This window comes from Vibrio sp. SNU_ST1, from assembly GCF_030563405.1.
Classification (GTDB): Bacteria; Pseudomonadota; Gammaproteobacteria; order Enterobacterales; family Vibrionaceae; genus Vibrio.
In genome coordinates, this window is record NZ_CP130749.1 from 807,400 (window position 1) to 1,038,085 (window position 230,686).

Consider the following 230,686-nt stretch of genomic DNA (forward strand, 5'->3'; position numbering starts at 1 on the left):
TGTACCGCCACGTAGCGCTTGCATCTGAGTGTTTACCGATACACCACCGAATACACAAACGGTTTTAATTGCACCGTTGAAATGCGCTGCGTAAGACTTAACGCTATCGGCAACTTGCTTAGCAAGCTCACGTGTAGGAACCAAGATAAGGCCAGACACAAAGTTACCTTTGCCTGCTCTGCGGTCTAAAGGCGCATCTTCATGGATTTGTTGTAACAGCGGCAGTGCAAATGCTGCAGTTTTACCTGAACCCGTATTTGCACCTGCAATTAGGTCGCGTCCTGCTAACACACTTGGAATAACTTGCGCTTGGATAGGCGTTGGCTGTTGGTATTCAAGCTCGGTAAGACGAGCCATCAAAGGAGATATTAAGCCAAGATCAGAGAAGTTGGTTGGTGTTGTGGTGTTAGTCATTAATTGCAGGAACTCAAAGCTAAAATAATAGCGCGCTATATTAACGTATTTCAGCTGTATTACGTAACTAAATCGCCCCTTTCTTCCGTGTTTCAGTGATTAAGCCCCTCTAAAACACATCCAAATATGAAGTTATCTCAAGATTTGTCTTTCAGAGATAAAGTTTTCTTTCAGATACAAAAACGCCAACTTCAGAAGCTGGCGTTTTTAAATTCTATATTTCTTTAATTCTATGCGCATACGCTCAAATTAACGGTTGATACCGATATCGCGTTGCATGTGACCAGATAAGTCGCTTGAGTAGTAACTGCGTGGAGAGTTGTCTACAAAAAGAATATCGAAAATGTGTGCAATCAATCCTTTGAAGTTAACCGAGTAGGTCTTCTTATCCATAGAGTTAGGAACAGCGATAGTATTCATTTGCATTGCTTGAGCCATGATTGCCTCTCTATAAATTTGTTTAAGTGGTTCGTTCTGATGACAAGAATAATAGGTGATTTTTTACACGTTAAAAAATGACTAAATTTGGACATTCAGATTAGTTTTTCTAATAAAACAAACCGTTAACAATGCATGGAAATACATATTCACAAATGGTGACTATAAATTCACAATGGCGTTAAAATCATGCATTTAGTACAAATACCCTTCAAATCACAGTGGCCAATGTCACAGAAATTTTACATAAATAAATTTCCCACTTCATCGGCCACGTACCGATTATAAACTTTTCGATAAGTTATATTTGTTTCTAATTCACTTGTTCAATGCCTGGCTTCTTCGCATAAATCGACGCTATAACCGCAACCGTCATGGTAGAAATCAGCACCGCCAACGACCAATACGTCGGGATAGCCCATTCGCTATCAACCAGTAGCATTTTTACACCAATGAAGACCATGATGAATGCCAGTGCAGGCTTCAAATAAATGAACTTATCCATCATGCCTTGCAGTACAAAGTACAAAGAACGGAGACCAAGTAACGCAAATACGTTTGCAGCAAGTACTAAGAAAGGTTCTTGTGTTACCGCAAAGATCGCAGGAATAGAATCCAATGCAAACATCACATCCATAACTGCAATCGCACCGATCACCAACATCATTGGAGTGAATGCCCATTTTGCACCCTGTTTAACCATTAATGCAGGACCATGAAAATCCTCTGTTACCGGCATCACTTTACGAAGTAACTTCTCCGGTAGTGTATTTACACTTTCCTCTTCGCCCTTGTCTAACGCCAGTTTAATACCTGTACCAATCAAGAACGCAGCAAACACGTAAAGCACCCAGTGGTATTCAGCCAACAGCTGTGCACCTAGTGCGATCATAATTGCACGAAGTACCAATGCACCGATTACGCCCCAAAGAAGCGCACGTGGTCTTAGATGCTCAGGAACTTGGTATTGAGCAAAAATCATCGCGAAAACAAATAGGTTGTCTACACTGAGTGATTTTTCTAGCAAGTAACCCGTAATGAATGACACGGTTGCTTTTTGCGCTGTGTAGTCACTATTCGGCGCATAAATGTCCCAGAATAAGTAAATAGAACCAGCAAACAAAAATGCAAGTACAAACCAAAAAACACTCCAGACCGCCGCTTTTTTAATTGTGACGTTCCCACCACGAGTCTGATAGATATCAATAGAGACGAGAATCACTGTTAGCAGGAAAAAACCCGCATAAGTCGTCATGATTGGCGATGAAAAAAAGGATTCACTATTTGTAGATAATAGAGATTGAGTTGAGTTCATTATTCCTCCGGGCGGAAGAACTTTACAAAGACCTTCCGCAAACAAAACATATCAAGTTCCACGACGGATCTTGACTGTGATTGCGTTGGTCTCGTTGAAGTGAAATACGGGATTTCACCTTTACATACCGGATAGGCTCTTAGCCTAACGAGATGACGACATGTAAACTTGCGCTAACTACTCCCCAAACGCGTGGATAATATTCCCCTATTTGTGTTTCGTCTATTAAAATTTGCACTAGAAATACAAAAAAGGAGCAAATGCTCCTTTCTTATTGATGCCACCCTGTCGAATAGACACTCGAATTGATTCTAAGAATAAATCCGCTAACCAAATTCACGATGGCACTGCTTAGTTACACTGCAAAACGATCAAGTAATAATTCTGCGCAAATTACAATCTTGCGTAAATTACAATCTTGCGTAAATTACAATCCTGCAGTCGGTATCAAATACACTAACGCAGACCAAACCGATACCCAACCAACCACCGCTACTGCATCTAACCAATCTTTCTTATCCATGCTTATCTCCACAAGAAGTGTGACCTGCAGGAATAAAGCATAAACAGTGCCAAATTTATAAACAGCTAGAACTAATAATGTTAAGTGCAAGCATTGGCGCTAGTTATCTAAAACACTCCATGCAATTCAGCGGTTCATTGTGTTTAAGAGACTCTGGGTATTCTTGTAGAAACTCGATAAAACAGTCTGCCATTGAATCGGTCGTCACCACGCCATCACCTATCATATCTAAGACGGCGTTATAACCCTCTTTTCCTTTCATGGTGTAGGCTGACGACGCGCCTCGGTAAATACTGTCACGCACAACAGCTTGCCAACCCGATGATTCAGAGTGAATTTCTAAATGGTGAATCCTATGCCCTATAGGCGCTTCTTTATGGTAACAGAACCTTAGATTATGAGTATAAGGGAAGCTACCTGAACCCGTGCCCACAACACCATTATCCAATGCATTGTTGATTGCTCCTTCGAGCATGCTTGCGATCGTTTCACCTTTTACTTCATACACACCAATGGGTACGGCAAACGGTAGTAGTTTTCCGGCAATATCGGCAACGGATACATCACCACTATTGAGTGAATTTCGCACTCCACCAGAGTTGTGGATAGCGAATTCAACTTGATGTCCTTTCTTATTCATCAAGTAGTGAAATGATTGAGCAACCAAGGGCGCTAGTTGGCTCGGGCCTTTCTCGTCCGGGATACGTATGTGGCGCAGTGTTGTGTCTGCATGAGCAATAACTTGTTGTTGAAGTTTTCGAACTCTCGGCTGGTATTTATCCGTCAGAATGCTCTGCAGCTCAGGATCTTTTTTACACACTGCAATATTAGGGTGATTGTTTAAAAACTCACACGCCATGTCGTGGGCATCGTCTTGCCCGACTTCACTCAATTTCGCGTCTATAAACAGTCGACGGCCTAACAGCAGTTCATTCTTACCGTTAAAGTGAGTCACTTTGCCTTCAGCATCGAACTCGATTTCGCAGTGTCCTAGGCTCATGGCGTGGAAACCCGCTTGCACAATATAGGTGTCACCGACTTTCACACCGTAGTCATCGTCTTTGACTAAGCCGATATCAGAGAAGTCGCCTTGCAAACGGTGGCTATGCCCTCCAACAATGACGCCAATACCTGAAACGTTGGCCGCTAGCTCTAAATCAGCTTCGTAACCAAGGTGGCTAAGCAACACAATCTTGTTGATGCCAGCCTGATGAATCTGTTCTATCGTAGTTCTTGCGGTTTCTATTGCATTTTCAAACGGAGTATCGATATCAGGGTTAGCAATGCCAGCCATTTTGTCGATACTTAAGCCAAATATTGCGACCTTCTCGCCATCAAACTCTTTCGTTATAAACGAAGCACTTCGTGTTTCAGTTAGATAAGGCTTAACAATTTCGTTGTCCGCTAACGTATGAGTTTTATTGATATCCTCATTCGATAGATTCCAGTTACCGGCCAACAATGGAAATTTAATTATTTTAGCGAAAATCGCAACGGGCTCGTTACCCATGTCTAACTCATGATTACCGAGTGTCATGGCATCTATATTAAGGGCATTCAACAAATCTGCGTTGGCTTTTCCCTTGAATAAGGAGAAGTACAAAGTGCCTTGAAAGCAGTCACCAGCATGCAGGAACAGGGTTCCAACCTTCTGACGCTGGGCATCTTGTTCTATTTGTTTGAAACGTGTTGAAATTCGAGCAAAGCCACCAGCGCTCACATAAGGTTCTATGATGTGGTTGTTCATTTTAAGTGATAGCTGTAATGAGGTTGGTTCAAAGTATGAGTGGGTGTCGTTGATGTGTGCCAACACTATTTTTGTCGGCTTATTCTTTTTAGTCATATTTTCTTCTCTCTTTGTCCCTTCATACTAGGTCGAGAATCATGACAGAATCGTGAATTTTATGAAACTGCACTGCAAAAAAATACTCGAGATAGATCAAAAATCTCGTTTTGCAGCGTATTAATAAACAGCGGATTTTGTGACAGGTGAACATACCAGATTGGTATTTTTCGATTATGATTAAAGATATCTGTTAGCTTTCAAACAATTAGCAGAGCCTTCCGTTAGGAGTAAGCCTATGCAACTAGAAAGAATCGAGATTTCTGGCTTTCGGGGTATTAAGCGCATGTCTCTTGCGTTTGACGAGCTAACCACGCTGATTGGTGAAAATACTTGGGGTAAGTCTTCATTATTGGATGCCCTTTCCGTCGTTCTCCCATCCGACGGTGTCCCTTATCACTTCGAAATGACTGATTTTCATGTTGATTACTCGGTTTCACATCCACAGTCTCAACACCTTCAAATTGTTCTCGCATTAAAAGCCAACGATAAAAGTGAGCTAAATGCAGGACGTTATCGCAAACTCAAACCGGTGTGGGTTCAAGACGAGTTTGGTGTTTTTCGTATCTATTATCGAATCAGTGCCACATTAGAACAGTATGAAACGACCACACACTATGCATTTTTGGGGTTGGACGGAAACCCTCTCAAGCTTCATCACTCAGAAAAGCTCGCTCAAGAATTAATGACCTTACACCCTGTGATTCGTTTAAGAGATGCAAGGCACTTCGACCGCCCTTTCAACGGCAATTCCCTTAACCACAATGCTCACCTACCGGGTAATGTTCACACTAACACTGTTCATACTAGTAACGGTCACGCTAATAATGTGAATGGAAATGGTAACGGCCAGAGTCAAACAACCAATGGTAATGGCAGCAATGGAAACGGCAATAACGGAAATGGGCGTCAGGCAAGGATAGAAAAGCGCATCGACAACACCTGCCGTCGCCTTATGGCGATACCCGGACATGTTAATAAAGGTGAAATGCGCAGTAGTCTTGAGTCGATGCAAAGCTTAATAGAACACTACTTCTCATTTAAGAGTGTCTCACGTAAAAACCCGAGAAAACCGCGTGATGGGTTACTTTACTCAGCTGGTGCGAACGACAAAAGCATTCATCAATTGGTCGAAGAGACCAAAAACAAACAAACTCGCTTATTATTCATGGGGTTACTTAATGCCTATTTGCAAGCAAAAGGGCCAAATGACTTAAGAAGATGTGCTCGCCCTCTTTTGATCCTTGAGGATCCAGAAGGTCGATTACACCCAACGCACTTGGCAAGGGCTTGGAGCTTGATGCAAAAGCTGCCCATGCAGAAAATCCTGACCACCAACAGTGGCGATCTACTTGCTGCTGTGCCACTTCAATCGATTCGTCGTTTGGTACGTCAGTCGGATAAAACCATTGCCAACCAACTCAACATGAACCACTTCAGCAAAGATGAACTTCGTCGAATTGGTTTTCATATTCGTTTCCACCGTTCCGGTGCTCTGTATGCTCGTTGTTGGTTGTTAGTAGAAGGTGAGACCGAAGTATGGTTGTTTAACGAGTTAGCCAATCAATGTGGGTATAACCTTGCTGCGGAAGGTGTGCAAATTATTGAGTTCGCTCAATCAGGACTCAAGGCACTGATCAAAGTCGCGCAAGAGTTTGGAATAGATTGGCATGTTGTCACCGATGGCGATGCTGCCGGTAAAAAGTATGCCGCAACCGTGTTATCTAAACTTGGAAACGATCAAGAGCGACACCGCCTCACAGAACTGCCTGATAGAGACATCGAGCACTACTTGTACATGAATGGTTTTGAGAACTTTTTCAGAGACATGGTTAAGATTCCTTATGATCACCCTATTCCAGCGAAAAAAGTTGTGGCTAAAGTTCTCAAGAAACACGCAAAACCAGACCTGGCTTTAGCGATCGTGTCTCATTGTGAGAATCAAGGACAAGACTGTATTCCATTGTTGTTGAGATGGACTTTGAAACGCGTGATCACCATGGCAAACGGAAATACCTAGCTTCTTGCTTATCTGATAAGTGCTATTAGTTCTTCTGTTGATAATTTCTTGAATTGATTAAAGAACCAAAACCAAAAAAGGCACACCAAGTGGTGTGCCTGTATAAATCGATATACAAATTAATTGGGGGTTATCTTGCAAGAGTTCACAGTGACTAAACTAAGGTTAGGTTAACGAATTAAGCCTTCGCTTGCTTAGCGTGTTGTTCAACCGCTTCCGAAGATTGGGTCGATTTTTCGTGAAGCCATAGCCCCGTTGCTTTCATCAAGTATCCAAAGACACCACCAAGCAGTAAAGATGGCACGACAAGTTGCCAATCACCGCCTGCAGCAAACGTCGCACAGCAACCAATGAAGGTGCCTGGGATATAACCTAACCACGCTTGTTTGGCTTGAATACACATAAAGAAAGCCACAATAGCAGTAATCATATAGCCTAAAATCTCTAACCCTGCGAAGGTTGAGATTTCGATAATCACCATTGCCCAGAATACACCTGTCATGTTGGTCAGTAAGCTGCCTGCTAGTCCTTTAACACCGCCCGTTGGCGAAGCAAAATAACTGGTGCAACCTAAGAAACCGGCCCATGACAGCAAGCCGAAAGAGATAGCTATCCATCCCCATAGACCTGACAAAATACCTGTTGTTAATGAAATCGCGACTAATGTACTCATACTATTTCTAAAGCCTAATTACGAAATTCATCGCACCGGATTTAGCCTCACTTAAAATCAAGTAAACATATTATGGGAAGAACGCCTTCTTTTGGCCGATCATGATCACATTAATAATGTACGCGGATGTGCATTTATCACCAGTTGGAGACCGGTATCGCTTATTCAACACAATAGGTTATCAGTGGTTTATCGAATATCTGCTAAAGAACCGACGGCTTACCTTTCATCATGCGCTTGCCTTCTCGCTTAATACATTCAGCCAGTGGGTTTTCTGCCATATCCGCACGCCAAATAAACGAAAGCGTACGTTCCATTTCAAGCTCAGGAACATTCAAAGTAACGAGCTGGCCAGATTCAACAAACTGCTCGACATCGAGATAAGGTAAACACGTCAAATATGGGCCGTTTGCAACCAAACTTCTTAAAACAGGAACGTGTTCATATTCTCGCCAAACATCAAGATCACCAATTAAATGATGAATAGAGCTATCAAAAACTTTGCGGGTACCTGAACCATGTTCACGCAATACCCACTTCGCTTGTTCTAGTTGCGCCAAACTGACACGTTCACGCTTTGCAAATGGGTGGTGAGCCGATGCAACCACCGTTAAATGGTCGGTACACCACACTTCTTGATGAACTCGGTTATCGTCACAGCGACCTTCGATAACGCCAAGGTCATATTGGTAATCTAATACGCCATCTATAACCGCATCGGTACTTTGTACCCCAAGCGAGATTCGCATCTCAGGAAAGTCGTTATCAATAATACTGATGAGGTCAGGAACCAGGTGTTCTGCCGGGGTTTGGCTCGCACCGAGTTTGAGCTCTCCACTCAATAAATGTTGCTCGTAAAATCCCATCTCAATTTGTTGTGCATCTTGCAGTAAACGCTTCGCTTTTGGCCTCAGCCACATGCCCCAATGAGTGAGCGCCATTTGCTTGCCCTGCCTTTCAAACAAAGGCCTGCCGAGCATTTTTTCCAACTGTGCAAGAGACATACTTGTCGCCGACTGAGTCAATGCAAGCCTATCAGCTGCCTGACTTACGCTTCCCGAATCTGCTACCGCGTCAAAGACGGCGAGTTGCTTTAATGAATAACGCAAAATCTATCCTTAATTCTTTTAATAACTTGTGTCCTGTTGCTCGTTTTTTGTTAAGCCGATGAGCAATCAATTTCATTCTACGCCTAACCCAAGCTATATCAATAAATTTGATGTGGTTTCTAAAAATTATCAATTTTACCTCTACCCTTCAACACCCTAATCTGGAATGGCAGGACACAACGAGCCCTGCAAAACATTACTGATTAACCATTACGGATTAACCAAGTTACTAAGACTAGGAATTACACATGACGGATTGTTCAAGGGGGGGATATGGCAACCAGCACTTCTGAAAATCAGCAACTGTTCTCACCAACAGAAATGATGGCGGAAGCCGAGAAGTTTGCATTAAGCAAAGCAAACAAAACCAGCAGCATGACATTGAGTTTGGCAATCATGGCTGGCGCATTCATCGGGCTTGCTTTTTTATTCTACATCACGGTGACCACAGGTAGCGCTGATGCAGGATGGGGGTTAAGTCGTTTAGCCGGTGGTCTTGCATTCAGCATGGGGTTAATCCTGATTGTGATTTGCGGTGGCGAGCTATTTACCAGTTCGGTGTTATCAAGCATCTCATGGGCTAACAAGCAAATCACCTTCACCAAGATGCTGTCTATTTGGGGCAAGGTATATGTAGGCAACTTTATCGGTGCCATGTTCCTACTAGCTTTGGTAAGCGCAGCAGGCTTATATCAACTGGATGGCGGGCAATGGGGCTTAAACGCTCTTAACATTGCTCAACACAAGCTACATCACAGCCCTGTTCAAGCGTTTGCTTTGGGTGTGCTTTGTAACTTGCTGGTGTGTTTAGCTATTTGGTTAACGTTCAGCTCTGCTAACGCCATGACCAAAGCAATGATGACCGTGTTACCCGTTGCGATGTTCGTTAGCTCAGGCTTTGAACACTGTGTGGCGAATATGTTCATGGTTCCACTAGGCATCACGATTCAAGCATTCGCACCAGAGAGTTTTTGGATGCAAATTGGCGCAACATCAGCCCAATACGCAGACCTAAACATCATGAAATTTGTCACCGCAAACTTAATACCAGTGACATTCGGCAACATTGTAGGTGGTGCGGTATTGGTCGGCTTAGCCAATTGGAGTATCTACCGTCGCCCGCAGCTTAAAGCAGCAAAAATTACAGCAATAACTCAAACAACAGAAATTACGTCAGTTAAGGAAACCACTATGAACACTACAACTACTATCAAGCAAATCATGAACACTCAACCAATTACACTGAGCGTAGAAATGCCTACTTCAGTGGCGATTGATTCACTTTTAGATGCTCAACTTGTTAGCGCTCCTGTTTGCGATGTTGAAGGCCGCCTAGTAGGTATCCTCTCTGTTCACGACGTAATGGTTGACCTTTGGTGCCAAGACTACATTCCGACTAAAGGTCAAAAAGTGGTAGACCTAATGAGCCGTGACGTAGTGGCTATTGATGCAAACGACAAACTGGTCGATGTTGCTGAGTTCCTATGTATCGATAAAGAACAACTGTACCCGACAACAAGCATGGGCTACGCCACTCGCCTGACTTCTCTTTCTTTAGAAGAGCGTGCAAAAGCGATGAAAGTAAGCCAACCACATATGCTTCCAGTGCTAGAAAATGGCGTAATGGTCGGCGTGATGACTCGCACTGAAGTTATGCAAGCACTACGTCCAATCTATGGCGACCGCCTAAACGTGGTTCCAAAGGCTGAACTAGAAACGGCTTAACTAGCGACTGTTTACAAAGCAAGCGTTTCATTAGAAACAAAGTAACGAATCGTAGGCTGAACTATTAGGGATTAGTAGTTCAGCTTGATAACTCAGTCATAGCAACGTTGACTGGCTAGAAGTACATGGAGGCTTAAAACGCAACTCAAGATTTGACACAAAACAGATCTAAACGCGTGACCATTTACCTCAATAAAAAAGGCGCAAAGTGAAAACTTTGCGCCTTTCTCTATATTCTAGCTGCTTTGCTACTTTCCATATTACTAAGTAACCGGCTAACAGCTGCCCTATCTCGTATCGATTAGGATTTTGATCTTTCTAAATATGTTGATAGCAATCAGCGATTATTGATAACTAGATTACTTCTTTACACCTTCAACGTGTAGATCCATGTCTACGTAGCTTGAAGCACCCATTACTGGAATGTTGAAGTCAGCAAGCTCTAGACGAGTTGTACCTACGAAACCAGCACGTTCACCGCCCCATGGGTCTTGGCCAGCACCGATGAATTCAGCTTCGATAACGATAGGCTTAGTTACGCCGTGAAGTTTAAGGTCACCCATAACTTCAAGTTTACCGTCGCCTTTATCAACCACTTTTGTGCTATTGAAAGTCGCATCAGAGAACTTACCTGCATCGATGAAGTCTCCGCTACGGATGTGCTTGTCACGCTCTGCGTGGTTTGAATCAAGGCTAGTTGTATCAACCGTTACGCTGATTTTAGACGCTTCAACGTTGCTCTCATCAAATGAGAAGTCACCTGAGAATGTGTTAAAACGACCTTGGATAAAGCTGTAACCAAGGTGGCTAACTTTGAAGTTAACTGAAGCATGCGCACCTTTTGTATCAATCACGTAATCAGCGGCGTTCGCAGCGAAAGGCATTGCCATAGCAAATGCTAATCCTGTAGCGATAATTGACTTTTTCATTTTGAAGCTCCTATCATTTTTCGTAGCGTATCGTCTTTGTCGATAACGTGGTGTTTTATCGCCGCTAAGGCGTGCACTGATGCCATAATGATCAGTACCCATGCAGCATAGTAGTGAACCGTTCCTGCGAGATCAGATTGGTTTGCAAATAGTTCACCCATACTTGGTACAGTGAACCAATTGAATACCTCGATCCCACGGCCATCTGATGTCGAAATCAAATAACCAGAAATAAATAAAACCGCTAAGTTAATGTACATAAAGCCGTGAGCGATCTTAGCTGCTGCGACTTCATAGCTTTTACCTTCGACTTTAGGTGACGCGGTAACTAGTTTCCAAAGTAAGCGGATAACGGTAACGGCAGCCAAAAGAATGCCTACCGAACGGTGGTAGTCTGGTGCTGTTTTGTACCACTCACTATAGTAAGAAAGATCAACCATCCATAGGCCTACACCAAATAAGCCAAATATTGCGAGTGCTGAGATCCAATGCATTGCTCTTGCTAAAGGATTGTAATTTTTGACGTTGTTGTTCATGCATCTCTTCCGAATGTTAACGTGTCGTGTAGTTTTGAAAAGCGTACCCTACACCAAGTTTGCGTAACATATTATTTACCAAGTTTTACATTAGTTACATCATTTCAAATTAAACGAGTTATTCAAAAATTTTGAACAAGTTGCTTTATGGACAAATTTCTTTGTCGAACAATCGCTTGCTAAGTTATATTTCAACGATTTGTTCAATTTCATAGAGCTCATCTGAGATGTCTAACATCTTACGTTCCATCACTTTTTGAGCGTCTTCTATCCCCTTGTTGTAATACACCGCCCCAAACTTTTTACTGATGAAGTCGACTAAGAATTCAGTGTCGAACTGACCAAGCTCTACATCGAGCTCATCTTGTAGGTACTTTTGAAGTGTATGAGTGAGTTCGGATTTTTGCTTTGAATCTAATTGAATGGTCATGGGTGTTTCCAAATAAAGAGTAAGTAGAACAATTTTGATTAGCCGACTAAGCTATAATTTCGTTAGCTCACTGCAACTCTGCCAATCAGCTGAAGTTTTCTAACTAGCTATAATTCCTCATAATTTAGTTTACAGACCAGTAGAGTGCCAGTGCTATCCATAAAATCGCTCAGTAATGGTTAATTTTGATAGAGGGATCAAGAACTCGCACTTTGACAATAGGTAATGGCGCCGAAATTACCGTACTATTGCCCATCAATAAGATAGCAACCGTGTATAAGAGGCTTCATTGTTATTAGATCTGGTGATTAAAAGCGTCAATCAGTTTCAAGACGATTGCTTGAAACTTTGTGAACGTCATTACCCTACCGTACACAATCAAGGGATCAGTGAACATCACATAGGCAAAGCGTTTGCGAGACGAATGGAGCACACTTTCGTTAGCTTCAATCATGTAAGCAACGTAAGCCCACTAGAAATGCTCTCTTCTGGTGAAACGCCACGACACTTCCGAATCTCTTCTGAAATTGGTACCGTTTGGGTGATTAGCCACCATATGGTGAGCGCAGGAAAGACTTGTCGTAAAAAGTTGATGCTGGACATTCACAACTGGCAGCAAGAGTACGGATTTGCCATTCAACCCAATGACCTATTGATCATTGTCTCCGACCATTGGATAAGTCGAAGCAAAAACAGTGGTGAACTCTTGCATTGGTGGATGGGGGAACTCCCAGACCAGATTAGCGACTACAGCCTACAAGGTATCACGCTAAGAGAGAGTGATACTCAATTCGCAGATGATTTAAATAGTAACTTCAAAATCAGTCCGTGTTTTATCCGATTCGCTCACCCGCTAAAACGCTCTGGAAATCAACAACTAGTTCGTAAATATCTGCAACTTTATGCGGTAATACAATGGCAGTAAAATACAAGCCAATTTTCAATTTGATATATAACGTAAATAATTATACCTACACTTTTATTTTATAAAATAAGGCATATATTCCACTCATTTATTATCCGAGTTCTCCAGTTTACTAATTAATAACTTAACAACCTCAATATTAATTTTGAGAGACAGACATCATTTTTGTGTAAACACGGAGATCTATTTATTTTATTATTTTGATACTCCCCCAGAATGTAAGCCTTTAACCATATTTATTTCAGGTGTATACGTGTTAAGGCTTTATATTGATAGGGTTGATATGATATAGGTTACTCAGACATCAAATTCACTGAACCTATTAAACAAGCCAAGCAATATATATCCTTGATACATAATGACCTTTATCATCCTGATTTTTCGCTGATTTTAATTATTTAGATGTTACCGTGACAAATTAATTTTTATTAATTGACAATTTATCAACACCTGTCAATATTATGACAGCTGTGACGTATATTCTCGTCACTGAATAAACACCTTTTATTAGCGATTATGATTTTATCAGACAGAAGTGAATTTATTAGTTGTATATCTGTGGATGCCGATATGCAGTTTATTGCGAAATACCAAGACTTAACACTTACAAGTGTCTACCAACCTATATTTGATTCTTCTTTGACTCAGATAGGCGTAGAGGCTTTGGTTCGTATTTCCAATTGTAAAGGTGATGTCGTTCGCCCAGATCACTTCTTCCATTCAGACGAAACCTCATACACAGACAAAATCAACGTAGAGAGACTGAGCCGAGCCATTCACATCCGTAACTTCGCACAATCGACGGTCCGTCACTTAAACCTTTTTTTGAACGTTCTTCCAAACGTTGGTGAGTTGTTTGCCTCTGAAAAAGTAAAAGACACTCTGTTAGCTAAACGTCTTCACGAGCTTAACTTATCGTGCGAACAAATCGTCATGGAGTTGGTCGAACTTAATGTAGAGAGTGAAGAACGTTTAAAAAACGCGGCCCACTCACTTGCGGATAATGGTTTTCAAATCGCTGTTGATGATTTTGGAGCACAGGCGTCAACAGAGCAACGTGTTCGCCATATCGCTCCTCATATCATCAAAATCGATCGCTCTGTGATGTTGGATTTTGAAAACGGTGATACTCGAAAAATGGAGTTAGTAGTTAAGCTTGCCAACCAAATCGGTGCGAAGACGGTCATCGAAGGGATAGAAACCCAACACCAACTGACTGCGATGCAAAGTTTAGGCTTCGATATGTATCAGGGCTATCACTTAGCCATGCCAAAGCCGATTGAGTTGGATATCCGCCTAGCAGTCTAGAATATGGCCCCTATTCTCTATTATACCGGAAGCCGCTTTACCATTGGCTAACGACTTTTGTAATACCTATCTTTTAAAATGCTCCTTATTAAGGCACGCATTGCTATCGCAACGTCCTCTTAGTTCGGCCCTCTCTCGTCTTGTTTTATCAAATCACACCCGTAAAAAAGCCCAGTCAAAATTGACTGGGCTGGCTTAAAAGAATCTGTTTTATATCAATCCCTAATAACCCGCAGTGGAAGGTTTGATTCTATATAGAATGGCGAACATCACTGGTACTACTATTAGCGTTAGTACTGTAGCAAAGCCTAAGCCTGCCATGATGGTAATCGCCATCGAGCCGAAAAATGCATCGAATACCAAGGGAATCATGCCCAAGATAGTCGTTAGTGCTGCCATAGATACCGGTCGTACACGACTAATCGCGCTGTCGACAACCGCTAGGTATGGGTCTTTACCTGTTGAGAGTTCAGTGTTTATCTGGTCAAGCAGGACGATACCATTTTTCAAAATCATGCCGCTTAAGCTCAGTAAGCCTAGGAAAGCCGTGAAACTGAATGGCATATTGGTACCTAACAGACCAATCGAAACACCAATGATAGAAAGTGGTACCGTAAACCAAATCACAAGCGGCTTACGAACCGAGTTAAACAGGAGCATGGTGATAATAAACATCAGCAAGTAACCCATTGGTAGTGAACCAAATAGAGATTCTTGTGCATCTTTAGAGCTTTCGTATTCGCCGCCCCAACTGATGCTGTAGCCTTCTGGTAGAGCTAATGCTTCTACTTGTGGTTTCACACGAGCAAACAAACTCGCAGGTGTTTCATCACCAAGAACATCGTGGTCAGCCAATACCGTTAGCGTACGTTTTCTATCACGACGTTGAATCAGTGGCTCAGACCATTGAAGCTCTACGCCATCAATCACTTGCTCAACTGGGATGTAAGTTTGTAGCGATGGGCTCCAAATCTTCACGTTGTTCAGTGATTCGAAGTCAAAACGCTCTTCTTCCGGTAAACGCGCAACGATAGGTAACATATGAGTACCATCACGCAGTAAACCGATGTTGTAGCCACCAAACGCCATTTGTAACGTTTCAGAAAGGTCAGTTTTTGAAATGCCAAGACGACGTGCCTTTGACTCGTTAAATAGCGGCACTAGTTCTTTAGTGCGTTCACGCCAGTCGTGACGAACATTTCGAGAGCCAGGATCCGCCAAAAAGATATCTTCTACCTCAACAGCAATACTACGCAATACTTGAGGGTCAGCACCGATAATACGCGCTTCAATTTTCGAAGCTGGTGATGGGCCAAACTCAATCAGTTTAAATTGGAATGTAGGTTGTTCAAATTTGTTGGCCAAGTCCTTGTCTAGCCCTTCTAGGACTTTAAACATGGTGTCGCGGTCAGTCGTTCTTACTTGCAACTGGCTGTACGCTTCGTAACTTTTCTCGGGTTGATATGTCAGCGCAAAACGTTGCATGCCCTGCCCAACTGTTGTGGTTACAAACTCTACGTCGCCTTGCTGGCGAATGTAGCTTTCAACTTTTTCTGTCTGCTTGATCGTTTCACGAACATCGGTGCCCTCTGGCATCCACATATCGACGTAAAACATTGGCGTGTTTGATGGCGGGAAGAACTGTTGCTTCACCATACCAAAACCAACAATCGAACCAGCTAGCAGAGCAATCATACTGATGACAGTTAACCATCGGAAGCGCAATGCAAATTTCAGAGACGCGCCGAAGACAACGAACAGAATACCTTTATATGGGTCTTCGTTCTCATCGACCTTGTCTTCTTCTTTCAGCATCATTTCTGCAAGGAACGGAGTCAGCGTTAGCGCTGTAACCCAGCTCAAGAACAATGAGAAACACAATACCCAGAACAGTGAGCCCATGAACTCGCCCGTTGCGTCTTTTGACAAACCGATCGGCGCAAAGGCTGTGATAGCAATAATGGTCGCACCCAATAGTGGCCATTGCGTTTGTGTCACGATGTCTTTTGCTGCTTGAAGCTTAGTCTTTCCTTTCTTCAAACCAACTAGAATACCTTCAACGACAACAATCGCGTTGTCCACCAGCATACCGAGCGCGATGATCAAAGCACCCAGTGAGATACGGTGCAGTTCGACATCGTTGTAATCCATCAGGATGAAGGTTCCAAATACCGTCAATAGAAGAACTAAACCGATGATCAAACCACTGCGTAGACCCATGGCGAACAGCAGAACAATAATAACGATGGCTACCGCTTCAACTAGGCTGATTAAAAAATCAGCCACTGATTTGTCTACTTCTTGTGCTTGGTTGTAGAAGTAGTTCAGTTCTACACCCGCTGGTTTAATACTTTCTAGGCGATCCAGTTCCGCATCCAATGCTTTACCAATCTCAACCACGTTTACGCCTGAAGAGAACGCAATACCTAGGTTGATCGCAGGTTTACCGTTGTAAGTTAATACATTGCTCGGTTTTTCTTGGATACCGCGAGTAACCTCAGCGACATCTTTCAAGCGAATCAAATTGCCTGTGTCACGACCATGAATGATTAAGTTTTCTAGCTCTTCAACCGTGCTCAATGTTCCGTTAGGTTTGATGGTTAGGCTTTGACCGTTGAGCATTACCTCGCCTGCCGATACCACACTGTTTTGTTGTGCTAACAGTGACGTTACCATCGACATATCTAGGTTCAGCGCCGCTAATCGCTCAAGTGACATCTCAACGAACAATTGCTCTTGTTGGTCACCTGCAATGCTTACTTTTCCTACACCGTCGACCAATTCGATTTCACGCGTTAGATAATCAGCATATTGTTTGAGCTCAACGTAATCGTAGCCATCACCCGTCAGCATGATCATCACGCCAAACACATCACCGAAGTCATCAATGATCTGAACGGAGTTAACACCACTAGGAAGCGTGGGCTGTAGATCGTTGATCTTACGACGCATTTCATCCCAGATTTGAGGCAGCTCATCTGGACCGTAGTCCATCTTCATGCTCACCATAATTTGAGACATACCATTCGACGACGTTGAGGTTATCTTGTCGATATAAGGCAGCTGTCGTATCTCTTTTTCAAGTGGATACGTTAACTCTTCTTCAACTTCCATAGACGTAGCGCCGGGGTAAGTTGAAATAATCATTGCATCTTTAATGGTAAAAGCTGGGTCTTCTAAACGGGATAGGTTGCCAAAAGACGACACACCGCCAATGGCCAAAATGACTAGAAACAGCCAGCTGATTACTTTGTTTTTTATTGAATATTCTGCGATGTTCATTCTGCTTTTCCTGACAATTCGATTCCGTCACGGAGTTTTCTTAGATTCGAGTTTACGAGTCGATCACCTTGCTCAACACCATGAGCGATTAATGCGCCTTGGCCACTGATCTTGTCGACTTCTACTTCGCTTTTGAACGCTTGTCCGTCTTCCATTTTCCACACATAGAACTGATTAGCTTCAGAGCCCGCTTCTAGCGTTGTCATTGGTAACTGGTAGCCTTGAACATCACTCAGACCCGCTTTCGCCATATCGACATTGACCGTAACGCTCGTGCCCGGCAGAATTTCACTTTCAGGCTGCTGCATCTGCATCCAAAACTCGTAGGTACGTGATTGTGGGTGCAATTCGCTAGTGTGCTCTAGATACGTCAGTGGATATTGGCCTGTGTGACCACCAAAGCTCGCCTCAGGACGATAGCTATTTGAACGCATGTCTGGGCTAATTGATGCCAAGATCGAATCTGATACTTGAATTCGTACATACACTTTATCGTTTTGGTACACACTCAGGAGTATCTCCCCAGGAGTCGTATTCTCGAATCGTTGCTTATCGACGGTTGAAACTGTTCCTGAGAATGGCGCTAAAAGCTCTGTGTAACTTAGCTTGCGTTTTGCTGCCGCCAAATTCGCCGATGCTAGCTTGTAGTTAGCAGTCAGTTGGTCGTGTTCTGATTGCGATAACATCTCGCTGCCAAACATCTCCGTACCACGGGCCAATTGTTTGCTCGCCAGTTTGAATTGAGATTTAGCATCAGTTAGATCTTGAAGGTACGTTGCGTTATCTAAGGTGGCTAATAACTGCCCTTTTTCGACTTTGTCACCTGCTTCCACCAATACTTGTTGAATTTCGCCTGCAAGCTTAAATGCCAACGGTGTAAGTTCTGCAGGCATCACCTGCCCATTAAAACTTCTGAACTGATCAGTCAGCGGCGCGCCAACGTCAAAGGTAGAAACCAATAAAGGCGGTTGTTCACGGTGTACAGCTTCATTGTTACAGGCTTGAAGTAACAAAACCGACGCGACAACAACTGATAATTTTAAAAGGTTCATTAAATCCCCCCCTCACGAAGCCAAGCTTTTACTTGCTGTCCGTCTGATAACACATCCACACCTGCTTCAACGATAAGGTCGCCAGAAGAGAGACCTTCAATAACTTTGCCTTGCTCATCAAGCAGGACTTGTACTTTAGAAATCGATCGAGATTCTGGGTTATAGCGCCATAGCTCGCCATGGTCAGCTTGTTTGGTTAGCCAAGCTGAATCAACAATGCCAATACCGTAGTCTGATTTACTCTTCTGAACTTCAACTTGCGCTGTCATTCCAGAAAGTAGATTGATGCCTACCGGCTTGTCGATAGATACAACCGCTTGGTAGCTGTTGGTGTCTTCATCTGGTTGTGTAGAGATCTCTTTAAAACGCGTTGGGATACGAATACTGCGGTGGCTATCCATTACAACCCACATGTTTGAGCTCGTTAGGTCTTGAATAGAACGGTCTTCAAGCTTAGATACCGGAATAGAGAACGTCACATCCATTTCACTGTGATTCAAAATATTAAGAACTGGCTGCTTTTCAGCAATTAACTGATATTGCTTACCAAACACCATAGACACCACGCCATCGAATGGAGCAACTAATGTGGTGTAACCAAGGTTTGTTTTTGCTTGGTCCAACTCAACGTCAGCGGCAGTAAAGGTGTTCACGGCTTGGTCGTAATAATCGGTACTCACAAGCTTTTTCGAGTACAACTCTGAAGCCTGCTTGTATTGACTGTTCGCCAAGTCAAATTTCGCTTGTGCAGCATCAACAGCAATTCGGTAATCCGTTGCATCTAACACGGCTAAAACTTGGCCTTTCTTCACTTCTTGTCCCATACGAACATCGAAAACTTCGATATCGCCACCCACTTGAAATGAAAGAGCAGCGCGGTCGGTCGCATCTACTTTTGCGATAAAACTATCAAGCTCGATATCTACCTGCAGAGGAATCTCAAACAACTTTACAGGCTTGATTACCTGCTCATTTTCCTCTGACTGAACTTTGTTACATCCAGTTAGAGAGCCAGCGAGCAATAGTGCGGCAATAACCGCGCCCGTACGCTTGGTCGGTATAGCTTTGATAGACAAATTGGATTGCATGATGCTTCTCCATTTAATTATTATGATTTATTACACAGGTGTGCAGTATATTTATTATTAAAGAATTCTCAAGCTTTACTTTCCACTTGTGCAGTATTTTTTATTTCAAGGAAAACAGTGTAGAATGTGGTAATCAGGTAAATGTAGAAATGAAGATGACTGAAAAGAAACAAGGCAGAAGAAGCGCAAAAGACGCTGAAGAGACTCGATTTCAAATAATGGCTGTTGCAGCAGAGATGTTTTGTGATGCAGGTTATGAACGAGTTTCGTTACGTAATATCAGTGAAAAAGCTGGGGTCTCTCATAGCCTTATCCGCCATCACTTTGGTAGTAAAGAGAAGATCTGGCATGCCATAAGCGATTGTTTACACGAGTATTTTCAATCTTACATCAGTAAGATTATGCAAGAATTACCAAAAGACGTAACGCCCAACATTTCGATCTATTTGTTCGCTATGCGCCTTTTTACCAACATGATTCACTCACGAAGACCGATGCAACTTCTTTCGGATTCTGTACGTCAAGAAGACAACCTGGTCGATTACTTCATCGACAACGTCGGCGACCTTGAGCACGAAATCAATATGTTGGCCGACCAATACAACAAAGTAAACCCGGAAAAAACCGTTAATATTTTCGAAATAAAATGGCAAATGATCATGTTCGCTAACGGTGCAGTCTGCCTAACCCCGTTCATGGAAAGCACTTGGAACGAGGGGAATATGGAGGCGACGCCTGATGAAGCTTTGATGAAGCATTGGCAGATGTTCAATAAACAAATGGTCAATCAATTTGCTATTGAGGATGAATGGGTGCTTAACCCAACGACTCTTGAAGAGTTGATTTACGAGGTGCCTTGCGTGTGGAAGTGTAATCCTGAACACCACAAATTCTGATAACCAATTACGAAGCTAATTGGCTTGATATAAAAACGCGCCGTTACAGAACTAACCGTAACGGCGCGTTTTTATATCTTATATATTGTAGATCTTAATCTGGCTGATTAACGACGCGCTTTACCGCGATTTTGGTGAATCTTAAGTTTCGCTTTCATCTTACGTTTTTCTGATGAACGACTTTTACTGCGACCACCTCGATCGGGAGCTAGATCTTTTTCTAGGCTTGGTTCAAAACCCTCTAACCACTCTTGAGGCAAGCGCGTATCCAGCAATCGTTCAATGTCACCCAGTAGGTAAGCTTCATCCTGACTCATCAAAGAGATCGCTAAACCACTGTTGCCAGCACGGCCAGTACGGCCAATACGGTGAACGTAGTCTTCCGCTTTAAATGGCATATCGTAATTCACAACTTGTTCTAGCTGCTGGATATCAATACCTCGAGCTGCCACGTCGGTTGCAATTAACGCGCGTACTTTACCTGACTTGAAATCGTCTAATGCTTTTTGGCGCGCACCTTGGCTCTTATCCCCATTGATTGATGCCGCTTTAATGCCATCTAGCTTAAGCTCTTTAACTAGAGCATCAGTGCCCTGCTTAGTTTTCGTGAACACCAACACTTGTTGCCAGTTTTTTGAGCCAATCAAATAGGCCAATAGTTCACTTTTACGCGATTTATCAACCGGATAAACCATCTGGGTAACAGTGTCAGCGGTGCTGTTTTTTGGCGTCACTTGAATTTCGCTTGGTGACTGCATCATTCGATGTGCCAGAGCTTTAATTTTGTTATCAAACGTCGCAGAGAAGAACAGAGTCTGTCGCACCTCATTCATACGAGAAAGAATGCGTTTGATATCAGGCATGAAACCCATGTCTAGCATACGGTCTGCTTCATCCAGTACCAACACTTCAGTGTGGCTCAACATGATGTTCTTAGTGAACATATGGTCGATAAGACGGCCCGGAGTCGCGACTAGAATATCTGCTCCCCCGCGTAGATTTTCAGTTTGAACCTTCATGCTAACGCCGCCGTAAGCCACCACGACTTTAATGTCGGTGCCCTTTGCGTAGCTGGTTACGTTATCGAAAACCTGTTGCGCTAGTTCACGTGTTGGTACCAACACAAGCGCACGAACTAGCTTCGGGTTTGGAATAACGTTGTCTTTTGTCTCGATTAATCTTTGGATAATTGGCAAACCAAATGCGGCCGTTTTACCTGTACCCGTTTGAGCACCAGCCAATACATCTTTGCCTTCTAATACCAATGGAATCGCTTGCTCTTGAACACTGGTAGGAGCCGTAAAGTTAAGCTCTGATAGCGTAGCAAGAAGATGCTCAGATAATCCTAGTTGGTTAAAAGATTTTGTAGATTCAGACATAGTATGATGCTCACAGATTAAATAGGCGCGGATTGTAGCAAACCTGCATTACGCTGTTTACCTTTCCTTTTGATTTTTCTTCATTTGAAGCGCATTAAACTGCTTCGCTTCTTCTAAAACACTAGGATAAAGCTCATAAAAGTGACACTGCAACGTGCTGTAGTGATGTTCTAAGTCGTGATAGCAAGATTTAAGCATCCCAAGCTTTGGCCGTCTCAACGCCATGCGTTGCAATACCACCTCAATGGAAGACATGTCTTGATAACTTAGCAACCAACGTTGTTCTGCCATTTTCTGGTGAACAGTAATGAAGTGCTCAGGCCAATGAGGCTCTTGGTGTTCAAAAATCTGTTGATGGCTGTCTACGCAAAAGCGCTCAAGTGATTGCGTTGAGAACTGAGCCCAATGATTGGCTAAACAGTGATCCCAAAATACATCGAGTGCGATAGGTGCAAAGCGTCGTGTTTGGTGTGAGAAAAGCGATTTTGCAGAACGAGATACATCATGATGATCAGTATAACTATCAACGAATCGATGAAGTCTTATTCCGTCTGAAAGTGAGTTTGAATAGTACTTACTAGGGTCGCCTTTAACGAAGTCACCTAACAGATTACCCGCTAAGTTACTTTTACAATGCTTGGCGATGTGGAGGTGTGCGAGAAAGTTCATTGAACCTCATTAAAGTATCGAGAACTAAGTAACATGGTAAACGTACTCGTTTATCTTCGCGAACTTTAATGAGGATAGTTTTGTTATGACGTGTGAGCGAATGAGATTTGCTCAGTTTAAGAATTGTTTAATTTGAGAACGTTGAACTACATAAACCTTTAGTTCAGTAACACTTAGTTTGAAACTTAATTAAAGATCTTAAAAACTTAGTTCGAAGACTTGAAAAGCTCTTCTGCTAATTGTTTAACCGTCTGTTCATAGTCAGATAAATCAATGCCAATTTCCATAGCATCTAACAACTCTAGACTTTCGTCATTATAAGATTGGTCACTCATCGTGCCCCCTCTATTCCTTAGTGTGGACATGTTGTCCGATTAACTAGTGCACCATCTTGGACTTATATTATGTCACTTTGATGAACGCACTCTACTCTACCCATTCCATATTTATAGCTTGAAGCTACTCGCGATCATTAGCGCTTGTTTACGCTAAAGGGGCATACGCGAACGACATATGTACTGCCACCTTACACCAATTACAACAAATTACCCTATAAATTTTGAAGTAAATCACACTCAAACGTTTGCTTAAGCATTTTTAGTTCCTTACGCACCAACTAGTGTACACATTTATATACAGTGGATATTTTTAATTACATTAAACATTGCATTTAGAATTAAACTCAATCAAGATACTTGAAAATCGAGATATTCTTTGGGTTTATTCTCTTAGACCAGAAGAAATACAACGAAAACCCACCCTAACGTAAAGAATTATATACAATGAATAAATCAAAGGTTTTTGGTAGTACTTTGATCATTGCAGGCACAACCATTGGTGCAGGCATGCTCGCTCTTCCACTCGCATCTGCAGGAATTGGCTTTTCGACCTCACTATTTCTAATGCTTGGCTTATGGGCTCTAATGGCCTTCACTGCATTATTAATGGTAGAGCTTCATCAATTCGCTGAATCGGACGCAACTCTACACACGTTAGCTCACACGATTTTAGGAACAAAAGGAAAGTGGATCGCAAGCTTCGCCGTGATGTTTCTTTTCTACGCTTTGTGTGCCGCATACATTGCAGGTGGCGGTGCGCAGTTTAACCAACGTATATCGGATATCGCAGGCATTGAACTCAATGGTCAAATCACCACACTCCTATTTACACTGTTAGTTGCGGGAGTTGTGACGATTGGTACACACAGTGTTGATAAAGTTAACCGCGTTTTATTCGGACTTAAACTGATCGCTATGGTACTGGTACTCAGCTTCCTTGCACCAAACATCACCTCTCAATACCTAATGAGCATGCCACTACAACAAGGGCTGATTGTTGCTGCGATACCGGTTGTGTTTACCTCTTTTGGTTTCCACGGCAGCATCCCTTCAATTGTTCGATACCTGGATGGTGACGTTCGCTCTTTACGTAAGGTCATGATTATTGGCTCTGCACTGCCTTTAGTCATCTATGTTTTCTGGCAGAGTGTTACGTTGGGTGTGATTAGCCAAGAGCAATTATTGTCTGATACTAGCTTGGGTGCGCTTCTAGTCTCACTATCGCAAACGGTTCATAAATCAAACTTAAGCTTGATCGTGGGTGTATTTGCTGACCTTGCACTTCTTACTTCTTTTATTGGCGTGAGCTTGGGGTTATTTGAATTCATGGGTGACTCTCTAAGCAAGAAACTAGGCAATGCCAAACGCGTTAAAACGGCCGCTATCACTTTTTTACCACCATTAGGTTTTGCCCTGTTCTACCCACAAGGTTTTATCATGGCTTTGGGTTACGCTGCCATTGCACTTTCAGTGCTCGCGATTCTGCTGCCTACAGTGATGGTATACAAGGTTCGTTACACAGGTTTATTAATAAAACCTCACGCTACAGAATCAACTTACCAAGTGTTAGGTGGAAGCAAAGCGCTGTTTTTAGCGGGTAGCGTTGGCGTGTTTATCATTGCAATTCAAATCCTTATTTCTGTAGGGTTATTACCATCATTAGGCTAATAAACCCATCGAGAGCAAAAATACTTGATTGATGTCTCATGAACGATATATTGCTATCATTAATTTTCATAATTAATCGATCGGAATCACATTTTTATTAAGGTCGGTTATTTAGAGTCCACGGTAAAGGATTTACCGTGGAGTTTTTATGAAAGAAGTACAATTTAGAACGATAGACAAACTGTTTATTAAAATGTCGATTAACGACAAGTTTTGGGTCATTTTCTTGATCTTTTTCGCCGCTGTAGCAAGCCTTGCTGGTTTCAACTATGTCAACAAGGTAGAACAAATTGACGCAAGTGCAAAACAGCAGGTTGAGTTTCAATTGCAAGGCATTTTATCAGCGTCAGATTCCCCAGCTTCGGTTCGTTCAGTAAGCCAACAAACACGCCTTCAAGAAACCACTATTTCAAACACGGGTTCCGTGACTGCTACGGCACTGGCACAAGATGGCAACTACTACTCTCTTACCGTTTCAACTAGTGATACACAGAACCAAAAGCAGCAAGCACTGTACTCTTTATTACTCAGTTTTTTGTGGTGTGTGCCTTTTGGTCTTTTCTGTTACTGGGTCGCTACTTTCCTAGGTGGCGCACTTTGGGTGCTTTACTCAACCACTCAAAAGATTGGTGATGGTGATTTAACATCTCGCCTTGGCTTCCATCCGGGACGAGATGAGTTTGGTACGATTGGTTGCGCCCTTGACCGTTCAATGGATACGCTAAGTGAACTAGTCAATAACGTAAACCAAAACGCAGCAACACTGAGTGAAACGTCAGCTTCTTTCGAAAAAGAGATGAAGCGCAGTGAAACACAGATTATGAGCCAGAATTCATCTCTAGACTCTGTTGCAACTGCAATGGACCAGATGACGGCATCAGCAAATGAAGTATCGAATATTTCAGCTCGGTCTACAGAGCAAGCAGAGCAGGATGCTCAACAAATCAATGATAGTCATGCCATGGTTCAGCAAGCCATCTCAGAGATCACCACCCTTTCTTCTTTGATTGAGCAAACCTCGTCTTCTGTTACGAGCTTGAACGTAAATACAAGCCAAATCAACGAAGTCATCACCACGATCAACGCAATTTCAGAGCAAACCAACTTACTTGCACTAAATGCCGCGATTGAAGCAGCTCGTGCGGGTGAACAAGGTCGTGGTTTCGCTGTTGTTGCTGATGAAGTGAGAACGCTCGCTAGCAGAACTCAATCAGCTACGGTTGAGATCCAAACGATGATTGAACGCTTACAGCAAGAGAGTCAAAACATAGCTAAGATCACGGTGCAAACGGTTGATCAAGCGCAAACCAGTAGCCAACTCATTTCACATATTGGTGATGACGTAAACTCGATTGCAGATTCCGCACAAGCGCTAATGGACATGAGTCTACAAATAGCAACGTCAGCTGATGAACAAAGCAACGTAGCGAATACCATCGCTGCTGAGCTTAATGATATACGAGGCCAATCAGACGTAATCAAAGATGTCGCTCAAAACTCTTCAAAGGGCGTATCTAAGCTGACTGAAGCATCGGTTTCTCTGTCTCAAACTTTGGCAAGATACCGCACTTAGCACTTAGCAACTAGCTATCAGCTATTTGCACTGAATGCTTAATGCTTAATGCTTAATGCTTAATGCTCAGAATTAAGAGCAAACCTAAGAAGGATTCATATAGAGTCCTTTTTTTATTGATGTCGATTAATAACCATGGCAAATCCATACCCCTCAGTTATTAACATGAAGTAAGTCGCAAAGGAGGGATTAAGAGGAGCCAAAACTGTCTAATAATCGAGCTTAGGGGTAATCTATTTGAACGGGTCTTATTTTCGCTTACCCTTTTGCTGCAGGTGACACATAATGAATAAAACAGATGCACCATACACCGACGACATCACATGCCCTTTATGCCAACATGACGAATATCTACTTTCAGAAAGTGGAGAGAAGTTCACTTGTGCTGCATGCGGTTTCCACACAACACAATTAAGCAAAGTAGTCAGCCTTCAATTAGGCTCTACCCCACCAAAGCTCCAGAGTGCGGTATACCACCACTTGAGCAGCGCTTGCCATTAATCCAAATCGAGATTTCTTCCAAACTGTAAATATCCTGAGCCGCTAGCTCTGCTATGTCGGCTTCAGTATTATCACTCAATGAACCTTCAAACGTTGGTCGCAATCTAAAAGATTGAATACCCGCACGAACTCCAGCTTCAATGCCTTTCACCGTGTCATCAACATAAATACATTCGTTTGGTAAAAAGCCCATATTCATTGCGGTATACATGATCAGGTCAGGCTCAGGTTTCCAGCTATTGGCATCAAAAGCTGAAAATACTTTGCCTTTGAAGTCGTCGAGCATTCCTGTCATTACCAATGAAGATTCAACTCGAGATTTAGGCGCATTGGAAGCTATACAAAACTCAATGTCTTGTTGCTTGAGGAATTCAATAAGCTCAATAGCACCATCCATCGGCTTTAAATGGCGTTGGAACAAGGCTTCTAATTCAGTGCGATAAAGCGGCTCGAGTGTATCGATGGAGATAGATAGCCCTAAACGTGCTTGTGTATCCATTAAGATGTCAGCTAGCTTCCCACCTTGAAAGTGCACATAGCAGTCATTAACGCTTAACTTAGCCCCGAAGCTAGAAAACACATTAACTAAAGCTTGACAACACAGCTTCTCGCTATCGATGAGTGTTCCATCACAATCGAAAATTACACATTTAGTTTGTTCTAACCGCATAGCTCTCTCACTCGCATTGAATTCAAGTTTTATCCTATAGTGTTCTTTCAATACGCGGGATGATTAAGGTAACACTTTACCTATCGGTCCTTATTTCTCTACGCGAAATATGCAGTGGATCACTTTATGCCCAACCATAAGCAACAGCATTCATTAAATTAATATGCTTTGAGCGTCACCAATCACGACTTTATTTGCCAATAAACCGTTAACTCACGGCCAATTCTTCAATAACAATAGGTTTGTCCGTTACTTCAATGCGACATTCAGTGATGACTGTGTCTGGATACGAATCACGAATAGCAACAAACTCGGGTAAGTGGCTCAATAGTAATTGAGTAAGCTCAGGATCGAACTGATAGCCACATTCTCTCTCGAACAAATCAACAACCATCTCTAATGGCCACGGCTCTTTGTAACAACGCGTACTAAGTAGCGCATCAAATACATCCGCGACCGCAGTAATACGAGCAAACAAGTGAATTTCATCACCAACCTTCCCATTAGGGTACCCTGCTCCATCCCAACGTTCATGATGTTCATTGGCAATGATTGCAGCCAAGTTGGTAATATCGCCCGCTCCACTCTTCAATAAATTATAGCCCGCCGTCGTATGAAATTTCATAACCTCCCACTCTTGGTCGGTTAATTTGCCAGGCTTATCTAAGATCGATTCAGGAACCGAAATCTTACCCACATCGTGCATTGGGCTGATGATTTCAATCATCTCGACCTCGCGATGGCTCAAACCTCGATACTTAGCAAGCAACGCAGACAATTTGGCGACACGCTTAACGTGATTACCGGTTTCGCCAGAGCGAGTTTCAATCGCCTCTCCGAGAACATGAATCATATCTTTTTGAATATTCAGTGTTTGCTTCTGAAGCTTTAAGATTCGTTTGCTCTTTTTAGCCAGTTCTTTCTTTTGGCGTAGAGTGACAAACTGCATCAAAATAATCAGGCTCAAACCCGCAATGACCATCGACAGACCCAATAGCAACTGAAAGTTTTTACGAATAAAGGATGAAGGCTCATTAATGAATACAGCCTCATCAGGTAGCGTACTCTCACGGATGCCGAACTTTTTCATCGCTGGATAATTGAAAACAAAACGTTTGTTATCACCTGGAGTTAAAGGTTCGTTGAAACCAAGTGGTAGGTACTTATCTAGCGCGTTAACGGCCTCTTCACCCATGCTTTTAGAGTGATTCACATAGCCACCAAGTACATCTCCCGAAATATAGAACTGCCACAAAGCAAACACTGGAGCAGCACTTGCTTTAGACAATGCATCCGCAATCTCTTGGTAAGTGTGGTACACGCCTCGATTCAATTCGGTGTTGTAATGACTGAGCAAAACCGCGTCATCAGCAGAGATACCTTCCAAAAAATGACGGGTACGCACTAACGATAGATCGCGTATTTCAACCAAAGTGATATTAGGGAACTCCGTCATCACACGATTCATATCTTTGTGAATTAACTCAGAAGTGACACTGTAATCATTAATGAAATAGAGCTTCTTGAGATTAGGTCTTAACTTAGAGATCAGCTTAATATTGACGTCTATCTGATCGTTCTCATAAAGCACAGTTGCTCTATCAGACACCGAATACATGTCTGTACTGAAATCGTTAATACCGGCAGCAACGACAGGTGTGGAGCGATCGATCAAATTAGGCAGAGATTCAAGGAAGTTAGCAGCATTGTCGTCAACCGCAATGACGCCGTCAAACTTATAACCGGCATACTTGGTACGTAAGTAGTTCGCAAGAGAATCGTAGTACTCAGGGCTATGGACACGCTTTGAATCCAAATACTCGATTGAAAGCTTAACTTCGGTTTGAGATTGGCTGAACGCACTGTCTATCCCTTTTTGGAAATCAGCAGTCCATTGGTAAGAAGGTTCGTATGAGTGTAAAACTAGGATGCGCTTGATATCCCAGCCATTAGCAAAACTGTGAGAGGAAAAAGCGCTAACACACAATACAGCGATTGAGAACAATAGCTTGCACATACAACACCCTTTTAATAAGACAGGGTATTGTACTTAGATTAACGCTTCCTCAAAGAATCTTTAGTTCTCGACCCATACTTTATCGTGAGAAGCATGATCTTGTGCCCAAAAATCAAGTAACTGCTTAGCAAAACCGTTGATACTTTGACCACTTTCAACAACAACGTCTGAAATGAGCAGAGAATCTTCAGCTTCTGTTACGATAGCGCTCGCTGCAACATCACCATTTTGAGTCCCTATGTATAAGACATGTTCGTCAGATAACATAATCTGACTCAAGAACTCTAGCATGTATGCCCTTTCGGCTTCATCTTGGTAAACACTTGCTTGGTTAAGTGAGAAAAGTACGGTCAGCTTATGGAAATCGACTTTATGCAGTTCATCAATTTGTGAAGGCGTTTGATCTTGAGCGAGGAGTTGGTATGTCTTGGATGGGAGTTTGCTTTGATAAAGTTGTCGGCCTAGCAAGCTCTCTTTTGCGGGATAGGCAATATCGAGTTGACTAAACAGCCATTGATTTTTCTGTTTTGCACTTTCAGGTATTTCGTTATTCATTCTTTTAGTACCTACGGTTAGTATCCCCAAATGTCACAGCTACTTGGAAGACATATATTCGACTGAGGTGCCGAGCTACAAGCACAGAGCATACAGAGCATGACCAAGGCCAACAAGTACTTTAAATACTTCATATTTTCCATTCTCCAACAACATCCTTTAAGAACTTAACGAAAAGCTCTACACTCGTATTCAAGTTTCAATATCCTTATAGTAAACAGAACTCTATAAATAAAAAGGACTTCTCATGAAAAAAGCCTTAATAGCAGCGGGTATCATCACAATGTTGGCAGGCTGTTCGGACAACGAGGTTGGCGACGTCTCTCTTGGATTCTTCACAATGAAAGATATCAAGATGTCTTCTTTAGATGACGACAAAATCGCAGGTGTGACTTGTCATATCGCATCAATCGAAGCAAACCTTAGCCTTTCTGATCCAAGCGATAGCTCTATCTCTTGTCGTCAAACCGGTGAAATTACATCAGAAATGATTGCTAAAATAGACAAAAGCAAATCTGGTGAAGTGGTATTCAAACAATCAAAAAGTATCTTCTTCAAAACAATGAAGGTTCGTCGAATCTACGATGCAGACAATCAATCGCTGCTCTACTTGTCATACACCACTAAAGAAACAGAAGGCAGTTTCAAGCATAGCCTTTCAACCGTTCCACTTTGGGGTACAAAGGCTTACATTGACCCTGCAACACGAGTTCCAGCCGAATAGTCTCACGTAAATACCCTCTAGCCAAAAGTAAGTAAAATCACCTGTACAGACATTGTGCAGGTGATTCTAAATGTAATAAAAATGAAAGAATCAGAAACAAAATGTGATACTATGCGGCAAAATTTTTTCACTGTATTTTTCATATGAAGTTTCCTGGACAGCGTAAATCTAAACACTATTTTCCAACTCACGCACGTGATCCGTTGGTCAACCAAATGCAACAAACGCCTAAGCTTCACCGCGCAACGATTGTCGGTGTTGGTCAAACGATTGTTGATATCGAAGCCCGTGTTGATAACGCGTTCCTTGAAAAATACGAGCTGAGTAAAGGTCACTCACTGGTATTGGAAGAGAGTAAAGCAGATGCGTTATATGAAGAGTTAGTTGAGCGCGGTTTGATCACGCATCAATACCCTGGCGATACTATTGGCAACACACTGCACAACTATTCCGTACTGGCAGACAGTAAATCTGTATTGCTTGGCGTTATGTCGAAGAAGATTGAAGTTGGCTCATTTGGCTATCGTTACCTTTGCCGCACTTCTTCTCGTATGAATCTAAACCACCTTCAAACTGTTGATGGTCCTATTGGTCGTTGCTACACACTTATTTCTGAAGATGGTGAACGTACGTTTGCAATCAATGAAGGCCACATGAACCAACTGCTTCCTGAAAGCATTCCTGAAAAAGTTTTCGAGAAAGCATCTGCATTGGTTGTATCTTCATACCTAATGCGCGGCAAGCCTGAAGACCCGATGCCAAAAGCGGTACAAAAAGCGATCGAATACGCGAAAGCGCACAATGTACCAGTAGTACTAACACTTGGTACTAAGTACGTGATCGAAGGCAACGCTGAATGGTGGCAAGAATACCTGAAAGAGAACGTAACCATTGTCGCGATGAACGAAGACGAGGGTGAAGCGTTAACGGGTGAAAAAGATCCGCTTCTAGCTGCTAACAAAGCACTTGAGTGGGTTGACCTAGTTCTCTGTACTGCAGGCCCTATAGGTTTATACATGGCAGGTTACACAGATGAGCTAGCGAAACGCGAAACCACCCTGCCATTGTTACCGGGTAACATCCCTGAGTTCAATAAATTCGAATTCAGCCGAGCTATGCGTAAGCAAGACTGTAAAGATCCAGTAAAAGTATACTCTCACATTGGCCCTTACCTTGGTGGCCCGCGTGAGATTAAAAATACAAACGGCGCTGGTGATGGTGCACTTTCTGCACTACTACACGACATGGCAGCGAACAGCTACCACCACGTGAATGTACCAAACTCGGAAAAACACGAGCACACTTGCCTAACTTACTCGTCTTTATCTCAAATTTGTAAGTATGCAAACCGTGTAAGCTATGAAGTGTTGACTCAGCACTCTCCTCGTCTTTCTCGTGCACTACCTGAACGCGAAGATAGCTTAGAAGAAACATACTGGGATCGTTAATCGACCATATTAGGTAGTTAACTCTTAGAGGTTAACGCCAAGTTAGATTACCCACTCCTTGAAGGGCTGCTATATGCAGCCCTTTTTGTATTCAACCTCAATATAATTGCAACTGAAGGTAATCAGATCGAATATTTTGCTCGTTTAAGATTTGATCTTGCGCAATGACTCTTTAGATCTGTTATCTTCCAGCACATAATTGATGTGGTTTGCCTTTACTTGGCAAATTTATACAGTACTATCGCCACGCAAACGTTTACGTACTACCTTTCGGTTCTGATATAAGGATCAAATATGCTGTCTGATATTGATATTTGTCGCTCTACTCCCCTTAAAAACATCAGTGAGGTTGCCAAGCAAGCTGGCCTTCAAAACAATGAACATCAGCCATTAGGGCAATACAAATCTAAGGTGTCTCTCACATCACTTGAGCGCCTCGCCAACCAACAAGATGGTAAATTGGTCGTGGTGACCGCTATCACACCAACGCCTCTTGGCGAAGGCAAAACAGTTACCACTATCGGATTAGCACAAGGTCTAGCAAAGATTGACCAATCCGCTATGGCCTGCATTCGTCAGCCTTCAATGGGCCCGGTATTTGGTGTAAAAGGCGGTGCTGCCGGCGGTGGCTATTCACAAGTTGCCCCAATGGAGCAATTGAACCTTCACCTGACTGGCGACATTCATGCCGTAACCGTCGCTCATAACCTCGCCTCTGCCGCTATTGACGCTCGTTTGTATCATGAGCAGCGTGAAGGTTTAGACGCCTTTGAAGCGCGTTCGGGCTTAAAAGCACTGGATATCGACCCAAGCAGAATCGTATGGCGACGTGTTCTCGACCATAATGACCGTGCATTACGCATGATCACGGTTGGCAAGAACGAAGCAGACAAAACAATTAATGGCTTTGAGCGCGAGGATGGCTTTGATATCTCAGCGGCTTCAGAGCTGATGGCAATTCTTGCTCTAACTGATGACCTTCAAGATTTAAGAAAACGCATCGGGCGAGTGGTACTCGCATACAATAACCAAGGCTTGCCATTAACCGCAGATGACTTCAACGTAGCAGGTGCTATGACCGTCACAATGAAGGACTCCATAGAGCCAACATTAATGCAAACCCTTGAAGGGGTTCCTACCCTAATCCACGCAGGGCCTTTCGCTAACATCGCACACGGTAACTCTTCTATTATTGCCGATAAGATTGCGTTAAAACTAAGTGACTTTGTCGTGACCGAAGGTGGCTTCGGCTCGGACATGGGTTTTGAGAAAGCGTGTAACATAAAAGTGAAAGCATCGAACAAAAAGCCCGATTGTGCAGTCATTGTCGCAACATTACGTGGATTAAAAGCCAACTCTGGTTTATACGATTTGAGACCGGGAACTCCGCTACCAGACTCAATCTTTAATGATGACCAAGACGCGCTCACTGCAGGTTTTGAAAACCTTAAATGGCATATCAACAACGTTAAGCAATACCAAGTGCCTACCGTCGTTGCGATTAATCGATTCCCACAAGACTCAGCTCAAGAGCTCGACGCTTTGAAACAGATGATCACCGATTTTTATCCAAACGTGAGCGTTGAAGTGAGTGAAGCCTTTGGCCAAGGTGGCGAAGGTGCAACTCAGTTGGCTAACGCAGTGATAAAGGCCTGCCGACATGACAGTGAATTTGAACCTTTATATCACTCAGAGCAAAGCTTAGAAGAGAAACTGATGGCAGTCGCTGAAGTTGGATACGGCGCAGCAAGTATCTCGCTATCACCACTTGCCAAAAAACAGTTGGCGGAGTTTAGACAACACGGCTACAGCAACCTATCGGTTTGTTTGGCAAAAACGCCACTGTCAATCTCCACTGAAGCGCACATAAAAGGTGCACCATCTCAGTTTGACGTACCCGTTAGGGAGCTAAAGCTGTGTGCTGGTGCTGGCTTTATTTACGCGCTGTGCGGCAATGTAATGACCATGCCAGGCCTGCCTGATAAACCAGCTTTTATGTCGTTGGACATTGATAGCAAAGGAAACATCGTTGGCTTAAGTTAATTAAGACAAGACATAGGCTAAAAATCCGCTTTATCTAGAATAGCCTGTCTGTACTTTGCCCCACCATATTGACGGACAGGTCATCTACTTCTCAGCTCTAACGGCTCAATTAACACCCCAATTGCAATATATTTCATTGAAACCAAAGTAATATGCAAGTCTTGTTATAGGTTTTGGGTAAAGATCACATTAATAGGTCTATAAAATATATAGTATTGCGCTGATTTTTCGAGGACAGTGATGAATACGAATATAAATAAACTAATCAGCCAATTTATATGCACCATGTTTACCCTAGGATTAGTCCCTGCTCTCTATATAAACTCTGAATTTGAACGGGTTGAAGCTCAGCATGCGCTGAACATCAAACAGTCTAATCAAAACCAAATCGAATACAGCTTTCATCAACTCGCTATTATTGTTGAGCAAATATCAAATGCGGTTCCCTCTATTGCCGCTTCACAGACCCTACTCCGTGCAGTTACTGAACCTTCGATTGGTAACAAACAGGCACTTCAGGATCTTTGGGTGGTATTAGCAAACGGGCAACGATACTACTCTCAACTACGTTTCCTAGATCTAGACGCCAACGAAGTCTTCCGCGTCAACTACAATGATGGTCAAGCAACTATCGTCGCAGACCGCAAGCTACAGAACAAATCCTCTCGCGATTACTACAAAGTGCTACAAGAATTATCGATCGGAGAGGTAAGCGCTAAAGGCATTGATCTTGAGGCTGAAAATGGAGAGTTTGTTCGCCCCTTTACGCCGACACTTCGCATTATGACGCCAGTGACTGTAGGGGAGCACATTATTGGCTATTTCATTGCTAACCTAAATATGCGCGAGATCTATGAACGCTTGCATTACCAGATAGGTACATCAGCGACAGTTCCAGTCATCCTTAACAAAACTGGTCATGTCATCATGGGTCCCGACCCTGAGGATTCATTTGGGCATGTGATTGAATCACGTTCAGACAAGACGTATGCAAAACTAGCCCCAGGCCTGTGGCAGAATATTCAAAGCGGCACCTCATCCAGCTATTTTGATGGTAAAAACTGGTATTTTCACTCTGACATCAGCCCTAAGATTAAGCAGTTTGAAGGACCAATTTATATGGTTCTTCATATTGAAGAACGTCAATTTAACACTCAGTTTCAACAAGAAAATCACGCCATAGTCGTTCAGATAATCATACTCTCGATATTGATTTCAATGATTTCTGCAGGTTTCGTACTGTGGAACAGAAATCATAAAAAAAACAGCATAGATAGCCAACTAGCAAAAGCGGCGATGAATGGCATGTCGGCGTTAGTGATTACAGATAGAAATAACCGAATCATAAAAGTAAACCAAGAGTTCACCCGTGTCAGTGGCTACGAGTTAGAAGATGTAAAAGGTAAACAGCCTTCATTGTTTAACGCCGGCCGCTATAATGAAGAGTTCTACATTAAAATGTGGAGCGTCATTAAAGAGACAGGGATGTGGGAAGGCGAAGTGGTGAACCGACGAAAAGATGGCACCTTGATCACGGAAATTCTTCGAATCCAAACCATCAAAGACTCAAAAGATGTTATTCAATTTTATGTTGCATCATTTGTTGATATCAGCAAACGCAAAGAACTCGAGAATAAACTGAGAAACCTTAGCGAAAAAGATGCACTATCTGGCTGTTGGAATAGACGAAAGTTCGACCTGGAGCTTCGTGACGAGTGTTCTCGCGTTAGTCGTTACCCTACTCGCGAGCAATCTTGCTTAGCCATATTGGATATTGACCATTTCAAACGCATTAACGATAGGTTTGGACATGATTATGGCGATAAAGCGATTCAAATCGTAGCACAGGTACTGCAACGTGAATGTCGAGATACCGACTTCGTGGCTCGTATTGGTGGAGAAGAGTTTGGGGTTATCTTGCCTCACACGACACCAAAAGAAGCCGACTATGTGCTTAATAGGCTGAGAATCGCGATCAGTATCGAGTTCGACAACGTCGTTACAATAAGTGGCGGAATAACCAACCTAACAGGTGAACCTGCACTCAATTATAAGTGCGCCGATTTAGCACTATACGAAGCAAAAGCAGTAGGTAGAAACAGTGTATGTTTGTTCCTTGATAGCGAAATGAGCGAAATTGCATAGCAGAAGCCTGAGTCGCACCACCGCCCCGCTAACTTGTTCATTTCACTCTAGAGTCATTCGCTTAACAATCAATTCGGTGCGGGGTAGAACTCAAGCTTATTCCCTTCGACTACCAGAATGCAATCCATATGCGCAGCATGGGCTGCCTGCTTACCAAGGTGAGTATCTTCAAACACAACACACTGCTTTGGCTGCAAACCCATACCAAAACAAGCAGCTAAGAAAGTATCAGGGTTTGGTTTGTGATTCTTCACATCTGTCGCTGTCACTAAGATATCCAACTTACTCAAGATATCCGTTTTATCTAACAGTTGTTCTGCGCTCTTGCGTTGACTGCCCGTTCCAACCGCAATCTTCTTATCACCGAGATGGTCTATCAAAAGAGAATACGTACAAGGGATAATATCTCCTTTGTCTTCAATAGCTGCAAACGAAGCCATTTTGAACGTAGACACCGCTCGTGGGTCGAGCGATAAACCGTACTTACTATTTAGCTCACCCGCGATCTTATAACTCGGCATCCCACCTAAGCTATGCAGCCAAGACGCTTCGAAATCAAAGCCGAACTGTTCCGCCGTTTGTTGCCATGCTTTCACATGCGCAGGCATTGTATCGATCAACGTACCGTCCATATCAAAGATTAATCCTTCATATGCCGTTAAATCAATTTTCATCACTACTACCACTCTTTAAGAAAGTTACTGATACCATAACCAATATTCAGTATCATGACCGCATATTACTGTTCAAAATGGATGTTTATGTTACAAATATCTAACTCTGTTTCAATTCAAGACTGGGAACTCCAGTTAACCGCGATCAGAGCTCAAGGTGCCGGCGGCCAAAACGTCAATAAAGTATCCAGCGCGATACATTTACGTTTTGATATCAAGCATTCCACTCTACCTGATTACTACAAAGAGAAACTCCTTGCACATAAAGATAGTCGTATCACTAAAGATGGCGTGATTATCATAAAGGCTCAACAGTATAGAACTCAGGAACAAAACCGAGACGACGCTTTGGTCCGTTTGAAAGAACTGATCTTGGAAGCAACAAAAGTTCAAAAAGTAAGACGTGCAACGAAGCCGACACGTGGCTCCCAAAAAAGACGTTTAGAGAGTAAGAAACAAAGAAGCACCACCAAACAACTACGGGGACGAGTAAACTGATTGTTGTGCTCCGCCCGCGAACAAATCAAGCATGACACATCCGCTGTAACCCGTTGATTTGAACAACGCTCGATACCTATACCTAGCGCTATTTAGTTGAACGCTATCTATTCAAATGACTATTTGTCCGAGCGCTATTGATTCGAAAAAGGCTACTGCTTCTTTTTGACCGACAAAATCAATTTTATCAACAGCATTCGCTCTTCACTGGTCAGCAAACGACTGACCGCTGCTACATCTTCCACTGCTGCTTGAGATGCACCAACAACATCAAGTACGATGTCTAAGTCTGTCACTTTCAAGGTTCTCGTGATCGAACGATACTGAGACATTTTGATATCAGCCTCTCCCCGCTCAATTCTTTGGTAGGTTTTCAAACTCATCCCTGCGCTAGCCGCTAATTTTTCTTGAGACCAATTGCCTTGCTTCCTACGCTCAATAAGCGCAATTACTATTGGTTCTTGTGACATAAGCACCTCCAGAATAGACAGTTATGACCTAATTTCAGCAAGAAGCAGACCATATTGACTTAGAACAGTTTACATAAGCGATTAAAGGCATATTATTCGGCCGATAAAAACGTTACGTTTCATAAACTTCAGACTTATACCAGTCGTAAACTTACAGACAAATTAGTTTGAATATTCAAGTGGTAGGAAGTAAGAAAAGTTGCAAATTGAGAATAATGATGGCTTGAGATCGGAAATTGCGAATCAATATAAATTGGCATTTCCTTGCATACAGCAGGCTATAGAATCAGCAAATACCCGTGATGACATTATTGCGGTACAACATCGACTGTTGACTTACAAAGAAGTGTTGTTACATGGCAATATGCTGGAAGATAAGGAATTGAAGCAGGCTTTTTCTGCGTTAACTCAAAGCGAGAAATATGTAGCGCAAGGTGGTATTCAAAATATCAACGATGCAATAAAACAAATGGATGAAATTATCGAAAGGTATAGCAGGAAGGCCAATATCAGCAAACAGGCTTATAAACAAGTTTGAATAGATAGTACACCGAAATAACTAAGTCGACGCTGATGCTTTTTAGCGTCGACTTACTCAAAAACAGAGTGTTTAACGTAAAGCTATTTTCTAAAGCCAGTAAACTTTCTAAAGCCGGCAAACAACATCAACATACCTAGCAAGCCAAATGATACACCACCACCACTGCTACCAGTGCTTGCGCTTGAGTTAGAGCTACCCGACAGGCTGATCTTCGGCATCGACGTTTCATCTAACAAAGCAGTAGATGAATCAACGGTTTCACCATTGCTCACACGTACGAGAACACGAGAACTCGGTGTACTTCTAACTTCAAAAGTTGCGTTTTCAGTGCCTGAAACAACTCGCCCTATCCATCCTGCATAATCATAAATCTCCGTAAAAACGGACGTATATCTTTCAGCAAGGCTGCCACATGTTCCAGGCCCGTAGCTAGTAATACCAATTTGTTGATAGCTACTCCCATCCCACCAATAGACTGGACCACCTGAATCACCATTACACGTCGAGTTTTTGTAACCATCAAACACCACGCCATCAAAACAAAGCTGTTTATCTGTTGAATTACAGCTATTCGTTGCATCGAAAGTTAAACTCGCTTGATTTACTACATTTGTAGCAGTTCTAGAAACAGTTTTACCTTGATCATCAGTTATATGACTCGTCAAACCCCGGCCAACTGCTTTAAACGTATCTTTGCCACGATTCAATGCATAGGTGTTGTCAAATGTAGAGTTAAGTAGGGATGAGTAATCTCGTACATTCAACGCCGTCTTCAGCTTTAAGATAGCAATATCGTTTGGCAGTACGTCACCTTGGCTAGGGTCAAGGTTTTCATTATAGTTGTTTGGATAATAAATTTTTTCAACTCGTGCGGACTGGTAGCCACCATTATCATACTTAGTTTGGTCGGCCATGCCTGGAACAACCCAAGTATTAAGCATCCACGCATAACTTCCGTACACACAATGGGCAGCCGTCAGCACGTATTGCCCATCTATAACCGTTCCACCACAATAATTGACAAATTTTGAACCATCATGGAAATACAGACTAGTAAACGTTGGATAGGTATTAGTAAGCTCTGTATCTGTTGTTGGGCTACCATTGATAATATAAGGTGAAACACTAGCATTTGGAGCACTTTCGACCGAGTTTTCCGTCGCCATAACACTTGATGTGTAAATCAATGGAGCTAACAGCCCTAAAACGGCTTTACGAACCGGACTCATTGTATGGTTAACATTCATAGATAACTCCTTGTAACCCTTACTACTTATTTACAAAAATGATGAATCGTCACCATAACACGTTACGACTAATATTATAGTAAGCAATTTTAATGATATAGCCATATGTCTCGTTTTAAAAAAACGAACTTTCAGGTCGCAGCGCTTGTAGCGATATAGAAAGTTATACGCTCTTAAAAATAGATACGTTCTTAAAAAGGGAGATGGGATTAAAACAAAAAAGCCTACCGTCGAACTTCTCTATACAGAGAAGCAAACAGTAGGCTTTCATTTCGCTTAATAGTTTCTCTTAAAAGAGATTAGCCACGGTAGTAACGTTGAGGTACGAATGGCATTTTTTCTACTGTCATTGGTAGCTTCTTCCCACGAACTTCAGCGAATACTTCAGTGCCGATAGCAGCAAGATCAGTGCGTACGTACGCCATAGAAACAGGCTTGCCTGCATTAGGCCCCGCAGTACCGCTTGTTACAACACCAATCTTGTTGTCTTCAGCATCGAACAGCTCAGCGCCTTCACGTACTGGCGCTTTAGTTTGACCAACAAGACCAACACGCTTACGTTGAACATCTTTCGTTGCGATTTGCTCAAGAATGATATCAGCACCAGGGAAACCGCCTGCACGTTCACCGTCAGTACGACGCACTTTTTGAATACCCCACAGAAGGCTGGCTTCTACTGGCGTTGTCGTTGTGTCTAGATCATGACCATATAGACATAGACCACACTCAAGACGAAGTGAGTCACGAGCGCCAAGGCCGATCCACTCAACTTCAGCTTCTGAAGTCAGCTTGCGTGCTAGTGCTTCAGCGTGATCGTTAGGAACAGAGATCTCGTAGCCATCTTCCCCCGTGTAACCGCTGCGGCTCACGATGCATTCAACTCCATCGATATCGACTTTTTGAACGTCCATGAACAACATGTCTGCAACGCTAGGTTGGAAACGAGCAAGAACTTCAGACGCTTTAGGGCCTTGAAGGGCTAATAGAGCGCGGTCATCAATCACTTCCATCTCGACGTCAGCTGGAAGGTGTGCCGTTAGATGGTCGATATCTTGTGTCTTACAAGCCGCGTTCACAACAACAAATAGGTGATCGCCTAAATTAGCAACCATCAGGTCATCCATAATGCCGCCCTGCTCGTTAGTAAAGAACGCATAGCGCTGCTTACCAGAAGGAAGGTCAATAATATCTACAGGAACCAAAGATTCTAAGACAGCAGCCGCGTTTGCACCATGTAGACGAAGTTGCCCCATGTGAGAAACATCAAAAAGACCAGCAGCATCACGAGTATGTAAATGCTCTTTCTTTACACCAAGTGGGTACTGGACTGGCATATCGTAGCCAGCGAAAGGAACCATCTTTGCACCCTCTTCAACGTGAAGCGCATGCAGTGGTGTTGTTAGTAGGTCTTGATTAGCGTGTTCTTGAGTCATTTTATTCTCCATGAAGCGTTGCAGGCTGTCCAAAATCGAGTCTGCCGCTTATATCTCTATTTAGAGTCGCCTCTAACGATACTGGTTAACGTTAGAAACAGTAGATAGTAAAAAGTGATGTCCTTTATATAGGCTTATATCGTTAGCTTTATAAATCATGAATAACTGTACATAACCTATACAACTCACTTTCTAAGAATTCACTTCAGTAAACTTCAATCAACATGAGTAAACCATGTTCACTATAATAAACAAGCCTGCGTCAGTTTTACACCCTTAACAATAGTCAAACAGCTCAAAATGTGACATTTAACAATTTAAAAACAATTGTTCGATACATACAAAAACGCGATATTGATGATTTTCGCATCAATATCGCGTCTATTAGCTAACGTTCAAAACAAAAGCAAACGTTTGCATTCACTATAAGAAATTCAAAGTTTGTTAGCTTATTTTGCAGTGACCTACAGTTATTTTGCAGTCACCCACAGAATGAGTGCATCTTCAGCACTAGTTGAAATCAGCATGTGGCCCATATTCGCATCGTAATACATGCTATCGCCTTCACTCATTGGTACGGGTTCGTAGAATTCTGAGTAAAACATCACATCACCCGAGATGATCATTAAGAACTCTTCACCATCGTGACGCACCCAATCATTATACTCTTCAAAAGTACGCGCTCTCACTCGACTCTTAAATGGCATCATCTTCTTATTAGAGAGCTCTGTAGCAAGCAATTCATGTTCATAAGTTGGTGTTGGGTGTGGTTTACCTTGCCCTACCTTGGTTAAATCACGACGCCCTGTCGCGACTTTTTTCCTTGGAGGTTCAAAGAGTTGCGGCATATCTATCTGCAACCCCATAGCCAATTTCTGCATCGCTTGAAAGGTCGGAGAGATCTGTTCGTTCTCTATTTTACTGAGCGTAGAACGCGCCAAGCCTGTTCTTTGACTTGCCTCTTCTAGCGTAATCCCAAGCTTACCGCGGATATCTTTAATGCGCTGGCCAAGCCTAAGTGGTTCAATATTCTGGTCTAACGTTTCCTTCGCCAACGTTAAAGATGGGTACTCATCATAAATGTCTTCTGACATAGCTCCCTCATTAATTTTTTACTTCCTGTCTATTAATTTCATTGTTGCATAAAGCGCTTTGTTGATTAAAGAGCACACAGAGAAATAAAGCGTGCTCCCCGTAGCAAAACAAGAAAATCTGTTTCCTATTGGAAATTTTTGTTGAAAATTGATTTTAACGGAGCTATGTTATCGACTTGTTAGATGAAGAGATGCTACTTCGGCTTGCCGCAAATGATAGATTTAACATTTGTAAGAGCTGTTTTTTACCCGATTTTTTGGGAACCAATTCGTGCTGCATTGACCCTACAACGATCGCTTAGATGCTGTAAGAGTATATTTAATACGCAATCAACGTATGTCTATACCTATATAGCGCAAACGATACCGATGCAGAAATCAACGTAAGACCTAATGGACTATAAAAACAATCACCATTAGCTTAATGAAAGGTCTCGACAATGAACGCTTACCAAAACCACAGCTTAGACAGTTTTTTCTCTACGAACCTATCAGGTACTGACGACGCCGTATTTGCTGGAATCCAAGCAGAGAACACTCGTCAAAACGAACAAATCGAACTTATTGCTTCTGAGAACATCGTTTCTAAAGCAGTAATGCAAGCTCAAGGCACTTGCCTAACCAACAAATACGCAGAAGGCTACCCAGGCCGTCGTTACTACGGTGGTTGTGAGCACGTAGATACCGTTGAAGCTATTGCAATTGAACGTGCTAAACAGCTGTTCAAATGTGAATACGTAAACGTACAGCCTCACTCTGGCGCTCAAGCAAACGGTGCAGTAAAACTTGCCCTACTTCAACCTGGCGACACCATCCTTGGTATGTCTCTAGACGCTGGTGGTCACCTTACTCACGGTGCACGTCCTGCAATGTCTGGTAAGTGGTTCAACGCAGTTCAATATGGCGTAGACCGCGACACACTTGAAATCGATTACGAAGCAGTTCGCGCTTTAGCTGTCGAAAGCCAACCTAAAATGATTATTGCAGGTGGTAGTGCTATCCCTCGCGTTATTGATTTCGCTAAGTTCCGCGAAATTGCTGACGAAGTTGGCGCTATCCTAATGGTCGATATGGCACACATCGCAGGTCTTATCGCGACAGGTGCTCACCCTAGCCCACTACCACACGCACACGTTGTTACCACAACAACGCACAAAACACTTCGTGGTCCACGTGGCGGTATGATTCTGACGAACCACGAAGACATCAACAAAAAGATCAACTCTGCAGTGTTCCCTGGCCTTCAAGGCGGCCCACTAATGCACGTTATCGCGGCTAAAGCAGTGGCGTTTGGCGAAGCACTTGGCCCAGAATTTAATACTTATATTGATTCAGTGATCGACAACGCAAAAGTTCTCGCTGAAGTGTTGCAAACTCGCGGTTGTGACATTGTGACTGGCGGTACAGACACGCACCTAATGCTGGTCGACCTTCGCCCTAAAGGCTTGAAAGGTAACGTAACTGAAGAAGCATTAGAGCGTGCAGGGATCACATGTAACAAAAATGGCATACCATTCGACACAGAGAAGCCTATGATTACTTCTGGTATTCGTTTAGGTACGCCAGCTGGAACCAGTCGTGGTTTTGGCACTGAAGAATTCAAACTTATCGGTGAATGGATCGGTGATGTACTTGATGGCTTAGTTGAAAGCCCTGAAGGCAATGCTGAAGTTGAGCAACGTGTTCGCAAGCAAGTTAAAGAGCTTTGCAAACGCTTCCCTCTTTATCGTTAAACCAATTTTAAGATTTAAATTAAAACCTCATAAATTTTTGGAGAATAAGCAATGGACAATACACTAAAGTTTGCAGACAGCCACGAGTGGGTAAAAGACAACGGTGACGGTACTGTAACTATTGGTATTTCTGAGCACGCTCAAGAGCTACTAGGTGACGTTGTGTTTGTTGACCTGCCAGACACTGAAGACGAAATTGAAGCTGGCGAAAGCTTCTCTCTCGTTGAATCAGTAAAAGCAGCTTCTGATATCTACGCACCAATCTCTGGCGAAATAGTAGAAATCAACGAAGAATTAGAAGATAGCCCAGAGCTAATCAACGAAGAACCTTATGAAGGTGGTTGGATTGTTAAAGTGAAGATGTCTGATGCGTCTGAACTAAACAACCTTAAAGATGCGGAAGAATACCTAAGCTCTGTAGAAGAAGATTAATAGGTAACCTCATTACGATAAAGCTGCTCTTTGGAGCAGCTTAATTTTAGGGGCTAGCTCACGGCTCCAGAGAGAAAGTAGAACATATCATGACTGAATTACTTCAAAGCCAATTACTGAAAGACTTGGGTACTCAAAACGAGTTTGTTGCTCGCCATAACGGCCCTAACAAAGCAGACCAGCAAAAAATGCTTGAAGCGATCAACGCGACTAGCCTAGACGCACTGATCGACGAAACGGTTCCTGCACAAATCCGTCTTGAAAAACCAATGACACTTGCTGCGCCACTGAGCGAAATGGACATGCTGACCTCTCTTAAAGAGATCGCTAACCTAAACCAAGTGAAACGTACCTTCATTGGCCAAGGCTACTACAACACATTCACTCCAAACGTTATTTTACGTAACGTTTTAGAGAACCCTGGCTGGTACACAGCTTACACCCCATACCAACCAGAGATTTCTCAAGGTCGTCTTGAAGCGCTATTAAATTACCAACAAATGGTAATGGACCTTACAGGTATGGAAATCGCAAACGCATCTCTTCTTGATGAAGCGACAGCGGCTGGCGAAGCGATGACACTGTGTAAGCGTGCTGGTAAAAGCAAGAGCAAAGTATTCTTCGTTGCTGACGATGTTCACCCTCAAACACTAGAAGTTGTTAAAACTCGTGCTGAGTACATCGGTTTTGAAGTCATGGTTGGTGCTCTTGAAACACTTCCAGAGCAAGACGTATTTGGTGCGTTAGTTCAATACCCTGGTACGACAGGTGAAGTTCGCAACCTAACTGACATCATTGCGAAAGCTCAAGCAAACAAAACGCTTGTAACGGTTGCAACTGACCTACTAGCCTCTGCTCTACTTAAGCCAGCTGGCGAAATGGGCGCAGACGTAGTAATCGGTTCAGCTCAGCGCTTCGGTGTTCCTATGGGTTACGGCGGTCCACACGCTGCATTCATGGCAACTCGTGAAAAGCACAAGCGTACAATGCCAGGTCGTGTAATCGGTGTTTCTATCGATACGCACGGTAACCAAGCACTACGTATGGCAATGCAAACTCGTGAGCAACACATCCGCCGCGAGAAAGCAACATCGAACATCTGTACAGCTCAAGCGCTTCTAGCAAACATGGCGTCTTTCTACGCGGTTTACCACGGTGCAGAAGGCCTACGTACTATTGCTCGTCGTACACACCACATGACAGCTATTCTTGCGGCTGGCCTGACTAAATCGGGTTACGAGCTAACGAACAACAGCTTCTTCGATACCATCACGATCAACTCTGAAGAGAAGACAGATGCACTGTACGCGAAAGCACAAGCAGCAGACATCAACCTTCGCTTACTTCAAGGTAAAGAAGGTAATGGTAAGATCGGTATCAGCTTAGATGAAACTACAACGATCGACGACGTGAATGCCCTATTCGCAATCTTCGACGTGAAAGAAGACGTTCAAGCACTATCTTCTGACATTGCATCAAATGAATTTGCAGCAATTCCAGAAAACTGCCGTCGTGAATCAGAGTTCCTAACTCACCCAGTATTCAACACGCACCACAGCGAAACGCAAATGATGCGTTACCTAAAACAGCTTGAGAACAAAGACTTCTCACTAACGCACGGCATGATCCCACTGGGCAGCTGTACGATGAAGCTGAACGCTGCTGCTGAGATGATTCCAGTAACATGGCCTGAGTTTGGTTCAATTCACCCATTCGCACCTCTAGAGCAAGCGGCTGGTTACACAGCACTAGCGAAAGATCTTAAAGAGAAGCTATGTGAAATCACCGGTTACGACGATTTCTCACTACAGCCTAACTCTGGTGCATCTGGCGAATACGCAGGTCTAATCGCGATTCAGCGTTACCACGCAAGCCGCGGTGAAGGTCACCGTAACGTTTGTCTGATTCCAAGCTCTGCGCACGGTACTAACCCTGCAACGGCATCTATGGTTTCTATGAAGGTAGTGGTTGTTAAATGTGATGAAGATGGCAACATCGACATGACAGACTTAGCGGCGAAAATCGAGAAGCACAAAGACAACCTATCAAGCATTATGATCACTTACCCTTCTACGCACGGCGTATACGAAGAGCAAGTGAAAGAAGTGTGTGAGCAAGTTCACGCAGCGGGCGGTCAGGTTTACCTAGACGGCGCGAACATGAACGCTCAAGTTGGTCTAACCTCTCCAGGCTTCATCGGTTCAGACGTATCTCACTTGAACCTACACAAAACATTCTGTATCCCACACGGTGGTGGCGGTCCGGGTATGGGTCCTATCGGCGTTAAATCGCACCTAGCACCTTTCCTACCAGGTCACATCGAAAACGGTGTGCAAGGTTCTGACTACGCGGTATCAGCAGCAGATTTAGGTAGTGCTTCAATTCTACCTATCTCTTGGGCTTACATCGCTATGATGGGCGAACCGGGCCTAACAGAGGCGACTAAAGTAGCAATTCTGAACGCGAACTACGTGATGGAAAAACTACGTCCTCACTACCCTGTTCTTTACCGTGGCACTAACGGCCGCGTAGCGCACGAATGTATTATCGATATTCGTCCACTTAAAGAAGACACAGGCATCAGCGAAGAAGATATCGCTAAGCGTCTAATGGACTTCGGTTTCCACGCGCCTACTATGTCTTTCCCTGTTGCTGGAACACTAATGGTTGAGCCAACTGAATCAGAAGATTTAGAAGAGCTAGACCGTTTCTGTGAAGCGATGATCGCAATCCGTCACGAAATGGCAGCAGTGAAAGCGGGTGAATGGCCACTAGATAACAACCCTCTAGTGAACGCACCGCACACACAAGTTGACCTTTCAGGCGCAGAATGGGATCGCCCTTACTCTCGCGAACTAGGTTGCTTCCCATCGAAAGCAACGAAGAACTCGAAGTACTGGCCTACTGTTAACCGTGTAGACAACGTATACGGTGACCGTAACCTAATCTGTTCTTGCCCAAGCATCGATAACTACGAAGATTAATTCGTAGCGGCGCTAAGCAGCAAAACATAACAAAAGGCGAACCAAACGGTTCGCTTTTTTTGTTTTTCGGATTCCAGATTATACGACAAATAAAGCATTGACCTTACCGTAAGGGAAAGGTTTAAGGTGATATAACATTCACGACAAATTAGGAATCAATGATGGGATGTTGTAACAAAGCGCCAAAAGGTGGAGCACCTCTTGGCTTACTTCTAAAAGTAACACTGGGGATTGGTCTTTTTGTTTTTCTGCTGGCTTTGTGGCAATAGAAGACCTATACAGCTTAAGCTTTGAAGCTAAAAAGTGATGGTATGTAAAACATAAATGGCGCCCAAATAGCCATTGACGCCATAGTCGTTTATATGCGTACTTGTTTAGGGAACAACTGATTTAGAAAGTCTGCACACACACAAATGTGATGGTAAAAGTCAGGAACTAATAAGGTTGAGCCATGTGCTTGTGAGTTACGCAAACTAGAAATAACGTTAACCATACTTCGGCACCATTCATTAGCTGAGTTCGGATTATCGATATGTCGAAAGCCACCATCAGTAATCCAACCTTTATCTACAGCATGGGTCAGCAATTTTTTTAGCATTAGTCGTCGATTTTTCTGTCTAGAAATACCAGCCTGCTCTGCTTTTAGTCGCAAGGCTAATTCGATAATAGTATACGTTTTTAGCTGAACTTCCGGAGCAAGTGCGTAAAAGAAATAGCAGTAGAGTCCCATATTTTTCGCTACATTAAATTGACCTCTAATATCTTCAGGAACTTCATCATTTAAAGTAACTTCTGATAGAGCCTCATGAATTTTTTTGAGATCTGGTACATAACCAGTAAGTCGACTAAGTGATTGGTACTTCCCATCAAGCTCTGTGATTTCCACTAATTTTTTGAATTCTTCCATGCAGCTAAACTCCGAAAGCATATAACGAATGACATGGATTCCCCCTACCGAGGATCTGCCACACTTATGTGGTACTTAAATGCATCGGAGGCACCATGTCTGATTATTCTTATTTCTGCGGTATCGACCTAGCTAAAAACCACTTTAGCCTTCATGCCGTAGACCAAAATGGTAAAGTCTTACTTCATAAGTCAGTAACTCGCTCTAAACTACTGACTACAATAGCAAATATGCCACTCATGCGTATAGGCGTTGAAGCGTGTGGTGGTGCACATTATTGGGCAAGAACACTCAATAAACTGGGTCATGACGCCCGCATTATGGCTGTTAAATACGTAACTCCTTATCGAACTAAGGGAAAGAACGACCTTAATGATGCTGTTGCCATATGCGAAGCTGTTCAGCGACCATCCACTCGCTTTGTACCCGTAAAATCCCCCGAGCAACAAGCCATCTTATCGGTACATAGAATGAGAAAGCATTGGGTTCGTGAACGCACCGCGCTTATGAATCGCATGCGTGCCTTACTCTCTGAATTCGGGTTGATCATTCCTGTTGGCCGCTATTAGTTAATGAAACACGTTCCCTTAATGCTGGAAGACGCAGAAAATGAACTGCCGCACCTCGCAAGAACGGTGATTGCCGATGCCTATCATCACCTTGGAGAATTGAATCAACGTATCGCCGATACTGAACAAGTCTTCAATTCTTTTGCTAAGGTCAGCACTAATGTTCAACGAGTCAGGAATAGGAAACATTGCCGCCGCATCAATAATTAGCAATGTACCTGAACTTGATTACATCACGAATAAACAAGCGGCATCACTGATTGGTGTCGCTCCAATAACACGCGAAACATTGCATGCGTCAGAAAGATGGTAGTGATCTTAAATTCCATGCTGCGAGATGGCACCATGCGGGATGAAAACAACGCCAAAAATTAATTATTGACGCCATAGTAGTTTGTTATGTTTTCACTTCACCGCGGCAAGAACGTCATCTAAACCTGAGTTGTAATCGTGAGAAAAGTTAGCATATTTTTTCATTTTCAGAAGGCTAGGGATTTTACAGTCTTCGATTAACAAAGGAAGAACTTGAATCTCTCCTGATTCAATTTCATCCCAATACTTAGCATGCCACTCTCGCTCAACCCATTTCGATTCAATAGAACTTTGAGACAACACAACAACTATAAAGTCAGCATCGTTTAACCCAGTCTCTATTTTATGAGGGATAGAATCGCCAACTTTTATTTCCCATTCATCTAGCCAAGGAGTGTGCCCAAAATGTGATAAATCGGTACATAATTTTCTGACAAATCCTTTATCTATTGATGAGTGAGATACAAATATTTTTTTCCCCACATCTGACTCCCTATATCGTGCATCTATCATTCTTTCATACAACTCATTTTCAACCCAAAGTAATTCTGTAAACTCATAAACATCTGGGAGATCTTTTTCTAATAACCCCCAGCCTTGCAATTTATTTCTTAATTCAGCTCTTCTTTTTCTTAAATCTTCTGTTGTTGCTGGAGATAAGTATTCATGAGGCACTTCTAGGTAACCTTGACACTCAGCAAGAGAGCCAAAATATACAATTGCATACGCTTCCCCAGGAACGTCATCAGGATCACCATCCTCTTCATAGTCCCATTCAAAACTTTCGTCGACTTCAAATCCATCATCATCATAATTACCAATTCTTCCCTTATGAGGCCCTTCGGTAATTAAAACTGTACCAAATAATAATTCGCTCATACTTTCCTTGAAAACATAACGCCAAGCTAAGTGGCTAACAAACCCGACACTTCACTCATTAAAACACCTTAAACACAAAACTAAACCAAACTAAATATGCTCAACGTTTGTTAGTCCACCTTAAGCGCTTTGTTGAACGAAGCCGCTGCGCGGCAGAGTAAAGCGAGTGCAAGCCATACTCTTGTAACACCATCACCCTGATGGTCGTTGACAGGAGTAACTTATGAATTCCACCGACTTAGAACGCTACAACACCCTTTATGAACAACACCTTACCAATCTAAAGCTGCAAGGTAAACGCCCTGCGACGGTTGATGCCTATTCTCGTGCAGTTCGTCGGATCACCGCTCAGTTCGATCGCGTCCCTGACACATTAACCACGGCCGACCTCAAACAGTTCTTCGCGTCTCTGATTCAAACCCACTCGTGGAGCACCTTTAAACTCGATCGTAATGGCTTGCAGTTTTTCTATCGCTACACACTGGGTAAACAGTGGGAGTGGCTCAATATCGTGAAGCCGCCACAAGTGAAAAAACTGCCCGACATACTCACACCGCAACAAGTCAGCTCGCTGATTAACCACACGCGACAAGCCCGTTATCAAGTCTTCTTCTTAACTCTTTACAGCATGGGATTACGCCTTGGAGAAGGACTCAACCTTACGGTTCACGATATCGACAGCCAAACGATCCGGGTTCACATACGCGAAGGAAAAGGCGGCAAAGACCGAATGGTGCCGCTTCCTCTGCGAACACTTAAGGCACTCCGCACACACTGGCTCAGCCACAAGCACCCTCGCTTACGGTTTCCCGGGCTTGGAAAAGGTGACGACGCACCGATTGACAGAGGCGGCATTCAAAAAAACATGAAGCTTGTGCTCAATGAGTGTGACATCCAAAAACACGCCAGCCCCCACTCTCTCAGACACTGCTTTGCAACGCACTTGCTTGAGCAAGGGCTCGACCTGCGTTCACTGCAAACGCTGCTGGGTCACGCAAGCCTTAATACCACAGCCCGTTACACTCGAATGACCCAAATAAAGCAACGCAATGCTGCGATGGCCATCAACCAATTGACCAATGCATTGGATTTAAAGGGGAGCATAAAATGAGTACGTTCATTGAACTGCTTCGCCAACATCACTCTGCGCTTAAGCGTCACTATTATGCGCAGATGAATGGCGATATGCATCGGGCTATTGGGGCGATGCTGCGGTGCAAAACAGAGCAACAAGGTCGCTCACAATGGTTCTGCAGTCACTGTCGTCACGACGACCGATTATCGCTTTCTTGTGGTCACCGACACTGCTCTCAATGCCAACAACGCACCACTTCTGACTGGCTACAACGTCAACAGCAAAAGCGGTTACCTGTTCACTATTTCATGGTGACCTTCACTTTACCGTATCAACTAAGGGTCTTAGCAAGGCAACAACCTAAAGCGATATATAACGGTATGTTTAAGGTGGCTTCGGGGGTATTAAAGGATTTTGCCAACCGACAACGGCCAGGTGAACTTGGTTTTACAGCCGTGCTTCATACCCACAGTAGGCAACGAAACTTGCATCCACACCTGCACATTATTGTGGCGGCAGGCCAATACGACCCATCAAGGAAAACGTGGCACAAAGGCAACAAGCATTACCTTTTTAACGCGTTTGCTTTGGCCAAAGTCTGGCGGGCAAGAATGCTAGAGGCGATTAATCAACACCCAACGCTGTGGCTGCCGAGTGGCATTCCCAAACAATGGGTGGTCAATTGTAGGCAGGTTGGCTATGGTCAGTCGGCGCTCAACTATTTAGCTCGCTACCTCTATCGTGGAGTGTTGCCTGATGAATACATCATCCATATCACCGATGATACGGTCACGTTCCGCTATAAAGAGAGCCAGACCAATGCATGGCGAACGCGCACCTTACCGACCCTCAAGTTCTTACTGCTCATTTTGCAGTGAGTAAGAGACTACGGATTTTTACGTGGTCAAGCACACGCCTTAAGAGTTCGACTTCAACTGCTGTTATTGAGCTTGGTCTATAGGATGCCGCCACTCACCGCCCCGATAAGGAGCAAAGCGATAAGAATATGCCCTTGCTGTGCACATGAGATGGCGTGCGTTGGAGTAAGCCGACCCATGTAGCCGAAAGGCATTTGATAATAAGGAGAATGGCATTGACGAAAACAGAGGAGATGTGGCGACGAAAGAAACGAAAAATGGCTAACTGGCTGATAAGATTGCTATCGCAACCTTATCTTGGCCTCGCTCGCCTTGAGAAAAGCCTCAAAGCGATGTGCCCTTCAAATTCAATCGTACAATTTACTTAATAAAGTGGCTTCGGGCTTGTTCAACACTTGGGATTTAGTGTTGGCTACGCAACACCTTAATCCTTATTAGTTAAATGGCTTTACACCGAGTAAAGATGGTTTTTCACCAAATATATTATACATTTTCCTCGATGACAACATGGTTGGCAACACGGAAACTCTATGTATTTAACCTTTTGTTGTTCATTTATAAAACGAGTACATAAATACTCTGTGTAATAATGCTGTAATGTTTTTTCTAAATTAATATGACTATATTGTTTGTGAACTTAATAAAGGAGCTAGATCATCATGGGAAAAACATTAGCAAGTACAGTAGATTCATCTTTAGCTACATATACAGAAGATGTAACTAAAGAAATGACAGATGCATACCAAATGACAACAACATTTGCTCAGGCAGCGGCCAGAAAAGTAAGTAAAGATGTTACTTCAGATGCATATTTTGAAAAATTGACCAGTGAATATGGAAAAATAGGTTGGAATATTACTCAAGCAGATGATGTAAAATATGAGAAAGATGCAGATGAAATAACACCAAAGTCAATTGTCGACAGCTTGCTTGATTCATATATGGAAGAAAGCGCACAAAAACAACTTAGTGGGTTACTTGATGCGATACAGGAAGATAGCGCTGGTATACACAATTTCAGTACTTTTTGGTGGAATAGTGCAAGTACAGACGTAGAAAAAACATCGATAGCAATGGGGCAAGTATCAGTTCGTAACAATACTGCGAGCTTTACTTCTCTATTTTATACCTTCAATTTTAATTCTGAATCATGGCGTGGCTTATTTGTTGATCATAGTGAAGCTGAATTACTTGTGAAAGCAAAGTTTTTAAGAATGGAATTAAATATGGATATTTACAATACGTATAAAAGCGATTTAGCTGATAAATTAGGTGAAAAAATTAAAGAACATATTGATACAACCGAGTTAGATCTATAACCTTTTACAAAAAAGGGTTAAGAAGAAAAGGAAGCCCCTATCAAAAGATTATGCTTGCAAAAATATAATCTTTTGAATATTAAATTATTAAGGTTGACTATGAAAAGTTTAAAAGCAGTATCAGTTGTTGATGCAATGCTTACATTTTTTGAAAAAGACACAAAAGAAGCTCTGATAGATGCACATAAATTTACAACTATATTTGCTAATGCCTCTGCACGTGCTCAAGTAAAAAGTATTGAACCGCTAGAGTCCAGGTTCAAAAATTATAACAATTCTTGGTCGACCGCTATGGATAAACTCGGGTGGGAGTCGCAAAGTAACGAAGAAGTTAATTTTACACCTGGATCAACAACCAATACAACTTTATTCAAAGAAATAAAAAAATACTTACCACATGATTTAAATGATGCTCTTTCATATTTGGAGCTGTTGTCTAAAAAGTCTAAAGCAGAAACAGATGAAAGAAATGATGAAAATATAAGCATGTATAACTTATTAGACTTTTGGTGGGAGAAATCTACATCCACAAAAGGTTGGCTAGCATTTTCCATTAGTATTTTTTCTGATATTAACAACAGGAAATTAGCAACTACTATATACTACATTAACTTGGATGATATTATCTGTTGCAAACCATCACTTTTGCATCAAAAAACTTCATTTAATAGTACTTCATGGAACTCAATTTTCTCTGAGGTAGTAAAATCATCGATTAAGCTTAAAGTATTTTCTTATTCAGGAACGTTAAATTTTAATCAATACGAAAGCGAACATCTTATGTTAGAGCAAAGGTTATTTGGTAAAATAGACTCCCATTTTAAAATCTACTTCTTTTGATTTTATTTAATAAAACGACCCTTATAACGAAAAACCATAATGAAAGTTTACATATTTATAACAACTAAAAATTGCTAACTATTCTACTATTCAATAATTTTTAGTTTCAAATGATATTGAAATTACCAGAGCGAATAGCCATTTAACGAATGACATGGATTCCCCCTCCCGAGGGTCTGCCACACTTATGTGGTACTTAAATGCATCGGAGGCACCATGTCTGATTATTCTTATTTCTGCGGTATCGACCTAGCTAAAAACCACTTTAGTCTTCATGCCGTAGACCAAAATGGTAAGGTCATACTTCATAAGTCAGTAAACCGCTCTAAATTACTGACTACAATAGCAAATATGCCACTCATGCGTATAGGCGTTGAAGCGTGTGGTGGTGCACATTATTGGGTAAGAACACTCAATAAACTCGGTCACGACACCCGCATTATGGCTGTTAAATACGTAACTCCCTATCGAACCAAGGGAAAGAATGACCTTAATGATGCTGCTGCTATCTACGAAGCTGTTCAGCGACCGTCTACTCCCAAACAATGGGTGGTCGATTGTAGGCAGGTTGGCTATGGTCAGTCGGCGCTCAACTATTTAGCTCGCTACCTCTATCGTGGAGTGTTGCCTGATGAAGACATCACCCATATCACCGATGATACGGTCACGTTCCGCTATAAAGAGAGCCAGACCAATGCATGGCGAACACGCACCTTACCCACCCTTAAGTTCTTGCTGCTCATTTTGCAGCACGTGCTGCCCAAAGGATTACAGCGAGTAAGAAACTACGGATTTTTACGTGGTCAAGCGTACGCCTTAAGAGCCCGGATCCAACTGCTGTTATTGAACTTGGTCTATAGGATGCCGCCACTCACCGTCCCGATAAGGAGCAAAGCGATAAGAACATGCCCTTGCTGTTCACATGAGATGGCGTGCGTTGGAGTAAGCCGCCCCATGTAGCCGAAAGGCATTGATAATATGGATAATAGCATTGACGAAATCAGAGGAGATGTGACGACGAAAGAAACGAAAAACAGCTAACTGGTTGATAAGATTGCTATCGCAACCTTATCTTGGCCTCGCTCGCCTTGAGAAAAGCCTCAAAGCGGTGCGCCCTTCATACTCAATGGTACAATTTACTTAATAAAGAGGCTTCGGGCTTGTTCAACACTCGGGATTTAGTGTTGGCTGCGCAACACCTTAATCCTTATTCGTTATAAATCCAATTTCACGAAACCTAAAGCTTCCTGAACTTCTAGCACAGTACTTTGAGCTTTTCTGTCATTGCTAATTAACGCTAGCTCACCGGCAACCAACAAACCATAGTTATTTGTTAACCTTTTCACATCTTCAATAAACGGTTCATCAAAGTTTGAACCGATTGTTTCGTCAGATATTCTACGTGAAACTTGCCCTGCCCCGGAGTGTGTTAATCCATTTAAAGTTCGCCATAAATGTTTCTTGGCTGTTGATAGACCCTTGCCTTTTGTCTCTTCGATTTCACTTACCAGTGCCCCAAATGGCTTTTCAAATTTGTCTCTTCTAAGTCGATCAATATCTTTTGCATCCGAGCAGTAGTAAAACCACAAACCTTTTACATAGCTTTCAAAAAGACACCTTAATAGAGCACTTGCTGAACTATAAAGCTGAAGTTCAAGTAACGTTAAAATTGAGCGATAGTGTTCCATGCATATTGAGTAGTACGAGCTTGCAATCATAACCTTGTCGGTACGTGGTAGCTCAATATGGTTTAGTGCTTCCTCTAATTGAAGCAAATTATTCTTCGATTTTTTCATAACTTCACTCGGATTTATAACGAATGACATGGGTTCCCCCTCCCGAGGATCTGCCACACTTATGTGGTACCTAAATGCACCGGAGGCACCATGTCTGATTATTCTTATTTCTGCGGTATCGACCTAGCTAAAAGCCACTTTAGTCTTCATGCCGTAGACCAAAACGGTAAAGTTATACTTCATAAGTCAGTAACTCGCTCTAAACTGCTGACTACAATAGCAAATATGCCACTCATGCGTATAGGCGTTGAAGCGTGTGGTGGTGCACATTATTGGGTAAGAACACTCAATAAACTCGGTCACGATGCCCAATTTATGGTTGTCTATTTTGACATGCGTAGAAGTGAGCGGAGCCACGTAGCCGAAAGGCATTGATAATAAGGAGAATGGCATTGACGAAATCAGAAGAGATGTGACGACGAAAGAAACGAAAAAAAGCTAACTGGTTGATAAGATTGCTATCGCAACCTTACCTTGGCCTAGCTCGCCTTGAGAAAAGCCTCAAAGCGATGTGCCCTTCAAATGCAATCGTACAATTTACTTAATAAAGTGGCTCCGGGCTTGTTTAACACTCGGGATTTAGTGTTGGCTACGCAACACCTTAATCCTATCTGTTAGCTTTCAATCGATAAATACAACTTTCACATCGTATTCCTTGCACACGTTCTCTACATGCGTAATATTAATTTTCTGTGTACTATCAAATAATACCAAAACCTTAGACTTGCTTTGTCGAAATACTGAATACGCCAATAGTTGTCCAAGCCCAGACTTCCAATGCGATTTACGCTTTACTTCATAAATAGTACTTTCATTCTCGCAATCGATGTTCCCAACAGGGGTTTGCGTTTCAGTATCTAAGGTTTTATCTCGTAAACACATTTGATCAACGACTCTCGCTTCCAATGGAAACCAATCAAAATTTGAGTTTCTATACCGATAAACCCCACTTTCATCGGTAAAAATGCAGCTATGCCTTTTTAGGGCATAACTTTTAGATAATTTCTTACTGTAACAATCTATCTTACTTTTTTTGCCGTCTATCCATATGACTGTTGATTTAGGCTCAATGTCTAGTTTTTTATACAGGCTTTGATACATTGGTTTTGTAGCGAGTGAATTTAGCCACCGCCTTGGATGTACAGGTAGTCTGCCCTCAGATTCGAGCTTTGAAAACTCTTCATATAGATCAAACTGCAATTGCCCCATGAAGTCTCCCATTGAAAGCTAACGAATGACATGGATTCCCCCTACCGAGGGTCTGCCACACTTATGTGGTACTTAATTGCACCGGAGGCACCATGTCTGATTATTCTTATTTCTGCGGTATCGACCTAGCTAAAAACCACTTTAGCCTTCATGCCGTAGACCAAAATGGTAAAGTCTTACTTCATAAGTCAGTAACCCGCTCTAAACTACTGACTACAATAGCAAATATGCCACTCATGCGTATAGGCGTTGAAGCGTGTGGTGGCGCACATTATTGGGCAAGAACACTCAATAAACTCGGTCACGACACCCGCATTATGGCTGTTAAATACGTGGTTCCTTATCGAACTAAAGGGAAGAACGACCTTAATGATGCAGTCGCTATCTGCGAAGCTGTTCAGCGTCCATCGACTCGCTTTGTGCCCATAAAATCCCCCGAGCAACAAGCCATCCTATCGGTACATAGAATAAGAGAGCATTGGGTTCGTGAACGCACCGCGCTTATGAATCGCATGCGTGCCCTGCTTTCTGAATTCGGATTAATCATTCCTGTTGGTCGCTCTTCATTGATGAAACAGGTTCCCTTAATGCTCGAAGACGTAGAAAATGAACTGCCACACCTCGCAAGAACGGTGATAGCCGATGCTTATCACCACCTTGGAGAATTGAATCAACGTATCGCCGATACTGAACAAGTCTTCGACTCTTTTGCTAAGGTCAGCACTAATGTTCAACGAGTGATGAAAGTTCGGGGCATTGGACCGCAAACCGCTACTGCGATACTTGCTTCGATAGGTAACGGCTCTCAATTTGATAAAAGCCGTGATTTCTCTGCTTGGCTAGGACTCGTACCAAAACAATATTCGACGGGAGGAAAGCCACGCTTAGGTCGGATAACCAAACATGGCGATAAATACTTACGAACACTATTAGTTCATGGCGCAAGGACCGTAATTGCCAACCTTGGCGACAAGCAAGATAAGTTAAGTCAGTGGTGCAGAGGCGTTCTGGGACGAAGAGGAATGAACCGAGCAATAGTGGCACTTGCCGCGAAGAACGCACGAATTATATGGTCGCTTTTACACAATCAAACAGAATACGAAAACTATGCTGCTTAAGTAAAAAACTAAGCAGCATAAAGAGTTAAACCCACCGGGTCATTGCAGACGCTAATGATGGAGATAGGTTAAGACCACTTGCGGAGAGCCTGTTAATGCGGCGGACACACTAGATGTCATCTAACGAATAAGGCACCGCAGTCGCGCAAGTCATCAGGGCCACGACGTATGCGAATCGTCGATAAGTAGGCCGAATGTAGAGCGGCAGTCCAAAACCCATCAAAATAAGTTTAGCGGATGTTTGACAACCGGGGGAATCCATGTAGCCGCGTTAAGTGGTGAACAACGCCAACCACCAAACTTAAACCATTGCACCGTAAACACTAAATTCTACTTGAACTAAGATGATCTTCACCCGATAAAATGGACACCCTCCTATCTTTAACCCGTCGCTACTTCATATTCATGCGGGGTTCGATATCCAAGACTTGAGTGCAGTCTATAACGGTTATAAAAATGCTGGATATAACCGGCAAGTTTATCTCTAAGCTGCTTCTCACTTTTAAAACTATTTTTCCTAATTATGTCGCCTTTGAGCGTATGAAAGAACGATTCCACTTCCGCATTATCAGTACAATGACCTGGACGATTCATGCTTGGGACAATTCCATTTTTTGATAATAAAGCTTGAACTTCATGTGCTCGATATTCAGAGCCTCTGTCGGTATGAAATAATAATCGCTCTTGTGGCTTTCGATTTCTAATGGCCATTCTCAACGAACTCATCGTTAGCTGTGTACTCTTCTTACTACCAAGCGACCAACCGACGATTTTACGCGAGTAAAGATCGATAACGACCGCTAGATACATCCAACGTTTACCTTGCTTTATATACGTTAGATCTCCAGACCATTGTTGATTAACTGCCGTTGGTTTTGGTGTGTCTTTTTTAATATTCTTAATCGATTGATAAAACCGATGTAGCTTGGCCATCTTTAGGTAAATCCGATAACTTCGCGCTCTTAGGCCTTGCTCTCTCATGATCCGAGCCACACGCTTGCGGCTAACCAAAACTCCTTGGCGCCTAAGCTCTGCATGAACCCTTGGACTACCGTAGGTCTCTCGACTCTGAGAAAACACTTTAATTATTCGCTTCTTCAAAGCCTGCTCTTCTTGAGCATAGCGACTTGGCTCTCTGCCAAGCCATGCGTAGTAACCCGACTTAGAAACAGATAGAAAACGGCACATCAATACTATGGAATAACGTGTTTTGTAATGGGCTATGAATCGGAATTTTGTCGATTTTCTTGGGCAACGAATCGTTGCCACTTTTTTAGCAAGTCATTCTCGAGCTTAAGTTGTTCATTCTGACGTTCAAGCTCTGCAATTCGACTCGACTCCGTTTTCTGACTCGGGATCTTGGTCCTTTTCTTACGTTTGTCTTCCATAATAACCCCTTCTCGATAGTCCTTTCGCCATTTTGAAAGCATATAAGGGTGGATATCTAATGATAGAGCCACGCTTTTAACTGTAGCTCCTTCTCGTAGCGAAAGTCGGACGGCAGTTACCTTAAATTCCGTAAGATATTGTTGAGTTTTTTTACCTGATTTATAAGCTGGCATGATCACCTCCAATTACAATTGAAGGTGTCCACTAGATCGGGTCAACTACAGAATCCGTCTTGAACGCCTTGTTATGTTTATGCTGCTCCAGGAATGTGCCCTACTGGAATAAAGCGCCTGTCTTTATATTCTTCGGTTTCAAAAACGCCAAGCAATTTCAATTTCCTATACGACTTCTCATAACGCTTAATTTCGTTGAAGTCTTCGTCACCATTGAACATAAAAGCCGTCATTTTGTTTGGCCTAAAGATGCCATCTTTATCTTTAGTATGCTCCCGAATCAACGCAAATTGTCTAAACTTCATTTTATCGGCTTCTTTGGCTGCATAATAGACGTAATCATACGGAGTTGCCTCTTTTGGGCTTGGCACTTTTACGCTTTCATATGTGTAAGCTTTAGCATTATCTAGCACTACATTACTGCTTCCCAAACTACTACCAGTGCTATTACAACCACTTAAAAACAGCACTAACCCAGCTATTATCAACTTCTTTATCTTCATTTTTTCCTCTATAAACATAACAGTTCTTAGACAGAAAAATTCTGCATTTAAATATAGAATTTTTCTATCTAGTTTCTTATGCCATCAATTGTACTAAATTTAGTTCATCCATAACAGTGACTTATGATGTGTACATTGAAATTCAACAAGCAAATATAGAAACTTTCTATCTAGTATGATTCACATTAAAATCATTGGGTTATGTACATAGAAACAGTATCTAACACCATGCAAATCTAGCGTTCTTCCAGAGCAAATTAGCCCCTATAAATCCAATGCTTGACCCTATACGGTAAGGTGTTTATATTGTCGCCCGCCCAACGGGGCACATCCTAAAATACACACCGGCCATCCTGCCATCATTCGTGTATTTATATTGGTGTTGTGAACTTCCATGCTAACGAAACTTCGTCCTTTTACTCGTGAATCGGGTGCGCTTATGCATCTTTCGATTCCAATCATTTTGACTCAAATAGCGACCCAAGCGATGGGATTTGTCGATACGACAATGGCTGGCCAAGTAAGCCCTGCCGATCTCGCCGCTATTGCACTCGGTACCAGCCTTTGGATTCCTGTGTTGCTGCTACTTCGTGGCGTGATTATGGCGTTAACGCCTGTTGTCGCTTACCACCGCGGCGCACGTGACTTTCAAAGTATCTCTGTTGAGTTCTTCCAAATGGTTTGGTTGGCATTAATTGCTAGCGTCTTACTCATCGCTTACTTAGTGAGTGCGAAACCGATCTTAGAGTGGATTGGGGTTGCCGCTGAGATCATTCCAATTGGTAGCGACTATGCATTTGCCCTAGCCTTCGGTGTACCGGGTATTGCCCTGTTTTACACCTTGAATGGCTTCTGTGAGGGTATGAACAACACCAAAGTGCCAATGATTATTTCTGTAGTTGGTCTGTTGGTGAATATTCCAGTTAACTACGTGCTTATTTACGGTAAGTTTGGCTTCCCTGAAATGGGTGCGGTGGGTTGTGGCTGGGCGACAAGCTTGGTGTATTGGCTAATGTCGGGAATGCTGTATTCCTACATTAAAGGTCATCACCACTACAAAACTATTATCAGCTTTACAGACGCTAAGCCAAAAGCAAAAGAGATGCTTCACCTTCTAAGATTAGGTTTACCTATCGGGATGAACATCGCGGTATGTGGCAGTATCTTTGCAGTAATCGCTCTGATGATCGGCCGTATTGGTGCTGAGAACGTGGCAGCGGCGCAAATTGCTCTCAATATATCAAGCCTGACTTACGTGATTCCGATGAGTATCTCATTTGGCATCACGATTCGTGTTGGACACGCGCTAGGTGAAAAAGATGAACTAGGCGCAATTGAACGCAGCAAAGTCGGCATCTTGGTTGCAGCGTTGATTTCATTGCTTTCAGTTGCGATGTTCCTACTGTTCCCTGAATTAATCATTAGGCTTTACACCACCGACCCTGCAATAAGCGCAACGGCAGCAGTGTTATTGACCTTTACCGCTATGTACCAATTCAGTGATGCACTGCAAACATCTGCTAACGGTGCACTGCGTGGTTATAAAGATACGAAGATCCCGATGATGTTAGCCATCGCTTCATACTGGGGCTTGGCGCTACCACTAGGCATGGTGTTGGGCTTAACAGACCACATTGTGCCTGCGATGGGTGAAGAAGGCTTTTGGATTGGTATTCTGACGGGATTAAGCGTATCAGCGACACTGATGTTAATTCGCTTACGATACGTGATTAAAAAGCGCGATTTACAGCCTTCAATTAACGCAGCAATTAGCTAATACCGCACCGAAAAGTAAATACAAAAAAGCGCGTTACTGCCACTAGGCAATAACGCGCTTTTTCAATTTAAATTGAACTGTATTTATCTGTTTATCGCCAAATATGAGCCAGCCGCAATCATTATTCCACCAGCACTTTGATTTAGTCTTTTATGTGCGCGTGGCGTTTTAAGTAAACTTGCCATTCTGCCCGCGCCCATTGCAATGAGCATTAAACCGGACATCAGAGCAACCGCCGCTAAAACAGAAACCAATATGATATCTTGCGACTGCAAAACCGTCAGGTCAATGAACGTCGGCAAGAATGAAATATAGAACAGAATCACTTTCGGGTTTGATGCTGAAATCAAAAAGCCTTGCGCGAAACTGGCGAGTTCCGATTTCTGACTTTGTTTGGCAGCGAGTTCCGCTGAACCTTGCACTTCAGGTAGGCTCTTAAACATCTTGTAGCCTAAGTAAATCAAATAAGCGGCACCAACATAGCGAATCACCTCAAAAGCAAACGACCAATTCTCAGCAATCGTCGCTAGACCAAAACAGGCAAGCGCAAGGTAGATAAGATCACTGCATATCATCCCTAACGAAAGAGTGATGCACTTTCGCCAACCATTAACCATGCCACGAGCTAAAATGGCAAATACGCCAGGCCCCGGAGTAATACCAAATATAAACATGGCAATAAAGAATGTAACTGCGCCTTCTAGTGACATCTGCCGTCCCTCAAATATCATTCAACATTATAAGTTTTGAACGTATCATGGAGCTTCGATTCGGGTAAAGGACGTTTTTGTCTAAGAGCGTGTTTGACTGACAGCATTTTTAACTAAGAACGATTCACACAACTCATGTTTTGCATAAGTGTCACACGTAATTTCCCCACAACACCTTCGCCTAGTTCTCGTCCTAAGCCCAACGTCTTTTTCATTAAGACACCAAAAGGCGAACCTAATGACCCGCCTTTGCAAAATATTGACTACGAATCAACGTAACAAGATTAGTTCGCTATTGGTGACAACAATTCTGGGTTTACGACTATATTTCTCACACCGTGTGCGTGATCTTCGTTGAAATCATTACCCTCACACCAACTACCAACCGTTGCGATGTTTACTTTCGCCACTTGGGGGCGCACGCTCCAAGTCACTTGAAAAGGGGAACCTTGTTCATTGTAGCCCGGGCCCGTTGTTGAACCTGCATATTGAATCGCTGAACCCGTATTTTGTGGAATGTTTGGTGCTTGATGTAAACCGTTCACTTTTGAGTGCTTAGCGAGCTCTTCGAAGTCGAGTGCTTTGTTGTCATTCACTAATACGTAGACTTGAGTTTCTACACGCAGTTGCGGGTTGGTAATCGCGTCGTTAAAACAAGCACCCAATGTTTCGCCCGGTTCAACTTGTGCAGTCGAGTAAACGTAATGCACCTCGATAGTGTCACCAGAATTAAGTGAACCGTGGTCGCTAGGACAAACCTTCTGCTCGAATGGTTTAAGCTCGGCCGTGCTCAACTTGCCAGTGTATTTAAAGCCACTTTGGAAACCCTTGCCATCACCGTTACCAGCGTATTGAGTAAACTCACCACCTTTGTGCTCAGCGTTTTTATGGAAGTGAATATTACATAAATTCATGGCTGTTGAATCTGGCGCATCGGAAAACAGGCGAGCGTTAGTTCCCTGTAAAGAACCCAAATCTCGCGGTGCCTGCGGGCCGAAACCTTTCCCTTGGGTGTTTTCAGATAGGTTTGCTCTTTGTTCAGCGATAACACTGTCAGCTACAGACTCATGATTTCCGTCAGATGCATTTGCATGAGCTGACAACATCACCATCGCGACACTTAAAAACACACTCTTGTTGTTCATATTTCTTCCCTAGAATATTGATACCTAAACCGAACCTAACAGCAAACATCTTACTATGCTTATATATGAATATAAGAGTTGTCTTTGTAAGATTAGATTTCATTGCTTACTTTGGGATGAGTATTAGAACCCTCGATGTATAGAACAAGTCAAACACAGTAAATACGGCTACTCCCTTCCAGAACTAATAATTTCTTATTTTCATTAACCGTCGCCTGACTCAAACGCATAGATAAGTGAACACGATGATTAGGCGAAACGATGGTTAGATTTAAAAGATCAAAAAAGGCGAACCACTGGTTCGCCTTCATCGTTTCATTCAATATTTTTGGGGTTGCTGTGATTGGTTAGCAACTTAACCGTGACCCGTAGCAAATATCCCAAACGTCATTACGTTCAATGCATCTGTCACGCCTTCTAGAGATTTAATCACTTTTTTGGTCGGCTCGTTGTTACGGATAAAATAGCTTCCGATGCCTTTCTCACCGCCACTCTTAGCACCACTTTCTGTTGTTTCTGTCGCTGCTACTTGAGAAGGTTCCACTGATTCTGGCTCTGCATTAGCGTGAATTATCGTGTCTTTATTTGAATCAAGGGAAGAATCAACGCTGGTCTCAGCATTTGTATCCTTTGAAGTCTCGAGATTACTCTCCCCTTCTAAGCTTTTCGACATAGCGTCTTCGTTGCTCAATGTATTGTCGTCTAGCTGATTATTACTCGTTGAAGAACAAGCTGCTAAGAAAAACAGGCTAACGATGAATATGAGTAAGTTTCTCATCATAGTAATAAAGCACGAATTAATAAAACATTGTTCGATTGTATTTTATTTGGCTGACGACATCCAGTGATTAGCGGAGTCGACTCGAAAAGTTGTGTTCTTGAAGAGTAAAGAAATGCGTACGGATTTAGTGCTTAAGCTTAATAATTCGAGACCTCAATCAGGTTGCCATCAGGATCTCGAATATAAACAGAGACAATTTTTCCCATTGCACCTGTTCGCGGTACTGGTCCATCTTCTATCACGACTCCTTGCGCTTGGATATGCTCGCTTACCTCCGTCATTGGTGTATTAGTAATAAAACAAAGGTCAGCACTGCCCGCTTGAACTCGTTTTGCCTTTGGTTCGAACTCATTACCTAATTGATGAAGATTTATCTTTTGATTGCCGAACGACAACGCCAAGCGTCCTTCCCCGAATTGGATGAGCTTCATACCCAATACGCGCTGATAAAAATCGACCGTTACCTCTATATCTTTAACAGTTAGCACTAAGTGATCTAAATGACTAATTTCCATCATTACCTTCCTATAACTAAGAGTGGTAAGGGCTTATTGGCGGTGACTAGGGCGTGTTAGGTGAACAATGTCATTCGGCAACACACAAAACTCATAGCGAAGGTGTAGGTTGGAATTATTGAAATTAACCTTCGCGCTTACTGAGCGTGTAGGAAACAAAACTATCACCACCTACCTTGAATACCCAAACATTCTCGTCATCTACAAACTGAAATTGATTGGTTGATTCTGTCGGTTTTAATTTCCCAATAAATTCAGACAATGCTGGCTCATTGATAACGAAGCTTCCTTCTGAAGTATTCGCATCCAGATCGTTGTTCACTTCAATTTTCACGGTAGATTTAGGCAGAATATCAGGTAACCAGCCTCTGTCGAACAAGCGCTCTTCTTTGGCTTTCCCATAAGTCGAGTATTCACTGCTTACCACATCAGAGCAACCAGACAGCAAGACCAAAGCAGGAAGTAACAAAGGGAGTAGAACGTTAATTTTCATTCAATTACCATAACTTGAAAGCTAGAGTTTGAGATCATGCGTTGCCATACAACCTCATTTCCATTCACAAAATCCATTTTATAAATCAACTACAATCATCATTCAAATTAATTGACTTTATTTACATCCAAGCCAGTAATTAGTGGCTAAACTCCTTAGTATTGAGCTCTTATTCTTAAACTTTCTATAATTAAGTAATCGCTCTTTCATATACTCGATTTTTGGCCTGTTGAAAGTATCGCTATCGGCCAAATAATACGGGTTACCTACACCCGGGAATAGAGCTTAGGACTAACGCGTTATAGGCGCGTACACAGGCCGATGATTCGGTCACACATGGCTTGATTTACTGAAAAGTGCGTATTCAAAAACGCCAATTGCGCGAGTGCCGATTCTGCCGTTCTGTCATAGCCTTGCGTGAACGTTGGCAATATCTTAGCAAATTGAGGGAAGCGCGCCTCTAGCCTTCTATCCGACATAAATTCATCAACGAATTCTGGCTCAGACTTTTCAGTTTTATCGACAAGATCAATTAGACGATTAAGCCCGTAAGATTGCACAAACCGACTCCCAGAAAGCTTTTCACCGCGGTTATAACGAGACATACCCACATAAAGATTGGTCAGTGCTTCACCGATGATCCACGCTTGGGAGTTACGCTCTTCGACACCCTTTTCAGTAGGCACACAACACTGAGTATCAAAGTCGGCTTCCTGCCAAACAATACGGCCTTCAGCAAATGGAATATGCGCTAATTCGTGTGGTTCGAATACCGCAAACTCACAGAATATTCCATCGGCATAAAGTACTTTATAACCATCGACAGTGTTCCTTACGGCATAGTCGATTGGAAGAATGTCAGATAACCAATGCAAGCTGTCTAAGAAATACTGCTTGTGCCCGTTCTGCACTATCGCAAAGAAATCGACATCTGAATATTGATCCAGTCGCTCCGTTTCAATGCCAACAGAACCGAGCCCCAATAAGGCATGCGCCTTACCAGAAGCTTTCAAAGATCCCCCAATCGCATCTAAACGCTGTAAGAGTTTTTCTGGTGTATTTGGCTGTAACGTTTCTTTTTTATTCGATTGAATCATTTTATCGGCTTGCATCTTTATGTCCCTATCAAGTTGAATGCTACTCAACCTAACTGACAGTTATAACAACGATGAAGCCTAATTTATAAAATCTGTGTTTAAGATAACGATCTGCGTAACTTATTGTTTCATTTAAACTCGTAAATCATCCACCAGCGTCCGTTTTCCTATTCGATTTACAACGAAGACTTAGCTAGATATGCTGCCATTTCTTGCTCTGGCACCATGCCTCCGCCAGTCGCCCATACAAGATGTGTGGCATTGGCTAGCACCGACTCGTCAATATCTAGACGAGCAAGGTATTCTCTATTCTGTTCAACATGAATCACACCCGGCATACCCGCGAGTGCTGAAGGCTCCAATTGAATACCTTCCGCTTTATTCAATTCACTGAGCAAGTAGTACATACGTTTGTCGGTTAACGTGTAATAGCCGTCTAGTAAACGTTCCATAGCTCGACCAACAAAACCAGAAGCACGGCCAACTGCGAGCCCATCTGCTGCGGTTAGATTATCAATACCGAGATCTTGGACTGCTATTTCATCATGCAAGCCGGTATGGACACCCAACAACATACAAGGCGAATGGGTCGGCTCAGCAAAAATACAATGGACATGGTCACCAAAAGCCATCTTCAAGCCAAATGCGACACCGCCGGGGCCTCCACCGACTCCACATGGCAAGTAAACGAATAATGGGTGTTCTTTGTCGACGACAATCTGCTGCTGACCAAATTGCTGTTTGAGCCTTTCTCCAGCTACAGAATAACCAAGAAATAGAGTTTGAGAGTTTTCATCATCAATGAAGAAACAACTCGGGTCTTGTTCCGCTTCTTTACGTCCTTGCTCTACCGCAACACCATAATCTTGCTCATATTCGACCACATTGACACCATGCTCACGCAGTTTGTTTTTCTTCCACGCTCTCGCATCAGCAGACATGTGAACCGACACTGTAAAGCCTAACTTGGCACTCATGATGCCAATCGACATGCCTAAGTTACCCGTGGACCCTACCGCAATGCTGTATTGTTGGAAGAAGTCACGAAATTCAGGTGCGAGCAACTTACTGTAGTCATCGCTCTCACACAGTAACCCAGCTTCAATGGCAAGCTTCTCGGCATGCGTTAGTACTTCATAAATACCACCACGGGCTTTGATTGAACCTGAAATCGGCAAGTGACTGTCTTTTTTCATCATCAAACGCCCTTTGATAAGCTGCTGATAATGCGCTTCTAAGACTGATTTCATAGATGGAATGCCAACAAGCTCAGACTCGATGATGCCATCGGTCACTTGTGTTTCAGGGAATGCCTTCGCTAGATAAGGGGCAAACCTTTGTAATCGCAGGCTTGCATCTTGAATGTCCTCTTCGCTTAACCCCACATAAGGTAAACCTTGCTCTAACGTCGTGATGTTTGGGTTAAACCAACTCACTTCTTCTAGCGCTATAAGTTGTTTTAGCAACGGAAAATCGTTGGTGAGCTTCTCTATATTTAATTCACTTTTTGGGTTCAAATCAGTCATGGGTGACCTTCTCTGGTATAGCGCCATCATCTCTGGTACACAGCAATCTGCGCTCGTACAAACATTTGGTTTTGAGCTTATTAAAACGGTATTCATTTAATTATTCAATGACCTGTAGTTAACTAGGCTTGCTTTGCTCGGTACGTCTTACGACTTAATTGCTGACCACTGTCTTGATGTATTCACTGGGCGACAAACCAAATTTTCCTTTAAAGCGCTGACTAAAACGTCCTTCCGATTGATAACCGCAAGACTGGGCCAACATCGCAACATTCTGCTGTCCGTGTTGCATCAGATAAAGCGCGCGACTCAAGCGAACTTCAGCCAGTACCTCACGATATTGCATGCCTTCAAGTTTCAATTTACGGATAAGCGTGGCGCGGCTCATCGCAAAGCGCTCTGCTACCGACTCTAACGAATGTTTCTCGTCCGGTGAATGCGAAAGGTAGTGGCTGAGTTTCTGGCTAAACGAGACGTTTGAGCTAATAAACAATCGATGCAGCACGCCCTTCTCGGCTAATTGCTGATACAAACCCTGCAACCAAAATTGTTGAGTTTGTTCGCTCATGCTCTGACGATCAAACGAAAACAACGCGTTGAGAGAATCTTGCAAACCTCGATCTACCTCTACGGTGGGTAAATCCAGCTCATTTTCTCGATCCTCACTGAGATCGAGTATTGCTTGCGTCGGTTGGAAATGAAAACTGAATACACGCGAAAGGAAACGTCCTTTGTGGGGCATGTTCTCAAAACTCAATGACGCTGATGCCTCACACAGCAGCAGCGCAGAATGTGAGAGTTCTGTCGCTGAGTCTTTCCAAAACAGGCGCTTACTGCCTGTAATGATCTGAATAATACTAGGGGATAGAATCCTCACATTACGCAGTTTTTGTAACTGCTCTGCACGAAAGATCGTCACTTGATATTGATGATTCATCTCATCCCCTTGTTTGCTTATTTGCTTATTATGTACGTGTATAAGCTTTTAACGTATATAAGCTATTAACGAACATAAGCTATTAGCGTGTATAAGTTGCCGTCAGTTTCGCTTTGTCTAAAGCCATGCTGTTCAACGTGAATCCAACCACAGCCGACGGCGTGTTTTCGTCTAGGTTAAGTTTGTCCGTTGGTAATGCCCAAACCGTGAATTGATAACGGTGCATACCATCTTTTTCTGGTGGACAAGCGCCACCGAAACCTACCGTTCCATAATCTATGCGGCCTTCTTTGCCACCCACTTTAGAAATATCGACACCACGAGGTAGCTCGCTCACTGTTGCTGGAATATCAAATGCGACCCAGTGCCAGAAACCACTTTCAGTCGGAGCATCTGGATCATAAGCCGTGATTGCAAAGCTTTTAGTTCCTGATGGAGCATCTTTCCACATCAATTGTGGTGATAGGTTACCGCCGTCACAACCCCAACTTGAGTATTCAAAGGTCTTCGCCATTGGGTGACCTTCTTGAATATCGTTACTGATTAATTCGAACGCTTGAGCAGAGCCTGCCGCCAAAACACTAATTGCCAATACTGATTTGATGATGAGTTTCATGATAGTTCCTCTTATTAGGTATGAGTCCAGTATAGTTCCCTCCACACGCCCAGTGATGACAATAAGTACACAATTATCTAATTTAACCCAAATAAATGATACTTACTGTATTTTTACTTTATTATTTAAAAGCATGACCCACTCGACAATTTGTTGTTAAAAGAACACTTGTTGACATTCAGGTTACAAATCGCATCCAAAACTCTTTAGACTCTCCCCACGACTTTTAACGAGAATGATTGGATGCACAGGTTTACATTGGCTCTTTGCTTAACCTTTTGGCTCCCTACACTAGCCAATGCCCAAAGTTTGCAAGACAAGTGGCAAACTCTGTATCAATTGAGCTGGCAATCGTCTCCTATCTCAGTTTCTCAGAAAGAGTTAACCCAGTACCCGAAAGCACTTCTTCAGGAAAGCAGCCGCTACCCGGATTTCAACCAATTCAGTTGGGAAGACATCGCCGCACTCGCCTCGATACAAGATCACTGCCGAGCGATTGAAAATGCCAACCCTTCTTTGAACGATGCCATCGAATTCGAACTCGCTGTGTGTCAAGAACAACCCTTGGATTCAATCTGGTTCGCGGCACACTCAAAACGACACCCTGCTGGTGGTAGCTTCGCTGATCGTTACGTAGCTCGTTACCCAGAAAACAGTGAGCAAATTCATCCGTTTTTGAGTATCAGTAATCCTTTGCATCCGTTATTTTCCAAGCTAGAAAACTTAACCACGCAAGGCAGAGAAGCACTGCTCAATGGATACCGCGCTTGGCAACAAGGTGATGAGCTTTGGTTGAGTGGCGAACAAGGTTGGAAAGCGATTCCATCGGAAGTTTGGAAGCCTATCGCCGAGCAACAAGAAGTGATCTTGTCAGGCGAAAGCTGTTCTTTTCGTTACAGTAACCTGTGCCTGAGCGAGTCAAGCAACGACAACCTGATCATGAAAACGTTGATCTTTACATTGCTGTTTACATTGTTATCCGGGCTCGGCAGAGTCTTGTACCTAAGAACAAAACAACGAAAAGAGAGGCAGTTCGTTTTACAGCTTCTTACTCATGAACTGCGCACGCCAATTACTAGCCTTGGCTTAACCGTTGAAATGTTCAGAAACCGCTACGATGATTTTCCCGATGAGACCCAAGGGGCAGTTTGGCGTTTAATTTCAGACTATCAAAGGCTTTCTCAGCTCACCGAAAACAGCAAAGTGTATCTAAGTTCGGATCAGTCGGAGCCTTTGTTGAAGCAAAACGCATCATTGGAAGAGTGGCTCGACCATGTCTGCGAAAAGCACAATATTACTTATCAATGTGAAGCAAGAGATGTTGAACTTAACTTGCCTTATTACTGGCTGACCATTTGTTTAGATAACTTGATAAAGAATGCTAAGCAGCATGGACAAGGTAAGGTTTTAGTTAAGCTCTCCCTTGCAGATAAACTGAGAATAGAAGTACAAGATGAGGGTCACTTTCCCTCTTTGATACAACGACTTATTTCAAGAACAACACGGTGCGCCAATCACAAACAAGATAATATGGGCATTGGCCTGACTATTGTCGAACACTTGATGAAACAAGCGAATGGCCGTCTCATCATTCTCCGTAATCCAACCCGATGTATTTTGGAAATCGCTTATGAACACCCTACTGCTGATTGAAGACGACCAACTGCTTGGGCAAGGCCTCGTCAGCTTCTTTGAGTCCAATGGTTATCAATGCCTTTGGGTGCAAGATGCTCAGCGTGCCAATAAGCTGTGGTTACGTGCCGATCTCGTGGTGCTTGATCGACAACTTGAAGACGGCGACAGCTTGCGACACTTGCCTAATTGGTTACTGCTCAAAGCGCTACCTGTGATTGTGTTGACCGCCAAAGTTGAAGTTCAACAACGTGTTGAAGGTTTAATGGCAGGTGCCAAAGATTACGTGACTAAGCCATTTTCGAACGATGAATTGCTTGCTAGAGTCATTACGCAGCTTCGGCCGTTAGGTGTTAGCCACTTAAATTACGCAAATATCCAAATCAACTTGTCGGAACGGATCGCTTATCTGGATGAAAATCCAATCACGTTGAAACCTAAAGAGTTTCAACTATTGATACTGTTTATTCAGAACCAAAGTCGTGTGTTTCATCGAGATGAGTTGCTCAATAAAATTTGGGGTTATCAAGCCTTCCCAAGTACAAGAACCGTTGATAACCACATCCTACGCCTGCGCCAGAAGCTGCCAACCCTGAAGATCGAAACACATCGTGGCGTTGGTTATCGTTTGGCTGGGGAATCACAATGAAAGTAAGATCTCTAACAGCACTGTTCTGTACATTGCCCTTTGCGTGTAATGCGGCTTGGTTTACAGACACGCCATTGCAACACACCTATCAATCGCTGCTCGACAATCAACCACAAGTGGCATGGCAAGAACTGCAAATCGCGCTTGATCAGGCGGAGCTTAATAGCCAACTTTGGCTACCCGTTAAACAAGAGATCCTGAGTCGGACTCAATGTGGAAGCACTCTTGAACAAAGTGCTACACCCAACAACCACATTCAAGTCAGCTTCATCAAGCGCCACGGTCTTTCATCACAAGGCTATCAGATTAAAGTGTCTGCAGAGCAGTTGAATGAAGCAGTAGAAGATCAAATACGAAGCATCTCTTTGATTTCACCAGAAGGAAAAGTGGTTATCGAAGGACAACTCAATTCTGATGTCGAATATCAAGAGATTGAAACCAGTGAGATGTTCATCAAACCGGAATCGGGTGTTTATCAGTTAACGATAGGTTCGAACAACTACCCTATTATTGTTGCTTTAGACGACAACAAGCGGTGGCTAACACTCGAAAGCAAACTCAACGACCCTCACATTGTGGTAACACCGCCTGAGATAATCGACAGCTGCCCAGGCGCCAATGTCAGTTGGCAGTGGTTTGACGAAAACTACGATATGTTAGGCTTCAAGGTACTAATCAAAACAACACAAGCATCTCTTCCTACAGAAAGCCCAATCGGATCTGAAGCTAAACACTTGAGTGCATCGGTTGAAATGTTTGAATACCAAGGTGCGATTGAAATCCAATATGTACAGCGTGTCGCGGTGCCTTTCTAAGTTAAGCTCGCATCTCACAGACATTCGTAACAAGCTGCAAAACCTGTAATATGCTAATGGCGCTTCGAATAGAGACATATAGGTGACAAAACACCAACGCGACTTGGGTGTAATGACCGTACTTACCCTTTACGGAATCTAGATATGGTCAACGTTCGTCATCAACTTAATTTTACGTCTTTTGCTATTGCAGCTCTATTCACGACTTGTGCGCTCTCGGCAAACGCACAAGATAATCAAGTCACTCTTATCAGCAATAGCCACACCAACAACATTAACGCCAGCAACATAGTGTCGATTTCAACAAAAACATTAGCGATAGATTGGAATGGCTTAAGCGTTAATAGCACTGCTTTGACCGTTGATCATCAACCTCAAAAAGTTACCCTCCTAGTCATAGACTCAAAAACCAAGGCATCTTGGACACTCATGCCGAGCGGAATCAATGTTGAAGCTGAGTTGAAGGATCATAATCTTCTTGTCCAATTCACCTTACCTGAAAACACACAAGTAAAACGAAATCAACCCATTGAACTCGTTTGGTTTGACCTAGCAGAACAACAAACTCAGACTCTATTTCTGCCCTTTAGTGAGGGTATGCGCGTACCGACCAACAATAAGCAATGGGCCAATTACTTAGTCGAAAGCCATTCAGGAAGTAACACCACTCAAGACTTAAAAATGCCATTTTGGACGGTACAACAGGACGATCAATTCATCAGTTATCAGATGATTAATCCAACCAACAACCAATTGTTCTTTTCTGATGCATCATCGAATACACCCTCTGATAAGAAGACCAAGATTGATATGAGCGCTTCGCACCAATTTACAACGCTGAATCAATCACAGCCTTTTACCGTTCGGATAACACTTGGAGACTCTTGGTTAGATGGCGCTAAACACTATCGCGATTGGCGAATTGATAATGGTCTCTCTGAGTCGCTTGTCGAAAAGCAAAAGCGTAACCCAGATGTGAGTAAGCTGATCGGCGCAAGCCACATCTACTTGTTTGGTAAAAACCCTTTAAGTATCCAAGATGTGAGCGACTGGTGGGGATTAAAAGCCTGGTATCTAGAGGGCTCTAAACTAAACATTTCAAGTGAAGCGAAGCGAGAGTTATCAACTATCTCCAAGGGCAAAGATTGGTTTAGCCAGTATCACAAACAGCTGTTGTTGGACTCTATTAGCCAGTCATTACAACGCTTGTACCCTGTTGCAACGCCAACACTTGTTGATAACACCATTAAAGCTCAACACACCGCAGCTCAGAGCAAGAAAAGCTGGGTGATTAAGCATGCTTCCTCTTATCTCAACGCACCGGATACTTGGGGACAAGCCTTGTCGTCGGATATGGTCAGCAACCTAAATAAAGCGGGCTTGAATAAGCTGTGGTTAGGCTTCGATAACTGGATGCCAGCATTCTATCAACCGAATGCGGTAGAACTGGCTAAGCAATCTGGTTATCTGGTTGGAACCTATGACTCCTACAACACAGCCATTCCTGCGAAGCTCAATGACAACTGGCTAACCGCTCAATTACCAGAGTCGATGCGTCAAAGTTGTGCGATTGAAATGGCGGATGCCAGTTTGAAAAAAGGATTTCGAGGAAACGGTTTTTACTTGAATCCGAATTGCCATTTGGATTACGTAAAACAGCGCGCCGTAGACATCATGCGTTTTGGTCACTTCAATAGCCTGTTCCTAGATGTTGATGCGACGGCGATGGCGCGTGAAGATTACCGCGATAACACCAGTGAGTCGGATATGCTTTCTGCCTTCAATAACCGAATGCAGTGGTTAAGCGCTCAACCAGATTTGGTGCTTGGTTCTGAAGATGGCAATAGCCTGACGACAAAAGGCATCGCGTTTGCACACGGCTTAGAAACAGTTGGCTTTGGTTGGTCAGACAAAGAGATGAAAGAAAACCTCCAATCACCTTATTACTTGGGTCGTTGGTATCCAGACCATAAACCTGACTTCTTCTTCAAGTCAGCTAAGGTCAAAGAACCCTACAAGTCATTGTTGTTTTCACCTCAATACCGAATTCCGCTATACCAAGCCGTATTCCATGATGAAGTGATTAACAGCCACCACTGGCATTCAGACAGCTTGAAATTCACCGATGTGAAAGCCCATCGTGATTTGACTGCCATGCTTTACAACACGCCAGCGATGGTTCACTTAGCGAGAGATGAAGCATTATCGGTCTCAAGCCCAAGGATTAAGGCTCTGAAGCACTATCAAGATGGATTTGAGCCAATACATGAGCAGTTATGGGATAAACAATTAGTCGACTTCTTGTGGTTAGACAATAGCGGCAAGATTCAACAAACCGTGTTCAGTAACGGGAGTAAAATCATTGCCAACTTCTCCAACAAGGCCTTTCGTCACAACGGTATCGATATTGCTGGCCTATCGGTCAAAGCTATATTAGCGAATGGACAAGTCGTCGACTGGCAGCCCAATCATAGTTAGCTTCGATACGGTTTAGACAATAATGAATAATAGGAAGCCTAAGCACTTAACCGTTAAGGTTTACCCCGTTACTTTTGCTTCCTATTTTGAAATGCAGTCAGTAGATAGTCGATAAAGGCCTTCTTACGTTTCGGCATCAACTGTCTGTCTGCATACACTAGGCTTACTGAAACCTCTGGCATCTCATATTCAGGTAACAAACGAATCAACTTGCCAGTCTTGAAATGCTCACGACAAATGAACTCAGGCAGCACTGCTAAACCAAGCCCATCCACACACGCTGTTAGGCATGCCGTGATGGTATTCACCCGCAACTGACACGGCAGATCTATCAGTATCGACTCACCTGCTTCTAATTGTAAATGCCACTTGGGTAAACGTGCCGCCTTGTTCACGACCTCAACCATACGAAATGGAGATTTTAAGTCTGAGGGTGTTTTGATTTCTCCAAACTGTTCTAGATATTCAGGGCTCGCCACAAGCGTTCTTTTTGAAGTAGTAAGATATCGAGAAACCAGACTCGAATCCACCAGCTCACCAATTTGCGCGTAAAGGTCGATCCCCTCAGCGATTATATCGACTTCGCGGTTGGTTAATTCTAAATTTATCGTCACATTCGGGTGTTCTTTTAAGAAACTGTGAATGTATTGCGCTAATACTTGGTGGCCTAATTCTACGGGGAACACCACGTTTAAAGGACCACGAATCAGGTCTTGGTTTGCTGAAACTTCTAATTCTGCTTGGTTCATGATCTCATGCATTTGCATGCTCGATTGGTAAAAACGCTCGCCCTCCGGTGTTAACACTAAACTTCGTGTCGAACGAGTGATCAACCTCACACCTAGGTGCTGCTCCAGTTCGTCTAGCTTTCGGCTGACAGTCGACTTGGTCATGTTCAATGCTTCTGCTGCGTGCGTGAAACTCCCGCAATCAACAACTTGTGTAAAAACAGTCACAGCATTTAAGTCCATCGTACTTCTCCCAAAACTCTATTAGTCAGATTTTTGCAACAGTGTTTCCCTTTTTTCCTATCTTATCAATCAATCGAATTAATTTACAATTCGTTACATCTAAATGAAAACAAAATGAGAATTAAAAAATGACAGAGAACAACAACGCTTCGCAATCAGTAAGCACAAAAAAACGTAAAAAAGCTCCGCTTATTGCTACTGCGATCATGCTGTCATTAGGTCTTGCTGGTGCCGGATATTGGTACGGCTATGGCCAGTACTTTGAATCTACTGATAACGCCTACCTACAAGGCGACATTACCAATATCAGCCCTAAAGTGTCTGGCTATATTGTTAAGTCTTACGTGAGTGATAACCAATCGGTGAAAGAAGGCGACCTATTGGTTCAAATCGATGACCGTGATTACCAATCTGCACTTGCACAAGCTCATGCACATTTAACAGTAGTCGAATCAAGCGTACACAATCTTGTCGCCCAACAAACATTACAACGTAGCAAAATTAACCAAGCAGAAAGCCGTGTCGATTCCGCACAAGCTGAATACGAGCGTGCAATTCAGCAAGTGGTGCGTTCTCGTAGCTTACTAAAACGTAACTACGCGTCTCAAGATGAAGTCGATAGCATGGCTGCACAGCAAAAAGTCACTCAAGCAGATCTCGAACAAGCAAAAGCAAACCTCGTTGCGACCAACGATCAATTAACCGTTATTGCTAGTGAGATAGAACAAGCAAACGCATCGGTGACTGAAGCTCAAGCGCAAAGAGATCAAGCACAACTTAATCTTGATTACACCAAAGTTTACGCGCCAGCAGATGGTGTAATTGGCAAACGCAGCGTACGAGAAGGTCTGTTAATTCAAGCCGGCGCGCCATTGATGAGTTTGGTACCAAACAACCAGGTGTGGATCGAAGCTAACTTCAAAGAGACACAGCTAAGCGGCATTCATAAAGGTCAATCCGTTGAAGTCAAACTGGATGCCTTCCCGGGACAACCACTCGAAGGCGTGGTCGACAGCTTCTCCCCTGCGACTGGCGCCAAGTTTGCACTCCTGCCACCAGAAAACGCGACCGGTAACTTCACTAAAATCGTTCAACGTGTACCGGTGAAAATCATCATTCCAGATCAGCAAGGGTTGAAAGGTCGACTGCTTCCTGGTTTGTCTGTGGTAGCGACCATAGATAAACGAGGCTAGATCATGAGTAACGCTGGTGTTGTCACCCACACTAATGATGATGGCGAGGTTTCAAGACGCCATTGGATCGCCCTATTTGGCGGTTTGATTGGCGCATTTATGGCGATTTTGGATATTCAAATCACCAACTCGTCTCTCAAAGACATTCAAGGTGCGCTGTCTGCCACCTTAGATGAAAGCTCGTGGATCTCTACGTCCTATCTAGTCGCAGAGATGATTGCTATCCCACTCAGTGGTTGGCTTTCTAAAGCGCTCGGAAAACGCCGTTATATCACGTGGACGACGGCCATCTTCACCATTTCATCTTTGTTGTGTTCGTTCTCTTGGAACATGACCTCGATGATCGTGTTCCGTGCAATCCAAGGTTTTAGTGGTGGTGCTTTAATCCCGCTTGCTTTCTCGCTAGTGATTCAGCTATTGCCCGTCAACAAGCGTGCTGTCGGTATGGCACTGTTTGGTGTAACCGCGACCTTTGCTCCATCGATCGGCCCAACATTTGGTGGCTGGCTGACGGAGAACTTCTCGTGGCACTATATTTTCTACATCAATATTCCGCCTGCGTTGCTTGTGATCACCATGATCCGATATGGCTTAGATGATGAAAAGCTCGACCTTGGCACGCTGAAAAAAGCGGACTGGTTTGGTATCGCGACCATGGCGTTAGGGCTAGGTTGTTTGGAAGTAGTGCTAGAAGAAGGTAACCGCGAAGAATGGTTCAGTTCGAGCTTCATCATAGGCTTAAGTATTGTGTCTGCAGTGAGCTTAGTTTACTTCGTGATAAACGAACTCCAACACAAAAAGCCACTGGTGAATTTGCGGCTATTGCGGGATGGGCAATTTGCTATGTCTTGTATCGCCTATTTGATTCTAGGGATGGCATTGCTCGGCTCTATCTATGTGCTGCCAATGTATCTCACTCAAATCCAACAGTACAATGCGATGGAGATTGGTGAAGTACTGATGTGGATGGGTTTCCCACAGTTGTTGATATTCCCAATCGTTCCTAAGCTGACGCAAATCATTAAGCCTAAGTACTTGGTGACCTTTGGTTTCGCGATGTTTGGCTTCAGTTGTTACGTGAATACACATATGACGATTGATTTTGGTGGCCAACAGTTGATTTTATCGATGGTTCTGCGCGCTATCGGTAGCCCGTTTATTATGGTTCCCCTGTCTTTGGTTGCAATGAAAAACATCAGCAAAATGGATACACCTGACGCATCGACTTTAACCAACGTAATGCGTAACTTAGGGGGTGCTTTCAGTATCGCGATTATTGCTACGTTGTTAGATAACAAAACTCGTGAACATCTTGCACATATTAAAGAGTCATTGCCTTCTGTGAGTCAATTAGGTTGGCAAACGCTTCAGCAACAACAAGCGTTTTTCATTCAGTCAGGAAGTGATGCCGCAACGGCGATGCAGCAAGCTCAAGCAAGTTTACTTGGCACCATGCAACGTGACGCTGACATTATGGCTTACAATGATGTGTTCTTAATGATGACGGCGTTCTTGGCTCTAGCTGCAGTATTGATTCTAAATATGCGTGATTAGCGCTAGAGTTTTGTTTAATAAAGCTTCAAGAAAAGAACAACATTTCGAATAAAAAATCGAACAATTAAACTGAGAGGTAAGCTTATCGGGTTGCCTCTTTTTTATTTCTAAAACACGTATAACCCCACGAAAATCAGGTAAAAGTAACCTGCGTTTGAAGTCTTTCATAAATGTTATCGAATACTCCTTAATTACCAATAGTTTATTGAGTGTTTGTATGTGATACTGGCACCTTGACAATGTGCAACTTGACGCCTAAATTAAAAATAACATTTGGTATTGAGGAAAATGGATTTGACCTTACCACCTGACCTACGAGTTTTAATTGTCGACGACTCCAAGAGTGCAACTATTCTTATAAAGCAGCAACTCTCGAGCTTGGGCATCTCACATGATTGCATCTTTATTGCGACCGACTATCGACAAGCAATTAAAGCGGTCGAGAGTCACTATTTTCATGTACTCCTCATCGATTACCACCTAGAGCAATTCTTCACGGGCTTTGAACTTTTGGGTATTCTGTATCGAAATCGCCTAATAGACCACACTGTGGCGACAATCTTGCTCTCTGGGGATATGCGTCAAGAAACGGTATTAACTGCCCTTTCAGGCGAGGCACACCATTTCGTTTCTAAACCGATTCATACTCAGAGGTTAGGTAAAAAGATCCAAAGTGCTGTGTCCGTCTCGAAGAAGCTGACACAACTGAACGAGTTATATCCAATCACCAGTCAGGATAAATTGGCTCAAGCATTAGCGATCTCGCCTAATGGCACTAGCGTTCAATTCGAAGCGACACTGATTGAACATTTAATTTCAGGTAAGAAATGGCAATTACTCTCTAGCGTCATTAACCACTCAAAAACCAACATGCACCCGACAAAACTGGTTGCTGAAGCTCTGATTCTCGACAGTTTAGGCAAACAGAATCTAGCCATAGATAAGCTCCACAACTTTCTGATAGCGCAGCCACTATCATTGAGCGTCATTGACTGCTTAAGCTGTATCTACGAAAAACATAAGATGCTGCTTCCTGCTCTGAAATTAGCGATTCGTGCATTTGAGATGACACCAAGTATCAGCCATCGTGCAATCAGAGCGATTGACTTGGCTGAGAACGCAGACAACACACGTATGATCATAAAGTTAGGTGAGATGTATGCGACCCATATTTCAGCTGCTGACATTGATGTCATCCACTCCATTTGTGCGCACTTTAATTCGTTAAAAGCGACTTATCAGCGCGAAACACAACTAAAGTACAAACGTATTTTGCTTGAGCATGCCAACCAATTCACCGAGTTGGTAAACCTGAAACTTCCGGTAAAACAACAGCAGCAGGTTTTGGCCAGCCTTGCCCTGTTTCAGAGCAGTATCTTGCTCATCGAAAATAGCCCTCAGGTTGCCCACAAAAAATTGATTAGAACTTCAACGCTGTTAGCTAATAATTTCCACAGCCAACCGACTTACTTGCTCGCTCAACTATTACCACTGCTCGTCCATTTTGGGGAGTACTCTCTTTATCACTTAGCAGTGGAATGCCTAAAATCTCGTGGAGAAACAGTAAACCACAAACTTGAGTCCAAAAATGTCGACCCTTCAACTTGTATAAACATTGAAAATTTTGGGTCAATACAGGAATTAAAAGATTATATTCACAGTTACCCATATTCAGTTGCCGCCAAACTTGACTATATATATGCCGTCCATAAAGCTCATATAGATGAAAAACTTAGCGACGGCTATTTAGAAGAAATCTTACAGTTAGAACTTCCGCCAAAATGGAACCAATGGATTAGTGACTCATTAAAGTATGGTTTTTCCACTAAGCCACCTAGCCCATTTTCAACATGCAGCCGACAGGAGTCCATATGCTAGATTTTGATGCCTTAAACGCTTACTTAGATAACGACAGAGATGTGATATTTGCTGTGTTGTCGACCTATCAAGAAGACCACGCGAATGCACTAGAAGAGATTCAAGAGCTCGTAAGTCAACAAGACTGGGGCAAGCTTCACTTTATCGTACACACACTAAAAGGAATCTTAGTCAGTTTTGGTGAAGATACGGCAACGGTCGCGTTAGAAAATGTCGAACAAAACACCTTAAAGAACCTTGCACCACAAGATGGTGATCTATCCATAATTTATAAAGAAGTTGAGATAATCAATAAACAGATCGAAGACGCATTAGTTCAATATTGCTAATACAGTCTGTTCATATCTAAGTCTCTAACTACAACGACTTCCTACAACGTAAAAAGAGCTAAGTATCACTTAGCTCTTTTTATTTCGTCTATTGGCTAGTCACCGTTTTGGCACTACGCATGTAAACCAGGTTGGGCACTCAATGATTTTGCACTCGTGATCCAATGACGTACAGACTGGGGAGACATCACTCGTGGGTTACCTAAATCACTGTCACCTGCTGCTGCCAGTTCTGGTGGCAATACATTTATGATTAATTCTAAGTCTTCGTGGGAATTAATTTCTCGCGTAAAGACATCAGCCATCTCCTCACTGTAGTCTCCGCCACGCGCTCTAGCAGCTTTAACAAGCCCATCAAGTAGCACATACCATGTCGTCATCGGCCCTTGAACCACTGACGCAGACTCAGCCGCAGAATCGATAAATGCAAAAGGCACGGTCACAATCGGTTGGTTGAATTCCATCGCTGCAAAAATCCAATCCGTATCAAATGAGAAATCAAAGACTGTTGGGTTTTCTAATATTTTTTCTAATATATTTCGGCCGTATAACTTAAACGCCGCTTGAGTATCTTTAATTCCACTATCAAAAATTTGTGCACCGATCATTCGTTGCATATGGCGAAGCGTCTTAATCCCAACTCCCCAACGCTCTTCTTGTTTTACCAATATCGAGTCAACGTGCTTTCTATTACCTAAGACGACTTGCGTACCTTCGCGATTATATGGCGCTAGCGCAAGGCCAATCTGCCCAAGATGAACAGAGTTATCAGCATCTGTATATAAAACGGCATCGACTCCATCTTTTAAAGATTGTTCACAACCTAAAATAATGGCTCCACCTTTGCGAGAGTCATCAGCACAAGCTAGATTTCTTAAAGCCCCATGCTCTACAGGTAACGTATCAGCTAAGCGTAATACCTGAATTTTTGCGCTCGTTGCTGCGTCATAACCCGCTTTGATGTTCTCTGCAATAGAAGCACTCCCATGCGGACAACCATCGTCAACGGCATATAGCTTCCAATTAACATTAGTATCTTCTGTCACCCATTGTAATTGCTCTACTTTAGTACGCAGAGAGTCCTCTCCATGGGGATTATCAGAACTCTTGGGCTGCAGACGATTTTGCTCACCCCACATCGCAAAGACCACGCCGACCTCTACAGGCTGACAAATGGCCTGGGTCTCTTTACGTGATTGGACTAGTTTAACAGCAAGTTTAAATTCTAGTGGGGCGCTGAATTGAAGAGACAAGTCATTCAAATTTTGTATGGTGAGGTTATCTATAGCTAATAGTCGGTCAGCAAGCCTAAGTAAGCTGCTTTGGTGTTGCGGTTCTGTAAGATCGAAATGTTCGTTAGAAGCGTTCAAAAGTTCAAGAGCGGTAGACAATGAAGTATCCATACATATTCCCTAGCGTGATGTTGTTATAATCACCTTTAGAATAGTATGCAAACCAACTCATATCAAACTTATGTCATTGATTTTTTGAACAAGGTTTTCCTTGCTTAAAACTGAAGTTTCTATACTTAGCTCGATACGTTTTTTTCCTATCTTCTCGGAACTTACCGGCCCAGTTACTGATCTCTGGGTCTGTCGCCCATATATTAGCCATAATACGTAAATACGAGCTTTCAATACTTGGAATAGGGTCATATTGGCTGTCGTTTATACGTAATACCAAGTTGCCATCTATATACCATTCAAGCTTATCTTCTCCCCAATATATTCCGTAGCGATGGAAATCTTTGGATGCATCAAACCCTAAAAAAATAAGTGTCTCATGCGAGTTTGTGTAGCTGTCATCATCAGTCCAAAAATTCAGTTGGACCATATTGGTATTAGAACCAAGAAATTCGATGTCTATTTCATTGTGTATTCCATTGCCGCCTTCAGGTTTGTCGTAAGGTCCCGAAAACAAAAAGAAAGAACTAACAACCCCGGGGGCTTTTGCTGGTTTCATGTCTATCTCATAGCAACCGTATGGATAAAACTCCGTACTTCGAATCTCTCCCCCATAAAAGCTCAATTTACCGTCATCAGTTAACACGGGATCTGGCGACAATGAGAGAGTCATCCCTCTCTTGTTGAAACTAACCGCGTCAGCGTCCCATCGACTTGCGAATGGAAACCCATTTTCCCACCCATCAGACAACCACCAGAGGTCGCTATCTAAGTCCCTCAATGGGTCTTCGAAGCTCTCCCCATAAACAGTGGCACTAGATAAAACTAACGCAACGGCGATAGCAGAATATGTTTTGGATAATGGCATGGGCAAACACACTTATTCATTGAGTTTCACTATCAAGCGTAATACATATGCCATAAATTTCATCCTAGATTTAGTCTTCGGTTACTGGAATAAAACTTCTTCTTTGTACGGCTTCCACTGCAGGAGCAGAATTCAAGCCTAAATTACCTTTGGGAATCGTTTTAGTTTCAACAGGATGAGGCTCTGGTGAAGTAGATTGCACATTGGATTCTGAAATTGGTTCAACATCGCCAAGCGGAGAAATAATAACCACTGGTTGGATCTCATCATTTCCATTCGGAGATTCTGCACTCTTACTTTTGACTTGTTGATTCGTTGAATGGGAAGCCTTGTTATCTATTGGTTCGTTAGCTGATAACTCTTTCGTTGTAGGAAGCTCTTTCATTATAGAGATATTGCTCGTTACAACTTCTGCTTTAGGATGAACTCGGCTTTTAGGTGAATTAATGTCTGAGCCACTGTAATTAATCGTTCCTCCGGTACTGGCTCTCTGTACCACATTGGAACCTTCACCACTCGCCCCTGACAAATCGCTCGTTTGTGGATTGGCCGCTTTAACCTCTGAATTAGTACTTTTCGACGTAGGAGATGGTTCGACCACGAAGGTCGGTTTATTTGAAAACTCATTGTTGAGCATCAGTTTTCCATTCGGTGTGTATTGTTTTAGCTGATCACCTTTGGCTAATGGTTTGTTTGAGCGTTTTACCGGTGGAGGTGGTGAAGCAATCAACCCCGTTGCCGGTGCATCGTAATTAAACACTCCAAGCTTTTGGTCCCATATATCGATAAGAGAAGAGAGTTGAACCCATGAGTCATTCACAAAACCACTCGCATCCCCTGAATTTGTGGCAACAGAGAAACGAGCATTGAATTGATTATATTCACTCTGTAATTGCTGCTTGTACTCAAGCCAATTGCTTCCCCCCATTAAGAAATATCGAACACTATTGGACCAATATTCGTAAGCAATCGGATCTTGGCTTTTCTCTGCCGCAATCGCAGCCAACGCATCCGCTAAACCAGCAGTTAACCACATTTGCTTGGTTCCTAACTTAGGTTCCATACTCAGGGCTCTATTTGCTTGTTGATGCATTAAATTAGCCGCTTGGATATACCGGCCTTGTGAGACCATCAATGTCGGCGTACTCAGAAGATCAATTGATGCTTGGTTTAATGCGTAAGAAGGAAACGACATGACAAGCAATAGTATCCATACTCTGTTCATCGGAATGTCTCTATTAAGCAACGACCAGGATGGTCGAAACGAGAGTTAAATTTTACATCTCTATATTCTTTATCAGTAGTCGATTGGTACAACTTGCCCTTTTGCTTATAAAGCAAAGCTTGAAGCACCCCCGCATTAGTTTTCAAACTGATGCTTTTTTCATAAGCACTGGTTAGTTCGTAACGCCCCTCATACCAACCTCGCTGAGGGTCATACAACTCTTTTACTAGAGTCATCAGTCGATCGGTATAATCCGTTTTCCACAATGCCCACATTTGAAAAGCGACTCTTGTTGAAACCAGTGCTAAATCATCATGAGAACTGCCATCTTCGGCCAACGTTATCCAAGGCGTACCCAACCCATAAATAGCGTCATAGACAAAGTATGGTTCTCCGGTAACAACATGCTCTCCTCGCGCAGTGTAGATTCTTTCATTATCCCAGCGAGCTTCTTGAACTTGGTAAATAGCATCAGCCATCGCAGACAAAGTTTGATTAGTATGGGTAGCGTCACTTGAAGTCGTATCTCCAACCTTGTCCCAATTAAATTCTAAGCCCATCCATAGATAAGGGGTCGAATAGACGGGTCTCAATACATTAAACACTCGCGGATCTCGACCATCGAAAATCAAGTCGATATCGTAAATAGTTGCCACATCATAAGGTTCAATATTCATGGCTTTTTCAGGAACAATTTGCCAGTCAAGATAACCATAAGAGGTATACTCTTCGATACCCAGCCGACCTTCTTTATAGCGTATAAGCTGGCCATCTTGAATTAGGCCACCGTACAACTCACCATCAAGGCTAATTAACTCACAAAAGTTCCACCTCAAGACTGCTTTATCTACATACTCTGAAAACTCAGGTGAATGTCGCTTCACAATTGCTAGCACAATCAGTAAACGACCGACATCTAAAGACGACCAACCTATGTCTTGCGGTTGGTTTCCATAGTTCACCATTCCCCCACTTTGCGTGCTGTAGACTTTGTTAGGGGCATAACCATAACTCAGGTCCATTTTGTTGAGAAACGCCAATACCAACGTCAAACGCTCGTCATATTGCTTATTGGTTATAAACTCGAATTCCTTGGCCGCAATTAGAGAAATCAAATAGTCAGCCAAGCCTGCCATGTTTGTTGTCGGAAAATTATCCAAACTGTTCACCAACCCTGTTGTGAGTTGGGTGTTGTTATCTATATATTTCCATGCGGTTTGAGCCCATAGAAGCTCTTCTTCGGTTAATGGGCCATGACGCCCCTGTCTTACGATTTGAGACTGATTGAGCGCATCAACACCATTGCTTACACCTTGGTAAACTACTCCACATCCGGAAATAGATACCGACAACAAAAGTACACTCCACTTCTTCAGCATTCAGTAACCTTATTCTACGGGTACAATCTTTTTACGAGGTAGACATTGGCCTTCATAACCAAACGGCGACTCCAACGCTTTCTCCCATAGGCTTGGCGCTAAGTTATCTTTATAGGTCAACAGCTTACCTTGCTTTTTGTACAATAAGATTTCTAAAGTAATCCCATTGTTATTCGACGTGAACGTATTAATAAGTCCGGTACCATTTTCAAATATACCTTCATAGAACCCTTTTTCGCGGTCATATGCAGTCGAAACATGATCAAACAATAGATCCGTATATGGTGTGTCCCATAAAGCCCACATACCCATAGCGCCTTTAATCGCTACAGCTGAATACTGAGGTAGATACTCACCGACTTCTGAAATTGTATTCCAAGCAAAACCATCAGTATAAATTGTGTCATAAACGAAATAAGGAGCTCCTGCTAGTTGGTGCTCGGTTCTAGCAGTAATGATACCCGTTTGCTTATAACGCTCTTCTTGAACTCGGTAAATCTGAAGGGCAAACTCAGCGATCCACTCATGTGAGTAATTGTTGTCATGTGGTGAACGGTCTTCGACTAAATCCCAACCCATCTCGATACCGTCTAACACATAACTCTCTGTTACAACGTAACTGTGAGCTTTGAGTTTTCTTGGGTCACGAGTATCGTAAGGCACGTCGTAACCGAACAGGTTTATAGTGGCATAAGGCTCGGCCATTGCAGCTTGTGTGGTATCGAACCCCCAAAGTTCAAACCCTTTAGCTGCATACTCTTCATAGCCTAAACGACCTTCTTGAAGGTACTGAACCTCTTTACCTGGTTCTAGTAGTGCGCCAAACATGGTGCCGTTCTCATCAACAACGTTGCAGTAGTTCCAACGCAATAGAACTGAATCGATACTTGTCGCGAACTCTGGGTATCTCTGTTTGATGATGTAGAGCCAAATCATCAAACGCCCTAAATCCAGTGCCGAGTAACCTATTTCACCTGGTTGGTTACCATAATCCACCTTTTCCGCTGTTTGAGTATTGTAGGCTTTGTTTGGTAGTTCGCCCTTAAACAAGTCAAGCGTGTTTAATGTAGTCAGAAAGCGTACCAATCGTTTATCAAACTCTTCTTTCTCAATGATTCCTAACTCATAGGCACTCGTCATGCCCGCCAAATAAGAAGCCGCATCCCACCATGTAACCGATGGGTAATTATTTACCGCATTCACTAGCCCTGTTGATTCTTGGTAGTTATTTTCAAAGTACTTCCAAGCAATCCTCGCCATATCCATTTCTTGCTCTGTTAGCTCTCCAGAACGAGGTTGTGGCGTTGTCCAGTGTGTATTTCTTTCAATAATATCATCAGAGAATTGATTATATTTACTACCGCAACCAACGATTGCAAGAGTGATCAAGCCAACACTAATCGTTCGCATATAAATTCCTTCTTATTATTTCAACTCACCGATGGTCAATAGTGGTCCATTTTCTATATACGCTAAAGATTCCAACACAATACCGTTGGTATTTGCCGTTACCGCTTTATTCGTTCGACCATCAATCTCATAACGACCTGAATACCAACCTTTTTCATCTGAATACAACGTTGATGCTTCATTGATTAGCACATCGGTATAATCAGAGTCATAGAGTGCATACCAGCCAAAGGCTGCTTTCGTGGATAGTGTTTTAAGGTGAGATTGATCTTTACCATCGTCTGAAATGGCATTCCATTTTTCGCCATCAGAGAACACTGTGTTGTACACAAAGTATGGTGCTTCATCTACGTTATCTTCACTGACCGCTGTCACGATACCCGTATCTTCGTAACGACGTTCTTGAGCTTGGAATACTCGATGTGCGAACACTTTCGATACGCTATCTGCGCCAAATTCAATACCGTCCAAGATGTAAGACTCACTCACCACGTAGTTATGCGCGTGGAACTTAGAAGGGTCACGCTTATCGGTAGGAATCTCAACCCCATAGATATCAACCATATCTAGGAAATCGATATATTTCATTGAGTTAAATACATCACGCCCCATAAGTGCTAGCGATTTTGATGCATACTCTTCGTAACCGATTCGACCTTCTTGAACCAGCTCCATTTTGCCGTCAACACTAGATGGACGAGAACCAAACATGTAGCCTTCGTTCAACATTGCGCTCACTTTCCAGTGATTCAAAACATCGTTAACTTGCTTGTTAAACTTAGGGTACTGCCAAATCATGATATTCATCGGCACTAAAATTCGACCAATATCAATGGCAGACCAACCAATACCATTTTCTTCAGGGTTGTTCGCGTAATCCACCATTTGCAACGTTTGTGTGTTGTAAGCTTTATTTGGCAATAAGCCATCAACAAGCGGAAGTCTCGCCAACGTAGTCAGAGCCTTCTCCATACGTCGGTCAAACTCTTCTGAAGATATAATATTGATCTTCTCTGCAGCAATTAACCCCATTAAGTAAGAAGCGGTATCCCACATAGTTGTTGAAGGGTAACCATCTACTGAATTCACTAATCCGGTGTTTTCTTGATAATTGTTTTCAAAGTACTGCCAAGCAACATTCGCCCATTCAAACTCTTGTTCAGACAATACTCGTGAAGACTTAAACGGGATGTCTTCAGGTATTTCAAAGGTGATATTCCCCAGAACACGTCCTGGCTCACGGCTTTCAATACTGAAGGCAATGATTAGTGCCGTAGCAAGCCCTAGAATAAATACTATGTGATGGCGAGCATTCACCAGAGATTTATTAAACTCCATACTTCAACTCCTCTGAATTGGTAGTTTCTTCACCTTCACTTTCTTCAGGTGGTGCCCAGAATGCAGCTGCGATCATTCCCCACATCGCAAGCATGTTATTGATAATCCAAAATGTGTTCAGTACAAGTCCGCCAAATGAGTAATTTCCCCATGAGCCTGTTGAATGGCCAATCCATGCGAAAGCTAAGCTAAATAGGCTCAAGCCAAATACGGCAGCTTGTGGAATAACAAGTTTAAAAAAGTTACCTGTTTGACGTTCCTTAGGCGTGGTAGGAAAACTCACTTTACGCCCTCGAAGTACCGTCCATAGAGCTCTTAAGTTCACAGGGAAGAAGGACAAGAAGTTAGTTTTGCCTTTGTAGCCAGCAACCCCCCACGTCCCTATCATCATCGCCAACTCAGCCGTCAATACAAACGGAAGAAAGTGAAGATAAAAAGTCACGTCATATGCACTTACTGGAGCGATAGAAGTTAGGAAATAGATGATCGGACACGCTAAGAAAACGATATTCCAAATTGCCGACAGATTGGACCAAAAGCTCGCGCCATACATAAACTTCTGCTTTAGCGTCAGGCCTTTACGAAGTATCGGGTTATCGTTCATGAAAATATCAATCGCACCACCTGAGTACTTAAAGCGCTGAACAGTCCAAGTTTGTAAATCTTGCGGAGATAACATCTTACTTTCGACATTAGGGTGCATCACCGAGCGCCAATTTCGCTCTCTATCTGAATGTAAAACGATAGATGTGTATAAATCCTCAGACACGTGGAATTTATATGGAGTGAATTCAGTATCAAACAAAATCTCATCACGTAGGTTATCCGACACCGTTTTTTCAACTTTTTTCTCATTGGTTAAACGACGGATTTGCGCTTCGATTTCATCTTGTTCTTTGGTAATTTGCTCCGCATAAGCTCTAAGCGCAGCTTCCATGACAGCTTCACGGCGATGTATCGAACCAGCGCCACAACAGAAAGAAGAATTGACCCAATTACGGCGACGTTGGATCACGTCATAAAACATTTGAGGGTCGTTGACGAATGGGTCTTCACCTAAGGTTACTGGGCCATAAAAACGCTCAATACCTCGACCAATTGGGCTCGCCCACTTACCTACTTTTCTAGTTAGGAACTCAGGAAGGCGCTCACCTTCTGGTAAGTCAAAGAACCATTGCGGTGTTTGTACCCATGCAACACTTGGGTCTCTAAAGTAGCCAAGTGTATTTTCTAGAATGGTAGGGAATGGACGGGTATCCGCATCACAGATGACAACGAAGTCACCACTAGTACGCTCCATCGCATTTCGTAAGTTACCAGCCTTAAATCCAATATTTCCGTCACGAGTGATGTAGCCAATTCCCATCTCTTTAGCCATCGCTTCCATTTCAGGTCGCTTGCCATCATCAAGAATGAATATCTTAATATCAATATCGTGAGGGTAACGGATTTTTTGAGCATCCAGAATACTCAGTTTTACCAATTCTGGCTCTTCATCGTAGCTAGGGAAAAAGACATCAACACTGATTGGCCTATCTTCCTCACTGTTAGAAATACATTCCGAGATCTTGTGCGGTGGCGCCTTTTTAGGCTCATCTTCAAGCTTCCACAGGTTGTATGTAAACAAAATTGAACCAATAAACGCACATGACTCAGCAAAAGCTAAAGGTAGAGAGAACCACAGCGCATCATAATTTAGCGCGTACATCCAACGCCAACCCAAATACCATAAGCCTAACGTTAAGTTACAAGTTGCCAAATACTGGTACAGAAGCTCTCTAGGTACACTGTGAGGTACAGGTTCGGGCGGAACCCGATGCTCAAACTTATGAAAATAATTGTCCATTTGTTCATTTCCCTATTATTTTATTCATCTAGCCAAATGTTTCTTTTCCCTGAATCTATGGGGAATGAACATTGTCGATCAAATCACTTTCAACCAACTCCTTAGTCATTATGAAACAGTTATATCCACCCTCAACTTGTAATCTGATTTCATCCATCAAAGCCGATACAATCAAAAAACCGCGTCCCGACGTCGTCCATGTTGAGTCATCACTAGGGTCCATATCCACGAACTCATTGGACAACGCTTTTTCCAATTCACTTTCTGTCATAGCTTCTCCTTGATCGATGATGTCGATGCACAACTTCTTCGAATTAGAATCGCTTTCAAGTAAGCACTTGACCCTGACAGGCATACCTTCCTGCTCGCTATAAGCATGGATATAAGTGTTGTTAACCATCTCTACAACACATAGTTCCAACTGTGAGGCTAGATCTGGGGATATCCCGACTTCCGCCCAGTAAGCGTGAAGCTCCAAAGCGACCTGCCGAGAGGTTTCGAGAGAACTTTTATATGCCTGTTCAAATGTCTCCAACATGGAGCCCCTCCTTATCTACATGCTATTCAACATATCCGATACACGGTTGTGTGCTGCATGCGTTCTTAGGTTATGCCATTTCAAATCATGATTTTGTACGCCGTCATGGCCAATGCAGTAATTACCAAATATGGTTTGATGCTTAATATGCGCACCAGACTCAACATTGATGTTGTCAAATATAAGAGACTCTTCAACAACACTGCCTGAATCAAGTTGGCAATTTGCGCCAATTAACGCGGGGCCAATTACCTTCGCATTCGCGTCGACTTTACAACCGCTACCGATAACCACTGGTGGAGTTAAGCTACAATTGTTGAGATCCACGACAGAGTTAATTCCTACCCAAACTCCGGCCTTTACTTGAGTTCCCGGAATTCGATAACCTGGGACTTTTCCATCAAGAATATCCTTGGTAACACTCCAGATATCCGTAATATTCCCTACATCTAACCATTGGAAATTCATCTCTACCGCATAAAATGGGACGTGTTTTTCAACCAACATAGGGAAGAGTTCACTACCAATGTCGTATTCCCCCTCTTTAGGGATATAGTCAAAAATGGCGGGCTCAAAAATGTATATCCCGGTATTGATTTGAGTAGACATGGCTTCAGCTTTCGGTGGTTTTTCTTGGAAGCTAGTGACAAGCCCTTTATCGTTAGTCACAACAACACCGTATTTTTCGACATCATCTAACATCACGTTTTTGGTAATGATGGTCGCGATACCGCCATTCTTTTTATGCTTACGAACAGCTTCTGTTAGGTCAAGATCTATCCAAGCATCACCACAGACCACAACGAATGTCTCATCGAAAAAGCCGGAAAACTGCTGTATTTTTTGCATTCCACCAGCCGACCCTAATGCTTTACTTCGATATTCACCATCAACATGCTCACCTTCATAGGAATACGAAAGTTGCACATCAAAATGGTGGCCATCACCAAAGTAACCCTCGATTACCTCAGCAAGGTGACTCGTGTTAATAACGAGCTTATTAATATTGTGTTGAGCAAACAGCTCAATCATCGATTCCATCACTGGTTTCCCAAGGATTGGAATCATGGGTTTAGGTAACGACTGAGTGATAGGTTTGACACGAGTTCCTTTCCCTGCAGCTAGAATCATTCCTTTCATTTTATCCCCCTAAACTGCCGTAGCTAACGCTTCATCTACAGTGGTGTACGTTTTGATCAACCGATCCATACGCGTTAGCTTAAACAGATCCAAAACTGGCTTTTGATCATTTGCTACAGCGATCTTTTTGTCTCTCAACATTTTGTAAACACCCATCACCGCACCAAGGCCACTGCTATCCATAAATTTTACGTTAGTAATATCAAGCACCACATTTTGTGAAAGCTCTGGAGTTAAGCTTTCTACTGTTTCTCTGAATTCAGGGGCAAGCTTCGCATCAAATCGCTCTTCATTTACTTGAAGAACTGTGCTGTTGCCTTGTTGACTAATTTCATATCGCATTCGGCGTCTCCTTGTTGAGGCCCTTTCCATTCTGCGACCAAAACACTTACATCATCTTGGAAGCTTTCATTGTGTTGCCAGTTTCTGACATTATTTACTAATAATTCGGTTTGCTGTTGTGTTGGGTAGTGCTGCAACTCTTCAATCGCATCTTTCAAGCCTTCTTCTGAAAATTGTTCTTCGCCATTTTCAGCTTCAGTGATCCCATCGGAGTAAAACCATATCTTATCCCCTGCTTCTAATTGAATATTTGCAGCTTGATATTCCACCTCATCAAAGGCACCAACCACAAAATTATCGTGACCAATTAGCTCGGCATTACCTTTAGAACCGTGGTACCAAACCAACGGAGGGTGACCAGCACAGCAATACGACATCAATCCCGTTTTGATGTTAAGCACAGCATAAATCATTGTGAAATAGAGAATATTTGAGTCGTTGCTCATGTACATTTGATTGAGCTTTGATACCACTTCGTGTGGTGGGCAAATTTGAGTGCTGTCTCCATCATGCTTAAGGACGACAGAAGCATTGCCGTTCAAAACAGACAAACTGGTTTGCACCGAAAAGGACATCAGTGCAGAAGAAACACCATGACCCGCAACATCAAATAGATAGAACGCCACGTGATCTTTATCTAGTTGCATGTAGCCGAGCATGTCTCCACCAACTTGAGCGCTAGGTATTGAAATGTAACTCAGCTCTACACAGGTAAAGTGTTTAGTTTTAGGTAGGATATGACGAATGAGATCACTCGCTGAATCTAAATCACGCTTGATCGTATCGTAGGCTTTATCGAGTTCGGTATTCTTGTCGACAACTTCGTTATGTAAAGCAAGGGTTCGAAAACCCGCTCTCACACGCGCATCAAGTTCATCGATAGAGGTTTTTTTATCGATGAAATCATCGGCACCAGCGTCAATACCATTGATGATTGACGCCTCATCACCCTTCGAAGACAAAAGGACAAAAAATATGTAGCGGTTGTAATCTTGGGACTTAAGTTCACGGCAAAGTTCTAAGCCATTCATTCCTGGCATCATCCAATCGCTAAGTACGAGTTGGATGTCATTATTATTAGCTAGCAGTTCAAGCGCTTTTTCACCACCCGATGCAGTGTGCACTCGATATCCACGCTTTTTAAGAACCGAACTCATATATATAAGAATGGTTCGATTATCGTCCACCAATAGAATATCTTTCATTCTTAACCTTAAGCCTTCACTAACGTTACAGCAGTGCAAAGTAACCATTATTTTTTGGCTTTGATTCGCACCTCTTATTACTTTAGGTTAGACTCAACTCATTGCTTTGCAAATTGTTTCTTATCTTTTTGTTTCTTTTAAGTTAATGATGTGCGGTATCTAACACTATTAATGGAGTGAATTGTTAAAAATGACATTAATGAAAGAACAGTTTTTAACCGCATCACTCATACTGGTTGTCAGTCATGCAACCGCAGACAGTTTTTTAGCCAATACTGCACCTCACGCCCCGAAAACAGATAACGGCAATACAATCACAGCAAGTACACCTTCAAACACTTCAACATCCATACCCACAGATTCAGAAATTGATGAAATTTGGAAAGGTGTGAGCAGTTCGTTTGAATTCCCATATGCCGATTGGGAAGACAGAGAGCTCTTTGATGGATTGAGTGGCAACATCGGTTATCACCACCCCTTAGCTGAAACGGAATCTGCAAACCTACCCGCGGGGAGCACGCAAGGCCCCTCCAACCTAAATAAAACCGCAACACTCTCGCTGAAATATACCATCGCCGGGGCTTGGTTTATTTCCGGAACCTTTTATCACTATTTGGACAGCGATCAGCAGCAAGCATGGAATCCAGATTTCACCTATGTTTTTGGTTACAGTGATTGGCGTCCATATACGTTAAGCCTTGTTTACTCAAACTATGGTGGCAACCGATTCAACCCAGAGTCTGGACAAAACAGAACTGAATTCAACCAAGGCACTTGGTCTCTTGGCTGGAAGTTCCCGATAACCTCTCCTGTCGTGGATTGGTTTAGATTTACCGACGACGGCGCTATTGGTTGCCAAGTCGACTACAACCTCACGCCCGAATATTTCGATTTAGCCTCTATCGAATATAAGTCCAACCACCAAACGGTTAGCCTTGGCTGTAAATATTCCATTTGGGGAAACTGGTACGTCAATGGCACTGCTTTTTATTACCTAGATAAAAACCAACAACAACCATGGAATCCTGACTTCACTTACGGCTTTGGCTATTTTGACTGGCGACCAGGTTCCATTACTTTGCAGTACAACAACTATTCAGGAAACCGTTGGAACAGTGCTGAACGCGGTGAGAACACAGGCCGATTTAAAGATGGTGCCATAACCTTAGCGTATAGTTTTGCTTTCTAATTCATTAGTTATTGATTTAATTTAATTAACGAAATTAATGGAAAACATTCCCAAGCCGACTAATCTTAAAACACCATCAACATATGCAACCACTACCACACAAACTAATATCACACAAATATAGATAAGTGGTACGTACCATAATGGCTAGGAGGCGGGATATGGAAGGAACTAAACACGATGATCTCATTGTAGGTACAGATCAAGACGACGCAGTAAATAGTCGAGCTGGCAACGACCAAATTAGCACACTGGCGGGTGATGACTTCATTGCTGCGGGTGAAGGCAGCGACACAATTTTAGCGGGTGAAGGCGCAGACACCGTATTAGGTGATATTGAATACGATACAGGAGAGACGGCTGAAGCCCCAGTCAATACTGACGATTCATGGGGTGAATCTCAAACCGTTTATACCTACGACAACAATACAAACGGCCAGCAATCGTCACACACTATTCGACTTGATAGTTTTGCTGTTAACCAAGCTGTCAACACATCAACAACAGTCGCTGGACTTGAAAGCAACAGCTCAATTACCGTTCAACTCACAGACGAAAATGGTACTGTGATCGCCTCACAAATCGCTCAAGTCGATGCTAACGGTCTTGTCAGCATCGATACCGATATTCCAGAATCCTCACTCGGTGACTCTGGTGAAGTCACGTTTACCTTCCTTGATGACAACAATCAACCCATCACCCAAATTGATGATATGAACATTGACGTTCGTAACATCTATAACGACACCATTGATGGCGGGGCCGGTGATGACATTCTTAAAGGCCAACAAGGTGACGACACGATCTACGGTGGTACCGGAAACGATTTTTTAGACGGCGACATCAATGACGATACGCTTTATGGCGAAGATGGAAACGATGTTTTAGTCGGGGGGAACGGTGATGACTACCTCGATGGCGGTTCTGGCGATGATACCCTACTCGGATCTGATGGCGACGACATCCTTCATGGTGGCGATGGTAACGATCTACTCATGGGTGAGATGGGTGACGATATGATCCATGGGGGGAAAGGCAACGATGACCTGATTGGAGACGATGGTGCTGACACCCTGTATGGAGGTGAAGGTCACGACAAATTGTTTGGTGGTAAAGGTAACGACTACCTATCCGGTGATGACGGTAATGATGAGATTCATGGTGAAGACGGTGTCGATAACATTATCGCAGGCGCCGGCGATGACTTCGTATTAGGAGGAGCTGGTGACGACTTAATCTCTGGAGGCCAAGGCAGTGACCTTTTACTTGGCGGTGATGGCGATGATGTTGTTACTGGTGATGAAGGTGACGACACATTAGTTGGCGAACTCGGTAACGATAACTTATCAGGCGGTGACGGCCAAGATACCCTATATGGTGATGCCGGCGATGACACTTTGTCTGGGGGGGCTGGGAACGACCAACTGTATGGTGGCTTAGGTGATGACACAATAGACGGCGGCGATGGCGATGATGTCATTCACGCAAATGAAGGCGCCGACACCATCACAACCGGTAGCGGCGATGATCTCGTTTTCGCAGGCTCCGGTCACGATATTATCGATACCGGTGAAGGTTCTGATACAGTATTTGGTGAAACCGGCGATAACCAAATTACGTCTGGTTCTGGGGACGACACGATTTACACCGACTCAGGTAAAGACAACATTGATTCCGGTGACGGTGCCGACACGATTTTCGCAGGAGCTGGTGATAATGTAATAAATTCGGGGTCTGGTGACGATTTGATGTACACAGATTCTGGGGACGATCTCATCACCTCAGGAACAGGAAGTGACACCATCTATGCCGGAGACGGCGACAACATTGTAGAGTCTGGCACTGACAACGATACAGTCTTTACCGGAAGCGGCGTGGACACCATCAATCTTGGTGAAGGCGACGACAAAGCATTCGCTGGCGGGGGCAACGATTCAATTGTCGCTGGTAGCGGCGATGACCAAATCTTTGCAGGTGAAGGTGACGACACCCTTCAAGGCATACAAGGCAATAACCAACTCTTTGGTGAAGGCGGTGACGACACGTTAATTGCAGGTCTTAATGCAAGTGAGCTATACGGTGGTAGCGGCGCGGATACCCTCCTGGGTTCGGAAGAGTCTGACAGTCTGCATGGTGGTCAAGGAAACGATGATATCACTGCGAATGCCGGTAACGACATAGTTGAAGGTAATGGCGGAGATGACACATTAACTCTTGGAACCGGTAATGATGTCGGCCTAGGCGGTGAAGGTAACGATACGATATCTGGCGGCGAAGGTAACGACACTCTGGTTGGAGATGCCGGGCACGATACTCTCACTGGCGGCAGTGGAGATGATGTCCTTGTCGGGGGCGAAGGTAACGATCTACTCGACGGTGGCACAGGACGCAGTGAGATATATGGCGGCAGTGGGAATGATACGATAATTAGTTCTACTGAAGATGACCTACTCTCCGGAGGCTCGGGAGACGACACTATTTCATCAGGAATTGGGGACGATACCGTATTTGCAGGCTCAGGGACCGACAACATAACAACGGGCGAAGGTGCTGATACCGTTTATGGAGAGTCTGGCAGCAATACGATTGATACCGGTACTGGTGACGACATCGTTTATGGTGGTATAAATAGTGACAATGTCACCCTCGGTAAAGGTAAGGACCAAGTTTACTCTGGTGATGGTAACGACACCATTGATGCGGGCTCAGGTGATGATCATATAGACGCAGGCGCTGGCGCTGACTACATCCAAGGTGGCAGCGGAAACGATGCTATTTTTGGTGGCGCCGGGAATGATGAACTCGTTGGGGGTGAAGGTTACGATTTCCTAGCTGGCGGAGATGGTGATGACATTATCACCGATGACGGCCAAGATACGATTCTAGGTGAAAAAGGGAATGACACCCTCACAGCAGCAGCTACGGGAAGCCACAACATCTACGGTGGTGACGGTAATGATACTCTGATAGGAAGCAACGCTAGCGACACCCTCTATGGTGGTGCCGATGATGACACCATCACTGGAGCCGATGGTGATGACACATTATTTGCTGGCGATGGCGTAGATACCGTCGACGCTGGTTCTGGTAATGATACCGTTTACGGCGAATCCGGCAGCAACCAAGTCAATTTAGGTACCGGAGATGACACCCTATTTGGCGGAACCGGTGCAGACACCGCTTTAGGTGGTGAAGGTAACGATAACTTATACGGTGGTTCGGGTAACGATGATCTATCTGGCGGCGTAGGAGAAGATTTCGTAGATGCCGGAGAAGGCAATGATACCGTTTCCGGTGGCGACGATAACGATCTTATTTTTGGCGGTGACGGTAACGACACATTGATGGGTGATGCCGGAAACGACCTACTCTACTCCGGTGTAGGCAACGACCAACTGCACGGTGGCGATGGCGAAGATAAATTGACCGCGGAAAGCGGGACCAATACCCTTTCTGGTGACTCAGGAGATGATATTCTGCTTGGCGGTTCTGGTGCAGATACCTTACTCGGCGGCACTGGTGACGATTATATTGAAGACTCATCTGACAACAATACTGTCGACGGTGGCGAAGGCTCGGATACCATCAAACTAACCGGTGCGAATAACACCGTATCCGGCGGTGCAGGTGCTGACACTATCAGCTCTACAGGTGGTGGTATTATTAGTATCGCGGGTGGAGACGGTAACGACTCAATTACAGCTACTGGTGATGTAAATACTATAGATGGTGGTGAAGGCAGTGACACTATCAGTATTACTGCGGGTAGCAGTACGGTTACTGGCGGTGAAGGTAACGACTCAATCACGTCAGCCAGTGGAAGTGATACCCTTCAGGGTGATGCAGGAGCCGATACCTTATCCTCTGGGTCTGGAAACGATAACCTTTATGGCGGTTCCGATAACGACAAACTGTATGCAGGGGACGGCGACGATCTCCTCGAAGGTGGTGACGGCAATGACACCATGTTCGGGCAAAACGACCAAGATTCTCTCGTTGGCGGATTAGGTAACGACTACCTTTCAGGAGGTTCCGGTAACGACTCCCTTAAAGGTGGAGAAGGAAACGATACGTTACGTGGTGATTCTGGTGAAGACACCCTTTGGGGCGGCACTGGCAACGATAACCTTTCAGGCGGAGGTTCTGCCGATCTCCTATTCGGAGAAGAAGGGAACGATACATTATCTGGAAACGGAGGCAACGATATTATGTATGGCGAAAGTGGCGATGACAAACTGTCCGGAGGCTCTGGCGATGATTACCTTTCTGGTGGTGACGGCAACGACACCCTGAGCGGTAACAACAATTCAGACACCCTTGACGGTGGAGTTGGCGACGACAACCTATCTGGTGATTCCGGAAACGACACCCTATTTGGTCAAGTTGGTAATGATATTCTCGACGGCGGTGATGGTATTGACCAACTCTATGGTGGTGCGGGTAATGACCAACTTATATTTGATTCAAACGAACTCGAATCCGGTGAGGTTGGTGTCGTTCACTTTAGTGGCGGTTCAGACTTCGATGTTTTAGTAGTCGGCAACGATAACCAAAGCCAAATGATTGATATGTCGAACAGTACATTCCAAGAGATTGAAGGGGTAAAAATCAGTTCCAGTGATACAGAGCTCGCCCTCGCCTTGGATAAAATTGCTGCCAATAATACGGCTGGTGATACTGCGGGACAATTCGTATGTACCGGAGCGAGTAGCATTGATGTATCTGGTTGGGGTTGGCAGCTCACTGAGAGCCACTTAGAAATGAGCGAATCACTTCAAGACATCTATCGCGAAAGTAATATCGATACAGGCTCTCTGTATGGCTACCGATTTGAAAGTGAAGCAGGGCAAGAAGTCGTCATTTGGAGCGATCTAAATAGTGGTGACATTAATTTCCCTGATACCAATGAAGTATAATGGTACGTCAGCTCGTAACCACTAAATAACTCCAATCAATAACCTGCTACCAATAGCAGGTTATTTTTTGCCTGGTGTTTGCTGTCTAGTTAATGGTGTTTAGGGCTGCATTTCCATTCCCCTGCATTGGCAGAGCATCAGACCGAAACATACCCGTCAGATAGCCGTTCAGAAACAAAAAAGCGTAAGAGCCGTGAAGCTCTTACGTTTTCATATCTTATCGTTCGAATAATTCTATTTAGCTTTGGTCGATTTAGTTTTAATCAATTTAGCTTTGGCCTATTTAATTTGTCTCTTAGCCCACTTATCAATACAGTAGAAACCTAGTTGGCTAGCCTTCGATACAAATTTCACGCGTTTTACGTGTTAGTTGCGCATCATTAGAAATAACAAAGAAGTAATACTCTTGGCTTAACTCATATTGCTGAATATAAGTCCGCATATGATTTAGCATACTTTTGGCTTCACCATAACGCTCTAAATAATTACGGTCGCACTTATTCACGATATCAAGATCGACTCTTAAATCAGCAAAGTCCGTCATTAATTCATCAACGCGTTTTTCTGTCTCAGCCTTTTGTGCTTGTTTGGAGTACTCTCCTTCAAGCTCTGACATTTGGGATGCAAGCGCCTGTTGGTTTTGTTTTTCTAATGCAACTTTCTCTTTTTCAAGCTTTTGATTCATCGCAAGCTTGGCATTTTTTACCGAATTTTTTTCTGAAAAATATCGGGAACGATAAGTCTTTGCTGATTTCTCCGCCTTCGCCAATTTAGCATTAGTTACCGCTAATAATGCGGAGAGCTCTTCGATTTCAAGCGCTTTTTCTACAAGCTTTTTATCAGCAGCATCAACCTGACTTTCATAGGTTTCATCATCCATTGTTTTGACGTAGTTCATGTTTGCCATCTCATCCGTCAAATCATCAATGACTTTATTTAGCGTCGTTATAGTTTCACTCGCCTCACTGAGCTGTGTTGAGGCACTGTAATTATGGTACGCAAGATAACCAGTAATAAGTAAAGTCGAAGCCAATAGCGTTGAAAGAACTGTCGTTTGTTTAACCATTGTCTCCTCCTTAAATTACCTGTTTGTAGCACTTCTCTTCGCAACTCGGGCATATGTACGATTGACGGTCGATCTTGGCGGAGCAATGCGGACACCGCCCCTGCTTACGGTCAAAGCTCAGTAATAGCAACATAAACCCAATAGGACCTAATACATACCCAAGTAAAACCCCTGCAACTAGGTTGTTCTTTTTAAATCCAACATAAGTGCTCATAGCTAAGAAACTGAAATAAAAACTCAGCCAAAACATCATAGATTCGTCCATTATGCCTCCCTCATTGCTTTCGCCATTCCACTCGTTAGCGGGCCAATTAAGTAATCCCATAGCGTCCTTTCTTCCACTAGGATCAAAACTTCTGTCAGCATGCCAGGGTACAGATCAATGTTACTTTTAGTACGAAGCGCCTCAAGATCATCACGGTCAAATCGAATTTTGACGAGGTAACCCTGATCGCTTTGTGAGGCTTCCCCTCCCTTGATGACCCTATCCGCTGAAACATGGATAACTTCACCCAAGATCGGCGGGACTTGCCTTGCACTATAAGCCGTCAGGCGTATTCTGGCGTCCTGCCCGGAGCGAACAATATCGATATCTCTTGGCGGGACAATCGCTTCCACAATCAGCTCATCACTCTCAGGGACAATTTCCATCAAAACCTGCCCCGGGCGCACAACACCACCCACGCTAGAAATATTCAACCCAACGACACGACCATCAAACTCACTTCGAATTTGAATTCGTGAGCGAACATCTTCTAAGGTATTCATGACTTGTTTAATGTCTCGAACCTCATCGTTTACGGCTCTTAATTGCTGTGAGTAATCTCGCTTCAAATCCAACAACTGACTTTTATAAGTTTCTTCCAAAGTTTCGAGTTCGCGTTTAGCGACATCAATCGTAACCTTGATTTCCGCAAGTTCACCATCAATACGTGCGTAGTGTCGTTGCAACTCAAGCATACGAGTTCTAGATACATACCCTTTAGCCACAAGGCCTTTGGTCATATCAATCTCTTGCTTGATTAGATCTCTTTGAGACGACACGGCCTTTCTCTGGAACTGGTTACCTTGAATTTTCTCTCGGTATAACGTGGATTTTTGTGTGTATAGCGAATCAATTAATTGCTTTCGTAACAAGCCTTGCTCGAACTGAACAGATTCACTATTGATGATTGGCATAACAATTAAAGATTCATCCTCATTGCTCACCAACACTTCTGGCCACTGTGGCTTTTCAGATTCATTGAGTAGTGCTTCAAGCCGAGCTTGCTGCGCTATCAAAGAAAAGTTTCGATATAAATAACGTTTGTAGTCAGATTCAGACTTACTATCAGAAAGCTCGATAAGCACTTGGCCAATTTTCACTTTCTCGCCGTCTTTCACGAAAACTCGTTTAACCCAACCACCCTGCAAGTGTTGAATCTGCTTCCTTTTACTTTCAACAACTAAGTTGCCGTGAGCAACAGAAGCTGAGCTTAATGACATCGTCATAGACCAAAATAAAAAGCCTCCGACAGTCAAAATTAGGATAGTCGAACCTAATATAATGAGCTTTCGCGTACTGAAATTCCCTTCCATATTCTGCACCTATCCTTGTACTGAATTTTGAGACTTCGGCGAAACCTTCGAAGTTTGAGAGTGGGTATTAGGTTGAGGGTGAGTCTTAGGTTGTGAGTTCGTATTGTTCAACGAGGCCGCCTTACCTTGTGAGTTCACATTTAGCCCTAAGAACTGTTCACATGTTCCAGCTTTCTCGACACGCCCTTCTTTCAAACTAATAACCCAATCCATCTGACGAAGGAAACCCGGTCGATGAGAGATCATTACCACGGTAATTTTATGTTCTTTACAATGCTGTAAAACAATTGCCAGAGCGGTTTCGCCTTCGGGGTCAAGGTTTGAATTCGGCTCATCCAATACTAATACTCTTGGATTTGAGTAAATTGCTCTCGCAAGGCCAATTCGTTGTTTTTGGCCTCCGGAAAGTAGAATTCCGCCTTCACCAATATATGTATCGTACCCTTCAGGAAGCGCCATAATAAGCTCATGAATACACGCAAGTTTGGCAGATGAAACTACATCTTCGTCATTACACTCTGCAAATCGCGAAATATTTTGTTTAACCGTTCCGGCAAGTAACCCTACATGTTGAGGTAGATAACCAATATATTGACCGAATTGGTTTTGATCCCATTTCTCAACCGTTGCGCCATCAATTTTAATATCGCCAACGCTCGCTTTATGAATACCCATCAGTAAACTTGCAAGAGTTGACTTACCCGACCCAGAATTACCCATGACTGCAAGAGCCTGACCAGCGCCCAGCTTGAAACTGATACCCTGCAAGGTCGGCGCTTTTGCTCCAGGGAACTTCAAGCTCACGTTGTTAAATTGCACTTCGCCTTTAGGCTGTGGTAACAACGTTTTGGCTTTCATTTTGCTAATAGATACACACTGTTTTAGTCTTCGCCACGATTGAAATGCGCTATACCAAGACTTCCACCCACTAACCGCACTTTCAAAAGGGCTGACCACTCGGCCAATAAGAATTGAGCTCGCGATAACGGCACCAAGACCCACTTGCTGCTGCAGTGCTAAATAAACACCGAGTGTGAGTATGACCACCTGCAATAAGGTTCTAAAATAGCGGCTAACCGCGAGTAACAAACCTACTCTGGCGTTTACTAACCATTGCAAACTAAGGACGTGGTTGTTTTTTTCTTCCCAAACTTTACCTATATTTTGGCTCATGCCCATGGCCTTCAGTGTCGGCGCATTACGAAGAAAGTCGTTGAGTTCCATGGCAACTTTTCCCGTCTCTTCTTGAGCCATACCGCTGACCTTTCTGCCTCCGAGCATCATTGCAAAGGTAAGCAATGAAAAAATGATCACGCCAGTGAGTGCAACGAACCCGATATATGGGTGTAGAAAAAACAACAGAATTAGGAAGAACGGTGTGAATGGTAAATCGAGAATTGAAGATGTTGAGGGAGATGCGAGAAAGTTACGTAGTGTTGTAAGATCGTGAAGCGGCTGCTTATCAATGCTATTTGATTGCGATGATGTCGATATACTTAAATCCAGTAACTGACCACTAAGTTGTGTGTCCAATTTAAGCGCAGAGCGTTGCATCAAAAGAGTTCGAATGTACTCAAGAGCCGACTGAGAGGTGACCAAAAATAGAGTAATGCCCAATAATGCCAGCAAGGTTTCCAAGCTTGCACTGCTCATCACTCGATCAAAAAGCTGTAAACTGTATATAGGCACAGCGAGTACCAATAAATTGATCCCCATGCTAAAACCAACCGCGGCCAACGCTTCCCTCTTCACAGTTCGAAAAGGACTCCGTGTCATATCTTCCATATAGCCAGGCTCACCTAGTTGCATATTATTATAGAGTGAGTATAGACAAATTTTTAACAGCCTAAATACAATTTTTTAAAAGCTTAGATATTGATCCTTAAAACGTTATCAGACAAAACCATATCAACCTCATTTGTAGTTGGAATCTCATCTAATTTTATAAAAATCTGAGTTAAATGAGATTAAATTGCTCGCTCACCTCATAGCCTGTCGCAACTTCTCTATGACTTTCTTTTATTATCCAATTAATTGGGTTTCGGACCCAAGGCTGAGGGTCTTGTGAAGGAAAACCGTCAGACACTTTCAGAGCAACGACCGTAAAGCCCAAAGATTCGCAAGTTTCAATACAGCGCTGTGCATGCCAAGACTGTGCAACAACGGCGACTTTAACTTTCCCCAAATCCTCGCGTGCCTTTTTTGCCACATCCGCAGTCGTTTGATAAAGGTCATTCTTTATCGGTACATAAGGAGTTTGATGCAAATGCTTCGCTATCTCCTGTTGCACGTAACAAAAAGCCAAAGGATTCAAATGGTAAAATAGCGCCACATGGCTCGCTAACTGCTGATTAACACAATCACTATCACCAAACGAAAAAGCAATCACGGCTTGAGCGTCTCCGACATCACCGAAGTTTTGGCGCTTTAATACATTTGAAGTTAAGTAATGGAAAATGCGTTCTTTTGACGATTCTTCTATCTGATAATGCTCTTTAAGATAGCGATGCTGAATCAAACAAGAATTTTCAGGGGAAATATGCTCAGGAACCGGAAGGCCCATGTCGCGGATGAAATCATAAAATTTAAACATAACAATCTTTTCCTAACTAAATCAAAATCCATCTAGCCAGTTCTGTCCGTTGTTATGCTTACAGTTTAACAGCGTATTGTTAGATCAAACAAGTTAATTGTTTAAATTATCATCAATACCTATATTCACATTTTTCGTAATTCCTCTGATACGATGCAATAAGTTGTATTATCATTAGCTTAACCACAACAATAAGCACGGAGTTGCATTGAAGCTAATCACGAAAGGAAACGTCCGTTTTATTTGTCTATTGTTTGCGACTTCAGTCTTCACTCAACAATGGGAAGTATTTGCGGACGAAGAGGTTAGCTTTTATGGGAAAAGAGGAGTTATCACCCCTGCCAGCACTCTAGGCATGGATGAAGACAAAGAAATTGACGAACCTAAGTACTATCGTCGAGTTATCGCTCCGCCAATATCCGAAAATACAGTAGATGTTCAAGAGAACACTGACATCGATGTTCATCCTGTTCCATTAATTGCTCAAGATGCGACAAGCACGCTATCGAAAAGCTCCTCCCCTATTCCATTAAGCCGAAATGAATTACTGCTAGCCAAAAAAGCTGAATATTACATTCAAAGGAACTTCAATAACAAAACCGGGCTTTGGAATTCAGTACAAGGCTATCCACACACAACAATGTGGGATGTTGCAAGTGGAATCGCGGCCACCTTAGCGCTAGAAGCTCTAGGTTTGAAAACAAGAACACAAGCTCACCACGAGTTGAATAAAACATTAACGACGCTGCATACCATTCCTTTGTATAAAGGTTTACTGCCTAACCGAGAATACAGCACCAAGTCAGCTAAGCCCTCGGGTCGGTTAAGCAATACGCGAAGTAACGGAAATGGGTGGTCTGCACTCGATATTGGACGGTTATTAGTTTGGCTCAAAATCTTGGAACAGCAACATCCCGAGCTCATCGCTGATATTCAAAAAATTGTGAGTCGCTGGAATCTCGATAAAGCCATCAACAACGGTACGCTTTATGGTACTAAGCTGTATAAAGGCAAAGAATATTACCGACAAGAAGGAAGAAACGGCTACCTGCAATACGCAGCTCAGGGCTTCAAAATGTTCAAGTTTGATGTACCACTTCCTGATTTGAAGACATATCTTAAAAGCGTTGAGATTGACGATATCACCATCGCTATCGACAGCCGAAACGTGCCCTTTCTCACCAGCGATCCCTATGTCCTGTCGACCATAGAGTACGGTGATAGTAAGTGGAGCCAATTGCTTCCCTTTTATGATCTCCACAAACAGCGCTGGGAGAAACAAAATATCCTCTCGGCTTATGCTGAAGATGCGATGAATAAAAACCCTTGGTTCGCCTATAACAACGTGTATTACTACGGAAAATCTTGGACAAGTGTTAGTCCATCCGGCCAGCCTATCGAAAACCCACAAATACTCAGCAATAAAGTGGCATTTGGGTTCAGCGTTCTCTTTGAAGATGAATTTAGCGAGTTGCTTTATGAAGATGTGTTAGAAAGTAGCTTAAAATTTAGGGGGATTCCGACAGGAAAATATGCGAATGGTGGAATCAATTCATCAATGAATATTAACACCAACTCTCTTGTTCTGGTTGCCTTATGGTACAAAACGAAAGGACGCTCACCAATCTTAGAATAAGCGTTGTAATCACAATAACTTATACCTCTCCCACACTTCTACCAAATTTGTTGTTTCTGGGTTTCCATATCGCTAACTTTATTCTACGTTTATATGAAAACAGTTGGATGGATACTTTTATATGTCGACACGCATGGTCTGGAATAATCTTTCAGTAAAGCACAAACTTTTCGGATTAGTTCTTCTCCCTATCTCATTGCTGCTTTTCCTCGCAGGAAGACAAGCCTATTTTCTTACAACACAGTTAAGCGATTTTGAACGCACCAATCAGTTGTCTGTATATCTGCAAGATATTTCAGTCTTGTATCGAAGTTCTCTGGCCACTAGCCCCGAAGAGTTTGAGAATCAAAGCAAGCAAGTAAAGGCAGAACTAAAACAGCTGTCACCCATCATTTTTTTAAACGTTTCGGATGATATGAATCAACTGGTGGCGGACTTCAGTGAAGCGACCCTATCCACGATGGAAGCGACGGACACTTACGACAAGTTGGACGCTCTTGAATGGCAGAGTGATTTATACAAGCAGCTGTTGCTTGAGATAGAAAAAGTCCCATTCGAAAATACCAAGCAGGGAATTCAACAGCACCTATCCGCGCTTCAACAATTAGAGTGGTTGATGTTCTGGTCTAATGAGGAGTTTAAGCTCAGCGCTTCACTCTTCGATATTTACCAAGACCATCAAGAATATGATTCTGAACTTGCTGAGTTGGTTGAAAGCCTCAGTGCTAGGCAAGTTTTGTTCTTAGAAAGATTTGTATCCTTAAATGCCAATGCACATCAAGTTTCACTCATGATTGAAGTATTTAAAGATGAGGCTTTTATGAAAAGCCAAGAGATACGTCATGGGCTTCATAGCGCATCCACAATAGTCGCCCTTACCCCACAAGAGATCACTACTGGACTAAATGCGATGAGTGCTCGACTAAATCTATTGCAGAATTTAGGTGATGTCATCAAACAAGAATTCCAAACAGAAGTAGATCAAGCTATCTCCGATGCTCAGATGGAGCGAACACTATTTATTTCTATCGTCGCTTTACTCGCTACCATCGTGATGGGGTTGACCTTGAGCTTAGCGAGACAAGTCACTAACAACCTGAACTTAGTGTTAGATTTCTTGAAAAGCGAAAGTGATGAAACTCGCCCTTCTTTGGACAAACTGATTCAAGGTAAAGACGAACTCAGCCTATTTGCTCAGCAAGTAGAGCGACTCACCATCGAACGAGAGCTTGCAAAAGAGAAGCTGACGATAGCGAAAGAAGATGCAGAGCGAGCCAAAGAGGACGCCGAAAAAGCGAAAGACCATGCGATACAAGCTAGCAAAGCGAAAAGTAGCTTCTTGGCCAATATGTCTCATGAAATTCGAACCCCACTGAATGGCGTTATCGGTATTTCGGAGATCCTGTCAGACACACCACTTACACCAACACAACGTGATTATGTCGATACTATCGAAACCTCTTCTCAGTTACTGCTGAGCTTAATCAATGACATCCTAGATTTCTCTAAAATAGAGTCCGGCATGTTACTGATTAGCCCACATTCCGCTTCCATCCGTGAATCCATATACGATATTGCCTCTATCGTATCCCCTAAAGCGAAAGAACAGAACATCGGCGTAAACGTCGAGATTAGCCCCAACACCCCATCACGGGTCATGATTGATGACCACCGATTAAGACAGGTGTTGATGAATTTCATGTCGAATGCTGTAAAGTTTACCGCTGAAGGGGGTGTAACCCTATCGATCACCACTCTCAACAAATCAGAGAGTGACGTAACTATTCGATTTTCCGTGCAAGACTCAGGGATCGGTATCGATAAAGAGCAACAAAAGCAGATATTCGAACCCTTCGCCCAAGAAGATGACTCAACCACTCGCCAATTTGGTGGTACAGGCCTTGGGTTAGCAATCAGTACCCAGCTTGTGGAACTGATGGGCGGGAAAATTCAGTTGGACTCAGTGAAAGGCGAAGGTAGCTGTTTCTACTTTGAACTTGAATTGCCAATCGACTTGGATACTCCAAAACCAAGCCCAGCTACCACCGATATTTATATACTCGGTAACGAAAAAGGAATATCAGAGCGTATTGAAAATGACCTTAACTTTTTCGGTCTAAAAGTGGCACAACGCTCAAACGAAGCTTCCTTAGTCACCTATCAGCTCATAGCAAACAAATACGACAAACCTGTCACTGTTATTTTTGCAGAAGACGATACATTCCAAGCGAGTGACTACTCGAATGACTTAGATACCTTGCACAAGAATGGCATCACCATTTGTCTAATTCGCTCATTCTTAAGCGATCCCGCAGATATTGGACAATGTATTACCGCACAGGTCTCTCAGCCACTACTCGGCTTACGCTTAGTAAAAGCGATTGAACTTTGTGATTCGCAAGGTTTAGTCGGCTTGTGTGACGAAAAACAAGTATCTGAGGTTATTCATCACAAGATCCTTATCGTTGAAGATAATAAGATTAACCAGAAAATTGCCGGACTTCACGTAGGCAAAAGTGGCTTCGAATTTGAATTCGCAAACAATGGTCAAGAAGCCGTGGATATATTCAGTGCGAACCCACATTACGCTGCGATCTTGATGGACTGTATGATGCCAGTGATGGATGGTTTTGAAGCCACGGCGAATATTCGCCGTATAGAAAAAGAAACCAAAGCATCACGACGCATCCCTATCATTGCGTTAACAGCCAGTGTAATTGATGACGATATCCAAAAATGCTTTGACGTGGGTATGGACGACTACGTTCCGAAACCATTCAAGTTTGAGATGCTAAAAGAAAAGATCTTAACCGCTGTTGAAGAGGTGCCTCTGCCACCTTCATCTCTTACCGCCTCTACACAGTCATCAGACAAGCAAGCTATCTCAGCCCACTCCACAGCGACACCTATTCATGCAGCGAAGCAGAGCCTTACGTTACCAGAAACATCTGAGGAAGATGCAGTACCAAGTAAATCAGAAAGAATACTATTGGTCGAAGACAACCGCGTTAACCAAAAGGTTGCCTCAGTGATGCTCAAAAAGGCTGGCTATGCTTTTGAAATCGCGGATAACGGTCAAATTGCTGTCGACATGTACCAAAAAGATCACAGCTTCGACGTTATTTTAATGGATTGTATGATGCCAGTGAAAGATGGTTTTACCGCAACCAAGGAGATTCGTGCACACGAAAAAAACTTAGGCTTAAGCAAAACTCCTATCATCGCGCTTACCGCGAGTGTTATCGATGATGACATACAAAGATGCTTTGATTCAGGTATGGATGGATATGTACCAAAGCCTGTCAGGAAAGAAAAGCTATTCCATCAAATTGAAAGTGCGACCTGTTAGGAGAAACCAATGGATTGGATTAATACAATAAAAATCATCCAACGAACGACTGTTACATCAGCGATATTAGGTCTCTTAGGTAGCCTATTGTTGCTAAATCCGGCTTATGCGGCAGAAGAGTATGCAATATTCTCGTTAGATACCGATTTCAGTGAAATCTCTATAAACAAAGCGAGAAAATTGTATCGGGGAAAAACTAAACGCCTTGACGGCAAACGCGTTGAGCTTTCAGACTGGCCAGAAAACAGTGACGAAAGAGACCGTTTCTATCGATTGTTACTAGGTAAAAACGCCGCTCAAATGAACGCGCACTGGGCCGGCCTATCCTTTTCCGGTAAAGCGCGTTACCCGAGAGAAATTAAGTCAGCCTCTACCGATAGCTTAGTTGACTGGCTTAATGATAAACCTAATCGTATCGGTTACTCCCCCCTCTCTTCAGTTCCTGAAAATGCCAACGTTCTCTACGTTGTAAGATCGGAGAAATAACATGAAAAAGATAATTACATCAGTGCTATGTGCTTCACTTACTTCTCCCGCATTCGCGATTATAGAGATAACCGACAACCTTTCGTTAAGCGGATTTGGCTCAACATCTTGGGCTAAATCAGATAACAAAAATCCATTAGTAATTAATCGTGGCTTTACTGATGAAAACTGTTACGACTGTGACACCACGTTTGGTGTTCAGCTCGATTATTTCTACAACTCATTTAAAGCGTCGGTACAAGTTGTGAAAGCACCACAATTTGAGTGGAGTGACCCGCAACTAGAATGGGCTTATCTCGGCTATGAATTTGGTGATTTTGATGCCAGCATCGGACGCTTAAGGATCCCTCTGTTTCTTGCCTCTGAATACTATTACGTTGGTCAAGCTTACATGACAGCTAGGCCTCCAACAGAGGTTTATAATGCCGTGCTAGGTATCACCGCGTTCAATGGTATCAAGGTCAGTTGGACTCATGATGTAAGCGACGAAGCGACATTATTACTATCACCGTTTTTCGGTATCAAAGATAAGAATGAAGTCGACTTCAATTCGACAACCGAGCTGGAATTCGAAACGAATCGAATGTTTGGCGCAAACCTCCAATTAAGCGGTGACGATTATCGCTGGAACCTATCTTTCCTTGATTCAAATTTCGATCAAACGACAAAAATTAAAAACGTTGGCGCCCTTCCTACAGCAGACAATCAACATATCCAACTTTGGTCGCTAGGCGCTGAATATGAATTTGGCCAAACCGTATTTGCGAGCGAAGGTCAAATTAGCGACTTCTCTTCATCATTATACGTAAGCCTTGGTTACCACTTGAATGCATTCACACCTTATGTCGTATACGGCGCACAATTTAACGGCAATGAACACTTAGAAGGGAATAGCTACTTAATTGGTGTAGATTACGACTTACTGTCAAATGTATCTATCAATGGTGAAGTTCAATTCTTTGAAACTCGCAAGTCAAACGGTGCCTTTATAAACACTCCTACAGGTGATACAGATGCGTTGCTCTACACCATTATGTTGAGTTTTGTTTTCTAACTCGAATTCAAATCGATAATCACTCGCAGCAATTAATATCCAAAAAAGCCAGTCGAATGTTCGACTGGCTTTCTCAATAACGGTTTATGAGCTTACGTTCAACTTATCTAGACATTATGAGCTTGGCGCTACTCGCTTCTCTTTCAACTGCTCAATAACATAATCAGGAGCCACTTTACCTAGCTCACCCAAGCAATCATCGGTCTTTTCATTGCCATAGCGTACATAAATATCGCATACCGCGTATAACTGTTCTGGAGAACCAGAGATCAAATACGCCTTCTCGAACGATTTTGTCGATTTGTCGATATCCAACTCTTCTTGTAATACCCCATTTAGATACCAATAGTAGCTGTTATCTTTTGCTAGCTTGGCTGCCACTTCGATCTCATTGGCAGCAGCGCCCTTGTCTTCAAGGCGAACCAGAGTCAAAGATTTTGAGTAATGCAGCGCTGCATTGTTTGGCACATTTCCCAAACCACGATCAAGCACTTCTACTGCTTGCAGGTCTTTTTTCTGAGCTCGAAAATTATCAGCGTAGCTCAACCAAACTTGGGGATCTTTTTGATGAGTTTTTATCAGCTCTAGATAAACCGTTTCTGCTTTATCCCATTCGTTGTGCCAGCGAAGTACATCAGCAAACAACAACTGAAATTTCTCAGACTCCTGAGTCTCCAAGAAACCAATCAGTTCTTTTACTGGAGACTCAATCTGTGATTTTTTCTGTTCATTTAACGCATTAAAGTCACGAACTAGGTTTGATGTTGCCGTATGGCGAACCATAGTATCGTTATCTTTTAGTAACGGAGAAACCAAGGTCCAGCGATGTTCTAACTGATATGGTGCAGAGCCGATGACCGCGGCTTCTCTTACTTCTGGATTTGGGTCTTTAAGCCCTCTTGCCACGGCAACCAATGCGTTTTGGCTTGGGTAATTGGTCAGCGCTTGCAACGCACCAGTACGGTTCTCTATGGATTGGTTTTGATCTTGCGCCATGTAAGACAACTGTTGGATACGGGTTTGAGTATCCGTCATTTCAAGCACTTGATTGATATTTTGTGCCGGTGCGTCAACCGTCTGTTGAACGCTATTGGCTGCCATAGCAGACGTTGAAATCAATGCGGACGTTGAAACCAATAAAGCAACAGCCGTCGCTAAACTCTTCTTCATCATAGTATTACCTTAAACTGGGGAACTTAGCCTTTACTTAGACTCGTATCTAATTAAATTTCGTTAGGATCTGTAGACCGAAAGGCCGAGTTAAAACTTGGTCTCGAACGTGGCTTGTTGCGCCTGTTTTGCTCGATGCGCCATCAATACCGAGTCGCTGAATTTGCCATGAGCCACTGGGTGCCCCATTGCACGAGCGATATAGGCCATCGACTTATCTATATGAGAAAAGAACTTGTGCCAACCTGCACATAGGTAGTTCAAACCCGGCTCACCAGCACGAGTTTTGATAAAGCGGTTTTTAGGACACTCTCCATGACAAGCAAACTTGTAGTCACACTGCTGACATTGGCTCGTCAATGTGCGTGATTTCGCGAAACCAAATTTCTGTTGTGGTGCGCTGTACGCGAGATCATCAAGCTTCTCGTGGTGGATATTTCCGATTCTATATTCTGGGTAGACATAGTGGTCACACGAGAACACGTCGCCGTTTGGCTCCATCGCAAGGCCTTTGCCACACATCTCGTTCAAAGTGCAAAGCGGGTTTGGGCGACCAATCCACGTTTCTAAGCTCGCTTCAAAATACTGAACAAACACTTTACCGATGTCGTGCTTCGCCCACTCATCAAACACAGTAATCAGAAAATTACCCCAAGCCAAATCTGACACGCACCATGATTCCATGATCGAATCTTTGTGGCCTGGGATAAGACGTTTGTCACCTTGCTTAAGTTGCTCACTCACTTGAGAAGTTTGCGGTGCAACGGTTCTAAAGGTTTTTTGTTCAACGATAGGAATAAACTGCATCTGTGGAGACTTCACCACATCACGCAGGAAGCGATACACTTCTAGTGCATTTTGACTGGTAAGGTTATTCACACAAGTGAGCGTTGCGAATTTAACTTGGTGTTTGTGTAGCAGTTCAACCGCAGCCATCACTTGTTTGAATGTGCCACGACCGGCTCGATTTGTACGGTAAGCGTTGTGCAGCATTTCAGGGCCATCAATACTTAAACCGATCAGGAAGTTGTTCTTTGCTAAGAATCGACCCCAATCGTCATTCAATAATGTGCCATTAGTCTGAAGGTCATTTGAAATCAACACACCTTCAGGTTGGTATTTTTTCTGCAGCTCAACCACTCTTTCGAAATAAGCCAAACCTAGCATGGTAGGTTCACCGCCCTGCCACGAGAAGATGATTTCAGGGGTATTTTGACCTTCGATATATTGTCGGATGTAAGTCTCTAACGTCTCGTCATCCATTCTTGGAGAACTGCCTTTCTTGTACTCCAACAAATCTTGCTTACTTAGGTAATAACAATATTTACAGTCGATATTACACGCTGCGCCAATCGGCTTCGCCATAACATGCAAGCGTTTAGACGCTTTACCATTATATTGCGGACCTTGAGTAATATGCATGATTTACCTACCTATCTTAGTGTCTGGCTCCCATCATAATTCCGATTTAAGTCAGTGGCATGTTATACCCTTTATAACCAATAGGAATGACCTTAAACGTTAGAATTGCACCCTATTTCGAACATTTGAGGAACGTGATGAAGTTTTTCAATTACAAACATTTAGCGGCGGTTAGCAGCGTCACCATGACTATTCTTCTAAGCGGCTGTGTCAGCGTGCCTACACATCCTATCGCCAAAAAAATTGACCAAGAGATGGTGTTGGTTGAAGGCGGAACATTCACCATGGGTTCAAACAGCCCAGAAGCGAGCAAGGCAGAACGACCAGCCCGCGATGTAACTGTAGATAGTTTCTACATCGCGAAGTTTGAGGTGACTCAAGAATTGTTCGAATCGGTGATGGGTTCATCTCTCAGTTATTTCCAAAATCCACAGGTTCCGGTTAATAACCTTAGCTGGCAACAAGCGAACTATTTCGTTGAGCAATTGAATGAATTAACCGGCGAAGAATACCGCCTGCCAACGGAAGCTGAATGGGAGTTTGCTGCGAAAGGTGGCAATGACAGTAAAGGCTATACTTACAGTGGTTCCAACGACTTAGATGATGTCGCGTGGTACTCAGCAAATTCAAAAAATAGCGCACATCCTGTCGGGCTAAAAAAACCAAATGAACTAGGCTTATACGACATGACAGGAAACGTTGGTGAATTTGTCATTGATGCTTTTGATGACACCTTCTATAGATTCGGTCCAACAGACAATCCAAACAATGCAAAACACAGTGACGTTGGTTTATCACACAAGTCCGTTCGTGGTGGCAGCTTTGCCTATGATGAAAATGAATCGGAAAGTTACCGTCGCGACTTCGCAAGCCAATCGATCACTATGTCAGACATGGGCCTGCGCTTAGTTAAAGATACGAACTAGTTAAAGATGCCGAAGGTATCAGTTCAATAATCTTCACCAGCAAAACTAAAAATACGATTAGTACCATTCAAACGTTAGAAATCTGACCAAACGTTAGAACGCTACGGCAACACTGAAAAGGACACTCTATGCAATACACCAAGCTTTCAGGACTAACACTCGCGTTACTCTGTGCCTTCCCTGCGTCGGCTGCGGACAAGCCAGATTTAGTCCTCCAAATCACGGTCGATGGCCTGCGTGCAGACCTTATCGAACGATATAAGCACAACTTCGGTGAAGGCGGATTTCGGTACTTAATGGATGATGGTACTTACTACACCAACGCGAATTACCAACATGGCAACACGGAGACAATTGTGGGCCATGCCTCTCTTGCAACAGGCGCTCCACCGAGCGTACACGGCATGGTAGGTAATGTTTGGTATGACCGTAGTGAAGAGCGTTTGGTGTACAACGTAGAAGACAGTAACTACAAAATGCTGACCTCTGGTGCAGGTGTAGATAAAGCAACAGAGATCGACCCAACACAGAAGACAGCACAAGGTGACGGTCGTTCTCCTGAGCCAATACTCTCTACTACGTTTGGTGATGAGCTGACGATCTCCAATAGTGGCAAATCAAAAGTGTTCGGTGTGTCTGTGAAAGACCGCGGTGCAATCTCATTGGCGGGACACAGTGGTAAAGCGTTTTGGTTCTCGAAAGCTCAGTCTGAGTTTGTCACCAGCAACTATTACTACGACGAATACCCAGCTTGGGTGTCTCGTTGGAACGAGAAAGCGATTGCTGCAGAGTACTCGAAACAGAAGTGGGAGCTCTCATTACCACGTGAGAAGTACACGCTGCAAGAGCACGATACCGAACACAAAGTGAAACTCGGTAATTTCCAACGCACCTTCCCTCACCCATACGGCCCTGCAAGCTACAAATACTACAGCACAACATTAACCGTCAGCCCAGCTGGCGATGAGATTACAGAGAACTTTGCAAGCACGCTGTTGATGCAAGAGAAGTTAGGCCAAGGTGACGTGACCGATTACCTATCAGTAAGTTTCTCATCAAATGACTACGTGGTGCACTTATACGGTCCTGAAAGCCTAGAGACAGAAGACAACCTAATTCGACTCGATAAGACGATCGCCAAGCTTCTTAAAACCGTTGATAACCAAGTCGGGCTGAATAATACATTAATTGTGTTGTCTGCCGATCATGGTGTACCTGAATCTTCACCTGCGGCAAATGCGCTTGGCTTAAATCAAGCTCAATACTTCAATAAAGACACACTGCTCTCGAGTGGCGTAGAGAAAAGATTGAAGGATCAATTTGGTTTATCCAAAGACGCAATTCGCTTGTACGCACAGCCTTACATTTATCTGAATCACGATTTAATCGCAGAGAAGAAACTTGACCTGGCTAAAGTGCAGGAAGCGATCGCCGATGAAATAGCGAAAGTGAAGGGTGTAGCGTTTGCAGTATCAAGCAGCGATATTGCAGCTAACCGAGTACCTGATACTCATGTAATGCAGCTCATTAAAAACAACTTCCACCCAGCTCGTTCTGGCGACGTGTATGTGGTATTTGCGCCGCGTAGCTACATTAACGACATGGAAGGCCTTCAAATTGCCTCTACACATGGCTCTCCATGGAAGTACGATACGCATGTCCCTGTCATCTTCGCAGGCTACGACGTTGAAGCTCAGAAGGTCTCGCGAGCAATCACGCCATACGACATTGCGCCAACACTTTCTAACAAACTGGGTATAACCCAACCAAGTGGATCAATTGGAGAAGTTCTGCAAGAAATTACCGAATAATAGACGTAATTAAGGTTTCTTAGTTTTAATTTCGAAACCCACACCAAGTAAAAGAGCCGCTTATCAATTCAGACTGATTCAGTCGAAACAGATAAGCGGCTCTTTTTGATTGCCTGTATTTAGGTCGTAATCTAATCAACGTATGTTAGTGCTGGGAATAACTGCTATTCGCACAAACATTTTCCATTAATTCCCCTTTAGAGGTTAACCTGATATGTCTTTTGCTGCCGCTTTGATCTTAGCGCGCAACCACTTGTGGCTAGGTTCATTAGTGCGGCTCGGGTGCCAAATCATGCACATATCGAGATCTTCCAATTCAAATGGTAAAGGCAGTGTTTTAACCGCGTACTTTCCAGAGAAACAACGCACCGATGACATAGGCATTACACCGATGTAATCAGAGCCCTCAATAACTGGTAGCATCTCAACAACACCCGCAGCTCGATAGACTATTCTTCGTTTTTCAAGGTCACTGTAGTGTTCAGAACTCAATAAGCTTTTACGTGCATGCCAACGAGATACAACTACATGCTCAACTGATAGGAACTGCTCCATATCGATCGTATCACCAATTGTAGGATGGTCTTTACGGCACACCACCACCAGTTCCTCTTTAGAGATCACCTCATGCTTAAGCATGGTTCTTCCTTTTGGTGTCATATCGACAATAACATCGTGTCTTTGGAGCCTTAAATCAGACTCGTAGTCTTCCGTAAATAAAGGATGAACCTCTAGTGCGATACCAGGTGCAATTTGGCTGATTAACTGCATAACTCTTGGCATCATTTCGTAGCTAGCCGCTGAAACACAAGCAATTGAAAAAACGCGACCGGAGGTTTTAGGATCGAAGTCTCTTGAAGCCGATAAGGTAGACGTAAAATTCTTAAGCGCGGCAGCCATTGCTGGGTAAATATCAATAGCGAATGTGGTTGGTTCTACGCCAGAAGTGGTTCGGTGAAACAGTGGCTCATCATAGATATCTCTCAACCTTGCAAGCGCTTTACTCACAGCCGGTTGGCTTATATCCATGCGATTAGCAGCTCTTGATAAGTTCTGCTCTTCATAAATAGCGACAAATATAGGAATTAGATTTAGCTCGGTACTTTTCATACAGTTCCATATTAAAGAAGCAGGTTCCCTATAGTAGAGAACCTGCCGATTATGTTCGATGCGAATGACTAAAGTTTGCTACTTAGTTCTATCTTTTAAGTCTGGCAAGGCTTTCGGGATTTTCAAGCGAGCGGCAATTGAACGGGATTTGCTCTGGTTTGATTTGTCGTCGGATAAGTTACGTAAGCCTTTCCATAAACGAGTAAATACGTTTTTGTCTTCACGTCCTTGTTGAAGGGCTTCGCTATCCTCTAGCCAACGCTTTTGTCCATTCAATTTACCAAGTTGCGCTTTATCCAGTTCTAGCTGAGAGGTTTCGTTTCTTAATTGACGATAAATAAAGGTTCTTAATTCAGCCCAATTACCTTGCTTAAGTAAACGACGTAATACCAGCCAACTCGGTGTTGGACGGTTTGTGTAATAACGTTTAACAGCAACAACTAACGCAATGCAGACTAACAGAGCCAAACCAACAGTAATAAACACTGACATGTAAGCCTTGATGAAGGATTGGAGCGTGTGTTTTGCTTCAAACACCTCACCTTTTATCACTACACTTTCAATACGTTGATTCTTGCTGTTCCACCACTGGAATGAGAAGTCTGGCAAGGTAAATTCACCACCTTGTTGAATCACATATACCGTCTCTTCAACTCGGCTTGAGCGATAATCACCACGTTCTTGAGTATCATCCAAACGATTAGGTTGAGGATAAGCTTGGTACTGCTGAGTCGATTCATTGTTTAACACATTCGGCAGTAATACAGACAAGCTGTCTTTGGCCTTGATAGTCACCGTTCGAGTAATGGCATCACCTACTTTTAAGTTTTCACTCGAACGTTGCCATTGTTGCTCTATATCTACGCCTGTCGCAGAAAACCAAGGCGATTCATTATCGAGTAAACCTGAAGGCAACGAAGCTTCAAACTTAATTGGCTGCGTGTAAAGCGTGCCACCAACGTTTGAACCATCAGGAGCAGAAACTTGGACGCGAACAGGCAGCGTAGGAATCACGAATTTACCTGATGTCATCGGATAGAGCGTAACTTCCCAACGTTGACGCGACCATGTTGTCCCACCGACTCCTTCAGTGTAGTTAGTCGCAAGTTGGTTACGCTGCTTAGCAATCACATTAGGGATTTCGATGCTGCCGATTCGAGTGCCACCTGTTAACCAACGCGGTGTCGCCACCTCAATGTTCAGAATGACCTGCTCATTTACGCTAACTTTGGTAGGCATGATCTTGTCGCCTGACTTGGGTTTTTCTCCAACCCAAGCGATCAATTCAACATCACCACTTTTTTGTAGCTCGTAGATATCAGTAGCAGAAGCAAGTGTAGAAAAAGCGGCGCTAAGCAGCAGAACCATCGATACAAGCAAGGTCTTGGTTAGTTTAAAGGACTCTGAGCGCCCTACCTTTGCTTGAACGGCTTCAAGAGCTAAATCATATCGACTCATTGTGTTTGCTCCTGTTTTGGCATCTGTTGCTGTTTTTTCATCTGCTCAATGGAAGGTACAGGCTCTCGTAGCTGAATTTGGAACTTAGACTTCAAGAAGAACTTAGGATCCGCTTCTACTCGCTTTAACCACTTATCGGCGAGCTCTTGGCTCCCCAATATTTCATTGGCGTTAAGTGTTTCCTTAAGCATTAATTCCGCTACCGTTTCTTCTTCTGCACCATCACCCGTGCGCGGCTGATCGTCATCAAGCTCTAAAGATTCTTCCGGGCCGTCTGTAGTGCCTGATTGACTCTCACTGGTTCGGTTAACTTCTTCGACAATCCCGCTCAGCACAGCCAAGTTATTTTCTACATCCGCTCTTAATTTTGGAGACTGGTCTGGCTTTTCACTCAGTGTTTTCAACAAGTCTCTCGCGGCAAGGTACTCACGTTGGCGAGCTAGTGCGCTAGCAGCATTATAGAAACCAAGAGCTGTTTTGGTCTGCAAAAACGCACTGTGAGCCAGCTTAAAATCACGAGCATAATAATAAGCCGCGCCCTTTCTCATAGGGTCTGTGAAGTGCTTAGCTGCTTCGAGATATTCCTTTTGGTTTAGTAGACGCTGTCCCTGTTGATCAGGTGTTAGCCATAAATCCCACCACCATTGGGCTGTTTTATCCCAAACCGTCAGGGACTCTTCAACCACCGGCTTGTCAGCTGTTAAACTGACCGTTTTCGCCAAAGTGTGCGGAGAATACACGCTGCCTGTAATCAAAACCCCAACCACACACCATTGAACCAACCACCCTTTTCTAAACCACAGCAGCATGATAATAGCCATTGGGATTAGTAGGCCGTATCCCATGTCTTTCCAAGGCATAGCAGATTCACCGTTGAGCTGCATGTTTCTTTCAACAGCCTGATTCAGTTGTTGAATATCCGAATCGTCAACGGTCACCTCAATCACTCGACCACCTGTCTTATTCGCCAAGTTGCGTAATGAACCGAGGTCGACTGGGTTATCGCTCACCACACTACGGTTTCCTGCCGCTAGAATGAGCAGCTGATAAGGGTTGTCGTTAAAGAAGGTTTCGAACGCCCTGATAGTACTTGGGTTTACACCATCTGATACCAACAACACTGACGAGCCTAACTCACCAGACAGTTGTTGATTGATGAGTGGCAATGCCTCTTCTGCTGACTTACCGGATACAGGCATAATATTAGGGGTGATAGCCGCTAGAAACGGTTCGAATACCTTGCTGTCTTGAGTGACAGGCATCGCAACATGGGCACTGCCTGCATACACAACCAAACCTGTGTTGCCGCCTTTACGCGCTGCGAGCAAGTCTCTAATTTTCTGTTTGGAGCGTTCCAAGCGACTTGGTGGTAAGTCTTTAGCCAGCATAGAGTCACTGTTATCGAGTACCACTAACATCGAGGCTTTGTCTTCACCAAACGGCGAAGCTTCACGTTGCCATGTAGGGCCTGAGCAGATAATAATGGCGATTGTCACAATCACCATTAAAAGCTTTAGTGGTAACTGTTTGCGCCAACCGGTTTCACCAATGGTCAATGCATCACGTAAGTGTGCAGGCAGAATGTCTTTCCACGTTGGTTTGGTCTCTTCTCTCCAGCGAATCCACAACAGGAAAAACATCGGAATAAAGGCCAACAACCACAATGGTCGGATAAAGTGAAACTGAGTAAAGAACTGTTGCAACACGAGAGAATCAGGCATCACTCTCTCCCTTCAAATTTCTAGTCGAAGAAGCTAAAAGCGATCGTCGGCGGATTGTTGCTAAACTAAACGCAGTCAAATACATCACAACAACAATTGCCATCAAGTAATGGTGTAGCCCCTGTTTAGGACGATAAGTCGTACTCTCATACAACTGAGGTTCTAATTCACCAATTTGAGCGTAGGCTTTGGTCAGTTCGTCGCGGTTAAGCGCTTCAAAGGCTTCACCACCAGACTCTTGAGCCACACGCTTGATAGTTTCCATATCCAGAGCAACCTCTCCAACTGTTTGCGGATCGCCCATCGCAATAACATGAATTCGAACGCCTTTAGCCTTCGCAACCTTGGCTGCATCGATCGGCTCAACAAAGCTTCCAGTGTCATTACCGTCTGTTAATACGATCACGACTTTCTCTTTGGCGTTGGCATCGATGCTTGGATCTTGGGCTACAGCACTCTGCTTCTCACTCTGTTCAAACACCTTAATCGCAAGGCCAATTGCATCACCTAAGTGCGTACTTTGCCCTGCCATTGCGACATCAGTTTGGTTGAGTAGCTCAAGCCACACATCTTGGTCGGCTGTGAATGGCGTCTGCACAAACGCAGCGTCACCAAACAGTATCAAACCAAGTCGGTCACCTTTTCTGGTTTTCGCAAAATCAGCCAATACCTCTTTGGTTGCGTTCAAACGAGAGATCTTTTCACCTTGCTTAGACATGAAGTCTTGTTCCGCCATTGAGCCAGATAAATCAACCACCACCATCACGTCACGACCTAATTGCTCGCGAACCTGCGGCTCACCAAGAATGGTTGGTTTCGCTAATGCGCAGATCACTAATACCCAGGTAATGATCAGCGTAGTGCGTTGCCACCAGCTAGGGGTTAATTGGCTTGCTCCTTCTGATGGAGGCTCGCCAATCGCCTCTACCAACTCACTGAAAAATGGCACCTTAATGGCCATTTGCTTGGTTCGATAAGCTGGCACTGCAAAGTAGACCAACAACGGCAATGGTAACGCGATAAACCACAATGGATGTGAGAACTCGAAGCTGGCAGACAAACTATCAAACATTATCTTGCCCCTCTGTTGACGCTTGTACATTCGGTTTTGTTTGTACATCGGGTTTATGAAGTTTTAGCCACATTATCGCAGTTTGAATCACCTCTAAACGCTGTTCAAAGGTCAAACGCACCTTAGGGTCAATTAAGCTTTGCATCCATAGTCCCGACACTTCATCGGTAAAGAAAGCATTACTGGTTGCACTCTTGCCAGCGCTAACAGGCAAATAAGCATTCAAGCGGTTGACATAAGCTTGGTCAAACAACTTCGCATTGCTACTGTCTAAATAACGAAGCACTACTTTGAGTACTTTAAAGGTTCGTTCGGTTGAGTTTTTGTCTCGAGCATCCAGTAACATGAGTTCTTTAAGTGCTTCTTTACGATAGCGATTATTCCACCACCTTAAGCCTACGCGATAAGCCAAATAGAAAGCGGCTAATAACAATGTAACGCCGAGGATCTTCCAACCGATTGTTTGAGGAACCCAGCTCACGCTTTCGGGAATAGCGACATCGTGCAATTCCCGAAGGATATAAGTACTTGGAGGCGTATGTTCAACGGTCATTTAGCGCCCTCCCACCAGCTTTTGAAGCTGTGAAATATGAGTGCCAGATGTGTCTAATTCGATATAAGGAAGGTTTTTCATCGCCATTAATTTAGCAAGAGATTGTTTTTGAAGTGCCGCTTTTTGAGCAAGGCTCTCACTCGCGAGGTTAACCTTAGATTGGCTATCCAGATTAAGTTGAAAGCGACCATCACCGACTACCCAGTTTGCGCTTGCAAGATCTTGAGGCAGTGACTGTTCCAGAGGATCGGTCACCATAATGGCCAAGATATCGTTGTGTTGTTGCAGTTGCTTGAGTCGATCAAGATGTTGCTCTTGGCAATCTCGCCAATCACTAATAAAGATTAAGGTCGACTGCTTTAACCTCATTCGCTTAATCAACTCGATCCATTGAGTAAACCCGACTCCCTCATTGTCACTCACATTCACACCCAAGCTCTGATTAGCTTTAGCAAGATGTTTGAGTTGGGATAGCAAGTCAGATTGAGAACGTTGCGCTTTAGTGTGAAATAGCTTTTGGTGTGACGCCAAAACAAAACCGACGCGGTCACCATCCTTAAGCACTCGCCAACCACACAATGCCGCAACTTCGGCTGCGACGACTGATTTCATGGTATCTTGAGAGGCAAAGAACATTGAGCTGCGCTGATCGACACAGATCATCACATTACGGTCTTTCTCTTCGGTGTAACTACGAACATGAGGCTTACCCGTTCGCATGGTGACTTTCCAATCAAGATTACGAATATCATCACCGAGTTGGTAGTGTCGCAACTCCTCGAAATTCAACCCACGACCACGGAACAAAGAATTATGTCTGCCCGAAAGCACGCTGCCCGCTTTCAAATGAGGTAGCAGGGAAAACGATTCAGCTTGAGCCTGAATTCGCACTAACCTTGAGTAGTCACAGTATAAGCGTGGATCAAGGCCTTGCGATTTGGGAGCTTGTGTTGGCTTCGCCATGACGCCCCCTTATTATCCGATCTCTACGTTATCAAGTAGTTCTTCAACCACTCTCTGATGGTCAACACCGTCAGCAAGTGCGTCATAAGACAATGAGAATCGATGCCCCAACACAGTTGGCAGCATTGCACGAACATCGTCTAACGTGACATGGTCACGCCCTTGCAGCCACGCATAAGCACGAGCACATTTATCTAGTGAAATTGAAGCTCGAGGACTTGAACCAATTTCAATCCATTTGGATAAGTTAGATTCTGGGTAACGTTCTGGCTTACGAGTCGCCATCACCAAAGCGACAATGTAATTTTCGACTAAGTCAGAAACTACTATTTCAGGCAACTGTCGACGCGCTTCAAGCACTAATTCAGGTTCAATATGTTGCGGAGTGACTAATTCTGAACTGGTTTCGCAACCCAACTCTTCGCTACGCACCAGTCGAATGATGTCACGTTCAGCTTCATCTTCTGGATAGTCGACCGTTACTTTCATGATAAAGCGGTCCATTTGAGCTTCAGGTAATGGATAAGTACCCTCTTGCTCAACTGGGTTTTGAGTTGCTAGCACCATGAATAGATCTGGCAGGATATGAGTTTGACCACCTACGGTGATCGTGCCCTCAGCCATCGCCTCAAGTAGTGCCGCTTGCACTTTAGCTGGCGCACGGTTCACTTCATCGGCTAAAACAATACTGTTGAAAATAGGACCCGGTTGGAAGTGCAACTGAGGCTTTCCATCAAGCTCTTGATACACTTCTGTACCTGTTACATCTGATGGCAGCAGGTCCGGCGTAAACTGAATTCGACCAAAACTGGTGTTCAGTAGGTTCGCTAGCGATTTCACTGAGCGAGTTTTCGCTGTACCGGGAAGCCCCTCAAGAAGCACATGGCCATTAGTCAATAACCCTATCACCAGAGCCCGAACGACGTGACTCTGACCGATAACACTTTTCTCTGTCTGTTCAATCAGTTGGTTTATTGCTTGTTGCGCATGGTTCATAGGTCTTCCCTTTATTCAATCTGGCTGCGTACATCCTACTCACAAGCCCCATAACTATTGGTTATAAACGCAATAAGTGGTTACAAACGCGATAAGTTATAAGCACCTTAGCCAAGCTCACACGCCACTTTATTTAAGCCTAGCTTTCAACTGGTTAATTGCCTCCGGCGGTGCCACTTTGCTCAATGAGGTAATACATTGCTCAAATGCCTTTGGCACACCCGGTATATGGCTGTTTCGCGCCAACACTTCACACTGTGCGTATAAGTGTTGTGGGTTGCGGCTAAATTGGTAAGCCTTGTGCAGTGATTTACTTGCCGCAAGCACGTCTGATTTCTCTAAAGCTAAGCCATACACATACCAATATTGTGGGTCGGTTTGCGCCGTTTCAGCAGCTTGTTTAAGGTACTCCGTTGCTTGGTCGTAATCTTTCACACGAAGTAGAGATAACCCTGTACTGTATGGCAATACACTCGATTTAGGTTGAGCTTGGATGCCTTGTTTCAGTGTTGCTAATGCCTTTGGCTCGTCGCCCATTGCACGATATAAATCAGCCAAGTTAGCGTAGCTATTTTCGAAGTAAGGTTCGATCTCGATAGCGCCTTGATAAAACTCAATCGCTTTGGCGTGCTGACCTAAATCTCGGTAAACGTTACCTAAGTTAGTGCGGCCAAACCCTCTATCTGCATTAAAACGTTGTATCTCAATGTACTCTTCCAATGCAGGCTTGATTTGATCTTTCTGCAGAGGATTCATTTCTCCCCAGTAACGTACTAGCGCGCCTGCGGTTTCTGAACGAATCGACAATACAGGGTCTTTCAATAGTGGCTCTAAAATCTGCCAACGGTCAGTAAACGGAAAGCCGGACGAACCTTGCACAACGCCCAAGCGAATCATCTCATCGTCATGTTTCACCGCTCTTGCGATCGAGACAAGCGTATTCTTGCCCGTGTTACCACCCAAACGTTCTAAGCTCGAAGCGCGAATGATATTACTCAAACTGGAATCCTGAGCTGAATACGCCAATGCATCTTCTGCACCTCTGTGCCCTATTGAATCCGCATAAAAGGCAACAGCAAAGTGTTGCTGGTTACGATACTTAGAGTCTGAGAACCACTGACCAATTTGTTGATCTGCCCATTGATCAGTTTGATCTTCGTGGCAACTTGTACACACGTTCGGCGTTTTAATATGTTGGCTAATATCAGGTCGTGGGATGTGCCAACTGTGGTCACGCCTTGGGTCGACCTCCATGTAAGTCGTTTCTGGCATGTGACAAGTCGTACATTTCGACGCTTCGGTATTCGCTTCGTGGAATGTGTGCTTTTCCGGCGTGTATTCAGAGGCAATGTGACATTGGCTACACACGGCTTCCTCTGCAATCTTTAACTCCGCCGTATGGGGATCATGGCAGTTAGTACATGTGACACCTTTTTCAGCCATCACCGACTGAAGGAAAGACCCGTAAACGTAATCTTCATCGTAGATTTGACCATCGTTATGGTAGAGCTCAGGAGTAATTAAGCTAAGACGATACTTATCAAAGAATGACCCGTTAACGTGGTCACCCGTTTCATTCAATTGTGTGCGTCGACTGTGGCATTGAGCACAAGTTTGAACTTGATTGGTATGGATGATGTCTTTCGGTTGAAGGGTTGAGTTGCCCTCTTGATAAATCCACTCTTTCACCGACTTCGACAAGTCACGATCAAAACCGTAATGCGCCGATGCTGGAGCGTCTTTCCCACCGTCCGCTTTCGCTAACTTGTTATTTGCTAACTTCGCTTTGGCTAACTGGGCTTGCTCAACATGCTCACTCGCAGGGCCATGACACGCCTCACAGCCGACATTAATCTCAGACCAAGTGGTGTTGTAGGTATTGCTTGAGCTGTCGTAGTTCTTTTCTAGGTTCGTTGAATGGCAGTCTGCGCACATGAAGTTCCAATTCTGGCCACTGTTGGTCCAGTAAAACTCATCAGTGTTGGTGGTATCAGGATAGAGGTGAAACCAACGTTGACCACCTTGTTCCTTTAGTCGAGAATCCCAAACGAAAGGAATCAACTGAACACGGCCGTCTTCAAACTCAACCATGTATTGTTGTAAGGGCTCAAAGGCAAAGGTATAACTGATTTTGTAATCTTTGAACTGCCCGTCTGGCCCTTCGATATTGGCCCAAAACTCATCACCCTTGCGAAAAAAACGATTGAGTTTTCCGTTATGAGTGACCGTTTTATCGTTGAAATCCCCCAATACTGATTCATCAGAAGCATGCTTCATCGCCATATCGTGATGAGAGCCTTGCCACGCTTCCACTTCAGCGCTGTGACAATCAATACAAGCTTCAGAGCCGACATATGTAGCTTGGGAGCTAACTGGCGACACCTGTTCACTGGCATACGTATTGAAACTGAGTATCGACAACATCAGTAAAGACAACATTGCGAAGAATACTGCAACTCGCTGGTGTTTCAACCCGTTCACTAGTGAGTACAACAATGCAGGCATAACATTCCTTGTTTTTTATACATCCTTATGCTTAATAAGGTAGACGTAAAAACCACGAATTTACAATTATTTAGTGGCTGTGAACACGATAGTTGTGATTCATATTCACGGCTAGTATTTGGTCATCGATATGCGTATAAAAAAAGAGCTCCTAGGAGCTCTTTCGTGTTACCAGTTTCATCAAACTATCAGTTTCAATAAACCAAAGCTTACTTGTTATGGTTCTCTTGAAGTTTTTCCATAACCTGATCCAAGCTAAAGCTTGCGGCTTTTTGACGTGGTGGGTATTCAGCAAACGTCTCTAAGAATTTGCCAACGTACGCTTGAGCAGGAACGAACATGTACGCGTGGTCTAACAACCAGTCATAATAGGTATTCGAAGTAATATCTGCATTTTCGTATGGGTCCATACGCAGGTTAAATAACTTAGGAAGACGCAACGTTACAAACGGTTCAGCCCAGATCTGCATAGTACCCGTTGCTCGTTGCTCCATGAATACCGCTTTCCATTGGTTATAACGAAGTGCTGCTAAGTCACCGTCATCGGTAAAGTAGAAGATTTCAGAACGACGCCCCTCGTCTTCTTCACCGGTTAGGTATGGAAGGAAGTTATAACCATCTAGGTGAACTTTAAACGTTTTATCACCCGCGGTATGACCTTTTAGCAACTTCTCTTTGATTTGATCATCACCAGCGGCTGCAACGAAGGTTGGCATCCAGTCCATGTGGTGCATAATTTCATTAGATACACTTCCTGGTTCGATCTTACCCGGCCAACGAACCATCGCTGGTACACGATATGCGCCTTCCCAGTTGGTGTTCTTCTCACCACGGAACGGGGTTGTACCGGCATCAGGCCAAGAGTTCATGTGTGGGCCGTTATCCGTTGAATAGAAAACAATGGTGTTGTCTTTGATGCCTAAATCATCCACTTGTTTTAATAGCTGGCCAACATGTCTATCGTGCTCAACCATACCATCGGCATAGTTACTAATGCCGGTGACACCTTTACTGTCTGGCTGAACGTGAGTTCTAAAGTGCATGCGTGTTGCGTTCCACCAAACGAAGAATGGCTTGTCTGCTTTCACTGCACGATCCATAAAATCAAGTGCGGCATCGAGCGTTTCTTCATCAACCGTTTCCATACGCTTACGCGTTAAAGGACCGGTATCTTCAATCTTGCCATCAGCGAATGATTTAATAACACCACGCGGGCCGAATTTCTTACGAAACTCAGGATCCGTCGGGTAGTCTTCATTCTCGGGTTCTTCCTCAGCATTCAGGTGGTAAAGGTTGCCAAAAAATTCGTCAAACCCGTGTGCTGTTGGTAGAAATTCGTCTTTGTCGCCAAGGTGGTTTTTGCCAAATTGGCCAGTCATATAACCCATTGGTTTTAGAAGCTCTGCAATGGTTGCATCCTCCGCTTGAAGCCCAATGTCTGCTCCCGGTAGTCCTACTTTACTCAAACCTGTTCTCAATACACTTTGACCCGTAATGAAAGTAGAGCGGCCTGCGGTACATGATTGCTCTGCATAGTAATCAGTGAACATCATGCCTTCTTTGGCGATGCTATCAATGTTTGGAGTTTGGTACCCCATTAAGCCAAAGGTGTATGCACTGACATTAGATTGACCAATGTCATCACCCCAAATGACGAGAATGTTCGGTTTTTCTGCTGCGAATGTGGTGGTGGAAGCCGCCATCATCGCTGTGCCCAAAATCGCTAATCGACGTTTGACGCCATATTTCGCTGTCATAGAAACCTCTTCGTTAGTTATTTGCATCCTGCCATACAACGTATAGTTCATTTTTTGCACTATCGCGAGATTCACTAAACTATTAATCTTTTTGTCATTTTTCCAATAAGCAGCACGCTCAACTCAACGATAAAATTTACGCGAATAAACTTGATAATGATCACACATAAAACCTAAGGGTAAATTTTAATTCTGAATTAAAAACATCTAAAATCAGCAAGTTACACCCCCTCCATAACAATTGGTTATAACCACTATAAAAAGACACAATCGATTTTTGAGATTAATGTTTGCCCAACGATGTGTTGTTCTAACGCATTAATCTTTAAAGTAAATCGGAGTCCTTATGGGTACTAAAATTAATAAACTAGCATTAGGTGTTGGCTTATTAGCAGCTTCTTCGGCAGCAACAGCGGCAGAAAAACCAAACATTCTTGCTATCTGGGGTGATGACATTGGTGTATTCAACATCAGTGCATACAACAACGGTATGATGGGTTACGAAACACCTAACATCGACCGTATTGCTAACGAAGGCGCACTATTTACTGACCACTACGGTCAACAATCGTGTACAGCTGGTCGTGCTGCATTCCTAACAGGTCAAGAACCTTTCCGTACTGGTCTATTGACTATCGGTATGCCGGGTTCGGACCACGGTATCCCTGATTGGGCTCCAACGATCGCAGACCTTCTTAAAGAACAAGGCTACATGACAGCTCAGTTCGGTAAGAACCACATGGGTGACCAAGACAAACACCTTCCAACGAACCACGGTTTTGACCAGTTCTTCGGTAACCTTTACCACCTAAACGCGGAAGAAGAGCCAGAGACATACTACTACCCTAAAGATCCTGAGTTCCGTAAGAACTTTGGCCCTCGTGGTGTAATCAAGTCGACTTCTGACGGTAAGATTGAAGATACAGGCCCTATGACGCGCAAGCGTATGGAGCACGCGGATGAAGAGTTCCTAGAAGAATCTTTAGCATTCATGGAAAAAGCAGTGAAAGCTGACAAACCATTCTTCATCTGGCACAACACGACTCGTATGCACGTATGGACTCGTCTACAAGAAAAATACCAAGGCGCATCTGGTATCAGCATCTACGCTGATGGCATGTTAGAGCACGATGACCAAGTAGGTGTGCTGCTAGACAAGCTTGATGAACTGAAAATTGCAGACAACACAATCGTAATTTACTCAACGGATAACGGTGCAGAAACCGTATCTTGGCCTGATGGTGGTGCTACTTACTTCCACGGTGAGAAAGGTACAACTTACGAAGGTGGTATGCGTGTTCCTCAGCTAGTTCGCTGGCCTGGTACTATCAAACCGGGAACTAAGATCAACGACATCATGGGTCACCAAGACTGGATCCCTACCCTACTAGCTGCAGCTGGTGATGATAAAGTGGTTGAGAAGCTAGCGTCTGACAAAGGTGCAACGTACAACGGTAAAAATTGGCGTGTACACCTAGACGGTTACAACTTCCTACCTTACTTCCAAGGTAAAGAAGAGAAAGGCCCTCGTGACAGCATGCTTTACTTCTCTGCGAATGCTGAGCTAAACGCTGTACGTTGGAATGACTTTAAGATCTCATTCGCTGTAATGGACGGTAACATCGTTGATGCGGTACGTTTCCAACCAAACTGGCCTCAAGTTGTTCACCTACGTGCTGACCCATTCGAAAAAGCACCACACGAATCTGGCATGTACCTACGTTGGATGGCTGACAACATGTGGCTATTCGTACCAGTAGGCGGCAAAGTACAAGAGTTCATGAACACACTACCTGGTTACCCAATGCAGCAAAGCCAAGTGTTGAACCCTGGTAACTTCAACCAAAATGCTTACATGCTTCAAGGTAAACTTAAGCAACTCGAAGCGGCAGCAGCGCAAGCTAAATAAATCGCTTTAAGCACAACCGAGTAAGCTAAATTCAAAACCGTGTCAGTCTCTTTATGCTGTCACGGTTTTCTCTTTTCTAACAGAAAACCTCTTTAAGCCTCTGAATATCTATAGCTCTGCCACACCTCTCTTCCCTTCATTTCTGGGCGATCTTCTTGCAACAAGCAAAATATGAAACTAGATTTACATCAAAGGCATATTTTTTACATGGATTAAACAAGATCAAATTCAGACGGACTCTGAATCATGTTACGGGTCTAAAATTAGATGGAACTAGTACTATGAGAACACCCTATTTGGCTGCGATAGTGATTACTGTTATTTCTATTTCTGTCATCGCCGTAATTTACAGCTCACCTCCGCCAACACCCACAACTCCGATTGAAATTACTTCGAATCAACATTCCCATAATGATTCACCTAAAGCATCCTCGCCGTCGACTCAAGCGTCACAAATTAATAGCTACAGTGTCTCCTCCAATCAGCCTATCTTTGCCATCCCAAACGAAGCCGATATTGACGTAAACTTAGCCAAAATTGGTTGGGCGTTATTTAAAGATCCGAACCTTTCTTCGAATAAACAAATCAGCTGTGAGACATGTCATAGCCTGCACTCTAATGGCGCAGAAAACATCCCAGTCTCTATTGGAGTGAACGGCGCTGGAATGCGCAATTCGCTGACCGTTTTCAATGCTATTTTCAATTACCGATTTTTTTGGGATGGGCGAGTCAACAACCTTTCCGATCAAATAGATGGACCTGTTCACAACGTCCTTGAAATGGACTCAAACTGGGATCTAATAACAAATTATGTATCGCAGTCCAACCACTACACAAACCTATTCAAAAAATTCGATTTACCTATTACCACCCATTCTATTAAGTCGTCTTTAATCGAATTTATGCATGGCCTTACCACGCCCAATTCCCCTTTTGACCAATATTTGCAAGGTGATAGTGCAGCTCTTTCCGATTCAGCATTGCGTGGATGGGAAACATTCCAAAAAGAAGGCTGTATCCGTTGTCATCAAGGAACCAATATTGGTGGGGGAATGGTCATGAGATTTGGTTACTTTGGAATTGGTAAGACCGGTAGTGAACGTAGTGATGATCTAGGGAGATATATGTTTACCTCTTCGCCCCAAGACAAGCATTTGTTTCGTGTAGCGAGCTTAAGAAACGTCGCTATCACAGCTCCCTACTTTCATGATGGACGTACAGACACATTAGAAGAAGCCATTAAAATCATGGGCGAGAGTCAACTGGGTAAAACATTTAAAAGGGAAACGATTAACGATATTAAGGCTTTTTTAGAATCACTGACAGGCGACCGTCCGCAAATGCTTCTGGAGTTTGAAAATGAATAAAATCAAACTCACATTTTTAGCCTTTACGTTATCGTTTATCGCACTCATAAGCTTCACTGTTCTGTCTTATATTGAACATGAACGCGTGGCATCTTATGGGAAGTTAGCCCGTGAACTGGGGCATGAAGTGTTAAACATGAGGGATCAAATAACGAATAGCGCAATCACTGGTATTTCGAACCCTTATCAACTCTCAGCCAATTTAGTGCATCTAGAAAAAGAGCTTCAAAAACTGAGGAGTAGTTATCAGGAGAAAAGCATACATTCCCCATGGTTCAACAAATTACCTACACGACAGATACTAGAGCGATTTTATGACTCTTCTATGACCAATATTGATACTTTAGATCACTTGGTTGGCCAAAGTGTGGCACGCCAATTCATCCTTCAATCACTCACACAAAAATTGACGGATAACAACACTTCCAAATCAATGTTTAAAGTTCAGAGCGAACTGCTCGCTAATGTTTTGCAAACAGAGCCTTCCCTTGCTAATCAAGAAGAAAACGCAAAACATGAAGGCTCTACAAGCCCAACGAACGCAATAGGTCGCTTAAATAGCCACCCAGATTTTGTTCAACTCATAGAAACCTTTACAGACCTAAACATCCAACAACAGTTGTTACTGTCCAATATTTTATCTGATAACAGCATGCAATATGTCGAGGTAGCTGAACACGGATTTACCGATCTACAAAACTCATTAAAAAGCCTAATCATAAAACTGATTTTCTCGATTACAGCCTTAATCTTCGCCTTCTCTTTTGCCATGTTCATCATGAGAATTTTTGAGTTAAAACGTAATACTCTTGCTTACCAAGAAGCCGCTAGCACCGCACAGCATGCTAACGAAGCGAAATCTCTTTTTCTCGCAACAATGAGCCATGAATTAAGAACACCTATGAATGGGGTTTTGGGTCTTGCACAAATAATCAAAAGCGACTCTCAAGAACCCGAGACTCGCAAACAAGCTCAGGTAATCATCGATTCAGGGCAACACTTAGTCACCATTCTTGATGACATCTTAGATTTTTCTAAAGTCGAGCAAGGTAAGCTAGAGCTTGAGTTCGCCCCTTTCTCGGTTTGCGATGTCGTGACACACCTAGATAAGACACTCACTCCACTCGCTGAAAATAAGGGCTTGTCACTAATCATCAATGACAATATCCCTTCAAACATCCAGTTAATTGGTGATTCTGCACGTACCCGCCAGATCCTATTTAATTTGGCAGGTAATGCGGTCAAATTTACGGAGTCAGGCAAAGTCGAAATCCAGTTTGATCTATCCAACACGACCCCGCCTACCGTCAATATCCGAGTGTCAGATACAGGGATAGGCATCGACGAAAGTAAAATAGACCATATATTTACGGCATTTGAACAGGCAGAGCTATCAACAACGCGTAAATTTGGAGGGACTGGCCTGGGGCTTTCGATTGTTAAGCAACTGGTTAAACTGATGGGGGGCGATATTAACGTTTCTAGCCAGTTGAACGTTGGAACTCATTTCAACATCACTTTGCCTTTAAAACTTCAAAAGCTTGCATCGCAAATAACCAAAGTAACAGAGCCAGAAAATACAACCATTCACGAAAACTTCTCTGTATTGCTTGTTGAAGATAACAAGGTCAACGCAATGGTGATAAGGAAGTTTTGCGAGTCTCTCAACTTGACTGTAGATAACGCTTTTGACGGGTTGCAAGCTCTCGACAAATTGTCTGAAAATCAATATGACCTCATCATTATGGACAACCATATGCCGAACATGAGTGGTATTGAAGCAATACGGAAAATCCGAAATGAACTCAAACTTTCGACGGTTATTTTTGCTTGCACCGCTGATGTCTTTAAAGAAGCTCATGATGATTTCTTGAGTTCAGGCGCAAATTTCGTGTTAACCAAGCCACTACAAAAAAACAGTCTTAAGAATGCAATTATAGAGTTCCATAAGCAGTTTGAAGTCAATAGAACACACTTAGATATAGACGGCACAAACATGGGTAAAACACAAAACGAAGGCAACGTCACAATACTTACCCGATGCCCAAAAAATCAGTTACCAATGACCGAAGAAGAACTAACACGAAACCCGTTACTTGTTGGCCAGAACCTAGACCTCGATGAAAAACTCGATTATCTAGAGTCCATTGTTTCTGACTTAGAACACCAAATTGATGCCCTAATTGACATGTTTTCTAACTCTCAAACCGAAGAACTCAACCACACTTTGCTGGCAGTTAAAGGCGTTGCTGCCGAGCTTCAAATGAGTGAAGTTCTTGAACTCGCAAGCTCAGCTGAAAGCACAACACGTAACAACATCTTGCCCGAAGCAGAGTTATTACAACAACTCATCAATAGGCTTATGGTGAACAGTCATCAAGCAACTCGCCTTATTCATAAACTCAATCAACAACGTAAAACAGGGTAACGCGAAACTATGGTCGGCTGATTATTTACTGTCCAATCAGACTGGACGCTGTAATGTCAAACACTTAGAACTAGCTTTTACGTTAAGTTTCGGTGAATTTTTTCAATTCGAGACGAGCTAACTTGAAATACTTTGTTCTGCATGAGATTGTAATTTAACTTCCCATAAACAACTGTATGATTATGAAAACATTACAATCCATTGCGCTGCTTTCCACAATTATCGTAGCACCACATGTGCTAGCTGACGTGACAATTGAAGTTCCCGCTAGCGTAGATATCTTAGCGGTTAATGAAGCGAAACCTGACCTAGATGGCAGCTTATTTTCTTCTCATAAAACGCTAACCGTTCCAGACGGTCAAAACCAGATCGTATTCCAATATCAACTTGCTTTTGATAAAGGTAACGACCGAGAGTTTGTCGACAGTGACGCTATTATTGCAACCTTTAGTGCAACTGATACCGCATTGACGTTCGATATGCCAAAGTTCCGCAATACCGCTGACGCGAAGAAAGGCTTTGATAACCTAGATTGGAAATTGGTTGATGAAAACCAAGACGCAATCAGTGTTAAACAAGACAAGCTTGTAAAAGACGGTATGCAGATTGGTCGTAAATTCCCTCAAGAAGCAAAAGAGTACAACAAGAAAGGCGGCGTTGCTGCGCTAGCTATGGGTACAGCTGCAGGCGCTACAGCGGCAGTTGTTCAACCGGTAACGCTACCAGCTAAAATTGATGCTAACGCTGCTAACACGGCCGAAGAGATGCTTTACTTCTGGTACGACAAAGCAGACGCTGAAACTAAGCAGAAATTCAAAGATTACGTTAACAAGTAGATTCGATTACGAACAAGTCTATAAAATATCTCGTTCAAACCAAAAAAGCTGGCACACTGCCAGCTTCTTTGATTTCATCTAAATAGGACGTTATAGGTGTAAAAATCAACGATAATCAAGTCTAATCCTCGACATCAACAACATATCAATGTATTTCCCGCCTTTGAATGTACTCAGCCTTTTAGTGCCTTCTAACTGAAAACCCACTCGTTCATACAAAGCAATGGCAGCGTTGTTATCGGCATGGACCTCTAACTCCAGACGAACAAGATTAAGCCAATTATCAGCCTGATTAATCGCTTCTTTCATTAATGCCTTCCCAACCCCTTTGCCATGGGCATCCGGGTGAATTGCAATCCCAAGGCCAGCACTGTGTCGGTCTCTCACCTTAGTCGTCATGAATAGGGTAATGTGCCCTACGACTTTACCTGACACTTCAGCGACTAAAGTGAAATGGTCGGAATGACCAAACAATCGCTCCACTTGATCAGAGCTAAGGAAAGGCTTTTGTGAGGTATTTTCTGATACTGATGAATGGCGATAAATATCAAAAATGTCTTGGTTGTCTGTGGTTTCAAGATGTCTAATTTGTATTTCCAAAGTGATTCCTTACTGTCTATTTCTATCCTTAAGCTAATTTTCATATTACGGATAGTGCTGAGCAGCGACAACCATAAAGACAGCAAGTGGTAGAAATAATCGTTATACTCCATCAAACCACCAAACTTATATACTAAAAACACACCGCAGTTGTTCCCTTCACAAGCTTGCCTATAAAGACTATTTGAGCATTTCCAAGTTTACCTACACTAGAATAACGTTAATGGCTACTTGGTGGTTTTCTCCATCACGTAATTAGTCAGCTTAACGCCACGTATTTCGACTTCCTGTTCATTCACTAACTCAAAGCCAAGGTGCTCATAGAAAGGCCTAGCGGTAATACTCACCTCAGAGAAGTATCTCGATACACCACGAAATCGACCAATCTCGAATACATGCTCCATCAAAGCTCGCCCTACACCTTTACCTTGATATTCATGATGACAAAAGAAGTGATCAATCAACCCATTCGGTTGCAAGTCAGTATAGCCAACAACGTGGCCACCCAACTCCGCCACAAAAGGTTGGATACGATGCAGACACTTTTCCCACACCTCGGAGTCAAAGTCACTTGGAGCCCAAGCCTCAACTTGCTCCTGAGAGTAGTCTCGAAGATTGATATTACGAACGGTATGAAAGTAGATATCCCAGAGCGCTTTGGCATCACTAACTTGGTAATTTCGAATTCTAACCACGACATAGTCCTTCATGTATTTACAGTGTATTGGACAAGTAACATATTGTCCCTAGGTGCTCTATAAATGAGTCGGCTCTAGAACAAAGAGTTTCAGCGGTAAAACACAGCCAACCAGATCGTCACCATGTCTTTGTTCGTACCAATGACCTTGTGCTTTTCTCGTGCTGCAATGTTGATGTAGTCCCCTTTTGATAAGGTAACTAAGCGTCCATCTTCAAACTCAATAACACCTTGTCCCTCTAGAACCATAACCCATTCGTTTTCATCTTGGTCATACCAACCTTGTTCTGGAGAACTGTGCCCATGAGATAATATTCTTTCAATCCGCACATTCTCAGTAGTAATGATGTCGTTGAAGATTTCGTCGGGTATTGACGAAGGCACATCCGAGTAGATATTTGACATCGCTCTCTCCTAATCCTTGTTAGATGAATATGGCGCAGTGCTTTATCGTTTTATCTAAAGCCTAGCTTCCTGAGCTCCTAAGCTATAAGCCCTAAGCCACAGCACTTTTTCTGAAATAGAATCGGTAATAGCCCACTAAGTTACTGCAGATAAACAGCGCTTCCATCAGAACCGCTGTTGGCGAGCCAACTAAGTAATTGTGAACCAACCAAAAGCTAGTCCCTATGATCATCAGTTCTCTTAATCGACGGTCATCTTTATTAAACGCCGCAAACGTTTGAAACATCGAAGCACAACAACTTAATACACTGCTCAGCCCTGAGTAAGTAAAGGCTGTCGCAACCAGCGACATGGAACAGAACAAATATTTAAATTTGGGTGACGTAGAAAACACGCTCGTCAAATATCGAATGGTCGCGATGATCATCAAACTTGCCGCCGTCCATTGTTCGAGCAAAATGAAATGACTAGAAATAAGAACGCCTGCAAAAAACAAGCATGTGACGATTTTCTTCCTTTCCTTAAATTGGAATGACAATAAATCGAAACAAATAGCGATAGCGACGAGTACTTGAGACAGATAAAAGGCTGACACGTTTATTCCTTAAGTAGTGACCTAGCAGATTTAAATTATGACGTTGCTGTTTTATGAATGATATTGAAGTTTAGACTTTTAAAGTACCACTGATTACGGTGGTTGCAGACCCTATCAGTTTTATACGACCATTCGGCAATAGCTCTGTCGATACATACCCACCGCGGCGCGACGCTTGGTAAGCATTGAAATGCGCTTTGTTTAGTTTCTCGGACCAGTACTGTGTGAGAGCGCAATGCGCTGAACCCGTAACGGGATCTTCGTTAACACCCACCCACGGCGCAAAATAGCGCGAAACAAAATCAAGCTCAGAGTTCGACGACAATGCCGTCACAACAACGCCTCGACCTTTAATACGCTTTAGAGCATCAAAGTTTGGTGCTAAATCTAATAAAACTTGTTCGCTGACAACCTCAATAAACTGTTTGGTATCGAACTCACTGTATGACACGACTTGGTCTTCACACAGCCCTAAATATTCAAGCAAATCTTTATTGGCATCCAATCCAAGATCAAGCATAGTACTTGGGAAGTCGAGCTCGATTGTGGAGTCACAAACTGTGGCAGATAGCTCCCCTGAAAGCGTATCAAACGTCACAACCTCACCCACATTGACTAACCCTCTTTCCTTCATCACATGCGCTGTTGCCAACGTACCGTGACCGCATAATTTGACTTCAACTTCTGGTGTGAACCATTTCAACGTCATCGTATTGAGGGCTAAGAATGCCGTTTCTGATACTGCCATCTCTTCAGCAATCGAATACATCAACGACTCTTCTAAAGGTTCTTGTGAAATACAAACCCCTGCAGGGTTTCCTTTAAAAGCTTGAGTAGTGAACGAATCCACTTGATATATCTCTAAATTCACAATGGCTCCTAGCGCTGATATTGAATAGACATTGCAGCCTACAATAAGCACAAACACCCCGTGCTACAAGTGTTCAACAGCAACATTATTAATACTTATTTAAGAACTAAGGAATGATAAACAAAGAGTTATGAAAAGAATTGGTGGATTAAGCTGAGGGTTTAATATCGGGCAGATAAGAGATAAAACGTATCTGCCCTGGTAGGAAACAAGCACACGTTTATGGCACATAGGCATTGTATCGTGCCACAAACGTGAGGTTACTCAGCAATGGTAACTTTATTGAATCTACTGACGCACCAGAGCAGATTTCACAATGGTCAAGCCAAGCAAACCCAACATAACCCCTGTCACTTTATCAATATAGTAAGCAACACGTGTAAACTCTTGACGCACTTTAGGCGTCGATAACAGGAAGATAATCGCCGCATCCCAAATAAAGACAACCACCGTCATCCAAATACCTAGGCCTAGCTTAAACATGAAGCCAATGTCATTGTTCAACACAACCGTGAATAAGCTCAAATAGAACAATAGGTTTTTGGGATTAAGGATTCCAGATAGAAAACCCGTGACGAATTCTTTAAGAAAAGTCGTTTGGTTGAAGCTATCTCCTTCGGAAACATCCATATTACTGTAATTACATTTCTTCGCTCTTATCGCTTGAACTGCAAGATAAACAAGAAATACACCACCAATTATCTTAAGTGCAATCATGACGGAAACCGATGCCGCTAGGATCGAGCCGACACCAACCAAACATAAAGCAATATAAACCGCATTGGCACTGGCAATACCGAATGCAACGCCGAGTGCTTTTCTTCCCTTATTTTTAACAGCACTCTTTACCACAATCACGAAATCTGGTCCGGGGCTCAATAGCGCCAAAAAGTGAGCAATCGCCACGGTAACAAAAATCCCAACTAAACCTGCATCCATAAACCAACCTCCTGTCGTTCAATTAATGCCCTACTATTGCATAACTAACGAAAAAATGCTCAAGTAGTTGAATATATATTTACTAATAACCTAATAACCTAATAACCTAATAACCTAATAACCTAATAATCAAATAAATCCCGTGTTTTCGTCACGCAAAATCGGAAGTCGATGAGTCATTCGTGTACTTCTTCAGGCGTTCGTCGGTCAAGGGTTGATATCCCCTTGATTTAACATAGTGATTTTGTGCTCAAAGCTTACTTTTAGTTCCAATTAGGTCATAGGATTTTCATACTTGGATGCATTGCGTTAGGTTGAAGTGAAATTAGAGACCTAAATTTGAGCTATGTCGCAAAATTTGGGCTACGATTTAGTTAAGCAAAGTAGGAAAGGAATCCGTCAGTGAAAGCATTTTATGTTTCAGTCCTTGCGTCATCATCCTTTTTAACTGGCACAGCGTTTAGCCAACAGAATGATATTTATCTCTACAATTGGGATGAATTCCTATCCGATAGCGTCGTGACCCAACTAAGCGACACCTACGGCATTTCTTTGAAACAGCAGTTTTTTTCTGATGAGTCGATCAGAGATGAAGTGCTATTAAGCGAACGTCGTGGCGCATTTGAGCTCGTCATTATAGAAAGTGTAAAGCTCAATGCGTTAGCCAAGCAGAACCTGTTTCATAGTCTCAGTGAGTTACAACAATCCATTGCTGGTAACATCGATTCAAGGTGGGTTGATGGATGTGGAGAATATGGTATTCCCTACGCTTGGGGAACTGCGGGAATCTTATATAGAAGTGACAAAGTAAACACTCCCACTTCTTGGAACGCTATTCTCGAGCCAGACACGAACAGCAGTGGCCGCATAAGTATGTATTATGAACCTACGGATTTGGTGAGTACTGCACTGTTAGCTAATCAATTTGATCCATTCACCAATAATGAGCAGGAACTTCGCGTTGCCTATAAAACCCTGCAAGCTCAAAAGCCTCACCTAGAAAGCAACGAATACGTCATCGACTCTATTCGCCAACCCGAACGTCTTACTAACATCGACCTTGCCTACGGTTATTCTGGTGACAGTTATGTGCTCAATGATGCCGACCCTGATGCATCTTGGGTTTACATCGTTCCTCAGGAAGGTACCACGTTATGGTTGGAGTGCATTGCTGCGATTAACAACGGGGAGTTGTCTGCACAAACAACAACGATTCTGTCATTCTTATCGCAACCCGAGATCGCAGCTCAAAACGCGATGGATTCATGGTTTGCAACTCCAAGTTCAAAAGCAAAAGCCTTAACGACTCAAGAATACCAAAATGATCAAGAGCTTTTCCCTAGTAAAGAGGTCTTAGAGCGCAGTTATCTGTATCAGCAACTCGAACCCAATAGCATTCAAATTCGTAACCGTATTGTCGACAGTTTGAGATAATTAATGCCAGTATTAAAGAAGCTCTATTATGTACTCATTCCTACGTTATTGTTCGTGTTTGCAATCGGTGGGATGGTTACCTATAACTTAGCCTCTAACCACGCGAAACACATGTACTTAGACGAGGTACAATCCGATGTAAACACAGCGCTAGTGGTCGCGGAGTACGAGCAACTTGGTCTATCTTTGCTTGTAAAAGATATTGGTTCGTCACTACAATTCTTGCGCTATATCCAAAACCCTGGTGACTACACAACCTTGTCCCTGCTGGAAAAAAGAGTGCTTCGCGTCTTAAACCAAAGTCACGTTAATCAATTTGGTCAACGTAACATCTATATCATTGACCCTAAGTTCCAGTTAACGCTATCTACGTTGCGAGCAGACCCTTTCGAAGGGTTAAAGATCCCCGATAACATTTATGAGAAAGTCTTTGACATCTATACCTCGTTAATTAGTCAAAACGCCTTGCCCCATAAAGGTTTCTCTTACATCTCTGTGAGTGGTGAGCTCAGATACGCTTATGTTACTGCGATTGACCCTTATCTAGTCCCGCAAGACAAGCGCGCTAGTAAAAGTGTAAACCGCTTTATATTGATTGCTGATGGTCCATTAAAGCAGTTGTCTAATTTGCTCACCAAATACAACGATGATGACAACATGCAGCTTCTGATTGAGCCATCATCGAATACTGCACACATAGAGAATACACAGTTCGTTATTAAGTCCTTTGAACAAGCCAAGGACAGAATCAAAGTTGAGATGAACAGTCGTCACTTCCTCGCCCAAGTTAATATTCGCGAAAAAAAATTCAATCATGAAAAATCTATCATAGCTCAGCAGACCCTACTTGGCAGCTTGACGACACTATTCATTATTATGCTCATCGTACACATGGTAGTGCGCTACCAATTAGTACGCCCACTCAAAGGCTTATTGCATGAAATCTCGATTGGCGGACTTAAACTTAGATATTTCAAACGGTCATCCGGACAAAGTGAGATAGACGGCCTAAAGAACGCTTATATTGATTCACTAACAGAATTGAAATTCGAAGCAGAATTTGATCAATTAACCAAGTTAGCCAATAGGCGCTCGTTCATTCGACATCTTGATGTTCGTTTAAAAAGCTCTATGAACCCACACTGTTACCTAGTATGTTGGGATATTATCGACTTCCGTAAAATCAATGACTTATATGGAGCCAAGGTGGGCGACAATGTACTCGTTAGTCTAGCCAAAACACTCAGAGAAACCCTACAGAATCAACAATCCTCTTTCGGATTTAGTTGCAGCGACTATTCAGTAGCAAGGCTTGGAGGAAACCAATTCATTGCCATATTGGAAATGGGTGAACACCAATCAATAAACGAAGAGATTGAGAATATTAACAACACCCTAACAGGTACGACTTTCCTAGATTATTATGGGTTCAGGCTTTCAATTGCAACAGGTGTACTACCCGTCGATACCCCTAAGTTCGAGGAGATATGGCACCGATGTATTGATGAGATGTTAATTAATGCTAAGGATCACAGTGACGGAGATAGCCGGATTGTTTACGGCGAAGAGCTACTTCATTCACTTGAAAGACATGATGTTATCGAGAAAAGGCTCTTGGAGTGCTGCGCGAGTGACAACTTTGAACTTCGCTTTATGCCTATTTTCAATGCTAAGACACTTCAGATTGACGGAGCAGAGTGCCTCATTCGCTGTCCCGCTCTATTTGATATAAATGCAGGGCCGGATGAGTTCATTCCAGTTGCAGAGAAAAGCAATTTAATATCCAAACTCGACATGTGGGTCATTAGTACCGCAATAAAAAGCTATAAAGAGCTCTCAGAGATTCACAAGTACACTGGTAGCTTATCAATAAATATATCAGCGATGGAACTTTACAATCGAAACTTTGCCGACAATATTCGAAAGGTAATCGAGCGTTATCAAGTACCACCGGCCAACATCATTATAGAAATTACCGAAACCAGTTACGTTAAAAGCAGTAAACTTACAGTGCAGACAATTAAGAGTATCAGGAGCTTAGGTTTAAAAGTGTCTCTTGACGATTTCGGTACCGGCTATACAGCTTTTAACCAACTTCTTCACTACCCTGTCGATGAACTTAAAATTGATAAAAGCTTTATCGATAATATCGTCGACGACAAAGCTGACCGAAAGATGGTCGAATCCATGGTTAACTTAGGGCACTCTTGTGACACCTTCGTTGTTGGTGAAGGTGTCGAGTCTCTCGAACAATATCATCACCTTAAAAAAGCCAACTGCGACCTAATACAGGGTTATTTTTTCAGCCAACCACTCACTTACATTGAGTTCATTGAATTTGTTCGTGACCACAATCCGCAAACTATTCTGGATCAGCAAGCCCTTTTAGAACCAAGATCTAACGAAAGGATTGTCGTGCTTAATCAGAAATAGTAGTCGTATTTCGAAAAGCATGACTACTGAATAACCACGACCAAACCGCCTCTCTTTTATCATCTAAATAAACCTCTGCAATGAGCACAGACTCACCGAGAACGATTCAATAACAATTCCTACAGACAAACCCAAATCAACAAAGGAAGGCCCCTCTCTGATCATAAGCCAACATATTAGCGAGGGTAACAAGCTATGGGCTTAGCTTGGCCAGTTTTACTTGACCACTACACAGCTTCATTAAAGCTTCTAACGTAGAAATACAAGTGCCAGTAAGATAAGGTATCAGTGTGGAGGTATAGGAACGAGACTAAACCTTGTAGAAGCTTAGCCTTGCATCGAGGTCAACAGCTCCATCATGTCTTTAGAGCTTATGTTCTTCTTGTGCCTCACTACGGCGTCAATCATCAATTCTAAGTTACCTGCAGAGATGTAATCACTAAGGACGTCGTTAAAATTGTCCTGAATTTCATCACTCGCGTATAAATGATCAGGAATGAAGAATAAGAACTGGCTTCCACTGGTACGGAATGAAATGGTGCTTTCAGGTATCTTTGTGGTCAAAGACTTAGCAGCCGAGCTCACGACAAGGTCCCCATATTCAAGGCCATATTTTTGATTAATCTCGGTAAGGTTTCTGATTCGGACAAAATAGAGGTCAAAGTTTTTGTCCTTCGAGTAGCTATTCTTAACAAATTTCATCAACGAAATTCGATTGCGAAACCCTGTAATAAAATCCGTAGAGTAGAGCTTTCTTTTGATAGAAAAATCCATATAAAAAATAATCCCAGTCAACAACAAGATGCCAACAAGAAAAACGCTACTGATCCGATGAACGGTAACCAAGTTATCAACCATTGAAGTATTTTCTTCAATCACTGGGCTTTGTAATCGAAACTTGTCGTTAATAAAATCGACGAGTGTGTGGTAACAAATATCGACCTTTTTCTGTAACGATTCCTTGGGCAACAACCCTTGACTGACCAGTTTAATTGAGGGTTCCAAGCTCCTAAATTTATCAAATTCCGCACTAAAATACGGTTTAAAGTTTGCTGACTTGATAAAATTGGAAGACTCAGTGCTATTAATCAATATGTCAAAACGGCTCCACGTAATATCGTACGCTAACCATAACTCATCATAATCAATAGTTTCAGAACGACTTACCATCAAGAAATTGGCGTATTCTTTCACCAATTGAAAAACGAACCACGTTGCCTCATTTTGTCGGGTAGAAAAGCTCTTATTGATATCGTTAATGCGGGTAACACTGTAGATATTGACGGTGAGTACCACTGCTGCCAGAGATAACACAGCGATTTTAATAGCAGTCAATGACAGCAGCTTTTTCATAGTAAACCCTTACAAATGAATATCGCGTATCTGCCAAATCATCTTGGCATGGAAGTCTGTGTTATCTATATCTGGAGTCGAAGAAAGCGGATAGATCAACCAATAGGGACCTTTATCTCTGACCGACATAAATTTGCCATTCTGTTTGATAGCAATAATTGGCTGGTAATCCTCAAAGTCTTCTTGAGGTACCGCTATTTTATAGTCGTTTAGTGCAACAAAAGTTACCTGCGATGCCATGGGCAAATCCATGGTTTCAAGCACCGTTTGCAAGGTTACACCGCTATAGACTAGCTTCCCATCCTCCCATGGTAATGATGTGGAAATTTCTTTTTGAGGAAGTAATAGCAGTTGTTCTCGACTTAATTGATGCTTTTGTCCTAGATGATCGAATATTGTAAGTTCCGATGCTGCAAAAATAGAAAATGAACATAATGAAAGTATAAACAGAAGTGCAGTTCTCATTTTAAACTCCATTTAAAAAGTCACTAATCTGAGTCTAGTTCATATTGCTCGTTTAACTTGCCTAGAAATTATCTAATTTTTCAATAGTAGTGAGATCATAACCCGGTAGGTTTCTTGTTCTCCGTAAGTGACACTGACATAAAGCCCTAATTCAGATAATAAGTACGACACTTCATGCCAATAGCAGGTTTTGAATATGCTCTGTCGGAAGGAGACTTTAGAAGCACAACACAATTATAACTAACTGATTACACAATTAAGCAGAGCTGCACACAATGCGATCAATCTCGCAGAACAAATACAGTACCAGGTGCATAATATGCAAAATTTTATAAAGGTGCAGCAGAGGACAGATATGGATACAACTACACTCATCTACGATACATTGGAAGGTCTGTCGAGCGCAAAGCCACAGCAACACGCTCAAATCCGCCAAAATCTATATAACCAATTAGATTTATCATTTGAGAAGCAGTTGGCTTTGTATTCATCAGTTCTTGGTCCAGCAAGTGCTGGCAGATTGACCGATTTGGATAGTGCCGTGATGTCTGCACGCAAGATTGTTGGCTTAGAAAACAGCTAAGCAATCTTCAACCTATCTCAACTTTAACGCTGCCATTGTGCAGCGTTTTTTTATGGACGCTATTTACGATAAGTACGGTTGGTTACGATAAATGCAGTTAGGTGCGATTAAGTAAGATAAGTGCAGTTGGGTCTGTTTTTCAAGTTGCACGCATTCTCATTTGGTTAATCTTATGTTCCATTTTTAACAGGTGTGCAACCTCAACAATGGCGCTAATGTTAGTAGCACGTTAACCACACATCGGATTGAAGAATCATGAGAGTACTTATTGAATATACACAAACAGGCAAATACCGAGACCATGCGTGGGAAGCATTAACGATTCGTTCCAAGGGCGAAATTCAAGCTGTGACTCCCTCTTATGCGGCTCAACTTATCGAACAGAACCGCGCCAGCTTATCGACCACCGAAAATCAAGATATCGTCATCCAACCTTAATGAATTTAGGAACTATCCCTCCCGGTTCTTAAACTCTCTGTTTTACTCGCGTTAATTATTAATACGATACTGAGCAAAACAGAGTTCGATGACATTAAAAAACGCTGCACGGATGCAGCGTTTTCTTGTTTCTAACGTATATAGCTTCTAACGAATATAGCTCTTAACGTTAATCGCTAGATTACTTTGGCAGGTTTTCTAACGCATCAACCATTGTCATTAACTTATCGACAATTCTTTCGCCGTCTACTCGCAAACCGTTGTGTTCATATTCATTAGTGATCCACGCTTTAGAGTTTGGAATGTTGGCAAGCGTTTCGCGGCTGTAATCCAGCTCTACGTACATGTCGTCTGCATAAACCGCACACGCCATCGGAACCGTATTTTTGCTCAGTTGTTCTGCGTTGTACAAATTGCCCCAATCCGACTTCTCAGCCAAAAGATTCGCCGCTTCACGCAATGGCTTCAGAGTTTCCAGTTGGTCGAACATCCACGGATACACCATTTCTCCGGTAAACCAGAACTCACCACCCGACTGGTAGTTGAAATGTGGGTACTGCTCACGAACACGGTGTGCAGACCAGTTAGACGCTGTGCCTTGACAGTAAATAGACTCATGCAGAATCGCGTAGATAGGATTTGTTAGGTAACCCTGCTCTTGCTGCATTTGATTTAAGAAGCTGTAGCTCAGCTGCTTACTACCGTTCACTTCAACAAACGCACTCTCCAATGTGAAATACATCGGAAGGTTAGCTTCACCACCACCAAGGTTAATACCGATTAGCTGGAATTGTTCAACTGTGAACACCTGACCGTTTGGCAGTCTCACATCATTGTTAAGCAGATAATCAGAGATCTCACGACACATGGCTTGTGCTTGTGGGAACTGAGCAAAGAAGGCTCTGTTTTTATCTTCTACACGCTTGTAAGTCGCACGATAAACATCATCAGCTTCACGTTCAATAGAAGGAATACCGCCCGTCACGTAACAACGTTGCAAACTCTGTGGGAACAGTGACAAATAGCTCAGTGTACAGAAGCCACCAAAGCTTTGACCAATTGTAGACCATTGCTTAACATCGAATTGCTCACGAATGGCTTCAGCGTCACGAACAATGTTATCCGCTCTGAAATGCGTTAAGTAATCTACTTGTTGATCTGGAGACATATGCGCCAAGGTTTCATGGCTGATAACCGTGCTGTTGCCTGTGCCACGCTGGTCAAGAAGCAGAACACGGTAGTTTTGTAATGCACGCTTTAGCCAGCCTGATTGACCGCTAACACGTGGAGAAGGAAAGCCCGGACCACCTTGAAAGTAGATCAACCACGGTAATTCTTGCGCATCTTTAGCGAGATCAACCAGTTCACGTGCGAAGACTTGGATCTGTTGTCCATCTTTTGCTTGGTAATCGAGTGGCAACTCAAAAGAGTGCTGACGATACAGGGTGGTTCCATCAATAAAGTTAGCTTGCACGCTTCATTCCTTTTTATCTGATTCTAAAGTCATCGGTACGAATAAAATCGGCGCCCTTTGGCACCTTTAGTTAGCAAGATACGCATAGTAGCTTGTAAAAGAAACTGTTTGTTGAACCTGAATGTGAAGGTACTTCATTAAATCACCAAATTAGCTTTAAACGCGTAACAACTTGTTTCAAAACAGAGGGTTTAAGGGAGGCTATTGAGAAGAAGAATGAAAACGGGAAACAAATAAAAAGAGCTTAACGAGGTGAGGATACGTTAAGCTCTTTGGTTTTATCTGTGTTGATAAACTAACTGGATTATTTACCATTAATCTATCGAATCTATTCGTTCTATCAAATCTAGCGACTACGAAGCCGTTAATTCACCTGCACCTTGAGTCGAACGTTGGCTACTTTCAACAAGGATAGCCGTCGCGGTCTCTTTCAACGCACCCCACTCTCCATCATCAACTTCAATGCCATCGTTCCACGCTTTCTCTTGAGTTTTAAAAAGCGCTTCCGATTCAATATGTGTTCGGTAGCCATCTGACAAACGTTCGATATCGAAATCCTGGACGGAAAGCTCGATGGTCATATTGTGGATATGTTCGTCCGATGCCAGTGGCAAATCTGATAAAAACAGTTCTGGAGCAACGCAACCACGGTTAAGGACATACAAAGTGCTCTTAGGGTTTGAGCCATTGTCCCAACGTGCAGTACATGCGATACCTTTCGCAGCCAATTTCACAAGCTCGCTGTACGCTAACCAACGGTTGTGGCAGTTGTTTAACTCAATTTTCAGCGTCTTTTTACCGACCATTTTTTCAATGGCGTAATCGATAACCACTGGAAGGTGACACGCTAAGCTCGCCTTGTGCAGGTCCACTTCAACTGTGTTGTCGCTGCGCACTTGAATGTCTACTGGGCAATCGTCTTCAAGACCCATAAAATTACTCGCATTGTTAAAATGACGAACACCATCCAAACCGACCATTTGTAAATCTGCCACCATGTTCGCTATTACATCAGCTTCACCACATGTACGACGCATACCCAGAAAGGCTTTATTGACGGCCGCTACCAGTTCATTGTGAGAAACGATCATAACGATTTACCTCCATGTTGGCCTTTCGTAGTTGTGGTGTGAGTTGTTGTGCTGTGAGTAGACATATTTTGCGAACCAGACAGTTCAGCTTCACTTGGTAATACTGGGAACACCCATTCGTCCTGATGAATTTCATCAAGCAGTGGCGCGCCTTGGAAAAACGTCACTCGTACCCAACGGTCTGAGCGAGGATCAAATTTAGTCGCACCAAACATTGCTAGCTTGCAACGCAATAAGTGCATTGGTGGAGAATCTTGGTGCAGCACATTCATTTGAATGTCGCCCATCGCCTTGTTACCTAGCGTCCACACACGGCGTGCAATCGCACGATGCTGTGGCTGCTTAACAAGGAACTCAGCCAATGAAAGCTCTGGCGCAAACTGCAATAAAGCATGATACAAACGGTAAGCTTGACGGCCGATATCTAACGGCAACTCACGCTCTTCACCTAGTTCTTCGCCTCGAACACCGAGCCTTGGCTCTTCTTTATCTTGAGAGCGATACCAGAACCAGTAATTATTCTCTGCTTTCGTAAAGTCGGTCGTAATTGCCCAACGATACTTTTCTTCTAGTACAACCAAAAGATCTTGAATTTTTTTACCGCTAGGAAGCGACAGCGTTTCGCTACAATTCATTTGCTCTTGATGGGCGTCTACTAATTCTGGGTACAATTCCATCAAGCAAGAGATAAGGATTTCTTGGGCTTCCATACTCATGTGCTTAGATTGTTCAACTAACTGCGCCCATGTCTCACAATGGTTTACAGAAGCTTCTAATGATTGTTCTGCGTATTTCAACTCATCAACAGCAGCTTTGTTCAACTCTTGCTGGTTTTCATTGATGGTTACAACTTGTTCTAAATGACAAATCGCTTTTTTAACTAGTGTACGTAATGGCTCGATCAACGCCGCATCAGTAGGATTAGCCAACACGTCAGCCAATGCATGCTCACGGGTTGTCATCCATTGATCGACAATACTTGGGTGGTTAATAAGGTATGGCGCCATGCCTAGACCTGTCGCATTACCAACACCAAGGTAACGTTGTAATCCTCTGTGCAAGGTGATCGCTTGTTCACCGCCCTGTTGCTCAGCTAGGTAATGAACCCAATCTAGACTGAACTCACGTAGCATATAAACGGCACACATTTGCGCACTAAACGATTGATTAAAATCTTCATTTTTCTCTAAGATTTTAAAGTCAGCAATGCCAAATTTGCCATTACCGTATACCGCTGTCGTTCGCAAGATGTAACCCACTTCAGCCAGCTCTTTTGGCGTTGGTTGAACACCTTTAGCCAAGTGACTAACGATATGCTCAAACACACGCACGCTTTTGTTGGCACGCGCTAAAACAAGCACATTGTTAGGGTTACGGCCTGCTTCTTGAAGCGGTACATTCGCACGAAGTCTCTCAAGTAGGGTGACATCCACATCACCAAGAACAAGCGCAAACGTTACGTCCCACTTTTCAGCAATTACACGGTCATTTCGTTCGTCGTCTGCAATTTCATCGCAAAAAACAACCAAATGATAAACATGGTTTGGCGTCGCTAGCTTATAGATAACGTGACCAAAACCTTGAGGGTCTAGTTGCCACTCATGTTTCGTCACTTTCCATTCTTGCTGCGCCATTTTACGAATCAGAGTTCTTACAAAGCTGATGCGTGTTTGGTGCATCGCACCTAGCCTTTCCGGTGCCATGACGACTGTTGCGTCACGTAATGCTGATTCAGTGTAGGTAGAACGATGTGCATCCATTTTGCTCACCACCTTATAGTTATAGGATTTTGCTAGCCATTCAGAACCGATCGTTGCCATCATTTGAAGCATTCGTTGTTACAATGTGCTGGTTAGCTTTCACGTTATTGGAGCAAGCGAACTCACCCCTTATTATTTGTCCTGACTAGATCGATTGACCTAAATACGTGCCGCCCGGTGTATCTTCACCAGTACGGGTTTGCTGTTCCTTTCGGAATCTTGTATCAGCCTTCTTTCAAAGGCTGATACCTTGTTTCTCTTTCATTTTTAGAAAGCGTTTTCTCTACAGGCTCTTTTCTTTACAGACCCTGCTCTTTTATAAACTCGGCTCTTCTACAAACCCTGCTCTTTTGCCATCTTGATTGCGATTTGAGGCGCATTCCAAAGCGACGGCAGTAAGATTATGGACACCGGTACCGCTGTGATTACAATGAAGGATTGCAGCGCAGAGATTCCGCCTGACCCTAGAGAAATCAGAATCAATGCAGTTACCCCCATCATCACACCCCAGAAAGTACGAATAATTGCGTTAGGCTCTGTCTCACCACTGACTACCACACTGATGGTGTAAGTCATCGAGTCACCGGTCGTTACGATGAAGATCGTGGTTAAGATCAAGAACAGAATAGAGATAAGCATAGGCATTGGTAGCTGCTGAGTTACTGCCAGTAGCGCACCTGGTAAGTTAAAGCCTTCAAACGCTTTACTTACGCTGCCTGGGTCTGCGATTTCGAACGCAAGGCCAGAGCCGCCAACAATTGTGAACCAAAAGCATGTGACGAACGGTGCAATAAGACTGATGGTTGATACCAACTGGCGAATACTACGACCACGCGAAATACGAGCGATGAAGATTGCCATCATTGGGCCGTAACCTAAGAACCAACCCCAGAAGAATACTGTCCACCAGCTCAACCAACCTTCGTCACCACGGTATGTTGCCATTGGGATGAAGTTATCAATCATGCTGCCTACACCTTGGATGTAGCCATTGAAGATGAAGTTCGTTGGACCGAAGATAAGGATATAAATCATCAATGCCATTGCCAAAATTACGTTGTAACGGCTTAGCATTTGCATTCCGCGGTTAAGACCACTTAATGCAGACAGTGTGTAAAGAACGATAGCGAACAAGATGATAATCAACTGAGTTGTGAAGCCATCTGGAATACCAAATAGTTCATTCAGAGCGTAGCTGACTTGCAAGCCTAAGAAGCCGATCGGACCGATGGTGCCCGCTGCTACTGCAACAATACAACATGCATCAATCAGTGCGCCAGTATGGCCTTTCAGTGCTCTTTCGCCCAAAACTGGGTAAAGCAAAATACGAGGTTTAAGCGGCAAGCCTTTGTCGTAGTGAAGGTGCATAACCACAATAGACGTTAAGCTACCTACGATTGCCCATGCAAGGAAACCCCAGTGCATGAAAGATTGTGATAAAGCATTCACCGCGCCTTGCTGCGCATTTTCTTGCGCGCCATACAAGGGTGGTGGGCTAACATAGTGAGCGATAGGCTCTGCTGCGGCCCAAAATACACCGCCGCCTGCAAGTAGCGTACAGAAAATGATTGCCATCCAACGGAAGCCATCCATTTCAGGTTTCGCAATGCCGCCTAGGATAACCTTGCCTGTTCGCCCTGCCGCCAGGCCAAGACCAATAAGAAAAGTCAGAAGAAGAAGCATTTGCCAATAAGGACCGAATACTTTTACAGACCACGCAAAGCCTGTATTTACTAGGCTTGATAACAGCTCGCCATCAAATAGAGCAAGTGCCACGAACAGAGCGATAAAACCGCCGCTGTACCAAAGTGCTGGATTAGATAATCCCAATTTGTCTGAGGTAGATTCAGACTGGTTTGTTTTGCTTGTTGTGTTTGTTTGACCCGCATTTACGTTTGAAGATTTCACGCTATTGGTTAAATCAGACATACTCTGACTCCAGAGGTTTCTTTGCAGCTGTCACTTTAATGATGACTACAAGAGGTGTATTTAACACCTGCCCTATTGTTTTTTGTGTTGGGCAGGCTAATCCATGTTTGGGTTACCGCGTTGCGAAATAGACCGTTGTTCCTTTTGAATAGTGAAATTGGTTAAAACAGCACGTCTAAATGAACGTTTATTAGAAGGCTGCTAATTCGATGATTGCTAATGAAAAAACACTTAACCCTCGTTTTGAGGCTCTAGGCCATCTTTCAAGAAGTTAAACCAGTTTTCTCCCAAGACTTGCCCTGCTTCAGACTCACTGAAGCCATGACGCATCAATCCGTTATAAATATTTTCCATACCCGCACTACCACAGAACCAAGGCAACGCATCTGGCCAACCTGAGTTGTTTGCAGAGCCTTCACCGTAGTCCATTGCTTTAGACCAACGACCATTTCTCATCCATTCAAGAACGGCTTGTGGTTGGTTTAAGCATAGGTCACTACCAATACCTAGGTGTTCTACGCCAACCATGTCAGCGGTAGTCGCAACCATTTGGCAGAAGTCTTCCAACGTACATTGGCTGCCATTTGGTAGGTGGAATGGGTATAAGCTGAATCCGATTAGGCCGCCGCGTGCGGTTAGGGCTTTAATCACATCGTTTGATTTGTTTCGTAGTGCATCATGAGCAAACGTTGGGTTCGCGTGGCTGATACAAATAGGACGAGAAGAAAGATCAATCGCTTCAAGTGTTGAGCGCTCTGCACTGTGAGACATATCGATGATCATGCCCACTCGGTTCATCTCTTCGATCGCTTGCTTACCAAAGCGAGTAATACCGGTGTCGTTCTTCTCGTAGCAACCCGTCGCCAATAAGCTCTGGTTGTTGTACGTCAGTTGCATGATCAGAAGACCTTGCTTACGCATCACTTCGATAAGACCAATCTCATCGTCGATTGGAGAACAGTTTTGAGCACCTAGAAAAATGCCGACTTTGCCGGTCGCTTTTGCAGTTTCAACATCAGCCATTGAATGGATTGGCATGATAATGTCTGCATTTTGCTCGAATCTTAAATTCCACTCTGCAAAGCGAGATAAGGTTTCACGAGCTGTCTCGTGGTAAACCGCGGTAGCGTGAACTGCTGTAATGCCGCTCGCCTTTAGTGTTTGGAAATATTCTCTGTTCCAATTGCAGTATTGCAATCCATCTATAACAATCCGTTGCTGGTACATAACCACTCCTATTGAAAGCTCAGTGTTCTAGCTCGGTTTTGAAAACACGCTCAAATAACATGTTTTCAAAAATGGGTTAAATCACGTCTCTAATTTCATTTGTTGCGTTGGGTTTGGATGTTGGCCTGACTCTGTGAATCAGGCCAATTCGATAGTTGGATAGCTAGGGGCTTAATGTCTCCAGCCATCCCGTTCTAATTAATAGAGAGCTAATTAATAAAAAGCCGATTAGTAAGGACGCTGGTAAGCGGTCTTCACAACTGTGTAGAACTCTTTCGCGTATTGACCTTGCTCACGAGGACCGAAACTAGACTCTTTACGGCCACCGAACGGTACGTGGTAATCTGTGCCTGCTGTTGGTAGGTTCACCATCACACAACCTGTTTGCGCTTGTTGCTTGAACATTGCGCTAGTACGTAGGCTTTGAGTAATGATGCCGCCCGTTAGACCAAAGCGAGTATCGTTGGTTGTCGCGATAGCCTCTTCTAAGTCAGCTACACGAATCACACTTGCCATTGGTGCAAACACTTCTTCTTGGTTCACTTCCCAATCGTTCTTAGTGTTTAAGAACAGCGTTGGAGACATGTAGAAACCTTCGTGTTTCATGCTTAGGCGTTCGCCACCAAATGCTAGCTCACCGCCGCTTTGACGTGCTTTCTCAACCCAACCCAGGTTTGCTTCAAGTTGGTTGCCGTCAACAACAGGCCCCATGAACACGCCGTCTTCTAGTGCGTGACCGACTTTCAGCTCGCTCATACGTTTGATCAGTGCTTCAACGTATTGGTCGTGAATGCCATCCATAACCACAAGACGAGAAGATGCTGTACATTTTTGACCTGCGCCAGAGAACGAACCTGCGATAGTTGCATCAACGGCTGTTTGGATATCAGCATCATCAGCAACCACAAGTGCGTTCTTACTGCCCATCTCTAATTGGCAACGAACGAAGTTTGGCGCTGTAGCAGCGGCAACCTTACGACCCGTGTCAACAGAACCAGTAAAGCTCACACCGTTCACTTCTTTAGAGTTGATCAGTGCATCACCTACTTTAGAACCGCTACCTAGAACAAGGTTGAACGTGCCAGCTGGCATGCCTTGGCGGTGGATAATCTCAGTTAGCGCAACTGCACTTGCTGGTGTTAGGTTTGCAGGTTTCCAGATAACGCTGTTACCGAAAGCCAATGCTGGAGCGATTTTCCAAGCTGCTGTTGCTGTCGGGAAATTCCAAGGAGAGATGATGCCGATAACACCCACCGCTTCACGAGTCACTTCTACAGAAACACCAGGGCGTACTGATTCTGCGTTGTCGCCAATTTGACGAAGCACTTCAGCCGCAAAGTACTGGAAGAACTGACCTGCACGGTAGATTTCACCACGACCTTCAGCAAAAGGTTTACCTTCTTCACGAGAAAGCAACGTACCGAGTTCATCACAACGTGCAATCAGCTCATCACCTATCGCTTGAAGTACTGCTTGCTTACGTTCAATCGGCGTTTTTTCCCACTCTGGTTGAGCGTGCTTCGCCGCTGAAATCGCCTGTTGAACTTGGTCAGCACTTGCTTGTGCGAAGTTACCGATGTTTTCAGAAATATCTGATGGGTTAATGTTCGCAACGGTGCTTACACCCGCTTGCCATTCGCCGCCAATGTAAAGTGCGTTTTCTGCTTGAACATTCTGTAATTGAGTCATCATTCTGTCCTTGTAACGGTTAGGTTGCGGTTGAGTCTGGCAACCATCTGGTTAAATTAATAAACTGTTAATATTCAGGTAATTAATTGCTGAAATAAGATGTATATTTTGTTTCCAAAGTGAACCAAATCGCTTGTATCAATAAACCACTTCAAATTAAAAGAGTTTTGATCCGCAAATAGCTTTAGTTCACAGTCTGATTATTCAGGTTGAGACGCCGATGCATAAACTACGAACTCGACCAGCATCTCTTCTCTTGCTAACCCTGCAACGACGACGGCAGCACGGTTTGGATAAGGTGCATTGAAGTATTCTCCGTATACGCTGTTTACCGTTTTTAGATATTCACGGTCTGTCACGTAAATCAGAACTTGCAGCACTGAATCCATAGATTCGCCTGCACACTCCAATGTATGAACAAGGTTGTTAAAAGTCTGACGCGTTTGCGCTTCAATACCGCCCTCTACTACTGCGCCAGTTTCATCAATTGGAATCTGCGCTGTGTATAGAGTGCCGTTATTAACGATTGCCCACTCTAGTGGTGCTTTTGAAGCGAAAAGCTCGGTTTTTACTGGGTGCTTTTTAGTTTGTGCGTTCACGATTTTATCCAACTTTGTAACAACTATGTTTCAAGATGGTTAAATACTGCACCTTGACGACTGATAAATCTAACGGTAAATTTTGTGCATTTGATAAATAAAACCTATCACCTTGCTAAAAGTAAGGTATAGCAAGGGCTAGAGAAGGATCTGTGCCATGAGTATTAAGCTACAACAGTTAAAACATTTTGTTTTAGTGGTCGAAGAAGGCGGATTTCGAGCGGCATCTCACCGAGCAAATCGCTCGCAAGCGGCACTTTCTACGTCGATAAAAGAGCTAGAAAAAATACTTGGTCAACCACTGTTTGAAACAGGCAACAAATCAACCCTGACACCTTTCGGGGAAATATGTCTGCCAAAAATCATTCAGTTTCTTAATGTTTACAAAGCATTAGACAATGATCTACGCGCAGCCGCGGCAGGACAACAAGGAAGAGTTCGAATAGCGAGCGTGCCATCAGTAGCGGCAAAATTAATCCCTAGTGTTTTAGGGGCTTTTTGTGAGCAGTACCCGAATGTAGAAGTCAGCTTGATTGATGATAATGCGGCAGGTGTGGAAGCAAGATTACTCTCAGGAGAAGTGGATGTTGCCCTCGGAAATAGCTCCCATTTAGAAGAAGAGAGCATCGACTTCACACCTTTACTCTCAGATCCTATCGGTGTAGTGTGCCTCAAAGACAACCCTATCGCCTCTCAAAAAGAGGGAATCGAGTGGCAAACTTTGTTAAAACAACCCTTCATTCGCAACGGTACTTGTACCCTACTTGACCCAACACCCGCACGAATGCTCAGTGAACAAGCTTTGTATTCAGTAGAGAACATTACTTCCCTGTTTTCGGTGCTAGAGCTCGGGATAGGCGTGACCACGCTACCTAAACTGGCTTTCCCAACCAATGAAACCCGCTTGGTATGGATTCCATTGATTGACCCGCCTTTACAGCGTCAAATCGGTATTTTCAGATTGTCTGATCGTACGATCTCGCCACAAGCGCAGGCTTTTCATGACTTATGTATTCAATATCTGAGTTATGAAGACTAAGGAGCTAACACCGCCAGCCTGAAGAACCCCACTCTGTAAAATGTAAAATTATTTTCTTGTACCAGATTGGTTTAGGTTTAATTTGGCGATACAAAAAAGGCTCACTAATTAGTGAGCCATTTGATATCTGCTTAACGCAAAACCGAGGTCTAACGTTGCTTGATGTTCAAACAAATAGTTTTAAAAGATTCGTTTTAGAGCAGCAGTTTAGAACTATAACTTAGAAGAACTCAATCGAATTACGGCCGCTTTTGTCGTCACGTGTTGGCTCAGGCGTATCCGCTTTCTTTTTCGGTTTGTTTTCTTTCTTCTTCTCTTTTTTCTCTTTCTTTGGTTCAGCCGTTGCGCTTAGCATTTCTGCTTTGCTTTTCTTAGATTCTTTCTTCTTAGAATCCTTTTTAGACTGACCTTTCTTCGCCTTGTTATCTTTTTTAGGCGCGTCTTTCTTTTTCGGCTTGTCTGATTCTTCTTGTACTGGCTGATCACACACCACTACATAGTATTCTTGGTTGAATTCAAAGAAGTCTCCATCGTACATTTTACGACGTTTACGAGTTTCCAATTCACCATTAACCGCAACATAACCTTCAGAAATGATGTGCTTAGCTTCACCGCCACCACTCACTAGGTTAGCAATTTTAAACACTTTGTAGAGTTCGATTGGTTGAGACGATACATCAATACCAATTGCTTCGATCTCAATCTCTTCGCCTTCTTCGCCAAGCTCTTGGCCTTCGTAGTCAGCGTCTTCGTAATGTTCTTGGTCCATGGTGACCTCTACCTAAATATGTACTTCTGAAATATTGGGCGCAGTGTAATCTTAAAACAACCAAATGACCATGTTGAATTCACCGAGCACTCTTTTGTTCTTGTTACGCACCCACTTTATACCGCACCACCAACATTCGAAAGGCTGACAAGCTGCTTGGTGTATTCATGCTGCGGATTGCCGAATAAGGTTTCTGTGTCACCCTTCTCTATTACCTCGCCAGCTTTCATGACGATGGTGTAATGACACAAGGATTTCACGACATTCAAATCATGACTGATAAAGAGATAAGTCAGACCATACTTTTCTTGAAGTGATTTCAACAGATCCAGCACCTGCGCTTGAACCGTTCTGTCGAGTGACGATGTCGGTTCATCTAGCAAGATAAACTCTGGCTTAAGGATCAGAGCACGAGCAATCGCAATACGCTGCCTTTGACCGCCCGAAAACTCATTCGGGTAACGGTGACGAGTTTCAGGGTCTAGGTCGACCTCTTTCATTACATCGCAGATGCGTTGGTCGAGCTCGTTCTCATCCAATTGTTGATGCACTAACAGACCCTCACCAATCACCTGAGCAACCGACATTCTCGGGTTTAGCGCAGAAAACGGATCTTGAAAGACCACTTGCATACGGCTTCGAAACGGTAGCATCTGTTGGCGGTTTAAGCCTTGAATTTGTTCGTCTGCGTAGGTAATTGAACCTTCACTATCCACCAACTTCAATATCGCCATACCGGTTGTTGATTTACCAGAGCCGCTCTCTCCTACTAGACCGATTGAGTGCCCCTTTTTCAAGCTGAATTCCATGTCGGTGACTGCTTTAACATGCGAAATAGTCCGCTTGAATAAGCCTCCCGTAATCGGGAACCAGACACGAAGTTGATTAACATCGAGCAGAGGTTCGCTTTGCGGAGAAACAGGTACAGGCAAGCCTTTAGGGTCAGAGTTGATAAGCTTTTGTGTATAAGCGTGAGCTGGCGCGTTGAAGAGTGTTTTACAGTCATTGCTTTCAACTAAGCGGCCATCTTTCATTACCGCCACTCTGTCGGCAATCTTACGAACGATACTCAAGTCATGGGTGATAAAAAGCATCGCCATACCCAATTCTTGCTGCAAGTCTTTTAGAAGGTCGAGGATCTGCGCTTGTACCGACACATCCAATGCGGTTGTCGGCTCATCAGCGATAAGTAGCTCAGGTTCGTTGATGAGTGCCATCGCGATCATCACGCGCTGACGTTCACCGCCAGACAACTCATGAGGGTAAGCTGAGATCTTTTGTTCTGGGTAGCGAATACCAACCTTAGAAAGCCATTCAATAGCCAAGGCTTGAGCTTTATTTGTCCTCATACCTCGGTGAATCGCGAGGGTTTCAACCAACTGCTTACCAACTCTATGAAGTGGGTTCAATGAAACCATAGGCTCTTGGAAGATCATACCAATACGCCCGCCACGAATCCCACGCAGTTGTCTTTCAGAACAACTCAGAATGTCGGTGCCAGAGAAATTGATCTTGCCGTTTAGGTAGTGGGACGAACCTTTAGGTAACAGTTTTAAAATCGAGTTAGCCGTGACCGATTTACCGGAGCCACTCTCGCCCACCAGCGCTAATGTCTCACCTTTGTATATTTCTAAAGAGACGTCTTGCGTCACTTGTTCTATCGAATCATTACGCCCGAAACCGACAGACAATTTATCTATGGTCAGAACTGGAGATGCATTCGAAGCCTCTACTGTTGACCCTGAAGTAGGAACTGTATTAGAAGTCATAACTTATCCTTACTTCTGTTGATGTGGATCGAAGGCATCACGTACTGCTTCACCAACGAAGACAAGTAACGTAAGCATTAAAGAAAGTACGACAAAGGCAGAAATGCCAAGCCAAGGCGCTTGTAAGTTAGCTTTACCTTGCGCCAAAAGCTCACCCAACGAAGGCGAGCCCGCAGGCAAACCAAAGCCCAAGAAATCTAATGAGGTTAATGTGGTCACCGAGCCTGACAAGATAAACGGCATCATGGTTAGTGATGCGACCATCGCATTGGGCAGCATGTGACGAAGCATAATGCGTTTGTCATCAACGCCCATGGCTTGCGCGGCGCGCACATAATCGAAGTTTCGACAGCGTAAGAATTCCGCTCGTACGATACCTACTAAACTCATCCAACTGAACAGCACCATAATCCCGAGCAACCACCAGAAATTAGGTTCGATAAAACTGGAAAGGATAATCAGCAAGAATAGGGTCGGCATACCAGACCAGACTTCAATGAAACGCTGCCCGAACAGATCAACCCAGCCACCGTAATAACCTTGTGTCGCACCGACTACAACGCCGACGACACTCGATACAATCGTCAGAATAAAACCAAACAAAACGGAGATACGGAAGCCATAAATGATACGAGCCAATACATCTCGTCCTTTATCATCGGTTCCTAGCCAGTTGACTGAATCAGGTTCCGAAGGCACAGCGCCTGAAATATCGAAGTTTATTGTGTCATAGCTAAACGGAATGATTGGCCACACGATGTATCCGCTGTCTTCAATGAGTTCGATAACATACGGGTCTTTATAATCCGCTTCGGTTTCAAATTCGCCACCAAATTCGGTCTCGGCATATTCATTAATGACAGGTACAAACCACTGATTATCATAAGAAACTAAGAGTGGCCTATCGTTGGCGATGATCTCAGCGAACAGGCTCAGTCCAAACAAAATGGTAAATATCCAAAGGGAGATAAAACCACGCTTGTTTGCTTTAAAACGTAACCAACGAGATTCAGCTAAAGGGTTGTTAAACATTTATTATCAATACCTTTTTATTCATTCGCCATTAACGCGCTTCAAAATCAATTCGAGGATCAACCCAGGTATAGGTCAGGTCGGAGATAATGCTCAGCACCAAGCCAAGCAAGGTCATAATATAGAGAGAGCTGAACACTACTGGGTAATCTCGTTGAATTGTCGATTCAAAGCCAAGTAAACCGATGCCTTCGAGTGAAAACATCACTTCAATCAACATAGAACCCGTGAAGAAAATACTAATAAATGCGCTCGGGAAACCTGCAATAATAATCAACATCGCGTTACGGAAAACGTGCTTGTAGAGAATGCTACTCTCATCCAAACCTTTCGCTCGCGCAGTAACCACATATTGCTTGTTAATTTCATCAAGGAAGGAGTTTTTGGTCAGCATGCTGAGCGTGGCAAAGCCGCCGATCACCATAGCAAAAATAGGCAATGCCAAGTGCCAGAAGTAATCGCCAATTTGATAATACCAGTTGAGCTGGTCGAAGTTACTCGACACCAATCCACGCAATGGGAACCAACTGAAGTAGTTACCACTCGCGAATAAAATAATCAGAATGATCGCAAACAAAAAGCCCGGTACGGCGTAACCAACAATCACCACCGCACTCGACCAAATATCGAAGCGAGACCCGTGATGTATCGCCTTCATGATGCCTAGAGGTATCGAAATCACATAGATGATTAACGTACTCCACAGCCCTAAAGAAATGGAGACGGGTAAACGGTCGATGATCAAATCAATCACGTTGCCACCCTTAAACAGGCTTTCGCCAAAGTTAAAGGTCGCGTAGTTTTTCAACATGTCGAAGTAACGAACGTGAATCGGCTTATCAAAACCAAATTGCTTTTTGATCTCTTCAACCACTTCAGGATCAAGCCCGCGTGAGCCTTTGTAGCCACTCGCAGACGCTTGGTCACTTTCGCTTAAATCAACCTCTTGTCCACCACCAGAAAAGCGCTCCATGATGCCAGAGTTATGCCCTTCTAACTGAGCAACGGCTTGTTCTACCGGACCTCCTGGGGCAATCTGGATAATGAAAAAGTTGATGGTGATGATCGCCCACAACGTGGGGATCACCAACAACAAACGTCGAAATATATACGCGGCCATGCTAACTAACTCCTAGCGACGTTTTTCAGGAAGCAAAGCCGCCTTCTCTTCTGAAATCCACCATGTATCGATACCTAAATCGTATTTAGGCAATACATCCGGACGCTCAAACTTGTCCCACATCGCTACGCGGTATTCGCCAACGTGCCATTGCGGGATATTGTAGAAATTCCACTGCAACACACGATCAAGAGAGCGACCTAGCGTAAGTAGCTTTTCAGGGTTCTGTTGGTTACGTGCGATTTCTTCTGTTAACGCATCAACCACAGGATCCATCACACCTGCCGTATTGTAAGTAGAATCAATGTAGTTAGAGTTCCAAACGATCATTAAGTTCGGGCTAGGATAAGGGTTTGCAGAAAATGACGACGAAACCATATCGAAATCACGATCGCGCAAGCGCTTTATGTACTGAGTCGTATCAATGGTACGGATCTTCATCTCAATACCCATACGCTTCAGATTCTTTTGAACTGGCGTTGCAATACGCTCCGTGGTTGGACTGTAAATCAACAGCTCGAAGGACATCGGCTTGCCAGTCTTTTCGTTAGTCATTACTTTGTCTTTCAGAACCCAACCCGCCTCTTTCAGCAATTTGAATGCAGTACGCATCTGGCTGCGAATACGACCACTGCCATCGGTTACTGATGGCTGGAATTCTTCGGTGAAAACTCTTGGCGGGATTTGATCTTTGTACTGAGACAGCAACGCCACTTCGTCTTCACTTGGTAAGCCTTTCGCTTCATAGTCTGTGTTTTGGAAGTAGCTACGGGTACGTTTGTACTGACCGTAGAACATGTTCTTATTCATCCACTCAAAGTCCATCGCGTAAGTTAACGCTTCACGAACTTTAGGATCAGAAAACACAGGAGATTGAATGTTGAAGACAAAGCCTTGGGTCGACTCTGGCTTTTCGTGGTTTATCTCTTCCTTAATGATGTAGCCTTTATCGAAGTTCGCGCCCGTGTAAGAGTTGGCCCAGAACTTAGCCGAGTTTTCCGTTCGAAGGTCGAACTCCCCTGCTTTAAAGGCTTCTAGCATTACGGTGTCGTCGCGGTAGTAATCGTATTGCACTTGCTTGAAGTTATTACGACCGACGTTAACAGGCAGGTCGGCTGCCCAGTAATTTTCATCTAAACCATAAGTCACGCTTTGACCCGATTTATAGCTGATGATCTTATAGGGACCACTGCCTACTGGCGGCTCACTTAAAGGCTCAGACAGTTTTCTGTCTTTCCAAAAGTGTTGTGGCAATACACGAGTGCCTTGTGCAAAACTGAACAGCTTTTCGCGATTTGGACTGTTCATTTCAATACGAACCACTAAATCAGAAACCGCGGTGACTGACTTAATTTCTTTGTAGTAAACACGATATTGAGGCACACCCTCGGTTGAAAACTTATTAAAGGTAAATGCCACATCGTGCGCGGTAATAGGCTCACCATCTTGGAATCTAGCTTTTGGGTTGATATCGATTTCCATCCAAGTGAAATCACTGGCGTAGCGAACCTTTGAAGCGATCAATGGATAGTACGCATCAATTTCATCGCTCGGAGAAAACATCAAGGTATCGTAAATCTCTCCAGTGTAACTTGCCGCAACGCCGCGAGAACCGAATCGATTAAAGCTATCATAAGTACCTATGCTGCCATAGGTCACTTTACCCTGCTTTGGCGCATCAGGATTAACGTAATCAAAGTGAGTGAAATCGGCTGGATATTTTGCTTCACCAAAACCAACCAGTTGAGTGGTTTCAATAACGGTGACAGCAGGCGTTGATTGGTTATCAGAAGCGTAGGTAGCGGAGGGTTGTAAAGCAATAAGCGGCAACATGATTGCACATGACTTCAAATTAAACCTGAAAAATTGCGTGCGTTGCGAGGCTTTGCGTCGGAAAACTGTTCCCATTTGACTCTCCCTTCAAATGTTATGAATTCGATATTCAAGTTGATTAATCGGCTTTGAATGCATGCCGTTAAATCAAGTATAGGTTCAAATCTAACATCATGTAATAACTAATAAAACCATCAGCTCTCTATCTGTTACCGTTTACTTCAATTAACTCGTCACCGCTCGAAGTTCTTTCGATGACACTGGCTATGACAACAACACAATCATCTCACTAACGTAAATGCCACAACTCTCACTGGCTTTGATTGGTTTAATTAGTCAAACTTAGCCCCCAAATAATCAACAAACTATACTTTACTGGAGTATCCTTGCTGCTTAGGTCTAAATGGAATGACACTTTGAACAAACCAAACCACATAACATTCGCAACATTCAACCTTCTGAACTATCTCGAACCACCGAATGCTTATTATGATTTTGAGAACATCTACAGCTTCGAAGAATGGCAAAAGAAGCAACATTGGATGGCTGAAGCGATTCGCTCATTAGATTGTGATGTGATTGGCTTTCAAGAGATATTTAGCCCGCAGTCTTTAGAGCAATTGACGAACGAGCTAGGTTATCCATACTTTGCTGTTGTCGATAGTGCGCACGTTGAAGATGATTACCTATACACCTCACCAGTCGTTGGGATCGCTTCCCGTTACCCGATTGAAAACGTGCAGCCTGTCACACCTGATTCCAGCTTCCTTGCAGCCTTTGACCTTGGAGACAATTTCTCATTCAACCGAACGCCTGTTCATGCCACGATTACGTTGCCTCATTTAGGTTCAACCGACTGTTATGTTGTGCATTTCAAATCACAGCGTCCGACTGAACCAAGAACTGAATCTATCGATGAGGATAATGCTCAGCAAGGTGAAAAACCACAAAGTGACACGCTCACTCGCTTTCACCAAGAGCAACTTGGCTCTTGGTTATCTAGCGTTCAGCGCGGCCTTGAAGCTCAGGTGCTGCATCAATACATCACCAATCAACGCTATCTAACCGACCAACCCGTTGTGTTGATGGGCGACTTTAATAAGCCTCTATTCAACGACGAGTTTAAAGGGCTATTAAGTTATTCAATAAACAGAGACGAAAACAGCAAGCATTGGCTGTCCCACTTTCGCTTAAAAGACAGCTGGGTTCTTTACCATCAACTGCATGAAGAAGACTTGCTTGAACAGCGTAAACCAACCCATTACTACGGCGCTTCAGGGTCTGTACTAGACTACATTTTGATGTCGAACGAGTTCGATTGTCAGAACTCTTCAAGCTTAATGGAGATCTCTAGCTACACAGTGTTAGACCATCACCTGATTAATCCAAGCTTCGAGCACGATCAATTCAGTACGGACCATGCCATCGTTGCTGTCACCGCTCATATTCGTGAAGCCTAGTTAGCTATTAGTATTTAATTGGGATTACATAGCATGCTGACACCATTGCAAAATTTAAACTAATTTAGCTTTTCGTTATCGATTGGCCTTACTTATTTCACATTCAAGATTGTGTACCTTCCACTACTACACAATCTTGTTAGAGTTATACACCCCGTCGAATTCGCGAGCATGATAGGCTCACAGAAAACAAAAAAATAAATAAAAATGTAATCGCTTTACCCCCCAGACAACAGAATTAGTTAAAACACAATAAGCAACTGAATAAAAAAGAAATAAAAAAAAACTAACGTTTGTTTGAACAATCCATCCCCTTCCAAATCATCCGATTTTTAGGTTTTTCCACCTCGCACTTACGCAAGCTTACTTTCAAGAGTGGCGTGATTTTGCATAATCCAAACGCTTTAGTAGCTTGCCGACTTAACTTAGGGCGTGTTGATCTTTCGAGCTGATTTTTGCAGCGAGTTGCTGGGTATTTATACAAGGCAGAGGCGTCGATGTGTAGCTAGCCTACATGAGAAGCCGATAACGTAGTAGAAATGGCCAGCAAACGCTGCCCGAAGGGTTCGGCTAAAAGCGTTTTACTCTTTGTTGAGGGGGATTTGCTTAGAGTGACTAGGCTACTTCCCCCTCGCCGCGATTAAAACGTTTTTATCTCGAACAAAATTTAACCACGAAAGGTCAACACGCCCTAATCTCCAACAATCAGAATAAGACGAATAGAAACACGATGAACCACACAATAGATCTCAACGGCTTAATCATTGATACTGACTCTCGAACGATTACTAATGAACAGGGAAACAAAATAACTTTACGCCCTCATCTACTTTCGGTGCTCTGTTTACTGGCAGAAAATCTAGGGGAACCAGTCTCTAGAGAAGATATTATTGATGTGTGCTGGGAAGGGGAACTCACCTCTCCTCACATACTTGCTAACGTCATCTATAACTTGCGTAATGTTTTTACGCGTTTAAGAAGACCCAATATTCAAATAACCACAATCACCAAGTTTGGATACATTTTATCGGTCGACCCCGCTTAATTAAATTTAAGTTACGCTACATTGTGTCAAAACGGTATGAACGACAAACCGTCGCTCACTCTTACATCTCTATTGCGATCTATTTATGCAATCAATAGCGTTGACGGAGATCACTAAAAAACGCCCCATCGAAACGTTTCGATGATCGTTATCACACTCTAGGAAAGTGAAGAGTGCAAATGATAAATCAGACACTATTATCACTATCGAAACGTTTCGATGGCTTTTCTTGAGTTGTTCTCAACCCATTAAACGTTATTTTTCGATAGGTCGTGATATGAAAAAAAGTACTCTAATTAATTCTGAACTCTCTTACTTAGTGGCGACTCTTGGCCACACTGATGAAATCACGATTTGTGACGCGGGCTTGCCAATTCCAGATCACGTAACTCGTATTGATCTTGCCTTAACTCATGGTGTTCCGAGCTTTCAGCAAACGGTAAAAACCATGCTGGATGAATCTCAAATTGAAGGCGTTGTGATTGCAGAAGAATTTGCGAAAGTAAGTCCAGACCATCACGCTGCGTTGATTGATTTAATTAAGACAGAAGAAGCGCGTTGCGGCAAATCGCTTTCGATTACTTACATCACTCATGAAGAATTCAAAGAGCGAACGCATGATAGCCGCGCGGTTATTCGTACTGGCGAATGCACGCCATACGCAAATGTTATTTTCCAAGCTGGCGTAACGTTTTAGCTCAAGCGAAACGCAAAAACAGCTCAGTGTCATTACTGAACCAAAAACAATGCATATACAGAACAATCAAACACAACTGGCCCCGAGTAAAGGAACCGACATGACTCAAGCCATTTTAGAACTTAGCTCAATTGAGAAAGCCTTCCCAGGTGTTAAAGCACTAGATAAGGCAAGCCTCAACGTTTACCCAGGACGCGTAATGGCGTTAATGGGGGAAAACGGTGCAGGTAAATCAACGTTGATGAAAGTGCTTACTGGCATTTACCACTTGGACGGCGGCACTATCGCATACCAAGGTAAACCAGCGGCATTTAAAGGACCACGTGATTCACAACAAGCCGGCATTAGCATCATTCACCAAGAATTGAACCTAATTCCTGAGCTAACCATCGCCGAGAACATCTTCTTAGGTCGTGAAATCACAAGCACCATGGGGCGTATCTTGTGGAACGAAATGTACCAAGAAGCGGACAAGCTACTTAAACGCCTTAACGTAAAACACAGTCCAAAAACACCTTTAGGTCAGCTAAGCCTTGGTGAGCAGCAAATGGTAGAGATTGCGAAAGCCCTATCGTTTGAATCTAAAGTCATCATCATGGATGAGCCAACGGATGCGCTCACTGATACTGAAACTGAGTCGCTATTTAAGGTGATTAACGAGCTGCGTTCTGAAGGCTGTGGCATTGTTTACATCTCTCACCGTTTGAAAGAGATCTTTGAGATTTGTGATGACATCACCGTACTTCGTGACGGTAAGTTCATTGGACAATGTGAAGTAAAAGACACCGACGAAGATGGCCTAATCGAGATGATGGTTGGCCGTAAACTGGACGAGCAATATCCACGTATCGGACAGAGCCACGGTGAAACCTGCCTTGAAGTGATTGGCCTGACTGGTTCTGGTGTTCATGACGTGAGCTTTACGCTAAAGCGTGGTGAAATCCTGGGTGTATCTGGGCTGATGGGCGCAGGTCGTACCGAACTGATGAAAGTGATTTACGGTGCCCTTCCAAGTGAACGCGGCGTCATCAACCTAGAAAACAAAACCATCAATCCTGTAAGCCCGAAAGATGGCTTGGCGAATGGCATTGCTTACATCTCTGAAGACCGTAAAGGCGATGGCTTAGTTCTAGGGCTTTCAGTCAAAGAAAACATGTCTTTATGTTCACTGGATCTGCTTACAAAAAGCGGTCAAATCCAACATAAAGATGAAGTAATGGCGGTTGATGACTTCATCAAACTGTTCAATATCAAAACTCCTACTCGCGAGCAAATTATTGGCAACCTTTCTGGTGGTAACCAACAGAAAGTGGCTATAGCTAAAGGCTTGATGACAAAACCAAAAGTTCTGATTCTCGATGAGCCCACTCGTGGTGTCGATGTCGGTGCTAAGAAAGAGATTTACCAACTCATTAATAAGTTTAAAGCCGACGGCATGAGCATTATTTTGGTCTCATCTGAAATGCCAGAAGTATTAGGAATGAGTGACCGCATCATGGTGATGCATGAAGGCCGTGTAAGCGGTGAATTTAATGCTAAAGAAGCAAACCAAGAATTATTACTGGCGTGTGCGGTCGGTAAAAAGATCAACGAGGACGCAGCATGAGTACTAAAACCATGAGCAAAACAACCGAAGCTCCAAAGAAAAAGCCGTTAATCAGCAAAGAGTGGCTGATTGATCAAAAGTCATTGATTGCTTTGATCTTCCTGATTGTTGTCGTTTCTTTCTTAAACCCAAACTTTTTTACTGTCGATAACATCCTGAACATCCTGCGCCAAACTTCGGTCAACGCGATTATTGCAGTCGGTATGACACTGGTTATCTTAACCGCGGGTATCGACTTGAGTGTCGGCTCTGTACTGGCACTTTGTGGTGCTTTCGCAGCCAGCATGATTGGCATGGAAATCCCTGTGATGATCGCAGTGCCAACCGCTCTAGTAGCAGGTGCTGCATTAGGTGCTATCAGTGGTGTAATTATCGCCAAAGGTAAGGTTCAAGCCTTCATCGCAACGCTAGTCACCATGACTCTACTTCGTGGCGTAACCATGGTTTACACCGACGGTCGCCCTATCTCGACTGGCTTCACAGACACAGCAGATGCGTTTGCTTGGTTCGGTACAGGCTACGCAATGGGCATCCCAGTTCCAGTATGGATCATGGTCGTGGTATTCGCAGCGGTATGGTACCTACTTAACCACACACGCTTTGGTCGCTACGTTTACGCACTAGGTGGCAACGAATCAGCAACTCGCCTATCAGGCATCGACGTAGACAAAGTGAAAATCGGCGTTTACGCAATCTGTGGCCTGCTAGCTGCAGTAGCTGGCATCATTGTGGCCTCTCGCTTGTCATCAGCTCAACCGACCGCAGGTATGGGTTATGAGCTAGACGCCATCGCAGCCGTGGTTCTTGGCGGCACAAGCTTAGCGGGCGGTCGTGGTCGCATTATGGGTACATTGATTGGTGCACTGATAATCGGCTTCCTAAACAACGCCCTAAACCTATTAGACGTATCTTCTTACTACCAGATGATTGCAAAAGCAGTGGTTATTCTTCTGGCGGTATTGGTCGATAACAAAAACAAATAAACGTAACACCTTGCTCTATCTATAAAGCAACATTTATAGAAAAAGCATCTTTAAGTAAAATATCTATCAGTAACAAACCTATAAACATTAAATCTATAAATAATGTAACAACGAGCTAGGGCTCACCTCCTAGCTCCCCCTACATAAAGGACTTACATCATGAAAAAATTAGCGACTCTTATTTCTGCGGCTCTTCTTTCTACTACAGTATCTGTGTCTGCACAGGCTCAAGATACAATGGCAATCGTTCTGTCTACACTGAATAACCCATTCTTTGTAACCATGAAAGATGGCGCAGAGGCGAAAGCAGAAGAGCTAGGCTACAAGCTTATCGTTCTTGATTCTCAAAACGACCCAAGCAAAGAGCTTTCGAACATTGAAGATCTAACCATTCGTGGTGTTAAAGCAATCCTGATTAACCCAACGGATTCAGATGCAGTGTCTAACGCAATTCGCATTGCTAATCGTTCAAACATCCCTGTACTGACACTAGACCGTGGTGCAAGCCGTGGTGACGTAGTAAGCCACATTGCTTCTGATAACGTAATCGGCGGTGAAATGGCGGGTCACTTCATCATGGAAAAAGTAGGCGAGAAAGCGAAAGTTATCCAACTTGAAGGTATCGCTGGTACATCAGCAGCTCGTGAACGTGGTGAAGGCTTCATGAACGCAGTAAACGGCAGTGACTTAGAGCTTCTAGCAAGCCAACCAGCTGATTTCGACCGTACTAAAGGTCTAAACGTAATGGAAAACTTGCTTGCTGCTAATCCAGACGTACAAGCGGTATTCGCTCAAAACGATGAAATGGCTCTAGGTGCACTTCGCGCAGTTCAAGCTTCAGGTAAAGAAGTGATGATCGTTGGCTTTGATGGCACTGAAGATGGTATCGCTGCTGTTGACCGTGGCCTACTAGGCGCAACGGTTGCACAACAGCCTGATCTAATCGGTTCTTTAGGTATCGAAATCGCAGACAAAGTACTAAAAGGCGAGACAGTCGACGAGTACGTACCAGTAGCTCTAAAAATCATCGCTAAGTAATCATTATTCTTAACTAGGAATAACCATTACTTAACTAAGAGTAGTATCTGGGTGGGGGTCCCCTATCCCCCACCTTTCTTCACTCATTAACTCGCTGACTCAAGACAAAAAGCAAAAACCGACAGTGCATCGCTGTTTCTCATACAACCCTCGAACGAGACGGGCAATTAACGCAACAAGAATTTACGTAATAAGAATTAACGTAATGAGAAAGACCCATGCATTTTCAAATACGATATATCATAAGGCTCGTATCATGACTCAACTGATTGTTTTAGGTAGCGTTAACGCTGACCACGTACTGCAAGTTCCTTCTTTCCCTCGTCCGGGTGAAACCTTGATTGGTGGTAACTATCAGGTCATTCCTGGCGGCAAAGGCGCAAACCAAGCCGTAGCGGCAGCGCGATTAAACGCAGATATCGGCTTTATAGCCTGTGTCGGTGACGACCCGTTTGGCATCAATATTCGTCAAGACTTTGCCAAAGACGGCATCAACATCGACGGCGTTATCGTTGCAGACAACACACCTACAGGCATCGCGATGATCCAAGTATCTGCGACGGGTGAAAACAGCATTTGTCTTTCTGCTGAAGCCAACAACAAGCTGACTTGTGATCAGATCGAACCACACCTAGAGAAAATTCGCGGCGCTAAATACCTTCTAACTCAACTTGAAACGCCAATTGAAGGCATTGAATACGCGGCAAAAGTTGCAAAAGAGAGTGGCACTCAAGTTATTCTAAACCCGGCACCTGCTCGTCCATTGTCGGATTCATTGCTTGCTTGTGTTGATGTGATTACACCCAATGAAACCGAAGCAGAAGTGCTGACAGGCATTACCGTGACTGATAGCGCATCCGCTCATCAGGCAGCTTTGGCTTTGCACGCAAAAGGCATCGAGACTGTGATGATCACACTTGGCGCGAAAGGCGTTTGGGTAAGTAAAAACGACAAGGGCGAGCTCATTGCAGGGTTCCGCGTTGAAGCGACAGACACAACCGCTGCTGGTGATACCTTCAACGGCGCATTGGTGACAGGCTTACTTGAAGACATGCCACTTGAGCGCGCGATTAAGTTTGCTCATGCCGCGGCTGCTATTTCCGTGACTCGTTTTGGAGCTCAAACGTCGATTCCGAGCCGTGCTGAAACCGATGCGTTTTTATCAGAGCAATTATCTGCCTAGCTTTATACCCATTTGAAGGCTTAACTCCTGAGCTAAACCGTAGTTAACGGATGTGAGCCTTCAAATTCGGTAACAACAAATAACAAGCATAAGCCCCTGTTTTCGGGCAGAATATCGCGCAACGTGGCAAGTTACTCCCACAAGGATTTTTTATGGCAACAATGAAAGACGTCGCTCGGCTAGCAAAGGTTTCAACCTCAACCGTCAGCCATGTGATCAACAAGTCACGTTTTGTCAGTGAAGAGATTGCTGAGCGTGTTAACAGTGCGGCTAAAGAACTCAACTACGCACCGTCTGCATTGGCTCGCAGCTTGAAAATGAAGCAAACCAAAACCTTGGGCATGCTGGTTACTACCTCTACAAACCCATTCTTTGGCGAAGTAGTAAAAGGTGTTGAACGTCGTTGTTATGAGAAAGGCTACAACCTTATCTTGTGTAACACCGAAGGCGACAGCGACCGTATGAAGTCATCTATCGATACCTTGCTGCAAAAGAGGGTCGATGGCTTGATGTTGATGTGCTCAACCCTTGAAGGGCAGCATATTGACGTATTTGAACGCTACCCAGAACTACCTGTTGTGGTAATGGACTGGGGCCCAATGCTGTTCGCGAGTGATAAGATCCAAGACAACTCGCACCAAGGTGGCTACATGGCGACCAAGCATTTGATAGATAACGGCCACTCTCAGATTGGTTGTATCACAGGCCCACTGCATCGCAATCAAGCCTCTTCTCGTTATCAAGGCTTCAAGCAAGCGATGGAAGAAGCAAAGCTAGAGATAAATCCTAAATGGATTGTTGAATCCAACTTCGAATGCGATGGCGGCTTTGACTCATACCAAACACTAAAGACTCGAGGCGTAATGCCGTCAGCAATCTTCGTGAGTAATGACATGATGGCAATGGGTGTGATTCACGCTGCCGCACAAGATGGCACGTCGATTCCAAACGATCTTTCGATCATTGGCTACGATGACATCCATTTATCTAAGTACATGACCCCTGCTTTGAGCACTATCCACCAGCCAAAGCACCGTTTAGGTAAAGCTGCCGTAGATACTCTATTGAACCGACTCAAAACACCAGATGCGTATCCACAGGTTGTTGAGTTAGAGCCAACGTTAGTTGAACGAAGCAGCGTAAAAGCGATTTAGGGCTCAGCCCTCCACATACTAAATCACAAAGGGCAAGGTTATCTAACCTTACCCTTTTCGATTCTATTGCGTTTCACTCATCTTCTTAGCGATTCATCAGAAATGCGAAAAACGCTTATATGAACCTATAAATGTCGCACATTGCGACTCTTTGCTAAATAGGTGGCCAGTTTCTGATAACTGCGTTTAGGATTATGTCCAAAAACCACAAAAGCATACAGCCAAATAACAAGAAGCATTGAAAACAAACCTGACTGAAAACCACTCGAGTAAACCTCAGGTAGCAAGTCGATTACCTTTTGATAGTTCGCAATTGAAATTGTTGCTTTATTGCTAATCAACTCATACGTTAAGCTTATTGGGCCCACGAAGGCCCAGACTAAAAACCACGACACGCCTGCGACAGGCACTAAACTCAGTAGCGGCTTAAGTTGCTTAATTGGAAAAATGAAATACAAAAGCATAATCAAATATAGAACGGCTAAAAATAAGCTCCATGCGTTAACACTGACCCCAAAAATCCGATAGCGCTCATCGAGATACATGACTAACACTACCGCCCCCAATACACTAAGCGATAATAATTTGCCCACATACCTCGTTTCAGAAAACCTGATCAGTACATAACCAATCACAAGAAGGAAACAAGAGATCCAGGCTAAAGCCTCAGCGGTAGTATCTAAAAAGACAGGTGTTGCTGTATTAGACAGAATGAGGATCGCGTAAGTAGGACCTATCATCAAAAACGCGATGAACACACGCACCAACATCCAAATCATATTTTTTATCATTACGCTCAAATCCACTCACTCGCATTATTTCAAAAATTGCAGTTTTCAATTTGATGATAAAAAACCGGCAACAATCCGCTTCATCAAAAAACGTAAAAGTACTGAACAAAAAACGACACACTCAACCTTGGAAGTATATCTAACACCCTGATTTCTATAGTGCGACCATGCGTTACGCTATTTATATCAATAACTCATACTTTTGTTCACACTATTTATGCATAAGCTTGCGTTATTATCGCTAAATTTATAAATTAAGTTGTATGCACACACCAATCGGTCACGCTTCTCTTAATATGGATATCAAGTACCAGCATTTTGCCAAAACTTCGTTCTTCTTTGCCATTTCTTTCTTTTTTTTCATGGCATTGCTCATTCCTTTGACACCTTCCCATTACCAAACGTTAACCGAAGACACATCAAGGTTAATAGAAACGAGGTTAGAACGAATTCAATCAAGGTTCGACCGTTTTTTATCTGAAATTACCCCAGATCAGCCTTGCGACGCGATTGTTAGACAACTTCGACAAAACGTTTTTGAAGCCGATTGGGTGAAAGAAGCCGCGGTGTTCGACAAGGAGGGTCGATTTTACTGTTCAACCACTGATGGTGATGTTTCATTTCGCTTATACAACACCATCAGGCAGCGGCTCAATGACGCCCCGAATTTAACCACCTTATCGTACTCAAACTCGGCCATCACTCAAGTTCGATCGATCATGCTGATATTCTCGACTAAGGAAGGCTCAGGAGTAAGCCTGATGATTCCTCCGCACTTCATCTTTGAGCTTGTAGAAGCTAATTTGAATAGCCATGGCATTAACTCTAAAGTTGAGGTGATCAAAAGAGACATTCACCCTACCGACCTCGGCTCATACAACGCGACAGTACGGATACAGTCAGACATCTACCCATTCACCATCACCTCATACATTGGTTATCAGTATTATATTAACTTCATGCTGAGTCACTTATGGTTTGGCTTTCTTATGGCCGGAATTACGACCATTATTCGCCTTTCCCTCAAGCATAAAAAACAGTGCCAACGTAGCTTAGAATATTCTCTATCCAGCGCTCTGAAAAACAAACACCTACATGTTCACATGCAACCTATCGTTAACCAAAGCACCAATAAAATCGTAGGCTGTGAGTCATTATTGAGATGGAACGATCCAATTGAAGGTAACGTCTCCCCTGCTATCTTCATTCCATTGGCTGAAAGTTTGGGCTTGATTGAGAAACTAACCTATTTCGTGCTGCATGAAGTGTTAAGGACATTGAAAAGTAATCAAGAGGTGTTTGCATCAAAGTACATCAGCGTCAACATCAGCCGAAACGTTGTATCCAACAGTAACTTCACTAATAAAGTGATTAGCATCTTTAAAAGACACCCTGAGATTCTCAAGCAAGTGGTTTTCGAGGTGACAGAGGATGGTGAGTGTTCTGATGCCGATATGGTCAAAATTAAGGACAACTTGCAAAAGCTATCTGATCTTGGTGTAAGAATTGCCATAGATGACTTTGGTACTGGCTACGCAGGATTAGACTTTGTAAGGCAATTTCCGTTCAGTATTCTCAAGATTGATCGCGTGTTCGTGAAAAACATATCCGACGAATCCAGTTTTGGTATCCCACTATTAGAATCCATGCTTCAGTTATCACGCACCTTAGGCATGCAAGTCATAGTTGAAGGCGTTGAGTACGAGTCACAACTGAAGATCTTGTCGAAACTTGGCGTCGACTACATCCAAGGCTTCTACTTCTATAAACCTATGCCAATAAGCCTCGCCATTAGCTTGATCAAACAGCAGGATTTTGAGTCCGATAGCCTTGAGGAATGACGTACCTCAAAGCTGAAGTGTGATTTGATTTAGATTGGTATAAAGCACAAACCCAACACCGACATGAAGTCTGTGTTGGGAACAACTTTTAGTTTCCTTAATCCTACTTAGATCTCATATCTAAAATAGGCATATTTTCACCACCCAACATTGTTGCTGGCAGCTTTCCGTCCCAATTTTGAGCTTCGGTCAGTTTAATGATTAATGGGTTATCCCCAAGAGCTTTGGCCTTTGCATTAATAGCTTCTGCTTCAGCAAAACCTTTTAACTTAATTGCCTTCGCTTCAGCTATAGCGATAAGCTCAATGCCATCAGCTTCAGCTTTTGCCGTATTTACGGCTCTTTGAGCTTCTAAGTTTTGCCTAGCAAGTTTATGTTTCTCTGCTGCGGCTAAGTTTTTCTCAGTCTGCTTCGTTTCAATTGAGGTAAGGTATTTTTTTGGTAGGGCTATATTTTCAATCTGTATATTATCTACGCTTACTGGAAACGCGGCCATTTCTTCAATTAAATTGGATTCAATCGCCTGAATAGCACTCGCTCTATCTTGAATTAACTGCTCTGCATCATACTTGGGAATAACATCCTTAGTTGCCGACCTAAATCTAGGGTCAAGAATACGAGCTTCAAACTGCGGAAGACCGCCATACTGTCTAAAAAGATCTAACGCTGCAGATTTATCTACCGTCCAGTTCACAGATACGACGACAGTAACTGGCATCTGCTCCTTTGTACTAGAGGCCATTTTCTCTTCATTCTTGCGTGTTCGAACTTCAATTTCTTCAACGCTGTCGATAAACGGTACTTTGAAGTGTAAGCCTGGGCTTACCTGTGTTTTAGCTTCACTAAAGCGCTTAACAATACCAATGTGCCCCTCATTAACAGTATAAACTGAACTAAAGAGAACAAAAGCAACGGTAATTCCGGCACCTAGCTTTTTAATAGGTAAGTTAAATTTCTTCATTTCTACAGCTTGTTTCATGTTTTTGACCAACCAACTTATTATATGTGTAAATAATCAATATCAATCCTAACGCCCGTAAGAAGGTGAGCCCCACAGAGCTAACCAAGTACACGGTACTCTTACCGTAACTACCGAGCGTAACGCATCATGTGAATCCTTATTTTTTATTACTTGCCTGTTTTATATCCCATCACGAGCCTTACTATTCCATCGAGTTCCTCGCGTTCGTTTGACGAATATAACCCAGACTCTACAACACCAACGTCATCGTTATTGAAAACACCGACACGTAACTCATACTTTTTGGTTAAAAGGTATCCAACGATGCCAATTATGGAAAACACACCAATACCAGCAAGTGGACGAAAAAGGAAAATAGGTAAACTAAACACAACCGCAATAAAGAACGACCTTGTGATTTTACTTTTAATGTCATGCTCTTTAACGTAGATATTTTCTAACGTATTAAGCCTAAGAGGCTTTGGGCTCTTCCTTGTTACAATCGAATCAGACTCAAGCCAAATATTCTTTTTGCCACTTTCCATTACTCCTCCATAAATCCAACCAACTTAAAATACGATAAACCTATCTTTAACAACACATTACCAATCAATACTTGCAAGGTAAATGATTAATGCGATTGATTCCCATTATCGCACACGGTGCCGATTGATAATTTGATGGTGACTTTAACCTAGCCGACAAAGACCAAAGCGATCGTTAATAACGATTATGGCATTGTCGAAGTCGAAGATGCTTAACCAAAAAGAGACAAAAAATAGCTAAATGATTAATAAGATTATTATCACGATCTTATCTTGACCTTGCTCGCCTCGAGTTTTCCCAAAACCAACCTCACCTCGTTTAGCTTCTTCAATAATTAATTGGGCATTCGCATTTGGATTGAAATTAGGGTTGGTTTTAGTTGGGATGTTCGGCATGAACTCACTACTGTCTTCACCATAATCAATGTTAAACTCTCCCGGGGCAACGCCACCCACCGAAGCTTTGCCTACATTATCTAATGTGCCTTCAAAGGCAGCGCTGGTTTGATCAACCAGTTTATATGTCGCCCCTTGAACAGGTTCCCCATCTGAGTAAGAAAGAAACAAATCGACTGTATACGTCCCTTCTTGCTCTTCGGTTACAGAAACCGAAGGATTTTGCGCACCACCTAAACACATGGTGTTGGCTTTATTCATCGTCATTTGATCGGACAGGTGACATACACCGACGCCTTCAAATTTAACGGTTGGAGAAGCCGATATGAATTCTGCCTCGGCTTCGATGGTGCCAGAGGAGACACCCTTTTTATCACCACCGGCATCGCCAGTACTGGCACTGAATTTACTGCTTTTATAGCAATGCTGTTACCACCATCCATAGAAACGGTGGTGGTGCCGCCAGCTAAATCAGCGGACTTTGCATTATTGCCATAAGGAATAGGTACAACAGAGTTGCCGACTGTTGTTAAACAAACATCAGGAAGCGTTGCGTTCGCTTAACTCAAAAAACACCGCAACTAAACGCAAAAAGCGCCTTGCGGCTCTTTTAATTCTGACGGTCTAATAACGACCATATGGAGCTGTTGTATCATACCAAACGTCGACACACCCAGCAGACTTTAAGTCTTTAATCTAGTGGAATTATCTTCAACTTTGATAGTTCAAACTTGTTGCTAGGTGAGCGAATTTGACCATCGAATAGAAGCGGAAACGTATTATCAGACCCGTTTTTAGATCAACTTAAACGATGTTCAATCACTGCTGGTGTTTGCTCGAACAAAGCTTGAATCAGCGCTGACTCAAATTTAAGCGACTCTTTACTATAAACAATTCCAGAATCATTTCTTCCCGTATCATATTGGCTTTGTAAGACTGCAGGCAAAAAAGCATACATGTTTTCAAAAGGCTCTCCATCGGCTTCATAATAAGTTGCTGTTTCAGTTTTAAAACCATCCGGTACTTTCAAGGCATCTCTTACAAAGACTCCTGGTGAAGGAAAAAAGACTAGAACCAAACCCGGTATTTTAGGAAACAATGAGTTCGACTTAGTTTCCGAAAGCAAACCGTCTTGCTTAAACTTCTGTTCAATCATGCAAACTCCATAGGTATGAATTCGATTCCAGTTACACCAGCAGCCTCTAGAGCAGATTTAACATTATCACTTACAAAGCAAGCCAGTTTATAATTTGATAACGTAAAACAGTCATGCATAATTTTTTCTTTAGTAAATTTACTCTTGTCTATAAATACATCTGAAACTCGTCCGTACCCCCCATAAATATCCTTAAACCTCTTCGCTTTAGATGCATTAGGATCAAGTAAATCATAACTTGCTACGTAATTCATAAATGAATAACTTAATTTCTTACCTTCATTGTGAACTTCTACAGGCAGGAATTGAATTCCTTTAAAGCCTTTTGTTTCAAAAATCTCTTGAACTGTATTACTAGCCAAAAATCCGAGAGCGATTTTCAAAAAGTCTGATACACCACGTTCTTCATAGAAATCATCAACCGTAACAACCGGCTTATGAGTAAATAATTTAAATTTAGTTTGGTAGCAGTTCAATTGCAGAGGTTCTTGCTCAGAAAATGACCCCTCACCTTTTTCAAATCTACCAAACATTAAATGGTACTTCATACTTAAAAACCCAATTTTGAAACAACTTTGCCTTTATAGGCCAGACGTTGTAGTTTGCCACTTCTAGTAACTTTGAAGTCGTGGTGTAAGTCTTTACTTTTACTTGAATTCAACCTGTGACTGCATGTTTCGCTAGTTGCTGTAATCGACGCATGTGTTAATTGATTACAACACCCCTTTCCACCGCTATCATAAATATCATGGAACTTATTGTTTAGTTCACCATTCCTGCTAAATTCGATGATATCATCATATATATCGCTACTAATCTCTTTTAATTCACCATTAATCTCTTTTATTGCAGATTTATCGCAATAGTAAGATGACTGTATTGCATCTGAAACCAACCTTAACTGAGTTCTCACATTAATTGTATAGGGGGTGGGGGGTGGACCGCTATGCAAAGGTAACTCATAGAAACATGCTAACTCTGGAATCGTAGGTAAAACGACAATATTGTGCCAATCATTTAACTCATATCCTAGAGCAGATAACTTTTTATACAAAATCGAATTATTTTTTAGCTCATCAACTGTAATAATGTGGTGAGCTGCTAAAATACTACCTGTCGAAAACTGTTGTCCTTGTTCTAGTAAGCCATCTACCTGAGCTTTAACGAATTCTCTTTTAGCCTCAGCCTTGTCCCAGAGATGTTGAGGTCGTCGATAACTTTTACCACCTGGATTTCTGTCATAACATCTAGCATACAACGGGTGTATATAAGGGGAAGAGCTAACTCTTCCATTGTGTTCCTTCAAAAAGACCCAAGGATAGTGTTTGTTTTTTTTTGTTCCACGCCTTACAAACCCAAATTCAGTGTCGCTTTTTAAATAGTACTTACCCTTAAACCCTTTTTCATTACAATAATTGACCGCTGAGCCACCTTGCTTTTTCTTGCCTACTTTCTTCTCGCATAGCCAACATTTATCGGGCTTCTTCTCTTTCTTTTCTTGGCTGACTTTATCATCATGCGTACCCGCCTCAGCAGACCCTTTATCTGATTGAGAGCCAGCATTCGATTTAGATTTTCCTCTTCTAAGGCTCATATCGACTTTGTCTTTCAGAAACATTAAAGCATCAGGAATATGTTGGTGTGCCTGCTTTTCGACGGCTTCAACCTGAGATTTAAAATTTCCAATTTCCAGCGCATATTCATCGTAGCCAAAGAAAGAGGCTTTTTTGGCTAGCTCGTCTAATACATCAGCGAAACTCAGAATCGCCTCAGAGATAATTTGTAAGACTTCATATTTAATAACATTCCAATCCAGATTACTTAAGAACTTATCTACATCACCTTTAACATATTCTCTAACAAGAGCATAAACGTCATCACGAGATTTGTCTGACTTTACTGCCTTTCCAATTCCTTTTAGAACTGAACCCAAAGTTGGTATGGCGCCGATACCCGACAATGCCAGATCTAACCATGCTTCTTGGTTGTTCTGATTATCTTCTTCACTAAGGAACAAGATGTTTGCAGTTATATCTCTTGCATCGAGAACCTGATCAATTCCCGGGACTACACCAAGTAATGTATTTAACATTATCTGGGCAGTTGTGGGATCTTTATTAAAATCCCCTACAATCCCCCCCCAGAGCCAGCTGCCAATGTAACCCTCCCAGTTTTAATGACGGAGAGTTTTACGCTGCCAGAAAGGCGGGATAGAAGTTATCCAAGAGCATTAAAAAGAAGGCCCAGTCGGTATGCAACTAGGCCTTCAAAAAGGAGGTAAATGCTTCCTAACTTACAAACATTACGCATTTCGGCGCTTCATTTAAACGTCTATCACCTAAACATCACCAACATGGTGCTTAAGTAAAGAATTGAACTTAGGTAGATTAAAATATAGCTAAATCATATAAAAGTGGATTATATTAGCACCTAAAATGTGCATCCTCCGTGAATATTCTACATAAGTAATTTTAACAAATCAGTCTATCAAAATGTCCACACCATTTTTTTTGAAGAGAGATTCAAACAACAACTTACTAATATAGTATTTATTCTCACTTGAAATATATAAATACTCAATATGATCATTCTCAGATAATGATGATACAGGTTCAGCAATTATTTCACTATAGTCTTCTAAAGCCTCATCAACACACCCTCTTGAAGGTGATATCATTGAAGGCTCTAAAGAAACTTGTAAATTGCTCAACAATTTATCAAAACAAACATTTCTAACAAATATCCTTTTATTAAGATATTGATTTATGTATAAATCCGGTTCTACTTCAACAATTCGGTTAGAGCAGTTGTCGTGTTTATCTAAATCTTTAAGCTCTATAAATTCTCTCATGACAACATCCACTCCATAGTCCATTTACTTGCAGATATAACCTTGCCTGATTGCAAATCCCCACCATTAAGAACGTTATTAATAAAGCTTTTATGAAACAAGTATGTCATTGAATCTTCAGATGGTTTAAATATAATCCTTTTTTCTATAGGTATTGATGAGAGCATTTCAAAGTCTAATTTATCCCCATCAATTATATCTATTACGTTACCGCAGTGAATATATATATAATCTGAGCCATTTACAGAGGCAGGAACGGCTGAGCATTTATAAAGATAAATTGATTTTAATTTTCTGTAAAAATCAACACTTAATAATATATCATTTGAAACGTAGACGTCAAATATAGGCTTAATTTTTTCTGTAGATATAAAATCAAAGCATTTAAAAACAACTGGGGTGAATGAAGCTACAGTTCCATTTGAAAGAATATCAAAGTCACGTTCATCGTCATAACTTACGATGTAATTTACATTTTTATAATTCTCACTGACAATGAAATAATCATCTGAAATTTTATGTGTCATACTTTAAGCCCTTACCAAAGTTCTCTAATTCAAAAACAGTTTTTAGTCTATTGTTATGTTTCATACTATCTATAAGGGGAGATAAGTTATAGCCATGATACCTTTCTACGCAAGACTTTGACTCATATTTCTTTTTCTCGATATTATCTGTGATCTCTCTACATCCAGGACCATTCTCCCTGTAATCTTTGCCAAATTTGTGAAGAAGCAAGTTAAAACTACTAATCCATTCCAATTTTATGCATGATAGATAATCTACATTAACTAGTACTTCTTGACTCTCAGATTCAGTATCACCAGGGCAAGTCCCTTTTCTACGAAGTAGTTTCAACATAGTCCCATATTTAGTCTTGGATGCAGCTTTGACTCCTGAAACAGAAAGAATGTGATGACCGGTAACGGAAACTTTTTCGGAGGCCTCAACATACCAAGGGTGAGCCGAAGGATATTTGTTTGGTTCACTGATTTTGTTAGCTGAACGCCAACAACTTCTTCTCTCAAAGTCGTGCCTTTTACCTGTTTTCTTTAAACTTCCTTTATTATTTCCAGAGTAAAGTTTAATTCTTTCGATTTCCATTAGTGGAGTCATTTTTTATTTCCTTTTCGACCCTAGCCTAGCCTTACATGGATGTTTTTTGCTTTTTTTATTTTTCCTACATATTTTGCAAACATACTCAGCCTTGTCATTCTCTTCATTTGTTTTGCTAGCATTTTTACCAGACTGTGCGGTCTCACCAGAGCCATGCTTTACCTTCGCCGGATATGCTCTCTCACTCTTACCCAAAATTCGCGCAAACAATTGGTCAAATTCACCCATCGCTTGTTTTAGTTTATCCGGCACCATTTTATCGATGATTTTCACTTCATCGGCCAACTTTAAGAAGTATTCTGCTAATTCGTCTGCGCCCATGCGATTGGCGTAAGAAGCAAGCTCACTTGCTACTTCGATACAGGGCTTTAAAACATCCGACACAATGTTGCTCGCCTGCTTGGCGTAATCAACCCAATCTAATGTGCGTAAGAACTTTTCTGGCTCGCCTTTACCCATACCACGAAGTACCTCTTTCGATGTGCCCTTACCACCTTTCAAAGCAACTTTACATGTACCTTGAACTGCACTACCAAACGTTGGGATACAACCAATCAAAGTCAGAGACAATGCCAACCAATTTTCTGGCTTCTCTCGCTCTTCTTCACTTAATAATGTCATGATATTGGCTGAGAGATCTCGCACATCCGCTGCTTGGTCTACTACGGGGAGCATGGTCAGCGCTGTGTTGGCTATGATTTGCTCTACCGATGCGTCATCATTGAAGTCACCTAAAATTACCCCCCAGATCCAGCTAGCTGCCCCTGACATTCTCTTCCAAGAGTTTTCCCAGAAACCATTCACCTCGCTTTGCTTCTTCAATAATTAATTGGGCATTCGCATTTGGATTGAAATTAGGGTTGGTTTTAGTTGGGATGTTCGGCATGAACTCACGACTGTCTTCACCATAGTCAATGTTAAATTCGCCGGGGGCAACACCACCCACCGAAGCTTTGCCTGCATTATCTAATGTGCCTTCAAAGACTGCGCCGGTTTGATCGACCAGTTTATATGTCGCACTTTGAACAGGCTCCCCATCTGAGTATGAAAGAAACAGACCAACCGTATACGTCCCTTCTTGCTCTTCGGTTACTGAAACCGAAGGATTTTGCGCACCACCCAAACACATAGTGTTGGCTTTGTTCATCGTCATTTGATCGGACAAGCGACATACGCCGGCGCCTTCAAATTTAACGGTAGGAGACGCCGATATGAATTCTGCCTCGGCTTCAATGGTGCCAGAGGAGACACCCTTTTTATCACCACCGGCATCGCCAGTACTGGCACTGAATTTACTGCCTTTAATAGCAATGCTATTACCACCATCCATAGAAACGGTAGTGGTGCCGCCTGCTAAATCAGCGGACTTTGCATTATTGCCATAGGAAATAGGTACAACAGCGTTGCCGACTGTTGTTAAACAAACATCAGGGGTGTATTACGTTCACTTAACTCAAAATACACCGCAACTAAACGCAAAAAGCGCCTTACGGCGCTTTTAATTCTGACGGTCTAATAACGACCATATGGAGCTGTGGTATCATACCATATGTCGACGCAACCAGCTGATTTCAGGTCTTTAACGAAGTTCTCACTGATATATAATTCATTATTCTCGTTAAAAACAAAAGCATATTTTTCTTCTACTTCTAAATCTGTCAGGGTTGGAAATTGTAAAAGTTCAATTGTTTTATAATCATCAAACTGTCTATCATAATCGTCAGGATGACTACCAAAATCAAAATTACTATCCCAAGCATCCTTTCCTTCAAGCCACGATTCATTCAACTTTTCTAAAATTTCTTCCCAAATTACGAATCGGATAGTATTGTCAAAAATAATAAATAAGTCAGGGTTAGAAAAAACCATACCTGGTCTTTTTTCTGGTAGAACATTGCTTAAATTTTCTTTAATAAACTTAATATACATATTACTTTAAGATTGTTATTTAAATAAAAATAATTCAAATTTGATTTCATCTATCTAAAGTCTGAATAGCCGTCTGCCGGTATAAATTCCACACCGACTAGCTTAGAATTTTTTATTTTTTCAACTAAATTTTTATGGAAAAAAACACACTTCAACCAACCAGGATCTATCACTATCTGTCTTCTATCTACTGGTATAGTCTGAATTAGTTTTTCATCTAATATAAGATTAAGAATACCACTAATCATCTCATCACCATCAGAATCCTTTCGGTACCTCTTGATCTTACTTTCGGATCTATCAATCAACTTAATCTCGTTGACAACTTGTAGCATAAGAAAATCATGCTCACCTTTATCATGAAGTTTAATATCGACCCAATTAATCCCAAAAATGTTATTCAAATTTAATTTCGAAAATCCATTTTTCTTAATCGAGAAATTTGGCATCTCAAGTATATCTGGGATTTCATAATCATCTTGTGGAAGAAATTCGACTATCAAGGGAACAGGTGCTTTAGGGTAAGTAAAACTCGTTAAGGGCACTGAATCGATGTGTTCATCTGGAAAACAGTAAATTGGGGAATTGACACACTCTCTTGCAAAAAAATATTCACTCATTTTCCAACCTCAAGTTTTCTAGGTTTCATCGTCTTACCTTTTACATTCTTTATATTGTGTTTTTCTTCCGGTAGCTTGGAAGTTCTACTTGGGCATGCGCTTCTTGATTTACTCTTGCTTTCTATATTACTTTCGCCTGCACAACCTATGTCACTTGCCGGAGAGTAATCATGACCAAAAGTTGAAATTGTATATAAAAAGCTATCTAAACACACTAAAATGTCTTTAGAGACGTCGTCTAAATCAGACTGAAAAAGTCTTTTTTTCCCTGATTTGCAATAATAACCTCTTCTTGCACTTTCTTTTACACTTTTAATATCTCGATTAACTGACTTTATATACTTTATATCATCCAGCCGCAACTTAGATGCTACAGGGTCAGGAACCTTTGTTACCGGAATTGATGTAGGTTCACCACTTTCAGGATCTGAACTTGTTTCCCAAAACTGTTCTTGCTTGGTCTTGAAGTCCAAGCCTCCACCATGGCCAGACTTATGGACGTGTGTATTGACTTGACAAGCGATATCCGTTTTGGAAGGGAACATTACCCCATTTTTCCAGGTGTTTATATCATACTCATATGCTTCTCTGTATTTTTTCCAGTCTGGAGTATCTAAGTTTTTAGTTGTTATGATGTGGTGAGCCTGAAGTCCGAACTGTCCGTCATCCCCTTTCAAACGTCCATCCGCCCATAAATGTTTATTGAAGCCCGACTTATAGTGCTTAGATTTGATGGATTTTGCTAACGCAGCCCCTGAGCCTTTTACAAGACTGTGTTTTTTTACAGTTGAGTTTTTAGCCATGATGGTATTGACCTCTAATAAGCATCACATTTTTCAGGTTTCTTCTTACAAACAGGACAAATAATTTCATCCTTATCTTTTTCTTGATTCGCCTTACTGGTACTTTTACCAGACTGTGCGGTCTCACCAGAGCCATGCTTTACCTTTGCTGGGTATGTTTTCTCACTCTTGCCCAAAATTCGCGCAAACAATTGGTCAAATTCACCCATCGCTTCTCTTAGTTTATCCGGCACCATTTTATCGATGATTTTCACTTCATCGGCCAGCTTTAAGAAGTATTCTGCTAATTCATCTGCGCCCATGCGATTGGCGTAAGAAGCAAGCTCACTTGCTACTTCGATACAGGGTTTTAAAACATCCGACACAATGTTGCTCGCCTGCTTGGCGTAATCAACCCAATCTAATGTACGTAAGAACTTTTCTGGGTCGCCTTTACCCATCCCACGAAGTACCGCGAGTAAAGTGTCTTTCGATGTGCCCTTACCACCTTTCAAAGCAACTTTACATGTACCTTTAACTGCACTACCAAACGTTGGAACACACCCAATCAAAGTCAGAGAGAGTGCTAACCAATTTTCCGGTTTATCGCGCTCTTCTTCACTTAATAGTGTCATGATATTGGCTGAGAGATCTCGTACATCCGCGGCTTGGTCTACGACGGGGAGCATGGTCAGGGCTGTATTGGCTATGATTTGCTCTACCGATGCATCATCATTAAAGTCACCTAAAATTACCCCCCAGATCCAGCTGGCTGCCCCTGACATTCTCTTCCAAGAGTTTTCCCAGAAACCAACCTCACCTCGTTTAGCTTCTTCAATAATTAATTGGGCATTCGCATTTGGATTGAAATTAGGGTTGGTTTTAGTTGGGATGTTCGGCATGAACTCACGACTGTCTTCACCATAGTCAATGTTAAATTCGCCGGGGGCAACACCACCCACCGAAGCTTTACCTGCACTATCTAATGTGCCTTCAAAGACTGCGCCGGTTTGATCGACCAGTTTATATGTCGCACTTTGAACAGGCTCCCCATCTGAGTATGAAAGAAACAGATCAACCGTATACGTCCCTTCTTGCTCTTCGGTTACTGAAACCGAAGGATTTTGCGCACCGCCCAAACACATGGTGTTGGCTTTATTCATCGTCATTTGGTCAGACAGGCGACATACGCCGACGCCTTCAAATTTAACGGTAGGAGAAGCCGATATGAATTCCGCCTCAGCTTCAATGGTGCCAGATGAGACACCCTTTTTATCACCACCGGCATCGCCAGTACTGGCACTGAATTTACTGCCTTTAATAGCAATGCTATTACCACCATCCATAGAAACGGTCGTGGTGCCGCCTGCTAAATCAGCAGACTTTGCATTATTGCCATAAGGAATAGGAACAACAGAGTTGCCGACTGTTGTTAAACAAACATCAGGAAGCGTTGCGTTCGCTTCTCCTCCCGAGCCTTGATGAACTACGCTGAGTCCATTCGCACAAACTGTTACGGCCATAGTAAATCCAATTAAATTCCAATGAATGCATGATAAAAGAGATCGCAGGCTGTAATCTCTCTAAGTACGTAGTTAAAATGAAAGTAGAGCCTGTTATTTCGAGCCTAATTTTAAAAATGGACAGCAGATCTCATAATTAAATCTAATGCTACTGATATACATCTAGAAGCTGCTGAAATTTCAGGTCAATAACCAAGTAGGTCACGACATACATAACGCCAAAAATGGCAGTACTAACACCAAGAATTAGCTTAGGTGAAACAACACGTTTAAGCGGTTTTTTTAAGTACTTCGCCTTTAAATTAACTAACGTTACTTTTTCCTGCTCGGCTAAACGTTCATCTCGGACTAGACGATAGATGGTGCTTCCTATCTCTGAAAGCTTTTCGTTACCACGGTCTTCTCGACCATATTTTCCTTTGAACCCAAGTTGAAGTAATAGATAAAGGAATTCGATGACGTGTCTATATTTTCGTGGGTCAGCTTTCAAACGCTCTAAAATAGTGAAGAATTTATCGCCACCAGATGTTTCGTTATGGAACTCAGACAATAAGCTATTGGTACTCCAGTGGCTATTAGCACCCCACTCTTGCCTACACACAGATTCATCTATTGCAGCACATAAGCAATAGCGAATGACCAATATTGATGCCCGATCCAACTCCATTTCATTGAGCTTTCGTTCGCCTTTGCGAATTTCTCGTGCGATTTGTTCTCTGAAAGAGCTAGGGTCGTCCAACCAAGGGATAGAAGACATACATGAGAGACTGGCGATTAACCAGGTAAATTGATCGACCAATGGGTTAACCCCCATGCTCTCTATATTTAGGTCTCTTACCGCAATATTCCTAGATAAATCAGGTGCAGGCATCACCTCCATTGGTTTACCTGGTTCTGGTTGGAACAGTACTACGGTGACATCGTTTTCGACGTAACTCATAAACGCACAGCCCAAAGTTGTAGTGATAAGTTCGCGAAGTCACCAGCAATATGGACAGCGATGGCCGCTGCGTTATTCAATGTACTCCATTCATCGCTCGCTTTATCCAATTCAAAATAGGTGTAACCTGCATGGTAAGGTAACGCTCGAGGTACCACTGGCATTGGTTTCATTTCTATGCCTGGCAGTTGTAAGTTGATCAAATCGCGAATGTTGTCGATCGAACCAATCTTAGTTTGGCTTACAAACTGTGTATGTAAAATATCAAGTGGCACGTCTGCTTTAACCGCAAGAATAAACGTCGTAGATTCGACGATCTTACTATCTGGGATTGCTGCCGTTCGAATTCCGTAGCTTTGCTCTCTCAATGTTAAAGGTATTGCTCGTTGCTCTGACATCACGCTTAGCGTCATTTTTGCGCTATCAAGCGCACGAGATAAACAATCAGTCAATTGGCGGTGGTTGTATTTTGTAAACTCTTGCGGTCTACGAGATGCTGAACACAATGTAGACAGTTCACCTTCAGCTTGTAACAGGGTTCGATAAAACGACTCGGGATGAACACCTTCTACACTAGCAAAATGCCAGAATAACGGTTCATAACGATTTAAGGCTTGTAACAACATAAAATCAGCAACAGATGATACTCCCTGTTGGTCAACCACACCTAAACGCTGAACAATCGATTCTGCTCTGTGTTTTAGCATTGAAGCAAATTCTGTCACGAACTTACTCAAAACTGTAGAAGCGTGTATATCGATGCATGTCGGGATATAGTTCTCATCCAGAATAATGCTTCCATCTGGCTTGACTTCCGAAATTTTTAAAATAGGAATGGATGTATATGCACTCTTATCCTCGTGATCGTACATCAAGAAAAAGTTAAGCTTACCCACCACAATACTTGCCATGTCTTCTGATTCATAACATGAATCGACGGCCTCTTGGCTTTCCATGTTATAGCGAGCACCATCGCCGCTTGCGCCAAACAGTTCCGAGCGCTCTGATGGCAATGGACAACACAGGTACACCACTTTATCCGCAATAGATGCGTCAACATCTCTTACTTCGGGAAGTTCGGCAAGAAGCGGTAAATCAAATGGCGTGCGGTCTTGTAATATACCTTCTGCACGTGTGATCCCGATTTTGCCCAAAGCCAATAGCTCGGTGTTAATCTCGATTTTGTTCACTCCCCAATGTAAAGGAGAGCTGTTAGAGCTAAGCATGTTAGATAATTTGCTTTGAGACCTATCTAGCTGTTGGAAGTGCTGAGGCTTCATGAACATACCATCTTGCCAAACAACTGGGTTATATAAAGACATTCGTCAATTCCTTAAAAATACGTCTGTTCAATACCGCGAGTATTGTTCGAAGATAATTCGCTACCCTCTACTTTTAATCTTAGGAAGTACTCACTTTGCTCTTCGATCACTTCGACCTTACGCCAAGATGAACCATTAATATCTCTAAATGCGACAGAAAAACCTAGCGCTCTAGTTGTTGGGTCTAGCTCTAACAATTCATGCAGCTTATCACCGGGTTGCAGCTGATATTCGTACCGTTTGATGTACTCATCGCCCAAGGAGGCCTTATCATTTTCGAATAGAGCAAAGAAGTCCAAACTACGGAACATAACGGGAGACGTTAATTCGTGAATTCTCAAAATGACTGGCGATGATTGCCCTTGTTCGCGTATATTTAGGTGTTCTGACGCTTCAATAACTAGTTCAATCGAAGAAGTTTCCGGCGTTATTCCAGAAGATTCTTTGAACTGTTCCCACATTGAACAACCTGATAAAAGGAACAAGATAATAGGAGCTATTAGTTTATGCATGATTCGTTTTTGCAACCTTATTGTATCGTTCTTTAATCAACGCTTTGAATGTCGATTCATGGAGTTGACGAGTATTCTGGTCATAATGTTCTCCGTACTTTTGCCATAACTTTGATTTACTTAGAAAACGGGTTTCTTGGCTTAATACATCTTCAAATTTTTGGGGGTCGTTCACTTTTAACTGATCGAACACAAGGTCGTTAACTGTTTTTAAATACAAAGCGTCATGTTCATCAAGCTCATCCAAAATCTGTTCAATGAGCTCATTTGGAGCTAACAGGTTTTGATTGTTTAGGGTTAGCATTAACGTGGTTAAGCTAAGCTCATTCTTAGTAAACGAGTTTTCGTCTGTAAGTTCTTCAACACCCTGTAATTTTTTGTACAAATTATCGATACACAATCGTAAACACGCGCCCATTTGCTTAAAAAATAGAGCGTCATGATTTGAATCAGTTTCTATATCTGCACCGAGCCCTTCGAAGAATGCATGTGTTATGTTCTCAGATGAAGCCTCACTCAGAGCGATATTGTTCTGAGATCTACTTTCGCTTTCCGAAGACAGCTCTTGAGTCTCAACATGTGGGACAAACTCTTGTGTCACCTCCTCCCATTTATGACTTTGTACATTCGCAGAACTTCGGGTACTAACAACAGATTGCACTGGAATCGACGTATGCTTGGGAACAGAAGAACGTTCAATAGCGCTTTCAGGGTTGCCGTTTAAATCGTCATCATGAATAGGTTGTACGTAACCCGGTATTTCTTCCTCGTTATTAAGATTATGTGCATGAAGAGTAGCCGAGGCCTCTTCATCTAATCCCATCCAATCTTCAGGAATCAAATTAGGTAGGTCAAATTCAGAGTGAATACTTAAGCTATCATCAACAATTTGCCTTTGAGGTTCTGTCGATGTACTCGCAAGGTTTTTATCATTGCTTTCATCCCTAACAAGATAATCGTCGTCTCTTTGCATCGAAAATTTTAAATGCTCAACGGGATCATGACTGTCTACGTCGTCAGGTTTTGTTTCCATAAAAAGGTCTTCAAGTGCGCCAGGTTCAACATCCTCTTCAACAACTGACTTTTCCAAATTCATTAGTGGATCGGTGGAATCTCTTTCTGGGGCGATTTCAGAGGCAATATCGTATGATGTTGTGATCAATTCTAGCGATATACTAACTTCATACTGACCAAGGGATACCCTATCACCATCACACAATGAGACAGGTTGATTCTTTAGGATCTTATTACCATTCACCAACGTGCCATTTGTACTGACATCACTAATGTAATAGGTGTCTCCATATATACTCAATAAACAATGCGTACCAGATATAAATCGGTTGTGATCCGTTAATGTTACGGTACAGCCAGCTTCTCGTCCTAAAGAGCCTCCTTCTTCAGGCATCTCTATACTCTTAGCACCAACGTACTCTTCAGGGCACTTCGAGATCACCAAAATCAGTTGATTTATTCTCATGAATTACCTTTAAAACAGAAGAGAAACACTAAACTCAATGCCACCCAAACCCTCGTTATAAAAAGGTAAGATGTATGAAGCTTGAGGGACTATTTGCAAGTGGGCGTCAGGGTTACTACCCAATTTAATTACGCTACCTAGAGTGACAACAGCTCCGGCTTCAAATTGGTCGATGTCCTCAAGTTGTGCTCCATACCTAAAGCCTTGGTCATCGACTTTCCAGCGGTTAGAGTATTGTGAATAACCCAAAGATAAACCAGCGCCAATATACGGCGTAAATATTGACCAACTTCCTAATGCGAATTGGGGTACAATGCGAAATTCGTAGTTAGTCACCTCGTTGTAAACACCATTACTTGGGGCTTCGATGTCTTCGGATAAATAATTTAACCCTAACCACCAGCGCCATCTGTTGTTGCTTTCATCAATAGGACGAGTATGGACTAAGCCGTATCGCAATGTATCGACTTGTCCAGTCGTTCCTTCTTTGTATTCGATACTATCAATGTTCAGCATATTGACTGAACCACCATACCTTTCGCCCTTTGCTATCACGATAGATGAAAAAAGGCACATAGTGGATATTAGACCGATTTTACTTAGCTTTCGCATGCTTCCCTCCGAATTCGTCCATATATTAATTAGATGCGCAAGATAGCAAGTATTATTTCTTTTACAAGATGGAGAACACGTTGCAAGCTAATTTCGACGTTATGACTAGCAAAAAAAACGATATATCTATTAGAAAGTGCAATAAGAAATCAGTCAAAAAATGGCATTTTAGAATTAGAACTATCAATAATAGAAAAGTTAAGTGTTAAGAAAAAAATAACTGAATGGGTAAGTGGAAATATGGGCAATTTTCGCTCACAAATTTAAAACAAACATGCATACGTTTTTGTAAATAGCGTAGAGTAATTCCTTAGGTTTTTAAATTAGGTATCCGCCAACATTCAAGATAATGATTAAATGCGCCAACACCTGTTCACTTAACAAGCACAAACATTATTAGTAATACGCGTACGACTTCACAAAAATAATGTCAATTTAATGATTAAAATCATTGAAAGTTCAAATAACAAACAATTATGATGTGCGGTATTTTTTTTAGTTTTGTGATCCCGATCGCACACGGGCTATATTCATAACATTTCAAACCGTTTGATATTCAAATTATTCATTTTAACTATAGAATCATTTAAAAAATATAATCATATAGCTATATTATAAATCATGCGGGCTAGTTTTCTTGGTTTCGCTGCTTTTAGATTTCATTGTATATACAGTTGGATATTAAGATCATGCTCTCGTCAGATTTTACAAGACGCCCCATTGATGAAGAAAAACCCTACGGAACCAATCCTAACGGGTTAGATGAATTCACAGAGATAAAGCGCCAAATTAATAACATAAACAAGGTCACAGGCAGAGTTTCTTGGAAAAAAGTCCAGACTTTGTCGAAAGAAATACTGTCCAAAAACAGTAAAGATTTCCGTTGTAGCTGTTATTTTACTGTTGCCGCTACGCACAACGAAGGCCTGAAAGGTTTAGTTGAAGGGCTTAACTCTATCTTAGATTTGTGTGTCATTTATTGGTTCACCGCATATCCAGAGGTGACAAAATCAAACGCAAGGATCGGAGCGATTGATTGGATGGTCGAACACACAGATAAACGAATTAAGTCCATAAAAACAAGTTCCGACGACATTCTATTGATCGAAACATGCCACCGTTTATGTTTGAGAATAGAAGAAGAGCTCAGACTACATTACGGTATAAAAGCGCCTTCACTAGGGGGAATTCGTCGAACCTTAAAGCAATGGGTTGATGAGCATAAAGAGAGCGAAGCAAAACTCTTTGAAGCAGAAAACACAAAAAAACTCCGCGTTTCGGAAGAACATAAAAAGGCAATACCAGTAGCTCAGCCATCAACCATTAAAATTAATGTGTCTAACAACAAGCCTAAGAATGCAGTTGAAGTCGCTGGAAAAGCGACCTCGAATTATTTAGTCATCTACCTTCTCGTTGGGTCTCTAATTTTGGCTTTATCCTCTCATTTCATTTATAAACAATATCAACGAAAAGAGTTGGCTAGACAAATTGTTACTTCTGATATCCCACAACTGAATGAAATAGTACATTCACTAAAATATGAATACGCTTCGATTTCTGATGATGTAAGGCCTAGTGTCGTCAATCAATTAGATGAATTAATGAAAGATTGGGGTTCCGATCCAATTAAAGTGTACGAAATCGATACTCTTAATCAATTGACTATTGATTTAACTAAGCTTTACCCAGACTCATCATCCGTCTTACGTTTACGAAACGAATTCACTAATGAGCAACAAAAGCTAAACGCAGATTACATAAAACTTCATAGACGCTTCTCAAACGCGAGAACTGTGTTTGCAAATGCAATTAGAGGAAGTGAAAGTCAGAAAACAGCACAAGCTTACGAATACAGCAACTCCCTTTTCCCGTTGATTGGCCGTATTGAATATGCAGAAAAAGAAAAACAACAAAAAGAGCTGCAGAAATCTCTTCAAATACTCAACGTCTATTTACACAAAATTAAAAACTTAGAGTCTGAGCTTAAAGCTATTAAACCGTAACATTAAGAAAACGTCTTACGGCCAAATCATACAACAAACTTAAAACAACGAAATAGGCTTATGTTAAAACACAAACTAATGAGAAACCCTGTTGTTATATCAACGGTGGTTTTTCTCTTTCTTGCAGCTACGATCGCTGCTACTTATATCCTTTGGCTAGATATAACAGACAAGTTTTACCTTTGGGTTGCTTTAGGCGCTGTCACACTTATCTATTCGTTGTTTCAGGTGACACTGTGGCTTAAGAAAAAAAACAACACTAAAGCGTTAAAACTTGAAACAGAGGAAGAAGCTCTAGCTATGGTAATGCGCCCTCTTCTTTGTCGTTCAAATAAAAAGCCAATATATTTGATGATTGGCAATAAACATGCGGGTCGAACTCAGTTCCTACTCAACTCTAGTGCAATCAAACCGATGGATCAAACTCGTACCGCAAAGAATGATTTTTTCGAATGGTATGAATCTGACTCTGCTGTATATATCAAACCGGCTCAACGACTGTTATTTCAAGAAGTATCAAGTAATGACAGCGCTTTATGGAATGCGTTTGTAGATGAAGTCATTACACATAAACCAAGAAAGCCATTTTCTGGTTGTCTATTCTTTATTGATTTTGAATTTCTAATTATCTCTGAATCGGAACAAATAGATTACACATTAACAGCTCTTAACCATCGATTAGAATCAGTAAGTGACAAAACATCATCAGCAATCCCTCTTTATCTAATGATGTCTAAGCTCGATAAACTAGAAGGTTTTAAGGAGTACATTCACTTTAGCTCCCTAAAAACATCGGTCGAGTTTCTATCAATCCCATTGAAGGAAGCTAAAGGAGTATTCGTTGAATACTATCACGACAGTTTTCGAAATTTAGTCAAAGTGATGGAGAGTAATGCACTGGATTCATCTTCCCACTCTCACGACGTAAATGAAAAGCAAGCTATATTAGCTTTCCCTAAACAGTTTGAGTTATGTCAAACTGAGATCGCATCAGTAATAGAGCGACTCTCAGAACTGAATACTGGGTCCTATTCACTTGATATCCGCGAAGTGTTTTTTATATCGAATATCCAAGGTGGCAGAAAATACAACCTATTGGCAAAGAGCTGTAGTAACTACTTCAATTTGCCGATCATTGCTTCAGAACATACACAGCTAACTGAAACGCCCTATTTCACTCGCTTCTTGATGGACTCTCAAATCCTCCCAGAATCGGACTTTGCAGGCGAAAACAAAACTTATCTTAGAATGATCCAGCGACAAAGTCGCTTTGCTGTTGCTGTTTCTGTCGTTTTGCTTGCAAGTGGTGCTTACCTCTTTTCAACGACTTTAAATAGCAATTTAAGAGTGATTAACCAACTCATTGGGATTGACGACTCACAATCTCTAGATCAAAGAGATAAATCTTTTGAAAGCTCACTTGAAAATGCAATCCAACTCATACAACCATCTTATCAAGCATGGCTTAGTGGATCACATGCGTTAGATAGTGAACTTTTAAACCTAAACGTTAGCCGTCTCGATGAAAGCACAAAAATCGCTTACAACGCCCTGATCACGCAAATTAGAACGCACCTAATGCCGGCAATTGAACAGGGATATCGTTTACAGCTAACACATGACCAAGACAACGTTAACAATGCACTGCCTTTGCTCAAAGGCTACTTAATGTTAAATGACCCAAGCAAGCGAGAGACAAAATTTCTACGTCAACAAACGATGTCAACACTAGAAAAGCTAAGCACTCAACCAGAAACGATTGCAAGCGTAATGAAGTATTTAGACGCCTATCTCCGCACGAATTTTGAGCCAGTATCAATAAACATGAATATTGTTCGCGCGACAAGACGATCGTTGCTTTCTCATTCAAACGTAGATTTGGTTTATGCTAGCTTATTACAACAAGCTGGTGATATCGATTTAGGCACTTTGAACCTACAACGAGCGGTTGGTTTTGACTTCAACAATGTTTTCAACGATAACTTAGATCCTGCACGGTTAGAGATCGATAAAGTTTATACGTCAACAGGTTTCAGTACTTTTTATCGCCCTCGCGTCGATTTAATGTCTCAACAGGTTATCACTGATAATTGGGTTCTTGGCCTATCAAACCACGTAATTCCTACTGACAAAGAGCAAGAAAGCTTCAAGAGACTAGTAAGGAAGAAATATACCGATGATTACATTAGTTATTGGCGAAATGCTTTGAGCGAGTTGAAAGTAAAACGTTACAACAATGTAGGGGAATTGACTAACGCTATTGATCTAATTTCCGGGCCATCTTCCCCAATGACAACCATTTTAAAACAAGTTTATACAAACACACAATTTTCACCTATAGGCCAACAAAGTCTGTTGATGGCCAAGGTTAACCCAAAACTTGCCAGTGCGGCAAAAGCGGCTCCGGGTCTCGTTGAAGAAATGGTACAACCCGATTACTTATTAATGAAAAGGGTTGAACAGGCATTTCATATCCTGAATCAGCTGCAGATCAATGAAACTCCAAATTCTCCCACTCCATGGGATGAGACGATAACCGCACTGAGTCGAGTTCGTACTTATATGAAGGATATTGCCGACGCACCAGATCCTCAAATGGCCGCGCTGTCAGCAGCGCAACATAGAATGGGGAGTACTGAGGCAGATCCTATTATTCGTTTAAAACAGATCGCTCAAAAATCTCCCGAGCCAGTAAGAAGTTGGCTTTTAGACGTAGTTAACCAGAGCTGGTCCGTGATGATTTCTGAATCATCAAAAGGAATACAAACTCTTTGGTATAGTGAAGTATATAGCAAGTTCAAAGAATTAGGCTTAGGGAAATACCCTTTCGATTTAAGTGCAACTGAAGAAATTTCAATCGATGACTTTGAACTTTTATTTGCACCAGGGGGGTTACTAGATGCATTCATCGTCAAAAACTTCGCACCTTTTTACGACACAAACCTATGGACACCAAAGCAAGTAGAAGGTGAAACGATGCCGCTCTCACCTGAGTTACTCGTTCAGCTTAGAAATTATAATGTAATTAGAGATACGCTAATCAATAAAAGCACAAACCGACTGTATCTTCCTTTTAGCGCAAAAGTACTTGACCTGGACTCTAGTGCCATCAGAGCAAGCTTGAAGATAGCAGACTCAAATATCAATTATTACCATGGCCCTAGCAGAATTCGAGAACTTGAATGGCCTCCTCAAAATGGAGACTTCAATATAAGCATCACAATACAAGACGTAACAGACGAGGGGAAACAACACGTACTGAATAAAAATGGTCAATGGGCTATCTATAGGTTATTTGGAGACTCTACGTTGACAAATACCCACAACGGCAGCTTCGTGAGTGATATAAAAGTATCGGGCAGAGACCTAAGCTTACGAATTACTCCTTTAACTCAGAGAAATCCGTTTACGTTAGCGGAACTATATAACTTCACTCTACCTGAAGCCATATAGTAAAAATACAAATACAAATACAAATACAAATACAAATACAAATACAAATACAAATACAATAATTATTCGGCAAAGGCAGAACACATGATGTCAAACATTAGTTTACAAGGCTTAGACAAACTAGATCGCAAAATTCTTTCGAATCTACTCTCAAATGGACGCGAATCGATTGCTAATTTATCTCGAAATATAGGCTTATCACGCACAGCTGTCGCTGAGCGTATCAACAGACTTGAAAAAACTGGTATTATCAAGGGATATACGGCGCAAGTCAGAGTAGAAAACGACGGAAGAAAGGCAGCGAGTTACCTCCTAATTTCTTGCGAGAAAGGTAAAAAGAATGATGTCAGTGATGCACTAAAAGAATTACCTGAAGTTAGGCTGACCAGTATCGTTGGTGGTACATATGACATTATATCTTTGATTGAAGCCCCCGACTTACAATCAATACACCATTTATGCAACGAGATAGAGTCTTTTCATGGTATCCGCTCTCTTAATACCACCGTTGTCTTACACCAACCAATTAGTCGTTAAAACAAAGCCGCTCTTATGAGCGGCTTTTTCATACGCCTCCAATCACCCTAATCTTGGCATCTTTTTCACTTGCTTGACCTAACCATAAGGTCTGACCAAGGCTAGCTCCATTTCCTTGGCCAAGCTGATTCTTAGGGATCGAACCTATATCAACAGTAAGCCTTAGATCCCAAGACATTGGGTCACGGAGAATAAAGCGCATCAAGCCAACTAGGGTGGTATGAAGCTCTTCCCCGTAGGAAAACTTACGGTACGTCTCAAAGTCGATATTGTCGATGCAGAGGTTAAATTTCCCGTTAAGGTCTGGGATACTCTTACCTAAATGTAGATTTGAACCTAAAGTACAATTCATTCTATTTAATTGATTTCTTTGACATTCGGCAATATTCACTCTCCGAAATATCCACTCTTCAATTCGGACACTTGGTAATGAAAAGTAATGCGCCACAATACCAGAAATCAGTTTAGGCGATCGTGTTCTAGTAGACAGTTGATTAACGTAAGACAAAATCTTTGCACGATCTAGTCCTATCGCTTCTGACTCTTGAATAACATTAGACAAGCCAGCTAGGTGCAATATTCGTCCAGAGAACTTGTCCGCTGCACCACTTTGATACTGAACATGATAACGATACTTTTTCCAAACACGATAAATTAAGCTGGTATATCGATTATGGAAGAAATCAAAAAAATCTTTGACCGGATTATCATCAATATCTCTACCAACTAACTTTTCGGTGTAATTAGCAGGTAAAGGAGAACTAGAGCCGTGCAAACCCAAAAAATTAGTTTCGATTCTAGAATATTGCTCATCAGCTCTTTCCATGTGACTGATAAATTCCATGTCACTTTTAGGGAAACATAGATTTGGTGAAACGCTGAACGCAATCCTCTCTTGACGAAAGTACTTATTTTCGCCAACCGCTACAAATTCACTGCCCGGCAAAAGTTGATAATGCTTCTCCAATAACAGCACAGCTTGAAAGAAGCTAAACTCATTGGTTTTGTTTGCTAATACATCAATCATAAGATCGTTTGTTGCCCGGTTAAGCTCGCCCAATGATAGCTTTCTCCACGTTGTTCATCGTATACTTCTAACTCTGTAAATGAGTTAACGCTTGAATATAGTCGTATGAACTCGTTCAGTACATTCGCCATCAAAAACATATCGCCTTCATTTACAAAAAAGCTAGAGTTCATCATTAACTTAAGCTGATTACCTCGTACCGATACCCCTCTAAAAACTCTATCGATAGGTTTCATTTCTGATGAAATAATTCCGTCAAGCCTATGTAATGAAGCTCTGTGTGCTTGCCTATCGACTCTAGAGTGAAAATCGTATGTCGAGAGTAAAACTTTAAGTACATCGATGTTAGAGAGAGATAAATAGTTGAGAGACATATTTGCAATTAGTTGCCATTGGAGCTCTCCGTTGACTTGAGGGCTAACAGATTGTGTAGGTTTAGTGATGTTGCTAAAAGTAGCGTAAGTTGGTGATTTATGTGTTGTATATATAATATCCCCGACAGACAATCTTTCAGAAAGATCTGAATTACTACACTGTAACTTCATCAACACTGTTTCAGAACCTAGATCTGCGATATCACCATTGTGTGTATGGAAAGAAATAAAACGTTCAAGTCCTCTCCCACTCACTCGCTCAGATACTTTAGATTTGTAAAAATCACGCTTATCTCTCTGGTTGATTTGATGCTCAAAAGACTCAAACTCTATAAGAGGTTTTCGGCGCCTTTCATTTTTACTCCAGCTTTCTACTTGGTCTATTGAGTAAACTTCGTAATGATCTTGATTATTACTTTGTGGTCTTACTTTGTATTCATTACGACGGTGCTCGAGCCTGATCGGGTCCCCATCTTTTTCGAATAGGTTGACGGCAGGGGTGCAATGTAGCCTTAAGTGCTTATCTTTCAGGACGACTTCAGCTGGTAATGCTCTCTTAAAATGAAACTTCAGATTTACAGTACTCTTTTGTGGGATCCCTTTTAACCACTCAAGGCCTGTGACATCAAAGAACATAAATTTCTCAGGTAACGAAAAGTATTCTTGTAGCAATCGATAACCGGCAAATGAGTTTTCGCTATAAGGCAATATTGCCTCATCGTCTTGGTAACCAACCGGCTTAACAAACTCAGGTCCTAGTTTACGTTTATATGCACCGCCAACATCAAGCTCAACATAATCTAAGTATCTAAATATCCACAGAAATAGAATTCTAGTTATATGAATCTCACCATGTAAATGAAACCTTAGCTTATCTAATCCAATACGTGATAGTTCTAAGCCATGTTCAGTAGCCAGTGTTACATCAACCGAAGAGCTTGTTCTGCTGTTACTTTGTTCGATACTTGTTATTTGTAGCGGGAAGAGCTCTACGTCATAACAGGTTCTAAATAAGCACTGCGTTCCTTCAACTTGTTCGCTAGCCATCTCAGCTCCGCGCCTCACTACCGTCTTTTCCGTAACACTTCCTAAATGTGGCGTTAACTCACTAATGCACAACGACGGAATAGAACGCATATAATGTGGCCACAATAGCGTCATCAATGATTGGGTCAACTCTGGAAGTTCGTCGTCGATTTTTTCTCTGATGCGGCCAGTAAGGAACGCAAAACCTTCAAGAAGACGCTCGACATCAGGATCGAATGTCCCTTCGGACAGAAAATTGGTCAGTTTAGGATTGTATTTGGCAAACTCACTGCCGGACTCTCGTAGATATGTGAGTTCATCTTGAAAGTATTTACTGTTACTCAAGGGGCACCTACTAAACGTTAAATTGGCCGTCAGTTCCCATATAGACGTCAATGGACATCGGAACTTTCCCACCGTTATGTAAGACTTCTCCGCAAATGCCAAAGCCTAATTGAAGAGGGTTATCGTGATTTTCTCTATAATGAACTTCTACATTTCGTAGCCGAGGTTCGAAGCTTTCAATAGTGGAAGTGATGTTCTTTTGGATATGGCGAACTAAGTTAGTATTGCTCGAGAGAACATCGTTGAAATCAGGTAAGCCATATTCCCCATCGATCATTGCATTTCCCGAATGAGTATTAAGTAGATCGGCAAGGTGTAGATGAATGGATTCAATCAAATGTTTATGTGAGACTACTTTCTCATAACAGTTTTTAGGTTCACCTAGTTCAATTCGTTCTAGTAATCGGTAACCTTTTTCCATATATAACTCTAATAAAAAAGCAGCCAAGAAATCTGGCCGCTTATTAATTTCCAAAACCTATTATTGGTCTAGTTTACCAACCAAAGATAGGTCAAAGCTTGCACCCATGTACTTGAAATGCGGGCGAACAGACATTGATACTTTGTACCAACCTGGGTCACCCTCAACATCAGACACTTCAACTTTTGCCGCTCGCAATGGTCGACGACCACGAACTTCTGCTGGCGGGTTTTCTTGATCAGATACGTATTGACGGATCCATTTATTTAGCTCGACTTCAAGGTCTGTACGCTCTTTCCAAGACCCTATTTGCTCACGCTGAAGTACCTTGATGTAATGGGCTAAGCGGTTGATAATAAACATGTAAGGTAACTGAGTACCCAACTTGTAATTCATCTCAGCTTGCTTACCTTCAGGCGTATTCGCAAACACTTTTGGCTTCTGTACTGAGTTTGCCGAGAAGAACGCTGCATTGTCAGAACCTTTGCGCATTGTTAACGCCATAAAGCCTTCTTCTGCAAGTTCGTACTCACGACGGTCAGAAACCAATATTTCAGTTGGGATCTTAGTTTCGATCTGACCCATCGCTTCAAAGTTGTATACCGGAAGATCGTTAACCGCACCGCCGCTTTGAGGTCCAATGATATTTGGACACCAGCGGTATTTTGCAAACGACTCACTGATCTTTGAAGCCATCGCGTAAGCTGAGTTGCCCCAAAGGTAGTTATCGTGGCTATCCGTAACCATTTCATCGTAATCAAACGCCTTAATTGGGTTATCTTCAACTGAATATGGAGTACGAAGCATAAAGCGTGATGTACACAGGCCTACATAACGTGCGTCTTCGTGTTCGCGGAACCCACGCCACTTAGTATATTGAGGACCTTCAAATACCGATTTCAAATCTTTTAAATTTGGTAATTCTTCATAAGAATCCAAACCAAAGAATTGAGAAGAAGCCGAAGTAATAAATGGTGCATGAGACATAGCTCCTACATTACCCATATATTCCATCAACTTAATATCCGGTGAAGAAGCTGACAATTGGTAGTCACAAATAACAGCGCCTACAGGCTTACCGCCAAATTGACCATACTCACGAGTATAGATCTGCTTGTATAAACCGGACTTAACTACTTCAGGGGCATCTTCAAAATCGTCCAGAACTTCGTCTTTCTTAGCCGAAATAAGTTCGATTTGAATATTCTCACGGAAGTCCGTGTGATCAACAAGATATTTGAGCCCGCGCCATGTTGATTCAATAGCTTGAACTTCTTCATTGTGTAGTATTGCATCAACCTGCTTAGATAATTTCTGGTCAATCTCAGAGATCATCAAATCAACTAGCGATTGATCTACTTTTTCTACTGTTGAGCTGCTTAACAACTCACCAATGAATGCTTCAACGCCACGCTTTGCAACGTCAAAACCTTCGTCGCTAGGCTTGAGGCGAGTCTCATTTAGAATGCTATCCAGAAGTGAGCCTGATTCAACTAGAGCTGCTTCTTGTTCTGGTGCTTGTACTTCTGCCGACATGGTATTCCCTACTCTGCTTTTTCGCCTTGGTCTGCACCAATGCTAAGTTCATCCAAAAGTTTCTTTCTTGCTTCTTCATCTTGAAGAACAGCTGCTATCTTTTTACGGAAAGCAGGTACATTTCCTAGAGGGCCTTTTAATGCAACCAAGGCTTCACGAAGCTCTAATAAGCCATTTAATTCTGGAACTTTCTTCGCAATAGACTCAGGAGTAAAGTCCTTCATATTTTTAAATGTAATATCAACACCAATTTGCGCGCCTTCTTCGTCAGAAAGTCGATTCTCAACGTTTGCTTTGATATTTGGCGCGTAGCCTTCTAATACTTCGTTAAAGTTGTCTTTATCGATATTAATAGGATTACGCTCTTCGATCGGTGTTTCATCTGCGCGGGCAGTAAAATCACCGACAACCATCATACTTAGAGGCAGTTCAACATCTTCAGACGCATCGCCTGTCGCTGGAACATAACGTATATTAATTCGCTCTTTCGGAGCCACCGAGCCATCACGTGACATAATTAGTCCTTTTCTAATTTATTGCTGGTCATAAATTGTTCCCCATTCGCTATATATCTCTGGTAGAAAATCTTTATTTCGATACAGTTCCCTAAGAGTTTTTTGAATTAAATGCTCTAAGGAGAAAAACAAATGAGGTTCCCAAATTGATAGATTTAATTCTTTGCTGACTTCCCAATTTTTTTCCAAGTAAGGCAAGCACAACGGATATAAACCAACATTTTGGTAGGCTTTCACTAACTTCAAATGCAACATAAACTGCCCACGACCGGAGTTATCCAACTCAAGTTTTTTCGACAGTTCAGCGACATACATACCCAAATCTTCTAGGGCAATATCCTCCATCTCTGACAAATCATCTTCAGAAACAACAATACTTTGAACAATTGAAGAGTTATCCGAAGACGAACTATTACCTGTAGATAACCAAGTAATGGTTGCTTCATCTGCAAATGGAATAGAATTTTTAAAAAATAGGCTTTCAATTCCATTAAAAGAATTGATAAACCTCCTTGTTTCTTGTTTAACGGCCGTTGCAGCTTCGCCATACCCAAGATTACTCAACATTGAATAAACAAAATAATGTCCAGTCAGCCAAAAGGGCGCATCGGTCAGAGTTCGTTCGAGACGTTTAATTGTGTCAATATCACTTTCTTGATGTGCTTTGTCTCGATACTCAACTTGCTGATCTAACGAAACCGCTAAACTCAGCTGAGTAACATTTTCTTGGTGGTCTGGTAGACCGTCAACGTCGAACCACGTGAGATGACGATAAATCCGATATCCTAATGCTTCTGTCGGATTAGAATGCATCATCATTTCTGCAACTTTTTTTAACGTACGCTTTGATGCTGTCGGAGACGAAAAATCCGTGTCAACGTCAACGAAGTTAAGTTCACTGGACGAGATCCGTGTTTTATTTGACAAGGCTTGAGTCAAAGAAGAATCTAAAGGTGGTTGAGCATCGACACCTTTCACTTTCTCGGACTTTCCACTCGCTTCGGTCAACGGACCTGTATCAACCGCCCTGTCTTGACCCAATATCTCTTCGCTTGGAGATGCGTTCTGCATCAACTGATTTAGCTGAGTTTTTATTTCAAAAAAGTCCGCATCAGAATCTTGAAATATTTGGTCAAATTGGCGCTGAATACTTTCGACTAATGTCACACAACGTGAAAGTGCTTCCCAATTCAAAGATTGGGTAGACAATTTAGTCGAAACAAGTTTAATTTGATGGTTTAACCATTCAACTGCACCATCTCTACCTCGCTTACGTTTTGGATATAACTCGCCCCCAAAATGGCTTATTGATTCGTTGAGCAAAGATAAACCTTCGTCTAGCCCAGCGACTCCGTTCTCTTCAACCAAAGCTCGAATCAAATAGCAAAGCGCTTTAAGATCCTTACTATGTTGACTTAGTACCTCAATTGAATGGACCTTTACTATATGCCAGTCAACAGTCTCACCAAACAATGAGCCAAATTTTTTAACTTCAGTTTCCATCATTTCGTAGCAAAACTCATACCTAGCGTCCTCACCCGTTGGAGAGACTCCTGGTATTGGTGCTAATAACGTTTCTGTATCGATCAAACTCAAGTTAACCTCGGCTTTCAGAGTTGTAACTTCTAATTGCTCGCTCGATGGCTATTGCACCTCTTGCGGGTTTAGATAACTGATGGCTCTTGTCAATTGAGTCACTTGCCATACTATTTAAAATTTCGGTTATCTCTTTAAACTTCTTAGGAGCATTTGTCTCTAGATCGACTAATGAATCATGGAGTTTTTGTGTGCCAAAAACAGATTGCTCAGTCACCGTACTGAACAAGATGAATTCACTTCGTGCCACTTTCAGTGCTCTTACTTTTGCCTTTAATTTAGGCGTATTGCCAAAAAATGATTGCGCGGCTTCTGCCTCATCAATAGCTTTAGAATAATAATGTTGCTCCGCATTATTCTCTATTGAGAGATCTATTCCGTTCAGCACTTTCTGGGGTAAAACATGGCTATAAAAATAAGCTTTTGATTGACTTATTTTCCAAGCGGTTTCAATATCGCTATCAGCAACTTCTGACTTACCATCTAGTATCAAATCGACCAAACGTTGTTCGTTATTTCCATCAAAACTTGCAATATTTTGTGACTCGATGGTTGCCTGATTAAGGCTTGCCATCGCGTCCGTCAGCGCTTTGTCTGCATAAGGAAATAGTGACCCGTCGCTGTTTAATTTCTCTCGCAAAGAAACAAGCTTCTGTCGGATATACTTCAAAGTTTGAGGGAGTTGGTCAACCGTTCTTTCATATTGACTTAAATCCGATTCGTAGTTTTTGTACAACTGAGCTAATTTGCCCTGCTGTACTTCATAGGCTTCTCGGTAAGGAGCTGTCGAGACGACATCTTTTTCCATGTCTTCTAACGCGAATTCAATATCCCACGGTGATTGAGCCAAGAAAGACGCGGTCTGTGCAGGTTTAATCGTACTTACTAGATTACTTGTACCGTTGCTCGATTTAACTATCGATTTCCATTCAGGTTGGGTCTGGTTATACAAATAAGTTCCTGTGATAATTGCAACACACAAAACCAAACTCGCTTCTAAATAGCGAAGTCGCCCAGTGTGAATTCTATCGATAGCACTATGTTTTGTTAAAACGAGATCGGCGTTACGTAAGCTACTAAACAAAGGGGCGCTAACTTCAGTCTCAAACTTTTGAGTATCTATCTTAGCTAATTGTTGTGCGAACGAAGTAGCCGTGTATCTGTGCTGTCTTGGGTTGCCAATAACTTCTTTAATTAACTTCCATACATGATTAGGAATTTGAGCAGGTCGTTTCTTTGCTTTGAGTTGCGTAGCCCAAGCATCGCCAAATACTGCACCAAGAAATAAATGGCCGGTCAATAACGCGAGAGAATAAACATCATCTTGTGGTTGAGCCATTCCAGATTTTAAAAACGCGGGAGATGCGTAGCTCATGCTTGCTTCTGCATAAGTGTTTGACTCTCCAACATACCGAGCCGCACCAAAGTCAATCAATTTAACGTAATCAGACTCTGTAACGATGATATTTGACGGCTTAATATCTAAATGGCAAACACCTCTGGTGTGCATAAACTCTAGCGCACCAGACAATTGGTAGATCAACCATGCAATATGATCATGCCGAAACCCTTTGGGAGTATGGCGTGCCATTTTCTCAGCTAATGATTCTCCCTGAATCCAATGATACATAAAGTATGGTCGTTCGAACTCTTTCCCTATTTTGATAAAATCAGCGACACTTGGGTGCTGAGACATTTCAAGTCGACTGGCCTCACCGATGAGTAATTCATGTGCTACGTCAGATGAATTCTCATTTAGAACTTTGCAACAGACCTGTTTTTCAGGGCTTCCTTTTTTCGCTAAATGATAGACAGTCGTTTTGCCATTTTTTGAAGGTAATGTATCTAAAACGTCAAATTGAGAAAAAATCACATACTCTAACTTAGGCTTATTTTTATTAGCCAAGTTCTGAGCTTGCTGATTTTTCTTTTCGATCGCTTTCACAACCAACTTATCTAGATAACCTTTGGCTGTCCCTTGCTTTTCTGGCACGCTAAACTCTTTATCAAACGAAATAAATTAATGTAGAATAATAATTACTGTCTAATACCCTTTTCAATAGCAGTATTAAAAAACCTCGGTAAGACTATTACTTTAGTTATTATTACTAAATAACCACGCATAATAACAAACTCATTGACTACCAATTGTTCATTATTTTCCGATTAAAATATAAAAACTCTTCTATCGGAATTAGGCTTGGAACAAACATTGCCACATAAATCACACTTTATAATTACAAAAAATAGGTTATTGTAAGTAATAAATTTCAGACGAACAGTTCAATCATTGCTGTGAAGATATGAGAGGCTGTGACAAAACATTTAAAATCAAGCGTAACTTTCCTTAATATCCAACCGAACTTATTAATAGAAATTTAGATTGATGAGATTATCGATAGGATAAGCGCTTAAGAGATGATGAACACTCAAATTGACTTCATGAGACGTTAACTACCGAAGGGCTCTCAGCCCTCCGGTTATGTTAGCTCTGCTAATTATTTTTCATACGGGTCAGTTGAAGTAGCGCCCTTTCGCCCTGCAAATCAAACATCAACAAAGTAATAGGTCTATTGTGAGGCCCTTCTTGAATAGCACTGGCCATTAGAGCCAATGATGAGCAACTGCCGAGTGTGCCCCATAAATCATTGATTAAAAATGGCTGTTGAGGGTTATCAAAATATTCTGCACGGGCACCTAACGCAAAACCATAATCTTCAGTATGAGATCTCAAATTGGTCATATCGGAGAACACAACCCCAAAACTCTCGATAGTACGGAGCGCACTTCTTACAAGCTTCATCATTGACCGACGGGTTGTATTTACAGGTTCTAAGTCGAAATAACCTAATTGTGCCAGAGGAGTAAGCTTTAACGTTTTGACCAAATTATTCCGGCACAAAATTACGCCAGCCCCTCCTTCGCTAGGTATTATCCCCCAGGGGTTAAATGAACTCATTACGTACCCAGTTTCTATCAATGCGTCTATATTCGCCACAGGCGAATCAACCGATATACTCATTACAGCATCATATTGATTCAATTTGGCCAACGATGTGGTTAAGTGTGACGGCCCACCTTGTTGAACCACTTCATAATGAGAGATTGCATCACAGTGCTTACATTCACTTAACCACTCACTAACCTCTACAATGGAAAGAGCTTCAGGAATGTTGATGAGTAATGGAATCGGCTTTAGAGCCTTAGGTAGCTGCTTTAAAAGAGCCCCGACTAAGCTCTCAATAAGCTCTGAGCATTTGTCAAACAACGATGTGTTGGAAGTGTATTCAATATTACCGTAGGTAAATCTTTCAATCCCATCCTCGGCTACTTTCTGATCAAACCTTCCCAAATCCGCCTTAGCGACTGCTGTGGCAATTTCAAGGTTCATGCCCGTTGGTGTCATGGCTTCCATTCCAATAATAAAACGGGCTGAATTGTTATTCATTATCGGACAGCTCCTGCTTTTTATGAATCCTAGTTGACACTAACATATGCTCCTCTCCTTGGCATGGGAACACGGCGCTATAGCTAATTGAAAGTGTACGAGCCTCTGTGTCAATAAAAACCGTCGCAATAGTCATATCGACTTGGTAATTAGTATTTTTAAACTGAGCTTCTGCAATATACATATCTTTAGGAAAACGAAAAGAAAGTGCATCATTATGACAAAACCCACTCATCATCAATCGTTCACCGCCCGATATGAACCCTCTACACTGTTGATCTTGTGGTGCGCTCTGATAAAAACGTAGGTCAAAATCTAATGGATAAAGGGGTTTTCGATTCTCTAGCCAATCGGCATCAAAAGTCCCGGCATACCGCTGCCTAGCTCCAAAAAATGGCGCTAGCGGGCCAAAGCCTGCTACCCGTGTATTCTTTGGTGTCGCACTCCAATCTTCAGTTGGATAAAAAACAGAAGGTACCTTCTGATTTAATAGCTCTGCTGTACTATCAGCAATACCTCCGCCAAGCCGGTTTCTTAAATCGCCTCCAATAGCACAGGAGTAATCTATCTCTTTTTCGATAAATGGGAGTGGTTTACTCAGGGTCACGCTACCGCCATGCTCTATCCATTGCCTATCTCCAACTACTGACAAAGTTTTATCAATATGACCATCAATCAAAAGCCGGCACTCGTGGTATGTAACGGCCTTTTTTGCGTAACTTCGCGCCTTGCCGGAAATCAACACATCTGTGTTGGCCTTCACTACAGAGAACTCATGATCAACTTTCATCGCAGAAAGTCCCGCTTCACCCAAATAAACAGGATCGTCATAGATCTCTGACTCTTCCAGCTCCTTCCAAACAGAGTCTACAAATTGCCACGAGCGCTTTCCAACAACAACCCAAACCTCTTTACCGTTCTGATCTCGTTGAAAACGGCCCTTTATTGAAAGTTCTGGATGGTTCTCAATATCCCACAACTGCATTATTATTCCTTAGGTTAAACCTTTCTGAGGCTGTTGAATTCTGAGTTAGTCGCGTGATATTCCACTTTTGTTGATGGGCAGGCATAGCCATATCCCAAGGAATGTATGAACGAGTATGGAGGCAAACCTGACGCCAAATCCAAATCCTAAAAGCGGCATTAACTTGAGTATCGAACATGGCTTGTATACTAGTTTCTAGAGTCAAAGCTTGTCCCATTCGACCTGGAGATACTTGTTTGTAGGCATCAGTCTTGGCCCACTCTTGTAACCTTTCGAGTATTTCATGCCATTCAAAATCAATGCCCAAGTTTTTTGGTGTCACAGGTAAGCGTTTTCCATAAACAATATAAAGCGCTTGAATCCAATCCTCAGCTTCGAACTCTTCAAGGCTCGATATCAATTCAATTATTATAGGAACGTGTTCATTGAGGCCATGTAATACAAAATCAAATGGAGCCTGTGCACTACTCGGATCAAAGTGTTCAAACTCTTTGAGGTCTAAAAGTTTGGCATAAGTGATAACTTCAGGATCAGACATGCTATCGATTGAGGTACCGAACTCCTGACGAAACCAAGTTCCCCGATCCTCTTTCGTAAGCAAGCGTTCAAACAGGTTCTGACTTCCATTTGAATTTTCAGCTAACCAGACAACGCTTTCTGCGTCGTTTTGTAACGATAAAAACAAATGTGCTTTATGTTTAGAAAAGCGCTCATCTTTAAGCCAGCGCTTTAACAGGCCAACTGTGATAGTTTGGCGTAACTGTAAGCACTCTAAATAAAGCAGAGGCAGTTTAGAACCACCTTCAACCATTTCGATGATTACAGTGTCGATACTTGGTAATGACGACTGCACAACCAAGAATTTTGCGGTTTGGTCATCTAACTCATCAAGTATGGATAAGCCACAAAGTAGATTTTCATGATCCTGTCCAATATCGGCATTCAACATAAGCCAAGCATAAACAGTCGGTTCGCTTTGCTTCAATTGATGGATTAGTCCCGGAGCCAAACGATAGAAAGACAAATAAACATTTTTTAGGTCTTTAATCTGGCGGTCAGCCAACGCTAAATACTCCAGCTCGATGCTTGGGTATCCCCTCTTATGGACTTGTAATCGTTGCTTTAATAAGAAATTGAGTGTCTCCGAAGCCAGTGACAACTTTTCATTACAAATTTCCAGCCACTTGATAGGAAGCTCGTCCAATAAAGTGAGCGTACTTTCCGCATTGGCAATCGCCAACTCCACATCTTCATTAGTGATCGGCTGATTTAGCTGATCTATACCTATTTTTTGACGCATCCGTGAATCCAATCTAGTAACACGATCAATTGATCGCGATAGTGCCGCCTTGAATTTTTTGTGCCTTCTCAGCTTGGGAAGTCACGTATTTGGCTTTGGTGGTAATTCGACCATCACGGCCGCTATAGCGAGTTTCGGTTTCGCCACTTCTCACAATTAACTCTTGTTCCGTTTCAATAACCATTTTCTTTGCTCTCAGTACAAACTCATCCGACTCCTCAAGAATGGAGAAAAAGATATCTGTGACTAAAGGAAGGTTAAGGTCGTTATTTAGAAACTCAATACGACATGAAAGTTTGTTATCTATAGCAAGTTGTAACTCGGCTAATTTAAACCCTCGCCCCAACCTTGCATTAATTGGCTGCTGTAACGAGTTGCCTTCAAAGTCGACTCGTACTCCATTCATAGATTCGTTGATCGATAAGATTCTTCCAAAACGTGAAAAGCAAGCCGTTGATTCGGCTTGCTGTTCCGTGATGGTTTGTATAATTGGGATTTGTTTTTTCATCATTAATTGATCGCCACGTTTCCACCTTTGACTACAACTTTATCGCTTCCTTCAATGGTTATTGAAGAGCCAGACAACTTGATAGAACCATCACTATTCATCACTAATGAAGACCCACCCGTTTTCAGTACTATCTTGTCACCGCTTATGATCTGGGTCGCACCATCGGCTTTGTATGAAGTATTTCCTTTAACAGAAACCGTTAAGTTGCCACCAACCGTTTGGTTATCATCGGCTCCAATATCAGAACTTTTTGAAGCACCTACCGTTAAGTTGCTGTTTTCGCCCACATCTAAGTCATCATTCTTACCAATCTTGGTAATTTGATTGTCTCCAATTTCTAGATCAGAGTTATTCTTAACATATTGAGTTTCATTGGCATTATATGTAACGGATACATCTTGCTCGACAGTTTCAGTAAACGTGCTGTTAACTTGGGTAGTCTTATGGCCATCGATTGTCTCTTTGTGATCACCGTGAACATCATTTGTCTGATGGCGTGCAACCTTTAAGAACTCATCTTGACCTATATCGCGATAGCGGTTATTTAAAACCTTGGTCGACATATCCTTTTGCGCATGGATGTAAACTTCTTCTTGGTTAGCTTCGTCTTCAAAGCTCAACTCGTTATAGCCTGTCCCTTTATGCGTTTGAGTTCGGAATGTCGTACGTGTTTTGTTCTCTGGTAACGAATAAGGAGGGTAATGAAGCCCGTTATAAACGGCACCTGTCACTAAAGGCCTGTCTGGATCGCCTTCTAGGAAAGTAACCACCACCTCATGGCCGATACGAGGTAAGTATACTGCTCCCCAAGTTGGTGCTGCCATTGATTGGCTAACTCGAATCCAACAACTCGAATGCTCATCGCTCTCGCCATAACGGTCCCAATGGAACTGAACTTTGATTCGCCCAAGCTTATCTGTATAGATCTCTTCGCCTGCTGGGCCAACAACCACCGCTGTTTGTGTACCATCAACTAAAGGAGCTTCAAGTTTTGGAGCTCTAAACTCAACATGTCTAGGAATACACGCGAACTGATTATGATATGTAGTTGGCAAGCCATTAGTTTCGTCTTCATGAACCTGAGGATCATGGCCACTATGCATCACCGACAGCATGAGGTAATCGCGGTTAATTGCTGAACGTGGATGCTCACTGATACTAAAACTGTATCCAGACGCCAGTCTCATGACATTACTGGTCGCCTCTACTTGCTGATTATCAACAATATGTTCAGACATCCATTCATTTGATCTTACTTGCCCCATAGCTGGGTCCACGTAACGCCCTGGGAAATCGAACAATTTCAGGTCTAAATCAAGTTCACCGGAGCTGCTCATTTCCTGAGGAATTTTCGGAAACTCGTAGTTATAATCTGTGTAAGTAACGTGGCCGGTTTTCACTCTATTCACGAGTTCAAGGTCTGAGATATGCTCGCGGTCTGCAACACCACCACCATCAGCATGGTAAACAATTGGCCCCAAATAAGATCCGTTCAGTGGCGTGTTCAATAACTCAGCTATTGCGTCATTGCTATCGACAATCACCATCGTGTGGTTAGCTTCTGTATGCTCGAAGTAGTACCACATTCCGTGTTCTGCCAGAATTCGTTGAACAAACTCAAGGTCTGTCTCTCGATATTGGAGCACGTATTCTTTTGAAGGATATACACCAGACAGCTCTAATCGATAATCAGTCACTGACGCATCATCTAAAACTTCAGAAATGATCGCCGACGCTGATTTTTGTTGAAAAATACGGCAGTCTTGTCTTTGGCTCAAAAACCAAGCTTGTGGAACAAGAGTCAATTGGTAACGAGAGAATCTCCTGCCCGATCCAAGGTAACGCACCTCATTTACCACGCCGTGAAAACATCTCGCAGAACTGACGCCTTGACCGTATAGAGTCAAACTACCTGGTTTACGGATGAGTGCGTCAAATGAGATATCAGGATCAAGTGAAAGTAATGATAGGCTGATTTGAAAAGGCTTTGAAAGCTCTTCGATTACCTGAAAGCTCTCCACACGAAAATCATGCGAGGAGCCTTGCAGTTCAAACTTAAATTCTACGTCATTCACCATATCTTTTACCTGATACTAATAATAGAAATAGGGCCAACAGCAGTTGTTGACCCTTTGTTTTTCACGAAAAGCGATTAAGCTTCGCGTGGAGCACGCCAGTCATCGTTACCAGCAGTACCACAGTTTTCGTGAGTGACTTCGATTGCACGGTAAGTCAGCTTAAGTACTTCTTCAGTTACACGATCTGAAGTTGCAGCGTCTTGACAGTGATTCATACGAGTTTGAATATCTACTAGTAGTGCATCAATTAACTTGATTGAATAGTAGTGCTCTTGCTTACCTTGTACCGAAGTACGGTAAAAACGGATTACACACTCAGGAAGCTTTTCGCCAGACACTAATGCGTTGAATAACAGAGGTGAACAACGGTCTTGTACTTTAGTTACTACTACAGGGCGGTGAACACGTTGACCTGTTGGTTGACCACTTTGTGGGTCACGTGGAACTGTTAGTACGTGATCAAGTTCTTGAACTAGAAACTCATCAACGTGAGCTTCTTGCCAAGTGTTACCTACAGAATCTGCAGAGTAAGTATCTTTAGTAATGTGACCTTGAGTTTCACCATTGATAGACATATATGCTGGAGTTGGCATCGATATTTCCTTTTTAAAATTTATAATTCATTAATTCACCAAATCGCTTATCACCGCGACTGATTAAGTTAATACAAACATCATGCCAACATTATAAACCCAACAAATACAGTTAGTTACGATAAATTAGTCATTTTTAATATTATATTCAATAACAACTTATTGTATAGAAAAACGATTTCTTGAACATGAATATTAATAAATTGAACTTAAAATAGAAAGACAAAATAACTATCTAGAACATTAGAAATAAAGTTAAAAAAACTAGCAATTAAATCATAATGCCTATGCTATATATTGTTTTGAACGAAATATCAAATTTCAGTTAGATAAAAAGCCAAAACAAACAATAAAAGTAACCAATAAACAATAGTAAATTCATCACCGAATAAAAAACCAGTTATCAATTTTAGTATAATTGCCGAATCCCATATACATAACTAATAGAACTAGAATGATAAATATAAACCTTTCCTCTTTAATACAACGTCTGCACCCTATTGTAAAAGTCGCTTTAGAGGATGCCGCTGCATTAGCCGTATCGGAAAAAGCCAATGAAGTGCAAATTGAACACTATCTATTAAGCTTATTAGAAAGGCCAAATAGTGATTTTGATATCTTATTAAGTCATTTCGATTGCTCAGAGACCATTTTAAGGCAATCTATTCGTTCGACTTTAGATACTAATACAACAGGTAACGGTAGCAAGCCTGTTTTTTCTTCGCTTTTAATTGAATGGCTTCAAGAAAGTTGGTTGGTCTCAACTTTAGACCTATCCGAAACTCAGATTCGCTCTGGTGCCCTACTTCTTACACTCGTGAGCAACCCACTACGCTATGGTCAGCACGGCTACGCTTCAATCTTAGACGGTGTAAACCCAGATGCCTTAAAACGTAACTTTTCTGAACTCACAACAAAGTCTCTAGAATCTTTAGCAGCGACATCAGAAAAAACCGACGTACGCGAAGATGGTTCGGCATTAAGTAAATTCACCACCGACTTTACCGGCAAAGCAAGAAAGGGCGAGATCGACCCGGTATTCTGCCGTGATCAAGAAATCAGGCAAATAATCGACATCTTAGCGCGACGTAGAAAAAACAACCCAATCGCCGTAGGTGAACCGGGAGTTGGTAAAACCGCGGTAGTGGAGGGGCTTGCATTAAAGATTACCGAAGGAGATGTGCCAGACTGCCTCAAAGGTGTTGAACTGTATGGCCTAGACATGGGCTTACTTCAAGCTGGGGCAAGTGTTAAGGGAGAGTTTGAAAAGCGCCTTAACGCAGTACTAGACGAAGTGAAGAATTCACCGACTCCAATCATTTTATTTATAGATGAAGCTCACACGCTAGTTGGTGGAGGCAATCAAGCTGGAGGCAGTGATGCTGCCAACCTACTTAAACCCGCTCTAGCACGTGGTGAAGTAAAAACAATTGCTGCCACCACATGGTCTGAATACAAGAAATATTTCGAAAAAGATCCTGCACTGGCACGCCGTTTCCAACTAGTGAAACTTGATGAGCCATCGGCAACTCAAGCCGCATTGATCATCCGAGGCTTAAGACCAGCCTATGAAAAATCACATAACGTATACGTGCGTGACGACGCAATCACTGCCGCAGCAAACTTAGCTGATCGTTACATCACCGGACGCCAACTGCCAGATAAAGCAATCGACGTGTTAGATACGGCTTGCGCCCGCGTTAATATTAGCCTTAATGCAACACCGGCACCTGTTGAAACATTGCATCAAGAAATTGCGGCTGCGAATCGCGAGCTAGAAGCTCTGGAGCGTGACCAACTGCAGCAAACTGGTGACAAACACAGTGCTGCTTTAATTCCTGAGCTAAAAGAGAAGATTGAAAAGGCCACCGAAGAACAAGCTACCCTTCAAGTTCAATGGAAAAAAGAACAATCTCTTATTCAAGAAATCATTGAACTGCGTAGCCATCTTTATAGCCTTACTACTCCTTCTATTGAAGAAGACAGCGCCCCTAAAGCTGACAATACGCTTCAAGACGATGAAGTACTAACAAGTGATAAACCAGATTGTCATGAATATTCTGAAGAGCAAACTCGCGAAGCTATTCAATCTTGTAATGAACGTTTAGATAACGTGCGCGGTACCAATCCACTCGTTCACTACGAAGTGGGTCCCGACGAAATTAGTCATGTAATTTCTGATTGGACAGGCATCCCTATGGGTAAAATGCTTCAAGATGAGTCGCAAGCGACCTTAAACTTGAAGCAAAACCTAATTCAAAACATTAAAGGTCAAGAGTTTGCCATTGATGCGCTTGCTGAAGGAATTCAAACCGCAAAGGCTGGTCTTGGTAACCCAGATGCACCAACGGGCGTATTCTTATTGGTTGGCCCTAGTGGTGTAGGTAAAACAGAAACCGCTCGCGCTATCGCTGATCAAATGTTTGGTGGCGAACGCTTCATGACAACCATCAATATGTCTGAGTTCCAAGAGAAACACACAGTATCTCGTCTTATTGGTTCTCCTCCTGGCTACGTAGGCTATGGCGAAGGTGGCATGTTAACGGAAGCGGTACGTCAACGCCCTTACTCTGTTGTTCTGCTTGATGAAGTGGAAAAAGCTGACCCTGAAGTACTCAACCTGTTCTACCAAGTCTTCGACAAAGGCACGCTAAATGATGGCGAAGGTCGTACCATCGACTTCAAAAATACACTCATCATCATGACAAGCAACCTTGCGACTCATGAGATTGAGTCTTTGGTTCACCAAGCGAAAGACATTGATGCCAATATCGTCGCTGAAGCCATTCGCCCAACATTGAATCAACACTTCAAGCCAGCCTTACTGGCACGTATGTCGGTGTTGCCGTTCCTTCCTCTTTCAGACGCAGCAATGACTGATATCATCCATCATAAACTGAAGAAAGTGTCTGAGCGCTTGCAAAGCCACCACAAACTGGCACTTTGCTATGGTGATAACTTAGTAGAATTCGTATTAGGCAACTGCCGCCTCGCAGAGACGGGAGCTCGAAATATTGATGCCGTAATTAACCGCCAACTATTGCCGCAGCTTTCGACTCAACTACTGGTGAATGACAAGGATGATTCACATACTCAAATTGAAGTTTCTGTGGACGAGCAAGGAACTCTAACCTATGCGTTCAGCTAACCATAGTGAGCTTAGTAACGCCCTACTTGCGATCAGCCAATCTCTGGCTGATCGCAGCCAGTTAGCTCAAACTTTGGATGCCGTTCTCACAGCGGCAAGGCAAATGACTTTCGCGAAACATGGCATCATTTACGTGCTTGACCAAACCGGTCAAGCCTTGATTCCGAGCACCGCGCATCACCATGAAAAAGTCATTGCCTCACATCCTTGGGAGCCACTGCAGTTAGACACAGTAAGTGAAGCCGACCCATTCAACTTCGCCGTACGTAACGGCGAAGTTGTCTTGATCAATGAGCTATACACTTACAATGGTTATGACTGCGAAGGCATCTATCAAACCGAGCAAACGTTAGGTCTAAAAAGCAATAACTTACTTGCTTGGCCATTGATTGATGATGAAGGCAAAACCATTGGATTGTTGGTTTTGCTCGATTTAAGCGTTATCGATAACGAAACCGCACTTACCGAGTTTTGCCGAATGGCGGCAAGTAATATTCGTCATGCCATTTGGTTAGAGCAATACGGACAAGTGATTAAGAGTTTAAGCGCCGATAACCAAGCGTTAGTTCGTGAAAATACTCAGCTAAAGAAACGGACAAAGAAAACCTATCAAGGTCCGATCGCTGAAAGTGAAGAGATGGTCAATGTATTGAGCCGACTTGATAAGGTGCTCTCTTTGCCTGTCGACGTCTTACTTAGAGGCGAGACAGGGGCGGGCAAAGAAGTCATTGCAAAATATATTCACGAAAACTCGAATCGTTCTGACCAAGCATTAATCGTTCAGAACTGTGCCGCAATTCCTGAACAACTTCTGGAATCCGAACTTTTCGGACACAGAAAAGGGGCATTTACCGGTGCAGACAAGGACAAAGTTGGCTTATTTGAAGCAGCAAACGGTGGCACCCTGTTCCTAGATGAAATTGGCGATATGCCCATGCTACTTCAAGCTAAACTGCTGCGAGTGCTACAAGAACGTAAAGTTCGCCCTGTAGGCGCCAGCAAAGAAATTGAAGTGGATGTTAGAGTCATTGCGGCGACACACTGTAACTTAATGCAGCAGATTAAAGACGGAGGCTTTAGGGCCGATTTGTTCTACCGCTTGAATGTGTTTCCCATCACCTTACCACCACTGAGATCCAGACAAGCGGACATTATCCCACTTGCCGAGCACTTTGTTCAGCACACCACGACGATGTTAGGCTTGCCTCAATCACCAGGCTTGAGTGCTAATGTGAGAAACCAACTGCTCGCTTACCCCTACCCCGGTAACGTACGCGAGCTTAAGAACATCATTGAGCGATCGGTTTTATTATCAGATTTCGAAACTATTACTCAGATTGAGTTTGGTGAACAGATCCCTGAAGACGTAGAACACCGTCAAGTTGTTGCTCCAGTTACATCGACAGGTCAGCCCGCGTTTGAACCTGAACCTCTAGGTTATGACGATGTAGCTGTTGGCCTAAAAGAGGTCGTCAGTCAATATGAACGAACTGTGATCATCGATTGCTTAAACTCTTGTAATTGGCACACAAAACGAGCGGCTGAACAACTGTCACTGCCGTTAAGTACACTTAATCACAAAATGAAGAAATACGATATTTCTGCATCGGGTTAAGCGAGAACAGTGAAACTATAACTACTTTTTAAATTGACAAGAAAAGAAAAACCGCCCGAAGGCGGTTTTTTTATTTGTTGAGAATGGACGCTTCAATGATAGTTGCTAAATATGGGTCTCTAATCCAAGTTACCAAGCGTTCTGTACGCTCTGCTGGTTTCAGTTTTACCCAGTTGATGTACATATCTTTATCAACTTTATAGCTTGGGTCTTCACAATCAGAAAAATAAGATAATTCATCTACACTTTTGTACTGCCTTCCTAACGACATCTCAAAGCTTCCAAGTTTGAACGGCGTCTTTTCCGCTGTATTGCGTTGTGCTAAAGAGGACACCTTTAGAACTGCTTCTTGGAATCTACCAGATGTCGAAACAACGGGTCCAAATGGTCGAAGCCCCTTGATTTCTTGCCCGTTCAGCGCTTTAAATGCGAACTCGAATCGAGACGCGTAGACGACCTTACCATCGAAATCTTCATCCATGTCTATGTTGGATAGAGCCTCAGAGACAAAATCTCCGTCTATATTTTTGTTAATCACATCGCTATCATCTAGCGTCCATTTAGAACCGTCCTTCTTTAGTATCCCAATATAAGTAAGGTTACTTAGATACTCAGGACCAGAGGTAGTTTCAGAGCCGAATACGGCTTCATTATCAAAAGTGGTCGAGAGCTTTAGTGAAACTGGAACACTCTGCCATTCGAGATTTTGCCCCTGATACGATTCTTTTCTGTGCTTCCCACCAATGAGCATAACTTCCATAGCGAATGACTTATTCGAAGTCCAATCAAAGCCTTTGAGCTCATCTGCAGTAGTGAACATACTGTCCTCGTTCATAAACTGTCGTTTATTTCCGTAGTTGATCGCGATCGCACTGTGCTTAATGTCATCGATAATAGGCTTTGTCGGGCCTTTATGAACTTTACTATGTAAGACAAAATCTAGCGTTAACAAGTCTTTCTCTGACACACTATTTCCGTTCGCTATAAAGCCCGATTTCGCAGAGTGTGTGTAATTATGGTTTGTATCGACCCCTACAGGAATCTGTCTAGGTGAAGTAATAAATCGTCCGACTGTTTTGTCCACTCGTACTGGTAGTTTATAGTTGCTTCCAGATAGAGTGAACTCATAGGTCATATTTTTAAAGCCACCGCTGTTTACATATTCTTTGAGTACATCTTGTTGGGAGTCAATTTTTATCACCTGCCCAAAAATCGGACCGAGAGCAACTTTAGATAAAAAGCCACTATAATCGACTAAATCATGCTTGGCGATCAAAGGCTTCACTCCCGAGAAGACATCATCTCCAAAGTAAAAATACGGCTCAAATTCACAACCGATAAGGACATTGCCGTCTGCTTTTTCCGCCTCAAAAAATTCGGCCAATTCATCTTTGGGATCTACACTAAATTCCTCGTGTTTCATCGGTTTGAACATCAAGTTAAACTTGGGTCCACTGGTATTAAATAAACTGTCAGTGCGCTGATAAGACATCTCACACTGAAACACATTTGACGTCATCTGTTTCAGGTTTTGTTTGCCTAACACCATTTGCCACTTCAAACGGTGGAAAGGCGATAATCGCACCTTTTTATTTGCTTTTAATCGCGTCTTCTCCCACTCATCAAACGTGACCCATTTCGACGTTTCATGAGGCTCAGAGACTAATAACCGAACGAACCCTAGGTCCTCTTCTGATAATTTTTTAGACTCAACATTAAACTGTGTCGCAAACTCCACTAAGCCTCGTTGTTGATCGCGATTATAGAGCTTGTCTTGCACTGGAAACGCGACATTAAAAGCCCCTGAAACATCTTTCCGTTTTGGAGTAATATAGTTAGCTTTGTTACGAGTGATGATTTGTTCAGCCATTTCTTCACCGTAACTTTCGACTAATTGCTTGTGTCCCTCTCTACGCATGAGTTCCTGGAGCCACAAGTTACACAAGTTTTCTTTTAACTCTGTGTTTAATAACCAGCCGTCAGTTTCGATATATCGCTGAATGTATTCATCGATAGCTAATATTCGCCACTGTTCTGTGAACTCTTGTTCGCCCTGAGCACAAGCTCTTTGAATCAAAAGCACTAAACCATTAATAGCAAGCGCACGACGTTGATAGCGCTTAATCAGCTCCTTTACACCGGTAGTTTTTCCTAGGTGCTCAACTAACGCCTCTGAAGACGTAAAATACATCTCGGTCAATTGAGTATTAATCTCAGCCAATGAATCAATAATCTCTGTGGTTTCATGGCTAAGTTGTTCAATTGCAGATATGTTTTTTCTCACCTCGTTGTAGGAAGACAAGTAATAATCAAAGAGCGCAGAGTCTAGCAACTGGGCACCACTCATCAGCATTTTCCCACCTTCTTTGACAACGAAAAAACCTCTTGCGGCCTGCCCTATTATCGGAACATAGCAAGCCATACCAACGATCATCTCGAAGATAGCTAGCTTGAGCTCTTTTGCAATTGCTTCTTCTCCCAAGTTCGCATTTAACTGAGCTAGGCGCGCTTGCTCCATAGCCTTAAAACCAAGTCGACTCGGTGGAATTCTCGCCGCAAACTCTTGTAGGTAGATTCGGACTTCAACGCGTCGGTTAATATTAAGTTCCGCGTTTTCGCGTTCGATTTCGTTGTTTGGTACCTCGGCTATTAGGCGACGTTCACCAAAAAATCGAATATCACTGACTGAAGAAAAGAACTCAGCAACATGCTGCGCTCGCTGTTGCGAAAGGTTTTGGTTGTATTCTGAATCACCGTTTTGACAGGCATGCCCTTCGATTTCAACAACGGCATTGGGAATCTTAGATAGTTCTCTATCGACAGCAGCCAAATACGACAAGTGCGGGGCTTGAACCTGATTGTTATCAAAAGGAAAAACCAAGCGTAAACCGGCACCTTTATGGTCTTTAACAAACATTGCACTGTCTTCAGCAACATCATTAGGAATACTGTCAGTAAACGTTACCTTGTTTTCCAATTCCACGATGATTGGCTTCAGTAACGACTCGCCACTCTTGAGACTTTCTTGCCACACAGGCACCCAGTTCAGATAATCACGTGATACCTGCTCAAAATAACTTTTCCTGAGTTTAGCTTTCTCTTCAGCTAAGCGTAATTGCTCGCTTTTGTCAGTGATCTCTTTTATCTCATAGAAGGTGTTGATTGCATTGAGCCCTGCACCAGCAAAGGGCGACAAAAAGCTTTTGATACTGCCGTTACCTGTCAACCAAGTTCTTGCAGCACTCCCCGCCACAACGTGGGCACTACCATTTCTCGCAGGTTCAATAACCTTGGTAAAGAACTTACTTTTATCAAACCCTTTCTCTTTGAGAAGTGCTTTTAGGCCCACTTGTGCTGCACGCTCAGATTCCGATGCCGCTTGGCGTAAATCTTGAAGAGTTTGGTAAGCTGCTGCGGTGGCCGATACCCCAAATGAAAACTCCAATGCAGAAATCATGGCTGGGGGTAACGCGCCCTTGTCTACTTGCCCCCAAAACGTATTTGCTAAACTCCCAATCACATCATGTTTACTTGATGGGCTTTGATGAATATTAATGCCAGCATTAACCAAACTTGGCGTAACTTTTGTGCCAATCTCCCATAGCGCAGCACTCATACTAGCGGTCGTTCCGCTATTCTCTAGGTTTTCAAGCTCCCCCATCCGGAAGGCCTGCAGGGCTTTAAACTGCGTTGGAAATTGGTATATCAAAGACTCTTCAAGTGAGATCATGTCACCTGCAACAACCGCGATCTTCCCAAACGGTGTCGTTTGGCTGAGCGTGATGTATTCTCGTAGCTCGTAGCTGACTTTAGTGGGGAAACCTAAGTTATTGTACTCCTTTGTTACATTAGTAGCATTCTGAGCAAATTCAGGAATTTCAGCTCCAAACTTTTGGTCGAAAACCACTTCAATGGTGTACATGCCATCAGTAAAAACCTCCGATGCAAATGGAAACAATGCTATTGGACGATGCGAACCACTGTTTCGGTCAAGTTGTGCTTGCGTTATGATGTTTTCATGTTGCAGATTGAAGTGCTGCCCACTCTCCTCATCAAAACGAGTGACCTTAACAATTGCATCAGCATACTCTTGTGTTGAAAATGCTACGGCGAGAAATGAAAAAGTTGGCACGATAAAACCACGAATTGGCTTATCTTCAGGAACAGAGTCATACCATTTGTTATATGTAACTTGCTCATCAGTTAGTGCTTGAGTGCCCGCTTCATATTTAGGCGCGAGTTGTGAACGCTTCACTTCTGTGACAGCGTATTCCACTTTTTTTTCTAGCGAGTTCAGTGTTTGCTTGCTCCCATTTCCCTTTAGATTTCCTAAGATAGAGGCAAGATCTGAGCACGCCTTTTTGATTGGGCGAGCATTACTCTGCGCACCAATCGCTAACTCTGTGAGCATTGACCATTCGGGAAAAGACAGCTTGTACGTCTTCTGTGCTAACTTATGTACTGGAGAACGCAGAGCTAAAACCTGATTGATATTGGTTTTTTGGTTTTTCTGAGTTGAATCACCCAGCACATGTAAGCGACCTAAATCGTCTGTCGCCCAAAGGGCTGCGCTTTCCTCACCTAAATTTATGGCAATGGGAAGCCGTGACATAGGGCGGACATTTTTTAACTCTTGTAATGAGGTCAGGTCTTTTTCGGTATTGAGTGCTTTATATTGAGGGTTCTGTGCATCCCCAACATTAGGAAAATCGACACCAAGCAAATAGACATCTGTTGGTAAATATTTAAAGTCATTACTCATCGTTAACTACCTCCAGAAAACGCCCGTCGTTGGCATCAGCATTATAAAGCACTGGAGTTTTAGCTATTCTACCAGATTGGACCACTTTCCAGCCTTGTACTCCTTCGCCATTCATCTTATAGCGGAAACCTGGTCCATAGCGGTTAATCATTATTAAAGCTGTACCACTTTGTGTTTCATTGCCGTTGTTACTGATATTGTCCACTTCCGCATAAACTTTCTTTTCATCTCCCTCATTAGAAAACGCAAGCCAAGTTTTATCCTCAACGTTAATCAGCACCTTACGATACGAGTTTATTCCCCATACATACTTCCCATTGGGGCTGATCGCAATTTGACGGTAAATGCGCTTCTCAATATCTACGGAATCTTCAAACTCTTTTTCAGGCAAAATAGTATATAAGCGTTTGAGTGTATTGGCGTCATAAACCCCAACCCCCAAGCCCGCGGCATTGATTAACTTGCCATCTACTATCACGGTACTCTCAGACAAAGGAACATCAACCTCTTCTTTGGTTCCCGTCGCTAGTGTGTATTTAAAACGCTTAAAACCATCTGAGAAATAGATGTAGCTAGAGTCGTACGCCCAGACCAAATATGGCTTAGTACGCTCACTGCCCAGCTGAATGGTCTGTTGCGTTTTTAAGTCAAATATGGCTTTTATCAGAGGCTCGCCGTAACTGTATGCATATGCCACATAACGATTATTGGGCGAGCGACTCATCATAAAATTCTGCGGTGACGCAGTGTTTGGCATATCATCCGTAACTAAACGTAAATCTGTCCCATCAATTTTCATGCTCCAGATTTTGTAGCCATTTTCGTAATCGTTTACGAGAGGGTCTCTAGCACTAACATTATTCCACCAAAATTGAACTCTGGGTTTGTCATAGGAGCTCGCATCAGATAAATCTTCACGAGGCCATTCTTTTGCTCGTCGAACGGCATATCCCGGTTTGACAGGAGCTGTGCCTGGATACTCTGGCTTGGACAGATCTTCAGAGTAAACAATAAAGTTGTGCTCACTTTGCCATTGGCAGCGTGATCCTGTTACCTCTTTACGTTCAAGTGAGGTTACTTCAGCAACATTGTAGCAAGCCCTTTGAGCAGGTTCTTTTTCTACGGATTGTGTTGTTGCAGCATTCGAAGTTTGCTTACTTTCTTCACCACAGCCAGCTAATAACATAGCTGTCGAAAGAAGCATGATACTTAACGTTGTTCGTTTCATGTTATAATAGTTCCGTTAATTCAATGTCTTGATAAATTACTGACATTAATACCGTTTTATCTGAGTTATGGGATCGACAATGACGGGTTAGATTGACCCGTTTGACTTCTGGTAACCAACCACTAAACACGACTTCTTTACAATACTGATCCACAAACTCAGCCTCGCGCAAAAAAATCTTTTGGCTCCATGTTTCATCAACACACCTCAGTTGGAAATAATCATCCGGTTGATCGCACTGGGGGTTACTTTTATAAGTGATTACAATGCCTACACTTGGTGAGTTAACTACAGCGGCAGCAACACCTTGCTCTTTTTGACTGACTACATTGTAATCTGATTTGCTTGGCGCTTGAGTATCTAGATTCGGCAGCGAAATCACAGGTTCAGAGCTCGCATCAAAGTTGTGAGCCGAAGAATACTCACTGAAGTTAACTTTAACCGTTTTTTCGTTGTTCCCGCTCTTTAACTCATTGAGTTGCTGAGTATTGAGCTGAACCCGAGAATAATAAAGGGCAACATCACTTTGTACGCTACCGTTTATTTTGTATGGAAGCCAAATATGAGGCAAAGGAACACCAAGTGGCTCTCTCTTTGTTTTACTTCCAGCCTTGAATGGGCTCAATTCGGTTTGAAGTAACTCTGTGTATGTTTCGCCTTCACTAGGCCAATCTGCGACAACTATCTCGACTTCTTCGCCAGTAAGACCAAAAACACGGGCGCAAGCGTATTCGTCCAACACACCCTCGTAAACCTTTTTACCTTCTTGGTACAACTGAAACACTTCCCCTGACAGAAATGCTTCGGAATCTTCATCATATAAGCTGATATCGACCGATCTTTGAGGCGAGGATTTAGTGCTTTGATAGAGCGATAGATCGATATCAGAAAAGCGTCCGTCGTTTTGAATTTGGATTTCTCTCCAAACTTCTGATTGCCAAACGACATAAACGTAACCACGATCAATCGATACATACCCTGAATCACCTTTATGAACAGGAACCACCGACACCAACACGTTATCCCACTCATCCATGTTAGTTTCTTTATCAACGGGTTGCAGCTCTTCTGCGAGTTTAAGCAAAATTGGCTGAGGCTGGTCAGAACAAGGGATTTTGATATAAAGCGTTTTACCCTCAGCTTCGAGATCTTTAAACGTTGCGAGGCTACGGTGTTTGTTGGCGAGGTCGGAGATTGCAACTGTAACCTTTCCTTGCTGTTCATCCGTTTTACCTAGCGCTAAACAAGCAGCATTGCTTGACCACTGGCCCGCAAACTCGACAACGATTTTATGCTCTGGGGAAGCTTCCACTGGCGAAAATCTGTAGTGACGTGCCAAAGGTACATCATCGACAACTTGCTTGTAGTTGGCTTTGTGAACGCGCTCTGAACTGCTATTACTCACCCTATCAACATGTATCTTCAGTTTAGGGAAGCTTGCTAGCTGTTGACTGGTTAATGGACTACGTCGCACATTGAAAGAAAGGCAAACCCAGTTCGCTTTTACGAGTTCAACTCGAATCGCGTTGAGCAGGCTGTGGACATTTTTTTTAGCCGACGCAGTAACCTGCTGAAGCAAATTACTTGGTAATTGAGCCAAGATGTCTTTAGGGGTGCGCGCACACGAAAATAGCCCGATACACTCATCTGGTGTTAAGACATATTGAAGGTCGTTCGTACTGAGAGACGAACTAGATATAAATTTGCAAACTAAGTGCATTTGGATTCTCCACAACCTACAGGTATCAATAGTTGCGGTGATAGCTAAGCTGATAAGGCTTAAAAAACGATTTGGTTAAAGAAATTCTACGCGGAATAATGATAAATTTCAACAAATTAGAAATGATAACACCCCAGACTAAAACACTAGCAAAACAGTCAATTAAACAGGAGAAATAGTCAATTTAACTAGCAAGCTAAAGGAGCAGATAATTACGCATCAACTGAAAGTTTGCTCATCCCCTTTTGGTAAGTCACTGCCAAGAGCGTGAATAGGGTGTTCAGGTGTCAGAACTTCAAACGCTCCATATTTATCAGGCTTTCCATTACCCAGTGAGCATAATTTAAACTCTTGGTTGGTCGCCCAAAGTGCTGGCCTGTCGCTATCGGTTAGGTTAAGTATTGGCACTTTAGCTAACGGGCGGATATTTGTTACGCTCTTGTTCTCAACTAAGCTTGGCTCTTCATGCCAAGTCGGGAATATTGTTTTTTGCGTTTTGGAATCATACTTCCCAATATAATAAGCACCAAACAAGTAGTAATTAGCATGAAGTGGTATCACATTACATGTATCAACAAAGCTCATAGTTCATGCCCTTTCACAAAATCGCCATCATTGGCAAACCCATTGTAAAGAGAAGATAGATCTGCACTGTGTCCACTATTGGTCTGCTTCCACTTTAAATAAGGACCAAAATGTTTTTTTTCCGTTAGCTTACTGACTACAACTCGAGCCGCCCCTTCATGTATATATTTCGCATCTTTTCCTAAGATTTCGAAATAGCGAAACTTACCCATAGCTCGTGGAACAATTTCTTCTTTTTGAAATGAACGCTGTTCGATATTAATTAAGTAGCGGAACTTACGACTTTCGCCCCAAGCATACTGACCATCAGGACTAATACTACGTTGCTTAAATGCGTAATCATTCAACTTTTCTTCATCTGGGTTAATTCCCGTACTGTACACAAATTCATCTTTGGCCTCATCATAGACTGCGACACCAAAGTCATTCACTACATACCTTTTACCATCTCGAATCACGGAAAACTCGTTAAAATCGGTTTCCACTAGCTTCTTACCACCTGTCGCTAAGGTGTACTTCCAATCTTTAAATTTATCTGTGTAATATAGATAACTGCTGTCTTCCGCCCAAAGGAATTCTGGATAACCACGAGAACGACCTAGCTCAATATACTCACCCGTTTTAAGATCTTTAATGACCTTAAACATGCCTTCTTCTGCGGAATACGCCAGAGCTAAGTAGCGATTGTTTGGAGACATCCGCATTAACCGAACCATACCGCCAAATTCATCTGCGACTAAACGTAAGTCAGTACCATCCGTTTTGACACTCCATACTTTATCTCCTATCTCATAGAGGTCTTTCGAGTCACCTCGCCCATTATCCCAACGGAACACCACTCTAGGTAAGTCATAAGAGTCTTGATTACTAAGATCCTCTCGTGGCCACTCTTTAGCTTTTCGAATGGTATATTTAGGTTTACCCGTTTCTTTATCATAAATAACGTAATTATTTTCGGTAATGTAAACACGACCATCTTCCCACTGCTGTGCATTTTTTGCCGCAACAGGATCATTTTCAACGGTCTGAGGCTTCACCGCCTGTTGTTGCTCAGGTACTACTGATTCGTTGTTGCATCCTGACAATACCAACAACGCAATCAAGCTTAAGCTATGACGTAGTTTCATTCGTTATTCTTACTATCGCTACCATCCGCAGTTCGACCGACAGCCAACTCTGAAAGACTTGCGCTTTCCTCACCTAAATTTATGGCAATGGGAAGTCGTGACATAGGGCGGATATTTTTCAACTCTTCTAATGAGGTCAGGTCTTTTTCGATATTAATCGCTCTATATTGAGGGTTCTGTGCATCCCCAATATTAGGAAAATCGACACCGAACAAATAGACATCTGTTGGTAAATACTTAAAGTCATTACTCATCGTTTTCTACCTCCAGAAAGCGCCCGTCATTAGCATCGGCATTATATAACACTGGTGTTATCGTGTTTTGACCAGATTGAATCACCTTCCATGACTGTCGACCTTTTCCGGTCAGTTCATAGCGATAATCATATCCATAACGTTTTATGGTTATTATTGCTGCTCCTACCTGGGTTTCTCGGCCATCATTACTAATGTTTACCACCTTATCGTAAACTTTCTTTTCATCGCCTTCCTTAGAAAACGCAAGCCACGTTCTATCTTCAACGTTTATCAGCACCTTACGATACGAGTTGATTCCCCATACATACTTACCATTAGGGCTGATCGCAATTTGGCGGTAGATACGCTTCTCAATATCTACGGAGTCTTCAAACTCTTTTTCAGGTAAAATAGTGTATAAGCGTTTGAGTGTCTTGGCGTCATAAACCCCAACCCCCAAGCCCGCGGCATTGATTAACTTACCGTCTACAATGACCGTATTTTCAGACAACGGTGCGTCTACCTCTTCTTTGATTCCTGTCGCGAGTGTGTATTTATAGCGCTTAAAACCGTCGGAGAAATAGATATAGCTAGAGTCGTCCGCCCAGACTAAATAAGGCTTGGTGCGCGCACTGCCCAGTTTAATGGTCTGCTGCGTTTTTAAGTCAAAGATCGCTTTTATCAGAGGCTCACCATAACTGTATGCATATGCCACATAACGATTATTGGGTGAGCGACTCATCATAAAGGTCTGTGGCGACGCCGTACTTGGCATATCATCCGTGACTAAACGTAAATCTGTCCCATCAATTTTCACGCTCCAAATTTTGTAACCATTTTCGTAATCATTTACGAGAGGGTCTCGAGAGCTGACATTATTCCACCAAAACTGAATTCGAGGTTTGTCATAAGAGCTCACATCAGACAAGTCTTCACTGGGCCACTCTTTTGCTCTGCGAACGGCATAGCCTGGTTTTACGGGAAGTGTACCTGGGTATTCAGGCTTGGACAGATCTTCAGAGTAAACAATAAAGTTGTGCTCACTTTGCCATTGGCAGCGTGGTCCTGTTACATCTTTGCGTTCCAATGACGTTGTTTCACCAACATCGTAACAAGCCTTCTGAGCAGTTTTTTTTTCTACGGATTGTGTTGTTGTAACATTCGAAGCTTGATTACTTTCTTCACCACAGCCTGTTAATAACATAACTATCGAAAGAAGCGTGATACTTAACGTTGTTAGTTTCATTTTATAATAGTTCCGTGAGTTCAATGTCTTGATAAATTACTGACATTAATACCGTTTTATCTGAGTTATGAGATCGACAATGACGGGTTAGATTAACCCTTTTAACTTCTGGTAACCAACCACTAAACACGACTTCTTTACAATATTGATCCACAAACTCAGCCTCGCGCAAAAAAATCTTTTGGCTCCATGTTTCATCAACACACGTCAGTTGAAAAAAATCATCCGGTTGATCGCACTGAGGGTTACTTTTATACGTGATTACAATGCCTTCACTTGGTGAGTTAACAACAGCGGCAGCAACACCTTGCTCGTTTTGGCTGATGATATTGTAATCTGATTTGCTTGGCGCTTGAGTATCTAGATTCGGCAGCGAAATCACAGGTTCGGAGCTCGCATCAAAGTTGTGAGCGGAAGAATAATCACTGAGGTTAACTTTAACCGCTTTTTCATTCTTCCCACTCTTTAATTCATTGAGTTGCTGAGTATTGAGCTGAGCCCGAGAATAATAAAGGGCAATATCACTTTGTACGCTACCGTTTATTTTGTATGGAAGCCAAATATGAGGCAAAGGAACACCAAGTGGCTCTCTCTTTGTTTTACTTCCAGCCTTA

General features: G+C 42.7%; 185 protein-coding genes and 6 pseudogenes (2 of these 191 running past the window's edge). 65 read left to right on the plus strand and 126 right to left on the minus strand.

The genetic code is table 11. The features are described from left to right. From Q5H80_RS17995 to Q5H80_RS18010, 4 genes are all read right to left on the minus strand, one after another. Positions 1-414, minus strand: the 5' end (the start) of a protein-coding gene (locus Q5H80_RS17995; protein ID WP_304569450.1) for a DEAD/DEAH box helicase. It extends 873 nt beyond the left edge of the window; the window shows 414 of its 1,287 coding nt (coding positions 1-414); it begins with the start codon at positions 412-414; its stop codon lies off the left edge, out of view. A 249-nt stretch (positions 415-663) separates the two neighbouring features. Beyond that, the gene (locus tag Q5H80_RS18000; RefSeq protein WP_009845310.1) at positions 664-852 is read right to left on the minus strand and encodes a hypothetical protein; all 189 of its coding nucleotides are present in this window, start codon (positions 850-852) and stop codon (positions 664-666) included. Between the two features lie 313 nt (positions 853-1,165). After that, positions 1,166-2,167, minus strand: coding sequence for a TerC/Alx family metal homeostasis membrane protein (locus Q5H80_RS18005; protein WP_304569451.1), 1,002 nt, complete (start codon positions 2,165-2,167; stop codon positions 1,166-1,168). 626 nt (positions 2,168-2,793) lie between these two features. Next, positions 2,794-4,533, minus strand: coding sequence for a bifunctional UDP-sugar hydrolase/5'-nucleotidase (locus Q5H80_RS18010; RefSeq protein WP_304569452.1), 1,740 nt, complete (start codon positions 4,531-4,533; stop codon positions 2,794-2,796). Between the two features lie 238 nt (positions 4,534-4,771). Between Q5H80_RS18010 and Q5H80_RS18015 the strand changes: the two genes are divergently transcribed. Further along, the gene (locus tag Q5H80_RS18015; RefSeq protein WP_304569453.1) at positions 4,772-6,553 is read left to right on the plus strand and encodes an ATP-dependent endonuclease; all 1,782 of its coding nucleotides are present in this window, start codon (positions 4,772-4,774) and stop codon (positions 6,551-6,553) included. Between the two features lie 178 nt (positions 6,554-6,731). On the opposite strand, the gene Q5H80_RS18020 is transcribed toward Q5H80_RS18015, so the two are convergent. Continuing rightward, positions 6,732-7,226: a DUF1097 domain-containing protein gene (locus Q5H80_RS18020; protein ID WP_304569454.1), complete on the minus strand. Its 495-nt coding sequence runs from the start codon at positions 7,224-7,226 to the stop codon at positions 6,732-6,734. A 203-nt stretch (positions 7,227-7,429) separates the two neighbouring features. Next, positions 7,430-8,335: a LysR substrate-binding domain-containing protein gene (locus tag Q5H80_RS18025; protein WP_009845304.1), complete on the minus strand. Its 906-nt coding sequence runs from the start codon at positions 8,333-8,335 to the stop codon at positions 7,430-7,432. 273 nt (positions 8,336-8,608) lie between these two features. On the opposite strand from Q5H80_RS18025, the gene focA reads away from it, so the two are divergent. Continuing rightward, positions 8,609-10,060, plus strand: a complete 1,452-nt coding sequence (gene focA, locus Q5H80_RS18030) for a formate transporter FocA (protein ID WP_009845303.1) — start codon at positions 8,609-8,611, stop codon at positions 10,058-10,060. Positions 10,061-10,419: 359 nt separating this feature from the next. Here focA and Q5H80_RS18035 read toward each other — a convergent pair whose 3' ends face one another. The 3 genes from Q5H80_RS18035 to Q5H80_RS18045 all read right to left on the minus strand — a co-directional run bounded on the left by Q5H80_RS18035 (position 10,420) and on the right by Q5H80_RS18045 (position 11,955). After that, a complete protein-coding gene (locus tag Q5H80_RS18035) occupies positions 10,420-10,989 on the minus strand; it encodes a YceI family protein (protein ID WP_304569456.1) in 570 nt (189 codons plus the stop codon). Further along, positions 10,986-11,525 carry a cytochrome b gene (locus Q5H80_RS18040; RefSeq protein WP_304569457.1) on the minus strand — a complete coding sequence of 180 codons (540 nt, stop codon included), beginning with the start codon at positions 11,523-11,525 and terminating at the stop codon, positions 10,986-10,988. Before Q5H80_RS18040 ends, Q5H80_RS18035 begins: the two co-directional genes overlap by 4 nt. 184 nt (positions 11,526-11,709) lie before the next feature. After that, positions 11,710-11,955 carry a DUF2164 domain-containing protein gene (locus Q5H80_RS18045; protein WP_017059821.1) on the minus strand — a complete coding sequence of 82 codons (246 nt, stop codon included), beginning with the start codon at positions 11,953-11,955 and terminating at the stop codon, positions 11,710-11,712. Between the two features lie 289 nt (positions 11,956-12,244). On the opposite strand from Q5H80_RS18045, the gene Q5H80_RS18050 reads away from it, so the two are divergent. Both Q5H80_RS18050 and Q5H80_RS18055 read left to right on the plus strand, forming a co-directional pair. Next, entirely contained in the window at positions 12,245-12,880 is a 636-nt protein-coding gene (locus Q5H80_RS18050; RefSeq protein WP_304569459.1) for a hypothetical protein, read from the plus strand. A gap of 570 nt (positions 12,881-13,450) precedes the next feature. Continuing rightward, a complete protein-coding gene (locus Q5H80_RS18055; RefSeq protein ID WP_304569460.1) occupies positions 13,451-14,188 on the plus strand; it encodes an EAL domain-containing protein in 738 nt (245 codons plus the stop codon). 222 nt (positions 14,189-14,410) lie between these two features. Here the strand turns inward: Q5H80_RS18055 and Q5H80_RS18060 are convergent, their stop codons facing one another. The 3 genes from Q5H80_RS18060 to Q5H80_RS18070 are packed head-to-tail and all read right to left on the minus strand — an operon-like array spanning position 14,411 to position 19,610. Continuing rightward, a complete protein-coding gene (locus Q5H80_RS18060) occupies positions 14,411-17,470 on the minus strand; it encodes an efflux RND transporter permease subunit (protein ID WP_304569461.1) in 3,060 nt (1,019 codons plus the stop codon). Beyond that, entirely contained in the window at positions 17,467-18,522 is a 1,056-nt protein-coding gene (locus Q5H80_RS18065) for an efflux RND transporter periplasmic adaptor subunit (protein WP_304569462.1), read from the minus strand. Before Q5H80_RS18065 ends, Q5H80_RS18060 begins: the two co-directional genes overlap by 4 nt. Continuing rightward, complete coding sequence (locus Q5H80_RS18070; RefSeq protein ID WP_304569463.1) at positions 18,522-19,610, minus strand: efflux RND transporter periplasmic adaptor subunit; 1,089 nt, start codon at positions 19,608-19,610, stop codon at positions 18,522-18,524. Before Q5H80_RS18070 ends, Q5H80_RS18065 begins: the two co-directional genes overlap by 1 nt. 149 nt (positions 19,611-19,759) lie before the next feature. Here Q5H80_RS18070 and Q5H80_RS18075 point away from each other — a divergent pair, with 149 nt between their 5' ends. Further along, the gene (locus Q5H80_RS18075) at positions 19,760-20,506 is read left to right on the plus strand and encodes a TetR/AcrR family transcriptional regulator (RefSeq protein WP_304569464.1); all 747 of its coding nucleotides are present in this window, start codon (positions 19,760-19,762) and stop codon (positions 20,504-20,506) included. Positions 20,507-20,613: 107 nt separating this feature from the next. Here Q5H80_RS18075 and Q5H80_RS18080 read toward each other — a convergent pair whose 3' ends face one another. The 3 genes from Q5H80_RS18080 to Q5H80_RS18090 form a co-directional block, all read right to left on the minus strand. Next, positions 20,614-21,885 carry a DEAD/DEAH box helicase gene (locus Q5H80_RS18080; RefSeq protein WP_012600681.1) on the minus strand — a complete coding sequence of 424 codons (1,272 nt, stop codon included), beginning with the start codon at positions 21,883-21,885 and terminating at the stop codon, positions 20,614-20,616. 57 nt (positions 21,886-21,942) lie between these two features. Next, entirely contained in the window at positions 21,943-22,554 is a 612-nt protein-coding gene (locus tag Q5H80_RS18085) for an ACP phosphodiesterase (protein ID WP_304569465.1), read from the minus strand. 206 nt (positions 22,555-22,760) lie between these two features. Next, positions 22,761-22,889: a hypothetical protein gene (locus Q5H80_RS18090; RefSeq protein ID WP_017059831.1), complete on the minus strand. Its 129-nt coding sequence runs from the start codon at positions 22,887-22,889 to the stop codon at positions 22,761-22,763. Positions 22,890-23,336: 447 nt separating this feature from the next. Between Q5H80_RS18090 and Q5H80_RS18095 the strand changes: the two genes are divergently transcribed. Continuing rightward, the gene (locus tag Q5H80_RS18095; RefSeq protein ID WP_304569466.1) at positions 23,337-24,560 is read left to right on the plus strand and encodes an aromatic amino acid transport family protein; all 1,224 of its coding nucleotides are present in this window, start codon (positions 23,337-23,339) and stop codon (positions 24,558-24,560) included. Between the two features lie 148 nt (positions 24,561-24,708). Further along, positions 24,709-26,133 (plus strand): methyl-accepting chemotaxis protein, encoded by a 1,425-nt coding sequence (locus Q5H80_RS18100; RefSeq protein WP_304569467.1) that lies wholly within the window; start codon positions 24,709-24,711, stop codon positions 26,131-26,133. 442 nt (positions 26,134-26,575) lie between these two features. Here the strand turns inward: Q5H80_RS18100 and Q5H80_RS18105 are convergent, their stop codons facing one another. The 3 genes from Q5H80_RS18105 to Q5H80_RS18115 all read right to left on the minus strand — a co-directional run bounded on the left by Q5H80_RS18105 (position 26,576) and on the right by Q5H80_RS18115 (position 29,876). Continuing rightward, the gene (locus Q5H80_RS18105) at positions 26,576-27,304 is read right to left on the minus strand and encodes an HAD-IA family hydrolase (RefSeq protein ID WP_304569468.1); all 729 of its coding nucleotides are present in this window, start codon (positions 27,302-27,304) and stop codon (positions 26,576-26,578) included. 208 nt (positions 27,305-27,512) lie between these two features. Continuing rightward, on the minus strand, positions 27,513-29,321 hold the full coding sequence (locus tag Q5H80_RS18110; RefSeq protein WP_304569469.1) for an HD domain-containing phosphohydrolase: 1,809 nt from the start codon (positions 29,319-29,321) through the stop codon (positions 27,513-27,515). Positions 29,322-29,381: 60 nt separating this feature from the next. Further along, complete coding sequence (locus Q5H80_RS18115) at positions 29,382-29,876, minus strand: hypothetical protein (protein ID WP_304569470.1); 495 nt, start codon at positions 29,874-29,876, stop codon at positions 29,382-29,384. A 247-nt stretch (positions 29,877-30,123) separates the two neighbouring features. Here Q5H80_RS18115 and Q5H80_RS18120 point away from each other — a divergent pair, with 247 nt between their 5' ends. The 4 genes from Q5H80_RS18120 (at position 30,124) to Q5H80_RS18135 (ending at position 36,236) form a co-directional block, all read left to right on the plus strand. Then, positions 30,124-30,600 (plus strand): CreA family protein, encoded by a 477-nt coding sequence (locus Q5H80_RS18120; RefSeq protein ID WP_304569471.1) that lies wholly within the window; start codon positions 30,124-30,126, stop codon positions 30,598-30,600. A 143-nt stretch (positions 30,601-30,743) separates the two neighbouring features. After that, the gene (locus Q5H80_RS18125) at positions 30,744-32,048 is read left to right on the plus strand and encodes an inosine/guanosine kinase (protein ID WP_304569472.1); all 1,305 of its coding nucleotides are present in this window, start codon (positions 30,744-30,746) and stop codon (positions 32,046-32,048) included. Positions 32,049-32,342: 294 nt separating this feature from the next. Further along, the gene (locus Q5H80_RS18130) at positions 32,343-34,091 is read left to right on the plus strand and encodes a formate--tetrahydrofolate ligase (protein WP_304569474.1); all 1,749 of its coding nucleotides are present in this window, start codon (positions 32,343-32,345) and stop codon (positions 34,089-34,091) included. A gap of 240 nt (positions 34,092-34,331) precedes the next feature. Further along, positions 34,332-36,236, plus strand: coding sequence for a diguanylate cyclase (locus Q5H80_RS18135; protein WP_304569475.1), 1,905 nt, complete (start codon positions 34,332-34,334; stop codon positions 36,234-36,236). Between the two features lie 68 nt (positions 36,237-36,304). On the opposite strand, the gene Q5H80_RS18140 is transcribed toward Q5H80_RS18135, so the two are convergent. Next, the gene (locus Q5H80_RS18140; protein WP_304570776.1) at positions 36,305-36,910 is read right to left on the minus strand and encodes a beta-phosphoglucomutase family hydrolase; all 606 of its coding nucleotides are present in this window, start codon (positions 36,908-36,910) and stop codon (positions 36,305-36,307) included. A gap of 87 nt (positions 36,911-36,997) precedes the next feature. On the opposite strand from Q5H80_RS18140, the gene arfB reads away from it, so the two are divergent. Next, positions 36,998-37,408 (plus strand): alternative ribosome rescue aminoacyl-tRNA hydrolase ArfB, encoded by a 411-nt coding sequence (arfB, locus tag Q5H80_RS18145; RefSeq protein WP_304569476.1) that lies wholly within the window; start codon positions 36,998-37,000, stop codon positions 37,406-37,408. Positions 37,409-37,560: 152 nt separating this feature from the next. On the opposite strand, the gene Q5H80_RS18150 is transcribed toward arfB, so the two are convergent. Next, on the minus strand, positions 37,561-37,878 hold the full coding sequence (locus tag Q5H80_RS18150) for a helix-turn-helix transcriptional regulator (protein WP_304569477.1): 318 nt from the start codon (positions 37,876-37,878) through the stop codon (positions 37,561-37,563). A 199-nt stretch (positions 37,879-38,077) separates the two neighbouring features. Between Q5H80_RS18150 and Q5H80_RS18155 the strand changes: the two genes are divergently transcribed. Then, positions 38,078-38,416 carry a hypothetical protein gene (locus Q5H80_RS18155; protein ID WP_304569478.1) on the plus strand — a complete coding sequence of 113 codons (339 nt, stop codon included), beginning with the start codon at positions 38,078-38,080 and terminating at the stop codon, positions 38,414-38,416. 83 nt (positions 38,417-38,499) lie between these two features. On the opposite strand, the gene Q5H80_RS18160 is transcribed toward Q5H80_RS18155, so the two are convergent. The 3 genes from Q5H80_RS18160 to Q5H80_RS18170 form a co-directional block, all read right to left on the minus strand. Next, complete coding sequence (locus Q5H80_RS18160; RefSeq protein WP_304569479.1) at positions 38,500-39,666, minus strand: trypsin-like serine protease; 1,167 nt, start codon at positions 39,664-39,666, stop codon at positions 38,500-38,502. 299 nt (positions 39,667-39,965) lie between these two features. Further along, positions 39,966-41,099 carry a glycine cleavage system aminomethyltransferase GcvT gene (gcvT, locus tag Q5H80_RS18165; RefSeq protein ID WP_139685130.1) on the minus strand — a complete coding sequence of 378 codons (1,134 nt, stop codon included), beginning with the start codon at positions 41,097-41,099 and terminating at the stop codon, positions 39,966-39,968. Positions 41,100-41,569: 470 nt separating this feature from the next. Continuing rightward, complete coding sequence (locus tag Q5H80_RS18170; RefSeq protein WP_012600696.1) at positions 41,570-42,193, minus strand: helix-turn-helix domain-containing protein; 624 nt, start codon at positions 42,191-42,193, stop codon at positions 41,570-41,572. A gap of 440 nt (positions 42,194-42,633) precedes the next feature. On the opposite strand from Q5H80_RS18170, the gene Q5H80_RS18175 reads away from it, so the two are divergent. The 3 genes from Q5H80_RS18175 to gcvP all read left to right on the plus strand — a co-directional run bounded on the left by Q5H80_RS18175 (position 42,634) and on the right by gcvP (position 47,342). Beyond that, on the plus strand, positions 42,634-43,926 hold the full coding sequence (locus tag Q5H80_RS18175) for a serine hydroxymethyltransferase (protein ID WP_017097964.1): 1,293 nt from the start codon (positions 42,634-42,636) through the stop codon (positions 43,924-43,926). 51 nt (positions 43,927-43,977) lie between these two features. Then, positions 43,978-44,358: a glycine cleavage system protein GcvH gene (gene gcvH, locus Q5H80_RS18180; protein ID WP_009845137.1), complete on the plus strand. Its 381-nt coding sequence runs from the start codon at positions 43,978-43,980 to the stop codon at positions 44,356-44,358. An 89-nt stretch (positions 44,359-44,447) separates the two neighbouring features. After that, the gene (gene gcvP / locus Q5H80_RS18185; RefSeq protein WP_304569481.1) at positions 44,448-47,342 is read left to right on the plus strand and encodes an aminomethyl-transferring glycine dehydrogenase; all 2,895 of its coding nucleotides are present in this window, start codon (positions 44,448-44,450) and stop codon (positions 47,340-47,342) included. A gap of 358 nt (positions 47,343-47,700) precedes the next feature. On the opposite strand, the gene Q5H80_RS18190 is transcribed toward gcvP, so the two are convergent. Then, positions 47,701-48,249 carry a hypothetical protein gene (locus Q5H80_RS18190; RefSeq protein ID WP_304569482.1) on the minus strand — a complete coding sequence of 183 codons (549 nt, stop codon included), beginning with the start codon at positions 48,247-48,249 and terminating at the stop codon, positions 47,701-47,703. Between the two features lie 95 nt (positions 48,250-48,344). Here Q5H80_RS18190 and Q5H80_RS18195 point away from each other — a divergent pair. After that, positions 48,345-48,992: pseudogene (locus Q5H80_RS18195) on the plus strand (IS110 family transposase); the annotation flags it as partial. Then, positions 48,967-49,193: pseudogene (locus tag Q5H80_RS21155) on the plus strand (transposase); the annotation flags it as partial. The pseudogenes Q5H80_RS18195 and Q5H80_RS21155, both read left to right, overlap by 26 nt. A 30-nt stretch (positions 49,194-49,223) precedes the next feature. Here the strand turns inward: Q5H80_RS21155 and Q5H80_RS18200 are convergent. After that, on the minus strand, positions 49,224-50,009 hold the full coding sequence (locus Q5H80_RS18200) for a toll/interleukin-1 receptor domain-containing protein (protein WP_304569483.1): 786 nt from the start codon (positions 50,007-50,009) through the stop codon (positions 49,224-49,226). A gap of 223 nt (positions 50,010-50,232) precedes the next feature. Here Q5H80_RS18200 and Q5H80_RS18205 point away from each other — a divergent pair, with 223 nt between their 5' ends. The 5 genes and pseudogenes from Q5H80_RS18205 to Q5H80_RS18225 all read left to right on the plus strand — a co-directional run bounded on the left by Q5H80_RS18205 (position 50,233) and on the right by Q5H80_RS18225 (position 55,081). Further along, a complete protein-coding gene (locus Q5H80_RS18205) occupies positions 50,233-51,120 on the plus strand; it encodes a site-specific integrase (RefSeq protein WP_304569484.1) in 888 nt (295 codons plus the stop codon). Then, positions 51,117-52,145: pseudogene (locus Q5H80_RS18210) on the plus strand (transposase). The gene Q5H80_RS18205 and the pseudogene Q5H80_RS18210 overlap by 4 nt, the downstream one beginning before the upstream one ends. A gap of 476 nt (positions 52,146-52,621) precedes the next feature. Beyond that, a complete protein-coding gene (locus Q5H80_RS18215) occupies positions 52,622-53,281 on the plus strand; it encodes a hypothetical protein (RefSeq protein ID WP_304569485.1) in 660 nt (219 codons plus the stop codon). Between the two features lie 99 nt (positions 53,282-53,380). Then, positions 53,381-54,121, plus strand: coding sequence for a hypothetical protein (locus tag Q5H80_RS18220; RefSeq protein ID WP_304569486.1), 741 nt, complete (start codon positions 53,381-53,383; stop codon positions 54,119-54,121). Between the two features lie 216 nt (positions 54,122-54,337). Beyond that, positions 54,338-55,081: a transposase gene (locus tag Q5H80_RS18225; protein ID WP_304570777.1), complete on the plus strand. Its 744-nt coding sequence runs from the start codon at positions 54,338-54,340 to the stop codon at positions 55,079-55,081. A gap of 254 nt (positions 55,082-55,335) precedes the next feature. On the opposite strand, the gene Q5H80_RS18230 is transcribed toward Q5H80_RS18225, so the two are convergent. Then, complete coding sequence (locus tag Q5H80_RS18230; RefSeq protein WP_304569487.1) at positions 55,336-55,947, minus strand: DUF5677 domain-containing protein; 612 nt, start codon at positions 55,945-55,947, stop codon at positions 55,336-55,338. A 60-nt stretch (positions 55,948-56,007) separates the two neighbouring features. Between Q5H80_RS18230 and Q5H80_RS18235 the strand changes: the two are divergent. Further along, positions 56,008-56,247 (plus strand): annotated as a pseudogene (locus tag Q5H80_RS18235) (IS110 family transposase); the annotation flags it as partial. Positions 56,248-56,538: 291 nt separating this feature from the next. Here Q5H80_RS18235 and Q5H80_RS18240 read toward each other — a convergent pair. Then, complete coding sequence (locus Q5H80_RS18240; protein ID WP_304569488.1) at positions 56,539-57,126, minus strand: hypothetical protein; 588 nt, start codon at positions 57,124-57,126, stop codon at positions 56,539-56,541. Between the two features lie 92 nt (positions 57,127-57,218). On the opposite strand from Q5H80_RS18240, the gene Q5H80_RS18245 reads away from it, so the two are divergent. Beyond that, on the plus strand, positions 57,219-58,244 hold the full coding sequence (locus Q5H80_RS18245) for an IS110 family transposase (protein ID WP_304569215.1): 1,026 nt from the start codon (positions 57,219-57,221) through the stop codon (positions 58,242-58,244). A gap of 381 nt (positions 58,245-58,625) precedes the next feature. Here Q5H80_RS18245 and Q5H80_RS18250 read toward each other — a convergent pair. Both Q5H80_RS18250 and Q5H80_RS18255 read right to left on the minus strand, forming a co-directional pair. Next, positions 58,626-59,806 (minus strand): IS3-like element ISVisp1 family transposase gene (locus Q5H80_RS18250; protein WP_304569489.1). Its coding sequence is split into 2 segments (ribosomal slippage): positions 58,626-59,521 and positions 59,521-59,806, totalling 1,182 coding nucleotides; the frame shifts between segments, so codons are not numbered across the junction. A 77-nt stretch (positions 59,807-59,883) separates the two neighbouring features. Continuing rightward, positions 59,884-60,327 (minus strand): hypothetical protein, encoded by a 444-nt coding sequence (locus Q5H80_RS18255; RefSeq protein WP_304569490.1) that lies wholly within the window; start codon positions 60,325-60,327, stop codon positions 59,884-59,886. Positions 60,328-60,703: 376 nt separating this feature from the next. On the opposite strand from Q5H80_RS18255, the gene Q5H80_RS18260 reads away from it, so the two are divergent. Further along, entirely contained in the window at positions 60,704-62,086 is a 1,383-nt protein-coding gene (locus tag Q5H80_RS18260) for an MATE family efflux transporter (protein WP_304569491.1), read from the plus strand. A gap of 83 nt (positions 62,087-62,169) precedes the next feature. Here Q5H80_RS18260 and Q5H80_RS18265 read toward each other — a convergent pair whose 3' ends face one another. From Q5H80_RS18265 to Q5H80_RS18305, 9 genes are all read right to left on the minus strand, one after another. Further along, positions 62,170-62,796, minus strand: a complete 627-nt coding sequence (locus Q5H80_RS18265) for a LysE family translocator (protein WP_055319497.1) — start codon at positions 62,794-62,796, stop codon at positions 62,170-62,172. Positions 62,797-63,080: 284 nt separating this feature from the next. Further along, the gene (locus Q5H80_RS18270) at positions 63,081-63,941 is read right to left on the minus strand and encodes a delta-class carbonic anhydrase (protein WP_304569492.1); all 861 of its coding nucleotides are present in this window, start codon (positions 63,939-63,941) and stop codon (positions 63,081-63,083) included. Positions 63,942-64,296: 355 nt separating this feature from the next. Next, complete coding sequence (locus tag Q5H80_RS18275; protein ID WP_304569493.1) at positions 64,297-64,722, minus strand: hypothetical protein; 426 nt, start codon at positions 64,720-64,722, stop codon at positions 64,297-64,299. 137 nt (positions 64,723-64,859) lie between these two features. Next, positions 64,860-65,237 carry a VOC family protein gene (locus Q5H80_RS18280; protein ID WP_304570778.1) on the minus strand — a complete coding sequence of 126 codons (378 nt, stop codon included), beginning with the start codon at positions 65,235-65,237 and terminating at the stop codon, positions 64,860-64,862. 124 nt (positions 65,238-65,361) lie between these two features. Beyond that, a complete protein-coding gene (locus Q5H80_RS18285; RefSeq protein ID WP_304569494.1) occupies positions 65,362-65,730 on the minus strand; it encodes a hypothetical protein in 369 nt (122 codons plus the stop codon). A gap of 299 nt (positions 65,731-66,029) precedes the next feature. Next, the gene (locus tag Q5H80_RS18290; protein ID WP_304569495.1) at positions 66,030-66,842 is read right to left on the minus strand and encodes a hypothetical protein; all 813 of its coding nucleotides are present in this window, start codon (positions 66,840-66,842) and stop codon (positions 66,030-66,032) included. 161 nt (positions 66,843-67,003) lie between these two features. Further along, positions 67,004-68,353, minus strand: coding sequence for a D-serine ammonia-lyase (locus Q5H80_RS18295; RefSeq protein ID WP_304569497.1), 1,350 nt, complete (start codon positions 68,351-68,353; stop codon positions 67,004-67,006). A gap of 154 nt (positions 68,354-68,507) precedes the next feature. After that, positions 68,508-69,290, minus strand: coding sequence for a helix-turn-helix transcriptional regulator (locus Q5H80_RS18300; RefSeq protein WP_304569499.1), 783 nt, complete (start codon positions 69,288-69,290; stop codon positions 68,508-68,510). 82 nt (positions 69,291-69,372) lie between these two features. Then, a complete protein-coding gene (locus Q5H80_RS18305; protein ID WP_304569500.1) occupies positions 69,373-69,906 on the minus strand; it encodes a YbhB/YbcL family Raf kinase inhibitor-like protein in 534 nt (177 codons plus the stop codon). A gap of 243 nt (positions 69,907-70,149) precedes the next feature. Here Q5H80_RS18305 and Q5H80_RS18310 point away from each other — a divergent pair, with 243 nt between their 5' ends. The 4 genes from Q5H80_RS18310 (at position 70,150) to Q5H80_RS18325 (ending at position 75,480) form a co-directional block, all read left to right on the plus strand. After that, a complete protein-coding gene (locus tag Q5H80_RS18310; RefSeq protein WP_304569501.1) occupies positions 70,150-71,559 on the plus strand; it encodes a DUF3404 domain-containing protein in 1,410 nt (469 codons plus the stop codon). Beyond that, positions 71,537-72,187: a response regulator transcription factor gene (locus Q5H80_RS18315; RefSeq protein WP_304569503.1), complete on the plus strand. Its 651-nt coding sequence runs from the start codon at positions 71,537-71,539 to the stop codon at positions 72,185-72,187. Before Q5H80_RS18310 ends, Q5H80_RS18315 begins: the two co-directional genes overlap by 23 nt. Then, on the plus strand, positions 72,184-73,002 hold the full coding sequence (locus tag Q5H80_RS18320) for a DUF2861 family protein (RefSeq protein ID WP_304569504.1): 819 nt from the start codon (positions 72,184-72,186) through the stop codon (positions 73,000-73,002). The genes Q5H80_RS18315 and Q5H80_RS18320 overlap by 4 nt, the downstream gene beginning before the upstream one ends. Before the next feature lie 144 nt (positions 73,003-73,146). Further along, positions 73,147-75,480: a glycoside hydrolase gene (locus Q5H80_RS18325; protein ID WP_304569505.1), complete on the plus strand. Its 2,334-nt coding sequence runs from the start codon at positions 73,147-73,149 to the stop codon at positions 75,478-75,480. Positions 75,481-75,548: 68 nt separating this feature from the next. Here the strand turns inward: Q5H80_RS18325 and Q5H80_RS18330 are convergent, their stop codons facing one another. Beyond that, positions 75,549-76,451 (minus strand): LysR family transcriptional regulator, encoded by a 903-nt coding sequence (locus Q5H80_RS18330; protein ID WP_304569506.1) that lies wholly within the window; start codon positions 76,449-76,451, stop codon positions 75,549-75,551. 128 nt (positions 76,452-76,579) lie between these two features. Here Q5H80_RS18330 and Q5H80_RS18335 point away from each other — a divergent pair, with 128 nt between their 5' ends. The 4 genes from Q5H80_RS18335 to Q5H80_RS18350 all read left to right on the plus strand — a co-directional run bounded on the left by Q5H80_RS18335 (position 76,580) and on the right by Q5H80_RS18350 (position 81,405). Next, positions 76,580-77,644, plus strand: coding sequence for an HlyD family secretion protein (locus Q5H80_RS18335; RefSeq protein WP_304569507.1), 1,065 nt, complete (start codon positions 76,580-76,582; stop codon positions 77,642-77,644). 3 nt (positions 77,645-77,647) lie between these two features. Then, entirely contained in the window at positions 77,648-79,198 is a 1,551-nt protein-coding gene (locus Q5H80_RS18340) for a DHA2 family efflux MFS transporter permease subunit (protein WP_304569508.1), read from the plus strand. 288 nt (positions 79,199-79,486) lie between these two features. Next, entirely contained in the window at positions 79,487-81,076 is a 1,590-nt protein-coding gene (locus Q5H80_RS18345; protein ID WP_304569510.1) for a response regulator, read from the plus strand. After that, a complete protein-coding gene (locus tag Q5H80_RS18350) occupies positions 81,070-81,405 on the plus strand; it encodes an Hpt domain-containing protein (RefSeq protein ID WP_304569511.1) in 336 nt (111 codons plus the stop codon). Before Q5H80_RS18345 ends, Q5H80_RS18350 begins: the two co-directional genes overlap by 7 nt. Positions 81,406-81,518: 113 nt before the next feature. Here Q5H80_RS18350 and Q5H80_RS18355 read toward each other — a convergent pair whose 3' ends face one another. The 11 genes from Q5H80_RS18355 to Q5H80_RS18405 all read right to left on the minus strand — a co-directional run bounded on the left by Q5H80_RS18355 (position 81,519) and on the right by Q5H80_RS18405 (position 94,099). Then, positions 81,519-82,808 carry a glycosyltransferase gene (locus tag Q5H80_RS18355; RefSeq protein ID WP_304569512.1) on the minus strand — a complete coding sequence of 430 codons (1,290 nt, stop codon included), beginning with the start codon at positions 82,806-82,808 and terminating at the stop codon, positions 81,519-81,521. 73 nt (positions 82,809-82,881) lie between these two features. Beyond that, complete coding sequence (locus Q5H80_RS18360; RefSeq protein ID WP_304569513.1) at positions 82,882-83,676, minus strand: family 16 glycosylhydrolase; 795 nt, start codon at positions 83,674-83,676, stop codon at positions 82,882-82,884. 70 nt (positions 83,677-83,746) lie between these two features. After that, positions 83,747-84,901: a hypothetical protein gene (locus Q5H80_RS18365; RefSeq protein ID WP_304569514.1), complete on the minus strand. Its 1,155-nt coding sequence runs from the start codon at positions 84,899-84,901 to the stop codon at positions 83,747-83,749. Continuing rightward, entirely contained in the window at positions 84,898-86,280 is a 1,383-nt protein-coding gene (locus Q5H80_RS18370) for a DUF3131 domain-containing protein (RefSeq protein WP_086713864.1), read from the minus strand. The genes Q5H80_RS18365 and Q5H80_RS18370 overlap by 4 nt, the downstream gene beginning before the upstream one ends. Positions 86,281-86,289: 9 nt before the next feature. Further along, positions 86,290-87,690 carry a DUF3131 domain-containing protein gene (locus Q5H80_RS18375; protein WP_304569515.1) on the minus strand — a complete coding sequence of 467 codons (1,401 nt, stop codon included), beginning with the start codon at positions 87,688-87,690 and terminating at the stop codon, positions 86,290-86,292. Positions 87,691-87,705: 15 nt separating this feature from the next. Beyond that, a complete protein-coding gene (locus Q5H80_RS18380) occupies positions 87,706-89,028 on the minus strand; it encodes a DUF3131 domain-containing protein (protein ID WP_192892124.1) in 1,323 nt (440 codons plus the stop codon). Continuing rightward, complete coding sequence (locus Q5H80_RS18385) at positions 89,018-90,874, minus strand: cellulose synthase catalytic subunit (RefSeq protein WP_304569516.1); 1,857 nt, start codon at positions 90,872-90,874, stop codon at positions 89,018-89,020. The genes Q5H80_RS18380 and Q5H80_RS18385 overlap by 11 nt, the downstream gene beginning before the upstream one ends. 55 nt (positions 90,875-90,929) lie before the next feature. After that, positions 90,930-91,412 (minus strand): ATP-binding protein, encoded by a 483-nt coding sequence (locus Q5H80_RS18390; protein WP_304569517.1) that lies wholly within the window; start codon positions 91,410-91,412, stop codon positions 90,930-90,932. Positions 91,413-91,427: 15 nt separating this feature from the next. Further along, complete coding sequence (locus Q5H80_RS18395) at positions 91,428-92,552, minus strand: sugar phosphate nucleotidyltransferase (protein WP_192892121.1); 1,125 nt, start codon at positions 92,550-92,552, stop codon at positions 91,428-91,430. Positions 92,553-92,561: 9 nt separating this feature from the next. Further along, positions 92,562-92,894 (minus strand): STAS domain-containing protein, encoded by a 333-nt coding sequence (locus Q5H80_RS18400; protein WP_086713858.1) that lies wholly within the window; start codon positions 92,892-92,894, stop codon positions 92,562-92,564. Beyond that, positions 92,846-94,099: a PP2C family protein-serine/threonine phosphatase gene (locus Q5H80_RS18405; protein ID WP_304569518.1), complete on the minus strand. Its 1,254-nt coding sequence runs from the start codon at positions 94,097-94,099 to the stop codon at positions 92,846-92,848. The genes Q5H80_RS18400 and Q5H80_RS18405 overlap by 49 nt, the downstream gene beginning before the upstream one ends. A gap of 190 nt (positions 94,100-94,289) precedes the next feature. Here Q5H80_RS18405 and Q5H80_RS18410 point away from each other — a divergent pair, with 190 nt between their 5' ends. Continuing rightward, entirely contained in the window at positions 94,290-95,288 is a 999-nt protein-coding gene (locus tag Q5H80_RS18410; RefSeq protein ID WP_304569520.1) for a hypothetical protein, read from the plus strand. A gap of 161 nt (positions 95,289-95,449) precedes the next feature. Beyond that, positions 95,450-100,204 (plus strand): calcium-binding protein, encoded by a 4,755-nt coding sequence (locus Q5H80_RS18415; protein ID WP_304569522.1) that lies wholly within the window; start codon positions 95,450-95,452, stop codon positions 100,202-100,204. Positions 100,205-100,535: 331 nt separating this feature from the next. On the opposite strand, the gene Q5H80_RS18420 is transcribed toward Q5H80_RS18415, so the two are convergent. The 4 genes from Q5H80_RS18420 to Q5H80_RS18435 all read right to left on the minus strand — a co-directional run bounded on the left by Q5H80_RS18420 (position 100,536) and on the right by Q5H80_RS18435 (position 105,441). Then, a complete protein-coding gene (locus tag Q5H80_RS18420; protein ID WP_304569523.1) occupies positions 100,536-101,270 on the minus strand; it encodes a hypothetical protein in 735 nt (244 codons plus the stop codon). Positions 101,271-101,534: 264 nt separating this feature from the next. Further along, complete coding sequence (locus Q5H80_RS18425) at positions 101,535-102,848, minus strand: HlyD family type I secretion periplasmic adaptor subunit (RefSeq protein WP_304569524.1); 1,314 nt, start codon at positions 102,846-102,848, stop codon at positions 101,535-101,537. Positions 102,849-102,857: 9 nt separating this feature from the next. Continuing rightward, positions 102,858-104,624, minus strand: coding sequence for a type I secretion system permease/ATPase (locus Q5H80_RS18430; protein ID WP_304569525.1), 1,767 nt, complete (start codon positions 104,622-104,624; stop codon positions 102,858-102,860). A 181-nt stretch (positions 104,625-104,805) separates the two neighbouring features. Next, positions 104,806-105,441: a hypothetical protein gene (locus Q5H80_RS18435; RefSeq protein WP_304569526.1), complete on the minus strand. Its 636-nt coding sequence runs from the start codon at positions 105,439-105,441 to the stop codon at positions 104,806-104,808. Between the two features lie 208 nt (positions 105,442-105,649). Between Q5H80_RS18435 and Q5H80_RS18440 the strand changes: the two genes are divergently transcribed. From Q5H80_RS18440 to Q5H80_RS18455, 4 genes are all read left to right on the plus strand, one after another. Further along, positions 105,650-107,077 (plus strand): DUF3131 domain-containing protein, encoded by a 1,428-nt coding sequence (locus Q5H80_RS18440; RefSeq protein ID WP_304569528.1) that lies wholly within the window; start codon positions 105,650-105,652, stop codon positions 107,075-107,077. 121 nt (positions 107,078-107,198) lie between these two features. Continuing rightward, positions 107,199-110,426: a response regulator gene (locus tag Q5H80_RS18445; RefSeq protein WP_304569529.1), complete on the plus strand. Its 3,228-nt coding sequence runs from the start codon at positions 107,199-107,201 to the stop codon at positions 110,424-110,426. A 9-nt stretch (positions 110,427-110,435) separates the two neighbouring features. Beyond that, positions 110,436-110,912, plus strand: a complete 477-nt coding sequence (locus Q5H80_RS18450) for a hypothetical protein (protein WP_304569530.1) — start codon at positions 110,436-110,438, stop codon at positions 110,910-110,912. 1 nt (position 110,913) lies between these two features. After that, positions 110,914-111,966 (plus strand): sulfate ABC transporter permease, encoded by a 1,053-nt coding sequence (locus Q5H80_RS18455; protein ID WP_304569532.1) that lies wholly within the window; start codon positions 110,914-110,916, stop codon positions 111,964-111,966. A gap of 114 nt (positions 111,967-112,080) precedes the next feature. Here Q5H80_RS18455 and Q5H80_RS18460 read toward each other — a convergent pair whose 3' ends face one another. Further along, entirely contained in the window at positions 112,081-113,139 is a 1,059-nt protein-coding gene (locus Q5H80_RS18460; protein WP_304569533.1) for a hypothetical protein, read from the minus strand. Positions 113,140-113,226: 87 nt separating this feature from the next. Then, positions 113,227-114,558, minus strand: coding sequence for an anaerobic sulfatase maturase (locus tag Q5H80_RS18465; protein ID WP_304569534.1), 1,332 nt, complete (start codon positions 114,556-114,558; stop codon positions 113,227-113,229). Positions 114,559-114,695: 137 nt separating this feature from the next. Between Q5H80_RS18465 and Q5H80_RS18470 the strand changes: the two genes are divergently transcribed. Continuing rightward, a complete protein-coding gene (locus tag Q5H80_RS18470; protein WP_304569535.1) occupies positions 114,696-115,484 on the plus strand; it encodes an SUMF1/EgtB/PvdO family nonheme iron enzyme in 789 nt (262 codons plus the stop codon). 128 nt (positions 115,485-115,612) lie between these two features. Further along, positions 115,613-117,295: an alkaline phosphatase family protein gene (locus Q5H80_RS18475; RefSeq protein ID WP_304569536.1), complete on the plus strand. Its 1,683-nt coding sequence runs from the start codon at positions 115,613-115,615 to the stop codon at positions 117,293-117,295. A gap of 204 nt (positions 117,296-117,499) precedes the next feature. Here the strand turns inward: Q5H80_RS18475 and Q5H80_RS18480 are convergent, their stop codons facing one another. From Q5H80_RS18480 to Q5H80_RS18520, 9 genes are all read right to left on the minus strand, one after another. Then, entirely contained in the window at positions 117,500-118,405 is a 906-nt protein-coding gene (locus tag Q5H80_RS18480; protein ID WP_304569537.1) for a LysR family transcriptional regulator, read from the minus strand. A gap of 78 nt (positions 118,406-118,483) precedes the next feature. Further along, entirely contained in the window at positions 118,484-119,863 is a 1,380-nt protein-coding gene (locus Q5H80_RS18485; protein ID WP_304569538.1) for a BatD family protein, read from the minus strand. Next, on the minus strand, positions 119,860-121,584 hold the full coding sequence (locus tag Q5H80_RS18490) for a VWA domain-containing protein (protein ID WP_304569539.1): 1,725 nt from the start codon (positions 121,582-121,584) through the stop codon (positions 119,860-119,862). The genes Q5H80_RS18485 and Q5H80_RS18490 overlap by 4 nt, the downstream gene beginning before the upstream one ends. Then, the gene (locus Q5H80_RS18495) at positions 121,577-122,656 is read right to left on the minus strand and encodes a VWA domain-containing protein (protein WP_304569541.1); all 1,080 of its coding nucleotides are present in this window, start codon (positions 122,654-122,656) and stop codon (positions 121,577-121,579) included. Before Q5H80_RS18495 ends, Q5H80_RS18490 begins: the two co-directional genes overlap by 8 nt. Next, entirely contained in the window at positions 122,649-123,209 is a 561-nt protein-coding gene (locus tag Q5H80_RS18500) for a DUF4381 domain-containing protein (protein ID WP_304569542.1), read from the minus strand. The genes Q5H80_RS18495 and Q5H80_RS18500 overlap by 8 nt, the downstream gene beginning before the upstream one ends. Continuing rightward, positions 123,210-124,172: a DUF58 domain-containing protein gene (locus tag Q5H80_RS18505; RefSeq protein WP_304569543.1), complete on the minus strand. Its 963-nt coding sequence runs from the start codon at positions 124,170-124,172 to the stop codon at positions 123,210-123,212. A gap of 12 nt (positions 124,173-124,184) precedes the next feature. Beyond that, complete coding sequence (locus Q5H80_RS18510; RefSeq protein WP_304569544.1) at positions 124,185-125,168, minus strand: MoxR family ATPase; 984 nt, start codon at positions 125,166-125,168, stop codon at positions 124,185-124,187. 129 nt (positions 125,169-125,297) lie between these two features. Beyond that, positions 125,298-127,673, minus strand: a complete 2,376-nt coding sequence (locus Q5H80_RS18515; RefSeq protein WP_304569545.1) for a tetratricopeptide repeat protein — start codon at positions 127,671-127,673, stop codon at positions 125,298-125,300. A 209-nt stretch (positions 127,674-127,882) separates the two neighbouring features. After that, the gene (locus tag Q5H80_RS18520) at positions 127,883-129,430 is read right to left on the minus strand and encodes an arylsulfatase (protein WP_304569546.1); all 1,548 of its coding nucleotides are present in this window, start codon (positions 129,428-129,430) and stop codon (positions 127,883-127,885) included. Positions 129,431-129,776: 346 nt separating this feature from the next. Between Q5H80_RS18520 and Q5H80_RS18525 the strand changes: the two genes are divergently transcribed. The 4 genes from Q5H80_RS18525 (at position 129,777) to Q5H80_RS18540 (ending at position 135,970) form a co-directional block, all read left to right on the plus strand. After that, positions 129,777-131,339, plus strand: coding sequence for an arylsulfatase (locus Q5H80_RS18525; RefSeq protein ID WP_304569547.1), 1,563 nt, complete (start codon positions 129,777-129,779; stop codon positions 131,337-131,339). A 281-nt stretch (positions 131,340-131,620) separates the two neighbouring features. Continuing rightward, positions 131,621-132,706 carry a cytochrome-c peroxidase gene (locus Q5H80_RS18530; RefSeq protein WP_304569548.1) on the plus strand — a complete coding sequence of 362 codons (1,086 nt, stop codon included), beginning with the start codon at positions 131,621-131,623 and terminating at the stop codon, positions 132,704-132,706. Then, complete coding sequence (locus tag Q5H80_RS18535) at positions 132,699-135,134, plus strand: ATP-binding protein (protein ID WP_304569549.1); 2,436 nt, start codon at positions 132,699-132,701, stop codon at positions 135,132-135,134. The genes Q5H80_RS18530 and Q5H80_RS18535 overlap by 8 nt, the downstream gene beginning before the upstream one ends. Before the next feature lie 182 nt (positions 135,135-135,316). Further along, positions 135,317-135,970, plus strand: coding sequence for a DUF2057 family protein (locus tag Q5H80_RS18540; RefSeq protein WP_304569550.1), 654 nt, complete (start codon positions 135,317-135,319; stop codon positions 135,968-135,970). Between the two features lie 105 nt (positions 135,971-136,075). Here Q5H80_RS18540 and Q5H80_RS18545 read toward each other — a convergent pair whose 3' ends face one another. The 6 genes from Q5H80_RS18545 to Q5H80_RS18570 all read right to left on the minus strand — a co-directional run bounded on the left by Q5H80_RS18545 (position 136,076) and on the right by Q5H80_RS18570 (position 140,077). Next, positions 136,076-136,570, minus strand: coding sequence for a GNAT family N-acetyltransferase (locus tag Q5H80_RS18545; protein WP_304569551.1), 495 nt, complete (start codon positions 136,568-136,570; stop codon positions 136,076-136,078). Between the two features lie 227 nt (positions 136,571-136,797). Continuing rightward, positions 136,798-137,265, minus strand: coding sequence for a GNAT family N-acetyltransferase (locus tag Q5H80_RS18550; RefSeq protein ID WP_304569552.1), 468 nt, complete (start codon positions 137,263-137,265; stop codon positions 136,798-136,800). 92 nt (positions 137,266-137,357) lie between these two features. Beyond that, positions 137,358-137,672: a cupin domain-containing protein gene (locus tag Q5H80_RS18555; protein WP_304569553.1), complete on the minus strand. Its 315-nt coding sequence runs from the start codon at positions 137,670-137,672 to the stop codon at positions 137,358-137,360. Between the two features lie 91 nt (positions 137,673-137,763). Then, positions 137,764-138,267 (minus strand): YgjV family protein, encoded by a 504-nt coding sequence (locus Q5H80_RS18560; RefSeq protein ID WP_304569554.1) that lies wholly within the window; start codon positions 138,265-138,267, stop codon positions 137,764-137,766. Between the two features lie 70 nt (positions 138,268-138,337). After that, positions 138,338-139,138, minus strand: a complete 801-nt coding sequence (locus Q5H80_RS18565; RefSeq protein WP_304569555.1) for a PhzF family phenazine biosynthesis protein — start codon at positions 139,136-139,138, stop codon at positions 138,338-138,340. Positions 139,139-139,426: 288 nt separating this feature from the next. Next, positions 139,427-140,077, minus strand: coding sequence for a LysE family translocator (locus tag Q5H80_RS18570; protein WP_065679404.1), 651 nt, complete (start codon positions 140,075-140,077; stop codon positions 139,427-139,429). A gap of 402 nt (positions 140,078-140,479) precedes the next feature. Here Q5H80_RS18570 and Q5H80_RS18575 point away from each other — a divergent pair, with 402 nt between their 5' ends. Continuing rightward, entirely contained in the window at positions 140,480-141,511 is a 1,032-nt protein-coding gene (locus Q5H80_RS18575) for an extracellular solute-binding protein (protein WP_304569556.1), read from the plus strand. 3 nt (positions 141,512-141,514) lie between these two features. Then, on the plus strand, positions 141,515-143,944 hold the full coding sequence (locus Q5H80_RS18580; protein WP_304569557.1) for a bifunctional diguanylate cyclase/phosphodiesterase: 2,430 nt from the start codon (positions 141,515-141,517) through the stop codon (positions 143,942-143,944). 327 nt (positions 143,945-144,271) lie between these two features. Here the strand turns inward: Q5H80_RS18580 and Q5H80_RS18585 are convergent, their stop codons facing one another. Both Q5H80_RS18585 and Q5H80_RS18590 read right to left on the minus strand, forming a co-directional pair. Continuing rightward, complete coding sequence (locus Q5H80_RS18585) at positions 144,272-145,297, minus strand: diguanylate cyclase domain-containing protein (protein WP_304569558.1); 1,026 nt, start codon at positions 145,295-145,297, stop codon at positions 144,272-144,274. Positions 145,298-145,306: 9 nt separating this feature from the next. Continuing rightward, on the minus strand, positions 145,307-145,762 hold the full coding sequence (locus Q5H80_RS18590) for a hypothetical protein (RefSeq protein ID WP_304569559.1): 456 nt from the start codon (positions 145,760-145,762) through the stop codon (positions 145,307-145,309). Positions 145,763-146,117: 355 nt separating this feature from the next. Here Q5H80_RS18590 and Q5H80_RS18595 point away from each other — a divergent pair, with 355 nt between their 5' ends. Together Q5H80_RS18595 and Q5H80_RS18600 are read left to right on the plus strand one after the other, a co-directional pair. Beyond that, positions 146,118-146,345, plus strand: a complete 228-nt coding sequence (locus tag Q5H80_RS18595; protein ID WP_004730426.1) for a PAS factor family protein — start codon at positions 146,118-146,120, stop codon at positions 146,343-146,345. Between the two features lie 255 nt (positions 146,346-146,600). Then, positions 146,601-146,783: a hypothetical protein gene (locus tag Q5H80_RS18600; RefSeq protein ID WP_004730424.1), complete on the plus strand. Its 183-nt coding sequence runs from the start codon at positions 146,601-146,603 to the stop codon at positions 146,781-146,783. Positions 146,784-146,964: 181 nt separating this feature from the next. On the opposite strand, the gene Q5H80_RS18605 is transcribed toward Q5H80_RS18600, so the two are convergent. From Q5H80_RS18605 to Q5H80_RS18635, 7 genes are all read right to left on the minus strand, one after another. Then, a complete protein-coding gene (locus Q5H80_RS18605; protein ID WP_304569572.1) occupies positions 146,965-148,257 on the minus strand; it encodes an alpha/beta fold hydrolase in 1,293 nt (430 codons plus the stop codon). A 353-nt stretch (positions 148,258-148,610) separates the two neighbouring features. After that, positions 148,611-149,348 carry a DUF3726 domain-containing protein gene (locus Q5H80_RS18610; protein WP_304569573.1) on the minus strand — a complete coding sequence of 246 codons (738 nt, stop codon included), beginning with the start codon at positions 149,346-149,348 and terminating at the stop codon, positions 148,611-148,613. Continuing rightward, positions 149,345-151,171: a hypothetical protein gene (locus Q5H80_RS18615; protein WP_304569574.1), complete on the minus strand. Its 1,827-nt coding sequence runs from the start codon at positions 151,169-151,171 to the stop codon at positions 149,345-149,347. The genes Q5H80_RS18610 and Q5H80_RS18615 overlap by 4 nt, the downstream gene beginning before the upstream one ends. Before the next feature lie 270 nt (positions 151,172-151,441). Continuing rightward, positions 151,442-153,037 carry a BCCT family transporter gene (locus Q5H80_RS18620; protein ID WP_304569575.1) on the minus strand — a complete coding sequence of 532 codons (1,596 nt, stop codon included), beginning with the start codon at positions 153,035-153,037 and terminating at the stop codon, positions 151,442-151,444. A gap of 231 nt (positions 153,038-153,268) precedes the next feature. Further along, the gene (locus Q5H80_RS18625; RefSeq protein WP_304569576.1) at positions 153,269-154,264 is read right to left on the minus strand and encodes a membrane dipeptidase; all 996 of its coding nucleotides are present in this window, start codon (positions 154,262-154,264) and stop codon (positions 153,269-153,271) included. 228 nt (positions 154,265-154,492) lie between these two features. After that, the gene (locus tag Q5H80_RS18630) at positions 154,493-155,953 is read right to left on the minus strand and encodes an aldehyde dehydrogenase family protein (RefSeq protein WP_004730413.1); all 1,461 of its coding nucleotides are present in this window, start codon (positions 155,951-155,953) and stop codon (positions 154,493-154,495) included. A 200-nt stretch (positions 155,954-156,153) separates the two neighbouring features. Further along, on the minus strand, positions 156,154-156,552 hold the full coding sequence (locus Q5H80_RS18635) for a RidA family protein (RefSeq protein WP_004730412.1): 399 nt from the start codon (positions 156,550-156,552) through the stop codon (positions 156,154-156,156). 157 nt (positions 156,553-156,709) lie between these two features. Between Q5H80_RS18635 and Q5H80_RS18640 the strand changes: the two genes are divergently transcribed. Further along, positions 156,710-157,591 carry a LysR family transcriptional regulator gene (locus Q5H80_RS18640; protein WP_171330088.1) on the plus strand — a complete coding sequence of 294 codons (882 nt, stop codon included), beginning with the start codon at positions 156,710-156,712 and terminating at the stop codon, positions 157,589-157,591. A gap of 220 nt (positions 157,592-157,811) precedes the next feature. Here Q5H80_RS18640 and Q5H80_RS18645 read toward each other — a convergent pair whose 3' ends face one another. From Q5H80_RS18645 to Q5H80_RS18665, 5 genes are all read right to left on the minus strand, one after another. Further along, a complete protein-coding gene (locus Q5H80_RS18645; protein WP_304569580.1) occupies positions 157,812-158,360 on the minus strand; it encodes an RNA-binding S4 domain-containing protein in 549 nt (182 codons plus the stop codon). Positions 158,361-158,476: 116 nt separating this feature from the next. Continuing rightward, entirely contained in the window at positions 158,477-160,129 is a 1,653-nt protein-coding gene (gene yejF / locus Q5H80_RS18650; RefSeq protein ID WP_304569581.1) for a microcin C ABC transporter ATP-binding protein YejF, read from the minus strand. Between the two features lie 9 nt (positions 160,130-160,138). Then, complete coding sequence (locus tag Q5H80_RS18655; protein ID WP_304569582.1) at positions 160,139-161,161, minus strand: ABC transporter permease; 1,023 nt, start codon at positions 161,159-161,161, stop codon at positions 160,139-160,141. Positions 161,162-161,192: 31 nt separating this feature from the next. Beyond that, positions 161,193-162,281: a microcin C ABC transporter permease YejB gene (locus Q5H80_RS18660; RefSeq protein ID WP_304569583.1), complete on the minus strand. Its 1,089-nt coding sequence runs from the start codon at positions 162,279-162,281 to the stop codon at positions 161,193-161,195. Between the two features lie 12 nt (positions 162,282-162,293). Further along, positions 162,294-164,189: an extracellular solute-binding protein gene (locus Q5H80_RS18665; RefSeq protein ID WP_304569584.1), complete on the minus strand. Its 1,896-nt coding sequence runs from the start codon at positions 164,187-164,189 to the stop codon at positions 162,294-162,296. A 341-nt stretch (positions 164,190-164,530) separates the two neighbouring features. Here Q5H80_RS18665 and Q5H80_RS18670 point away from each other — a divergent pair, with 341 nt between their 5' ends. The 8 genes from Q5H80_RS18670 (at position 164,531) to Q5H80_RS18705 (ending at position 173,280) form a co-directional block, all read left to right on the plus strand. Next, positions 164,531-165,574 (plus strand): endonuclease/exonuclease/phosphatase family protein, encoded by a 1,044-nt coding sequence (locus Q5H80_RS18670; RefSeq protein WP_304569587.1) that lies wholly within the window; start codon positions 164,531-164,533, stop codon positions 165,572-165,574. A 730-nt stretch (positions 165,575-166,304) separates the two neighbouring features. Continuing rightward, a complete protein-coding gene (locus Q5H80_RS18675; protein WP_304569590.1) occupies positions 166,305-166,619 on the plus strand; it encodes a winged helix-turn-helix domain-containing protein in 315 nt (104 codons plus the stop codon). A gap of 277 nt (positions 166,620-166,896) precedes the next feature. Continuing rightward, positions 166,897-167,316 (plus strand): D-ribose pyranase, encoded by a 420-nt coding sequence (rbsD, locus tag Q5H80_RS18680; RefSeq protein ID WP_304569592.1) that lies wholly within the window; start codon positions 166,897-166,899, stop codon positions 167,314-167,316. Between the two features lie 100 nt (positions 167,317-167,416). Then, entirely contained in the window at positions 167,417-168,922 is a 1,506-nt protein-coding gene (rbsA, locus tag Q5H80_RS18685; RefSeq protein WP_304569593.1) for a ribose ABC transporter ATP-binding protein RbsA, read from the plus strand. Beyond that, on the plus strand, positions 168,919-169,905 hold the full coding sequence (gene rbsC, locus Q5H80_RS18690) for a ribose ABC transporter permease (RefSeq protein ID WP_017082395.1): 987 nt from the start codon (positions 168,919-168,921) through the stop codon (positions 169,903-169,905). The genes rbsA and rbsC overlap by 4 nt, the downstream gene beginning before the upstream one ends. A 159-nt stretch (positions 169,906-170,064) precedes the next feature. Beyond that, positions 170,065-170,943: a ribose ABC transporter substrate-binding protein RbsB gene (gene rbsB, locus Q5H80_RS18695; RefSeq protein WP_304569597.1), complete on the plus strand. Its 879-nt coding sequence runs from the start codon at positions 170,065-170,067 to the stop codon at positions 170,941-170,943. A gap of 256 nt (positions 170,944-171,199) precedes the next feature. Beyond that, positions 171,200-172,126 (plus strand): ribokinase, encoded by a 927-nt coding sequence (gene rbsK / locus Q5H80_RS18700; protein WP_065105475.1) that lies wholly within the window; start codon positions 171,200-171,202, stop codon positions 172,124-172,126. 152 nt (positions 172,127-172,278) lie between these two features. Beyond that, positions 172,279-173,280, plus strand: coding sequence for a substrate-binding domain-containing protein (locus tag Q5H80_RS18705; RefSeq protein ID WP_012600807.1), 1,002 nt, complete (start codon positions 172,279-172,281; stop codon positions 173,278-173,280). Between the two features lie 125 nt (positions 173,281-173,405). On the opposite strand, the gene Q5H80_RS18710 is transcribed toward Q5H80_RS18705, so the two are convergent. Next, positions 173,406-174,071 carry a hypothetical protein gene (locus Q5H80_RS18710; RefSeq protein WP_304569598.1) on the minus strand — a complete coding sequence of 222 codons (666 nt, stop codon included), beginning with the start codon at positions 174,069-174,071 and terminating at the stop codon, positions 173,406-173,408. A gap of 296 nt (positions 174,072-174,367) precedes the next feature. On the opposite strand from Q5H80_RS18710, the gene Q5H80_RS18715 reads away from it, so the two are divergent. Continuing rightward, positions 174,368-175,912 (plus strand): cyclic diguanylate phosphodiesterase, encoded by a 1,545-nt coding sequence (locus Q5H80_RS18715; protein WP_304570779.1) that lies wholly within the window; start codon positions 174,368-174,370, stop codon positions 175,910-175,912. 103 nt (positions 175,913-176,015) lie between these two features. Here the strand turns inward: Q5H80_RS18715 and Q5H80_RS18720 are convergent, their stop codons facing one another. From Q5H80_RS18720 to Q5H80_RS18810, 19 genes and pseudogenes are all read right to left on the minus strand, one after another. Beyond that, the gene (locus Q5H80_RS18720; RefSeq protein WP_304569599.1) at positions 176,016-176,891 is read right to left on the minus strand and encodes a prohibitin family protein; all 876 of its coding nucleotides are present in this window, start codon (positions 176,889-176,891) and stop codon (positions 176,016-176,018) included. A gap of 149 nt (positions 176,892-177,040) precedes the next feature. After that, the gene (locus tag Q5H80_RS18725) at positions 177,041-177,418 is read right to left on the minus strand and encodes a hypothetical protein (RefSeq protein WP_304569600.1); all 378 of its coding nucleotides are present in this window, start codon (positions 177,416-177,418) and stop codon (positions 177,041-177,043) included. 300 nt (positions 177,419-177,718) lie between these two features. Continuing rightward, positions 177,719-178,374, minus strand: a pseudogene (locus Q5H80_RS18730) (DUF4150 domain-containing protein); the annotation flags it as partial. 239 nt (positions 178,375-178,613) lie between these two features. Then, positions 178,614-178,970, minus strand: a complete 357-nt coding sequence (locus tag Q5H80_RS18735) for a hypothetical protein (RefSeq protein ID WP_304569601.1) — start codon at positions 178,968-178,970, stop codon at positions 178,614-178,616. After that, positions 178,967-179,518 carry an imm11 family protein gene (locus Q5H80_RS18740; RefSeq protein ID WP_304569602.1) on the minus strand — a complete coding sequence of 184 codons (552 nt, stop codon included), beginning with the start codon at positions 179,516-179,518 and terminating at the stop codon, positions 178,967-178,969. Before Q5H80_RS18740 ends, Q5H80_RS18735 begins: the two co-directional genes overlap by 4 nt. Before the next feature lie 2 nt (positions 179,519-179,520). Then, complete coding sequence (locus Q5H80_RS18745) at positions 179,521-181,062, minus strand: AHH domain-containing protein (RefSeq protein ID WP_304569603.1); 1,542 nt, start codon at positions 181,060-181,062, stop codon at positions 179,521-179,523. Between the two features lie 387 nt (positions 181,063-181,449). Next, on the minus strand, positions 181,450-181,833 hold the full coding sequence (locus Q5H80_RS18750; protein ID WP_241820703.1) for a hypothetical protein: 384 nt from the start codon (positions 181,831-181,833) through the stop codon (positions 181,450-181,452). Then, positions 181,818-182,348, minus strand: a complete 531-nt coding sequence (locus tag Q5H80_RS18755) for a hypothetical protein (protein WP_304569604.1) — start codon at positions 182,346-182,348, stop codon at positions 181,818-181,820. The genes Q5H80_RS18750 and Q5H80_RS18755 overlap by 16 nt, the downstream gene beginning before the upstream one ends. Continuing rightward, positions 182,338-182,937 carry a hypothetical protein gene (locus tag Q5H80_RS18760; RefSeq protein WP_304569605.1) on the minus strand — a complete coding sequence of 200 codons (600 nt, stop codon included), beginning with the start codon at positions 182,935-182,937 and terminating at the stop codon, positions 182,338-182,340. Before Q5H80_RS18760 ends, Q5H80_RS18755 begins: the two co-directional genes overlap by 11 nt. A gap of 3 nt (positions 182,938-182,940) precedes the next feature. Then, positions 182,941-184,369: pseudogene (locus Q5H80_RS18765) on the minus strand (PAAR-like domain-containing protein); the annotation flags it as partial. A gap of 80 nt (positions 184,370-184,449) precedes the next feature. Beyond that, entirely contained in the window at positions 184,450-184,866 is a 417-nt protein-coding gene (locus tag Q5H80_RS18770; RefSeq protein ID WP_122047604.1) for a hypothetical protein, read from the minus strand. Positions 184,867-184,916: 50 nt separating this feature from the next. Continuing rightward, positions 184,917-185,486: a hypothetical protein gene (locus tag Q5H80_RS18775; protein WP_304569606.1), complete on the minus strand. Its 570-nt coding sequence runs from the start codon at positions 185,484-185,486 to the stop codon at positions 184,917-184,919. Beyond that, positions 185,483-186,289, minus strand: a complete 807-nt coding sequence (locus Q5H80_RS18780) for an AHH domain-containing protein (RefSeq protein WP_304569607.1) — start codon at positions 186,287-186,289, stop codon at positions 185,483-185,485. Before Q5H80_RS18780 ends, Q5H80_RS18775 begins: the two co-directional genes overlap by 4 nt. Before the next feature lie 14 nt (positions 186,290-186,303). Further along, entirely contained in the window at positions 186,304-187,791 is a 1,488-nt protein-coding gene (locus Q5H80_RS18785; protein ID WP_304569608.1) for a PAAR-like domain-containing protein, read from the minus strand. A gap of 148 nt (positions 187,792-187,939) precedes the next feature. Next, positions 187,940-188,731, minus strand: coding sequence for a type IVB secretion system protein IcmH/DotU (gene icmH, locus Q5H80_RS18790; RefSeq protein ID WP_304569609.1), 792 nt, complete (start codon positions 188,729-188,731; stop codon positions 187,940-187,942). Then, a complete protein-coding gene (gene tssK / locus Q5H80_RS18795) occupies positions 188,728-190,053 on the minus strand; it encodes a type VI secretion system baseplate subunit TssK (RefSeq protein ID WP_304569610.1) in 1,326 nt (441 codons plus the stop codon). The genes icmH and tssK overlap by 4 nt, the downstream gene beginning before the upstream one ends. A gap of 11 nt (positions 190,054-190,064) precedes the next feature. Next, positions 190,065-190,565: a type VI secretion system lipoprotein TssJ gene (tssJ, locus tag Q5H80_RS18800; protein ID WP_304569611.1), complete on the minus strand. Its 501-nt coding sequence runs from the start codon at positions 190,563-190,565 to the stop codon at positions 190,065-190,067. Further along, positions 190,558-192,045: an FHA domain-containing protein gene (locus Q5H80_RS18805; protein WP_304569612.1), complete on the minus strand. Its 1,488-nt coding sequence runs from the start codon at positions 192,043-192,045 to the stop codon at positions 190,558-190,560. The genes tssJ and Q5H80_RS18805 overlap by 8 nt, the downstream gene beginning before the upstream one ends. A 9-nt stretch (positions 192,046-192,054) precedes the next feature. Continuing rightward, positions 192,055-192,657: a hypothetical protein gene (locus Q5H80_RS18810; RefSeq protein ID WP_304569613.1), complete on the minus strand. Its 603-nt coding sequence runs from the start codon at positions 192,655-192,657 to the stop codon at positions 192,055-192,057. Positions 192,658-193,346: 689 nt separating this feature from the next. On the opposite strand from Q5H80_RS18810, the gene Q5H80_RS18815 reads away from it, so the two are divergent. From Q5H80_RS18815 to Q5H80_RS18825, 3 genes are all read left to right on the plus strand, one after another. After that, positions 193,347-194,660 carry a type VI secretion system ImpA family N-terminal domain-containing protein gene (locus Q5H80_RS18815; RefSeq protein WP_304569614.1) on the plus strand — a complete coding sequence of 438 codons (1,314 nt, stop codon included), beginning with the start codon at positions 193,347-193,349 and terminating at the stop codon, positions 194,658-194,660. Between the two features lie 60 nt (positions 194,661-194,720). Beyond that, on the plus strand, positions 194,721-198,113 hold the full coding sequence (gene tssM / locus Q5H80_RS18820) for a type VI secretion system membrane subunit TssM (protein ID WP_304569615.1): 3,393 nt from the start codon (positions 194,721-194,723) through the stop codon (positions 198,111-198,113). A gap of 84 nt (positions 198,114-198,197) precedes the next feature. Next, entirely contained in the window at positions 198,198-198,650 is a 453-nt protein-coding gene (locus tag Q5H80_RS18825) for an Lrp/AsnC family transcriptional regulator (RefSeq protein WP_017097132.1), read from the plus strand. 28 nt (positions 198,651-198,678) lie between these two features. Here Q5H80_RS18825 and tssG read toward each other — a convergent pair whose 3' ends face one another. The 13 genes from tssG to Q5H80_RS18890 all read right to left on the minus strand — a co-directional run bounded on the left by tssG (position 198,679) and on the right by Q5H80_RS18890 (position 214,405). Then, the gene (tssG, locus tag Q5H80_RS18830; protein ID WP_304569616.1) at positions 198,679-199,677 is read right to left on the minus strand and encodes a type VI secretion system baseplate subunit TssG; all 999 of its coding nucleotides are present in this window, start codon (positions 199,675-199,677) and stop codon (positions 198,679-198,681) included. Next, the gene (gene tssF, locus Q5H80_RS18835; protein WP_304569617.1) at positions 199,674-201,422 is read right to left on the minus strand and encodes a type VI secretion system baseplate subunit TssF; all 1,749 of its coding nucleotides are present in this window, start codon (positions 201,420-201,422) and stop codon (positions 199,674-199,676) included. Before tssF ends, tssG begins: the two co-directional genes overlap by 4 nt. Before the next feature lie 10 nt (positions 201,423-201,432). Then, positions 201,433-201,843 carry a type VI secretion system baseplate subunit TssE gene (gene tssE, locus Q5H80_RS18840; protein WP_029223832.1) on the minus strand — a complete coding sequence of 137 codons (411 nt, stop codon included), beginning with the start codon at positions 201,841-201,843 and terminating at the stop codon, positions 201,433-201,435. Between the two features lie 60 nt (positions 201,844-201,903). Continuing rightward, positions 201,904-203,379 (minus strand): type VI secretion system contractile sheath large subunit, encoded by a 1,476-nt coding sequence (gene tssC, locus Q5H80_RS18845; protein ID WP_304569618.1) that lies wholly within the window; start codon positions 203,377-203,379, stop codon positions 201,904-201,906. A gap of 8 nt (positions 203,380-203,387) precedes the next feature. Next, on the minus strand, positions 203,388-203,894 hold the full coding sequence (gene tssB, locus Q5H80_RS18850; RefSeq protein ID WP_304569619.1) for a type VI secretion system contractile sheath small subunit: 507 nt from the start codon (positions 203,892-203,894) through the stop codon (positions 203,388-203,390). A gap of 18 nt (positions 203,895-203,912) precedes the next feature. Beyond that, entirely contained in the window at positions 203,913-205,490 is a 1,578-nt protein-coding gene (gene tssA, locus Q5H80_RS18855) for a type VI secretion system protein TssA (RefSeq protein WP_304569620.1), read from the minus strand. 1 nt (position 205,491) lies between these two features. Next, positions 205,492-207,483, minus strand: a complete 1,992-nt coding sequence (locus Q5H80_RS18860) for a protein kinase (RefSeq protein WP_304569621.1) — start codon at positions 207,481-207,483, stop codon at positions 205,492-205,494. A gap of 501 nt (positions 207,484-207,984) precedes the next feature. Beyond that, the gene (locus Q5H80_RS18865) at positions 207,985-208,938 is read right to left on the minus strand and encodes a hypothetical protein (RefSeq protein WP_304569622.1); all 954 of its coding nucleotides are present in this window, start codon (positions 208,936-208,938) and stop codon (positions 207,985-207,987) included. After that, positions 208,931-209,923, minus strand: a complete 993-nt coding sequence (locus tag Q5H80_RS18870) for a DUF2169 domain-containing protein (RefSeq protein WP_304569623.1) — start codon at positions 209,921-209,923, stop codon at positions 208,931-208,933. The genes Q5H80_RS18865 and Q5H80_RS18870 overlap by 8 nt, the downstream gene beginning before the upstream one ends. Continuing rightward, positions 209,904-211,223: a hypothetical protein gene (locus tag Q5H80_RS18875; protein ID WP_304569624.1), complete on the minus strand. Its 1,320-nt coding sequence runs from the start codon at positions 211,221-211,223 to the stop codon at positions 209,904-209,906. Before Q5H80_RS18875 ends, Q5H80_RS18870 begins: the two co-directional genes overlap by 20 nt. 25 nt (positions 211,224-211,248) lie before the next feature. Next, positions 211,249-211,734, minus strand: coding sequence for a hypothetical protein (locus Q5H80_RS18880; RefSeq protein ID WP_304569625.1), 486 nt, complete (start codon positions 211,732-211,734; stop codon positions 211,249-211,251). Beyond that, positions 211,734-213,812 (minus strand): type VI secretion system tip protein VgrG, encoded by a 2,079-nt coding sequence (tssI, locus tag Q5H80_RS18885; protein WP_304569626.1) that lies wholly within the window; start codon positions 213,810-213,812, stop codon positions 211,734-211,736. Before tssI ends, Q5H80_RS18880 begins: the two co-directional genes overlap by 1 nt. Positions 213,813-213,886: 74 nt before the next feature. Next, on the minus strand, positions 213,887-214,405 hold the full coding sequence (locus Q5H80_RS18890; RefSeq protein WP_012600867.1) for an Hcp family type VI secretion system effector: 519 nt from the start codon (positions 214,403-214,405) through the stop codon (positions 213,887-213,889). Positions 214,406-214,859: 454 nt separating this feature from the next. Between Q5H80_RS18890 and tssH the strand changes: the two genes are divergently transcribed. Together tssH and Q5H80_RS18900 are read left to right on the plus strand one after the other, a co-directional pair. Continuing rightward, positions 214,860-217,553 (plus strand): type VI secretion system ATPase TssH, encoded by a 2,694-nt coding sequence (gene tssH, locus Q5H80_RS18895; protein WP_304569627.1) that lies wholly within the window; start codon positions 214,860-214,862, stop codon positions 217,551-217,553. Beyond that, complete coding sequence (locus Q5H80_RS18900) at positions 217,540-219,168, plus strand: sigma-54-dependent Fis family transcriptional regulator (RefSeq protein ID WP_304569628.1); 1,629 nt, start codon at positions 217,540-217,542, stop codon at positions 219,166-219,168. Before tssH ends, Q5H80_RS18900 begins: the two co-directional genes overlap by 14 nt. Before the next feature lie 70 nt (positions 219,169-219,238). Here Q5H80_RS18900 and Q5H80_RS18905 read toward each other — a convergent pair whose 3' ends face one another. From Q5H80_RS18905 to Q5H80_RS18940, 8 genes are all read right to left on the minus strand, one after another. Next, on the minus strand, positions 219,239-223,930 hold the full coding sequence (locus tag Q5H80_RS18905; RefSeq protein WP_304569629.1) for an OmpA family protein: 4,692 nt from the start codon (positions 223,928-223,930) through the stop codon (positions 219,239-219,241). Continuing rightward, complete coding sequence (locus Q5H80_RS18910; RefSeq protein WP_304569630.1) at positions 223,923-225,158, minus strand: hypothetical protein; 1,236 nt, start codon at positions 225,156-225,158, stop codon at positions 223,923-223,925. Before Q5H80_RS18910 ends, Q5H80_RS18905 begins: the two co-directional genes overlap by 8 nt. A 1-nt stretch (position 225,159) precedes the next feature. Continuing rightward, positions 225,160-226,878: a hypothetical protein gene (locus tag Q5H80_RS18915; protein WP_304569631.1), complete on the minus strand. Its 1,719-nt coding sequence runs from the start codon at positions 226,876-226,878 to the stop codon at positions 225,160-225,162. A 219-nt stretch (positions 226,879-227,097) separates the two neighbouring features. Beyond that, positions 227,098-227,463: a hypothetical protein gene (locus Q5H80_RS18920; protein ID WP_304569632.1), complete on the minus strand. Its 366-nt coding sequence runs from the start codon at positions 227,461-227,463 to the stop codon at positions 227,098-227,100. After that, positions 227,460-228,590: a Tricorn protease domain-containing protein gene (locus Q5H80_RS18925; RefSeq protein WP_304569633.1), complete on the minus strand. Its 1,131-nt coding sequence runs from the start codon at positions 228,588-228,590 to the stop codon at positions 227,460-227,462. Before Q5H80_RS18925 ends, Q5H80_RS18920 begins: the two co-directional genes overlap by 4 nt. Continuing rightward, entirely contained in the window at positions 228,587-228,844 is a 258-nt protein-coding gene (locus Q5H80_RS18930) for a hypothetical protein (RefSeq protein WP_304569634.1), read from the minus strand. Before Q5H80_RS18930 ends, Q5H80_RS18925 begins: the two co-directional genes overlap by 4 nt. Beyond that, a complete protein-coding gene (locus Q5H80_RS18935) occupies positions 228,837-230,072 on the minus strand; it encodes a hypothetical protein (RefSeq protein WP_304569635.1) in 1,236 nt (411 codons plus the stop codon). Before Q5H80_RS18935 ends, Q5H80_RS18930 begins: the two co-directional genes overlap by 8 nt. Position 230,073: 1 nt before the next feature. Then, positions 230,074-230,686 carry the end of a hypothetical protein gene (locus tag Q5H80_RS18940; RefSeq protein WP_304569636.1) on the minus strand. It continues 1,106 nt past the right edge of the window, so the window shows 613 of its 1,719 coding nt (coding positions 1,107-1,719); the start codon falls outside the window, past its right edge; the stop codon is at positions 230,074-230,076.

Excerpts from the sequence above, each read along its gene's own strand:
- Q5H80_RS18495 (WP_304569541.1), bottom strand. The coding sequence starts at position 122,656 with ATGTTTGATAGTTTGTCTGCCAGCTTCGAGTTCTCACATCCATTGTGG.
- Q5H80_RS18775 (WP_304569606.1), bottom strand. The coding sequence starts at position 185,486 with ATGAGTGAATATTTTTTTGCAAGAGAGTGTGTCAATTCCCCAATTTAC.
- Q5H80_RS18445 (WP_304569529.1), top strand. The coding sequence starts at position 107,199 with ATGTCGACACGCATGGTCTGGAATAATCTTTCAGTAAAGCACAAACTT.
- tssK (WP_304569610.1), bottom strand. The coding sequence starts at position 190,053 with ATGTCTTTATATAACCCAGTTGTTTGGCAAGATGGTATGTTCATGAAG.
- Q5H80_RS18710 (WP_304569598.1), bottom strand. The coding sequence starts at position 174,071 with ATGATAAAAAATATGATTTGGATGTTGGTGCGTGTGTTCATCGCGTTT.
- Q5H80_RS18000 (WP_009845310.1), bottom strand. The coding sequence starts at position 852 with ATGGCTCAAGCAATGCAAATGAATACTATCGCTGTTCCTAACTCTATG.
- Q5H80_RS18910 (WP_304569630.1), bottom strand. The coding sequence starts at position 225,158 with ATGAAACGAACAACGTTAAGTATCATGCTTCTTTCGACAGCTATGTTA.
- Q5H80_RS18815 (WP_304569614.1), top strand. The coding sequence starts at position 193,347 with ATGCTCTCGTCAGATTTTACAAGACGCCCCATTGATGAAGAAAAACCC.
- Q5H80_RS18905 (WP_304569629.1), bottom strand. The coding sequence starts at position 223,930 with ATGAGTAATGACTTTAAATATTTACCAACAGATGTCTATTTGCTTGGT.
- Q5H80_RS18090 (WP_017059831.1), bottom strand. The coding sequence starts at position 22,889 with ATGAGTGACCAATCTTATAATGACGAAAGTCTAGAGTTGTTAGATGCT.
- Q5H80_RS18240 (WP_304569488.1), bottom strand. The coding sequence starts at position 57,126 with ATGGGGCAATTGCAGTTTGATCTATATGAAGAGTTTTCAAAGCTCGAA.
- Q5H80_RS18825 (WP_017097132.1), top strand. The coding sequence starts at position 198,198 with ATGATGTCAAACATTAGTTTACAAGGCTTAGACAAACTAGATCGCAAA.
- Q5H80_RS18095 (WP_304569466.1), top strand. The coding sequence starts at position 23,337 with ATGAATAAATCAAAGGTTTTTGGTAGTACTTTGATCATTGCAGGCACA.
- Q5H80_RS18075 (WP_304569464.1), top strand. The coding sequence starts at position 19,760 with ATGAAGATGACTGAAAAGAAACAAGGCAGAAGAAGCGCAAAAGACGCT.
- Q5H80_RS18350 (WP_304569511.1), top strand. The coding sequence starts at position 81,070 with ATGCTAGATTTTGATGCCTTAAACGCTTACTTAGATAACGACAGAGAT.
- Q5H80_RS18595 (WP_004730426.1), top strand. The coding sequence starts at position 146,118 with ATGGATACAACTACACTCATCTACGATACATTGGAAGGTCTGTCGAGC.
- Q5H80_RS18035 (WP_304569456.1), bottom strand. The coding sequence starts at position 10,989 with ATGAAAAAGTCAATTATCGCTACAGGATTAGCATTTGCTATGGCAATG.
- Q5H80_RS18405 (WP_304569518.1), bottom strand. The coding sequence starts at position 94,099 with ATGAAAGATATTCTATTGGTGGACGATAATCGAACCATTCTTATATAT.
- Q5H80_RS18245 (WP_304569215.1), top strand. The coding sequence starts at position 57,219 with ATGTCTGATTATTCTTATTTCTGCGGTATCGACCTAGCTAAAAACCAC.
- Q5H80_RS18040 (WP_304569457.1), bottom strand. The coding sequence starts at position 11,525 with ATGAACAACAACGTCAAAAATTACAATCCTTTAGCAAGAGCAATGCAT.
- Q5H80_RS18375 (WP_304569515.1), bottom strand. The coding sequence starts at position 87,690 with ATGCGAACGATTAGTGTTGGCTTGATCACTCTTGCAATCGTTGGTTGC.
- tssH (WP_304569627.1), top strand. The coding sequence starts at position 214,860 with ATGATAAATATAAACCTTTCCTCTTTAATACAACGTCTGCACCCTATT.
- Q5H80_RS18415 (WP_304569522.1), top strand. The coding sequence starts at position 95,450 with ATGGAAGGAACTAAACACGATGATCTCATTGTAGGTACAGATCAAGAC.
- Q5H80_RS18615 (WP_304569574.1), bottom strand. The coding sequence starts at position 151,171 with ATGATGGCAACGATCGGTTCTGAATGGCTAGCAAAATCCTATAACTAT.
- Q5H80_RS18135 (WP_304569475.1), top strand. The coding sequence starts at position 34,332 with ATGAATACGAATATAAATAAACTAATCAGCCAATTTATATGCACCATG.
- Q5H80_RS18935 (WP_304569635.1), bottom strand. The coding sequence starts at position 230,072 with ATGAAACTAACAACGTTAAGTATCACGCTTCTTTCGATAGTTATGTTA.
- Q5H80_RS18365 (WP_304569514.1), bottom strand. The coding sequence starts at position 84,901 with ATGAACAGAGTATGGATACTATTGCTTGTCATGTCGTTTCCTTCTTAC.
- tssE (WP_029223832.1), bottom strand. The coding sequence starts at position 201,843 with ATGGAAAAAGGTTACCGATTACTAGAACGAATTGAACTAGGTGAACCT.
- Q5H80_RS18640 (WP_171330088.1), top strand. The coding sequence starts at position 156,710 with ATGAGTATTAAGCTACAACAGTTAAAACATTTTGTTTTAGTGGTCGAA.
- Q5H80_RS18345 (WP_304569510.1), top strand. The coding sequence starts at position 79,487 with ATGGATTTGACCTTACCACCTGACCTACGAGTTTTAATTGTCGACGAC.
- Q5H80_RS18500 (WP_304569542.1), bottom strand. The coding sequence starts at position 123,209 with ATGACCGTTGAACATACGCCTCCAAGTACTTATATCCTTCGGGAATTG.
- Q5H80_RS18080 (WP_012600681.1), bottom strand. The coding sequence starts at position 21,885 with ATGTCTGAATCTACAAAATCTTTTAACCAACTAGGATTATCTGAGCAT.
- Q5H80_RS18655 (WP_304569582.1), bottom strand. The coding sequence starts at position 161,161 with ATGTTTAACAACCCTTTAGCTGAATCTCGTTGGTTACGTTTTAAAGCA.
- tssB (WP_304569619.1), bottom strand. The coding sequence starts at position 203,894 with ATGTCACGTGATGGCTCGGTGGCTCCGAAAGAGCGAATTAATATACGT.
- Q5H80_RS18740 (WP_304569602.1), bottom strand. The coding sequence starts at position 179,518 with ATGAAGTACCATTTAATGTTTGGTAGATTTGAAAAAGGTGAGGGGTCA.
- Q5H80_RS18425 (WP_304569524.1), bottom strand. The coding sequence starts at position 102,848 with ATGGAAGGGAATTTCAGTACGCGAAAGCTCATTATATTAGGTTCGACT.
- Q5H80_RS18070 (WP_304569463.1), bottom strand. The coding sequence starts at position 19,610 with ATGCAATCCAATTTGTCTATCAAAGCTATACCGACCAAGCGTACGGGC.
- Q5H80_RS18610 (WP_304569573.1), bottom strand. The coding sequence starts at position 149,348 with ATGATCGTTTCTCACAATGAACTGGTAGCGGCCGTCAATAAAGCCTTT.
- Q5H80_RS18675 (WP_304569590.1), top strand. The coding sequence starts at position 166,305 with ATGAACCACACAATAGATCTCAACGGCTTAATCATTGATACTGACTCT.
- Q5H80_RS18585 (WP_304569558.1), bottom strand. The coding sequence starts at position 145,297 with ATGAAAAAGCTGCTGTCATTGACTGCTATTAAAATCGCTGTGTTATCT.
- Q5H80_RS18420 (WP_304569523.1), bottom strand. The coding sequence starts at position 101,270 with ATGGTTAAACAAACGACAGTTCTTTCAACGCTATTGGCTTCGACTTTA.
- Q5H80_RS18225 (WP_304570777.1), top strand. The coding sequence starts at position 54,338 with ATGTCTGATTATTCTTATTTCTGCGGTATCGACCTAGCTAAAAACCAC.
- Q5H80_RS18175 (WP_017097964.1), top strand. The coding sequence starts at position 42,634 with ATGAACGCTTACCAAAACCACAGCTTAGACAGTTTTTTCTCTACGAAC.
- Q5H80_RS18285 (WP_304569494.1), bottom strand. The coding sequence starts at position 65,730 with ATGAAAATTAACGTTCTACTCCCTTTGTTACTTCCTGCTTTGGTCTTG.
- Q5H80_RS18620 (WP_304569575.1), bottom strand. The coding sequence starts at position 153,037 with ATGTCTGATTTAACCAATAGCGTGAAATCTTCAAACGTAAATGCGGGT.
- Q5H80_RS18755 (WP_304569604.1), bottom strand. The coding sequence starts at position 182,348 with ATGACACATAAAATTTCAGATGATTATTTCATTGTCAGTGAGAATTAT.
- Q5H80_RS18370 (WP_086713864.1), bottom strand. The coding sequence starts at position 86,280 with ATGCTGAAGAAGTGGAGTGTACTTTTGTTGTCGGTATCTATTTCCGGA.
- yejF (WP_304569581.1), bottom strand. The coding sequence starts at position 160,129 with ATGACTTCTAATACAGTTCCTACTTCAGGGTCAACAGTAGAGGCTTCG.
- Q5H80_RS18810 (WP_304569613.1), bottom strand. The coding sequence starts at position 192,657 with ATGCGAAAGCTAAGTAAAATCGGTCTAATATCCACTATGTGCCTTTTT.
- Q5H80_RS18530 (WP_304569548.1), top strand. The coding sequence starts at position 131,621 with ATGAGAACACCCTATTTGGCTGCGATAGTGATTACTGTTATTTCTATT.
- Q5H80_RS18005 (WP_304569451.1), bottom strand. The coding sequence starts at position 2,167 with ATGAACTCAACTCAATCTCTATTATCTACAAATAGTGAATCCTTTTTT.
- rbsD (WP_304569592.1), top strand. The coding sequence starts at position 166,897 with ATGAAAAAAAGTACTCTAATTAATTCTGAACTCTCTTACTTAGTGGCG.
- Q5H80_RS18010 (WP_304569452.1), bottom strand. The coding sequence starts at position 4,533 with ATGACTAAAAAGAATAAGCCGACAAAAATAGTGTTGGCACACATCAAC.
- Q5H80_RS18105 (WP_304569468.1), bottom strand. The coding sequence starts at position 27,304 with ATGCGGTTAGAACAAACTAAATGTGTAATTTTCGATTGTGATGGAACA.
- Q5H80_RS18520 (WP_304569546.1), bottom strand. The coding sequence starts at position 129,430 with ATGACAGCGAAATATGGCGTCAAACGTCGATTAGCGATTTTGGGCACA.
- tssG (WP_304569616.1), bottom strand. The coding sequence starts at position 199,677 with ATGATTGATGTATTAGCAAACAAAACCAATGAGTTTAGCTTCTTTCAA.
- Q5H80_RS18085 (WP_304569465.1), bottom strand. The coding sequence starts at position 22,554 with ATGAACTTTCTCGCACACCTCCACATCGCCAAGCATTGTAAAAGTAAC.
- Q5H80_RS18380 (WP_192892124.1), bottom strand. The coding sequence starts at position 89,028 with ATGGAGTTTAATAAATCTCTGGTGAATGCTCGCCATCACATAGTATTT.
- Q5H80_RS18925 (WP_304569633.1), bottom strand. The coding sequence starts at position 228,590 with ATGAAACTACGTCATAGCTTAAGCTTGATTGCGTTGTTGGTATTGTCA.
- rbsB (WP_304569597.1), top strand. The coding sequence starts at position 170,065 with ATGAAAAAATTAGCGACTCTTATTTCTGCGGCTCTTCTTTCTACTACA.
- Q5H80_RS18745 (WP_304569603.1), bottom strand. The coding sequence starts at position 181,062 with ATGTTAAATACATTACTTGGTGTAGTCCCGGGAATTGATCAGGTTCTC.
- Q5H80_RS18275 (WP_304569493.1), bottom strand. The coding sequence starts at position 64,722 with ATGATGAGAAACTTACTCATATTCATCGTTAGCCTGTTTTTCTTAGCA.
- Q5H80_RS18150 (WP_304569477.1), bottom strand. The coding sequence starts at position 37,878 with ATGTCACAAGAACCAATAGTAATTGCGCTTATTGAGCGTAGGAAGCAA.
- Q5H80_RS18385 (WP_304569516.1), bottom strand. The coding sequence starts at position 90,874 with ATGGACAATTATTTTCATAAGTTTGAGCATCGGGTTCCGCCCGAACCT.
- Q5H80_RS18335 (WP_304569507.1), top strand. The coding sequence starts at position 76,580 with ATGACAGAGAACAACAACGCTTCGCAATCAGTAAGCACAAAAAAACGT.
- Q5H80_RS18430 (WP_304569525.1), bottom strand. The coding sequence starts at position 104,624 with ATGACACGGAGTCCTTTTCGAACTGTGAAGAGGGAAGCGTTGGCCGCG.
- Q5H80_RS18735 (WP_304569601.1), bottom strand. The coding sequence starts at position 178,970 with ATGATTGAACAGAAGTTTAAGCAAGACGGTTTGCTTTCGGAAACTAAG.
- Q5H80_RS18660 (WP_304569583.1), bottom strand. The coding sequence starts at position 162,281 with ATGGCCGCGTATATATTTCGACGTTTGTTGTTGGTGATCCCCACGTTG.
- Q5H80_RS18315 (WP_304569503.1), top strand. The coding sequence starts at position 71,537 with ATGAACACCCTACTGCTGATTGAAGACGACCAACTGCTTGGGCAAGGC.
- tssJ (WP_304569611.1), bottom strand. The coding sequence starts at position 190,565 with ATGCATAAACTAATAGCTCCTATTATCTTGTTCCTTTTATCAGGTTGT.
- Q5H80_RS18475 (WP_304569536.1), top strand. The coding sequence starts at position 115,613 with ATGCAATACACCAAGCTTTCAGGACTAACACTCGCGTTACTCTGTGCC.
- gcvT (WP_139685130.1), bottom strand. The coding sequence starts at position 41,099 with ATGACTCAAGAACACGCTAATCAAGACCTACTAACAACACCACTGCAT.
- Q5H80_RS18205 (WP_304569484.1), top strand. The coding sequence starts at position 50,233 with ATGAATTCCACCGACTTAGAACGCTACAACACCCTTTATGAACAACAC.
- Q5H80_RS18805 (WP_304569612.1), bottom strand. The coding sequence starts at position 192,045 with ATGAGAATAAATCAACTGATTTTGGTGATCTCGAAGTGCCCTGAAGAG.
- Q5H80_RS18625 (WP_304569576.1), bottom strand. The coding sequence starts at position 154,264 with ATGTACCAGCAACGGATTGTTATAGATGGATTGCAATACTGCAATTGG.
- icmH (WP_304569609.1), bottom strand. The coding sequence starts at position 188,731 with ATGAGTTACGTCGAAAACGATGTCACCGTAGTACTGTTCCAACCAGAA.
- Q5H80_RS18300 (WP_304569499.1), bottom strand. The coding sequence starts at position 69,290 with ATGAATCATCAATATCAAGTGACGATCTTTCGTGCAGAGCAGTTACAA.
- Q5H80_RS18255 (WP_304569490.1), bottom strand. The coding sequence starts at position 60,327 with ATGTTTATAGAGGAAAAAATGAAGATAAAGAAGTTGATAATAGCTGGG.
- Q5H80_RS18290 (WP_304569495.1), bottom strand. The coding sequence starts at position 66,842 with ATGCAAGCCGATAAAATGATTCAATCGAATAAAAAAGAAACGTTACAG.
- arfB (WP_304569476.1), top strand. The coding sequence starts at position 36,998 with ATGTTACAAATATCTAACTCTGTTTCAATTCAAGACTGGGAACTCCAG.
- Q5H80_RS18580 (WP_304569557.1), top strand. The coding sequence starts at position 141,515 with ATGCCAGTATTAAAGAAGCTCTATTATGTACTCATTCCTACGTTATTG.
- Q5H80_RS18360 (WP_304569513.1), bottom strand. The coding sequence starts at position 83,676 with ATGCCATTATCCAAAACATATTCTGCTATCGCCGTTGCGTTAGTTTTA.
- Q5H80_RS18200 (WP_304569483.1), bottom strand. The coding sequence starts at position 50,009 with ATGAGCGAATTATTATTTGGTACAGTTTTAATTACCGAAGGGCCTCAT.
- Q5H80_RS18665 (WP_304569584.1), bottom strand. The coding sequence starts at position 164,189 with ATGGGAACAGTTTTCCGACGCAAAGCCTCGCAACGCACGCAATTTTTC.
- Q5H80_RS18535 (WP_304569549.1), top strand. The coding sequence starts at position 132,699 with ATGAATAAAATCAAACTCACATTTTTAGCCTTTACGTTATCGTTTATC.
- Q5H80_RS18555 (WP_304569553.1), bottom strand. The coding sequence starts at position 137,672 with ATGTCAAATATCTACTCGGATGTGCCTTCGTCAATACCCGACGAAATC.
- tssM (WP_304569615.1), top strand. The coding sequence starts at position 194,721 with ATGTTAAAACACAAACTAATGAGAAACCCTGTTGTTATATCAACGGTG.
- Q5H80_RS18230 (WP_304569487.1), bottom strand. The coding sequence starts at position 55,947 with ATGTCATTCGTTATAAATCCGAGTGAAGTTATGAAAAAATCGAAGAAT.
- Q5H80_RS18160 (WP_304569479.1), bottom strand. The coding sequence starts at position 39,666 with ATGAATGTTAACCATACAATGAGTCCGGTTCGTAAAGCCGTTTTAGGG.
- Q5H80_RS18020 (WP_304569454.1), bottom strand. The coding sequence starts at position 7,226 with ATGAGTACATTAGTCGCGATTTCATTAACAACAGGTATTTTGTCAGGT.
- Q5H80_RS18130 (WP_304569474.1), top strand. The coding sequence starts at position 32,343 with ATGCTGTCTGATATTGATATTTGTCGCTCTACTCCCCTTAAAAACATC.
- Q5H80_RS18340 (WP_304569508.1), top strand. The coding sequence starts at position 77,648 with ATGAGTAACGCTGGTGTTGTCACCCACACTAATGATGATGGCGAGGTT.
- Q5H80_RS18705 (WP_012600807.1), top strand. The coding sequence starts at position 172,279 with ATGGCAACAATGAAAGACGTCGCTCGGCTAGCAAAGGTTTCAACCTCA.
- Q5H80_RS18410 (WP_304569520.1), top strand. The coding sequence starts at position 94,290 with ATGACATTAATGAAAGAACAGTTTTTAACCGCATCACTCATACTGGTT.
- Q5H80_RS18100 (WP_304569467.1), top strand. The coding sequence starts at position 24,709 with ATGAAAGAAGTACAATTTAGAACGATAGACAAACTGTTTATTAAAATG.
- Q5H80_RS18280 (WP_304570778.1), bottom strand. The coding sequence starts at position 65,237 with ATGGAAATTAGTCATTTAGATCACTTAGTGCTAACTGTTAAAGATATA.
- Q5H80_RS18890 (WP_012600867.1), bottom strand. The coding sequence starts at position 214,405 with ATGCCAACTCCAGCATATATGTCTATCAATGGTGAAACTCAAGGTCAC.
- Q5H80_RS18510 (WP_304569544.1), bottom strand. The coding sequence starts at position 125,168 with ATGAACCATGCGCAACAAGCAATAAACCAACTGATTGAACAGACAGAG.
- Q5H80_RS18770 (WP_122047604.1), bottom strand. The coding sequence starts at position 184,866 with ATGTATATTAAGTTTATTAAAGAAAATTTAAGCAATGTTCTACCAGAA.
- Q5H80_RS18395 (WP_192892121.1), bottom strand. The coding sequence starts at position 92,552 with ATGAAAGGAATGATTCTAGCTGCAGGGAAAGGAACTCGTGTCAAACCT.
- Q5H80_RS18630 (WP_004730413.1), bottom strand. The coding sequence starts at position 155,953 with ATGACTCAATTACAGAATGTTCAAGCAGAAAACGCACTTTACATTGGC.
- Q5H80_RS18190 (WP_304569482.1), bottom strand. The coding sequence starts at position 48,249 with ATGGAAGAATTCAAAAAATTAGTGGAAATCACAGAGCTTGATGGGAAG.
- gcvP (WP_304569481.1), top strand. The coding sequence starts at position 44,448 with ATGACTGAATTACTTCAAAGCCAATTACTGAAAGACTTGGGTACTCAA.
- Q5H80_RS18465 (WP_304569534.1), bottom strand. The coding sequence starts at position 114,558 with ATGCATATTACTCAAGGTCCGCAATATAATGGTAAAGCGTCTAAACGC.
- Q5H80_RS18115 (WP_304569470.1), bottom strand. The coding sequence starts at position 29,876 with ATGAATAACGAAATACCTGAAAGTGCAAAACAGAAAAATCAATGGCTG.
- Q5H80_RS18515 (WP_304569545.1), bottom strand. The coding sequence starts at position 127,673 with ATGCCTGCATTGTTGTACTCACTAGTGAACGGGTTGAAACACCAGCGA.
- Q5H80_RS18930 (WP_304569634.1), bottom strand. The coding sequence starts at position 228,844 with ATGAGTAATGACTTTAAGTATTTACCAACAGATGTCTATTTGTTCGGT.
- Q5H80_RS18435 (WP_304569526.1), bottom strand. The coding sequence starts at position 105,441 with ATGTTTAAATTTTATGATTTCATCCGCGACATGGGCCTTCCGGTTCCT.
- Q5H80_RS18915 (WP_304569631.1), bottom strand. The coding sequence starts at position 226,878 with ATGCACTTAGTTTGCAAATTTATATCTAGTTCGTCTCTCAGTACGAAC.
- Q5H80_RS18325 (WP_304569505.1), top strand. The coding sequence starts at position 73,147 with ATGGTCAACGTTCGTCATCAACTTAATTTTACGTCTTTTGCTATTGCA.
- Q5H80_RS18400 (WP_086713858.1), bottom strand. The coding sequence starts at position 92,894 with ATGCGATATGAAATTAGTCAACAAGGCAACAGCACAGTTCTTCAAGTA.
- Q5H80_RS18260 (WP_304569491.1), top strand. The coding sequence starts at position 60,704 with ATGCTAACGAAACTTCGTCCTTTTACTCGTGAATCGGGTGCGCTTATG.
- Q5H80_RS18295 (WP_304569497.1), bottom strand. The coding sequence starts at position 68,353 with ATGACTGATTTGAACCCAAAAAGTGAATTAAATATAGAGAAGCTCACC.
- Q5H80_RS18015 (WP_304569453.1), top strand. The coding sequence starts at position 4,772 with ATGCAACTAGAAAGAATCGAGATTTCTGGCTTTCGGGGTATTAAGCGC.
- Q5H80_RS18215 (WP_304569485.1), top strand. The coding sequence starts at position 52,622 with ATGGGAAAAACATTAGCAAGTACAGTAGATTCATCTTTAGCTACATAT.
- Q5H80_RS18760 (WP_304569605.1), bottom strand. The coding sequence starts at position 182,937 with ATGACTCCACTAATGGAAATCGAAAGAATTAAACTTTACTCTGGAAAT.
- rbsA (WP_304569593.1), top strand. The coding sequence starts at position 167,417 with ATGACTCAAGCCATTTTAGAACTTAGCTCAATTGAGAAAGCCTTCCCA.
- Q5H80_RS18505 (WP_304569543.1), bottom strand. The coding sequence starts at position 124,172 with ATGGCGAAGCCAACACAAGCTCCCAAATCGCAAGGCCTTGATCCACGC.
- Q5H80_RS18875 (WP_304569624.1), bottom strand. The coding sequence starts at position 211,223 with ATGCGTCAAAAAATAGGTATAGATCAGCTAAATCAGCCGATCACTAAT.
- Q5H80_RS18600 (WP_004730424.1), top strand. The coding sequence starts at position 146,601 with ATGAGAGTACTTATTGAATATACACAAACAGGCAAATACCGAGACCAT.
- rbsK (WP_065105475.1), top strand. The coding sequence starts at position 171,200 with ATGACTCAACTGATTGTTTTAGGTAGCGTTAACGCTGACCACGTACTG.
- Q5H80_RS18865 (WP_304569622.1), bottom strand. The coding sequence starts at position 208,938 with ATGAATAACAATTCAGCCCGTTTTATTATTGGAATGGAAGCCATGACA.
- Q5H80_RS18450 (WP_304569530.1), top strand. The coding sequence starts at position 110,436 with ATGGATTGGATTAATACAATAAAAATCATCCAACGAACGACTGTTACA.
- Q5H80_RS18390 (WP_304569517.1), bottom strand. The coding sequence starts at position 91,412 with ATGTTGGAGACATTTGAACAGGCATATAAAAGTTCTCTCGAAACCTCT.
- Q5H80_RS18715 (WP_304570779.1), top strand. The coding sequence starts at position 174,368 with ATGGATATCAAGTACCAGCATTTTGCCAAAACTTCGTTCTTCTTTGCC.
- Q5H80_RS18055 (WP_304569460.1), top strand. The coding sequence starts at position 13,451 with ATGCAGTTTATTGCGAAATACCAAGACTTAACACTTACAAGTGTCTAC.
- Q5H80_RS18120 (WP_304569471.1), top strand. The coding sequence starts at position 30,124 with ATGAAAAAAGCCTTAATAGCAGCGGGTATCATCACAATGTTGGCAGGC.
- Q5H80_RS18785 (WP_304569608.1), bottom strand. The coding sequence starts at position 187,791 with ATGGCCGTAACAGTTTGTGCGAATGGACTCAGCGTAGTTCATCAAGGC.
- Q5H80_RS18525 (WP_304569547.1), top strand. The coding sequence starts at position 129,777 with ATGGGTACTAAAATTAATAAACTAGCATTAGGTGTTGGCTTATTAGCA.
- Q5H80_RS18270 (WP_304569492.1), bottom strand. The coding sequence starts at position 63,941 with ATGAACAACAAGAGTGTGTTTTTAAGTGTCGCGATGGTGATGTTGTCA.
- tssI (WP_304569626.1), bottom strand. The coding sequence starts at position 213,812 with ATGGTGAATGACGTAGAATTTAAGTTTGAACTGCAAGGCTCCTCGCAT.
- Q5H80_RS18490 (WP_304569539.1), bottom strand. The coding sequence starts at position 121,584 with ATGCCTGATTCTCTCGTGTTGCAACAGTTCTTTACTCAGTTTCACTTT.
- Q5H80_RS18045 (WP_017059821.1), bottom strand. The coding sequence starts at position 11,955 with ATGACCATTCAATTAGATTCAAAGCAAAAATCCGAACTCACTCATACA.
- Q5H80_RS18870 (WP_304569623.1), bottom strand. The coding sequence starts at position 209,923 with ATGCAGTTGTGGGATATTGAGAACCATCCAGAACTTTCAATAAAGGGC.
- Q5H80_RS18485 (WP_304569538.1), bottom strand. The coding sequence starts at position 119,863 with ATGAGTCGATATGATTTAGCTCTTGAAGCCGTTCAAGCAAAGGTAGGG.
- Q5H80_RS18460 (WP_304569533.1), bottom strand. The coding sequence starts at position 113,139 with ATGATGAAGAAGAGTTTAGCGACGGCTGTTGCTTTATTGGTTTCAACG.
- Q5H80_RS18470 (WP_304569535.1), top strand. The coding sequence starts at position 114,696 with ATGAAGTTTTTCAATTACAAACATTTAGCGGCGGTTAGCAGCGTCACC.
- Q5H80_RS18540 (WP_304569550.1), top strand. The coding sequence starts at position 135,317 with ATGAAAACATTACAATCCATTGCGCTGCTTTCCACAATTATCGTAGCA.
- Q5H80_RS18065 (WP_304569462.1), bottom strand. The coding sequence starts at position 18,522 with ATGAACCTTTTAAAATTATCAGTTGTTGTCGCGTCGGTTTTGTTACTT.
- Q5H80_RS18305 (WP_304569500.1), bottom strand. The coding sequence starts at position 69,906 with ATGAAACTCATCATCAAATCAGTATTGGCAATTAGTGTTTTGGCGGCA.
- Q5H80_RS18455 (WP_304569532.1), top strand. The coding sequence starts at position 110,914 with ATGAAAAAGATAATTACATCAGTGCTATGTGCTTCACTTACTTCTCCC.
- tssC (WP_304569618.1), bottom strand. The coding sequence starts at position 203,379 with ATGTCGGCAGAAGTACAAGCACCAGAACAAGAAGCAGCTCTAGTTGAA.
- Q5H80_RS18590 (WP_304569559.1), bottom strand. The coding sequence starts at position 145,762 with ATGAGAACTGCACTTCTGTTTATACTTTCATTATGTTCATTTTCTATT.
- Q5H80_RS18330 (WP_304569506.1), bottom strand. The coding sequence starts at position 76,451 with ATGGACTTAAATGCTGTGACTGTTTTTACACAAGTTGTTGATTGCGGG.
- Q5H80_RS18060 (WP_304569461.1), bottom strand. The coding sequence starts at position 17,470 with ATGAACATCGCAGAATATTCAATAAAAAACAAAGTAATCAGCTGGCTG.
- Q5H80_RS18110 (WP_304569469.1), bottom strand. The coding sequence starts at position 29,321 with ATGTGCAAGCTATTGTTCTCAATCGCTGTATTGTGTGTTAGCGCTTTT.
- gcvH (WP_009845137.1), top strand. The coding sequence starts at position 43,978 with ATGGACAATACACTAAAGTTTGCAGACAGCCACGAGTGGGTAAAAGAC.
- Q5H80_RS18880 (WP_304569625.1), bottom strand. The coding sequence starts at position 211,734 with ATGATGAAAAAACAAATCCCAATTATACAAACCATCACGGAACAGCAA.
- Q5H80_RS18310 (WP_304569501.1), top strand. The coding sequence starts at position 70,150 with ATGCACAGGTTTACATTGGCTCTTTGCTTAACCTTTTGGCTCCCTACA.
- Q5H80_RS18170 (WP_012600696.1), bottom strand. The coding sequence starts at position 42,193 with ATGTCAGAAGACATTTATGATGAGTACCCATCTTTAACGTTGGCGAAG.
- Q5H80_RS18570 (WP_065679404.1), bottom strand. The coding sequence starts at position 140,077 with ATGGATGCAGGTTTAGTTGGGATTTTTGTTACCGTGGCGATTGCTCAC.
- rbsC (WP_017082395.1), top strand. The coding sequence starts at position 168,919 with ATGAGTACTAAAACCATGAGCAAAACAACCGAAGCTCCAAAGAAAAAG.
- Q5H80_RS18480 (WP_304569537.1), bottom strand. The coding sequence starts at position 118,405 with ATGAAAAGTACCGAGCTAAATCTAATTCCTATATTTGTCGCTATTTAT.
- Q5H80_RS18125 (WP_304569472.1), top strand. The coding sequence starts at position 30,744 with ATGAAGTTTCCTGGACAGCGTAAATCTAAACACTATTTTCCAACTCAC.
- Q5H80_RS18140 (WP_304570776.1), bottom strand. The coding sequence starts at position 36,910 with ATGAAAATTGATTTAACGGCATATGAAGGATTAATCTTTGATATGGAC.
- Q5H80_RS18900 (WP_304569628.1), top strand. The coding sequence starts at position 217,540 with ATGCGTTCAGCTAACCATAGTGAGCTTAGTAACGCCCTACTTGCGATC.
- Q5H80_RS18720 (WP_304569599.1), bottom strand. The coding sequence starts at position 176,891 with ATGAAACAAGCTGTAGAAATGAAGAAATTTAACTTACCTATTAAAAAG.
- Q5H80_RS18725 (WP_304569600.1), bottom strand. The coding sequence starts at position 177,418 with ATGGAAAGTGGCAAAAAGAATATTTGGCTTGAGTCTGATTCGATTGTA.
- focA (WP_009845303.1), top strand. The coding sequence starts at position 8,609 with ATGGCAACCAGCACTTCTGAAAATCAGCAACTGTTCTCACCAACAGAA.
- Q5H80_RS18265 (WP_055319497.1), bottom strand. The coding sequence starts at position 62,796 with ATGTCACTAGAAGGCGCAGTTACATTCTTTATTGCCATGTTTATATTT.
- Q5H80_RS18220 (WP_304569486.1), top strand. The coding sequence starts at position 53,381 with ATGAAAAGTTTAAAAGCAGTATCAGTTGTTGATGCAATGCTTACATTT.
- Q5H80_RS18320 (WP_304569504.1), top strand. The coding sequence starts at position 72,184 with ATGAAAGTAAGATCTCTAACAGCACTGTTCTGTACATTGCCCTTTGCG.
- Q5H80_RS18920 (WP_304569632.1), bottom strand. The coding sequence starts at position 227,463 with ATGAGCTTTGTTGATACATGTAATGTGATACCACTTCATGCTAATTAC.
- Q5H80_RS18780 (WP_304569607.1), bottom strand. The coding sequence starts at position 186,289 with ATGGCTAAAAACTCAACTGTAAAAAAACACAGTCTTGTAAAAGGCTCA.
- Q5H80_RS18645 (WP_304569580.1), bottom strand. The coding sequence starts at position 158,360 with ATGGACCAAGAACATTACGAAGACGCTGACTACGAAGGCCAAGAGCTT.
- Q5H80_RS18355 (WP_304569512.1), bottom strand. The coding sequence starts at position 82,808 with ATGGATACTTCATTGTCTACCGCTCTTGAACTTTTGAACGCTTCTAAC.